General features: G+C 64.2%; 200 protein-coding genes, 2 tRNA genes, 2 rRNA genes, 2 other RNA genes, 2 pseudogenes and 1 riboswitch (2 of these 209 only partly in view). Of the genes and pseudogenes, 155 read left to right on the forward strand and 53 right to left on the reverse strand.

The features are described 5' to 3' along the window. A 23S ribosomal RNA gene (locus tag ECTOBSL9_RS08845) occupies positions 1-1,867 on the forward strand (it extends 1,020 nt beyond the left edge of the window). Positions 1,868-1,972: 105 nt separating this feature from the next. Further along, positions 1,973-2,088 (forward strand): 5S ribosomal RNA (gene rrf, locus ECTOBSL9_RS08850). A gap of 177 nt (positions 2,089-2,265) precedes the next feature. On the opposite strand, the gene uvrA is transcribed toward rrf, so the two are convergent. After that, positions 2,266-5,124, reverse strand: coding sequence for an excinuclease ABC subunit UvrA (uvrA, locus tag ECTOBSL9_RS08855; RefSeq protein WP_063464736.1), 2,859 nt, complete (start codon positions 5,122-5,124; stop codon positions 2,266-2,268). Positions 5,125-5,337: 213 nt separating this feature from the next. Here uvrA and ssb point away from each other — a divergent pair, with 213 nt between their 5' ends. The 10 genes from ssb (at position 5,338) to lnt (ending at position 18,491) form a co-directional block, all read left to right on the forward strand. Next, a complete protein-coding gene (ssb, locus tag ECTOBSL9_RS08860; RefSeq protein ID WP_063464737.1) occupies positions 5,338-5,850 on the forward strand; it encodes a single-stranded DNA-binding protein in 513 nt (170 codons plus the stop codon). Between the two features lie 164 nt (positions 5,851-6,014). Further along, positions 6,015-8,444: an EcoAI/FtnUII family type I restriction enzme subunit R gene (gene hsdR / locus ECTOBSL9_RS08865; protein WP_063464738.1), complete on the forward strand. Its 2,430-nt coding sequence runs from the start codon at positions 6,015-6,017 to the stop codon at positions 8,442-8,444. Positions 8,445-8,575: 131 nt separating this feature from the next. After that, the gene (locus ECTOBSL9_RS08870) at positions 8,576-10,066 is read left to right on the forward strand and encodes a class I SAM-dependent DNA methyltransferase (protein ID WP_063464739.1); all 1,491 of its coding nucleotides are present in this window, start codon (positions 8,576-8,578) and stop codon (positions 10,064-10,066) included. Next, positions 10,063-11,811, forward strand: a complete 1,749-nt coding sequence (locus tag ECTOBSL9_RS08875; RefSeq protein ID WP_063464740.1) for a restriction endonuclease subunit S — start codon at positions 10,063-10,065, stop codon at positions 11,809-11,811. Before ECTOBSL9_RS08870 ends, ECTOBSL9_RS08875 begins: the two co-directional genes overlap by 4 nt. Further along, positions 11,811-12,788: an Abi family protein gene (locus ECTOBSL9_RS08880; protein ID WP_063464741.1), complete on the forward strand. Its 978-nt coding sequence runs from the start codon at positions 11,811-11,813 to the stop codon at positions 12,786-12,788. The genes ECTOBSL9_RS08875 and ECTOBSL9_RS08880 overlap by 1 nt, the downstream gene beginning before the upstream one ends. 344 nt (positions 12,789-13,132) lie before the next feature. Beyond that, on the forward strand, positions 13,133-14,503 hold the full coding sequence (miaB, locus tag ECTOBSL9_RS08890) for a tRNA (N6-isopentenyl adenosine(37)-C2)-methylthiotransferase MiaB (protein WP_063464743.1): 1,371 nt from the start codon (positions 13,133-13,135) through the stop codon (positions 14,501-14,503). A gap of 51 nt (positions 14,504-14,554) precedes the next feature. After that, positions 14,555-15,568 (forward strand): PhoH family protein, encoded by a 1,014-nt coding sequence (locus tag ECTOBSL9_RS08895; protein ID WP_063464744.1) that lies wholly within the window; start codon positions 14,555-14,557, stop codon positions 15,566-15,568. Between the two features lie 2 nt (positions 15,569-15,570). Further along, positions 15,571-16,047, forward strand: coding sequence for an rRNA maturation RNase YbeY (gene ybeY / locus ECTOBSL9_RS08900; protein ID WP_063464745.1), 477 nt, complete (start codon positions 15,571-15,573; stop codon positions 16,045-16,047). Continuing rightward, positions 16,044-16,916, forward strand: coding sequence for an HlyC/CorC family transporter (locus tag ECTOBSL9_RS08905; protein WP_063464746.1), 873 nt, complete (start codon positions 16,044-16,046; stop codon positions 16,914-16,916). Before ybeY ends, ECTOBSL9_RS08905 begins: the two co-directional genes overlap by 4 nt. 36 nt (positions 16,917-16,952) lie before the next feature. Then, the gene (gene lnt / locus ECTOBSL9_RS08910) at positions 16,953-18,491 is read left to right on the forward strand and encodes an apolipoprotein N-acyltransferase (protein ID WP_063464747.1); all 1,539 of its coding nucleotides are present in this window, start codon (positions 16,953-16,955) and stop codon (positions 18,489-18,491) included. Between the two features lie 114 nt (positions 18,492-18,605). Here lnt and ECTOBSL9_RS08915 read toward each other — a convergent pair whose 3' ends face one another. Further along, complete coding sequence (locus ECTOBSL9_RS08915; RefSeq protein WP_063464748.1) at positions 18,606-19,139, reverse strand: zinc ribbon-containing protein; 534 nt, start codon at positions 19,137-19,139, stop codon at positions 18,606-18,608. Positions 19,140-19,384: 245 nt separating this feature from the next. On the opposite strand from ECTOBSL9_RS08915, the gene leuS reads away from it, so the two are divergent. The 15 genes from leuS (at position 19,385) to pmbA (ending at position 36,594) form a co-directional block, all read left to right on the forward strand. Further along, the gene (leuS, locus tag ECTOBSL9_RS08920; RefSeq protein WP_063466102.1) at positions 19,385-21,838 is read left to right on the forward strand and encodes a leucine--tRNA ligase; all 2,454 of its coding nucleotides are present in this window, start codon (positions 19,385-19,387) and stop codon (positions 21,836-21,838) included. Between the two features lie 5 nt (positions 21,839-21,843). Beyond that, positions 21,844-22,377, forward strand: a complete 534-nt coding sequence (gene lptE, locus ECTOBSL9_RS08925; protein WP_240480945.1) for an LPS assembly lipoprotein LptE — start codon at positions 21,844-21,846, stop codon at positions 22,375-22,377. A gap of 11 nt (positions 22,378-22,388) precedes the next feature. Further along, entirely contained in the window at positions 22,389-23,429 is a 1,041-nt protein-coding gene (holA, locus tag ECTOBSL9_RS08930; RefSeq protein WP_063464749.1) for a DNA polymerase III subunit delta, read from the forward strand. Next, on the forward strand, positions 23,429-24,703 hold the full coding sequence (locus ECTOBSL9_RS08935) for a glutamate-5-semialdehyde dehydrogenase (RefSeq protein WP_063464750.1): 1,275 nt from the start codon (positions 23,429-23,431) through the stop codon (positions 24,701-24,703). Before holA ends, ECTOBSL9_RS08935 begins: the two co-directional genes overlap by 1 nt. A 30-nt stretch (positions 24,704-24,733) precedes the next feature. After that, entirely contained in the window at positions 24,734-25,372 is a 639-nt protein-coding gene (gene nadD, locus ECTOBSL9_RS08940; protein ID WP_063464751.1) for a nicotinate-nucleotide adenylyltransferase, read from the forward strand. A 14-nt stretch (positions 25,373-25,386) separates the two neighbouring features. Then, positions 25,387-25,773, forward strand: coding sequence for a ribosome silencing factor (gene rsfS, locus ECTOBSL9_RS08945; RefSeq protein ID WP_063464752.1), 387 nt, complete (start codon positions 25,387-25,389; stop codon positions 25,771-25,773). Positions 25,774-25,776: 3 nt separating this feature from the next. Then, positions 25,777-26,247, forward strand: coding sequence for a 23S rRNA (pseudouridine(1915)-N(3))-methyltransferase RlmH (rlmH, locus tag ECTOBSL9_RS08950; RefSeq protein ID WP_063464753.1), 471 nt, complete (start codon positions 25,777-25,779; stop codon positions 26,245-26,247). 13 nt (positions 26,248-26,260) lie between these two features. Beyond that, the gene (locus ECTOBSL9_RS08955; protein ID WP_063464754.1) at positions 26,261-26,809 is read left to right on the forward strand and encodes a nucleoside triphosphate pyrophosphatase; all 549 of its coding nucleotides are present in this window, start codon (positions 26,261-26,263) and stop codon (positions 26,807-26,809) included. A 77-nt stretch (positions 26,810-26,886) separates the two neighbouring features. Next, complete coding sequence (rng, locus tag ECTOBSL9_RS08960; RefSeq protein WP_025282169.1) at positions 26,887-28,365, forward strand: ribonuclease G; 1,479 nt, start codon at positions 26,887-26,889, stop codon at positions 28,363-28,365. A 188-nt stretch (positions 28,366-28,553) separates the two neighbouring features. Next, a complete protein-coding gene (locus ECTOBSL9_RS08965; protein ID WP_063464755.1) occupies positions 28,554-31,301 on the forward strand; it encodes a YhdP family protein in 2,748 nt (915 codons plus the stop codon). Then, positions 31,187-32,353: an AsmA-like C-terminal region-containing protein gene (locus tag ECTOBSL9_RS17525; RefSeq protein WP_240481117.1), complete on the forward strand. Its 1,167-nt coding sequence runs from the start codon at positions 31,187-31,189 to the stop codon at positions 32,351-32,353. Before ECTOBSL9_RS08965 ends, ECTOBSL9_RS17525 begins: the two co-directional genes overlap by 115 nt. A gap of 44 nt (positions 32,354-32,397) precedes the next feature. Beyond that, positions 32,398-32,745, forward strand: a complete 348-nt coding sequence (locus ECTOBSL9_RS08970; protein ID WP_063464756.1) for a hypothetical protein — start codon at positions 32,398-32,400, stop codon at positions 32,743-32,745. Positions 32,746-32,787: 42 nt separating this feature from the next. After that, complete coding sequence (locus ECTOBSL9_RS08975) at positions 32,788-33,588, forward strand: carbon-nitrogen hydrolase family protein (protein ID WP_082829839.1); 801 nt, start codon at positions 32,788-32,790, stop codon at positions 33,586-33,588. Between the two features lie 142 nt (positions 33,589-33,730). Next, positions 33,731-35,176: a metalloprotease TldD gene (gene tldD, locus ECTOBSL9_RS08980; RefSeq protein ID WP_063464758.1), complete on the forward strand. Its 1,446-nt coding sequence runs from the start codon at positions 33,731-33,733 to the stop codon at positions 35,174-35,176. 71 nt (positions 35,177-35,247) lie between these two features. Further along, positions 35,248-36,594: a metalloprotease PmbA gene (gene pmbA / locus ECTOBSL9_RS08985; protein ID WP_205631952.1), complete on the forward strand. Its 1,347-nt coding sequence runs from the start codon at positions 35,248-35,250 to the stop codon at positions 36,592-36,594. An 11-nt stretch (positions 36,595-36,605) separates the two neighbouring features. Here the strand turns inward: pmbA and ECTOBSL9_RS08990 are convergent, their stop codons facing one another. From ECTOBSL9_RS08990 to purM, 4 genes are read right to left on the reverse strand one after another with little or no spacing between them, the layout of a single operon-like run. Then, entirely contained in the window at positions 36,606-38,033 is a 1,428-nt protein-coding gene (locus ECTOBSL9_RS08990; RefSeq protein WP_063464759.1) for an NAD(P)/FAD-dependent oxidoreductase, read from the reverse strand. Positions 38,034-38,065: 32 nt separating this feature from the next. After that, complete coding sequence (locus tag ECTOBSL9_RS08995) at positions 38,066-38,848, reverse strand: DUF3108 domain-containing protein (protein ID WP_063464760.1); 783 nt, start codon at positions 38,846-38,848, stop codon at positions 38,066-38,068. Next, complete coding sequence (gene purN / locus ECTOBSL9_RS09000) at positions 38,790-39,461, reverse strand: phosphoribosylglycinamide formyltransferase (RefSeq protein ID WP_063464761.1); 672 nt, start codon at positions 39,459-39,461, stop codon at positions 38,790-38,792. Before purN ends, ECTOBSL9_RS08995 begins: the two co-directional genes overlap by 59 nt. Continuing rightward, a complete protein-coding gene (gene purM / locus ECTOBSL9_RS09005) occupies positions 39,461-40,516 on the reverse strand; it encodes a phosphoribosylformylglycinamidine cyclo-ligase (RefSeq protein WP_063464762.1) in 1,056 nt (351 codons plus the stop codon). Before purM ends, purN begins: the two co-directional genes overlap by 1 nt. A gap of 200 nt (positions 40,517-40,716) precedes the next feature. Between purM and ECTOBSL9_RS09010 the strand changes: the two genes are divergently transcribed. Genes ECTOBSL9_RS09010 through hda form a run of 3 tightly spaced genes read left to right on the forward strand, consistent with a single transcriptional unit; the run spans position 40,717 to position 43,059 of the window. After that, positions 40,717-41,781, forward strand: a complete 1,065-nt coding sequence (locus ECTOBSL9_RS09010) for a DUF2066 domain-containing protein (protein ID WP_082829840.1) — start codon at positions 40,717-40,719, stop codon at positions 41,779-41,781. Beyond that, the gene (locus ECTOBSL9_RS09015; RefSeq protein ID WP_063464764.1) at positions 41,778-42,347 is read left to right on the forward strand and encodes a CDP-alcohol phosphatidyltransferase family protein; all 570 of its coding nucleotides are present in this window, start codon (positions 41,778-41,780) and stop codon (positions 42,345-42,347) included. Before ECTOBSL9_RS09010 ends, ECTOBSL9_RS09015 begins: the two co-directional genes overlap by 4 nt. A 4-nt stretch (positions 42,348-42,351) precedes the next feature. Then, positions 42,352-43,059, forward strand: a complete 708-nt coding sequence (gene hda, locus ECTOBSL9_RS09020; protein WP_063464765.1) for a DnaA regulatory inactivator Hda — start codon at positions 42,352-42,354, stop codon at positions 43,057-43,059. Here the strand turns inward: hda and ECTOBSL9_RS09025 are convergent. Together ECTOBSL9_RS09025 and wrbA are read right to left on the reverse strand one after the other, a co-directional pair. Further along, on the reverse strand, positions 43,056-43,400 hold the full coding sequence (locus ECTOBSL9_RS09025; RefSeq protein WP_371258971.1) for a DUF2069 domain-containing protein: 345 nt from the start codon (positions 43,398-43,400) through the stop codon (positions 43,056-43,058). The two genes, hda and ECTOBSL9_RS09025, sit on opposite strands and share 4 nt — an antisense overlap. A 4-nt stretch (positions 43,401-43,404) precedes the next feature. Then, on the reverse strand, positions 43,405-44,031 hold the full coding sequence (wrbA, locus tag ECTOBSL9_RS09030; protein ID WP_063464766.1) for an NAD(P)H:quinone oxidoreductase: 627 nt from the start codon (positions 44,029-44,031) through the stop codon (positions 43,405-43,407). A 139-nt stretch (positions 44,032-44,170) separates the two neighbouring features. Between wrbA and ECTOBSL9_RS09035 the strand changes: the two genes are divergently transcribed. The 3 genes from ECTOBSL9_RS09035 to ECTOBSL9_RS09045 all read left to right on the forward strand — a co-directional run bounded on the left by ECTOBSL9_RS09035 (position 44,171) and on the right by ECTOBSL9_RS09045 (position 45,604). Then, positions 44,171-44,506: a DUF4398 domain-containing protein gene (locus ECTOBSL9_RS09035; protein ID WP_240480946.1), complete on the forward strand. Its 336-nt coding sequence runs from the start codon at positions 44,171-44,173 to the stop codon at positions 44,504-44,506. Between the two features lie 104 nt (positions 44,507-44,610). After that, positions 44,611-45,198 (forward strand): LysM peptidoglycan-binding domain-containing protein, encoded by a 588-nt coding sequence (locus ECTOBSL9_RS17530; RefSeq protein WP_240480947.1) that lies wholly within the window; start codon positions 44,611-44,613, stop codon positions 45,196-45,198. A gap of 124 nt (positions 45,199-45,322) precedes the next feature. Further along, entirely contained in the window at positions 45,323-45,604 is a 282-nt protein-coding gene (locus tag ECTOBSL9_RS09045; protein ID WP_063464767.1) for an acylphosphatase, read from the forward strand. 19 nt (positions 45,605-45,623) lie between these two features. On the opposite strand, the gene ECTOBSL9_RS09050 is transcribed toward ECTOBSL9_RS09045, so the two are convergent. Next, entirely contained in the window at positions 45,624-46,505 is an 882-nt protein-coding gene (locus tag ECTOBSL9_RS09050; RefSeq protein ID WP_063464768.1) for an HDOD domain-containing protein, read from the reverse strand. 120 nt (positions 46,506-46,625) lie between these two features. Here ECTOBSL9_RS09050 and ECTOBSL9_RS09055 point away from each other — a divergent pair, with 120 nt between their 5' ends. From ECTOBSL9_RS09055 to ECTOBSL9_RS17735, 7 genes and pseudogenes are all read left to right on the forward strand, one after another. Further along, positions 46,626-49,079, forward strand: coding sequence for a DUF1631 domain-containing protein (locus ECTOBSL9_RS09055; protein ID WP_063464769.1), 2,454 nt, complete (start codon positions 46,626-46,628; stop codon positions 49,077-49,079). Between the two features lie 98 nt (positions 49,080-49,177). Then, positions 49,178-50,338, forward strand: coding sequence for an ABC transporter substrate-binding protein (locus ECTOBSL9_RS09060; RefSeq protein ID WP_240480948.1), 1,161 nt, complete (start codon positions 49,178-49,180; stop codon positions 50,336-50,338). A gap of 86 nt (positions 50,339-50,424) precedes the next feature. Beyond that, complete coding sequence (locus tag ECTOBSL9_RS09065; RefSeq protein ID WP_063464770.1) at positions 50,425-51,300, forward strand: branched-chain amino acid ABC transporter permease; 876 nt, start codon at positions 50,425-50,427, stop codon at positions 51,298-51,300. Continuing rightward, positions 51,300-52,313, forward strand: a complete 1,014-nt coding sequence (locus ECTOBSL9_RS09070; RefSeq protein ID WP_205631953.1) for a branched-chain amino acid ABC transporter permease — start codon at positions 51,300-51,302, stop codon at positions 52,311-52,313. The genes ECTOBSL9_RS09065 and ECTOBSL9_RS09070 overlap by 1 nt, the downstream gene beginning before the upstream one ends. A gap of 4 nt (positions 52,314-52,317) precedes the next feature. Next, on the forward strand, positions 52,318-53,136 hold the full coding sequence (locus ECTOBSL9_RS09075; RefSeq protein WP_082829842.1) for an ABC transporter ATP-binding protein: 819 nt from the start codon (positions 52,318-52,320) through the stop codon (positions 53,134-53,136). Between the two features lie 5 nt (positions 53,137-53,141). Next, a pseudogene (locus ECTOBSL9_RS17730) lies at positions 53,142-53,528 on the forward strand (hemerythrin domain-containing protein); the annotation flags it as partial. 258 nt (positions 53,529-53,786) lie between these two features. Then, positions 53,787-54,491: an ABC transporter ATP-binding protein gene (locus tag ECTOBSL9_RS17735; RefSeq protein ID WP_063466109.1), complete on the forward strand. Its 705-nt coding sequence runs from the start codon at positions 53,787-53,789 to the stop codon at positions 54,489-54,491. Between the two features lie 57 nt (positions 54,492-54,548). Here the strand turns inward: ECTOBSL9_RS17735 and ECTOBSL9_RS09085 are convergent, their stop codons facing one another. Further along, positions 54,549-56,270, reverse strand: coding sequence for a proline--tRNA ligase (locus ECTOBSL9_RS09085; protein ID WP_063464773.1), 1,722 nt, complete (start codon positions 56,268-56,270; stop codon positions 54,549-54,551). Positions 56,271-56,915: 645 nt separating this feature from the next. Here ECTOBSL9_RS09085 and ECTOBSL9_RS09090 point away from each other — a divergent pair. Together ECTOBSL9_RS09090 and ECTOBSL9_RS09095 are read left to right on the forward strand one after the other, a co-directional pair. Beyond that, on the forward strand, positions 56,916-57,962 hold the full coding sequence (locus tag ECTOBSL9_RS09090) for an efflux RND transporter periplasmic adaptor subunit (protein ID WP_240480949.1): 1,047 nt from the start codon (positions 56,916-56,918) through the stop codon (positions 57,960-57,962). Then, positions 57,959-61,231, forward strand: a complete 3,273-nt coding sequence (locus ECTOBSL9_RS09095) for an efflux RND transporter permease subunit (RefSeq protein ID WP_063464775.1) — start codon at positions 57,959-57,961, stop codon at positions 61,229-61,231. The genes ECTOBSL9_RS09090 and ECTOBSL9_RS09095 overlap by 4 nt, the downstream gene beginning before the upstream one ends. A gap of 26 nt (positions 61,232-61,257) precedes the next feature. Here ECTOBSL9_RS09095 and ECTOBSL9_RS09100 read toward each other — a convergent pair whose 3' ends face one another. Beyond that, positions 61,258-62,130: an SDR family oxidoreductase gene (locus ECTOBSL9_RS09100; RefSeq protein ID WP_063466110.1), complete on the reverse strand. Its 873-nt coding sequence runs from the start codon at positions 62,128-62,130 to the stop codon at positions 61,258-61,260. A gap of 110 nt (positions 62,131-62,240) precedes the next feature. Between ECTOBSL9_RS09100 and ECTOBSL9_RS09105 the strand changes: the two genes are divergently transcribed. Together ECTOBSL9_RS09105 and ECTOBSL9_RS09110 are read left to right on the forward strand one after the other, a co-directional pair. Further along, on the forward strand, positions 62,241-62,495 hold the full coding sequence (locus ECTOBSL9_RS09105; RefSeq protein ID WP_063464776.1) for a type II toxin-antitoxin system Phd/YefM family antitoxin: 255 nt from the start codon (positions 62,241-62,243) through the stop codon (positions 62,493-62,495). Positions 62,496-62,500: 5 nt separating this feature from the next. Beyond that, positions 62,501-62,881 (forward strand): type II toxin-antitoxin system VapC family toxin, encoded by a 381-nt coding sequence (locus ECTOBSL9_RS09110; protein WP_063466111.1) that lies wholly within the window; start codon positions 62,501-62,503, stop codon positions 62,879-62,881. Positions 62,882-62,884: 3 nt separating this feature from the next. On the opposite strand, the gene ECTOBSL9_RS09115 is transcribed toward ECTOBSL9_RS09110, so the two are convergent. Beyond that, positions 62,885-63,262, reverse strand: coding sequence for a DsrE family protein (locus ECTOBSL9_RS09115; RefSeq protein WP_063464777.1), 378 nt, complete (start codon positions 63,260-63,262; stop codon positions 62,885-62,887). A 123-nt stretch (positions 63,263-63,385) separates the two neighbouring features. On the opposite strand from ECTOBSL9_RS09115, the gene ECTOBSL9_RS09120 reads away from it, so the two are divergent. From ECTOBSL9_RS09120 to ECTOBSL9_RS09145, 6 genes are all read left to right on the forward strand, one after another. Further along, the gene (locus ECTOBSL9_RS09120) at positions 63,386-63,679 is read left to right on the forward strand and encodes an FmdB family zinc ribbon protein (protein ID WP_063464778.1); all 294 of its coding nucleotides are present in this window, start codon (positions 63,386-63,388) and stop codon (positions 63,677-63,679) included. 27 nt (positions 63,680-63,706) lie between these two features. After that, positions 63,707-64,339 (forward strand): DUF502 domain-containing protein, encoded by a 633-nt coding sequence (locus ECTOBSL9_RS09125; protein WP_063464779.1) that lies wholly within the window; start codon positions 63,707-63,709, stop codon positions 64,337-64,339. Positions 64,340-64,448: 109 nt separating this feature from the next. After that, positions 64,449-66,236 carry an aspartate--tRNA ligase gene (gene aspS / locus ECTOBSL9_RS09130; RefSeq protein WP_063464780.1) on the forward strand — a complete coding sequence of 596 codons (1,788 nt, stop codon included), beginning with the start codon at positions 64,449-64,451 and terminating at the stop codon, positions 66,234-66,236. Between the two features lie 220 nt (positions 66,237-66,456). Further along, on the forward strand, positions 66,457-69,357 hold the full coding sequence (locus ECTOBSL9_RS09135) for a molybdopterin oxidoreductase family protein (protein ID WP_063464781.1): 2,901 nt from the start codon (positions 66,457-66,459) through the stop codon (positions 69,355-69,357). 70 nt (positions 69,358-69,427) lie between these two features. Then, positions 69,428-70,123: a 4Fe-4S dicluster domain-containing protein gene (locus ECTOBSL9_RS09140; protein ID WP_063464782.1), complete on the forward strand. Its 696-nt coding sequence runs from the start codon at positions 69,428-69,430 to the stop codon at positions 70,121-70,123. A gap of 41 nt (positions 70,124-70,164) precedes the next feature. Next, positions 70,165-71,103: a DmsC/YnfH family molybdoenzyme membrane anchor subunit gene (locus ECTOBSL9_RS09145; RefSeq protein ID WP_063464783.1), complete on the forward strand. Its 939-nt coding sequence runs from the start codon at positions 70,165-70,167 to the stop codon at positions 71,101-71,103. Positions 71,104-71,151: 48 nt separating this feature from the next. Here the strand turns inward: ECTOBSL9_RS09145 and rhlB are convergent, their stop codons facing one another. After that, positions 71,152-72,450, reverse strand: coding sequence for an ATP-dependent RNA helicase RhlB (rhlB, locus tag ECTOBSL9_RS09150; RefSeq protein WP_063464784.1), 1,299 nt, complete (start codon positions 72,448-72,450; stop codon positions 71,152-71,154). Between the two features lie 146 nt (positions 72,451-72,596). Between rhlB and trxA the strand changes: the two genes are divergently transcribed. Next, positions 72,597-72,923, forward strand: coding sequence for a thioredoxin TrxA (gene trxA, locus ECTOBSL9_RS09155; protein ID WP_025280414.1), 327 nt, complete (start codon positions 72,597-72,599; stop codon positions 72,921-72,923). Positions 72,924-73,144: 221 nt separating this feature from the next. After that, positions 73,145-74,404, forward strand: coding sequence for a transcription termination factor Rho (gene rho, locus ECTOBSL9_RS09160; RefSeq protein ID WP_063464785.1), 1,260 nt, complete (start codon positions 73,145-73,147; stop codon positions 74,402-74,404). A 52-nt stretch (positions 74,405-74,456) separates the two neighbouring features. Here rho and ECTOBSL9_RS09165 read toward each other — a convergent pair whose 3' ends face one another. The 5 genes from ECTOBSL9_RS09165 to ECTOBSL9_RS09185 form a co-directional block, all read right to left on the reverse strand. Continuing rightward, positions 74,457-76,931 (reverse strand): glycogen/starch/alpha-glucan phosphorylase, encoded by a 2,475-nt coding sequence (locus ECTOBSL9_RS09165; RefSeq protein WP_205631954.1) that lies wholly within the window; start codon positions 76,929-76,931, stop codon positions 74,457-74,459. 76 nt (positions 76,932-77,007) lie between these two features. Further along, positions 77,008-78,294, reverse strand: coding sequence for a phosphoribosylamine--glycine ligase (gene purD / locus ECTOBSL9_RS09170; protein WP_063464786.1), 1,287 nt, complete (start codon positions 78,292-78,294; stop codon positions 77,008-77,010). A 166-nt stretch (positions 78,295-78,460) separates the two neighbouring features. After that, the gene (gene purH / locus ECTOBSL9_RS09175) at positions 78,461-80,041 is read right to left on the reverse strand and encodes a bifunctional phosphoribosylaminoimidazolecarboxamide formyltransferase/IMP cyclohydrolase (protein WP_063464787.1); all 1,581 of its coding nucleotides are present in this window, start codon (positions 80,039-80,041) and stop codon (positions 78,461-78,463) included. A gap of 374 nt (positions 80,042-80,415) precedes the next feature. Next, positions 80,416-80,721, reverse strand: coding sequence for a ferredoxin (locus tag ECTOBSL9_RS09180; RefSeq protein WP_063464788.1), 306 nt, complete (start codon positions 80,719-80,721; stop codon positions 80,416-80,418). Position 80,722: 1 nt separating this feature from the next. Continuing rightward, positions 80,723-81,409, reverse strand: a complete 687-nt coding sequence (locus ECTOBSL9_RS09185; protein ID WP_240480950.1) for a YdiY family protein — start codon at positions 81,407-81,409, stop codon at positions 80,723-80,725. Positions 81,410-81,566: 157 nt separating this feature from the next. Here ECTOBSL9_RS09185 and ECTOBSL9_RS09190 point away from each other — a divergent pair, with 157 nt between their 5' ends. The 10 genes from ECTOBSL9_RS09190 to ECTOBSL9_RS09235 all read left to right on the forward strand — a co-directional run bounded on the left by ECTOBSL9_RS09190 (position 81,567) and on the right by ECTOBSL9_RS09235 (position 93,153). Beyond that, complete coding sequence (locus ECTOBSL9_RS09190) at positions 81,567-83,213, forward strand: (Fe-S)-binding protein (RefSeq protein ID WP_063464790.1); 1,647 nt, start codon at positions 81,567-81,569, stop codon at positions 83,211-83,213. A 124-nt stretch (positions 83,214-83,337) separates the two neighbouring features. After that, on the forward strand, positions 83,338-83,979 hold the full coding sequence (coq7, locus tag ECTOBSL9_RS09195; protein ID WP_063464791.1) for a 2-polyprenyl-3-methyl-6-methoxy-1,4-benzoquinone monooxygenase: 642 nt from the start codon (positions 83,338-83,340) through the stop codon (positions 83,977-83,979). Between the two features lie 74 nt (positions 83,980-84,053). Next, on the forward strand, positions 84,054-84,482 hold the full coding sequence (gene rplM / locus ECTOBSL9_RS09200; protein ID WP_063464792.1) for a 50S ribosomal protein L13: 429 nt from the start codon (positions 84,054-84,056) through the stop codon (positions 84,480-84,482). A 58-nt stretch (positions 84,483-84,540) separates the two neighbouring features. After that, entirely contained in the window at positions 84,541-84,933 is a 393-nt protein-coding gene (gene rpsI, locus ECTOBSL9_RS09205) for a 30S ribosomal protein S9 (RefSeq protein WP_063464793.1), read from the forward strand. 80 nt (positions 84,934-85,013) lie between these two features. Next, positions 85,014-85,087 (forward strand) — tRNA-Gln (locus tag ECTOBSL9_RS09210). A gap of 43 nt (positions 85,088-85,130) precedes the next feature. Then, a non-coding RNA gene (locus ECTOBSL9_RS09215) (RtT sRNA) lies at positions 85,131-85,262 on the forward strand. Between the two features lie 207 nt (positions 85,263-85,469). Further along, entirely contained in the window at positions 85,470-86,840 is a 1,371-nt protein-coding gene (locus tag ECTOBSL9_RS09220) for a sigma-54-dependent Fis family transcriptional regulator (RefSeq protein WP_063464794.1), read from the forward strand. Positions 86,841-87,032: 192 nt separating this feature from the next. Continuing rightward, positions 87,033-88,169, forward strand: coding sequence for a porin (locus ECTOBSL9_RS09225; RefSeq protein ID WP_168161548.1), 1,137 nt, complete (start codon positions 87,033-87,035; stop codon positions 88,167-88,169). Between the two features lie 235 nt (positions 88,170-88,404). Next, positions 88,405-92,250 carry a DUF3683 domain-containing protein gene (locus ECTOBSL9_RS09230; protein ID WP_063464796.1) on the forward strand — a complete coding sequence of 1,282 codons (3,846 nt, stop codon included), beginning with the start codon at positions 88,405-88,407 and terminating at the stop codon, positions 92,248-92,250. Between the two features lie 45 nt (positions 92,251-92,295). After that, entirely contained in the window at positions 92,296-93,153 is an 858-nt protein-coding gene (locus ECTOBSL9_RS09235) for an undecaprenyl-diphosphate phosphatase (protein ID WP_063464797.1), read from the forward strand. Between the two features lie 51 nt (positions 93,154-93,204). Here ECTOBSL9_RS09235 and rpiA read toward each other — a convergent pair whose 3' ends face one another. Beyond that, complete coding sequence (gene rpiA, locus ECTOBSL9_RS09240) at positions 93,205-93,864, reverse strand: ribose-5-phosphate isomerase RpiA (RefSeq protein ID WP_063464798.1); 660 nt, start codon at positions 93,862-93,864, stop codon at positions 93,205-93,207. A gap of 109 nt (positions 93,865-93,973) precedes the next feature. Here rpiA and ilvA point away from each other — a divergent pair, with 109 nt between their 5' ends. Next, positions 93,974-95,488 (forward strand): threonine ammonia-lyase, biosynthetic, encoded by a 1,515-nt coding sequence (gene ilvA, locus ECTOBSL9_RS09245; protein WP_063464799.1) that lies wholly within the window; start codon positions 93,974-93,976, stop codon positions 95,486-95,488. 12 nt (positions 95,489-95,500) lie between these two features. On the opposite strand, the gene ECTOBSL9_RS09250 is transcribed toward ilvA, so the two are convergent. From ECTOBSL9_RS09250 to ECTOBSL9_RS09275, 6 genes are all read right to left on the reverse strand, one after another. After that, positions 95,501-95,827 carry a hypothetical protein gene (locus ECTOBSL9_RS09250; RefSeq protein ID WP_063464800.1) on the reverse strand — a complete coding sequence of 109 codons (327 nt, stop codon included), beginning with the start codon at positions 95,825-95,827 and terminating at the stop codon, positions 95,501-95,503. An 83-nt stretch (positions 95,828-95,910) separates the two neighbouring features. Beyond that, a complete protein-coding gene (locus ECTOBSL9_RS09255) occupies positions 95,911-96,369 on the reverse strand; it encodes an EVE domain-containing protein (RefSeq protein WP_063464801.1) in 459 nt (152 codons plus the stop codon). A gap of 14 nt (positions 96,370-96,383) precedes the next feature. Beyond that, entirely contained in the window at positions 96,384-96,995 is a 612-nt protein-coding gene (locus tag ECTOBSL9_RS09260) for a 5-formyltetrahydrofolate cyclo-ligase (protein ID WP_063466113.1), read from the reverse strand. A gap of 77 nt (positions 96,996-97,072) precedes the next feature. Next, positions 97,073-97,257: non-coding RNA, 6S RNA (ssrS, locus tag ECTOBSL9_RS09265), on the reverse strand. A 93-nt stretch (positions 97,258-97,350) separates the two neighbouring features. Then, on the reverse strand, positions 97,351-97,653 hold the full coding sequence (locus ECTOBSL9_RS09270; RefSeq protein WP_063464802.1) for a cell division protein ZapA: 303 nt from the start codon (positions 97,651-97,653) through the stop codon (positions 97,351-97,353). Beyond that, a complete protein-coding gene (locus tag ECTOBSL9_RS09275; RefSeq protein ID WP_063466114.1) occupies positions 97,650-97,883 on the reverse strand; it encodes a TIGR02449 family protein in 234 nt (77 codons plus the stop codon). The genes ECTOBSL9_RS09270 and ECTOBSL9_RS09275 overlap by 4 nt, the downstream gene beginning before the upstream one ends. Positions 97,884-98,051: 168 nt before the next feature. On the opposite strand from ECTOBSL9_RS09275, the gene ECTOBSL9_RS09280 reads away from it, so the two are divergent. The 13 genes from ECTOBSL9_RS09280 (at position 98,052) to ECTOBSL9_RS09340 (ending at position 110,094) form a co-directional block, all read left to right on the forward strand. Then, on the forward strand, positions 98,052-98,354 hold the full coding sequence (locus ECTOBSL9_RS09280; protein ID WP_063464803.1) for a hypothetical protein: 303 nt from the start codon (positions 98,052-98,054) through the stop codon (positions 98,352-98,354). A gap of 104 nt (positions 98,355-98,458) precedes the next feature. Then, on the forward strand, positions 98,459-99,007 hold the full coding sequence (locus ECTOBSL9_RS09285) for a UPF0149 family protein (protein WP_063464804.1): 549 nt from the start codon (positions 98,459-98,461) through the stop codon (positions 99,005-99,007). Positions 99,008-99,028: 21 nt separating this feature from the next. Then, a complete protein-coding gene (gene pepP / locus ECTOBSL9_RS09290; protein ID WP_063466115.1) occupies positions 99,029-100,348 on the forward strand; it encodes a Xaa-Pro aminopeptidase in 1,320 nt (439 codons plus the stop codon). Next, positions 100,345-101,547 carry a 2-octaprenyl-6-methoxyphenyl hydroxylase gene (gene ubiH, locus ECTOBSL9_RS09295; protein WP_063464805.1) on the forward strand — a complete coding sequence of 401 codons (1,203 nt, stop codon included), beginning with the start codon at positions 100,345-100,347 and terminating at the stop codon, positions 101,545-101,547. The genes pepP and ubiH overlap by 4 nt, the downstream gene beginning before the upstream one ends. A 35-nt stretch (positions 101,548-101,582) precedes the next feature. Next, positions 101,583-102,782 carry a UbiH/UbiF/VisC/COQ6 family ubiquinone biosynthesis hydroxylase gene (locus ECTOBSL9_RS09300; RefSeq protein ID WP_063464806.1) on the forward strand — a complete coding sequence of 400 codons (1,200 nt, stop codon included), beginning with the start codon at positions 101,583-101,585 and terminating at the stop codon, positions 102,780-102,782. Positions 102,783-102,920: 138 nt separating this feature from the next. Then, a complete protein-coding gene (locus ECTOBSL9_RS09305) occupies positions 102,921-103,523 on the forward strand; it encodes a cyclopropane-fatty-acyl-phospholipid synthase family protein (protein WP_063464807.1) in 603 nt (200 codons plus the stop codon). Positions 103,524-103,623: 100 nt separating this feature from the next. Then, positions 103,624-103,712, forward strand: a riboswitch (glycine riboswitch). A 152-nt stretch (positions 103,713-103,864) separates the two neighbouring features. After that, the gene (gcvT, locus tag ECTOBSL9_RS09310) at positions 103,865-104,974 is read left to right on the forward strand and encodes a glycine cleavage system aminomethyltransferase GcvT (RefSeq protein WP_063464808.1); all 1,110 of its coding nucleotides are present in this window, start codon (positions 103,865-103,867) and stop codon (positions 104,972-104,974) included. 99 nt (positions 104,975-105,073) lie between these two features. After that, a complete protein-coding gene (gcvH, locus tag ECTOBSL9_RS09315; RefSeq protein ID WP_025282552.1) occupies positions 105,074-105,466 on the forward strand; it encodes a glycine cleavage system protein GcvH in 393 nt (130 codons plus the stop codon). A gap of 66 nt (positions 105,467-105,532) precedes the next feature. Next, positions 105,533-106,894 (forward strand): aminomethyl-transferring glycine dehydrogenase subunit GcvPA, encoded by a 1,362-nt coding sequence (gene gcvPA / locus ECTOBSL9_RS09320; protein ID WP_063464809.1) that lies wholly within the window; start codon positions 105,533-105,535, stop codon positions 106,892-106,894. 170 nt (positions 106,895-107,064) lie between these two features. Beyond that, the gene (tpx, locus tag ECTOBSL9_RS09325) at positions 107,065-107,565 is read left to right on the forward strand and encodes a thiol peroxidase (RefSeq protein ID WP_063464810.1); all 501 of its coding nucleotides are present in this window, start codon (positions 107,065-107,067) and stop codon (positions 107,563-107,565) included. A 77-nt stretch (positions 107,566-107,642) separates the two neighbouring features. Next, entirely contained in the window at positions 107,643-109,112 is a 1,470-nt protein-coding gene (gene gcvPB / locus ECTOBSL9_RS09330; protein ID WP_063466116.1) for an aminomethyl-transferring glycine dehydrogenase subunit GcvPB, read from the forward strand. Next, positions 109,112-109,474, forward strand: coding sequence for a diacylglycerol kinase (locus tag ECTOBSL9_RS09335; protein ID WP_063464811.1), 363 nt, complete (start codon positions 109,112-109,114; stop codon positions 109,472-109,474). The genes gcvPB and ECTOBSL9_RS09335 overlap by 1 nt, the downstream gene beginning before the upstream one ends. Before the next feature lie 116 nt (positions 109,475-109,590). Beyond that, positions 109,591-110,094 carry a heme-binding protein gene (locus tag ECTOBSL9_RS09340; protein WP_063464812.1) on the forward strand — a complete coding sequence of 168 codons (504 nt, stop codon included), beginning with the start codon at positions 109,591-109,593 and terminating at the stop codon, positions 110,092-110,094. Positions 110,095-110,270: 176 nt separating this feature from the next. Here ECTOBSL9_RS09340 and znuA read toward each other — a convergent pair whose 3' ends face one another. After that, the gene (gene znuA, locus ECTOBSL9_RS09345; RefSeq protein WP_063464813.1) at positions 110,271-111,311 is read right to left on the reverse strand and encodes a zinc ABC transporter substrate-binding protein ZnuA; all 1,041 of its coding nucleotides are present in this window, start codon (positions 111,309-111,311) and stop codon (positions 110,271-110,273) included. A 409-nt stretch (positions 111,312-111,720) separates the two neighbouring features. On the opposite strand from znuA, the gene ECTOBSL9_RS09350 reads away from it, so the two are divergent. Continuing rightward, positions 111,721-112,524: an ATP-binding cassette domain-containing protein gene (locus tag ECTOBSL9_RS09350; protein WP_240480951.1), complete on the forward strand. Its 804-nt coding sequence runs from the start codon at positions 111,721-111,723 to the stop codon at positions 112,522-112,524. Further along, entirely contained in the window at positions 112,524-113,336 is an 813-nt protein-coding gene (znuB, locus tag ECTOBSL9_RS09355; protein WP_063466117.1) for a zinc ABC transporter permease subunit ZnuB, read from the forward strand. The genes ECTOBSL9_RS09350 and znuB overlap by 1 nt, the downstream gene beginning before the upstream one ends. Positions 113,337-113,368: 32 nt before the next feature. Here znuB and ECTOBSL9_RS09360 read toward each other — a convergent pair whose 3' ends face one another. The 4 genes from ECTOBSL9_RS09360 to ECTOBSL9_RS09375 all read right to left on the reverse strand — a co-directional run bounded on the left by ECTOBSL9_RS09360 (position 113,369) and on the right by ECTOBSL9_RS09375 (position 116,217). Beyond that, complete coding sequence (locus ECTOBSL9_RS09360) at positions 113,369-113,881, reverse strand: dihydrofolate reductase (protein ID WP_063464814.1); 513 nt, start codon at positions 113,879-113,881, stop codon at positions 113,369-113,371. A gap of 10 nt (positions 113,882-113,891) precedes the next feature. Next, on the reverse strand, positions 113,892-114,725 hold the full coding sequence (locus ECTOBSL9_RS09365) for a thymidylate synthase (RefSeq protein WP_063464815.1): 834 nt from the start codon (positions 114,723-114,725) through the stop codon (positions 113,892-113,894). A gap of 3 nt (positions 114,726-114,728) precedes the next feature. Continuing rightward, positions 114,729-115,544 (reverse strand): prolipoprotein diacylglyceryl transferase, encoded by an 816-nt coding sequence (gene lgt, locus ECTOBSL9_RS09370; RefSeq protein WP_063464816.1) that lies wholly within the window; start codon positions 115,542-115,544, stop codon positions 114,729-114,731. Positions 115,545-115,704: 160 nt separating this feature from the next. Next, positions 115,705-116,217, reverse strand: coding sequence for a protease complex subunit PrcB family protein (locus tag ECTOBSL9_RS09375; protein WP_063464817.1), 513 nt, complete (start codon positions 116,215-116,217; stop codon positions 115,705-115,707). Positions 116,218-116,295: 78 nt separating this feature from the next. On the opposite strand from ECTOBSL9_RS09375, the gene ECTOBSL9_RS09380 reads away from it, so the two are divergent. Continuing rightward, positions 116,296-117,099, forward strand: a complete 804-nt coding sequence (locus ECTOBSL9_RS09380) for a 1-acyl-sn-glycerol-3-phosphate acyltransferase (RefSeq protein ID WP_082829845.1) — start codon at positions 116,296-116,298, stop codon at positions 117,097-117,099. A 9-nt stretch (positions 117,100-117,108) separates the two neighbouring features. Here the strand turns inward: ECTOBSL9_RS09380 and ECTOBSL9_RS09385 are convergent, their stop codons facing one another. From ECTOBSL9_RS09385 to ECTOBSL9_RS09405, 5 genes are all read right to left on the reverse strand, one after another. Next, positions 117,109-117,939 (reverse strand): symmetrical bis(5'-nucleosyl)-tetraphosphatase, encoded by an 831-nt coding sequence (locus ECTOBSL9_RS09385; RefSeq protein ID WP_063464818.1) that lies wholly within the window; start codon positions 117,937-117,939, stop codon positions 117,109-117,111. Then, positions 117,939-118,601 carry a class I SAM-dependent methyltransferase gene (locus tag ECTOBSL9_RS09390; protein ID WP_205631956.1) on the reverse strand — a complete coding sequence of 221 codons (663 nt, stop codon included), beginning with the start codon at positions 118,599-118,601 and terminating at the stop codon, positions 117,939-117,941. The genes ECTOBSL9_RS09385 and ECTOBSL9_RS09390 overlap by 1 nt, the downstream gene beginning before the upstream one ends. A 78-nt stretch (positions 118,602-118,679) precedes the next feature. Then, positions 118,680-119,063 carry a Co2+/Mg2+ efflux protein ApaG gene (gene apaG, locus ECTOBSL9_RS09395; protein ID WP_063464819.1) on the reverse strand — a complete coding sequence of 128 codons (384 nt, stop codon included), beginning with the start codon at positions 119,061-119,063 and terminating at the stop codon, positions 118,680-118,682. A 110-nt stretch (positions 119,064-119,173) separates the two neighbouring features. Further along, a complete protein-coding gene (locus ECTOBSL9_RS09400; RefSeq protein WP_156500085.1) occupies positions 119,174-119,695 on the reverse strand; it encodes a hypothetical protein in 522 nt (173 codons plus the stop codon). A gap of 16 nt (positions 119,696-119,711) precedes the next feature. Further along, positions 119,712-119,948: a hypothetical protein gene (locus tag ECTOBSL9_RS09405; protein WP_063464821.1), complete on the reverse strand. Its 237-nt coding sequence runs from the start codon at positions 119,946-119,948 to the stop codon at positions 119,712-119,714. Between the two features lie 203 nt (positions 119,949-120,151). Between ECTOBSL9_RS09405 and ECTOBSL9_RS09410 the strand changes: the two genes are divergently transcribed. Both ECTOBSL9_RS09410 and ECTOBSL9_RS09415 read left to right on the forward strand, forming a co-directional pair. Continuing rightward, complete coding sequence (locus ECTOBSL9_RS09410; protein WP_063464822.1) at positions 120,152-120,832, forward strand: hypothetical protein; 681 nt, start codon at positions 120,152-120,154, stop codon at positions 120,830-120,832. Between the two features lie 8 nt (positions 120,833-120,840). Then, complete coding sequence (locus tag ECTOBSL9_RS09415; RefSeq protein ID WP_063466120.1) at positions 120,841-121,293, forward strand: YcgN family cysteine cluster protein; 453 nt, start codon at positions 120,841-120,843, stop codon at positions 121,291-121,293. Between the two features lie 4 nt (positions 121,294-121,297). Here ECTOBSL9_RS09415 and ECTOBSL9_RS09420 read toward each other — a convergent pair whose 3' ends face one another. Further along, positions 121,298-121,978, reverse strand: coding sequence for a glutathione S-transferase family protein (locus ECTOBSL9_RS09420; protein ID WP_205632037.1), 681 nt, complete (start codon positions 121,976-121,978; stop codon positions 121,298-121,300). A 50-nt stretch (positions 121,979-122,028) separates the two neighbouring features. Between ECTOBSL9_RS09420 and ECTOBSL9_RS09425 the strand changes: the two genes are divergently transcribed. Next, a complete protein-coding gene (locus ECTOBSL9_RS09425; RefSeq protein WP_063464823.1) occupies positions 122,029-122,421 on the forward strand; it encodes an RNA-binding S4 domain-containing protein in 393 nt (130 codons plus the stop codon). Between the two features lie 7 nt (positions 122,422-122,428). Continuing rightward, the gene (locus tag ECTOBSL9_RS09430; protein ID WP_063464824.1) at positions 122,429-122,839 is read left to right on the forward strand and encodes an NUDIX hydrolase; all 411 of its coding nucleotides are present in this window, start codon (positions 122,429-122,431) and stop codon (positions 122,837-122,839) included. Between the two features lie 49 nt (positions 122,840-122,888). Here ECTOBSL9_RS09430 and ECTOBSL9_RS09435 read toward each other — a convergent pair whose 3' ends face one another. Both ECTOBSL9_RS09435 and phaE read right to left on the reverse strand, forming a co-directional pair. After that, positions 122,889-123,962 (reverse strand): class III poly(R)-hydroxyalkanoic acid synthase subunit PhaC, encoded by a 1,074-nt coding sequence (locus ECTOBSL9_RS09435; protein WP_063464825.1) that lies wholly within the window; start codon positions 123,960-123,962, stop codon positions 122,889-122,891. Between the two features lie 14 nt (positions 123,963-123,976). Beyond that, a complete protein-coding gene (gene phaE / locus ECTOBSL9_RS09440; RefSeq protein WP_063464826.1) occupies positions 123,977-125,173 on the reverse strand; it encodes a class III poly(R)-hydroxyalkanoic acid synthase subunit PhaE in 1,197 nt (398 codons plus the stop codon). Between the two features lie 322 nt (positions 125,174-125,495). Here phaE and ECTOBSL9_RS09445 point away from each other — a divergent pair, with 322 nt between their 5' ends. From ECTOBSL9_RS09445 to ECTOBSL9_RS09470, 6 genes are all read left to right on the forward strand, one after another. After that, entirely contained in the window at positions 125,496-126,683 is a 1,188-nt protein-coding gene (locus ECTOBSL9_RS09445; protein ID WP_063464827.1) for an acetyl-CoA C-acetyltransferase, read from the forward strand. Positions 126,684-126,803: 120 nt separating this feature from the next. Then, the gene (gene phaR, locus ECTOBSL9_RS09450; RefSeq protein ID WP_063464828.1) at positions 126,804-127,364 is read left to right on the forward strand and encodes a polyhydroxyalkanoate synthesis repressor PhaR; all 561 of its coding nucleotides are present in this window, start codon (positions 126,804-126,806) and stop codon (positions 127,362-127,364) included. 134 nt (positions 127,365-127,498) lie between these two features. Then, positions 127,499-127,867, forward strand: coding sequence for a phasin family protein (locus tag ECTOBSL9_RS09455; protein ID WP_063464829.1), 369 nt, complete (start codon positions 127,499-127,501; stop codon positions 127,865-127,867). Positions 127,868-127,923: 56 nt separating this feature from the next. Further along, positions 127,924-128,670, forward strand: coding sequence for an acetoacetyl-CoA reductase (gene phbB, locus ECTOBSL9_RS09460; RefSeq protein WP_025282522.1), 747 nt, complete (start codon positions 127,924-127,926; stop codon positions 128,668-128,670). Between the two features lie 582 nt (positions 128,671-129,252). After that, complete coding sequence (locus ECTOBSL9_RS09465; protein ID WP_156500192.1) at positions 129,253-130,617, forward strand: peptidoglycan DD-metalloendopeptidase family protein; 1,365 nt, start codon at positions 129,253-129,255, stop codon at positions 130,615-130,617. A gap of 162 nt (positions 130,618-130,779) precedes the next feature. Continuing rightward, complete coding sequence (locus tag ECTOBSL9_RS09470) at positions 130,780-131,067, forward strand: hypothetical protein (protein ID WP_063464831.1); 288 nt, start codon at positions 130,780-130,782, stop codon at positions 131,065-131,067. A 118-nt stretch (positions 131,068-131,185) separates the two neighbouring features. On the opposite strand, the gene ECTOBSL9_RS09475 is transcribed toward ECTOBSL9_RS09470, so the two are convergent. After that, positions 131,186-134,320, reverse strand: a complete 3,135-nt coding sequence (locus tag ECTOBSL9_RS09475; RefSeq protein ID WP_063464832.1) for an efflux RND transporter permease subunit — start codon at positions 134,318-134,320, stop codon at positions 131,186-131,188. 5 nt (positions 134,321-134,325) lie between these two features. Continuing rightward, positions 134,326-135,474, reverse strand: coding sequence for an efflux RND transporter periplasmic adaptor subunit (locus ECTOBSL9_RS09480; protein WP_063464833.1), 1,149 nt, complete (start codon positions 135,472-135,474; stop codon positions 134,326-134,328). A 108-nt stretch (positions 135,475-135,582) separates the two neighbouring features. Between ECTOBSL9_RS09480 and ECTOBSL9_RS09485 the strand changes: the two genes are divergently transcribed. The 7 genes from ECTOBSL9_RS09485 (at position 135,583) to panD (ending at position 141,065) form a co-directional block, all read left to right on the forward strand. Next, complete coding sequence (locus tag ECTOBSL9_RS09485) at positions 135,583-136,206, forward strand: TetR family transcriptional regulator (RefSeq protein ID WP_168161549.1); 624 nt, start codon at positions 135,583-135,585, stop codon at positions 136,204-136,206. Between the two features lie 91 nt (positions 136,207-136,297). Beyond that, on the forward strand, positions 136,298-137,650 hold the full coding sequence (gene pcnB, locus ECTOBSL9_RS09490; protein WP_240480952.1) for a polynucleotide adenylyltransferase PcnB: 1,353 nt from the start codon (positions 136,298-136,300) through the stop codon (positions 137,648-137,650). Beyond that, positions 137,647-138,138, forward strand: coding sequence for a 2-amino-4-hydroxy-6-hydroxymethyldihydropteridine diphosphokinase (folK, locus tag ECTOBSL9_RS09495; RefSeq protein ID WP_063464834.1), 492 nt, complete (start codon positions 137,647-137,649; stop codon positions 138,136-138,138). Before pcnB ends, folK begins: the two co-directional genes overlap by 4 nt. Before the next feature lie 89 nt (positions 138,139-138,227). Continuing rightward, complete coding sequence (locus tag ECTOBSL9_RS09500) at positions 138,228-138,890, forward strand: deoxynucleoside kinase (RefSeq protein WP_063464835.1); 663 nt, start codon at positions 138,228-138,230, stop codon at positions 138,888-138,890. A gap of 49 nt (positions 138,891-138,939) precedes the next feature. Next, the gene (panB, locus tag ECTOBSL9_RS09505; protein ID WP_063464836.1) at positions 138,940-139,755 is read left to right on the forward strand and encodes a 3-methyl-2-oxobutanoate hydroxymethyltransferase; all 816 of its coding nucleotides are present in this window, start codon (positions 138,940-138,942) and stop codon (positions 139,753-139,755) included. Between the two features lie 2 nt (positions 139,756-139,757). Beyond that, positions 139,758-140,618: a pantoate--beta-alanine ligase gene (gene panC / locus ECTOBSL9_RS09510; RefSeq protein ID WP_063464837.1), complete on the forward strand. Its 861-nt coding sequence runs from the start codon at positions 139,758-139,760 to the stop codon at positions 140,616-140,618. Between the two features lie 66 nt (positions 140,619-140,684). Then, the gene (gene panD / locus ECTOBSL9_RS09515; RefSeq protein WP_063464838.1) at positions 140,685-141,065 is read left to right on the forward strand and encodes an aspartate 1-decarboxylase; all 381 of its coding nucleotides are present in this window, start codon (positions 140,685-140,687) and stop codon (positions 141,063-141,065) included. Between the two features lie 422 nt (positions 141,066-141,487). Here the strand turns inward: panD and ppc are convergent, their stop codons facing one another. Both ppc and glgA read right to left on the reverse strand, forming a co-directional pair. Next, positions 141,488-144,334, reverse strand: coding sequence for a phosphoenolpyruvate carboxylase (ppc, locus tag ECTOBSL9_RS09525; RefSeq protein ID WP_063464840.1), 2,847 nt, complete (start codon positions 144,332-144,334; stop codon positions 141,488-141,490). After that, a complete protein-coding gene (glgA, locus tag ECTOBSL9_RS09530; RefSeq protein WP_063466124.1) occupies positions 144,334-145,782 on the reverse strand; it encodes a glycogen synthase GlgA in 1,449 nt (482 codons plus the stop codon). The genes ppc and glgA overlap by 1 nt, the downstream gene beginning before the upstream one ends. A gap of 375 nt (positions 145,783-146,157) precedes the next feature. Here glgA and pgi point away from each other — a divergent pair, with 375 nt between their 5' ends. After that, entirely contained in the window at positions 146,158-147,816 is a 1,659-nt protein-coding gene (pgi, locus tag ECTOBSL9_RS09535; RefSeq protein WP_063464841.1) for a glucose-6-phosphate isomerase, read from the forward strand. Positions 147,817-147,840: 24 nt separating this feature from the next. Here pgi and ECTOBSL9_RS09540 read toward each other — a convergent pair whose 3' ends face one another. Next, positions 147,841-149,337 carry a DASS family sodium-coupled anion symporter gene (locus ECTOBSL9_RS09540; RefSeq protein WP_063464842.1) on the reverse strand — a complete coding sequence of 499 codons (1,497 nt, stop codon included), beginning with the start codon at positions 149,335-149,337 and terminating at the stop codon, positions 147,841-147,843. Between the two features lie 202 nt (positions 149,338-149,539). On the opposite strand from ECTOBSL9_RS09540, the gene fbp reads away from it, so the two are divergent. Then, on the forward strand, positions 149,540-150,571 hold the full coding sequence (fbp, locus tag ECTOBSL9_RS09545) for a class 1 fructose-bisphosphatase (protein WP_063466125.1): 1,032 nt from the start codon (positions 149,540-149,542) through the stop codon (positions 150,569-150,571). 77 nt (positions 150,572-150,648) lie between these two features. Here fbp and queG read toward each other — a convergent pair whose 3' ends face one another. Further along, the gene (queG, locus tag ECTOBSL9_RS09550) at positions 150,649-151,713 is read right to left on the reverse strand and encodes a tRNA epoxyqueuosine(34) reductase QueG (RefSeq protein WP_063464843.1); all 1,065 of its coding nucleotides are present in this window, start codon (positions 151,711-151,713) and stop codon (positions 150,649-150,651) included. Positions 151,714-151,838: 125 nt separating this feature from the next. Between queG and ECTOBSL9_RS09555 the strand changes: the two genes are divergently transcribed. From ECTOBSL9_RS09555 to ECTOBSL9_RS09615, 14 genes are all read left to right on the forward strand, one after another. Continuing rightward, complete coding sequence (locus ECTOBSL9_RS09555) at positions 151,839-152,879, forward strand: NAD(P)H-hydrate epimerase (RefSeq protein ID WP_371258973.1); 1,041 nt, start codon at positions 151,839-151,841, stop codon at positions 152,877-152,879. Further along, positions 152,843-153,340, forward strand: coding sequence for an NAD(P)H-hydrate dehydratase (locus ECTOBSL9_RS17830; RefSeq protein WP_371258974.1), 498 nt, complete (start codon positions 152,843-152,845; stop codon positions 153,338-153,340). Before ECTOBSL9_RS09555 ends, ECTOBSL9_RS17830 begins: the two co-directional genes overlap by 37 nt. Further along, positions 153,337-153,819, forward strand: coding sequence for a tRNA (adenosine(37)-N6)-threonylcarbamoyltransferase complex ATPase subunit type 1 TsaE (gene tsaE, locus ECTOBSL9_RS09560; RefSeq protein ID WP_156500086.1), 483 nt, complete (start codon positions 153,337-153,339; stop codon positions 153,817-153,819). The genes ECTOBSL9_RS17830 and tsaE overlap by 4 nt, the downstream gene beginning before the upstream one ends. 68 nt (positions 153,820-153,887) lie before the next feature. Continuing rightward, on the forward strand, positions 153,888-155,261 hold the full coding sequence (locus ECTOBSL9_RS09565; RefSeq protein WP_063464845.1) for an N-acetylmuramoyl-L-alanine amidase: 1,374 nt from the start codon (positions 153,888-153,890) through the stop codon (positions 155,259-155,261). Positions 155,262-155,268: 7 nt separating this feature from the next. Beyond that, positions 155,269-157,170 (forward strand): DNA mismatch repair endonuclease MutL, encoded by a 1,902-nt coding sequence (gene mutL, locus ECTOBSL9_RS09570; protein WP_063464846.1) that lies wholly within the window; start codon positions 155,269-155,271, stop codon positions 157,168-157,170. Between the two features lie 44 nt (positions 157,171-157,214). Next, positions 157,215-158,126 (forward strand): tRNA (adenosine(37)-N6)-dimethylallyltransferase MiaA, encoded by a 912-nt coding sequence (miaA, locus tag ECTOBSL9_RS09575; RefSeq protein WP_063464847.1) that lies wholly within the window; start codon positions 157,215-157,217, stop codon positions 158,124-158,126. A gap of 102 nt (positions 158,127-158,228) precedes the next feature. Then, positions 158,229-158,477, forward strand: a complete 249-nt coding sequence (gene hfq / locus ECTOBSL9_RS09580; protein WP_063464848.1) for an RNA chaperone Hfq — start codon at positions 158,229-158,231, stop codon at positions 158,475-158,477. A 66-nt stretch (positions 158,478-158,543) separates the two neighbouring features. Continuing rightward, positions 158,544-159,827, forward strand: a complete 1,284-nt coding sequence (hflX, locus tag ECTOBSL9_RS09585) for a ribosome rescue GTPase HflX (protein ID WP_063464849.1) — start codon at positions 158,544-158,546, stop codon at positions 159,825-159,827. Positions 159,828-159,918: 91 nt separating this feature from the next. After that, positions 159,919-161,097 (forward strand): FtsH protease activity modulator HflK, encoded by a 1,179-nt coding sequence (gene hflK, locus ECTOBSL9_RS09590; RefSeq protein ID WP_063464850.1) that lies wholly within the window; start codon positions 159,919-159,921, stop codon positions 161,095-161,097. Beyond that, the gene (gene hflC, locus ECTOBSL9_RS09595) at positions 161,097-161,975 is read left to right on the forward strand and encodes a protease modulator HflC (RefSeq protein ID WP_063464851.1); all 879 of its coding nucleotides are present in this window, start codon (positions 161,097-161,099) and stop codon (positions 161,973-161,975) included. The genes hflK and hflC overlap by 1 nt, the downstream gene beginning before the upstream one ends. A gap of 27 nt (positions 161,976-162,002) precedes the next feature. Further along, a complete protein-coding gene (locus tag ECTOBSL9_RS09600; protein ID WP_063464852.1) occupies positions 162,003-162,191 on the forward strand; it encodes a DUF2065 domain-containing protein in 189 nt (62 codons plus the stop codon). Between the two features lie 56 nt (positions 162,192-162,247). Beyond that, entirely contained in the window at positions 162,248-163,432 is a 1,185-nt protein-coding gene (locus ECTOBSL9_RS09605; protein WP_063464853.1) for an ATP phosphoribosyltransferase regulatory subunit, read from the forward strand. Positions 163,433-163,434: 2 nt separating this feature from the next. Continuing rightward, positions 163,435-164,727, forward strand: a complete 1,293-nt coding sequence (locus ECTOBSL9_RS09610; protein ID WP_063464854.1) for an adenylosuccinate synthase — start codon at positions 163,435-163,437, stop codon at positions 164,725-164,727. A gap of 96 nt (positions 164,728-164,823) precedes the next feature. Next, complete coding sequence (locus tag ECTOBSL9_RS09615; RefSeq protein WP_063464855.1) at positions 164,824-167,526, forward strand: cation-transporting P-type ATPase; 2,703 nt, start codon at positions 164,824-164,826, stop codon at positions 167,524-167,526. A gap of 243 nt (positions 167,527-167,769) precedes the next feature. On the opposite strand, the gene ECTOBSL9_RS09620 is transcribed toward ECTOBSL9_RS09615, so the two are convergent. Further along, positions 167,770-167,856 (reverse strand) — tRNA-Leu (locus ECTOBSL9_RS09620). Between the two features lie 95 nt (positions 167,857-167,951). On the opposite strand from ECTOBSL9_RS09620, the pseudogene rnr reads away from it, so the two are divergent. The 18 genes and pseudogenes from rnr to ECTOBSL9_RS16590 all read left to right on the forward strand — a co-directional run. Continuing rightward, positions 167,952-170,279 (forward strand): annotated as a pseudogene (gene rnr / locus ECTOBSL9_RS09625) (ribonuclease R); the annotation flags it as partial. 23 nt (positions 170,280-170,302) lie between these two features. Then, positions 170,303-171,052: a 23S rRNA (guanosine(2251)-2'-O)-methyltransferase RlmB gene (gene rlmB / locus ECTOBSL9_RS09630; RefSeq protein WP_063464856.1), complete on the forward strand. Its 750-nt coding sequence runs from the start codon at positions 170,303-170,305 to the stop codon at positions 171,050-171,052. Positions 171,053-171,222: 170 nt separating this feature from the next. Continuing rightward, positions 171,223-171,627, forward strand: a complete 405-nt coding sequence (gene rpsF / locus ECTOBSL9_RS09635) for a 30S ribosomal protein S6 (RefSeq protein WP_063464857.1) — start codon at positions 171,223-171,225, stop codon at positions 171,625-171,627. A 36-nt stretch (positions 171,628-171,663) separates the two neighbouring features. Further along, positions 171,664-171,888, forward strand: a complete 225-nt coding sequence (rpsR, locus tag ECTOBSL9_RS09640) for a 30S ribosomal protein S18 (protein WP_025280803.1) — start codon at positions 171,664-171,666, stop codon at positions 171,886-171,888. Positions 171,889-171,936: 48 nt separating this feature from the next. Further along, a complete protein-coding gene (locus ECTOBSL9_RS09645; protein WP_063464858.1) occupies positions 171,937-172,857 on the forward strand; it encodes a DUF2232 domain-containing protein in 921 nt (306 codons plus the stop codon). 53 nt (positions 172,858-172,910) lie between these two features. Continuing rightward, complete coding sequence (rplI, locus tag ECTOBSL9_RS09650) at positions 172,911-173,360, forward strand: 50S ribosomal protein L9 (RefSeq protein WP_025280805.1); 450 nt, start codon at positions 172,911-172,913, stop codon at positions 173,358-173,360. A 236-nt stretch (positions 173,361-173,596) separates the two neighbouring features. Beyond that, the gene (dnaB, locus tag ECTOBSL9_RS09655) at positions 173,597-174,994 is read left to right on the forward strand and encodes a replicative DNA helicase (protein ID WP_063464859.1); all 1,398 of its coding nucleotides are present in this window, start codon (positions 173,597-173,599) and stop codon (positions 174,992-174,994) included. Then, a complete protein-coding gene (alr, locus tag ECTOBSL9_RS09660) occupies positions 174,991-176,073 on the forward strand; it encodes an alanine racemase (RefSeq protein ID WP_063464860.1) in 1,083 nt (360 codons plus the stop codon). The genes dnaB and alr overlap by 4 nt, the downstream gene beginning before the upstream one ends. A 70-nt stretch (positions 176,074-176,143) precedes the next feature. Next, positions 176,144-177,382: an EAL and HDOD domain-containing protein gene (locus tag ECTOBSL9_RS09665; RefSeq protein WP_063464861.1), complete on the forward strand. Its 1,239-nt coding sequence runs from the start codon at positions 176,144-176,146 to the stop codon at positions 177,380-177,382. A gap of 175 nt (positions 177,383-177,557) precedes the next feature. After that, positions 177,558-178,763, forward strand: a complete 1,206-nt coding sequence (locus tag ECTOBSL9_RS09670; RefSeq protein ID WP_063466126.1) for an O-succinylhomoserine sulfhydrylase — start codon at positions 177,558-177,560, stop codon at positions 178,761-178,763. 249 nt (positions 178,764-179,012) lie between these two features. Then, positions 179,013-181,199 (forward strand): catalase/peroxidase HPI, encoded by a 2,187-nt coding sequence (gene katG / locus ECTOBSL9_RS09675; RefSeq protein ID WP_063464862.1) that lies wholly within the window; start codon positions 179,013-179,015, stop codon positions 181,197-181,199. Between the two features lie 369 nt (positions 181,200-181,568). After that, the gene (locus ECTOBSL9_RS09680) at positions 181,569-182,366 is read left to right on the forward strand and encodes a TOBE domain-containing protein (RefSeq protein WP_063464863.1); all 798 of its coding nucleotides are present in this window, start codon (positions 181,569-181,571) and stop codon (positions 182,364-182,366) included. A gap of 74 nt (positions 182,367-182,440) precedes the next feature. After that, the gene (gene modA, locus ECTOBSL9_RS09685; protein ID WP_371259021.1) at positions 182,441-183,199 is read left to right on the forward strand and encodes a molybdate ABC transporter substrate-binding protein; all 759 of its coding nucleotides are present in this window, start codon (positions 182,441-182,443) and stop codon (positions 183,197-183,199) included. 34 nt (positions 183,200-183,233) lie between these two features. Beyond that, on the forward strand, positions 183,234-183,923 hold the full coding sequence (gene modB, locus ECTOBSL9_RS09690; RefSeq protein ID WP_063464865.1) for a molybdate ABC transporter permease subunit: 690 nt from the start codon (positions 183,234-183,236) through the stop codon (positions 183,921-183,923). After that, positions 183,923-184,990 (forward strand): molybdenum ABC transporter ATP-binding protein, encoded by a 1,068-nt coding sequence (modC, locus tag ECTOBSL9_RS09695; RefSeq protein WP_063464866.1) that lies wholly within the window; start codon positions 183,923-183,925, stop codon positions 184,988-184,990. Before modB ends, modC begins: the two co-directional genes overlap by 1 nt. Before the next feature lie 68 nt (positions 184,991-185,058). Beyond that, complete coding sequence (locus ECTOBSL9_RS09700; protein WP_063464867.1) at positions 185,059-185,658, forward strand: nitrogen fixation protein NifQ; 600 nt, start codon at positions 185,059-185,061, stop codon at positions 185,656-185,658. Between the two features lie 12 nt (positions 185,659-185,670). Further along, the gene (locus ECTOBSL9_RS09705) at positions 185,671-186,903 is read left to right on the forward strand and encodes a glycerate kinase (protein WP_063464868.1); all 1,233 of its coding nucleotides are present in this window, start codon (positions 185,671-185,673) and stop codon (positions 186,901-186,903) included. Between the two features lie 512 nt (positions 186,904-187,415). After that, positions 187,416-188,138, forward strand: a complete 723-nt coding sequence (locus tag ECTOBSL9_RS16590) for a PEP-CTERM sorting domain-containing protein (protein ID WP_082829851.1) — start codon at positions 187,416-187,418, stop codon at positions 188,136-188,138. A 366-nt stretch (positions 188,139-188,504) separates the two neighbouring features. Here ECTOBSL9_RS16590 and ECTOBSL9_RS09710 read toward each other — a convergent pair whose 3' ends face one another. Both ECTOBSL9_RS09710 and ECTOBSL9_RS09715 read right to left on the reverse strand, forming a co-directional pair. Next, complete coding sequence (locus ECTOBSL9_RS09710) at positions 188,505-189,224, reverse strand: UDP-2,3-diacylglucosamine diphosphatase (RefSeq protein ID WP_063464869.1); 720 nt, start codon at positions 189,222-189,224, stop codon at positions 188,505-188,507. 9 nt (positions 189,225-189,233) lie between these two features. After that, entirely contained in the window at positions 189,234-189,746 is a 513-nt protein-coding gene (locus ECTOBSL9_RS09715) for a peptidylprolyl isomerase (protein ID WP_305728300.1), read from the reverse strand. A 262-nt stretch (positions 189,747-190,008) separates the two neighbouring features. Here ECTOBSL9_RS09715 and cysS point away from each other — a divergent pair, with 262 nt between their 5' ends. From cysS to ECTOBSL9_RS09765, 10 genes are all read left to right on the forward strand, one after another. Continuing rightward, entirely contained in the window at positions 190,009-191,391 is a 1,383-nt protein-coding gene (cysS, locus tag ECTOBSL9_RS09720) for a cysteine--tRNA ligase (protein ID WP_063466127.1), read from the forward strand. A gap of 93 nt (positions 191,392-191,484) precedes the next feature. Next, positions 191,485-192,357 carry a bifunctional methylenetetrahydrofolate dehydrogenase/methenyltetrahydrofolate cyclohydrolase FolD gene (gene folD / locus ECTOBSL9_RS09725; protein WP_063464871.1) on the forward strand — a complete coding sequence of 291 codons (873 nt, stop codon included), beginning with the start codon at positions 191,485-191,487 and terminating at the stop codon, positions 192,355-192,357. 327 nt (positions 192,358-192,684) lie between these two features. Beyond that, positions 192,685-194,235: a 2-isopropylmalate synthase gene (locus ECTOBSL9_RS09730; protein WP_063464872.1), complete on the forward strand. Its 1,551-nt coding sequence runs from the start codon at positions 192,685-192,687 to the stop codon at positions 194,233-194,235. Between the two features lie 253 nt (positions 194,236-194,488). Continuing rightward, a complete protein-coding gene (locus ECTOBSL9_RS09735) occupies positions 194,489-195,214 on the forward strand; it encodes a uracil-DNA glycosylase family protein (protein ID WP_240481118.1) in 726 nt (241 codons plus the stop codon). Next, on the forward strand, positions 195,211-195,681 hold the full coding sequence (gene rimI, locus ECTOBSL9_RS09740; protein ID WP_063464873.1) for a ribosomal protein S18-alanine N-acetyltransferase: 471 nt from the start codon (positions 195,211-195,213) through the stop codon (positions 195,679-195,681). The genes ECTOBSL9_RS09735 and rimI overlap by 4 nt, the downstream gene beginning before the upstream one ends. A gap of 164 nt (positions 195,682-195,845) precedes the next feature. After that, entirely contained in the window at positions 195,846-196,391 is a 546-nt protein-coding gene (locus ECTOBSL9_RS09745; RefSeq protein WP_063464874.1) for a hypothetical protein, read from the forward strand. A gap of 9 nt (positions 196,392-196,400) precedes the next feature. Further along, positions 196,401-197,030 (forward strand): RNA polymerase sigma factor, encoded by a 630-nt coding sequence (locus ECTOBSL9_RS09750; RefSeq protein WP_305728301.1) that lies wholly within the window; start codon positions 196,401-196,403, stop codon positions 197,028-197,030. Further along, complete coding sequence (locus ECTOBSL9_RS09755; RefSeq protein ID WP_063464875.1) at positions 197,027-197,443, forward strand: hypothetical protein; 417 nt, start codon at positions 197,027-197,029, stop codon at positions 197,441-197,443. The genes ECTOBSL9_RS09750 and ECTOBSL9_RS09755 overlap by 4 nt, the downstream gene beginning before the upstream one ends. Further along, positions 197,443-197,913, forward strand: a complete 471-nt coding sequence (locus tag ECTOBSL9_RS09760) for a DUF3106 domain-containing protein (RefSeq protein ID WP_063464876.1) — start codon at positions 197,443-197,445, stop codon at positions 197,911-197,913. Before ECTOBSL9_RS09755 ends, ECTOBSL9_RS09760 begins: the two co-directional genes overlap by 1 nt. A gap of 71 nt (positions 197,914-197,984) precedes the next feature. Continuing rightward, positions 197,985-199,580, forward strand: a complete 1,596-nt coding sequence (locus ECTOBSL9_RS09765; RefSeq protein ID WP_063464877.1) for a peptide chain release factor 3 — start codon at positions 197,985-197,987, stop codon at positions 199,578-199,580. Positions 199,581-199,584: 4 nt separating this feature from the next. Here the strand turns inward: ECTOBSL9_RS09765 and ECTOBSL9_RS09770 are convergent, their stop codons facing one another. From ECTOBSL9_RS09770 to ECTOBSL9_RS09790, 5 genes are read right to left on the reverse strand one after another with little or no spacing between them, the layout of a single operon-like run. Then, positions 199,585-200,013 carry a hydrogenase maturation protease gene (locus ECTOBSL9_RS09770; protein WP_063464878.1) on the reverse strand — a complete coding sequence of 143 codons (429 nt, stop codon included), beginning with the start codon at positions 200,011-200,013 and terminating at the stop codon, positions 199,585-199,587. A 2-nt stretch (positions 200,014-200,015) separates the two neighbouring features. Further along, positions 200,016-201,332: a Ni/Fe hydrogenase subunit alpha gene (locus tag ECTOBSL9_RS09775; protein WP_063464879.1), complete on the reverse strand. Its 1,317-nt coding sequence runs from the start codon at positions 201,330-201,332 to the stop codon at positions 200,016-200,018. Then, a complete protein-coding gene (locus tag ECTOBSL9_RS09780) occupies positions 201,329-202,111 on the reverse strand; it encodes a sulfhydrogenase subunit delta (RefSeq protein ID WP_063464880.1) in 783 nt (260 codons plus the stop codon). Before ECTOBSL9_RS09780 ends, ECTOBSL9_RS09775 begins: the two co-directional genes overlap by 4 nt. Beyond that, positions 202,111-202,947: an FAD/NAD(P)-binding protein gene (locus ECTOBSL9_RS09785; protein ID WP_063464881.1), complete on the reverse strand. Its 837-nt coding sequence runs from the start codon at positions 202,945-202,947 to the stop codon at positions 202,111-202,113. The genes ECTOBSL9_RS09780 and ECTOBSL9_RS09785 overlap by 1 nt, the downstream gene beginning before the upstream one ends. After that, positions 202,940-204,055 carry a 4Fe-4S dicluster domain-containing protein gene (locus tag ECTOBSL9_RS09790; protein WP_063464882.1) on the reverse strand — a complete coding sequence of 372 codons (1,116 nt, stop codon included), beginning with the start codon at positions 204,053-204,055 and terminating at the stop codon, positions 202,940-202,942. The genes ECTOBSL9_RS09785 and ECTOBSL9_RS09790 overlap by 8 nt, the downstream gene beginning before the upstream one ends. A 141-nt stretch (positions 204,056-204,196) precedes the next feature. Here ECTOBSL9_RS09790 and hcp point away from each other — a divergent pair, with 141 nt between their 5' ends. The 3 genes from hcp (at position 204,197) to ECTOBSL9_RS09805 (ending at position 209,624) form a co-directional block, all read left to right on the forward strand. Beyond that, positions 204,197-205,492 (forward strand): hydroxylamine reductase, encoded by a 1,296-nt coding sequence (gene hcp, locus ECTOBSL9_RS09795; protein ID WP_063464883.1) that lies wholly within the window; start codon positions 204,197-204,199, stop codon positions 205,490-205,492. Between the two features lie 148 nt (positions 205,493-205,640). Then, positions 205,641-207,095, forward strand: coding sequence for an HDOD domain-containing protein (locus ECTOBSL9_RS09800; protein WP_063464884.1), 1,455 nt, complete (start codon positions 205,641-205,643; stop codon positions 207,093-207,095). Between the two features lie 150 nt (positions 207,096-207,245). After that, complete coding sequence (locus ECTOBSL9_RS09805) at positions 207,246-209,624, forward strand: hypothetical protein (protein ID WP_063464885.1); 2,379 nt, start codon at positions 207,246-207,248, stop codon at positions 209,622-209,624. On the opposite strand, the gene ECTOBSL9_RS09810 is transcribed toward ECTOBSL9_RS09805, so the two are convergent. Then, on the reverse strand, positions 209,578-210,825 hold the full coding sequence (locus ECTOBSL9_RS09810; RefSeq protein ID WP_168161550.1) for a LuxR C-terminal-related transcriptional regulator: 1,248 nt from the start codon (positions 210,823-210,825) through the stop codon (positions 209,578-209,580). The genes ECTOBSL9_RS09805 and ECTOBSL9_RS09810 overlap by 47 nt on opposite strands. A 221-nt stretch (positions 210,826-211,046) precedes the next feature. Between ECTOBSL9_RS09810 and ECTOBSL9_RS09815 the strand changes: the two genes are divergently transcribed. The 12 genes from ECTOBSL9_RS09815 to ECTOBSL9_RS09870 form a co-directional block, all read left to right on the forward strand. After that, entirely contained in the window at positions 211,047-213,182 is a 2,136-nt protein-coding gene (locus ECTOBSL9_RS09815) for a vWA domain-containing protein (RefSeq protein WP_240480953.1), read from the forward strand. 17 nt (positions 213,183-213,199) lie between these two features. Continuing rightward, positions 213,200-213,940, forward strand: coding sequence for an ABC transporter ATP-binding protein (locus ECTOBSL9_RS09820; protein WP_063464887.1), 741 nt, complete (start codon positions 213,200-213,202; stop codon positions 213,938-213,940). Continuing rightward, on the forward strand, positions 213,937-215,775 hold the full coding sequence (locus ECTOBSL9_RS09825) for an FtsX-like permease family protein (RefSeq protein WP_063464888.1): 1,839 nt from the start codon (positions 213,937-213,939) through the stop codon (positions 215,773-215,775). The genes ECTOBSL9_RS09820 and ECTOBSL9_RS09825 overlap by 4 nt, the downstream gene beginning before the upstream one ends. 54 nt (positions 215,776-215,829) lie before the next feature. Then, the gene (locus ECTOBSL9_RS09830; RefSeq protein WP_082830063.1) at positions 215,830-217,446 is read left to right on the forward strand and encodes an SUMF1/EgtB/PvdO family nonheme iron enzyme; all 1,617 of its coding nucleotides are present in this window, start codon (positions 215,830-215,832) and stop codon (positions 217,444-217,446) included. A gap of 29 nt (positions 217,447-217,475) precedes the next feature. Continuing rightward, positions 217,476-218,120, forward strand: coding sequence for a glycine zipper domain-containing protein (locus tag ECTOBSL9_RS09835; RefSeq protein ID WP_063466131.1), 645 nt, complete (start codon positions 217,476-217,478; stop codon positions 218,118-218,120). A 14-nt stretch (positions 218,121-218,134) separates the two neighbouring features. Continuing rightward, positions 218,135-218,659, forward strand: coding sequence for a hypothetical protein (locus ECTOBSL9_RS09840; RefSeq protein WP_240481120.1), 525 nt, complete (start codon positions 218,135-218,137; stop codon positions 218,657-218,659). Then, positions 218,656-219,813 (forward strand): S41 family peptidase, encoded by a 1,158-nt coding sequence (locus ECTOBSL9_RS09845; protein ID WP_063464891.1) that lies wholly within the window; start codon positions 218,656-218,658, stop codon positions 219,811-219,813. The genes ECTOBSL9_RS09840 and ECTOBSL9_RS09845 overlap by 4 nt, the downstream gene beginning before the upstream one ends. Positions 219,814-219,873: 60 nt before the next feature. Further along, entirely contained in the window at positions 219,874-222,939 is a 3,066-nt protein-coding gene (locus ECTOBSL9_RS09850) for a vWA domain-containing protein (RefSeq protein WP_240480954.1), read from the forward strand. A 30-nt stretch (positions 222,940-222,969) separates the two neighbouring features. After that, positions 222,970-226,383 (forward strand): hypothetical protein, encoded by a 3,414-nt coding sequence (locus tag ECTOBSL9_RS09855; protein ID WP_063464892.1) that lies wholly within the window; start codon positions 222,970-222,972, stop codon positions 226,381-226,383. A gap of 118 nt (positions 226,384-226,501) precedes the next feature. Beyond that, entirely contained in the window at positions 226,502-226,771 is a 270-nt protein-coding gene (locus tag ECTOBSL9_RS09860) for an Lrp/AsnC family transcriptional regulator (protein WP_063464893.1), read from the forward strand. Positions 226,772-226,867: 96 nt separating this feature from the next. Continuing rightward, a complete protein-coding gene (locus tag ECTOBSL9_RS09865; protein ID WP_063464894.1) occupies positions 226,868-227,446 on the forward strand; it encodes a hypothetical protein in 579 nt (192 codons plus the stop codon). Between the two features lie 93 nt (positions 227,447-227,539). Then, positions 227,540-228,282 carry the 5' portion of a hypothetical protein gene (locus ECTOBSL9_RS09870; RefSeq protein ID WP_063464895.1) on the forward strand. The gene runs 574 nt beyond the window's last position, so only the first 743 of its 1,317 coding nucleotides appear in the window; it begins with the start codon at positions 227,540-227,542; the stop codon falls past the right edge of the window.

Here is a 228,282-nt window from a genome sequence, read left to right on the forward strand (position 1 = left end):
GTGGGAAGGCCCAGACAGCCAGGAGGTTGGCTTAGAAGCAGCCATCCTTTAAAGAAAGCGTAATAGCTCACTGGTCGAGTCGGCCCGCGCGGAAGATTCAACGGGGCTTAAGCCATGTACCGAAGCTGCGGATTTGACCTAATGGTCAAGTGGTAGGGGAGCGTTCTGTACGCCTGCGAAGGTGTGTCGTAAGGCATGCTGGAGGTATCAGAAGTGCGAATGCTGACATGAGTAACGATAAGATGGGTGAAAACCCCATCCGCCGAAAGCCCAAGGTTTCCTGCGCAACGTCAATCGGCGCAGGGTTAGTCGGCCCCTAAGGCGAGGCAGAAATGCGTAGTCGATGGGAAACAGGTTAATATTCCTGTACCGCTTTATACTGCGATGGGGGGACGGAGTAGGCTAGATCAGCCGGCAGTTGGTGTCCGGTTTAAACGTGTAGGGAGTGCTTCCAGGAAAATCCGGTGGCACAATTCTGAGACGTGATGACGAGCGCCCATGTGGCGCGAAGTGGTCGATGCCAAGCTTCCAAGAAAAGCCTCTAAGCTTCAGGTATAGAGTGACCGTACCCGAAACCGACACAGGTGGGCAGGGTGAGAATCCCAAGGCGCTTGAGAGAACTCGGGTGAAGGAACTAGGCAAAATGGTACCGTAACTTCGGGAGAAGGTACGCCTCTGGTGGTGAAGGGTCTTGCACCTGGAGCTGCTGGGGGCCGCAGAGACCAGGCCGCTGCGACTGTTTATTAAAAACACAGCACTCTGCAAACTCGAAAGAGGACGTATAGGGTGTGACGCCTGCCCGGTGCCGGAAGGTTAATTGATGGGGTTAGCGTAAGCGAAGCTCTTGATCGAAGCCCCGGTAAACGGCGGCCGTAACTATAACGGTCCTAAGGTAGCGAAATTCCTTGTCGGGTAAGTTCCGACCTGCACGAATGGCGTAACGATGGCGGCACTGTCTCCACCCGAGACTCAGTGAAATTGAAATCGCTGTGAAGATGCAGTGTACCCGCGGCTAGACGGAAAGACCCCGTGAACCTTTACTACAGCTTCACACTGAACTTTGAACCTGCTTGTGTAGGATAGGTGGGAGGCTTTGAAGCCGGAACGCTAGTTTCGGTGGAGCCAACCTTGAAATACCACCCTGGCATGTTTGGAGTTCTAACCTCGTCCTGTTATCCAGGACAGGGACCGTGTGTGGTGGGTAGTTTGACTGGGGCGGTCTCCTCCCAAAGAGTAACGGAGGAGCGCGAAGGTACCCTCAGCGCGGTCGGACATCGCGCAGTGCGTGCAAAGGCGTAAGGGTGCTTGACTGCGAGACAGACACGTCGAGCAGGTGCGAAAGCAGGTCTTAGTGATCCGGTGGTTCTGTATGGAAGGGCCATCGCTCAACGGATAAAAGGTACTCCGGGGATAACAGGCTGATACCGCCCAAGAGTCCATATCGACGGCGGTGTTTGGCACCTCGATGTCGGCTCATCACATCCTGGGGCTGAAGCAGGTCCCAAGGGTATGGCTGTTCGCCATTTAAAGTGGTACGCGAGCTGGGTTTAGAACGTCGTGAGACAGTTCGGTCCCTATCTGCCGTGGGCGTCGGAGATTTGAGAGGATCTGCTCCTAGTACGAGAGGACCGGAGTGGACGTACCTCTGGTGTTCCGGTTGTCACGCCAGTGGCATTGCCGGGTAGCTAAGTACGGACGGGATAACCGCTGAAAGCATCTAAGCGGGAAGCCTTCCTCAAGATGAGATCTCCCTGGGCACTTGATGCCCCTGAAGGGTCGTTGAAGACTACAACGTTGATAGGCGGGATGTGAAAGCGCAGTAATGTGTGAAGCTAACCCGTACTAATTGCCCGTGAGGCTTGACCATATAACACCCAAGCAGTTTGAGGGTGTGCGGTCATCACAACATGACATGACAACATAGCCTGGAACTTTCCCGAATTGGTGATCCATAAGGATCACACCCAGTTTGCCTGGCGGCCATGGCGAGTAGGAACCACCCGATCCCATCTCGAACTCGGAAGTGAAACTGCTCAGCGCCGATGGTAGTGTGGGGCTTCCCCATGCGAGAGTAGGTCACTGCCAGGCTCTTATCCCAAAACCCCGATCGGTTACCCGGTCGGGGTTTTTTTATGCCCGGCGGTTGGGGGGGGCCGGGAGTGCTGGCCCCTGGCGTCAGCGTCGGTGGCCGCGTTGGGTCGGATAAAGCCCTCCGGGGGACGCCGTGAATACCTCCCTGTAGGCTTGGCAGCCGCTTCCCTGCGGCTAACCCCCGGTGGAGGACACCGCTGGCGAATCGCTCATGCCGAGCATCGGTGCCAGGAATCGGCCCGTATGCGACGCAGGCACGGTAGCGACCGCCTCTGGCGTCCCCGTGGCAATGATCTCGCCGCCGCCGGACCCGCCTTCCGGGCCCAGGTCGATGAGCCAGTCGGCGGTCTTGATCACATCCAGGTTGTGCTCGATGACCACGACGGTGTTGCCATGGTCCCGGAGGCGATGCAGTACCTTGAGCAGTTGATCCACGTCCTCGAAGTGCAGGCCCGTGGTGGGCTCGTCCAGGATGTACAGGGTGCGGCCGGTGTCCCGTTTGGAGAGTTCCCGGGCCAGTTTGACCCGTTGGGCTTCTCCGCCGGAGAGTGTGGTGGCGTTCTGTCCCAGTTGGACATAGGAGAGACCCACATCCATCAGGGTGTCCAGCTTGCGCTTGACCACCGGGACGGCTTCGAAGAAGTCCACGGCTTCTTCCACGGTCATCTCCAGCACCTCGTGGATGTTCTTGCCCTTGTAGCGCACATCCAGGGTTTCGCGGTTGTAACGCTTGCCCCGGCAGATGTCGCAGGGCACATAGACGTCGGGCAGGAAGTGCATTTCCACCTTGATCACGCCGTCTCCCTGACAGGCCTCGCAGCGTCCACCGCGGACATTGAATGAGAACCGGCCAGGGGCGTAGCCGCGGGAGCGGGCCTCCTGGGTGCCGGCGAAGAGTTCGCGAATGGGGGTGAACAGGCCGGTATAGGTGGCCGGGTTGGAGCGGGGGGTGCGCCCGATGGGGCTTTGGTCGATGTCCACCACCTTGTCCAGGTATTCCACCCCCTCCACGCGCTCGTAGGGCGCCGGTTGCTCGCCTGCCTTGTTGATCCGCAGGGCCATGAGCCGATACAGGGTGTCGTTGATCAGGGTGGATTTGCCGGATCCGGACACCCCGGTAACGCAGGTGAGCAGGCCTACCGGGACGTCCATGTCCACGTTGCGCAGGTTGTTGCCTCGGGCGCCGATGATGCGCAGCAGGCGCTCCGGGTCCACGGGATGTCGCTGGGCGGGGACCTCGATGCGTCGGCGTCCGCTGAGATACTGCCCCGTGAGGGACTGTTCTGTCTGGCTCACCTGTGCGGGTGTGCCCTGGGCCACCACCCGGCCTCCGTGGCGTCCGGCGCCCGGGCCCATGTCCACCACGTGGTCTGCGCGTCGGATGGCGTCCTCGTCGTGTTCCACCACCAGAACGGTGTTACCCAGGTCCCGCAGGTAGGTGAGGGTGTTGAGCAGGCGTTCATTGTCGCGCTGATGCAGGCCGATGGAAGGTTCGTCCAGGATGTACATCACGCCCACCAGACCAGCGCCGATCTGCGAGGCCAGGCGGATGCGCTGGGCCTCGCCTCCGGAGAGGGTGTCGGCGGAGCGGTCCAGGGTGAGGTAGTCCAGCCCCACGTTCACCAGGAAGTTCAGTCGCGCCACGATCTCCTTGACGATCTTGTCGGCGATCTGTCCCTGTTTGCCTGGCAGGGCCAGTTCCGTGAAAAAGCTGTGGGCATCGCCGATGGGCAGCGCGGTGATCTGGGGGAGGGTGCGGTTGTCCACAAAGACGTTGCGCGCGGCCTGGTTCAGGCGGGTGCCCTGGCAGGCCGGACAGGGGTGCATGGACCGGTACTTGGCCAGTTCCTCCCGCACGGCGCTGGAATCGGTCTCCCGGTAGCGGCGCTGCAGATTGGGGATGATGCCCTCGAATGTGTGTTCGGATCGGGAGCGACGGCCCCGTTCGTTGGAGTACTCGAACTGGATCTTTTCCCGGCCGCTGCCGTGGAGCACCACCTGGCGGACTGCGTCGGGCAGTTCCTCGAAGGGGGTTTCAATATCAAAGCCGTAATGGGCCGCCAGGGACTGAATGAGCTGGAAGTAGTAGGCGTTGCGCCGGTCCCAGCCGCGCACGGCGCCGCCAGCCAGGCTCAGTTCCGGGTGGGCCACCACGCGTTCCGGGTCGAAGAACTGTTGAACCCCCAGCCCGTCGCAGGTGGGGCAGGCGCCCACCGGGTTGTTGAAGGAGAACATGCGCGGCTCCATCTCCTGGATGGCATAGCCGCAATGGGCGCAGGCGAATTGTGAGGAGAACACCAGGGGCGCGCGCTTGGGGTCGTCCAGCCAGGCCACCAGGGCCAGGCCCTCGGAGAGGTTCAGGGCGGTTTCCAGGGACTCGGCCAGGCGCAGGCCGATGTCTTCTCTTACCCGGAACCGATCCACCACCACTTCGATGGTGTGTTTGCGCCGTGGCTCCAGGCTGGGCGGGTCGTCCAGTTCGATGAGTTCGCCGTCGATCCGGGCCCGCAGATAGCCCTGGGCCCGCAGGCCTTCCAGCACATTCACGTGTTCGCCCTTGCGTTCCTGCACCACCGGGGCCAGCAGCATCAGCTTGTCGCCTTCCGGGAGCGCCAGGATCTGATCCACCATCTGACTCACCGTCTGTGCCTCCAGGGTGGTGCCATGCTCCGGGCAACGGGGCGTGCCGGCGCGGGCGAACAGCAGGCGCAGGTAATCGTAGATCTCCGTAATGGTGCCCACGGTGGAACGCGGGTTGTGGGATGTGGTCTTCTGTTCGATGGAGATGGCCGGGGACAGCCCTTCGATGTGGTCCACATCCGGCTTTTCCATCATGGACAGGAACTGCCGCGCGTAGGCGGACAGGGACTCCACATAGCGTCGCTGCCCCTCGGCAAACAGGGTGTCGAAGGCGAGCGATGACTTGCCCGACCCGGACACCCCGGTGATGACGATGAGACGGTCTCGGGGAAGCACCAGGTCCACACTCTGAAGATTGTGGGTCCGGGCGCCGCGGATGATGATCTGTTCCATGGAGTGATCGCTTCGAGGGGGCGGAAGGAGTGGATCCACCCCAGTGACAGATTGCAGGCAAACGACTAATGTAACATGATCCCCGCCCCCCAAGCCGTCCCGGCACAGGGGGCTTGTGGGTCGGGGAGTGCGTCCGGCATCACGGATGATCCGGGCATCAGGGAATGATTCGAATCGATTTAAAACGGACCCAATGAGGCTTTAGGAGCGAACATGGCAAGAGGTATCAATAAGGTCATCCTGGTGGGCAACCTGGGGAATGACCCGGAAGTGAAATACATGCCCAGCGGCTCGGCGGTGGCCAATGTGAGCATCGCCACCACAGATCGCTGGAAGGACAAGCAGAGCGGCGAGATGCAGGATCGCACGGAGTGGCACCGTGTGGTGTTCTTCGGTCGTCTGGCTGAAATCGCCGGGGAGTACCTGCGCAAGGGCTCCCAGGTGTACGTGGAGGGTCGACTGCAGACCCGTAAGTGGCAGACCCAGGACGGTCAGGACCGCTACAGCACCGAGATCGTGGCCAACGAGATGCAGATGCTCGGCGGCCGGGGTGGCAGCGGAGGCGGTGGTAGCTCCAGCGACTTCGACTCCGGTGGCAGTCAATGGGGACAGAGCGGTTCCCGGGGGCAGGGTGAACCTGCATCGTCCGGCGGTGGGCAGTCCTCCGGCCAGTCGTCCGGTTCCCGCCCGGAGCCCAGTGACTTTGACGACGATATACCGTTTTAATTGGCACGTTTTTTAGTTTTCGTTTACTTTACCTTTAAGGCCCTGTTTATCAGGGCCTTTTTGCCCCCCCCTCTAATCGACTTCGGCTGAAGTGATGATCTGTGCTTCATACCGTAAGCTGGGAAGGCCGGAACAGGCATTGAAATCATTCCAGGGAGGTCGGTATGGATAAGAAGGCTCTCAGCGAACGGGACATCTGCACCAAGTTCATCACCCCGGCGCTGGAGCGTGCCGGCTGGGACATCCAGACCCAGGTGCGCGAGGAGGTGTCGTTCACCGCCGGCCGCATCATCGTACGCGGGCGCATGCACATTCGAGGCAAGCGCCGCCGCGCCGACTACCTGCTCAACTACCACAAGGACCAGCCTATTGCGGTGATCGAGGCCAAGGACAACAAGCACGGCCTGGGCGACGGCATGCAGCAGGCACTTGCCTACGCCGACGCCCTGGATGTGCCCTTCGTGTTCACCAGCAATGGCGACGGCTTTCTGTTCCACGATCGCACCGGCCTGGGCAGCCAGACCGAAACCGTGCTGGGTCTCGACGACTTCCCCTCCCCCGAGATGCTCTGGGAGTGCTACTGCCGTTACAGGGGCCTTGGGCCCAGGGAACGCCCGGTGGTGGAACAGCCCTACTACGATGACGGCAGCGGTCGCAGCCCCCGCTACTACCAGCGTGTTGCCATCAACCGGACCGTGGAGGCGGTGGCCCGCGGCCAGCAGCGCATCCTGCTGGTGATGGCCACGGGCACCGGCAAGACCTTCACCGCCTTCCAGATCATCTGGCGGCTGTGGAAGGCTAAACAGAAAAAGCGAATTCTCTTTCTGGCTGACCGCAACATTTTGGTCGATCAGACCAAGAACAACGACTTCAAGCCTTTCGGCCAGACCATGACCAAGGTCAGCAACCGCACGGTAGACAAGTCCTACGAGGTCTATCTCTCGCTCTACCAGGCAGTGACCGGCAGCGAGGAAGAGCAGGACATCTACCGACAGTTCTCTCCGGACTTCTTCGACCTGGTCATCATCGACGAATGCCATCGTGGCAGCGCCGCGGTGGACTCCGCCTGGCGCCGGGTACTCGACTACTTCGCCTCTGCCACCCATATCGGGCTGACCGCCACGCCCAAGGAGACGAAAGAGGTCTCCAACAGCGACTACTTCGGCGAGCCGCTCTACACCTACTCGCTCAAGCAGGGCATCGAGGACGGCTTCCTCGCTCCCTACAAGGTTATCCGCGTGGATATCGACCGCGACCTGCAGGGGTGGCGGCCCAGCAAGGGACAGCGTGACAAACTGGGTCAGGAGATTGAAGATCGCATCTACAATCAGAAGGATTTCGACCGGCAGATGGTCCTGGAACCGCGCACCGAGCTGGTGGCACTCAAGATCACCGAGTTCCTGGAGGGCAGCGACCCTTACCAGAAGACCATCGTCTTCTGCGAGGACATCGACCACGCCGAGCGCATGCGCCAGGCGCTGGTCAACCTCAATCCCAAGCGGGTGGCGGAGAATCGCAAGTACGTGATGCGCATCACCGGCGACGAGGCCGAAGGTAAAGCGGAGCTTGATAACTTCATCAACCCCGAGGAGCGCTACCCCGTCATCGCCACCACCAGCAAGCTGATGACCACCGGTGTGGACGCCCAGACCTGCAAGTTGATCGTGCTCGACCAGCGCATCCAGTCCATGACCGAGTTCAAGCAGATCATCGGCCGTGGCACCCGCATCAACGACGACTACCAAAAACACTGGTTCACCATCCTGGACTTCAAGAAGGCCACCGAGCTGTTCGCCGATCCCGAATTTGACGGCGACCCAGTGAAGGTCTACCAGCCTTACCCCGACGACCCCATCACGCCGGATGACGAGCAGGCACAGAGCGATGTGGTACCGAACGGCGTGGAAGACACCCACGCTGAGTACGATGTTGAAGAAGGCGCCACCTGGCAGAGCGACGATTCCACCGCCATCCCAGGCGGTTCTCTCTTCGATGAAGATGGGGGCCAGGGCCGGCGGGTGAAGTATGTGGTCAATGATGTGAAAGTCAGCGTGGTGGCCGAGCGCGTGCAGTACCTCGGCCCGGACGGCAAGCTGATCACCGAGAGCCTGCGCGATTACACCCGTCAGAAGGTCAAGGAGCAGTTCGCCTCACTGGACGACTTCCTGCGCCGCTGGCATGAAGCCGAGCGCAAGCAGGCGATCCTCGATGAGCTGGCCGAGCAGGGCATTTTCTGGGATGAGCTGATCGCCGAGCTTGGCAGGAAGCTCGGTGACGAACCCGACCCCTTCGATGTGATCTGCCATATCGCCTTCGACCGTCCACCACTGACCCGCCGCGAGCGCGCCGACCAGGTGAAGAAGCGCGATATCTTCAGCCGCTACGAGGGTCAGGCCCGCAGGGTTCTGGAGTCGCTGGTGGAGAAATACGCCGATGCAGGCATCACGCCCATCGAGGATCCCAAGGTGCTCACCCTGGCCCCCTTCAGCGCCATCGGTGCCCCCATGGAGCTGGTCAAGGCCTTCGGTGGCAAGGCCGGCTACACCCGCGCCGTCCACGAACTGGAAGATGCCCTCTACCAGTTCGGTGGCTGATCGGTATCCTGTCACCCTTTTTTTCGCCTTAACCAATATGACTCAAGTCCCGATGCGGGCCGTCCTGTGCATGGTGCCTACCTGCAGATGAGCCTGCGTCCACTCAGTATTACAAGGAATCGACACCCCCCATGAGTATCTCCACCACCATCAAGTCCATCCAGGACATCATGCGCAAGGACGTCGGTGTCGATGGCGATGCACAGCGTATCGGCCAGCTGGTCTGGATGCTGTTCCTGAAGATCTTCGACGACCGGGAACAGGAGTGGGAAATGTTCGACGATGCTTACCGCTCGCCGATACCCGAGCCGCTGCGCTGGCGCAACTGGGCCGCCGACCCCGAGGGCATGACCGGCGACGAGCTCAAGGACTTCGTCGACAACACGCTGTTCCCCGGCCTGCAGCTGCTGCAGCCCCGCGGCGAGGATACCCGCGCGGTGGTGATCCGCAACATCTTCGAGGACGCCTACAACTACATGAAGTCCGGCCAGTTGATGCGTCAGGTCATCAACAAACTGCAGGACGGCATCGACTTCAACACCCAGGCAGACCGCCACCAGCTCGGCGACATGTATGAGCAGATCCTCAAGGATCTGCAAAGCGCCGGCAACGCCGGCGAGTTCTATACCCCGCGGGCGGTGACCGAGTTCATGGTCAACCGGGTGGACCCCAGGCTTGATGAGATGGTGATGGACCCGGCCTGCGGCACGGGTGGCTTTCTTACCTGCACCATTGAGCACAAGCGCAGCCACTACGTGCAGACCCCGGAAGACGAGCAGAGCCTGCAGGCCAGCATTCGCGGCATCGAGAAGAAGCCCTTGCCCCATCTGCTGGCCACCACCAACCTGATCCTCCATGGCATCGAGGTGCCGGAGCAGATCCGCCACGACAATGCCCTGGCCCGCCCGCTGATCAGTTGGGGACCCAAGGAACGGGTAGACGTGATCATCGCCAACCCGCCCTTCGGCGGCATGGAGGAAGACGGCATCGAGACCAACTTCCCCCAGGCCTTCCGCACCCGGGAAACCGCCGATCTGTTCATGACGCTGTTCATCCAGCTGCTCAAGGAGGGCGGCCGCGCTGGCGTGGTGCTACCGGACGGCTTTCTCTTCGGCGAGGGCATGAAAACCCGCCTCAAGGAGAAACTGCTCACCGAGTGCAATCTGCACACCATCGTTCGCCTGCCCAACGGGGTGTTCAGCCCCTATACCGGCATCAAGACCAACCTGCTGTTCTTCACCAAGGGCCAGCCCACCGAGCAGATCTGGTACTACGAGCACCCCTATCCCGAGGGCTACAAGAGCTACAGCAAGACCAAGCCCATGCGCTTTGCCGAATTTGCCACCGAGATCGACTGGTGGGGTGACGAGAGCGACGGCTTCGCCAGTCGCCAGGAGACCGAGCAGGCCTGGAAGGTCGGCATTGAGGAGATCAAGGCGCGTAACTACAACCTGGATATCAAGAACCCCTGGAAGGGCGAGCAAGTCAGCCACGACCCCGACGAGCTACTGGCCAAGTACGCCCAGCAGCAGGCCGAGATCCAGGAACTGCGTGACCAGATCAAGCAGATCCTCGGCGATGCGCTGAACCATGCCACCAAAGAGAAGAAGGGCCAGGCATGAGTGCTCGCGACCTGATTACCGACCACCTCGACCTCTGGACTGGCGCTGTTACTTTCAGGTCGACGGCAGGCCGAGGGAAGAATGGAAAGATCGAACTCACCGGCATCAAGAAGCTGCGCGAGCTGATTCTGGAACTCGCTGTGCGTGGCAAGCTGGTGGACCAGGACCCCAATGATGAACCCGCCAGCGTGCTGCTGGAGAAGATCGCCGAGGAGAAGGCGCGGTTGGTTAGGGAAGGGAAGATCAAGAAGCCAAAGAAGCTGCCGGAGATTGCCGAGGAAGATAAGCCGTTTGAGCTGACGGATGGGTGGGCCTGGGCAAGAATATGGGATATCTCGGAACTTATAACATCTGGATCTCGCGACTGGGCCAAGCATTATTCTGATTATGGCGCCATATTCATCACAATGGGAAACCTTTCCCGCGGGGACTATAAGCTCAGGCTGGACAATATACGCTATGTTTCCCCGCCCGCTGGCGGCGAAGGCGCTAGAACATCACTTCAAGCCGGAGACTTGGTGGTTTCTATCACAGGAGATGTTGGAAACCTCGGTCTGATACCCGAAGGGTTTGGCGAGGCATACATAAATCAACACTCCTGCTTGGTACGCTTCAGCTCACTTTGCAGAAACCGCTATCATGCAGAGTTCTTTAGAAGCCCCAGCGCAAAGACTCAGTTTGATGAGCCACAGCGTGGTGTGAAAAATAGCTTCCGCTTGAGCGATATGGGTGAGATGCGGATTCCGTTACCCCCACTTCAAGAGCAGCACCGCATCGTCGAAAAAGTCGATGAGCTTATGGCCCTCTGCGATCGGCTGGAGCAGCAGGTCGGTGACCAGCTGGAAGCCCATGAGGTGCTGGTCGACACCCTTCTCGATGCCTTGACCCGTTCCGCCGATGCTGAGGAACTGAGCCGGAGTTGGGCCCGCGTTGCCGAGCATTTTGATACCCTCTTCACCACCGAAGCCAGCATCGACAAGCTGAAGCAGATCATTCTTCAGCTGGCAGTGATGGGGCGGCTGGTGGAGCAGGACCCCAATGATGAATCGGCCAGCGTGCTGCTGGAACGTATCGAAGAGGCGAAGGCCCGGTTAGTAAATAAAGGGAAGATCAAGAAGCCCAAAAAACCTCACTTTCCCTCAGATCAAGACAAGATTTTCCCCCTGCCAGGTGGTTGGGAGTGGGCAAGCATCGCCTCTACAGGGATTACTTCAACAGGAAAAACTCCCAGCACCAAAGAGAAGCATTTTTTTGATGGCGACATACCGTTTATCGGCCCTGGGCAAATAACAGCAGGAGGAGAAGTCACTCAGCCAGAGAAGTTTTTGTCTGAGACAGGTCTTATTGAGTCGGAAGAAGCTGTACCTAATGACTTGGTGGTTGTTTGCATCGGCGGGTCTATAGGGAAATGCGCAAAAATTCATACGCGATGTGGGTTTAATCAGCAGATCAACAAGGTTTGTCCAATACTAGTCCACCCTGACTACCTTCTCTCAACGCTTTCCACAGACTTTGTGCGCCAGAGTATCTTGGAAAAGTCTACCGGATCAGCGACGCCTATAATTAATCGTTCCAAGTGGGAAGCCATTTGCATCCCTCTGCCACCCATCAATGAACAACACCGCATCGTCGAAAAAGTCGACGAGCTGATGGCCCTTTGCGACCAGCTCAAGGCCCGCCTGACCGAGGCCGGTGAGACACGGACTCACCTCGCCGAGGCGATGGTGGATCAGGCGGTGAACTGATGGCCTATGATCGCCCCTGGAAATCGTTCGAGGAGCAGATCGCGATTCTGCAATCGCGAGGTATGGAGGTTGCTGATGAGGCAGCCGCCCTGGAATACCTGAAGCGCGTCGGCTACTACCGGCTGAGCGCCTACTGGTATCCATTCCGGATTTTCAAAACGGTGGGCCACGACCGCCAAGGGAGGCCGATCACACAGGCCACCGATCAGTTCGTTCCCAACACCCAGTTCGTCGATGCGGTGCGCCTCTACCTGTTCGACAAGGAACTCCGGCTACGCCTGACCGATGCCCTGGAGCGGATCGAGATCGCCTTGCGGGTCGACATCGCCCACCTGCTGGGTGAGAGAGATGCCTTTGCCCACCTGCATCGTGACACCTTTCATCCATCATTCGCCCGGAAAAGGTTCGGGCGCGACCCACGCGATACCTTCGAAAAGTGGCAGGCGCGCTGCGAGGGAATGGAAAGGCGTTCCAAGGAGGACTTCGTCCAGCACTACCGACAGAAGCACGGCCCACGCCTGCCGATCTGGGTCGCCGTGGAGACCTGGGACTTCGGAACCCTCTCGCAGCTATTCGCGATGATGAAGGTGCCTGACCAACGACGCATCGCTCGTAAGTACGGTGTGCTGGACTGGGCAGTCTTTCAGAGCTGGCTGCGCTCCCTCAACTATCTGCGCAATGTCTGCGCCCACCACAGCAGGCTCTGGAACCGCAACGTCATCGACCAGCCCAAGCTGCCTGAGCTGGGCACTCTATCGTGGTGCGATGATTTCCATGGGCAGCCGCAGTTGATCGCTCGACCCTTCCTGCTGCTGAGCATTGTGCGACACATGACAAAGGTGGTCTGCGCGGATACTGGCTGGCACCTTCGCCTTGAGGCGCATCTGATGACCTTCCCGGCACCGCATGCACAGCGCCGGCTCTCACTGGAGGATATGGGCGCACCAGTCGGCTGGGAGCGATGGTGGTCGACTTGAGGGCCTGAGCGGCAGACAAATAAGAACCCCCGCGTAAGCTCGTGCGAGCCAAGAGGCGGGGGCCGTGTTACCAACCAGCATAGAGCACAGCCCTGGAAACGACAAGAACTTCAGCTACCATCGCCATAAGGTGTGGACTGACCATCAACCAGGGCATCTGGGATCTGGCACGCTGCTGCAGCCTCATCGCTGGCGGCGGCGCGGCCTGTTTGAGCCCTGCCGAGCGGATGAGTACCGCTTTGCTGACGAGCCAGGCAAAATGACGTTGCCGGAACCGGCCTCCCTGGAAGATCACACCCCCTTCGGCCCGCGACATTCGCGCCCATCAGGTTTAAAATCCTCCCATGACTCTCAAGATCCACATCCAGACCCACGGCTGCCAGATGAACGAGTATGACTCGGGCAAGATGGTGGACGTGCTGCGGGCCTCCCATGGGGCGGAGTTGACGGACGATCCTGCTTCGGCCGATCTGTTGCTGCTCAATACCTGCTCCATCCGCGAGAAGGCCCAGGAGAAGGTCTTTTCGTTGCTGGGTCGATGGCGCCAGCTCAAGGAGAATCGTCCCGGTGTGCTGATCGGCGTGGGGGGGTGCGTGGCCAGCCAGGAGGGCGAGGTGCTGCGTGAGCGGGCACCCTTTGTGGATCTGGTGTTCGGGCCACAGACCCTGCATCGTCTGCCGCAGATGCTGGATCGCGCCCGCCGGGAGCATCAGCCGGTGGTGGATGTCTCCTTCCCCGAGATCGAGAAGTTCGATTGCCTGCCCGAACCCCGGGCCGAGGGGCCCACGGCCTTTGTCTCGGTGATGGAGGGGTGCAGCAAGTACTGCACCTACTGTGTGGTTCCCTTCACCCGGGGCGAGGAGATCAGTCGGCCCTTCGACGATGTGCTGGCCGAGGTGGCGCAACTGGCGGCCCAGGGGGTGCGCGAAGTGAACCTGCTGGGGCAGAACGTGAATGCCTATCGTGGCCCCATGCATGATGGCGAGATCGCCGATCTGGCCCTGCTGATTCATTATGTGGCGGCCGTGGACGGCATCGACCGCATCCGTTTCACCACCTCCCACCCGGTGGAGTTCTCCGACAGCCTCATCCAGGCCTTTGCCGATGTGCCGGAGCTGGCCAGCCACCTGCACCTGCCGGTGCAGAGCGGCTCGGACCGCATCCTGGCGGCCATGAAGCGCGGCCACACGGCCCTGGAGTACAAGTCCCGCATCCGCCGTCTGCGGGAAGCCCGGCCGGATCTGTCCCTGTCCTCGGATTTCATCGTGGGCTTCCCGGGCGAGACCGATACCGACTTCGAGGCCACCATGCGGCTGATCGAAGAGCTGGGATTCGATCAATCCTTCAGTTTCATCTACAGCCCCCGCCCGGGCACACCGGCTGCCAATCTGGAGGACTCGGTACCCCTGGGGGTGAAGAAGGCGCGGCTGCAACGGTTGCAGGATCGCATCAACGCATCGGCGCGGGCCATCAGCGAGGCCATGGTGGGTTCGGTGGAAACCGTGCTGGTGGAAGGCCCTTCCCGCAAGGATCCCGCCTTCATGGCCGGACGCACTGCCAATCACCGCATGGTCAACTTCCCCGGTGGCCCGGAGCTGTTGGGGCAGTTTGTTCCCGTGCGCATCACCGAGGCCATGAGCAACTCCCTGCGCGGTGAGCTCGTGAGTGATCCGGCACAAGCACAACCGACGCCCGTGGCGGCGAACGGCGCCTGATCCAGCTATACTTTTCAAGACACGCAACACGTCCAGTGGCCTGACCCGACCTTGACAGATCAACCTGCCGACCCTCAATCAGCGGCCCGACCCTCCTCTGTGGAGTTGTCACTGGAGCCCGCTGACAACCTGCGCCTGGCCAATCTCTGTGGCCAGTTTGATGAACACCTTCGGCTGCTGGAAAAGCGCCTGGGGGTGGAAATCAATAATCGGGGCGCCCGCTTCAATATCATTGGTGATACCGAGCCTGCCCAGGCCGGTGCCGAGGTGATTCGCGATCTGTATCGCATCACCGCCGGCGAGGCCCTGACGCCCGAGCGGGTGCACCTGCACCTGCAGGAATCCCAGGTGGACCTGCTCATGGAGCGCCGGGACAGTGCCGCCGAGGAGGATGAGCCCGTCCTGCGCCTGCGCCGCGGCGTGATCAGGGGGCGCGGTGCCCATCAGATGCGTTATCTGCGCAACATCCGCACCCATGATCTGAATTTCGGTGTCGGCCCTGCCGGTACCGGCAAGACCTACCTGGCCGTGGCCGCCGCCTGCGAGGCCCTGGAGACGGACCGGGTGCGTCGCCTGGTGCTGGTGCGCCCGGCGGTGGAGGCGGGTGAACGCCTGGGCTTCCTGCCCGGGGATCTGGCCCAGAAGATCGACCCCTATCTGCGTCCCATGTACGACGCCCTGTACGAGATGCTGGGGTTCGAGAAGGTGGCCAAGCTCCAGGAGCGCAGCGTCATCGAGGTGGCCCCGCTGGCCTACATGCGCGGACGCACCCTGAATGATGCCTTCGTGATCCTGGACGAAGCCCAGAACACCACGCCGGAACAGATGAAGATGTTCCTCACCCGCATCGGCTTTGGCTCCACCGCCGTGGTCAACGGGGACGTGACGCAGACGGACCTTCCCCATCCCCGCCAGTCGGGCCTGCGCCATGGGGTGGAGATCCTCAAGGATGTCAAAGGGGTCAGCTTCACCTTCTTCACCGCCCGGGACGTGGTGCGCCATCCCCTGGTGCAGCGTATTGTCGAGGCCTATGACGCCGGGGATGCCGGCGGCAAGGGCGCCTGACCATGGATTCTCGGACCCAGGTCCAGTATGCGGTGCCCCGCCGGGGCATACCCGCCCCCGTGTCCCTGAGCCGTTGGGTGGACCTGGCACGTCAGGGCGCCCCGGGTTCCGTGGTCATCCGGGTTGTGGACGAGCACGAGAGCGCCCAGCTCAATGGCGCCTATCGTGGCAAGCAGGGCCCCACCAATGTGCTGTCCTTCCCCTTCGAGGCACCGGAGGGCATCCCCGTGGATCATCTGGGCGATCTGGTGATCTGTGCCCCCGTGGTGGCCCGCGAGGCCCGGGAGCAGGGCAAGGCCCCCCGCACTCACTGGGCACACATGGTGATCCACGGCGTCCTGCATCTGCGTGGCTACGACCATCTGGACGAGGCGGAGGCGCATGAGATGGAAACGATTGAAACATTGCTGATGGCAGAATGCGGCTATGAAGACCCCTATACTCTCCCTTCCAACCCGCCTGAAACGACACCCACATGAACACTGATCGATCTAGTCACCCCGGGACCCGCAGCTGGGTGGAGCGCTTCAGCCTCGCCCTGTCTTCGGAGCCCCGGGATCGTAGCCAGTTGGTGGAACTGCTGCGCAACGCCCACCAGCGTCAGATCATCGACCCGGATGCCCTGGGGATGCTTGAGGGCGTGATGCAGGTGGCCGACATGCAGGTGCGGGATATCATGATCCCGCGGGCACAGATGGATGTGGTGAACCGGGATGCCCGGCTTGATGAGATCGTGCCCTTTTTGGCGGAGTCGGCCCATTCCCGCTTTCCCGTGATCGGTGATGACCGGGATGAGGTGGTGGGCATTCTGCTGGCCAAGGACATGCTGCGTTATTTCACCCCGGAGGGGGCGGATGGTTTCGATATGCAGGACATCCTGCGCCCCGCCGTGTTCGTCCCCGAGGCCAAGCGGCTGAATATCCTGCTCAAGGAATTTCGCAACAGCCGCAACCACATGGCCATCGTCGTGGACGAGTATGGTGGCGTGGCCGGATTGGTCACCATTGAGGATGTGCTGGAGCAGATCGTCGGCGAGATCGATGATGAGCACGATATCGACGATTTTCTTACCCATATCCTGCGTCATACCAATGGCCGCTTCACCGTCAAGGCGCTCACGCCCATCGAGGAGTTCAACGCCTATTTCAACACCCAGTACAGCGACGAGGCCTTCGACACCATCGGCGGTTTCATCGTCCATCGGTTCGGGCATGTACCCAAGCGGGGCGAGGAACTGATATTCGATCGCTTCCACGTGCGCGTGCTGCGCGCCGATAACCGCCGTGTTCATCTGCTGGAACTCAGCTACCGGGACATGCCCGCCGTTGAATCCGAAAACGCCTCCTGACCACGGTCCCGCTGACGTTAAAGACCCCTCCCTCCCATGACTGCATCTGTTTCGGACCTCTCCCTGCCGCGGCGCATTGAGCAACACCCGCGCCTGGCGGCCCTGGTCGCTGCCCTGGCCGGTGTGCTGCAGGTGCTCGCCTTCGCCCCCTTTGAAGTGCGTGCCCTGAGCATTCTGGCCCCCGCCATCCTCTTCATCCTCTGGGTGGGTGCCAGCCCCCGCCAGGCCGCCTGGCGCGGCTATGCCTTTGGGGTGGGCCTGTTCGGTGCGGGGGTTTACTGGGTGTATCACAGCCTGCACCTGTTCGGGGCGGCCATCGCGCCCCTGGCGGCCCTGATCACGGCGGGTTTCGTGCTGGCCCTGGCCCTGTTCCCGGCCCTCATGGGCTATCTGGTGGCACGTCTGCGGGTGCGGATGCCCGGGCCCTGGGCGCTGATCCTGCTGATGCCTGCCCTGTGGGTGCTGTTTGAATGGTGGCGGGGCTGGTTCCTCACCGGCTTCCCCTGGCTGCTGCTGGGTACGGCCCATCTGGATACCCAACTGGCCGGCTACGTGCCGGTGGTGGGTGTCTTTGGGGTGAGCGCGCTGGTGGCGGTGATGGCCGGCTGCCTGGCCTGGGGCCTGATTCGCGGGCAACGGGCAGCGCTATGGGCCGGCGGTGTCATCCTGGCCCTGTGGCTGGGCGGTGCACTGCTCTCCCAGGTGGAGTGGACGCGTCCCACCGGCGAGCCCCTGACCGCCAGTCTGCTCCAGGGTAACGTCGCCCAGGAGGAGAAATTACTGCCGGAGCATCTGCCCCAATCCATGGCCCTGTATGCCCAACTCACGGAAGAGGCCTTCGGCAGTGATTTGATCGTCTGGCCCGAGACCGCCGTGCCCACCTTCCACCGCCGCCTGGAGCCGGAATTTCTCGGCCCCCTGGCCCGGGAGGCGCGGGCCCAGGGCAGCACGATGATCACCGGCATCTTCACCTACGAGCCGGACACCGGGAACATGTACAACAGCATTGCCCGGCTGGATGGGGCAGGGGAGGCCGAGTTCTACCACAAGCGCAAACTGGTGCCCTTTGGTGAGTATCTGCCGCTTCGGGGCCTGCTCATGTGGCTGGATGACTTCATCGAACTTCCCATGGCGGACCTCTCCCGTGGACACGGCGGCTGGACCCTGGAGGCGGCAGGGATCATCCTGGGGCCCTCCATCTGCTACGAGGATGCCTTTGGCTCCCAGATCATCCGCGCATTGCCCCGGGCCCAGTTGCTGGTGAATGTGACCAACGATGCCTGGTTTGGCGATTCCATCGCCCCGCATCAGCATCTGGAGATCGCCCGGGCCCGCAGTCTGGAAACAGGGCGCGAGATGCTGCGGGCCACCAACACGGGCATTTCTGCGGTCATCGACCATCGGGGCCGGATACGGGATCAGTCACCCCAGTTCGAGACCCACGTGCTCACCGCGCACACACAACCCCGGGATGGGGCCACGCCCTACGTGATCTGGGGCAACTGGCCGGTCATCCTCTGGGCCCTGGCCATGGTGGTCGTGCTGCCCCTGATGGCCCGCCGTCGCTCCGCCTGAGCGACGGCCCTCGCTGGCCCTCGCCCCTCACCCCAACCCCTCTCCCCCGGGGGAGAGGGGCTTGTAACGTATCTTTCATCATCTGGGGTGACTCACCACCGTGATGCATGAGCGTTAGCCCCGCATGCGGTGAAATTCGGTGGCCCGGCATTGGGGGCAGGGCGGGATGCGACCGCTTTCGGTGAAGTGCAGCTCCTTGCCGCACTTGTCGCAGCGGAGCACACCCGGGCCAGCCACTTCACCGGTATGCCAGACGCCCACCACCCGGGCCTGGGCCTCCAGTTCCGCCAGTTCCACCCGGGTGCGATCGGCAATGGAGCCCAGCAGGTCCAGCAGCCGGGCCTCGATCAGCTGCAGGTCCATGCGGAACCAGGCCTGGTAGTCGCGGCTGGACTCGGTCAGGTAGTCGCCCATGTCGTGCAGGTCGCGGCGGATGTAGTCGGCCACCTCGTGCGCCTCTTCCCGAGTGATCTCCCCCAGGTCCACCGCCCGCTTGCGGGCATGCTGAATGGCCTGCTCCAGACTGGGCGCGGCCCGCTCCTCGGCCGTTTCCACGGCATGCTTCACCCGCTCCAGCATGGTGTCGTAGGCATGGGCCAGAGTGTCCTTCACCGGATGTTCTGATTTTTGCTGCTCTTGTTCGGCCATGGTCGTGCCCTCCTGGTGGAAATCGCTGACGCCGCAGTCTCAGAGCCTACCAACTCTTCCGTTGGACAGCTACGCGCGCCCATTGTCCCGGGGTCCATGGCTTCAAGACCCCATCAGTTGTTCCCCTGCCGCGCGCACTGGTATTCTTTTCGGTCTTTCCGCACGTCCCGGGCCCGTCCCATGCCGCACTGGGCATGCCCCGTTGCGTCCCGCGAACTCGTATCCAGATCCCAGCCGGTGTGACCATGCAAGAACAGTATCAACCCGAGACCGTCGAGACTGAAGCGCAGGCCTGGTGGGCCGAGCAGGATTGCTTCCGCGCTCAGGAGGACCCGTCCCGGGAAACCTTCTACTGCCTGTCCATGTTTCCCTATCCCAGTGGGCGGCTGCACATGGGGCATGTGCGCAACTACACCATCGGCGATGTGATTGCCCGTTACCAGCGCATGCAGGGCCGCAACGTGCTGCAGCCCATGGGCTGGGACGCCTTCGGTCTGCCCGCCGAGAACGCCGCCATGAAGCATGGCGTGCCCCCGGCCCAGTGGACCTACGAGAACATCGATTACATGCGCGGCCAGTTGCAGCGCCTGGGTTTTGCCTATGACTGGTCCCGGGAGCTGGCCACCTGTACGCCCGAGTACTACCGCTGGGAGCAATGGCTGTTCACCCGGCTGTTCAAAAAGGGGCTGGTCTACAAGAAGACCGCCGTGGTCAACTGGGACCCGGTGGACCAGACCGTGCTGGCCAACGAACAGGTCATCGAGGGCTGCGGCTGGCGCTCCGGTGCCAAGGTGGAACGTCGCGAGATCCCCCAATGGTTCCTGCGCATCACCGACTATGCCGAGGAATTGCTCAATGGGCTGGACAATCTGCCCGGGTGGCCGGAGCAGGTGCGCACCATGCAGCGCAACTGGATCGGCCGCTCCGAGGGCGTGGAGGTGGCCTTCCCGGTGGACGGCGGTGAACCGCTGAGGATATACACCACCCGTCCCGACACCCTGATGGGCGTTACCTACATGGCCGTGGCCGCCGATCACCCCCTGGCCCGGCAGGCCGCAGAAACGCGCCCGGAAGTGGCCGCCTTCATCGAGGAATGCCGGCACAACAGCGTCTCCGAGGCCGACATGGCCACCCTGGAGAAGCGGGGCGTGGCCACCGGCATCGAGGCGCGCCACCCCATCACCGGGGAGCCGGTACCTGTCTGGGTGGCCAACTTCGTGCTCATGGAATACGGCACCGGCGCCGTCATGTCCGTGCCCGCCCACGATCAGCGGGACTGGGAATTTGCCCGTGCCCACGGGCTGCCCATCCGTCAGGTCATTCGCCCCGCGGACGAGACGGCAGATGTGGATCTGGAGCAGGAGGCCTTCACCGACAAGGGCATACTGATGGCCTCCGGTGAGTTCGATGGGCTGGACTTCCCCCAGGCCTTCGGGGCCATTGCCGGCTATCTGGAGTCACGGGACCTGGGTACCCGCCAGGTGAATTACCGTCTGCGGGACTGGGGCGTATCCCGTCAGCGTTACTGGGGTTGCCCCATCCCCATCATCAGCTGTCCCAGTTGCGGTGCCGTACCGGTGCCCGAGTCACAGTTGCCGGTGGTGCTGCCCGAGGACGTGGCGTTCGATGGCACGGGTTCGCCCATCAAGAAAATGCCGGAATTCTACAAGACCACCTGCCCGGAATGCGGTGGCGAGGCGGAGCGGGAAACGGACACCTTCGATACCTTCTTCGAGTCCTCCTGGTATTACGCCCGCTATACCTGCCCGGATAACGATGGCGCCATGATGGACGAGCGTGCCGGTCACTGGCTGCCCGTCAATCAGTACGTGGGGGGCATCGAGCATGCCGTACTGCACCTGCTGTACGCCCGTTTTTTCCACAAGCTGATGCGCGACGAGGGCCTGGTCCCGGGGGATGAGCCGTTCACCAATCTGCTCACCCAGGGCATGGTGCTCAAGGACGGCGCCAAGATGTCCAAGTCCAAGGGCAATACCGTGGATCCCCAGGAACTGATCCAGCGCTACGGCGCCGATACCGTGCGTCTGTTCATGATGTTTGCCGCCCCCCCGGAGCTGTCCCTGGAATGGTCGGATTCCGGCGTGGAGGGTGCCTTCCGCTTCATCAAGCGGCTGTGGAAGCAGGTGCATGATCACGTCAGCCAGGGCCCGGCCCCGGCCCTGGATCCCGCCAGCCTGAACGATGCCCAGGCGGATCTGCGCCGCAAGCTGCACCAGACCATCGGCAAGGTGAGCGATGATGTGGGCCGCCGCTACACCTTCAACACCGCCATCGCCGCCTGCATGGAGTTGATGAACGATCTGGGGCGCCTGGACGGGGACACTGACCAGGACCGTGCCCTCACCCAGGAGGTGCTGGAGTCGGTGGTGCTCATGCTCTCGCCCATCATCCCCCACGTGACCCATCGCCTCTGGCGGGAGCTGGGCCACGATCAGGCCGTGGTGGACTGCGCCTGGCCACAGGTGGATGAGTCCGCCCTGCAGAGCGACACCCAGGAACTGGTGGTGCAGGTGAACGGCAAACTGCGCAGCCATATCCGCGTACCCACCGGGGCTGATCGGGCCGCCATCGAGCAGATGGCCCTGGCTGATGACAACGTGCAGCGTCACACAGAGGGCAAGTCCGTGGCCAAGGTGATCGTCGTGCCCGGCAAGCTGGTCAACGTGGTGGCCAAGTGACCCCTATGGCTCACCGGGCCCCGCGAGCAACCCTGCCTGCGGGCGGCGGTCGCAGTCTGGCCTGGTTGGGGGTGGTGCTGGTGTGTCTCACCCTGGTCGCCTGCGGATTTCAGTTGCGTGGGGCGGGAGAACTGCCGCCGGAGATGGCCCGGACGGCCATCTCCGGCATCAGTGAGCAAGATGCACTGGCGCGGGATCTGGCCCAGTCCCTGCGGGCCAACGGCGTCCAGGTGGTGGATCGGGACGAGGCCGACGCCCTGTTGCGCATCACCCGGATGGATACGGGGCGCCGCACGCTGTCTGTGGGTGGAGATGCACGGGTGAGTGAATACGAGGTCTATCTCACCATTGGCTTTCAGGTGGAGGGCCTGGGGTCGGAGTTCGAGATCCCCACCCAGACCCTGACCCTCACGCGGGATTATCTCTTTGATCCCGCCGGGGTGCTGGGGCGCTCGGAACAGGAGCGGGTGCTGCGCGAATCCATGCGCCGGGACGCGGTGCAACTCATCCTGCTGCGCCTGCAAAGCGCCGCCCGCTGAGCCTGCGGCCCGTGCAGCTTCGTCCCGAGCAACTGGAGTCTCACCTGGAAAAGGCCCTGGCGCCCATCTATCTGCTCTCCGGTGACGAGCCATTGCAGTTGATGGAGGCGGCCGATGCCGTGCGCGCCGCCGCCCGGGCCCAGGGCGTGGAGGATCGTGAGGTCTTCAACGTGGACAAGGGGTTTGACTGGGAACAACTCTCCGCCGCCGCCGAGAGTCTGTCCCTGTTCGCCCGCCGTCGCCTGCTTGAGTTGCGCATGCCCTCGGGCAAACCCGGCGTCCCGGGCAGCAAGGTGCTGCAGGCCTACGCCCGGCGACCGGCAGAGGACACGGTACTGCTGATCGAGGCCGGGCGACTGGACGCCAGTGACCGCAAGACCGCCTGGTGCAAGGCCCTGGAATCGGCGGGTGTGCTGGTGCAGGTGTGGCCGCTGGATCTGGCCGGCACCCAGGGCTGGATGCAGCGGCGGATGCGCCGGCAGGGTCTGCAGCCCACCGCCGACGCGCTGCGTCTGCTGGCGGAACGGGTGGAGGGCAACCTGCTGGCCGCCGCCCAGGAGATCGACAAGCTGGTATTGCTGAGCGGCCCGGGGCCGGTGGATGCGGATGCGGTATTGAGCGCCGTGGCCGACAGTGCCCGCTTCGGCGTTTTCGACCTGGTGGATGCGGCCCTGGCAGGCGAAACCGCCCGGGCCGTGCGCGTGCTCCAGGGCCTGAGGGATGAAGGCATCGAGGCGGTGCTGGTGCTCTGGGCCCTGGCCCGGGAAATTCGCAGCCTGCATCGCATGGCCGAGCAGGTGGAGGCCGGCAAACCGGTCCAGCAGATCCTGACCGGCGTGCGCCCCCAGCGTCGTCAGCCCATCGTGCGTCAGGCGTTGCGGCGTCATGGTGACGTGGGGCTTGGGCGCCTGCTGGCCAGCTGCGCCCGGGTGGACCGGGCCATCAAGGGCCGTCATCCGGGCAACCCCTGGGATGAGTTGTTAGACTTGACCCTGAATCTGGCGGGGACCCGCGTGGTCCCGGACCATTCCCCACTGACAGGAACACCGTAGTGTCCGATACAGCAAACGATGACATCCACAAGATGATGCAGGAGATGGGTCATCAGGCCCGTGCTGCCTCCCGGGAACTGGCGCGGGCCGAGTCAGGTGCCAAGAACGCCGCGCTCACGGCCATGGCGGAGTTGATCGAGCAGCGTGCCGATCAACTCATGACCGAGAACCGCAAGGATCTGGAGGCTGGCGAGCGCAATGGCCTGGATGCCGCCATGCTGGACCGCCTGGCCTTCACCCCGGAGCGCCTGGGTGTCATGGCCGAAGGCCTGCGCCAGATCGCCGCACTGCCGGATCCGGTGGGGGCCATCAGCGACCTGAACTATCGCCCCAGCGGGATTCAGGTGGGGCGCATGCGGGTGCCCCTGGGGGTGATCGGCATCATCTTCGAGTCCCGGCCCAACGTCACCGTGGACGCCGCCGGCCTGTGTCTCAAATCCGGTAACGCGGCCATCCTGCGGGGCGGCTCCGAGGCCATTCATTCCAACCAGGCCCTGGCTGGCTGCATCCGTGATGGCCTGGCCGCCGCTGGCCTGCCGGCGAACGCGGTGCAGGTGATTGCCACCACCGACCGGGCGGCCGTGGGGGCCCTGCTGCGCCTGAAGGATCACGTGGATGTGATCGTGCCCCGGGGCGGCAAGGGCCTGATCGCCCGGGTGAGCGAGGAATCCCTGATCCCGGTGATCAAGCACCTGGACGGCATCTGTCATGTATACATCGATGACCACGCCCAGCTGGACAAGGCCACGCGGGTCACCGTGAACGCCAAGACCCAGCGCTACGGTACCTGCAACACCCTGGAAACCCTGCTGGTGGCCGAGGGCATTGCCCCCCGCGCCCTCAAGGCCCTCAGGCCCCTGTTCGATGAAAAGGGCGTGGAACTGCGCGGATGCCCACGTACCCGCGCCTTCCTGCCGGATATCGCCCAGGCCACGGATGCGGACTGGGATACCGAATACCTGGCCCCGGTGCTGTCCATCCGGGTGGTGGCGGGCCTGGATGAGGCCATCGAACACATCAACACCCATGGCTCCCAGCACACCGACAGCATCATCACCGAGGACTACACCCGGGCCCGACGCTTCCTGCGCGAGGTGGACTCCAGTTCCGTGATGGTCAATACCTCCACCCGCTTCGCCGACGGTTTTGAATACGGCCTGGGCGCGGAGATCGGCATCAGTACCGACAAATTGCATGCCCGCGGGCCGGTGGGTCTGGAGGGGCTCACCACCCTCAAGTTCATCGTCCTGGGGGATGGCCATGTACGCGGCTGATCAGGGTGGGGTGAGGCGCCCGTTGAACTCATGATCGGCATCCTGGGCGGCACCTTCGACCCCATCCACTTCGGCCACCTGCGTCCGGCCCTGGAAGTGCAGGAACACCTGGGCATGGATGAGGTGCGCTTCATCCCCTGTGGTCTGCCGCCGCACCGGCGCCAGCCGGCGGTATCGGTGGCGCATCGCGCGGCCATGGTGGAGCTTGCCGTGCAGGGGCAGCCAGGGTTTGTCATGGACCCCAGGGAGTTGCAGCGCGAAGGCCCCTCCTACAGCGTGGACACCCTGGAGAGCCTGCGGGCGGAGCTGGGTCAGGAGGTGCCCTTGTGCCTGATGCTGGGCATGGACGCCTTTGCCGGGTTGTCGTCCTGGCACCGCTGGCGGGAGATCACCCGACTCGCCCATGTGGTGGTTTCCCACCGCCCTGGAAGCCCCGCGTCCCATGACCTGGGTGACTGGATGGAAGATCATTGCACCCAGGATCCCCGGGACCTGCGCCGAACACCGGCAGGAAGGGTGTTCTTTCTGCCGGTCACCCAGCTGGATATTTCCGCCACCGCCATTCGTCGCCTGATTGCCCGGGGGTTCAGCCCCCTGTACCTGACCCCCAGGGTGGTGGTGGATTACATCGCCGACCATGGCCTTTACGGCCCCGCGGCCACCCGTTAAACAAGAGACTCAAGATGCAGACAGAAACACTCACGCAGATCGTTACCGATGCCCTGGAAGACATGAAGGCCCAGGACCTCAAGGTGATCGACGTGCGCGGCAAGACCTCCATCACCGATATCATGGTCATTGCCACCGGCACTTCCAACCGCCACGTGAAGTCCCTGGCCGAGAATGTCCTGCTCAAGACCAAGGAGGCCGGTGTCATGCCCCTGGGCTCGGAGGGCGAACAGGATGCGGAGTGGGTGCTGGTGGACCTGAACGATGTGGTGGTGCACGTGATGCTTCCCCAGGTGCGCGATTTCTACAATCTGGAAAAACTCTGGCTCACCGACGAGCAGGCCCAGCCCGAGCCCGACGAGGACTCCCCCGAGGCCGCCGTGCGTCGCCTGCGCCGTTAGGCCGTGCGTATCCATCTGCTGGCCATCGGCAACCGCATGCCCGGGTGGGTGAACGAGGCCTACCGGACCTATGCCCAGCGCCTGCCCGCCGAATGCCGTCTGGAACTGCGCGAGATCGCCGCGCCGCGCCGGGGGCGCAACATGCCGGTGGAGCGTCTGCGTGAACAGGAGGGCGAGGCCCTGCTGGCCGCCGTGCCCCGGGATGCCTGGGTGGTGGCCCTGGATGAACACGGCCGTGGCCTGGATACGGCTACCCTGTCGGGCAAGCTGGACGACTGGATGCAGTCGGGTCGGGATGTGTGCCTGCTGGTGGGTGGCCCCGATGGTCTTGCGCCAGCCTGCCGGGCGCGGGCCGATCTCACCTGGTCCCTGTCGCCATTGACCTTTCCGCACCCCTTGGTCAGGGTGATCCTGGCCGAACAGCTGTACCGGGCCTGGTCTCTGCTGCGCGGGCACCCCTATCACCGCGAATAGAGCTTCATCCGTCATGCTGATCCTTGCCTCCGCCTCGCCCCGTCGCCGTGAACTGCTGGATCAGATCGGGGTCTGCCATGAGGTGCGCCCCGTGGATGTGGACGAAACCCCTCACCCGGGGGAGGCGCCCGATGAATTCGCCCGGCGCATGGCCCGGGCCAAGGCCCTGGCCGGTGCCCGCCACGCCGCCGGCCAACCAGTGCTGGGGGCCGACACGGTGGTCAGTATTGATGGTGACATCCTGGGCAAGCCCAGGGATCGGGAGCATGCCCTGGCCATGCTGGGCCGACTTTCCGGGCGGGATCACACGGTTTACTCCGCCGTGGCTCTGGTTCAGGGGGAACGGATTCGGGAGGCCCTCAGTGCCACCCGCGTGCGCTTCAAGGCCCTGTCGTTGCCTGAGCGGGAGGACTACTGGGCCAGTGGCGAGCCGGTGGACAAGGCGGGTGCCTACGGCATCCAGGGCCGGGCCGCCCTGTTCGTGGAACATATCCAGGGCAGCTACAGCGGCGTGGTGGGCCTGCCGCTGTTCGAGACCGGGGCCTTGCTGGCCGGGGACTGAAACCCTTGGCATCCTGTATCGTGTAGCGGGCTTCGCCTCCCCGGGCGCCCAGACACCTAGAAACAAGGCACCGAAGAATGATGGGTACGGAAATTCTCATGAATGTCACCCCCCAGGAGACCCGCGTGGCCCTGGTGGAAAACGGCGTGCTGATGGAGCTGAACATGGAGCGCGCCCGACGGCGCGGCCTGGTGGGCAACATCTACAAGGGTCGGGTGAGCCGTGTCCTGCCCGGGATGGATGCCGCCTTTGTGGATATCGGCCTGGAGCGGGCCGCCTTCCTGCACGCCTCCGACGTGGCGCCAGTGGAGCGCGAGGAGTTGCCCCGGGAAGAGACGGAACGCAACGAGCCCATCCAGCGGCTGCTGCGGGAGGGGCAGGACATCCTGGTGCAGGTGATCAAGGACCCCCTGGGCTCCAAGGGAGCCCGCCTGACCACCTACATCACCGTGCCGTCCCGCTATCTGGTGCTCATGCCCGGCAATACCACCATCGGCATCTCCACCCGCATCGAGGCGGACACCGAGCGGGCGCGGCTCAAGACCACCCTGGAGGCCCTGCAGGCAGAGGTGCAGACCTCCTATGGTTTCATCGTGCGCACCGCGGCTGAAGCCGCCCCCGTGGAGGCCCTGAAGAACGATGTGATCTTCCTGGAAAAACTCTGGCAGACCATCCAGCAATCGGCCCGGGCGGCCAAGGCCGGTTCCGAGGTGTACGCGGACCTGCCGCTCACCCTGCGCATCCTGCGGGACATGGTGGGGGTGGACCTGGAAAAGATCCGCATCGACTCCCGGGAGACCGTGCAGCGGGTGAGCGAGTTCGCCCGGGAATACGTGCCTGAACTGGTGGATCGTATCGAGCATTATCCTGGGGAGCGGCCCATCTTCGATCTCTACAATGTGGAAGAGGAGATCCAGAAGGCCCTGGAGCGCAAGGTGGAGCTCAAGTCCGGTGGGTATCTGATCTTTGATCAGACCGAGGCCATGACCACCATCGACATCAATACCGGCGCCTTCGTGGGTCACCGCAACCTGGAAGAGACCATCTTCAAGACGAATCTGGAGGCGGCCCAGGCCATTGCCCGGCAACTGCGGCTGCGCAACCTGGGGGGCATCATCATTGTCGATTTCATCGACATGACCCAGGATGAGCACAAGCGCCAGGTGCTTCGCTCCCTGGAAAAGGCCATGGAAAAGGACTACGCCAAGAGCCAGATCTGCGACGTCTCGCCCCTGGGTCTGGTGGAGATGACCCGCAAGCGCACCCGCGAGAGCCTGGAACATCAACTGTGCGAACCCTGTCCCACCTGTAGCGGGCGTGGCTATGTAAAGTCCGCCGAGACCGTCTGCTACGAGATGTTCCGCGAGATCCTGCGGGAGGCTCGGCAGTTCGATGCCCGGGAACTGCTGGTGCTGGCTTCCCAGGCGGTGGTGGATCTGTTGCTGGACGAGGAATCCGCCAGCGTGGCGCAACTGCAGGAATTCATCGGCATCCCCATCCGCTTCCAGGTGGAGAGCCTGTACACCCAGGAGCAGTTCGACGTGGTGTTGCTCTGACGTCAAACCGCATGATTCACTAAACAAGCCCCTCTCCCCCGGGGGAGAGGGGTTGGGGTGAGGGGCGAGGGCCAGCACAGAGCCTACCCCACCCACTCCCTCATCCCCAGCCCTTCTCCCCCGAGGGGGAGTAGGGAGTGTCTGTAGCTGAACCTTGCTTCTTTCACTTTAACCTCGGGGCAGATCACTTGTCAGTCAGGATCCTTGCCATCGCCATCCGGGTTGCCGTCGCTGCCATCGTCCTGCTGGCCGCGCTGATCCTCGTGCTGCGGCTGGTGGTTCCCCGCTTGCCGGGGCTGGAGGCACGCCTGGAGGCGGAGCTCTCCGAGCTGGCAGGCCAGCCGGTGACGGTGGGGGAACTGGATATCCGCTGGCGCCTGGCCTCCGCCCGGGTCAGCCTCACCGATGTACGTGTTCAGGACCCTGATCACCCGGTACCGCTGCTGGAAGTGGGTGGATTGCAGCTGGATGTGAATCTGCCCGTCACCCTCTGGCGGGGCCAGCTTGCCTTCGGGCGGCTGCTGGTGCGGGATGCCGACGTGCATGTTCTGCGGGATGAATCCGGCCGCGTGCAGGTCCAGGGTACCGCACCTGCGAACAGGGATGCGTCGGCAGCCGCGCCCGCAGACCTCACCGAACTCCTGGCCGGGCGCCGCCTCACCCTCAAGGACAGTCGCTTGCGCTGGGAGGATCGTACCCTGGGCATCGACTACCAGTTCGACGATCTGAATCTTGCCGTGGCCCTGGAGGCAAATCGCCTGCGGCTGGCAGGCGATGTCTTTCTGCCAGCCCAGTTGGGGCATGCCCTCCAGGTGGGCATGGACCTGCGCCTTTCCCCAAAGCGGGATCAATGGCGGGGGCGGGCCTACCTGCAGGCCCAGGATCTTCACGTCCAGGGGCTACCCAGAGAGGCAAGTCAACGCCTGGGGCTGGAGTCGGGCCGACTGGGCGCCCGGTTGTGGCTCACCTGGGACCAGGGCCGGGTGGAACAGGTTCACATGGAGCTGGAGGGGCGTGAACTGGAACTGGCAGCCGGTGAGGGGGGCGAGGCCCTGCCTGCCGGCCTGGATCATGTGGCTGGACGTCTGTTGTGGGTGCGAGAGCGCGCCGGCTGGCAGTTGCGGGGCAGTGACATCCAGTTGGAGCGCCAGGGCCTGGCCTGGCCCGAAGGCGGATTCGATCTGCGATATCGGGAAGACGACGAGGCTCGTCGACTGCAGGGCCGCATCGACTACCTGCGCCTGGACGACATGGCTCCCTTGTGGGCACATCAACCGGTCCTGGAAAAGGCCTGGCGGGAATACGTATCCGCACTGGCCCCCCGAGGCACGGTGCATCAGGTGAACCTGGATCTGCACCTGCCCCACGACGCCCCCCCCAACCTGCACGCCCACGGACATTTTCGCGGGCTTGGGGTATCTCCCCATGGCCCGGTGCCCGGCTTGCGCGGGCTGGAAGGAGGCTTTGCCTTCACAGGGGATGAGGGAGAGCTCTGGGTAGACAGCGAGGGACTGGAATTGACCCTGCCGGATCTGTTCGACCAACCCCTGTGGGCGGAGACTGCCCGGGGCTCGATCCACTGGAAACAAGGCCCGGAAGGGGTAGTGCTGAGCACTCCGGATCTGCTCCTGGCCAACGAGGATATCCAGGCCCGTGCCCGAGGCGGGGTGACCCTGGGCCAGCAGCCGGGCATGGATCTGGTCGTGGAGTTTGGCGCAGGCAACGGCGCCCGCACCGCCCATTATCTGCCGCGAGGCATCATGCCCGAGGAGGCCCATGACTGGGTCAGCCAGGCCGTGGTGGATGGGCGTGTGGTCTCCGGTGGCATGCTGTTCAGGGGGCCCTTCGCGGCCTTTCCCTTCCGGGAGGATGAGGGGCGGTTCCAGGTACAGGCGCGTATCGAGGACGGCATCCTGGACTACCAGGAGGGCTGGCCGCGCATCGAAGCGCTCTTTGGAGAGCTGGTCTTCGAGAATCAGGCCATGGAGGTGCGTGGAGCCCGGGGGCGTTTGTTCGATGCCCAGGTGACCGATGCCCAGGTACGGATCGACGACCTGCAGAGTCCGCGCCTTGAAATCGAAGGCGGGGTTCAGGGTCGGCTCACGGATTATCTTCGTTATGTCTCGGCAAGCCCGCTGGGTGACGGGCTGGACTGGTTGCCCGATGTGCAGGTGGATGGCCAGGGGCAGCTGGATCTGCGCCTGGACATCCCACTGCAGGGGCGCGAGGCCATGGATCGTCCGGATCAGGTGGAGGGTGTCCTCACGCTCCAGGGCAATCGCCTGTCCATGGCGGGGCAGGATCTGGCCCTGGAGGCGATCCAGGGGCAGGTGAATTTCACGGAACAGACCGTCCAGGCCCGGGACGTTTCGGCGCGTTTCAATGACGTCCCCGTCACCCTGAGGGTGGATCGCTTCGCCGACGGCGCACTGCAGGCCCAGGCCGAGGGAACGCAATCGCTTCATGCCCTGCTGGGTGAGGCCATGCCCCAGGCCGTGGGTTCCCGGCTGGAGGGGGCCTCACACTGGCGGGCGCAGCTGCACATGCCGGCGGGTGGGGCGCCCAGACTGGAACTGGATTCGGACCTGGTGGGGGTGACCTCAAGCCTGCCGGCACCCTTTGACAAGCCCCGTTCATCCAGTCGTCCTCTGGAAGTGGAGATCCCCCTGGGGGAGGCCACCGGTCCCATCCAGGCACGCCTTGGGGGGATATTCAGGCCGTCTTCTCCCCCGGTGAGCAACCCGGCGGGACCACGGGGGAATTACGCATTGGCCGCGGGGCTGCGCTGTTGCCAACCGCGGGAGTCCGGGTGGTGGGCCAGCTGGATCGGGTGGACGTGGATGACTGGTGGGCGCTGGCCTCGGAGCTGGAGTCGGCCCCCCTGGAGGGGGTCGGGGGGGCACTCAATGAAGTGGACCTGCAGGTGGGGGGGGTGATGCTGGCTGGTGGCCGCGAAACCCAGGACATGAGCATCCATGCCCGACGGGAGTCCGGCCAATGGGACCTGCAACTGGCCTCGCCGCTGGTGCTGGGCCAGGTGCTGATCCCTTCGGGGGCCGACGACGAAACGCCCCTGGTGGTGGACCTGGACCTGCTGGATCTGGATCAACTGACCCCGGGCGAGGAAGGGCAGGCGCTGGCTGCCCAGATCGACCCGCGCGGCTTGCCGCCGCTGGATATCCGCCTGGGCACGCTGGTGACGGACGGGCGGCGTTTTCGCTCACTGACCCTGGTGACCGAGCCCACCCACGAGGGCCTGGTGATCCGGGAGGGCCGGGCGGCCACGGCGGGGGATCAGCTGCGGGGACGGATGCAGGGTCACTGGAGCGTGGATGATGACGGGGCCCATCACACCCGGCTGGATCTGGAGCTGGACAGTGACAACCTGGGCCTTGGCCTCACCGACCTGGGCTTTGATCACGCCTTCAGCGGTGGCCGGGCCCGGGCGGAGGCCAGCCTGGAGTGGCCCGAGGCCCCTCAACGCTTCGATCTGGCGGCACTGGAGGGAACCGGCGAGTTCAGGGTCAGGGATGGTCGCCTCGTCGAGGTGGAGCCGGGTGCCGGACGCCTGCTGGGCCTGTTCAGTCTCAACCTGCTGCCGCGACGCCTGGCCCTGGACTTTCGTGACTTTTTCCAGCGGGGCTTTGTCTTCGATGAACTCACCGGCAGCTTCCGTCTGTCCGAGGGTAATGTGCACACCCCGGATCTGCGCATCGACGGCCCTGCCGCTCGCATCCGCATTCAGGGGCGGACCGGACTGGTGGCGCGGGATTACGATCAGACCATCGTCGTGATTCCCAGCGTGCGTGGCACCCTGCCTCTGGCGGGGGCCCTGCTGGGCGGTCCGGTGGCGGGCCTGGCAGTGTTCGTCTTCGATCGGGTGGCCGGCGTGGGCGAGTACATCGACGAGGCTGCCCGGGTGGAATATCGTGTCACCGGCTCCTGGTCCAGCCCCCACGTGAAGGGGGTGGCGCGAGGGGGGGAGTAGGCGGGTGTTCGTCAATTCCATCTGAGTATTGCTATAGTACCGGCATGTTGCCAAACCTCCGCAGGGCGCTGTTCCCGTACCTTATGGCCGCGCCCATGCTGGCCATGGCCGGCGAACCCGTCTACTCCATGAGTGCCGACACCTGGTCCCGTCCCCGCGATGCCGGGTCCCTGGTGTCCGAGCCCGCGCTGCGCAGTACCCTGTCGCGCTACGAATCCAGTCGTGGCGGTCACATCGTGCTGCGCCACCCCTCGGGTGAGCAGGGGCATCTCTGGGTGGCGGAACTGCAGGACTGGCTGGTTGCCCTGGGCGTGCCCTCCGAGCACATCCAGCAGGCGCCCACGGACGACCTGGAAACACATATCGAACTCACCATCAATCCATCACCCTGACCATCCAAGGGATTCAACGTGACGATTGCCGCCGCCATTCAAATGGCCTCGGGTACCAACCTGACCGCCAATCTGCAGGAAACGCGACGCCTGATCACCGTGGCTGCCCAGTCGGGGGCCCGTCTGGTGGTGCTGCCGGAAAATTTTGCCCTGATGGGCATGAACGAACTCCACAAGGTGGAGGTCCGCGAGGAGGATGGCCAGGGTCCCATCCAGGACTTCCTGGCCGAACAGGCCCGTCAGCACGGTATCTGGCTGGTGGGCGGGACCGTGCCCCTGGCCTGTCCCGACCCCGGGAAGATCTATGCCAGTTGCCTTGTGTATGACGACCAGGGCCAGCGGGTTGGTCGTTACGACAAGATCCACCTATTCGATGTGCGCCTGCCGGACAACGACGAACACTACGAGGAATCCGACACCATCATGAGCGGTGATCAGGTGGTGGTGGTGGAGACACCCTTTGGCGTGCTCGGGCTGGCGGTGTGCTATGACCTGCGCTTCCCGGAGCTCTTCCGTGGACTGCTGGATCGGGGGGTCGAGATCATCGCCCTGCCGGCGGCCTTCACCGCCGTCACGGGACGTGCCCACTGGGAGCCCCTGGTGCGGGCCAGGGCCATCGAGAACCAGGTATACATGGTGGCTGCTGCCCAGGGGGGATATCACGTGAACGGTCGTGAAACCCACGGTGACAGCATGGTGGTGGATCCCTGGGGCAATGTACTGGACCGTCTGCCCCGGGGCTCCGGCGTGGTGTGTGGCGAAATGGATCCGGAACGCCAGAAGGTCATCCGCCGCAGCTTCCCCTCGATCTATCACCGGCGCCTGTCCTGCGACCTGACCTGAGGGTTGTCCGAGGCCCAGCGGGCATAAAACCCCAGGGCCCTCGGGCTTGAATTACAGACCCAGCCCCCCAACACTGACCTCATGCCCGGCACTGTGCCCGGCATGAGTTATCAGCGACCCCAAACCCGGAAGGCCCCTCTCCATGACCCAGACACTGGAAACCGCACGTCAGCACCTGCTTGATCCCTCCGGCCTGACCGATTCGGATCTGGATCGGGTGCTGGGCACCCTGGCCGGTCCCGGACTGGACGGGGGCGACCTTTATTTTCAACTGGCCCGGCACGAATCCTGGGTGCTGGAAGATGGCATCGTCAAGGAAGGGGGCTACAACATCGAGCAGGGCGTGGGTGTCCGCGCCCTGAGCGGCGACAAGACGGGGTTTGCCTACACCGACGAGATCGCCCCCGCCTCGCTGATGGAGGCGGCCCTGACCGCCCGTGCCATCGGTCGTGATCACCGGGATGGCAGCGTGCCGGTGCGGCGGACCACCCCGGCCCATCGCCTGTACCTGCCGGTGGATCCCCTGGGCACCCTGGATGAGCAGGCCAAGATCGAACTGTTGCAGTCCCTGGATGCCGAGGCCCGTAGCCAGGATCCCCGTATCAGCCAGGTCATGGTCAGTCTTGCCGGCGTCCACGAGGTGGTCATGGTGCTCAATACGGACGGCACCCTGGCGGCGGATATCCGCCCCCTGGTGCGCATGAATGTGCACGTGATTGCCGAGGATCGGGAAGGGCGGCGCGAACAAGGCTCCAGCGGTGGCGGTGGTCGTACCGGGTACGGCTTCTTCCTGGAGAAGGAACGTGGCCTGGGCTATGCCCGCGAGGCCGCCCGTCAGGCCCTGTTGAACCTGGATGCGGTGGATGCCCCGGCCGGGACCATGACCGTGGTACTGGGCTCAGGCTGGCCGGGCGTGCTGCTGCATGAGGCCATTGGTCATGGCCTGGAAGGCGACTTCAACCGCAAGGGCACCTCGGCCTTCAGTGGGCGCATGGGGCAGCGGGTAGCGGCTCCGGGGGTCACGGTGGTGGACGATGGCACCCTGGAGGGGCGTCGCGGATCGCTGAACGTGGATGACGAGGGTACGCCCACCCAGTCCACCACCCTGATCGAGGACGGTGTGCTCAAGTGCTTCATGCAGGATCGCCTGAACGCCCGCCTCATGGGACTTGCGCCCACCGGCAACGGGCGCCGGGAGTCCTACGCACACCTGCCCATGCCCCGCATGACCAATACCTACATGCTGGCCGGGCCCCATGATCCGGCTGAGATCATCGCCTCCGTGGACAAGGGGCTGTATGCCGTCAACTTCGGTGGCGGGCAGGTGGACATCACCTCCGGCAAGTTCGTGTTCTCCGCCTCGGAGGCCTATCTCATCGAGGGTGGCAAGCTCACCCGCCCGGTGAAAGGGGCCACCCTGATCGGCAACGGACCCGATGTGCTCACCCGGGTGTCCATGGTGGGCAATGATCTGAATCTGGATAACGGCGTGGGCACCTGTGGCAAGGAGGGCCAGAGTGTCCCGGTGGGTGTCGGCCAGCCCACCCTGCGGGTGGATGGACTCACAGTGGGTGGCACCAGCCACTGACCCATCATTGTCGCAGGCTGCGCCCGACGCATTCCCTGACAGTCTTGCACTTACCCCACAAAGGAGCCCCCATGTCGCAAACAACCCCCTCGGCCCTGGACGAGAAAGATCTGGAAGCCATCGTCAGCCAGGTGCTGGACGAGGCCCGCCGCGCCGGTGCCACCAGCGCCGAGGCCGCTGCCAGCCAGGACGCCGGGCTGTCGGTCAATGTGCGCCTGGGTGAAGTGGAAACCCTGGAATACCACAAGGATCAGGGCATCGCCGTCACCGTCTACATGGGACAGCGCAAGGGCACGGCCAGCACCTCCGACCTCAAGCCCGGGTCGCTTCGTGAGGCGGCCGAGGCGGCCTGCCGCATCGCCCGTTACACGGCCGAGGACCCCTGTGCCGGTCTGGCCGATCCGGCCCTGATGGCGCAGGACTACCCCGCCCTGGATCTGGACCACCCCTGGGGTCTGACGGCCGATGAGGGTATCGAGATCGCCCGTGCCTGTGAGGCGGCCGCCCGGGAGCGTGATGCCCGTATCGTCAATTCCGAGGGGGCAGGTATCAACAGCTTTCGTGGCACGGCGGTCTACGGTAATACCCACGGCTTCGTGGGCGGCTATGCCACCACCCGGCACTCCCTGAGTTGTTCGGTGCTGGCCGGTGACGATGATGGCAACATGCAGCGTGACTATTGGTACACCGTGGCCCGGCACCGGGAGGCCCTGCAGGCGGCCGGGGCCGTGGGTGTGGAGGCGGCCGACCGGGCCCTGCGTCGTCTGGGAGGACGTCGCCTTTCCACGCGCCGCTGCCCGGTGCTGTATTCCCCGGATGTGGCCCGCTCCGTGCTCGGTCACTTCATCGCCGCCATCCGGGGCAGCACCGTGTATCGCAAGGCCTCCTTCCTGGTGGACCGCCTGGGCGATCCGATCTTCCCGGAGTTCGTGCACATCCATGAACAGCCGCACATCCCCCGGGCCCTGGGCAGTGCCCCCTTCGACAACGAGGGTGTGGCCACCCAGGCCCGGGATCTGGTCAGTGGCGGACGACTGGAGTCCTATGCCCTGGATACCTACGCGGCCCGCAAGCTGGGCATGCAGAGCACCGGCAATGCTGGCGGACTGCGCAACCTGACCATCGACCCCGGCCCCATGGACTTCCAGCAGCTGCTTGCCGAGATGGGCACGGGCCTGCTGGTGACGGAGCTGATTGGCCATGGCATCAACATGGTCACCGGCGACTATTCCCGGGGCGCGGCCGGGTTCTGGGTGGAGAACGGCGAGATTCAGTATCCCGTGGAAGAGATCACCGTGGCCGGCAACCTCAAGGACATGTTCCGTGACCTGCGGGCCGTGGGTTCGGACATGGACCTGCGCGGCAATGTGCGCACCGGCTCGCTGCTCATCGACGGCTTGACGGTGGCAGGGGAATAGCCTCGACCCGGCTAGGGGGTTTCACTGCCAAAAATGGGTTCACGAAGCCCCCATTTGCCGGCCAGGGTCTCCACGGCGTTGAGCACTTCCTCGGCCCGGGCCGGGTGGTTGAATCGGCCCCGGGCAATCCATGCCAGAGCCGTCTCCCGGTCCGGCGCCAGGGAGAGCAGATGAATCAACTCCCCCGCCTGGGCGCCCGTGATCTCCCCCCCCAGCAGCCTGGCCGTGTCCATGTCGGCAATGAGCCGAACGAAGCCCGCCGTGTCATCCTGGCCCAGGGCGCAGGGGGAGGTCTCGAAGGCGGCAAATCCCACGGCCGGTTCGTGGCCGGCGTCCTCTGCGGCATCCTCGTCCATGCCCACCCGGGCCAGCTCCAGGGCACTGTAGACCACTACGGGCACCTGCCCGGGGTCCTGCTCCCGGGTGTTGCCGGTGATGATGTTCTCGATGGCCACCGTGGCATCGGACAGGGCATGATTGGCTGTCATCCAGGAGCTGGCCACGTCGCCGATGGCATACACGTGGTCGGCGCGGGTGCGCAGATGGCTGTCCCGTCGCACAAAGCCGGAATCATCCGTCTCCACCCCGGCGGCCTCCAGTGCCAGTCCCTCGGTGTGGGGCACCCGTCCCGTCCCCAGGCAGACCCAGTCCACGGTTACCGCCTCGCCACCCTCCATCCCCAGTGTGACGCCATCGTCATGGACATCCACCGATACGAAGTTCACACCGCCCTGTAATGTAACCCCCTGGGCCGAGAGCGCATCCCGAAGGGCGCTCAGGGCCGGGCGACTGAAGTTCAGGCGCCGGAGCATGGGGGATCGGGCCAGCCAGGTGACCTGCTTGCCCATCTGGCTGAAGATGAAGGCAAACTCCGTGGCCACCACGCCGCTGCCGATGATGGCGACGCGCTCCCCGGGGGGCGGCGGGTCATCGAACAGCATGTCGCTGGTGAGCACCCGGCCTGGCACGGGCTCAAACGGTGGGGGAACATGGCTATGGGCGCCGGTGGCGATGATGATGTGACGGGCACTGATGGTCTGTTCGCCATGCTGAGTTTTCACCACCAGGGTGTGGGCATCCTGAAAACGGGCATGGCCGGAGAGTGTGGCCACCTTCAGGTGATGCAGATAATCCTGGTAGCTGCCCCGGATACGCTCCACCACGGCCCGCTGATGATTCCAGGCCTGGTCCATGCGGGCGGTGAGTTCTCCCTCCAGTCCCCGGTGGGTAAAGCTGGATTGCGAGGCCACCAGGCGGGCGGTGTGATGCCAGTCCTTCTTGGGCACGCAGCCGCGATTGAGGCAGCACCCACCCCAGTCGGCCTTCTCGATGATGGCCACAGACAGTCCCCGCAGGGCGCCCAGCACCGCCGCCCGATAGCCGCCGGGTCCGGAGCCGATCACTGCCAGGTCAACTTCCTTGGGTGCACTGTCGGGCATGGGGGCTCCCTATGGAGTGGTGGGCGGGGGTGTCAGCGGGGGTTGTCGTGCCACTCCAGAGAGCGGATGTTGAGGACCACGCTATCCCCGTTCTGCTCCTGCTCCAGGCGCACCGGCAGGTAGTTCATGCGCGGCGCAAACCAGGTGCTGACAGTGGTGTCCCGGTCCTCGATCTCCCGTATGACGGGGATGGCCTCCACCCGGCCCATGGGCGTGGTGATGTTGCGTGGCTCACCCACCGTGAAGTGATAGGTGCGGATACGGTCGCGATCCACGATGGTCTGGCTGAACTCCTTTTCGCCCCGGTGCAGCCTGTTGATCATGGCCAGTTGCAGGGCAAAGCGATCCACTGCGTCGGGGGGTAGGTCCAGTTCGAAGGGTTTGTCATTGTGCACGCCCTTCACCCGATACGCCTCCCAGTCGAAACGGCTCTCGGTGAGCCGCTTGCGGCTGCCGCCGGTGTGGCTGTAGAGGTACTCCTCACTACGCAGGCCATCGGGCGTCATGCGCATGATGCTCTGCTCGATGATCTCGTCACTGCGTACCCAGGAGAGCACGCCGGTGGGGCGCAGACGGGCGCGATACCGCAGGAACTCTCCCTCGCGGGTGAGGGTGATGTGTCCCACCACCGAGAGCCCCATCTTCTGGGCCTCATATTCTGCAGTGTAGGAGGGCGGGACGAAGGGCATGGACTGGGCCGCCACCGGCAGGCAGACCAGCAGCAGCGACAGGCCCAGCGCCACCGCGAGCGCCCGGTCAGGCGTCCAGTGGCGTGTCAGCCTCCACCTGGAGGGGGGTGTGCAGGGTGTTTTCATCAAGCCTTACCTGTCCATTTGCGAGTGACAGCCGCCCCTGGCAGAACCAGCGCACCACCTGGGGATAAACGCGGTGTTCCTGTTGCTGTACGCGGGCGGCCAGGGTGTCGGGCGTGTCATCCCCGAGCACCGGTACCCGGGCCTGGATGATCACCGGACCGCCGTCCAGTTCGGTATTGACGAAATGAACACTGCAGCCATGGCTTTCGACACCATCTTCGAGCGCCCGTTCATGGGTATGCAAGCCCCGGTAGGCGGGTAGCAGGGACGGGTGGATGTTGACCAGCCGTCCAGCGTAGTGACCCACGAAGTCCGGAGTGAGCACGCGCATGAAGCCGGCCAGCACCACCAAATCCGGGGTATGGGCATCGATACCGGTCATCAGGGCAGCGTCGAAGGCCTCTCGATCCCCATAATCCCGATGATTGATCACCTCATGGTGAATCCCCGCGCGGGCAGCCCGATCCAGACCCGCCACGCCGGGGCGGTTGCTGATCACGGCGCGGATGCAACCGGGGATGCGGCCATCCTTCACGGCGTCGATCAGGGCCTGCAGGTTGGTGCCCGATCCCGAGATGAGCACCACGATGCCCGGCTGTGTGGCAGCGCCCATCAGCGCACCAGTTCCACGTGAGGGGCACCCTCGCCCGGGGCGATCTCACCCAGGCGCCACGTGTTGATGCCCTCGTTCTTCAGGAGTTCCTGGGCGGCGGCAACCGCCTGGGAGGGCAGCACCACCACCATGCCGATACCGCAGTTGAAGGTGCGCAGCATTTCCCTTTCCTCCACGCCCCCTGCCTGACGCAGCCAGTCGAAAACGGCCGGTCGTGGCCAGGCATCCGGATTCACCCGGGCCAGGGTGCCTTGGGGCATCACCCGGGGCAGGTTTTCCAGCAGGCCGCCCCCGGTGATGTGGGCCAGGGCGTGCACGGGCTGAGCCTGCATCAAGGCCAGCAGGGGTTTGACATAGATCCGCGTGGGGGCCATCAGGGCCTCACCCAGGGTGACCTCGCCGCAGGGGGCGTCCAGATCCGCGTCAGTCAGCTCGATCAGTCGTCGGATCAGGGAATAACCGTTGGAATGGGGGCCGGAGGCCTCCAGGCCCAGCAGGACATCACCGGGGGCCACCTGGCTGCCATCAATCAGACGGGACTTTTCCACGATGCCCACCGCAAACCCGGCCAGATCGTATTCACCGTCACCGTACATGCCCGGCATCTCGGCGGTTTCTCCGCCCACCAGCGCACAGCCTGCCAGGGCGCAGCCGTCGGCAATACCCTTCACCACGTCAGCGGCGGTGTCCACGTCCAGGGCGCCGGTGGCATAGTAATCCAGAAAGAACAGGGGCTCGGCCCCCTGAACGATGATGTCGTTGACGCACATGCCCACCAGGTCGATCCCGATGCTGTCGTGGCGTCCCAGTTGCTGGGCCAGCTTCAGCTTGGTGCCCACGCCATCCGTGCCGGAGACCAGCACCGGCTCGCGGTAATCCTGCCAGGGGAGCTCGAACAGGGCGCCAAAGCTCCCCAGGCCCGCCATCACGCCGGGGCGCCGGGTACGCTGAGCATGGGGCTTGATGCGCTCCACCAGGGCATTGCCCGCATCGATATTGACGCCGGCATCCTGATAGCGGATGCCCTGGGTGGGTGGTTTGTCGTTCTGGGCCATGATGCATGTCCTTGAATGGATGGATGCCGGCCGGCGCTTGGCGGGGCAGGGCCGGCAATCGGGTCGCGAACCGGTGCCTGCCGGGTGCTGACGGGGGCTGTGATGTTAGCGACGCCGGGTGTTGCTGTAAACCGAGGCGGTAGGTCCGGTAGTTATGGTATTTTAGCCACCCAGACACCCCTAGCCCTAGTCCTGGTGCCATGAAATCAGTTGTTCAGTCCCGGCCGTTCCTATCCGTGGTTTTGGCGCTGGCCGCCCTGGCCTGGGCCCCGGTGGCGCTGGCGCTGCCCCCGGCAGGCCTGGATGAGGCCCAGGTGCCCGTGGATACCCGCGATCGCCCCGAGCGTGCCGAGGCCTTCTCCAGGGCCCTGGGTCAGGTGCTGGTCAAATATACCGGAGATCGTGCCCTGGCTGACGATGAACGGGTGGCCGAGTTCCTGGAGCAGGCCCCCCGCCATGTCCGTCAATACCGTTACCAGGATCAGCCTGGCGGCGGGAATGCCCTCTGGGTGCGCTTTGATACGGCCCCCCTGGAGCGCTTCCTGCGTGACAGTGGTCTGCCGGTCTGGGGGCGGGACAGGCCGGTGCTGCTGGTCTGGATGCTGGTGCAGGATGATGATGAGCGACGTTTGGTCGGTGATCAGGATGCCGGTGAGGCACGCCACGCCATGGAGCGTGTTGCCCGCGAGCGTGGCCTGCCATTGATCTTCCCCTTGCTGGATATGGAAGACCAGGCCCGTGTCAGCCCCGCCGATGTGGTGGGTGGTTTTGACGATTCCCTGCGCGAGGCCTCTGCCCGCTACAGCCCCGATGGCATGCTCGTGGTGCGTGTCCGTGAGCGTGGCGGTAACTGGGAGGGGCGCTTCCAGCTGCATGTGGAGCAGGGCGGCGGCACCTGGGAGATGCAGGATGATCGCCTGTCAGGGCTCATGCAGCAGGGAGTGGACCAGGTGGCGGATCACCTCAGCCGGCAGATGGTGGTCACGGGCCTGCAGCAGGACCAGGACGGCGTGACGGTGGTGGTGACGGGGATCGGCTCCCTGTCCGACTACCTGCGGGCGGGCCGGTACCTGTCGAATATGGCCCCGGTGAGCCGTGTGCAGCCCCAGGGGCTGGATGCTGAACGTGCCCTTTTCCTGGTGCAGGTGCGTGGCGAGGCCAGGGATCTTGAACGGGCCGCGCGGCTGGGGTCCACCCTGGCGCCGACATCCCTGGATGATGAAGGCGAGGCCGGTGAGGCCCTTGGATTCAGGTTGCTGCGGTGAGCCTGCGTCAACTGCCCAACACGATCACCCTGCTGCGCATCGCCCTGACGGTGCCCATTGTCTGGGCGCTGCTGGTCGAGGAATACGGGCTGGTGCTGTGGCTGCTGCTCCTGGCTGGCCTGTCGGATGCCCTGGATGGCTGGCTCGTGCGCCGCTATGGCTGGTACACCCGTCTGGGCGGGTATCTGGACCCGCTGGCGGACAAGATACTCGTGGTGAGTACCTATTTCACCGTGGCCTGGACAGGATTGCTGCCCTGGTGGCTGGTGGCCCTGGTGGTGGCCCGGGAGGTCATCATTCTCAGTGGCGCCCTGGCCTTCCGGGCAGTGACACGCAGCCTGGAGATGCAACCGCTGTTCATCAGCAAGGTGAACACCTTCATGCAGATCGTGCTGGTCCTCTCGGTCATCGTGAGTGCAGGGGTGCTTTCCCTGCCGGCCTGGTATCTGGATGGCATGCTCCTGCTGGTGCTTTTCACCACGGTCAGCAGCGGCCTGGCCTATGTGGTGGCCTGGAGTCGCAAGGCCTTCAATCACGGCCGCGCCACCGTCGACCCCCCGCGATGACGTCATGACCCAGCAACTGACCCAGCAACTGACCCTGGACGTGGCCCTGCGTGATGGCGCCACTTTCGATGTCTTTCACTCCGGTGATCATCCCCTGGGCCCGGAGGCAGTGCGCGCGGCCGCCCAGGGCATCGGGGAGCCTCAGGTGTACCTTTTCGGTGAAGCGGGCTGCGGCAAGACGCATCTGCTTGAGGCGGCCTGTCATGAGGTCTGCCGGGCAGGGGGGCGGATCGCCTATCTGCCCATGGGTCTGCTGGCCGATAGTGGTCCGGGCGTCCTGGATGGCTGGGAGGGGCTGGATCTCATCGCCCTGGATGACCTGGACCGGATGCCAAGGGCGGCGGATTTCGAACGGGCCCTGTTCGACTTCATCAATCGTCAACGGGATGCCGGGACGCGCCTGTTGCTCGCCTCGCGCACGGCCCCGCAGTCCCTCTCCGTGGCCCTCCCGGATTTGCGATCACGCCTGCTCTGGGGGCCGGTGTTCCAGCTCCATGAGCTCAGTGACGTCCACAAGCGTGAGGTGCTCGTGCGCCGTGCCCACCGTCGCGGCTTCGACCTGCCCCCGGACGCCTGTGACTACCTGCTGCGCCACAAGCGTCGGGACCTGACTTCACTCATGGGGCTTCTGGACCGCCTGGATAAGGCCTCGCTCCGGGATAAGCGCAAGATCACCCTGCCTTTCGTGCGCAAGGTGCTCCAGGCCGACTAGGCCTCTTTGCGTGCGGCCTTCGCATACCCCAGGCATCCGGCGAAAAACACCAGGCTCAGCACCAGCATCAGCAGCCCATAGGCCTGATGCCCGCCTGTCGTGGCCATGGCCACCCCGATCACCACGTAGGGCAGGGCCAGCAGGCTGCTCCAGACATGGGTCTGGGGGCGCCCGTACAGCAGCCCTCGCAAGGGGATCAGCAGTGGCCCGCCCAGCAGAAGCAGCAGCAGGGAGCGGGGGAAGTCCTCCGGGGGCGAGGCCCAGGTGGTGGCGATCACGATCAGTGTCAGCAGGCCGAAGAAGCCGCCCAGGGTGAGCATGCGGTAGTTGCGCTTGGACACGGTATCACCCCTTGTGGTCGCCACCCTGTTTGAGGGCAAGGGCCGTGCGAGCCAGGCGGCGGCCCAGCGCATGACAGAGTATCCGTTCGTGTTCCGTGAAGGGATTGTCTCCCTTGGGCCCCGAGACATGACTGGGGCCATAGGGCGTTCCGCCGGAGGTGGTTTCGGTCAGCGCGGCCTCCGAGTAGGGCACGCCGACGATGAGCATGCCATGATGCAGCAGTGGGGTGATCATGCTCAGCAGGGTGGATTCCTGACCGCCATGCTGCGTGGCGGTGGAGGTGAACACGCCCGCCGGTTTGCCCACCAGATCCCCGGAGAACCAGAGGTTGCTGGTCTGGTCCAGAAAGTACTTGAGGGGTGCCGCCATGTTGCCAAAACGCGTGGGGGTGCCGAAGGCTGCGCCGTCACAGGCCTGCAGGTCTTCCATGGTGGCGTAGGGTGGGCCGTCCGCCGGGATGGCGTCCTCCACGGCCTCGCAGGTGGTGGATACCGTCGGGACGGTGCGCAGTCGGGCGGTGCACCCGGCCACCTCTTCAACGCCGCGCGCCACATGGCGCGCCATCGTGGCGGTGGCGCCGTAACGGCTGTAATAGACGACAAGGATTTCTGCCTGGGGATTGAGTGTCATGCTCACTCCTGCTGGGCCATGGGACGAACCGTATTTAAACAGCCGTCAAAGGTTTTGTCTGTAGGTGGTTGTTGCCTTGACGATTTTGTAGCCTGGTGCTAGTGTCCTTGAATCTCTCACGGGAGCCTCAGACGCCATCGTGAATTCGAATCGCATCCTGCTTTCCTTCTCTCGCCCTGCCGGCCGGCGTCGCGCCATATTATACGCCCTGGCCCTGCTTGTGGGCGCTGTGCTGATGCTGTCGGGTTGTGCCACCACACCGCCCGTTCAGGAGATGAGTGATGCCCGGCAGGCCCTCAGGGCGGCCGAGGAGGCTCAGGCCCCCCATCGTGCCGGCGAGACCTATCAGCGTTCCCGTGAGCTGCTGGAGCAGGCCGAGGGCCGGCTGCAGCAGGGTGAGTACCGGTCGGCGCGCTACAAGGCCAACGAGGCCAAGCGTCTGGCCATTGAGGCGCGCATTCAGGCCGGGGATTGACCCCCTCGCAGCGTTCGCGTTGCATCGCGGGATCGTCTAGAATCAAAGGTAGTGGGGTTGTCCCCCTATCTCGATTACCAGGATTCAAAAGGGAGTCTGTGGCCGTGAAAACCAAAAAGAACATGATATTGCTGGCGGGCGTGATGTCTGCGGCTCTGCTGTCAGGCTGCGCCACCGTGTCAGAGACCCCCGTGGGGACAGCCTACCTGATCGATGCCAGTGGCGAGCATGTGAGAAGTGCTGGCGGGGACTGCTGGCGCACCGGCTACTGGACCGAAGCGCGTGCCAACGAGACCTGCGATCCGCAGCTGTTCGCCCGTGCCCCGGAGCCGGCGCCAGCACCGGAACCCGAGCCTGCACCGCCTCCGGCCGAGCCCAAGCCGGAACCCGAGCCCAGTTTCATGTCGTATAACGTGGAGCGGGGCGATAGCCTCTGGAAGATCTCCGGCAAGAGTTCCGTGTACGGCAACCCCTACCAGTGGCCCCTGATCTACCGCGCCAATGTGGACCAGATCCGCGATGCCGACCTGATCTTCCCGGGACAGGAGCTGCGGATCGAGCGGAATCCTGCCTCGGCTGATGTGGATGAGGCAGTGCGGCATGCCCGCACCCGGGGTGCCTGGCAGGTCGGCCCGGTGGAGCGCTCTGACGTGCGCTACCTGGAACAGTATGGGCTGTCTCCCATGCGTTGATCCGGACGACCTTCGGGCCCGAACATGATCAATGTCGCAGTGCTTGATGGAAGGGCCCGCCTTGGCGGGCCCTTCCACGTTGTGCCCACTTATCGAAAGATAGCCGGATACGGAGTCAAACATCATGTCCCAGACCCATCATCAGGCCCTGCGCTGCTGGGTGTCAGGCCGTGTGCAGGGCGTGTTCTTTCGGGCCTCCACCCAGGTCAAGGCACGAGAGCTGGGCCTGGATGGGTATGCCATGAACCTGCCTGATGGGCGAGTGGAAGTGGTGGCCCAAGGCCCGGAAGCTGCACTGGAGTCGCTCAGGCAATGGCTGCGCCAGGGGCCATCCCAGGCTCGGGTGGACAGTCTCGACTGCGAGGCCTTTGCCGGGCCGGTGGAGTCGGGGTTTCACACCCGCTGAGGTGCTGGGCCGTCCTGCCTCAGGCCCTGGCTCGGGGCAGGATGACGGTGAGGATTTCCATGAACTGAGGCGTGATTTCGTCCCAGATGTCATCCGTGTCCTCTTCGTTCAATTTCAGCGTGGTCCAGATTCCCGGATCCACCAGGCATGCATAGCCACCATATTCACTGAAACTGCCGTGCTCGGTGCGATTGCTCAGGGCGTCGGCCAGGTGCACCACCGACACCTCCAGACTGGCCTGGTGAGCGGCGCCAGGCCGGTGATGTCGGCCCACCGCCTCCTGCAGGACCGGTGGCAGGCCCCAGATACGCAGCAGCTCCCCGCCCACGTCTGCGTGATCGAATCCCAGAATCTCCCGCTCCTGCTCCGCCAGCACCTGTTCATTGCCCCGGGAGATCATCAGGGCCTCGCGCAACTCCTCGGGATAGCGGCTGTACAGCACCAGGCTGCCCACATCGTGCAGCAGCCCCGCCACGAACAGCCTTTCCGGATGCAGCACGTGGCAGCGCTGGGCCAGCGAGCGGGCCACCAGGGCCGTGAAGATGCTGTGACGCCAGAACACCGCCACATTGACCAGTTCGCAGGGCAGGCGCGAGAAGGTGTTCGTGGCGCTCACTGCCAGCGCCAGGTGATACAGGGCTCGTGTGCCGATGATGGAAATGGCCCTGGAGACCGTATCGATCCGGTTGGGCAGGCCGTACATGGCCGAGTTGGCCAGGTGCAGCACCTGGGCGCTCAGGTTGGGATCCTGTGTCACAATGGCGGCAATGCTGTTGGCCGAAGAGTGGGGCGCCTCCAGCGCCTGGCGCAGCCGGATGATGATTTCCGGGGGGGATATCAGGTGCGACACGTCCTTCAACAGGTCGCCGAGATCGAACCGCTTGTCTGAAAGGTCACCCATGCGTTTGATTGGTCTCGAAAAAATTTGAATTTTGTCGCGTTTCCCAAGCCTAACTATGGACTATAAGACACTGAAGTCAACCGCGACGGGAGCGGTCCCAAGCAACCCCAGGTTATTGCCATGAACGAGAAAGCCGTACACAACGTGGTCGCGTTCAAGGCCCCAGGTCCACACAAGGCGGGGGGCCGCATGCCCATTCAGATCCTGGGCCATTGCCGGAACCTGTCTACCCGTCACGTGGAGCCGCTGCTGCGGGAGATGCTGGATAACGCCGACGACGCCCTCTTCAAGCTGGCGGAGAAGGCCGAGGACAACCGCTCCCAGACGGCCTATTTCGACGCCATGCGGGAGCTGCGCCGGCAGCGCTCCACCATGGAGAGTGAGTACGCCACCCAGATGGCACGGGTCTTCGATCAGTGCCTGCGCGCCAGGCCCGCGGCGTCGCGGTCTCCCACCGCCGAACCGGATGAACTGAGCCTGGTGGACGATGAGGAACTGGAGGAAAACCTGGCCATCGATGGCATGGTGGGCAAGGCACGGCGCCTGAATGAGCATGACCTGCATGCCATCGAGCGGCGTCTGGCTGCGGTGATGGAGCGATCCCGCTTGAGCGAGGAGGACAACCCGGTGGACCCCGTGGCGTTTTGTCGGGGGTTTCGGGATGCCATGCAGGTGCTGGATGTGGATATCCGCATTCGCCTGATCATCTTCAAGCTGTTTGATCAGTTCGTGGTCACCCGCCTGGCCCCGTTGTATCACGAGATCAACCGCTACCTGGTGGAAATGCGCATCCTGCCGGACCTGCGCCACGAAGGCCGGGAGGGCCGGCCCGTTCCCGAGTCTCGCAGGGATGCTCCGGAGGGCTCCCTGGACGAAGCCGGGATGGATCCGGGTGCGTACGATGTCGACAGCGAGGATGACGAGGGCGATCTGGTGGCGCTGCTGCGGCACTGGGTGGGTCGTCGGGGCCCACAGGGGTCAGTCCACCAGGGTGGACGGTCCGGGGGCATGGGGGCCGGTGTGCCTGGTGGTGGCTCCGGCACGGGCAGCGCCGTTTCGGGGTCGGGCAGAGCGGTCACGGCCGACATGGGCGCGGTGATCGCCGCCCTGTCCTCGCTGCCCTCCTCGGGTCAGGTGGGCGTCGTGGGAGGTGGGGCCGCCGAACTCAAGGGTGCCGTGGTCGGTGCATTGAACACCGGCGGTGATCAGGCCGTTGCCCTCAACGGCATGGATGAGTCGGCTATCGATATCGTCGCCATGCTGTTCGAATTCATCTTTGATGACCCGGCGCTGCCGGCCCCCATCAAGGAACTCATTGGTCGTTTGCAGATTCCCGTACTCAAGGTGGCCCTGCTGGACAAGGGCTTCTTCAGTCGCAAGCGTCACCCGGCTCGCCGCCTGCTCACGGAGCTGTCCCGGGTGGGCGTGGGCTGGTCCGAGGCCGCCGACGAGGAGGAGGGTCTGCGGGTCAAGATCGAGTCCCTGGTGGAGCGCCTGCTGAATGACTTCGAGGATGATGTGGGCATCTTCGATGAGGTTCTCCAGGACCTGCAGGATTTCTGCGCCCAGCAGGCCGAGCGGGCCGCCCAACGGGAGGAGCAGGCGGCCCTGGCCACCCAGGGGCGCGAGAATCTGCTGCTGGCCAGAGGGGTGGCTGACGAGGCCATTGAACGGGTGATCGACGGGCGTTCCCTGCCCGAACCCATCGAGCATCTGTTGCGCCACACCTGGAAGGAATTGCTGGTGCTGATCTACCTGAGGAATGGTCAGCACAGTCAGTTGTGGCAGAAGGCCTTGAACGTGGCCTCACTGCTGGTGTGGAGTCTCATTCCCAAGGGGCGGCAGGATGAACGAGATCAGCTTACGGGTCTGCTGCCCTCATTGCTCAAGGCCCTTCAGGACGGCATGGCCCGCATGTCGCGGCCACCGGAGGAGCAACAGGAAGTCATGGCCCTGCTGGCCCGTGAACACACGCGCATGGTGAAGACGCCGATGCCAGCCGGGGATGCCGCCACGGTGGCGCCCGACCTGGAGGATGTGACGGCGACAACCGCCACCCGCAAGCAGGGTGTCGACCCCGCGCCCACTGCCGGGGAGGCGAAGCCTGCTGCGGATCCCCTTTTTCAGTCACCGGCCCGCGAGACACCGGCGGAGGACGTTGCGGAGGATGTCCACGATGGTCGCTCCTTCATGGCCCGCAAGGTGGCGGAAATCAACCAGTTGATCTCCGAAGGGCGCTTCAGCGTGCCGGGTCAGAGCACTCCGGAGGCGTGGGAAGGCGAGGCTGCTGGGGATGTCCCCGTGGAGGACCTGCATCTGATGACCGCCCGGGAACTGGCCGAGGGCACCTGGCTGGAACTGCTGGACGCGGAGAACCAGCCCGAGCGGATCAAGCTGTCCTGGAAAAGCCTCATCAGCGGCAAGTACTTCTTCGTCAATCGTCAGGGGCTGAAGGTCCGGGAGATGACCTCCCACGCCCTGGCCGCCGAGTTCCGGGCCGGCCGGGCGAGGATCATCGAGGATGTACCGGTCTTCGATCGGGCCATCGAGACCCTCATGTCCAGCCTGAAATAGGAGGGCGCTGGGGCGGCGCCCCTAGCCACCTATGACAAATTTGTGGTTTTATTAGCGGGTTTTTCCATCTGGCCACCCCCCACAGACTGGAGTACCCGGTGAACAAGAAGAGCTTGCTGCGCGGCATGGCCGCTGTCACGACCCTCCTTGCCCTGGCTGTTGCCGGGCCCGCTCCGGCCTCTGATGAGCCCATACGCATCGGCGCCTTCGTCTCCGCCACGGGCCCCGCGTCCTTCCTGGGCGACCCGGAACTCAAGACCCTGGAGATGTATGTGGAGCGCATCAATGAGGCGGGCGGGGTGCTGGGTCGGCCTCTGCGTCTGATTCATTACGATGATGGGGGCAGTGCCTCCGAGGCCCGCAACTTTGCCAATCGTCTGTTGCGCCGCGATCGGGTGGACGTGCTCATTGGCGGCAGTACCACCGGCACCACCATGGCCGCCGTGCCCCTGGCCGAGCGGGCCCGTACACCAATGATCTCCATGGCCGGTGCCCTCACCATCGTCGAACCCGTGCGTCCCTGGGTATTCAAGACCCCGCAGTCGGATCGCATGGCGGCGGAACGTGTCCTGAGCGACATGCAGGAGCGCGGCATCACGCGCATCGGCCTGATCTCCGGCACCGACGGGTTTGGTCGCTCTGGTCGGGAACAGACCCTGGAAGTGGTGGAACAGTTCGGGATCCAGGTGGTGGCGGATCAGACCTACGGCCCCCAGGATACGGACATGACCTCACAGCTCACCCGTATCCGCAACACCGAGGGCGTTGAGGCGGTATTCAATTTCGGTTTCGGCCAGGGGCCGGCCATCGTCACCCGCAACTATGCCCACCTGGGCATTGATCTGCCCCTGTACCAGTCCCACGGCGTGGCCTCCGATCGCTTCCTGGATCTGGCCGGATCGGCCGCCGAAGGGGTGCGCCTGCCTGCTTCTGCGCTGCTGGTGCCCGATGCATTGCCGGATGACGACCCGCAGAAGCCGGTGGTGCAGGGTTACAAGGAGGCCTATGAGGCGCGCTGGAATACTTCCGTGTCCACCTTTGGCGGTTATGCCTACGATGCCCTGCACCTGGCCATCCACGCCATCGAACAGGCGGGCAGTACCGACCCCGAGGCCATTCGCGACGCCCTGGAATCGGTTCAGGGTTTCGTCGGGGTGACCGGGGTCTTCAACATGACGCCGGAGGACCACAACGGTCTTGAGCCTGAATCCTTCCGTCTGCTGGAGGTTCGCGACGGTCGCTGGGCGTTGATCGACTGAGCCCCGTGTCCGTCAGTGCACGGCGCCCGGGTGACTCCTTGCCCGGGCGTTCCACATGACCCTTGTTAGCCTGCCTCGAGTCCCGCATGTTTGCCGAGTTCCTACAGTACCTCTTCGCCGGCGTGACCACCGGCGCCATCTATGCCCTGGTGGCCCTGGGGTTCACCCTGGTGTACAACGCCAGCCACGTGATCAACTTTGCCCAGGGTGAGTTCATCATGATCGGTGGCATGGCCACCCTGGCCTTCATGGTCATGGGGGTGCCCATGCCTCTGGCCATTGCCATGGCGATCCTCCTGGCGGCGGTGCTGGGCGCGCTCCTGCACCGGCTCGCCATCGCCACGGCCCGGCAGGCGGATGTGGTCACCCTGATCATCATCACCATTGGCGCCGCTATCTTCCTCAGGGGCATCGCCCAGGTGATCTGGGGCAAGGAGTACCATGCCCTGCCTTCCTTCAGTGAACGGGCATCCATCGAGGTGATGGGGGCGGTGATGTACACCCAGAGCCTGTGGGTGCTGGGCATTGCCACCGTCCTGGTGCTGGTGCTGGCCCTGTTCTTCAGGCGCACGCTGCTGGGCAAGGCCATCCTGGCCACCTGCATGAACAAGCAGGCTGCCCGTCTCATGGGGGTGCGCATCCAGTTCGTGGTCATGCTGGCCTTCACCCTGGCGGCCATTCTCGGCGCCGTGGCCGGTGTGGTGGCCGCGCCCATTACGCTGACCTCCTACGACATCGGCATCATGCTGGGCCTCAAGGGGTTCGTGGCAGCGGCCATCGGTGGGCTGGGCAGCGGCGTGGGGGCCGTGGTAGGCGGCCTGCTGCTGGGTATCGCCGAGGCCATGACCGCCGGTTACATTTCCTCCGATTACAAGGACGCGGTGGCCTTTTTGCTTATCCTGGTGATCCTGCTGTTCATGCCTCGGGGGCTGTTCGGTAGTCGCGTGGCGGAGCGGGTCTGATGCGTTTGCCCATGCCTTCGAAGATGCCGGGTCTGCCGGTGCTGGTGCTCGTGCTGCTGCTGGTGCCCATCGTTCTGAACGACGAGTTTTATCTGGATATCGCCACCCAGATGGCCCTGATCGCCGCCACGGTGGTGGGGCTCAACCTGTTGGTGGGCTATGCGGGGCAGGTGAGTCTGGGGCACGCGGCATTCTTTGCCATGGGGGCCTACGGCAGTGCCATTCTCACGGGTACCTACGGCTGGACGCCGGTGCCAGCGCTGCTGTGTGCCGCCTTGCTGGTGGCCACCCTGGCCTGGCTCGTGGGGCGCCCCATCCTGCGTCTGAAGGGGCATTACCTATCCATGGCCACCCTGGGCCTGGGCATCATCATCGCCATTGTCATCAACAACGAGGGCTGGCTGACCGGAGGGCCCGACGGGATCCCGGTGGAACCCCTGTCGCTGATGGGCTTTGAACTGAGCATCTTCGATGAATACCATCTCTTCGGGCTGGTCATCTCGGGCACCCATGCCTGGTATGCCCTGGCCGGGGTCCTGCTCGTGCTGGCCGTATGGATCGCCCAGAACCTGATCGACTCCCCCATCGGGCGGGCCCTGCGCGCGGTGCATGGCTCCGAGGTGGCGGCGCGCACCGTGGGGGTGGACACCAGTCACTACAAGCTGTTGATCTTTGTGATCTCGGCGGTGTATGCCAGCGTCATGGGGAGTTTCTTCGCCCACTACACCGGGTTCATCACGCCGCAGCTGGCCACCTTCGAACACTCCATCGAGCTGATCACCATGGTGGTGCTGGGGGGCATGGGATCCACGTATGGCGTGATCATCGGGGCCGTGCTGCTGCTCTTGCTGCCGCAGTTGCTCACCGATTTTCACGAGTACGAGATGATGATGTTCGGTCTCATCCTGATGCTCACCATGATCTTCATGCCCAAGGGGTTGCTGCCCACCCTCACGGCCCTGGTGAAACGTCATTGGCCGGGGGGCGCGCGGTCATCGGGTCCGGGGGGGTGAGCGCATGAATGCCCTATTGTCACAAAATGCGTCCGCCGGGCCTGATGCGGAAAACACCAGGCGCAGCGGTGCGGATCTGGCGGTGCTGTCCCTGAGCAAGGCCTTCGGGGGCGTGCATGCGGTGGAGGATCTGAGCTTCCATATCCGGGCCGGCACCATCCATTCCGTGATCGGTCCCAACGGGGCGGGCAAGACCACCCTGTTCAATCTGATCACTGGTCTTTACCAGCCGGATCGGGGGGAGGTGCTGCTCAACGGACAACCGGTACAGGGCATGGCTCCTGAGCGCCTGGCCCGGCTCGGCATGTCCCGCACCTTTCAGAACCTGCAGATCTGCATGAATATGTCGGCGGTGGAAAATGTCATGCTGGGGCGGCACCTTCACCTCAAGCGCAACTTTCTCGCCGCCTTGCTGCGCTGGCCCTCCCTGCGGCGCAGCGAGCGGGCCTGCCGGGAGCAGGCGCGGGAGTTGCTGCGCTTCGTGGGCTGTGAGGCTTACCTGGAGGCAGAGGCCTCGGCCATGCCTTATGGTGCCCTCAAGCGCCTGGAGATCGCCCGGGCACTGGCCACGGAGCCGGGCATCCTGTTGCTGGATGAGCCGGCAGCGGGCCTGAACAGCGCCGAAACCGCCGCTCTGGAGCGCCTGATTCAGCGCGTTGCCGATCAGGGCGTGACCGTGGTGCTGGTGGAGCATGACATGAAGCTGGTCATGGCCGTCTCCCATCAGGTGCTGGTGCTGGATTACGGGCGCAAGCTCGCAGAGGGTACGCCGCAGGAAGTACGCCACAATCCCGATGTCATTGCCGCCTACCTGGGGGGCTGAGGGCCATGAACGAACCGCACAAGACCGCCGCCAGTCAGCGAGCCACGGGCACGATCTCCGAGGAGCACCTGAACCTGTGGCGCATCATCCTGCTGCTGGAACGCCTGCAGCAGGACATGGATCAGCAGGGCACCGAGCCGGACGAGGTGCTGATCAATGCCATCCTGGATTATTTCGAGCATTACTCGGAGCGGGTGCAGAGCCGTCCTAACGAGATCCTGCTGTTCGAGCGCCTGCGGGCCCGGGCGGGTGGGGGTTTCGAGGAGCTGGACGAGCTGGAAGCGGACTACCTGACGGCCCACGACGCCCTGCAGCAGCTGCGCGTGCTGCTGCACCGCTGTGTGGCGCACTGGCCCGAGGGGCGCGATGAGCTGTGTGCGGCCCTGGACCGATTCAGTCATACCCTGCGCCGGCACATCCTGCTGGAAGAACAGATCCTCATTCCCCAGGCCCTGAAGGTCCTGAATGAGGCGGACTGGACCGCCATTGCCGAGGCCCGGGACCAGTACAACGATCCCCTGTTCGGCGAGCGGGTGCGGGAGGAGTTCCGTGACCTGCGCCACCGTATCATCAACCTGGCGCCGGAGCACGTGGGGGGGCTGGGGATCAGTCATCCCACCCGCCTGGAGGCTCCACCGGATCGCCATGAGATGCTGGCCATCCAGGGGCTGGTGTCGTCCTATGGTCGCATCCAGGTGCTGCACGAGGTGGACCTGACCATCCGGCGAGGTGAGATTGTCTCGCTGGTGGGGGCCAATGGCGCCGGCAAGAGCACCCTGCTGATGACCCTTTCCGGGTTGCAGCCGGTGGACGCCGGACGCATGACCTACGAGGGTGAGGATCTGCGCCGCTGGCCTTCACATCGTCGCGTGGCGCAGGGCATCGTCCAGGTTCCGGAGGGCCGGCAGGTCTTTCGTGACATGACGGTACACGACAATCTGCTCATGGGGGCCTATACCCGCGGGCGTGGCAAGGAGGTGGATCAGGATCTGGAGCGGGTGTATGGACGCTTTCCCATCCTGCGCCAGAAGCAGCGTCAACTGGCGGGCATGCTCTCCGGTGGTCAGCAGCAGATGCTGGTGATCGGTCGCGCCCTCATGGCCCGGCCTCGACTGCTGTTGCTGGATGAACCCAGCATGGGGCTGGCGCCGCTGGTGGTGGAGGAGATCTTCGATATCATCCGGGAACTCAACCAGGAAGGGATCACCATCTTCCTGGTGGAGCAGAACGCCGCCCAGGCCCTGTCGGTCTCCCATCGGGGCTATGTGCTGGAGGCGGGGAAGGTGGTCCTGGAAGGGCGGGGTGAGGAGTTGCTGGAGAACGAGCAGGTGAGGGCGGCCTACCTGGGGATCTAACCCCCCCGGGCCGTGGTCGGGTGGCCCGGGGGATGTCCTGTCAGGTGGGCATCGGCCTCACGCGGACTGCATGCGCTCCTTGAGGAACGTCACCAGTCCGTTCAGGGCCACCATGGTGGCTTCCTCGTCCCGGCGGCCCTTGTATTCCGCCTCGCCGGCATCCAGTCCTTTCTCTCCCAGCACCACCCGGTGCGGGATGCCGATCAGTTCCATGTCGGCGAACATGACCCCCGGGCGTGCGCCGCGGTCGTCGTACAGCACCTGGAAGCCTGCCTCGGTGAGTTCCCGATAAAGTCCTTCCACGGCGTCGCGCAGGCGCTGGGACTTGTGGGCGTTGATGGGGCACAGGGCCACCTGGAAGGGGGCCAGGGCCTCGGGCCAGATGATGCCGCGGGCGTCATGGTTCTGTTCGATGGCTGACGCCACCACCCGGGAGACGCCGATACCGTAGCAGCCCATGGTGATCATCTGGCTGTGGCCCTGTTCGTCCAGCACCGTGGCATCCAGGGCCCGGCTGTATTTCTCCCCCAGCTGGAAGATATGACCCACTTCGATGCCACGACGGATCACCACTTTGCCCTGGCCGTCGGGGCTGGCATCGCCTTCGCGCACGTTGCGCAGATCGGCCACCTCGGGCAGTGGGGTGTCCCGGTCCCAGTTGATGCCGAACAGGTGCTTGCCGTCCTGGTTGGCGCCGCCGGCGAAGTCGCTCATCATGGCCACGGAGCGGTCGACGATGCAGGGAATGGGCAGGTTGACCGGGCCCAGGGAGCCGGGTCCGGCGCCGATGGCGGCGCGGATTTCCACTTCGCTGGCCATGCGCAGGGGGCTGGCCACCTGGGGCAGTTTTTCTGCCTTCAGGGTGTTGAGTTCGTGGTCGCCGCGCACCAGCAGGGCCACCAGTTGGGTGGCGTTCTCCTGGGAGGCAGCCACCACCAGGGTCTTGATGGTCTTTTCCACCGGCAGGTCGAAGCCGTCCACCAGGTCCTGGATGGTGCGGACGTTGGGGGTGTCCGCGATGCGCATTTCCTGGCTGGGGGCGGGGCGTTCGTGGCCGATGGCGGGTGCTTCGGCCAGTTCCACGTTGGCGGCGTAGTCGCTGCCGTTGGAGAAGGCGATGGCGTCTTCGCCGGAATCGGCCAGTACATGGAATTCATGGGAGTGGTGGCCGCCGATGGAGCCGGTATCGGCCTGCACGGCCCGGAAGTCCAGGCCGCAGCGCTGGAAGATCCGGGTGTAGGCCTCGTACATGGCCTGGTAGGTCTCCTGCAGGCTCTCGGGGCTGGTGTGGAAGGAGTAGGCGTCCTTCATGAGGAATTCCCGGGCCCGCATGATGCCGAAGCGGGGGCGGATTTCGTCGCGGAATTTGGTCTGGATCTGGTAGAAGTTGACGGGCAGTTGCCGGTAGCTGTTGATCTCGCGGCGCACCAGGTCGGTGATGACTTCTTCATGGGTGGGGCCGAAGCAGAAGTCGCGGTCGTGGCGGTCCTTGAGGCGCAGCAGTTCGGGCCCGTATTGTTCCCAGCGGCCGGATTCCTGCCACAGTTCAGCCGGTTGCACGGCGGGCATGAGGACTTCCAGGGCGCCGGCGCGATCCATTTCCTCGCGCACGATGGCTTCCACCCGTCGCAGGACTCTCAGCCCCAGGGGCATCCAGGTGTACAGCCCGGATGCCAGCCGGCGGATGTAGCCGGCCCGCAGCATCAGCTGGTGGCTGATCACCTCGGCATCGGCCGGGGTTTCCTTGAGGGTTGCGAGGGGGAATTGGGATACACGCATGTAGGGGTTCCGGATGATCGTGTTGGTCGGGGTCTTGGGTGGGGATTTTACATTAATCCGGTGTGGGTTCAGTGGATGAGGTTAGCGGGTGCCGGGTTTTGCTTGTGCCGGGGCTTGGGGTTCGAGGGACCCTCCGGGGCAGGTGTTCCCTCCAGCGGGACGCCGTGAATACGTCCATGTAGGCTCTGCAGCCGCTTCCTGCGGCTGAAGCCCGCTTACGGGAACCCCTGCCCCGGAGGGTCTGGACACATGGGTGGCTTCGATGGGTGTGATCCCTGGTGTTGGGGTGGCTGTTCTGCTCGTGCCTGGGATTGGGGTTTGGGGTGACCCTCCGGGGCAGGTGTTCCCTCCAGCGGGACGCCGTGAATACATCCATGTAGGCTCTGCAGCCGCTTCCTGCGGCTGAAGCCCGCTTACGGGAACCCCTGCCCCGGAGGGTCGGGACACGTTGGTGGCTTTGGTTGCATTGATCCCTTTGCGCTGGTGGAAGGGTCGGGATGCTATGGTGGCTTCGATTCCCTGAGTCCCTCTTCTCCCCTGGGTGGAGCGGAGCCGAGGGGATTTGAAATCCATCAATTTGTGATAAATTAGCAAAATCTAATATTTAACCGGCGCCCTCGGGTGTCCAATCGGGGAGTTTTGCCCATGATCCACCCAGGACTTCGCTGGCTGTTGGCTGCCACGGCCCTCTGGATGGTCGCTGCGTCTGTGGCGGCCCATGAGCTGGAGACCGCCCAGGTCCGTATGCATGCGCTGCCCCTGGAGCAGGTGCTCGACGGTCGTATTGAAGCCGTGCAGCAGGCCACCGTGTCGGCCCAGACCAGCGGGCGGGTGGTGGAGGTCTTCTTTGATGTGGATGACTTCGTGGACGAAGGGGACCTGATCCTGCGGTTGCGGGATACGGAGCAGCGCTCCCGGCTGGAGCAGGCGGAGGCCAGTCTGCGGGAGGCCCGGGCACGGTTCAACGAGGCGCGCAGTGAGCACGAACGCATCGAGGGCATCTTTCAGCGCCAGTTGATCTCCCGTTCGGAGATGGATCGGGCTACGGCGGCCCTGCAGTCGGCGCAGGCCCGCCTGGAGTCGGCCCAGGCGGCGGTGGAAGGGGCCCGCGAGGAGCTGGAACACACCCGGGTGGTGGCTCCTTATGCGGGCATCCTGACCGAGCGTCATGTGGAGACGGGGGAGAGTGTCAGCCCGGGCCAGCCGCTGGTGTCGGGAATCTCCCTGGAGCATTTGCGGGTGGTCACCCAGGTGCCTCAGCGGCATATTCAGGCGGTGCGGGAGCATCAGCAGGCGCGGGTGCTGATCAATGATTCCATGCCGGTGGAGGCCGAGGGTCTGACCCTGTTCCCCTATGCGGATCAGGGCAGTGCCAGCTTTCGTGTGCGGGTGCAGTTGCCCGATGGCACGCCGGGTCTGTTCCCGGGCATGTTCGTGAAGGTGGTGTTTACCGTGGGTGAGCAGGAGCGTCTGCTGGTGCCGGCCGGTGCCGTGATGCAGCGGGGTGAGGTCTCGGCCGTTTATGTGGTGGATGAGGAAGATCGCATCCGCCTGCGTCAGGTGCGCACCGGGCGCCCTGCCGAGGGTGATCATGTGCAGGTGCTGGCGGGCCTTGAACCGGGTGAGCGGGTGGCTCTGGATCCGGTGCGTGCCGGCGTGGCCCTGAAGGCGCAGCGGGAGGCGGCACGATGAGTGAAGTGGACAAGGATGGCGCCATGGGTATCTCCGGGCGCATCGCCAGGACCTTTCTCACCTCTCAGATCACGCCGCTGCTGGCCATTGTGGGCCTGTTGCTGGGGCTGTTTGCGGTCCTGGTTACGCCACGGGAGGAAGAGCCCCAGATCGACGTGACCTTCGCCAATGTGTTCATTCCCTTCCCCGGGGCCTCGGTGGAGGAGGTGGAGCAACTGGTGAGCATCCCGGCGCAGCAGGTGCTTTCGGAGATCGAGGGCCTGGAGCATGTGTATTCCACGTCGCAGCCCGGGATGTCGGTGCTCACGGTTCAGTATGAGGTGGGTGAGGGGCGGACCGAGGCCATCGTGCGCCTGTATAACCAGATCTTCTCCAATCAGGACTGGTTGCCCCAGGGGCTGGGTGTCGGGCAGCCCATCATCAAGCCCAAGGGGATTGACGATGTGCCCATCGTCGCCTTCACCCTGTGGACCGAGGATCGCCAGCGCAGCGCACATGACCTGCAGCGTGTGGCCCATACGGTGGAAACCGAACTCAAGCGGGTGCCTGGCACCCGTGACATCTACACCATTGGCGGCCCGGATCACGTGGTCCAGGTGCGACTGGACCCTCAGCGGGTCGCGGGTTTTGGCTTGAGCCTGGACGATCTGCGCCAGGCCCTGCAGGCCAGTAATGTGTCCCGGGATGCCAGCGCCCTGGTGCGTGATAACCAGGAGATACCGGTCAAGGCCGGGGCTTTCCTGTCATCCGAGGATGAGGTGGCCTCCCTGGTGGTGGGTGTGCACGACGGCGCTCCGGTGTACCTCTCCGATGTGGCGCAGGTGCGCCAGGGACCGGCCACTCCCCACAACTACGTCAGCTTTGGCTGGGGCGCAGGTTCCGAGGCGGGTGCCCTGCCGGGGCACAGCGAGCCGGCGGTGACCATCGCCATTGCCAAGCAGCCGGGCACCAATGCGGTGGATATCGCCGATCAGCTCATGACGCGCATGGATCAGTTGCGGGGCACCCATATCCCTGATGATGTGCAGGTGACCGTGACCCGCAATTACGGGGAAACGGCGAACGACAAGGCCAGCACCCTCATCCAGAAGCTGATTTTCGCCACGCTGTCCGTGGTGCTGCTGGTGTGGCTGGCCCTGGGCTGGCGCGAGGCCTTTATCGTCGGCACCGCCGTGGTGATCACCCTGGCGGTCACGTTGTTCGCCTCCTGGGCCTATGGCTTTACCCTGAACCGGGTTTCCCTGTTTGCCCTGATCTTCTCCATCGGCATCCTGGTAGATGATGCCATCGTGGTGGTGGAGAACATCCACCGGCACATGCAGATGGGCAAGAAGAAGCTGCTGGAGGCCATCCCGCTGGCGGTGGACGAGGTGGGTGCCCCCACCATCCTGGCCACCTTTGCGGTGATTGCCGCGCTGCTGCCCATGGCCTTCGTAACGGGGCTGATGGGGCCTTACATGAGCCCCATCCCCATCAACGCCAGCATGGGGATGCTCATTTCTCTGGCCGTGGCCTATGTGGTGACGCCCTGGATGACCTACAAACTGCTGCGTCGCCATGCGGAGGCCAGGTCGCCCGCCGAAGGTGGGCACGTCCAGGGGGGCGGTGAGGCGGCCGGCACGCGGATGATGCGCCTGTCCGAGGGGACCCTGGGGCCCTTCCTGCGCGGTGGTGGTGCCCGCTACAAGCGCTGGGGCCTCTATGGCGGCGTGGTGCTGCTGATTCTGGCCTCGGTGTCGCTGGTCTATGTGCAGGCCGTGGTCCTGAAGATGCTGCCCTTTGACGACAAGTCGGAGTTCCAGGTGGTGCTGGAGATGCCTGAGGGCACGAGCCTGGAGCGCACCGCGCGTGTGCTTCACGAGATGGGGGATTACCTGGCCACCGTGCCCGAGGTGCATGATTATCAGGTTTACGCCGGTACGGCCTCGCCCATCAACTTCAATGGACTGGTGCGTCAGTACTACCTGCGCGAGGGGGCTCACCTGGGGGATCTGCAGGTGAACCTGGTGCATCAGAAGGAGCGCAGCCGCAAGAGCCACGATATCGCTCTGGAGGTGCGCGAGCCGCTCAAGGCCATCGCCGACCGTCATGGGGCTATCATCCAGTTGGTGGAGGTCCCCCCGGGGCCGCCGGTGCGGGCGCCCATTGTGGCGGAGATCTATGGTCCGGACTATGAAGGACAGATGGCCCTGGCAGGACAACTCCGGGAGATGTTCGAGAATACCGCCGGGGTGGTGGATGTGTCCGACTCGGTGGACTACGCCGGACCCCGTCTGATCCTGGAAGTGGACCGGGAAAAGGCTGCCCTGATGGGGGTGTCACAGACGGCCATTGCCCAGGCAGTGGACACGGTCCTGGCGGGCGAGGATGTGAGCTTCCTCTTTGGTGCCAACGTGAAATACGCCGTGCCCATCCGCCTGGAGTTCGATCCCGCCGACAAGGCGGATCTGGAGACGGTGCTCGGGGTGCGGGTGCGCGCCATGGATGGCGGACTGGTGCCCCTGTCGGAGCTGGTGAACGTGGTGGAGAGCACGCGCGAGCGTTCCATCCATCACAAGAACATGCTGCCGGTGGTGTATGTCACCGCCGATATGGCCGGGCGTCTGGATAGCCCGCTGTATGGCATGTTCGACCTGGTGTTCCAGTTGCGTGACAAGCCCATGGTCCATGATGAGGCCCTGGAGCAGTTCTTCATCCAGCAGCCGGATGATCCCTACCAGTACAGCATCAAGTGGGATGGGGAGTGGCAGGTCACCTACGAAACCTTCCGCGACATGGGGCTGGCCTACTCGGTGGGCTTGCTGCTCATCTACCTGCTGGTGGTGGCGCAGTTCCGCTCCTACGTGGTGCCGCTGATCATCATGGCGCCCATCCCGCTCACGGTGATTGGTGTCATGCCTGGTCATGCCCTGCTGGATGGTCTGGTGATGGACGCCAAGTTCACGGCCACATCCATGATCGGCATGATCGCCCTGGCGGGGATCATCGTGCGCAACTCCATCCTACTGGTAGATTTCATCAATCATGAGGTGAGTCGCGGCCTGGTCCTGGAGGATGCAGTGATCCGTGCCGGCGCCGTGCGCGCCAAGCCCATCGTGCTGACGGGGCTCGCCGCCATGATCGGTGCGGGCTTCATCCTGGACGACCCGATCTTCAATGGCCTGGCCATCTCCCTGATCTTCGGCATCCTGGTGTCCACGATGCTCACCCTGCTGGTGATCCCGGTGCTGTACTACAGCTACCTCAAGGGCAGGGTTCAGCATCAATGAGCCCCGCAGCAGCATCAACCGCCCGGCTACCGGTTCTCGCCCCGGGACACCTGCCTCAACACCCAGTCCAGCCCCCGCGTGGGCAACACCCGCCGCAGCGTGCCGAACAGCCAGGTGGGCACTGTCACGTAATACCGCGCCCGTGGCCGCGGGCTCTCCAGGGCATGGATCAGCTTCTTCACCACCGCCTCCGGTGGCAGGGTGAAGGGCGCCGCCGGCCCCTCCTTGGTTAAACGCCGCTGTGCCGCCGCGTACTGCTCCCGGAACACACTGTTCTCCCGGTCGATATGGGCCGCCAGGGCCGCGTGGGCGTTGGCCCGAAACCGGCTGCTGATGGGCCCCGGCTCGATCAGGCTTACATGCACGCCGCTGCCGTGCAGTTCCATGCGCAGGGTGTCGGTGAGCCCCTCCAGGGCGAACTTGGAGCAGTTGTAGGCGCCGCGAAAGGGCAGGGCGACCAGGCCCAGTACCGAACTGTTCTGCACGATGCGCCCCTCACCCTGTCGACGCATCACCGGGATCACAAGATTGGTCAGCTCCAGCCAGCCCAGCAGATTGGTCTCCAGTTGCTGGCGCAGCACATACCGCGACAGATCCTCCACCGCCCCGGGCTGTCCGTAGGCCCCGTTGTTGAACAGGGCGTGCAGCCGCCCCCCGGTGGCCTCCAGTACGGCGTCCATCGCCGCCCGGATGGAATCGCTATGGGCCAGATCCAGAGGCAGTGCCTCCAGCCCTTCCTCGCGTAGCCGTGCCACGTCTTCCTCTTGTCGCGCCGTGGCAAACACCCGGTAACCCCGGCGTGCCAGCGCATGAGCCGCACAGTGGCCAATGCCGGAGGAGCAGCCGGTGATGAGGATGGTGCGATCGTTGGGCGATGGAGCTGTGGAGGAGGGCGTCATGATGCCGGGACTCACAATATGTTGGGGTTGTTGGGGAAGCGTCTTAAATCACTGGTCCGCTGTAAACATCAGAGTTACACTTTTAAGTGTAACTTTTTCTGGAGGATGTCATGGAAGCCACAACCAAGGACCTGCGTCTGCACACGCGAGAACTCCTGGCCGCAGTGCGCCGCGGTGAGCAGGTGGATATTACCTACCGCGGCAAGCCTTGTGCCCGCCTCGTGGCCTGGCAGGCGAGTGCCCAGGATTCGACATGCCGGGGACGAAATCCGGCCTTCGGTCTTTGGGGGGCACAACAGGACACCACGGTGGATGACCAGGTGCGCGCCTTGCGCCAGGGGCGTGACTTTTCCAATCTGGGGTGAATGCTGTGCTGATCGATACGGATGTCCTGATCTGGAATCTGCGCGGCAACGAGCGGGCAGCTTCCATGCTTGATGGTTCGCCGGGCTTCATGGTGTCCGCAGTCACCTATATGGAGCTGCTTCAGGGGCTGAGGAACAAAGATGAATTACGCGTCCTGCGCCAGGCGATGCATTACTGGGGGGCCCGGTTGATCCCTGTTGACACGGAAATCTGTGGCCGCGCCACTTATCTGGTGGAAGAGTATGCGCTCAGTCACGCCATGCAGATGGCAGATGCCATGATCGCTGCCACTGCGATGCATCTTGGCGAGGTGCTGGTGACGGCCAATGACCGGCATTACCGTCATATTGATGGTCTGACTCTGGAAGTGTTTCGGCCCAAGTAGGACTCAGTAGGTCAGCGTTACCACCCCATCCTCCACCACCTCACCGATGAAGGCCCCGCCGCCGCGCTTGCCGTCCAGCTCCGGGATGGCGTTGGTATCATCCAGGCCGTGTTCCCCCATGGCGCCGGCGCAGGCATAGAATTTTACGCCGGCCTCGTGGGCATCCTTCATGAAGTCATACACGGATTTTTCCCTGCCCTCGCCGGGAAAGATGTTCCGGGCCACGCCCTGCTTGAGCAGTTGCGTGGTCTGGGCGGCGAAATAGATCTCCACCTCCAGGTCCATGGCCGCGGCCACGGTGGCCTGAAAGAAGGGAGCACCCAGGGTGCCCGGTGCATCCAGGCGGGTGTTGAGCAGCATGATCACGATCTTCTCGGTCATTTCCTTCTCCTCTCGGGGCTTGCAAAATTCCCCATCGCCCCCATAACCCGAAAGGCGCCCGATTGCGCCTCCAAGGCAGTATAATTCGCGCACGATCAGACCGCCCCGCACGGAGACCCGAAGATGCCCATCTACGAATACGAATGCAATGCCTGTGGCCACCGCATGGAGGCCATGCAGAAGATTGCCGACGCCCCGCTGGTGGATTGCCCCGCCTGCAACACCGCCGAACTGCGCAAGCTGGTGTCCGCCAGCGCCTTCCGCCTGGGTGGCAGCGGCTGGTACGAGACCGACTTCAAGAAGGACAACAAGCGCAATCTCAAGGAAGGCGACAAGGCCGCATCCTGCGCCACGGACAGCGGCGCCAAATCACCGGCGTGCGGCGCCTGTCCTGCTGCCGCCAACTCCGGGGGATAACCCTTGTCGGATAAACACACCGGACCCATGCAGAGCCTGCGACGCTATCTGATTGCGGGCCTGCTGGTCTGGGTGCCCCTGGTGGCCACGGCGGCCATCATCAAGTTCATTCTCGACATGATGGACCGCACCCTGTTGCTGTTGCCGCCGGGGTGGCGGCCGGAGGCCATTCTCGGCTTCACCATCCCCGGTTTTGGGGTGGTGATGGCCGTGGTGATCGTCTTCACCACCGGCCTGGTGGTGGCCAACCTGCTGGGCCGCAAGCTGGTGGATCTGTGGGAGGCCATCCTGGCCCGCATACCGCTGGTGAGCACCATCTACTCCGCCGTGAAGCAGGTGATGGAGACCCTGCTGGGCGCGGGTGGTGAATCCTTCCGCCGTGTCCTGCTGGTGGAGTATCCCAGGAAGGGCATCTGGACACTGGGCTTCCAGACGGGTGCGGGCATGGGGGAGGTGCAGGCGCGCACCGAAAAGGACGTGATCAGCGTCTTCATTCCCACCACGCCCAATCCCACCTCAGGCTTCATCATCCTTGTCCCTCGCGACGAGGTGGTGGTGCTGGATATGTCGGTGGAGGATGGCCTCAAGTTCGTCATGTCCCTGGGCGTGGTCGTGCCCCGATACCCCCCGCTGAAGAAGGGTGAGTCGGGCGCGAAGTGACGCCGCGGCGCCGGGCGCCTCCCCCCGGACTTGCCACCCCAATTGGCAAGACCGTACCATTACCGGTTTTCCACAGCCCCAATCATTCAGGACACTCCAGGAATCCCCCATGCGCTCCCATTACTGCGGTATCGTCGATGAGTCCCTGCTCGACCAGGAAGTGACACTGTGCGGCTGGGTCAATCGCCGCCGGGACCATGGGGGCGTGATCTTCGTCGATCTGCGCGACCGTGAAGGGTTGGTGCAGGTGGTCTTCGACCCGGACCGGGCCGATGTCTTCGCTACCGCCGAACGCATCCGCAGCGAATACGTGCTGAAGGTGACCGGCCGGGTGCGTCGTCGCCCGGAAGGCACGGTGAATACCGATCTGCGCACCGGGGCGATTGAAGTGCTGGGCACCGGGCTGACCGTGCTCAACACCTCCGAGACCCCACCCTTCCAGCTGGACGAGGACGACGTGGGCGAGGAGACCCGCCTGCGCTATCGTTACGTGGACCTGCGCCGTCCCACCATGCAGAGGCGTCTGCAGATGCGGGCCCGCATCACCGGCGTGCTGCGCCGGTTCCTGGAAGGGCATGATTTCCTGGACATCGAGACCCCGATGCTCACCAAGGCCACGCCCGAAGGCGCCCGGGACTACCTGGTGCCCAGTCGCACCCATCCCGGCAGCTTCTTTGCCTTGCCCCAGTCGCCGCAGCTGTTCAAGCAGTTGCTGATGATGTCCGGGCTGGACCGCTACTACCAGATCGTGCGCTGCTTCAGAGACGAAGACCTGCGCGCCGACCGTCAGCCCGAATTCACCCAGCTGGATATCGAGACCTCCTTCATGGATGAGGAGGGCATCATGACCCTCATGGAGGAGATGATGCGGGAACTCTTCGCCCAGGTGCTGGAAGTGCCCCTGCACACCCCCTTCCAGCGCATGACCTATGCCGAGGCCATGCACCGCTTTGGCTCCGACAAGCCGGACCTGCGCATCCCCCTGGAGCTGACGGAACTGACCGACGTGATGGCGCCGGTGGAGTTCAAGGTGTTCTCCGGCCCCGCCAAGGACCCCCATGGTCGCGTGGCGGCCCTGCGTCTGCCCAAGGGCGGCGATCTCACCCGCAAGGAGATCGACGATTACACCCAGTTCGTGGGGCGTTACGGTGCCAAGGGCCTGGCCTATATCAAGGTCAACGACGTCAATGCGGGGCGTGAGGGGTTGCAGTCCCCCATCCTCAAGTTCCTGCCGGATGAGGTGGTGGTGGAGATCCTCAACCGCACCGAGGCTGAGGACGGCGACCTGATCTTCTTCGGTGCCGACAAGGCCCGGGTGGTGAACGAAGCCCTGGGTGCCCTGCGGGTCAGGCTGGGTCACGACCGCCACCTGGTGGCACGCGGCTGGCGTCCCCTGTGGGTGGTGGACTTCCCCATGTTCGAGATGGACGACAAGGACAAGCGCTGGGTGGCGCTGCACCATCCCTTCACTGCGCCGCGCGTGGACAGCCCCGAGGCGCTTTCCGGCGATCCCGGTCATCTCATCTCCAGGGCCTACGACCTGGTGCTCAACGGTACGGAAGTGGGCGGCGGTTCGGTGCGTATCCACAACATGGCCATGCAGCAGAAGGTATTCGAGCTGCTGGGCATCGGTGAGACCGAGGCCCGGGAGAAGTTCGGCTTCCTGCTGGATGCCCTCAAGTACGGTTGCCCCCCGCATGGTGGCATCGCCTTCGGCCTGGACCGCCTGGTCATGCTCATGACCGGCGCCCAGTCCATCCGCGACGTCATGGCCTTCCCCAAGACCCAGACCGCCGCCTGCCCCCTCACCCAGGCCCCCGCCGAGGTCAGCGAGGCCCAGCTCCGGGAGCTGAACATCCGGCTGCGGCAGACGGGCGCAGAGAAGAAGGAGGGCTGATCCTCCCAAAAAGGGGACCCCAAAAAGGTGTCTGTCCCCTTTTTGGGCGCCTGAAAAAGATGTCTGTCCCCTTTTTGCGCCCCACTTATACCCGAATCAAAAACTTCCCTTTGAGTTGATGCCCCGCAACCGGCACACTTTCACGTCGGGATTCTGCTAAAACCTACCCTGAGCGGATCATCACCACACCCTACATAACCATAACGACAGGTGACGGGGCATGAAGGCACTGCCGAAGTTTGAAGACCATTCCCGACAGGACACCCGGTACACCACCTGCTACATGTGTGCCTGTCGCTGCGGCATCAAGGTCACCGTCGAAGACAACAAGGTCCGCTACATCCAGGGCAACCGTAACCATCCGGTGAACAAGGGCGTGCTCTGTGCCAAGGGCAACGCCGGCATCATGAAGCAGCAGTCCCCGGCGAGGCTGCAGCAACCCCTGATGCGAAAGCCCGGTACCGAACGGGGGGAGGGGGAGTTCGAACCCATCTCCTGGCACGATGCCCTGAACCTGCTCACCGATCGCCTGGCGAAGATCCGCTCCACCGATCCCAAGAAGCTGGCCTTCTTTACCGGTCGCGACCAGATGCAGGCGCTGACCGGCCTGTGGGCCACCCAGTTCGGCACCATCAACTGGGCCGCCCACGGCGGATTCTGCTCCGTGAACATGGCCTCGGCGGGGCTGTACACCATGGGGCACGCCTTCTGGGAATTCGGCGACCCGGATTGGGAACGCACCAAGTACTTCATGCTCTGGGGCGTGGCCGAAGACCATGCCTCCAACCCCATCAAGATGGGCATCGAACAGGTCAAGCGCCGCGGCGCCAAGTTTGTCTCCGTGAACCCGGTGCGCACCGGCTATCAGGCCGTGGCCGATGAGTGGGTCGCCATCCGTCCGGGCACCGATGGGCTGCTGGCCCTGGCCATGATTCACGTGCTGCTGCGCAACGACTGTATCGACCAGACCTTCCTGGTGCGCTACACCAACGCCCCCTGGCTGGTGGTGGACACTCCAGGGCAGAAGGGCCATGGCCTCATCCTGCGGGACAAGAAGGGCAATCCCCTGTGCTGGGATCAGGAAACCGATGCGGTCACCGATGCCTCCCAGGTGGAGATCCAGCCGGCCCTGTTCGGTGAATACACCGCCCCGGACGGCCGCCCGGTGAAGACGGTCATGACCCTGCTGGCCGAACGCTACCTGGATGCCCAGTATGCACCGGAGAACGTGGCCGAGCGCTGCGGCGTGCCCGCCGAACAGATCGAACGCCTGGCCCTGGAGATGGCCCATGTGGCCTTCAAGGAGACCATCGAGATCGAATGCGAGTGGACCGATGCCTACGGCCGCACCCATGATCGCTTCGTGGGCCGCCCGGTTTCCATGCACGCCATGCGGGGCATCTCTGCCCACTCCAACGGTTTTCAGACCTGCCGGGCCATCCACCTGTTGCAGATCCTGCTGGGGACCATCGATGTGCCCGGCGGGCATCTGTCCAAGCCGCCGTATCCCAAGCACATCCCCCCGGGCATCAAGCCCGCACGGGAAATGGCCCCGAACACCCCGCTCAAGAGTCCGCCACTGGGCTTTCCCACCGGCCCCGAGGACCTGGTGATCGACAAGCAGGGCAACCCCCTGCGCATCGACAAGGCCTATTCCTGGGATGCCCCCATGGCCAACCATGGCCTGATGCACATGGTGATCACCAACGCGGTGAAGGGGGACCCTTACCCCATCGACACGCTGATCCTGTTCATGGCCAACATGAGCTGGAACTCCACCATGAACACCAGCCAGGTGATGGACATGCTGCGGGAGAAGGGCGAGGACGGGGAGTACAAGATCCCCTTCCTGGTGGTGTCCGACGCCTTCCATTCGGAGACGGTCAACTTCGCCGACCTGGTGCTGCCGGATTGCACCTATCTGGAGCGGCACGACACCATCTCCATGCTGGATCGCCCCATCTCCGAACCCCATGCCGCGGCGGACTCCATCCGCCAGCCCATCCTGGAGAAGGACCGGGACGTGCGCCCCTGGCAGGAGGTGCTGGTGGACCTGGCCGGGCGGCTCAAATTCCCGGCGTTCACCGGTGAGGACGGCAAGCCCCGATACGCCTCCTATCAGGACTTCATCATCAACTTCCAGAAGGAGCCGGGCATCGGCTTCCTGGCGGGTTGGCGTGGTGAAAACGGGGATCAGGGTCTGCGCGGCGAGCCCAATCCGAAGCAATGGGAGGCCTATGCCGAGAATCAGTGCTTCTTCGTGCATCACCTGGAAGACAGTCAGAAATACTACCGCTACTGCAACCAGGATTACCTGACCCTGGCCCGCCATGCAGGCTGGGTGGGGTCCACCGATCCCATCGTGCTGGAGCTGTATTCCGAGACCCAGCAGCGCTTCAAGCTGGCAGGGCAGGGGCTGTACGACGGGCCATGCCCCACCCGCGAGGAACACAAGGACCGGCTCACCCGTTACTTTGACCCATTGCCCATCTGGCATCCCCCGCTGGAGCATGGTCGCATCGACATGGATAAGTACCCCTTCCATGCCATCACCCAGCGGCCCATGTTCATGTACCACTCCTGGGATTCACAGAACGCCTGGCTGCGGCAGATCTGCGCCGGTAATCGCCTTTACATGAACCGGGGGCGGGCCCACTCCATGGGCATCGAGGACGATGCCTGGGTCTGGGTAGAGTCCCACCATGGCCGTATCCGCGCCCAGGTGAAACTCATCGAGGCGGTGGAACCGGACACGGTCTGGACCTGGAACGCCATTGGCAAGCAGGCGGGGGCGTGGGGGCTTTCTGCGGATGCGGATGAATCCCGCAAGGGCTTCCTGCTCAACCACCTGATCTCGGAATTGCTCCCCCAGCAAGGGGACGGGCTGGACAACGTCACCAATTCCGACCCCGTCACCGGTCAGGCGGCCTGGTATGACCTGCGTGTGAAGATTACCCCCGCCAAACCAGGCGAGGTGGGTTCCTGGCCCCAGTTCGATCAGGTGAAACCCCTGCCTGGGATGGCGGTATCCCCCAGCGCCTTGCGCTATCAGACGCACCGTGCCGTGAACCTGAAGCGCAGCCTCTGGGATGTGCTCACGCGGGGCAAGCACCGGCGGTGAACGCGGTTGGCGATGAGGGGTAGCGGAGGGCACTCAAGCCTTCCAGGCAGACGACTTGAGGAGTGATTCAATGCGATTGGGTCTGGTAATCGACCTGGACACCTGCGTGGGCTGCCATGCCTGTGCCGTGGCCTGCAAACAGTGGAACACCTCCGGTACCACCGGACCATTGACCGATATCGCCGCCTATGGCGCTGAGCCCAGCGGTGTCTGGTTCAACCGCATCCGCCACTACGAGGTGGGCGATTACCCCAACAACAAGACCGTCAACATGCCCATGTCCTGCATGCACTGCCAGGACGCGGACTGCGTGACCGTATGCCCCACCGGGGCCTCCTACAAGCGCAAGGAGGATGGCATCGTCCTGGTGGATCAGGACAAGTGCATGGGTTGCAACCTGTGCGCCTGGGCCTGCCCCTATGGTGCCCGGGAGCTGGATCCCGTGGATGGGGTGATGAAAAAATGCACCCTGTGTATCGACCGCATCTACGACGAGACCCTCGAACCCGAGGATCGTCAGCCCGCCTGCGTGATCACCTGTCCGGCCCATGCCCGTTTCTTCGGCGACCTGGATGATCCCGATTCCCAGGTGAGCCGCCTCACCCGGGAACGGGCCGGTCAGACGCTCATGCCCGAGCTGGGCTACAAGCCCACCAACACCTACCTGCCTCCGCGCGTCACCCGCCCGGTGCCCACGGACGACGTGCGGCGCAAGAGCCTGATCAGCAGCGTGAAAGAGTGGGTGAACCAGGCCATTGTGCGTTGATGTGGCCCTCACCCCAGAAGATGATTATAGGATGACATCCCATGCACCCAGCCCTTTCCGTGATCTTCTTCACCGTGCTCTCCGGTGCCGGCTACGGCCTGTTCATGCTGGTGGCCGTGCTGCACCTGGCCGGCGGCTATCCCGACGCTTCCAGCGGTGAGCTGCAAACGCAACTGGCCGTGGCCCTGGTGCTGATCACCGTCGGGCTGCTGTCATCCAGCCTGCACCTGCACAACCCCCGCAATGCCTGGCGGGCGTTCATGCGGGTGCGCACCTCCTGGCTCTCCCGGGAGGCGGTGCTGGCCGTGGCCTTTTATCCCTTCGCCCTGTGGTATGCCTGGGAGGTTCGCGCCACCGGCGGGGATGTGGGTCAGACGGGCATGATCATGGGCGTGATCGCCGTGCTGCTGGCGGGGCTGACCGTCTTCTCCACCGGCATGATTTACGCCAGCCTCAAGACCATCCGCCAATGGCACACGGCCCTCACCCCCGCCAACTACCTGCTCCTGGGCCTGGCCCTGGGGGGCTTGGCCCAGGTGGCCATCCATGGTTGGTTCGTCGGCTATGACCCCTTGCTGGGCGGCATCGCCATTGCCCTGCTGGTGCTGGCGGCGACCATGAAGGGCATCTACTTCCTCTGGATCCGCGAGGTCACCGGCCCCACCATCAACACCGCCACCGGTTTCACCCGTGCCCCGGTACGCATCCTGGACCCGGGGCACACCGCCGGTACCTTCCTCACCCGCGAGTTCGGTTTCGACCCGGGTGCCCGGGTCATCCTGCGTGCCCGCCTGGGCGTCTTCGCCCTGGGTTTTGCCCTGCCCATCCTGCTGCTGGCCTGGGTGCTGAGCGGCGCCCCGGTACACTGGCTCAACCTGGCCCTCATTTCCGCCCTGGCCGGCATCGGCCTGGAACGCTGGCTGTTCTTCGCCGAAGCCCGCCATGGGGTGATGCTCTATCACGGGCGGCAACACACATAGGAAAAAGGGGACAGACACCTTTTCCCGGAAAAGGTGTCTGTCCCCTTTTCATGTGGTGGGCCGTGGTTTGCGAGGAGGCTTGTTGCCGCCGGAAGGTGCGCCCGGTCGCTTGCCTGAGCGGCCACGGGGTGGGCCGGCGGACTCCCTCTTGCGCTTGGCCGGAGGTGCCAGGTCGGTGGCCAGGACCGAGGGGTCGGTCATCTCCGAGGCGATCTTGAAGCCGATGTATTCCTCGATCTCCGGCAGGTGGAAGGCGAAGTCCTCGCAGGCAAAGCTGATGGCGTCCCCCTCCGCACCCGCCCGGCCGGTGCGACCGATGCGGTGGACATAGTCCTCGCCAGACTGGGGCAGATCAAAATTGAACACATGGGACACATCGGGTATGTGCAGGCCGCGGGCCGCCACGTCGGTGGCCACCAGCACCTGATATTCGCTTTGCTCAAACCTGGCCAGCAGGCTCTGGCGCTTGCGCTGTGGCACGTCGCCCGAGAGCAGGGCCACGCGGATGCCGTTGCCTTCCAGCCAGGCAGTGACCTTTTCGGCCCAGTGCTTGGTGTTCACGAACACCATGGATCGCTCCGGCCCCAGTTTCTGCATCAGGCCCAGCAGTAACGGGATCTTCTGGTCATTGGCCGGGTAATACACGCACTGACTTACCCGTTCGGCGGTCACCTGTTCATCCTGGGTTTGCACCTTGGCCGGGTTGTTCATGTGCTCGTAGGCCAGTTCCATCACCCGCCAGGACAGGGTGGCAGAGAACAGCATGGACTGCCGTTCGGTGGGCGGGGGCATGCGCCTGAGCAGAAAGCGCACGTCCTTGATGAAGCCCAGGTCGAACATGCGGTCGGCCTCGTCCAGTACCAGGGTCTGCGCCTGGCGCAGGTCGAAGACCTTTTGCTTGAAATAATCAATGATACGTCCTGGGGTGCCGATCAGGATGTCCACCCCATCCGAGAGTTGCTTGCGCTGCTTCTCGTAATCGGTGCCGCCGTAGGCCAGTCCAAGGGTGAGCCCGGTATGGCTGCCGAGCACCATGGCGTCCTTGTGGATCTGGATGGCCAGCTCGCGGGTGGGGGCCAGGATCAGTGCCCGCACCTGGTTGGGTCGGCGCTGCTCCGGGGCCGGGTGTCGAAGCAGGTGGGTGAACACGGTGATCAGGAAGGCCGCCGTCTTGCCGGTGCCCGTCTGGGCCTGTCCGGCCACGTCCTTGCCCTCCAGTGCCGGAGGCAGGGCCAGACCCTGAATGGGGGTGCAGTGGGTGAAGCCGGCATCCTGCAGGCCCTGGCGCACCGGGTCCGGGAGGTCGAAACTTGCGAAGTGGGTATCAGAAACATGTTGATCCGTCATGGAGTTGGGGCCTTTCCTCGCGGTATCATGTGTGGACTTGAACTTGAAATGGTGTGCCGAATCGGCTCCAATGATTCAATGCGTGGTGCAGACTGGCTGAATTTGCCAGTTGCCTTCGCAGACATTCTAACCGGAGGTCAATCGCAGTGAGTGAAAACATCACCTATGTCACGGATGGAAGTTTCGAGGAGGATGTCCTCAAGTCTGATCAGCCGGTGCTGGTGGACTACTGGGCGGAGTGGTGCGGTCCCTGCAAGATGATTGCCCCCATCCTTGACGAGATCGCCGCGGAATACGACGGCAAGCTCAAGGTGGCCAAGCTCAATATCGACGAAAACCCGGCCACCCCACCCAAGTTTGGTATCCGCGGCATCCCCACCCTGATGTTGTTCAAGGGTGGTAATGTGGAGGCCACCAAGGTGGGAGCCCTGTCCAAGTCACAGCTGACCGCCTTTATCGATCAGAACATCTAAGGCCCGCTTCGGGGCGTCCAATCATTACGGGCTGGACGCCCCGAAGATTTAATGGTAACGTCACAAAAAAATAATGACTATTCAGCCTGCCGTCCTGGCAGTAGCGCCTCTCGACCCCAAAGCCGACCTCAAGATCAAGCGCCTCAGGCACACTTTTGCTGGCTCTGCCCTGTCCGCGCGATTAAAACCACCGATATCCCATTCCCCCCCGCGAAGCCTTTATGAACCTCACCGAACTCAAGCGTAAGTCGGCCTCCGAGCTTGTGGAAGTCGCCCAGTCCATGGACCTCGAAGGCATGGCGAGGTCTCGAAAGCAGGACATCATCTTCTCGATCCTCAAAGCCCACGCCAAGGGGGGAGAAGACATCTTCGGTGACGGGGTGCTGGAGATCCTGCAGGACGGATTCGGGTTCCTGCGCAGTGCCGACAGCTCCTACCTGGCCGGGCCGGACGACATCTATGTCTCCCCCAGCCAGATCCGCCGCTTCAGCCTGCGCACCGGTGATACCATCTCCGGCAAGATTCGCCCCCCCAAGGAAGGCGAGCGCTACTTTGCACTGCTGAAGGTGGACCAGATCAATTTCGAGGCTCCCGAGGCGGCCAAGAACAAGGTGCTGTTCGAGAACCTCACGCCGTTGCATGCCTCACACCGCATGCGCATGGAGCGGGGCAACGGCTCCACGGAAGACATCACCGCCCGCATCATCGATATCGTCGCCCCCTTCGGCAAGGGCCAGCGGGGTCTGATCGTCTCGCCCCCCAAGGCGGGTAAGACCATCATGCTGCAGAACATCGCCCAGAGCATCACCGCCAACTATCCCGAGTGTTATCTGATCGTGCTGCTCATCGATGAGCGTCCCGAGGAAGTGACCGAGATGTCGCGCATGGTGCAGGGTGAGGTGGTGTCCTCCACCTTTGACGAGCCGGCCAGTCGGCATGTGCAGGTGGCGGAGATGGTCATCGAGAAGGCCAAGCGTCTGGTGGAGCATCGCCGTGATGTGGTCATCCTGCTGGACTCCATCACTCGTCTGGCCCGGGCCTACAATACTGTGGTGCCTTCGTCAGGCAAGGTGCTCACCGGTGGCGTGGACGCCAATGCCCTGCATCGTCCCAAGCGCTTCTTTGGCGCGGCCCGTAATATCGAGGAGGGCGGCAGCCTCACCATCCTGGCCACGGCCCTGGTGGAGACCGGTTCCAAGATGGACGAGGTCATCTATGAAGAGTTCAAGGGCACGGGCAACATGGAAGTGCACATGGATCGCCGCATCAGCGAGAAGCGGATCTACCCCGCCATCAACATCAATCGTTCCGGCACCCGCCGCGAAGAGCTGCTCACCGATCCGGAAGAGCTGCAGAAGCTCTGGATCCTGCGCAAGTTCCTGCACCCCATGGACGAACTCGAAGCCATGGAATTCCTCCTGGCCCGCCTGCAGTCCACCAAGACCAACAACGAATTCTTCGACATGATGAAGCGCAGCTGAAGCGCCGCCCCCACACCCGACGTTGGGTGTGGGGGCCTGCCTCCCCAAGGCGTCAGTTCCAACCCTCCGGTACGATCCCCCACACCTTCTCGGCATACTCCGCCACCGTCCGGTCGATGGAGAAATAGCCCATGCGCGCCGTATTGAGCATGGCGCGCCGGGTCCATTCCTCCGGATCCCGGTAGAGTTCGTCCACCCGCTCCTGCTCGCGCATGTAGGAGTCAAAGTCCGCCAGCACCATGAAGGTATCCACCTCCAGGAGATGCTGCACCAGATCCCGGTAGCGCCCCGGGTCCGACGGTGAGAAGAAGCCGTCCCGGATCATGTCCAGGGCCTGGCGCAGCTCCTCGTTGGCATCGTAATGATCCCGTGGCCGATAACCCTCGGCTCGCCGTTGATCCACTTCATCCGCATTCAGGCCGAAGATGAAGATGTTCTCCTCGCCCACCGCCTGACGGATCTCGATATTGGCGCCATCCAGGGTGCCGATGGTCATGGCCCCATTGAGCGCCAGCTTCATGTTGCCCGTGCCCGAGGCCTCGGTACCGGCGGTGGAGATCTGTTCGGACAGGTCCGCCGCCGGAATGATCACCGAGGCGCTGCTCACATCATAGTTGGGGATGAAGGCCACCTGCTGCTTGCCGGCCACCAGGGGGTCGTGGTTGACCACATCCGCCACATCGTTGATCAGATGGATGATCTGCTTGGCACGCACATAAGAGGGGGCCGCCTTGCCGGCGAAGATGCTCACCCGTGGCGCCTGCCCACTGGCGCGACCCTCGCGGACCCGGTTGTAGTAGCTGACGATGTGCAGCACGTTGAGCAGCTGGCGCTTGTATTCATGGATGCGCTTGATCTGCACATCGAACATGGCATCCGGGCTGACCGTCAGCCCCAGTTGCTCCTTGATCATGTCCGCCAGGCGTTCCTTGTTGCGGCGCTTCACCTGCTGGAAACGTTCGCGGAAGCCGGGGTTGTCGATCAGGGGCTCCAGCTTGCTCAATTGCTGGAGGTCCATCAGCCATTCTTCGCCGATATGCTCGTTGATCAGATCCCGCAGGCCCGGGTTGGCCTGGTTCAGCCACAGCCGCGGCGTGATGCCATTGGTGATGCTCACGAAACGCTCCGGCCACAGGCGGTGGAAATCCCGGAACAGATTCTTCTTGAGCAACTGGGTGTGCAGGGCCGCCACACCGTTGACCATGTGGCTGCCCACCACGGCAAGATGGGCCATGCGCACCCGCCGGCCGTTGCTCTCATCGATGATGGACAGGCGCTGAACAATGGCGTTGTCGCCCGGGAAGTTGTGCCGCACCTCATTGAGGAAGTGGAAATTGATCTCGTAGATGATCTGCATGTGCCGTGGCAGCACCCGCTCCATCAGGTGCACCGGCCAGGTCTCCAGGGCCTCGGGCATCAGGGTGTGGTTGGTGTAGGAGAACACCCCACAGGTGATGTTCCAGGCCTTCTGCCAGGGCACGCGGTGCTGGTCCACCAGCAGGCGCATGAGCTCGGCAATGGCGATGGCCGGATGGGTGTCGTTGAGCTGGATGGCCACCTTGTTGGGCAGTTCTCCCAGGGAGTAGCCCAATTCCAGATGCCGGGCCAGGATGTCCTGAATGGAGGCGGAGACGAAAAAGTACTCCTGCTTCAGGCGCAGTTCCCGGCCGATGGCGGTGGCATCGTTGGGGTAGAGCACCATGGAGATGGTCTCCGACTCGATCTTCTCCTGCACCGCGCGGATGTAGTCGCCCTCGTTGAAATAATCCAGGTCGAAGTCCCGGGTGGCCTTGGCCGCCCACAGGCGCAGGTTGTTCACGTTCTTGTTGCCAAAGCCGGGGGTGGGGTGGTCGTAGGCCATGGCGATGACCTCCTCTCCGTCCTCCCAGTGATGCCGGACGACACCCCGCTCCCGGTGTTCCACCACGTAGCCATAGAAATGCACCGGGTAGATCTTCTCCGGGCGGGGGAACTCCCAGGGGTTGCCGTAGCGCAGCCAGTTGTCCGGGTGCTCCACCTGTTCACCGTCTTCCAGGTGTTGATGGAACATGCCGAACTCGTAGCGGATGCCATAGCCATAGCCAGGCAGGCACTGGGTGGCCAGGGAGTCCAGGATACAGGCCGCCAGGCGCCCCAGGCCGCCATTGCCCAGTGCGGCATCCGACTCCAGGCCGACGATTTCGTGCAGGTCCACGCCCATCTCCTTGAGGGCGTCCCTGCAGTTCTCGTAAAACCCCAGGTTCATCAGGCTGTTCACCAGCATGCGGCCGATGAGGTACTCCATGGAGAGGTAGTACACCCGCTTGACCTGTTCCTGGTTGAACAGGCGCTTGGTGTACATGCGGCGCTCGATGATGCGCTCTCGGGCAGCGTAGGAGACGGCCTGAAGCCAGTCACGCCGGGTGGCGTTCAATGGGTCCTTGCCGACGATGTGGATCAGCCCGTCGCGGATGGACTCCTTGAGCGCGTCCTTATCGCAGGACAGCGGCGTGGGGTCGTAATCGTGCACCATTTCCAGTTTTTTCATAGGCCTGTATCCGTGCTGGGTGGTAGGTTTCGGTTGTCTATCAGTCTCCGGCCTTGCGCGGCGACTTGCAATAACCTTATTCCGACTCCCGCGCCACCGCGCGATGACCGATGTCGGTGCGGTAGTAAACATCCCACCAGCAGATATTCCTCGCCAGGGCATAGGCTCTGGCCTGGGCATCGCTGACCCGCTCTCCCAGGCCCACCGCGCACAGCACCCGGCCGCCCTGAGTCACCACCTTGCCATCCTGCTCGGCCGTGCCCGCATGGAAGATCTTGGCGTCCGTGCCCGTATCCGCATCCAGCCCCAGGACCTCGTCTCCCTTGCGGTAAGTCCCGGGATATCCCCCGGCCGCCAGCACCACCCCCAGGGCGGCGCGTGGATCCCAGTCGGCTTGTATCTGATCCAGGCGTCTGGCCAGGGCCGCTTCCACCAGGTCCACCAGGTTGGAGCGCAGGCGCATGAGAATGGGCTGGGTTTCCGGGTCGCCAAAGCGGCAGTTGAACTCCAGTACCTTGGGGATGCCCTGGGCGTCGATCATCACGCCGGCATAGAGAAAGCCGGTGTAGGGATGGCCTTCGGCGGCCATGCCCCGCACCGTGGGCAGGATCACCTGCTCCATGATGCGATCGTGGATCTCTGGGGTGACCACCGGGGCCGGGGAGTAGGCCCCCATGCCGCCGGTGTTGGGGCCCTTGTCGCCATTGTCGCGGGCCTTGTGATCCTGGGAGCTGGCCATGGGCAGCACGTGCTCACCATCCACCATGCAGATGAAGCTGGCCTCCTCACCCTGCAGGAACTCCTCGATCACCACCCGGCTGCCGGCCTCGCCAAAGGCGTTACCCGCCAGCATGTCGCGTACGGCGGCCTCGGCCTCTTCAAGGGTTTGAGCCAGGATCACACCCTTGCCCGCGGCCAGGCCATCGGCCTTGACCACGATGGGTGCGCCCTGCTGTTGCAGATAGGCCAGGGCCTCGTCCAGGTCCGTGAAGCTGCCATAGGCCGCGGTGGGGATGTGATGCCGGGCCAGGAAGTCCTTGGAGAACGCCTTGGAGCCCTCCAGCTGGGCAGAGGCCTGTGTCGGGCCAAAGATGGCCAGGCCCTGGGCCTGAAAGGCATCCACGATGCCCCCCACCAGCGGCGCCTCGGGGCCCACGATGGTCAGATCAATGCGCTGCTCGCTGGCAAAGGCCAGCAGGGCATGGATGTCGGTGGCATCAATGGGGGTGTTTTCACACTTGGGCTCGCGCGCAGTGCCGGCGTTGCCCGGCGCCACGAAGACCCGCTTCACCCGGTCCGACTGGGCCACCTTCCAGGCCAGGGCGTGTTCACGGCCACCGTTGCCAATGATCAGGATGTTCAATGTCGGCACCTCAATATCAACAAAATTCAGTTATCCACTTTGGGGGGGAAGGCGCCCGAAAAAGGGGACAGACACCTTTTTTCCCCGGGGGACAGCCCCCTTTAAGAGATCCTTCAAAAAAGGTGTCTGTCCCCTTTTTCGGGCGCCTTTCCCACCTTTTTCTATTTTAGTGCCGGAAATGGCGCATGCCGGTGAACATCATCGCCATGCCGTGCTCATTGGCGGCGGCGATGACTTCCTCGTCCCGCATGGAGCCGCCGGGCTGGATCACGGCGGTGATCCCCGCCTCATGGGCGGCGTCGATGCCGTCGCGGAAGGGGAAGAAGGCATCCGAGGCCATCACCGATCCGGCTACCTGCAGATTCTCGTCGGCGGCCTTGATGCCGGCGATGCGGGCGGAGTACACCCGGCTCATCTGTCCGGCGCCCACGCCGATGGTCTGGCCGTCGCGCACATAGACAATCGCGTTGGACTTGACGAACTTGGCCACCCGCCAGGCGAACAGCAGGTCAGACTGCTCCTGCGTGCTGGGGGCCCGCTCGGACACCTGGCGCAGGTCCGAGGGCAGCACTTGTCCCAGGTCCCGGTCCTGGACCAGCAGGCCGCCATTGACGCGCTTGAAGTCCCAGGCGGGCACGCCCTTGTCATCCCACTGGCCACATTCCAGCAGGCGCACATTGGGCTTGCCGGCCACCGCCTGGGCGGCGTCGGCAGACACCTGCGGCGCAATGATCACTTCCACGAACTGACGCTCCACAATGGCCTTGGCCGTGATGCCGTCCAGCGGACGGTTGAAGGCGATGATGCCACCGAAGGCAGAGGTGGGGTCGGTCTGGAAGGCCTTGTCGTAGGCCGTCAGGCAGTCATGGGCCACCGCCACGCCGCAGGGGTTGGCATGCTTGACGATCACGCAGGCCGGTTCGGCAAACTGTTTCACGCATTCCAGGGCGGCGTCGGTGTCGGCAATGTTGTTGAACGACAGGGCCTTGCCCTGGATCTGCCGGGCCGATGCCACGCCAGCCTCGGCGGGCTGGTGCTCCCGGTAGAAGGCGGCCGCCTGGTGCGGGTTCTCCCCGTAACGCAGGTCCATGGCCTTCTCGAATTGCACCGAGAAGGTGCCCGGGAAGGCCTCGCGGCTGCCGTCCTCGGCCATGGTCGTCAGATAGTTGGCGATGGCGCCATCATAACGACCGGTATGGGCGTAGGCCTTGGCCGCCAGTTCGAAGCGCAGGCGCTGGGGCAGGGCACCATGGCCGCTCTCCAGGGCATCGAGCACCCGGTCGTAGTCGGCGGGGTCCACGACGATGCCCACCGAGGCGTGGTTCTTGGCGGCGGCCCGCACCATGGCGGGTCCACCGATGTCGATGTTCTCGATGGCATCTTCCAGGGTGCAGTCGGGCTTGGCGACCGTCGCTTCAAAGGGATACAGGTTCACCACCACCAGGTCGATGGGCGGGATGTCATGGTCCTGCATGGCCTGATCATCCACGCCGCGCCGGCCCAGGATGCCCCCGTGAATCTTCGGGTGCAGGGTCTTCACCCGCCCGGCCATCATCTCGGGAAAGCCGGTATGGGCCGACACTTCCTTGACGGGCACGCCAGCCTCCGCCAGCAGGCGGGCGGTTCCGCCGGTGGAGAGGATCTCAACCCCGCGTTCGGCCAGGGCCTGGGCAAAGGGCAGCAGCCCCGTCTTGTCAGAAACGCTGATCAGCGCGCGGGTCACGGGTCGGGAATCGGCTTGGGTCATGGCTGTCAACTACGGTTGGATGGGGGCGAAAAAGGGTGCGATTATACCCGGCCGGTGGTGGGCAAGGCTAACGCTGTGATTTTCCTGCGGGAGCGGGCCTCGACCGCGAAGGCGGTGGGCACACGGCTCGGCCGCGAAGGCCCTGACCCTGGCGAGCGCCCAAAAAAAAGCGCGGCTTGAGGAGCCGCGCCAAAACCACCAAAGGAGGATGGAGGAGTATACCGAACCCCGGAATTGCTCCGAGAAACAGTATGGCTCTACTATCGTATGCTGCACTGCACATGTCAACCCCTACAGGAGGTTAGCCGCGTTTCTGGCGATGAGCGGCAGGCATGTGGGGATGGATGGTGCGATGCACAACCGCGCCGTCGCGCTTAGAGCTTGAGTCGCTCCACTACCCGTCCATGTTGCAGGTGCTCATCGACGATCTCGTCGATGTCCCGCTCGTCGGCAAACGTGTACCAGACGCCCTCAGGGTAGACCACAGCCACGGGCCCCTCGTTGCAGCGGTCCAGGCAGCCGGCGGCATTCACGCGCACGCCGCCCTTGCCGGTGATGTTCAGGGCCTTGGCCCGCTGCTTGGCGTGGTTGCGCAGTTCGCTGGCGCGAAAGTGCTGGCAGCAGTTGCCGTCCTCGCGCTCGTTGGTGCAGAAAAAGATGTGTCGTTTGTAGTAGGCCATGTCAGTTCCACAGATCGTAGACCAGGCTGATGGAGGTGATGGTATCCGTCTTTTCCCGGTCCTCGGGCACATCGGTATTATGCTTCACCGTGAGGGCCAAGCGGGCGGTAAAGCGGTCGTTCAAACGGTAGCGCAGGGCGCTGATGGACTCCACCTCGGTGTTGTCGTCGCCGGCCTGGATCAGCAAATCCTCGGTGAAACGCAGGGCATCATTGATGCGGTAGTCCAGGGCGCCGGCGCCCCTGAGGATGGTCTCGTTCTCGCTGTCGCCATCCTCCAGCCGGGCCTGGCGCACACCCGCGCCGGCCTCCAGGTCCAGTCGCAGTCGCTCGGTATCGGCCACGCGGCGTCCATAGCCACCCGAGAGGGATCGTTGATGATCATAACCGCTGAAGCGATCCTTCTCACCACGGACTACGCCGAACAGATAGTCCCGCGGCGTGAGCTTGCGATCGGTCTTGAAAGTGCCGAGATAGCGTTCCTGGGTGGTGGCGCCATCCTCCGAACCGGTATAGGCCTCCAGTTGCAGGGTGTGCCGCCACAGAGGTATTTCATAGCGCAGGCGGCTGCGGGCGCTGATGTTCTGGGAGTCGGTATTGCCGCTGGAGAACACTGCCCCGAATTCGGCATCCCCGCTCCAGCCCTCGTTCTCGCCCCATTCCGCGTAAAGGGTAGGGGAGGCCAGCATCAAGGCGCTGCTACAATAGGCGCAAAGCAACCGCATTCGACACACTTTCAAGGCTCCTTCGGTGAATGAGTTTGAGGCCAAACCCTAACAGATCCGGTGCGTGGTCTTCCTCACGCCCCGGCGCGGCTCCCCGAAACCCAACCCGAGTCAGCACCGCATGAATCCCCTTGCCCTGTTCCGCAGATCCCAGCCGGCGCCCACGCGGAAACCCGGATCCTCCCTGCTGCCCTATGTGCCGAAAAAGAAGGAGTATTCGTCTCTCAAGGATACGGATCTATGCGTCAAGTGCGGCCTGTGCCTGCCCCATTGCCCCACCTATCTGGCCACTCTGGACGAGGGCGACTCTCCACGGGGTCGGATCACCCTCATGCAGGGGCTGATGCAGGGGCATCTGCGGGATGACGCGGCGGTGCGTCGTCATCTGGAAAGCTGCGTGCAATGCCGGGCCTGTGAGGCGGTCTGCCCGTCCCTGGTGCCCTTTGGGCGGCTGATGGACGCAGCACGGGCCGAGTTGATTCCCCCAGGCGGACGAGGGCCGGTGAAGGGCTACTTGCTGCGCCATGATGGCAGCCGGCGCGTGGCCGCCCGTTCCTTCCGTTTGGCGCAGATGCTGGGCCTGGTGCGGCTGGCCAGCTGGCTGGGCTCCCGGCGCCGCCCGGGCATGGCGCGAGCGGCCTCCTACGTCCTGGGGATGCCGCTGAACCGGGGGCTCCGGGCCATGCCCTTGAGCGAAGTGCCACGGTTGCCGGCGCCTGGGGCGGTTGCAGCGCCGGATGAAAAATCAGGGCGCCCCCTGCCAAGCCTGTCGGCCCCAAAGCCGACGCAGCAGCCGGCGGCTTTGGGGGCTGATACTCCATCCTTGCAACTGGACCGGGCAGGACGGCCGGACGGTGGTGCGCCTCCCGCAGAGCGTCGGGAGGCCTCCAGGCAGGGCCAGCAGGATGGCAAGGGTGCAAGTGGTGCAGGCGGACGAGACGCCGGGAAGCCCTCGGCCGCCTCGACGATGGCCGAGGCGTCGAACGCAGCCAGCGGCAAGCAGGACGGTCAGGACAATCTTCCGGTGGCGACCACCAAGGCCAAGGCCCGGGCCATCACCCTGTTCACCGGTTGCACGGGAGAGGCCCTGGATGCCCGGGCGGTACAGGCCGCGCGGCAGGTGCTGGAATGCCTGGGTTACCGGGTGTCCGTGCCCGAGCATCAGGTGTGTTGCGGTGCCCTGGATCAGCACGCCGGTCGTCCCAAGGCCGCCGCCGACCTGGCGCGTCGCAATCAGACCCTCATGGGAGGGCAGGGTGGCCCGGTTCTAAGCCTCAACAGCGGCTGCCGTGCACATCTCAAGTCCGAGGTCTATGCCTTCCCCGAGGTGGGTGATCATGCCCTGATGGGGCGTGTGGCCGACCTGTGCGTGTTGCTGGCAGAAGAGGACCTCAAGCCACTTGAACTCCGTCAGGAGCCGCTTCGAGTGGCCGTGCACACCCCCTGCACCCTGCGTCATGTGCTCAAGGAGCACGAAGCCCTGGAGGCCCTGGCCCGACGCCTGCCGGGGGCCGAGGTGCTGCCCCTGCCGGAGAATGCCCTGTGCTGCGGTGCCGCCGGCAGCTACATGCTCACGCATCCCAAAATGGCGGATCATCTGTTGTCACCGAAGCTGGATGCCCTGCAGCAGCTGGCACCGGACGTGCTGCTCACCGCCAACGTGGGCTGCGCCATCCATTTCGTCACCGGCCTCAAGCGCCGCCGCCTCCCCATCCAGGTGCTGGGCCCGGCGGAGCTTCTCCAGGCCCGCTCCCAGGCCTGCTCGTGACCCAAAAAAGGGGACAGACACCTTTTCCGCGCGCCGCTGGCGCGCCGGGAAAAGGTGTCTGTCCCCTTTTTTGGGGTGCCGTCACCCTGTACTCTTGTCGGGTATCCACCCGAGACCCACGCCCATGCGCCGACTCTCTCCCACCGATCGCCTGCTGTCTGCGTGCGATGAGGCCCTGTGTACACTGTTTGGTCGCCCCCGGGCCACCGAACGGCCTGATCCAGCCGAGCAGATGCCCGAGCCCGATCTGGACGACAACGCCCGTGCCTTGTCGGCTCGCCTGATGCGGGTGAACCATGCCGGCGAAGTGGCCGCCCAGGGGCTTTATCAGGGGCAGGCACTCACCGCCCGCAGTGAGGAAGTTCGCCAGCGCATGGAGCGTTCCGCCCGGGAGGAGAACGATCACCTGGCCTGGTGCGCCCGTCGCCTGGAAGTCCTGGACGGCCACGCCAGCCTGCTCAACCCCCTGTGGTATGCCGGCTCCTTCACCATGGGGGCCCTGGCCGGGGCAGCGGGGGACAAGTGGAGTCTGGGGTTCGTCAACGAGACGGAGCAGCAGGTGGTGCGCCACCTGGATGACCACCTGGAGCGTATCGTTCTCGAGGATGCCCCCACCCGCGCCGTGCTCGAGCAGATGAAGATCGACGAGGCCCACCACGGCGAACTGGCCATGTCCCTGGGGGGCGCGCAACTGCCCTGGCCGGTGCGGCGATTGATGATGCCAGCGGTGTCCAAGGTCATGACCCGGACCGCATATTGGGTTTGAGGCTTGAAACCCTTGGCAGATATGGCTAAACTTCCGCGCTTTCCGTAATTCAAGACCACCCTGGAGTTCAGGCAATGAAGACCTTTAGCGCCAAGCCCGCTGAAGTCAACCGCGATTGGTACGTGGTGGACGCCTCCGGCAAGACCCTGGGCAGGCTCGCCACCGAACTGGCTCGTCGCCTGCGTGGCAAGCACAAGCCCGAGTACACCCCCCACGTGGATACCGGTGACTACATCGTGGTTGTCAATGCCTCCAAGGTACGCCTGAGCGGCAACAAGGACTCCGACAAGATGTACTACCATCACACGGGTTACATCGGTCACATGAAATCCGCCAGCGCCCAGCAGATCCGGGACACCCACCCCGAGCGGCTGATTGAAACCGCCGTGAAGGGCATGCTGCCCAAGAACCCTCTGGGTCGGGCCATGTTCAAGAAGCTGAAGGTCTACGGCGGCAGCGAACATCGCCACACCGCCCAGCAGCCGCAGCCGCTGGACATCTGAATCAATTCCCAGTGCGCCGCCAACGCGGCGCCGGACAGCACACAGAGCAGGTCAAGTCATGGCAACAACCCAGAACTACGGAACCGGACGCCGCAAAGAGGCCTCTGCGCGTGTCTTCCTGCGCCCGGGCAAGGGTGACATCGTCGTCAACAAGAAGCCGCTGGAAGAATTCTTCGGCCGCGAGACCTCCCGCATGGTGGTGCGTCAGCCGCTGGAAGTCACCGAAAACCTGAGCCGCTTCGATGTGGTGGCCACGGTTGCCGGTGGCGGTGCCAACGGTCAGGCTGGCGCCATCCGTCTGGGTATCGCCCGCGCCCTGGTGGAGTACGACGAAAACCTGCGCGGCAAGATGCGTGAATTCGGTTACCTCACCCGCGATGCTCGCGAAGTTGAGCGTAAGAAGGTCGGCCTGCGCAAGGCCCGCCGCGCCACGCAGTACAGCAAGCGCTAAAGCGTTTCACCTGTACCCAGGATCGGCACTTGAATTGTCAAGTGCCGATCCTGTAGCGTTAAGGCCATAAAGCTATCCCTTGGGGGATCGTCTAGCGGTAGGACTACGGACTCTGACTCCGTCAACCCAGGTTCGAATCCTGGTCCCCCAGCCATATCCATAGAAAAGGCCCCCTCGCGGGGCCTTTTCTATGGATATCTGTTAGAGGTGCCACCAGGGTTCGAACCTGGAAGGTTCGACGAGCGCCGCGTAGCGGCGCCGAACGTCGCGCGCAGCGCGGCGGCCCGAAGGGTGAGGCCGAAGGCCGAATAATCCTGGTCCCCCAGCCATATGCACAAGAAAGGCCCCCTCGTGGGGCCTTTCTTGTGCATATCTGTTTGAGGTGTCGCCAGGGTTCGAACCTGCAAAAAAAGGTGTCTGTCCCCTTTTCTGAAAAAAAGGTGTCTGTCCCCTTTTCTGAGTTGTCCCCCCGCCCCTGGGTTGCTATCGTTTCGTCCATGACCCCACCCGTGAAACCACCCGCATCCTCGGGCCACATGTTTTCACTGCATCAATCACCGCCGCCGCTGGTTCACCCGGACGGGGAACAGGTGATCGAACTCATTCCTGAACCCTTTATCATCCTGGACAGCGCCCATCGGGTGGTGGCGGCCAACCAGGCCGCGGCTGACCTGTTCTCCCAGACCCGGGGCCTGCTGATGGGGCAGGGGTGTCAGGAACTGCTCTTTGGTCTGTCCGGCCCCTGTCCCGGCGACAATGCCTGCCCGCTGACTCTACAGCCCGGCGTGGGGAAGGTGAGCGAGCAGAGGATTGAGGCCCGCAATCATCAAGGGCAGTCACGCCCGCTCAAGATCCGGTTGAGCCGCATGGCGGGCGATGCCGAGGGTTTCGTGGGCCTGCAACTCCTGGCGGAGAACGGTGGACAAACGCCAAAGAGTGCGGGGGCATCCCAGGTGGTGGGCCGCTCCAGCGCCATGGCAAAGCTCATGCACGTGGTGGAGCGCGTGGCCCCTACCAGCGCCACCGTCCTGCTGCTGGGCGAGAGCGGGGTGGGCAAGGAGCGTATAGCTGAACACCTGCACCGCTGCTCGGAGCGGGCCAGCGGCCCCCTGGTGGTGGTGGACTGCTCGGCCCTGGGCGAACAACTCATCGAAGCCGAACTGTTCGGTTACGAAAAGGGTGCCTTCACCGGGGCCGACCGGCGCAAGATCGGCCTGTTCGAGGCGGCCCAGGGGGGCACCCTCTTCATCGACGAAGTGGGCGAGATGCCCCTGGCCATGCAGAGCAAGCTGCTCCGCGCCCTGGAGGCCTCGCGCATCCGTCGCGTGGGCGGCACCGACTACATCGACGTGGACGCCCGCGTGGTGGCTGCCACCCACCGGGACCTGGGCGCCATGGTGGCCCGGGGTGAATTCCGCGAGGACCTTTACTACCGCCTGGCCGCCTTCCCCGTGGACATCCCGCCCCTGCGGGAGCGCCGGGAGGACATCGTCGCCCTGGCCGAGCACTTCCTGAAGGAGGCGGGCGGGGCACACCAGCTGCCCCTGTCCCGGGCCGTGGCGGAACTGCTCACCGACTACCAGTTCCCCGGCAACGTCCGCGAGCTGAAGAACATCATCAGTCGTGCGGCGATACTGGCGGGATCCGGGTCCGTGTTGCCCCAGCATATTGCCTTTCAGGCGCGCCAGCAGGGCCATCGGTCGCCGGCGGTCCATGGGGGCAGCGATTCGGCATACCACATGGAGGGTGTTCCGTTTCCGCGTCGCCTCCGCAATGGGCTGACCCAGGAGCGAATCCGTGCAGCTCTGGAGGCCTGCGATGGTCACCGCGCCGAGGCCGCCCAGCGTCTGGGTGTGAGCGAGCGCACGCTGTATCGGCATCTCCAGCGGCTGAATTCCCCATCCTGAGTTGTGTCAATCGCACAACATGACTGGTAATGTCATGTCATTGTCATGTCTTTGGCAGTCTTCTGCCGTCGATGTTGCGTTTGCGTCATAGTTGAATCAATCACTTAGCATCTGGCACGGCTCATGCATTGTTGTAGCAGGCTGACAAGTTCAGAACCTGTCATAACAAACTCTTGCAGAGGACTCATTCCAATGAAAAAAACCGTACTCGCATTCGCAGTTGCCGCCGCCGTGGGCGTGCCCGCCGCCGCCGCTGCTGACACCACCCTGTATGGTCGTTTCAACATCTCCCTGGACTTCGTGGACGACGCCAACGAAACCTCCCACCAGTTGGCCTCCAACTCCTCCCGCCTGGGTGTGCGTGGTTCTGAAGACCTGGGTGTGATGGGTCTGCGCGGCGTGTACCAGATTGAAGCCGCCCTGCAGAGCGGAGGATCCACGCAGGCTTTTGGTGGTAGCGACCTCACTGCACGTAACACATATGTGGGTCTGGCCAGCGATGAGTTGGGTGAACTCCGCCTGGGTAAGCATGACACCCCTTACAAGATGTCCACCCTGCGTCTGAACTTCTTTGCTGACACCCTGGGTGACATGAACCACATGAGCAGCCGCTGGGCCGCTGTGAACGCCGGCACGGACAGCACCTTCTATCGTCGCCTGGACAACACCATGCTGTACATGAGCCCGAACTTTGATGGGCTGCAGTTCATGGCTTCCTACACCACAGATCGTAGCGACGATACGCCCTCCAACCCGGCTCTTGATCCAACTGTGAGCACGAGTGATAAGGATCAGCCTGCATGGTCCTTGGCTGCGACCTTCGAGCAGGGTCCTATGTTCGTGACCGTGGCTTACGAGCAGCAGAACAATACTGCCTATGATTTCGCGGCTTTCGGGCAGCCCAATGAGATTGAAAACGCCAAGGCTTGGAAAGTGGGCGGCACCTACCAGATCGAAGATTTGACGCTCGCCGCACTTTACGAAAATTTGGATACTGGCACAGATTATCTGGGCGACCGTGATTCCTTCCACATTGGTGCCAAATATCAGCTGGGCCAAGCCTATGTGATGGGTTCCTACACGAATGCCGGCGACCTGGATGTCGACGATACCGGGGCTCAGATGTTCGCTCTCGGCGCAGGCTATGCCCTGTCCCCCCGCACTGGCGTTTACACCGTGTATGCTCACACCAGCAACGATGACAACGCGATCTATGGTCTGGCTGGTTCCGGCAAGAGCAAGGGTGTTGGCCCCACCAATTCCGCAGGTGGTCTTGCCCCCGGCGAAAACGTCTCCGGCTTCCAGGTCGGTGTGACCCACAACTTCTAAGAAGTCGGTACCAACAACCGACCCGCACACTCGCCGCTTGTCGGCGGGGTGCAAGAAGCGCTCAGAGCGCGGCAGGGGTTTCCCTTGTCGCGCTCTTTTTTTGTTCACAGGGGCGATTTTTCAACTCCTTGAATCAAAAGGGCTTGCCGGGTCAACGCCCTGTTGTCACCTTGTAAACCCCGGTGCCCCCCTGCTACTCTGCTCAGTTCTCTCCGCAATCCCCCTCCCCGCATCCATGACCTCAGCCACCCGCATTCGCGAGATTCCCTACAACTACACCTCCTATTCCGATCGCGAGATCGTCCTTCGTTTTCTCGGGCAGCCCATGTGGGATGTGCTCAATGAATTGCGCGGCGAACGCCGCACCGGTGTGTCCGCCCGCATGCTGTTTGAGGTGCTGGGGGATATGTGGGTGGTCACCCGCAACCCCTATATCCAGGATGACCTCATGGCCGACCGCAAGCGCCTGGCCAACCTGGTGGGTGCCATGGATCATCGGGTGGATCAGATCATCGGTCGTGCCCAGGGCAATGAGCGCGCGCTCAGCCTGGCCGAAGAGGCACGCCAGGCCGTGCGCCGGTTCGAGGCCTGGTTCCCGGCACAGCGCGAACTGCGCGCCCGGGTGCGCCGGCGCTTGATGAAGCACACCCGCAAGGACAACATCCAGTTCGACGGCCTGGCCCGGGTGTCCCATGTGACCGATGCCACCGACTGGCGTGTGGAACTGCCCTTTGTGGTGGTCAATCCCGATTCCGAGGAGGAGATGGCCGCGATTGTGGCTGCCTGCCTGGAGTTGGGGCTTACTGTCATTCCCCGTGGGGGCGGCACCGGCTACACCGGTGGCGCCGTGCCCCTCACCGACGATGCCGCGGTGATCAACACCGAAAAGCTGGATGCCGTGGGCGAGGTGCAGTTTACCCGCTTGCCCGGGTTGGATGAGCCCGTGGCCACCGTGCGGGCCGAGGCCGGCGTGGTCACCCGCCGGGTGGCGGAATCCGCCGCCCGGGGCGGTCATGTGTTTGCCGTGGACCCCACCTCCCAGGATGCCTCCACCATCGGCGGCAACATCGCCATGAATGCCGGCGGCAAGAAGGCCGTGCTCTGGGGTACGGCCCTGGACAACCTGGTCTCCTGGCGCATGGTCACCCCCGACGCCCGCTGGGTGGAGGTGGAGCGCATCAACCACAACCTGGGCAAAATCCATGACCAGGAAGAAGTAACGTTCCGCGTGAGCCGCTACCAGGCCGATGGGCGCACCCTGGATGGGGAGCCCGAGATCCTGTCCTTCCCCGGCAAGACCTGCCGCAAGGAAGGGCTGGGCAAGGACGTGACCGACAAGCGCCTGCAGGACCTGCCCGGGGTTCAGAAGGAGGGCTGCGACGGCCTGATCACCTCGGCGGTGTTCGTGGTGCATCAGATGGCCGCCCATATGCGCACCGTGTGCCTGGAGTTCTACGGCACCGACCTGCACGAGGCGGTGCCCGCCATTGTCGAGATCAAGGATGCCCTGGAGGCGGACCCCAAGGTGCAGCTGGCGGGTCTTGAGCACCTGGACGAGCGCTACGTGCGCGCCGTGCGCTACACCCCCAAGGGCGCCCGCCGCGAACGCCCCAAGATGCTGCTGGTGGCCGACCTGGCCTCCGAGGACGAGAAGGCGGTGGCCGAGGCCGCTTCGCGCATGGTGCGCCTGGCCAATGCCCGTAACGGGGATGGCTTCATCGCCATCAGCCCCGAGGCCCGCCTGCGTTTCTGGGCCGACCGCTCCCGCACTGCGGCCATCGCCGCTCACACCAACGCCTTCAAGATCAACGAGGACGTGGTCATCCCCCTGGACCGCCTGGGCGAGTACAGCGAAGGCATCGAGCGCATCAACATCCAGCAGTCCATGGCCAACAAGCTGCGCATGGCCGAGGAGATCCTGGCCTGCCTGGCCAAGGACCACAAGGCCCTGGTGGACAAGCTGGGTCTGGACAACGACGAAGCCCGCACCTGGTTCGAGAAACGTCGCCGCGCCGCCGAAGATCAGGTGACCGCCGTGCGTGACCGCTGGCTGGTGATCCGGGACAACCTGGAATCCGATGCCCGGGAGCATGACGCCCTGCTGGACGACAAGGCCCGGGAGGATCTGCGCCCCGGCGACCGGCTGATCCAGCTCATCCTGCGGCGCAGCCTGGTGATCTCCTACCGGCGCGAGATCGAGGACCCGCTGTACGAGATCTTCGACGGCCGCGATCTGGACCCGGTGCGCCAGAACATTCAGCAAATCCACGACCGGGTGCTCACCAGTCGCCTGTTCGTGGCCCTGCACATGCACGCCGGCGATGGCAACGTGCACACCAATATCCCGGTCAACTCCAATGACTACGCCATGATGCACGAGGCCGAGCGCATCGTGGATCAGGTGATGGACCTGGCCCGGAACCTGGGTGGGGTGATCTCCGGCGAGCACGGCATCGGCCTCACCAAGATGCAGTACCTGGAGCCGGAGGACGTGGCGGCCTTTGCCGAGTACAAGCAGCGGGTCGATCCCCAGGACCGCTTCAACCGCGGCAAGCTGCGCGCCGGTTCCGGCCTGACCACCGCCTACACCCCGTCGTTGCGGCTGGTGCAGGAGGAGGCCCTGATCCTTGAGCAGAGCGAGCTGGGCGACCTCAACGACGACATCAAGGACTGCCTGCGCTGCGGCAAGTGCAAGCCCGTGTGCAACACCCATGTGCCCCGGGCCAATCTGCTGTATTCGCCGCGCAACAAGATCCTGGCCACGGGATTGATCATCGAGGCCTTCCTCTACGAGGAGCAGACCCGTCGTGGACTGTCCTTCCGGCATTTCGACGAACTCAACGATGTGGCCGATCACTGCACCGTCTGCCACAAGTGCCTCACGCCCTGCCCGGTGGACATCGACTTCGGCGAGGTCACCTCCCGGATGCGCGCCATCCTCATGGATCGCGGTCAGCGCAAGACCAGCCTGGCGGCCAGGGTGTCCATGGCCTTTTTGAACATCAAGGACCCATCTACCGTGAAGGTGATGCGCAAGGCCCTGGCGCAATGGGGCTTTGCCGGTCAGCGCATGGGGCATCAGGTGTTCCGTCGGCTTGGGCTGCTCAACGGGAACAAGCGCCCGTCGGCCACCACCGGCAAGGCGCCCATCCAGGAGCAGGTCATCCACATGGTGAAAAACCCCTTGCCGGCGGGTCTGCCCAAGCAGACCACCCGGGCCATGCTGGGTCTGGAAGACCCGAGTCAGGTGGCCATCGTCCGCGATCCGACTCAGGTGGAGGAGAATGGCGAGGCGGTGTTCTACTTCCCCGGCTGCGGTTCCGAGCGCCTGTTCAGCCAGGTGGGCCTGGCGACCCTGGCCATGCTCTACCGCACCGGCGCCCAGACGGTGCTGCCGCCGGGGTACCTGTGCTGCGGCTATCCCCAGGAGGCTGCCGGCGACAAGGCCCGAGGGCGCGCCATCACCACCGAGAACCGGGTGCTGTTCCACCGGGTGGCCAACACCCTGAACTATCTGGACATCAAGACCGTGGTGGTCTCCTGCGGCACCTGCATGGATCAGCTGCTCAAGTACGAGTTCGAGCGCATCTTCCCCGGCTGTCGTCTGCTGGACATCCATGAATATCTGATGGAGAAGGGCGTGAAGCTGGAAGGCGTGGAAGGGGTGCAGTACCTGTACCACGACCCCTGCCACAGTCCCATGAAGACCTATGCCCCCACCGAGGTGGCCGGTACGTTGCTGGGTCAGCCCGTCACCCTGTCGGATCGCTGCTGCGGCGAGGCGGGCACCTTTGCGGTAAGCCGCCCGGACGTGGCCACCCAGGTGCGTTTCCGCAAGCAGGAGGAGATCCACAAGGGCGTCACCCAGCTCAGCGGCGACCCGGTGGCCGTGGGCGGCAACGTGAAGATGCTCACCGCCTGCCCGGCCTGTCAGCAGGGTCTGTCCCGTTACCGGGAGGATACGGGGACGGAGACCGATTACATCGTGGTGGAGATGGCCAATACCCTGCTGGGGCAGGCGTGGCAGCAGGAGTTCATCCAGAAGGCCCGCAGCGGCGGGATCGAAAAAGTGCTTCTGTAATCAAGAGCCCTTCCCCCACCCACAACCAGACAGCAGGACCCCACCATGGCTCTATGGATAGCCGTGCTCCTGGGCATCATCCAGGGCGTGTTCATGTTCCTCCCCGTCAGCTCCACCGCCCACATGGTGCTGGCAGAACACTGGCTCATCGGCCGCGGGGAATCCCTGCCGCCGCCGGACAGCCCGGAGATGATCCTGTTCGCGCTGGTGGTGCATGTGGGCACCCTGGTGTCCATCATCGTGGTCTTCTGGTCCAGCCTGTGGCGCTTCACCTTCGGTGCCGTGAGTGGTGCCTGGCAGTGGGCAGGGCAGGGGGGGCGCGGCCCGGTGCCGCTGTACTGGCGGCTGTTCTGGCTGGGGATGTTCTCGGTGCTGTGTACCGGTCTGCTGGGGCTGGGGTTCAAGGCCGCCTTTGAGCAGGTGTTCGCCCATCCCTGGATGATCGCCATCACGCTCACGCTGACGGGCATCCTGCTGTGGTGGACGGATCGTCTCTCGCCCCGCAAACGGGGCCTCAAGGGCATCAACTGGAAGGTGGCCGGCGTGATCGGGCTGGCCCAGGGGCTGGCCCTGATGCCGGGGCTGTCGCGCAGCGCCATGACCATCATGTTTTCCTTGTTCTCGGGGCTGAAGCGGCGCTGGGCAGCGGAGTACAGTTTCTTCCTGGCCATCCCCACCATCAGCGCGGCCACACTGCTGCAGGCCATCCAGGTCTATCGGGCGGATGAGCCGCCGGTGATTGGCTTCGCGGCCCTTTCCGTGGGTTTTGTGGTGGCGGCGGTGGTGGGGATCATTTCCCTGAAGCTGGTGATCTACTTCCTGTATCGGGCTCAGCTCAAGGTGTTCTCGTTCTACGTCTGGTTCCTGGCCCTGGCGGTGGCCATGGGGTGGATGGGGGTGTAAGCCGCCCAGGCCCCTCTCCCCAGGGGGGAGGGGCCTGGTGGTGTTTCACCTTCACCTCAAGGTCCGAACCCCGTCCTTCCCGCTCAGGATCAGCACATCCGCCGGCCTCTTGGCGAAGATGCCCACGGTGACCACCCCGGCGATCTGATTCAGCTGCCCCTCCATCTCCACCGGGTTGGCGATGTGCAGGTTGTGGATGTCCAGGATGAGGTTGCCATTGTCCGTGGTGAAGCCGTGGCGCAGTTCCGGCTGCCCGCCCATCTTCAGGATTTCCCGGGCCACGAAACTGCGGGCCATGGGGATCACTTCCACGGGCAGGGGGAAGGTTCCCAGCATGCCCACCAGCTTGGATTCGTCGGCAATGCAGACGAACTTCTCGCTGGCTGCGGCCACGATCTTCTCCCGGGTGAGGGCGCCGCCGCCGCCCTTGATCAGGTGCAGGTGCTCGGTGGCCTCGTCGGCGCCGTCCACGTACAGGGGCAGTTGTCCGGCACTGTTCAGATCCATCACCGGGATGCCGTGCTTGCGCAGGCGCTCGGCGCTCACCTCCGAGGAGGCCACCGTGCCTTCGATGCGGGCCTTCATGCCGGCCAGCAGGTCGATGAAGTGGTTGGCGGTGGAGCCGGTGCCCACGCCGACGATCATGTCGTCTTCCACGTATTGCAGGGCCGCTTCGGCGGCGGCCTTCTTGAGTTGGTCTGCATTGCTCATTGTTGGGTCCTCTCCTCTGGTTTTGTGAGGGGATTCTACTCAGGAGAAGGGAACATAAGCCAGCCTATCCGCCTTGCGGCCCTTGAACCCCCCGCTGTATCTTGAGGGGATGTCCTATCCCTATCTGCAGAAGATCCTCACAGCCCGGGTCTACGATGTGGCGCGCGAAACGCCGCTGGACCCCATGCCCACCCTCACTCGCCGCCTGGGTAACCAGATTCTGCTCAAGCGGGAAGACCTGCAGCCGGTCTTCTCCTTCAAGCTGCGCGGCGCTTACCACAAGATCGTCAACCTCCCCAGGGAAGTCCGGGAAAAGGGCGTGATCTGTGCCTCGGCCGGCAACCATGCCCAGGGGGTGGCGCTGGCAGGGAAACGTCTGGGTATCAAGGCGGTGATCGTCATGCCCCAGACCACGCCCTCCATCAAGGTGGAAGCCGTGCGCGCTCTGGGTGGCGAAACCATCCTGCACGGGGATTCCTATGATGACGCCTATGAGCTGACCCAGGAGTTGATGAAGCAGCACGGCTACGCCTTCATCCATCCATTCGATGACCCGGATGTGATCGCAGGCCAGGGCACGGTGGCCATGGAGCTGCTGCGCCAGCACCCCGACCCCCTGGATGCGGTATTCATCCCCGTGGGTGGCGGTGGCCTGGCGGCGGGCATGGCGGTGTACATCAAGGCCCTGCGCCCGGACATCAAGGTGATCGGCGTGGAGCCCGAAGACGCCCCCTCCATGCATGATGCCCTGCAGAAGAAACGGCGCATCATCCTGGACCAGGTGGGCATCTTTGCCGATGGTGTGGCCGTACGCCAGGCGGGCAAGGAAAATTACCGGATCTGCCGGGAGCACATGGATGAGGTGATCCTGGTCACCACCGATGAGATCTGCGCCGCCACCAAGGATGTCTTTGACGACACCCGGGTGATGGCCGAGCCGGCTGGTGCCCTGTCGGTGGCGGGGCTGAAGAAATACATCGAGCGTGAGGGTGTGCGTGATGGCCGGTATGCGGCGGTGCTCAGCGGCGCCAACATCAATTTCGATCGCCTGCGGCATGTGACGGAACGGGCGGAGTTGGGTGAGCACCGGGAGGCCCTGTTCGCCGCCACGATTCCCGAACGTCCCGGGAGCTTCCGCGCCTTCTGCGAGGCCATTGGCAAGCGGGGCATCACCGAGTTCAACTATCGCTATGCGGACCAGAACGAGGCACATATCTTCGTGGGGGTGCAGCTCAGTGGTGGCGAGCCGGAGGGGCGGGCCCTGCTGGAGGACCTGCGGGCCAAGGGCTATCCCATCGAGGATCTGAGCGGCAACGAGATGGCCAAGGTGCACCTGCGCCACATGGTGGGCGGGCACGCTGGACATGCGGGGGATGAGATGATCTACCGCTTCGAGTTTCCCGAGCGGCCGGGGGCGTTGATGCGTTTTCTGTCACAAATGGGGCAGGACTGGAACATCAGTCTGTTCCACTACCGTAATCACGGGGCTGCCTACGGGCGGGTGCTGGTGGGCATCCAGGTCCCGCCCGGGGACAAGCAGCGGTTTCGCCGATTCCTGAAGGAGTTGGGATACATGCACTGGGAGGAGACGGAGAATCCGGTGTACCGGTTGTTCCTGGGGTGAGGGGAGAGGGGCTCATCCCTTCTCCCTCAGCGCCTCCTCATTGAAGGCCTCATCAATCCCGGTGATGGTCTTCTCCACCATCCGGAAACCCTCCACCGGAGCATCGTCTCCCATGTACTTGAGACGCAGCGGTCCCAGGGCCTTGACGGCCTGAGCCCGCTCGATCGGGGTTTGTGCATCCCGTTCACCGGCCCCGCCCAGGGCCTTGACGATCTCCCCGGCAATCGGTCCCCGGTGTTCACCATCCAGTGCCTTGTCCAGCGTCTCCTGAGGAGAGCCATCCAGCAGGTCCAGGCCCGTGTGTGCATCCAGGTGGGTCAGCAGTTCGCTCAGGGTCATGGCAGGGCGCTCCCATATGGGCCAGTCTCAGCAGAAACATGGCATGGGGCCAGAAGTGTTTCAACCCTGCGCGGAGCAGTGGATCAGGTCTGTGCCATCGACAGGATGAAATCCCACTCCGCCTCGGACACCGGCATGATGGACAGACGGTTGCCCTTGCGTACCAGGGGCATGTCGGCCAGCTCGGGGGCCTGCTTCAGGTCGGCCAGGGGGATCACCTGGTCGAACTTGCGTTCAAAAGCCACGTCCACCCGGTACCAGCGGGGATTGTCCGCCGGGCTTTTGGGGTCGTAGTACTTGTGCTCCGGGTCCCAGGCAGCCTCGTCTGGGTAGCCGGACCGGGCGATGCGCATGATCCCCACCACGCCGGGCACCTTGCAGTTGGAGTGGTAGAAGAAGGCCCGATCCCCCTGCTGCATCGCGTCGCGCATCATGTTGCGCGCCTGGTAATTGCGCACGCCCTCCCAGGGCTCAACCTGCACGCGTTCCAGGTCGTCAATGCCGAAGACATCGGGTTCGGATTTCATCAGCCAGTAGGCCATGGTGTGGCGCTCCTTCAGATGGGTATGCCGGTGCGGCCGGCCCCGGCAGGCCAGCGGATCACGCCCCGTTCGGTGGCCACCGCATCCAGGTTCACATCCCAGGGACGGCGGGGGAGGGCGTCCACCTGCTGGAAATCATAGGCCAGGCCCAGCAGACGGGGGCGATGCCAGTGGCGGTGACGATTGCGGTGGGCAAAGGTGGTGTCGTAGAAGCCGCCGCCCATGCCCAGGCGGGTGCCTTTCTCATCAAATCCCACCAGAGGCGTGATGATCAGGTCCAGGGCGCGGGCCGACACCCGGTGGCGCTTGCTCACCGGGGGTTCGGGGATGCCGAAGCGGTTGGGGATCAGGCGTGTCTCCGGGTCCCAGGCTACGAACCACAGCATTCTGGGGTGAATGGGTGCCAGCACCGGCAGATAGAGCCGCTTGCCGGCCGCCCGGGCCGCTGCCATCAGGGGGGTAGGGTCCACCTCGCCACGATCCGGCAGGTAGACGGCAATGCGCCGGGCCGAGGTGAACAGGGGGGTGTGCACCACCTGGCAGGCAATACGCCGTGAGCGGGTCGCGCGCTCCACCGGGGGCAGGGCGAGCCGTTGTGCGCGCAGGGTACGTCGGAGGGTTTTCATGGCCTGGCGTGAGTGCAAGTAGAACCCCATGAAAAAGGCCGGACCCGTGACAGGCCCGGCCTTGCTTGTTAAGAGGACACACTCCGCGAATGCCGTGGCAGACTTTCGACCTTGAACCAGCGGTTCAAGTGGGTGCCGACGCAGTGAATCAAGGCTTTCCGCTACGGGGCGGACATGCACAACATCACTGCAGAATGGCTCCCGGGGTAGTTCATTAGGCTCAAGGATAATACCCAGCCGCTCACGAACACCGCAGAGGTGCCCAAACCGTAAAATCGTTGTTGGTGCAGGGTTTCAACATACCACAATCCCTGACCAGGATCTTCGCGGCCCAGGGCCGCTTCTGCAAAACGCGTTACTGCCCTTCGGCTTCCTTGTCCAGCGCCGAATCGACCCGTGCACGCAAGGCCTGAATGCGCTTGTCCATGTCTGCCTGCTGATCCTTCAGCGTGAGCAGTTCGTGGGTGATGTTCAGGGCCGCCATCACGGCGATCCGGTCTCCACCCACCACCTTGCCCGTGTCCCGGATCTCCTTCATGCGGCGATCCAGCAGGTTGGCCGAGGCAATCAGGGCATGACGCTGTTCTTCCGGACAGGCCACCCGATATTCCTTGCCCAGGATCTGAACCGTCACCGGTTCAGCAACGGTCTCCGTCATACGGCCTGCTCCATGGACTTGAGACGGTTGATCATTGATTCCACCTTGATGCGTGCCTGCTCCCCTCTTTCGGTGAGTATGGACCGTTCTGTGAGCAATTGCTCGTTTTGCTGCCGAAGCATGCGATTCTCATCCCGTAGCCGGTCGCAGGCACGCGCCAGCGCCTCGATGCGTGTTTCCAGATCGCGCAGGCTGTGGTCGGCTTCGGCGCTGTGGTGAATGGCGTTCATGGGGTCAATATAGGCCTGCGCCCCGGGGGGCGTCAACGGGGCCGGTCAGCCCCTCCAGTGCGATCGCAATCGGACCATTCGCAGGCGCTCTGCCCGCTGCCCGCGATGGCCTTGCGCCGCGCGAGCTTGCTAGACTGCAAGCTCCCAGGTCTTCACGGATTCTCGAACATGCCCCCGGATGACGCCCCCGGCTTCACGCCGGCCCCTGAAGGTTCCGTTGTGATCGAGTCGGTCACCAGCGGGGGCAAGCCCTGTCGCATCGTTGATACCACTGGGCGGGTTCCACGGGATGTCCTGGCATCGCTGCTGGAACAGTTGATCGCCGAGCGGCGTTTCGGCCTTTCTGCGCTGTCGGCGGCGGGCAGTGGGGTGATCAACCTGGGGGAGCCTCAGTTTGCCCACGTGCAACTGGACGAAACCCTGTACCGCCTGATCCTGCTGCCCGACGAGGCGCGGCTGGAGCCTTTCTGACTGCATCGGCCCCAGGGCCGATGACACCCTGTTGACACTGATCGGCCCGGAACCGCTTGCCACCGATTGTTGTCCTGATCGCTATCCCGTGATGAGATTGCCCCATGTTGCCCCCATATCAGACCGTTGAAGACGCCCTGCAGACTGCCGGTGCCACCGCCGGCGCCGCCGAAGTGCATGGCACCCTGTGCGGGATGCTCACTGCCAACCTGGGCGCCGGCGTGGAGGCCTGGATGCGCGAAGTCTTCCCGGAGGAGCAGCCCGGCGAGATGCCCACCGGCGAGCCCCGCCGGTTGCTGGGGCAGTTGTTCGACGAGACCCGTACGCAGCTCTCGGATGCCCTGCTGAGCTTTGAACTGCTGTTGCCGGGGGATGAAGGCGACCTGGATGGCCGCGTGTCGGCCCTGGGCCACTGGTGCCAGGGGTTTCTCTACGGGCTGGCCGTGGCCGGTGTGACCGATCCGGGCAAGCTGCCGGAAGACTCGGCGGAATTCATCAAGGATCTTTCCGAGATCGCCGGCACCGGTTTCGACGTGGAGGAGGATGAGGAGAACGAGGTGGCGTATCAGGAGATCCAGGAGTACATCCGCATGGGGGTGCTGCTGGTCAGCGAGGAACTCCAACCCTTGAAGGGTCCATCGCGGATCCAGTAACCGGGACCAAGCCCCATGCCCCTGAACAAGACCCAGCAAAAGGAATTCGCCCGCCGCCGCCGCCAGCTCATGCGCGCCATGGGGGAGGGCGGCATCGCCATCATTCCCGCCGCTCCGACGCGGTCGCGCAATCACGATGTGGAATATCCCTACCGGCAGGACAGCGATTTCTGGTACCTGACCGGCTTTACCGAGCCGGAAGCGGTGGCCGTGCTGGTGCCGGGCCGGGAGCAGGGCGAGTTCATCCTCTTCTGCCGTGAACGGGATCCCACGATGGAGACCTGGAATGGCCGGCGCGCCGGCCAGGACGGTGCCGTGAAAGGCTTTGGTGCGGATGACTCCTTCCCCATTGGCGACATGGAAGAGATCCTGCCCGGCCTGCTGGAAAATCGGGAACGGGTGTACACCAGTCTCGGTCGCGACCCGGATTTCGACCGGAAGCTCATCGGCTGGGTGAACCACATCCGGGAGAAGGTGCGCTCGGGCGCTCGCCCGCCCCACGAATTCGTGGCCCTGGAATATCTGCTCCACGACATGCGCCTGTTCAAGTCCGCCTTCGAACTCAAGGCCATGCGTCAGGCAGCCAGGATCACCAGCGAGGCGCATGTTCAGGCCATGCGGGCCTGTCGCCCCGGCGCCTGGGAATACCAGGTGGAAGCGGAGCTGCTCTACGCCTTCCGCCGCGCCGGCACCGAGCCTGCGTATCCCTCCATCGTGGGGGGCGGGGAGAACGGCTGCATCCTGCACTACACGGAGAACGAGGCCCAGCTCAAGGACGGCGACCTGCTGCTGATTGATGCGGGATGTGAATACCAGGGCTATGCCAGTGACATCACCCGCACCTTCCCGGTCGGCGGCCGCTTTTCCCCGGCCCAGCGAGAGGTGTACGAACTGGTGCTGGAGGCCCAGCAGGCCGCCATCGCCCAGGTGGTCCCCGGCAATCACTGGGATGACCCCCACATGGCGGCGGTGAAGGTGCTCACCAAGGGGCTGGTGGGCCTGGGGCTGCTCAAGGGCAAGCCCGCCAGGCTGATCAAGGACGAAGCGTATCGCCCGTTTTACATGCACCGCACCGGTCACTGGCTAGGGATGGACGTGCACGATGTGGGGGATTACAAGCTGGGAGATGCCTGGCGATTGCTGGAGCCGGGCATGGTCATGACCATCGAGCCGGGACTGTATCTGAGCCGTGCCCTCAAGGGTGTGCCCAAGGCCTACCGGGATATCGGCATCCGCATCGAGGATGACGTGGTGGTGACCAGGGACGGGCACGAAGTGCTCACGGCCGACTGCCCCAAGGAACCCGATGAACTGGAATCCCTGGTGGGGGCTCAGTCATGAACCAGCCTCTTCCGGACGTGGATCTGGCGGTCATCGGGGGCGGCATGGTGGGGGCCACCCTGGCTCTGGCAGCGGCCCGCACCGGGTTTTCCGTGCGTGTGATCGAGGCGCACCCGCCGGGAGTGGCCGGGCAGCCCAGTTATGACGACCGGGCCACGGCGCTCTCCTGGGGCAGCCGCCGCCTGCTCGAGGGGCTGGGTGTCTGGGCAGACCTGGCGCCCCATGCCGAACCCATTCGCCGGATTCATGTGTCCCAGCGCGGTTACCTGGGAGCCACGCGCATGGATCATCATGACTCTGGTGTGGAGGCCCTGGGCTATGTGCTGATCAACCGGCAGCTGGGGCCGGTACTGCATCAGGCCCTGGAGGCCAGTGGCGTGGCCGTGACCACCCCGGCGCAACTGCTGGATTACCAGGAGGGAGAGGATCGCCTGGTCCTCAATATCCGCCAGGGTCAAGAGGAGCAGTCCCTGGGGGCCCGTCTCGTGGTGGGCGCCGACGGCACGGGCTCGCGCCTGCGGGCCCTGGCCGGGATCGATGTGCACGAATCCCCCTACGAGGGGTCAGCCATCATCGCCAATGTCACGCCGGGTCAGGATCACCAGGGGGTGGCCTATGAGCGGTTTACCGATGAGGGTCCCATCGCCCTGCTGCCGTTGACTCGCGGGCCGGATCATGAAAGGCGTTGCTCTCTGGTGTGGGTGCGGCCCCAGGAGCAGGTCGCCCGGACCCTGGCCTGGAGCGATGGGGAGTTTCTGGCCCGGCTGCAGGATCGTTTTGGTCATCGCCTTGGATGTTTTCGCAAGGTGGGGCAACGGGCCGCCTATCCGCTGAGTCTGATCCGGGCGAAACGGGATACGGCCCCCCGGGTGGTGCTGGTGGGCAATGCCTCCCACACCATCCATCCGGTGGCGGGGCAGGGGTTCAATCTGGGGCTGCGGGATGTGCGCACCCTGGCGGATCTGCTGGCCCAGGCCCGGGCGGATGGCGAGGATCCCGGCTCTCCGGCCTTGCTGAGTGACTATGCATCCCGCCGCGAGGGGGATCTGAACACCGTGATCCACACCACCGACGCCCTGGCGCGACTGTTTGCCACCCCGTTTTCGCCGCTGGCCCACCTGCGTGGTGCCGGCCTGATGCTGCTGGATCGTTGCGGGCCCCTGCGTCGGCAGGTGGCCAGGAAGGGAATGGGTTTGTAAGCGCCGTTTCGGCGGAAGATACGGAGAAAACACGCATGTCCCACGCGAAGACCCCTGAGTTCCACACCATCGTCGTTGGCGGCGGCATGGTGGGCGCTGCCCTGGCGGCCGAACTGGCCCAGTCCGGGCATCGGGTGGCCCTGGTGGAGGTTCAGCCGCCGGGGGCGTTCGATCCCGAGGGGGATCATGATCTGCGTGTGTCTGCCATCAATCGGGCGGCGCAGCGGGTGTTCCAGTCCCTGGGCGCCTGGGAGGGCATGTTGGCCCTGCGGGCGCATCCCTATCAGGCCATGGAGGTGTGGGATGCCGCCGGGTCCGGGCGCATCCGCTTCGAGGCCAGGGATCTGGCAGAGCCTGACCTGGGGCACATCATCGAGAATCGCGTCGTGCAGCGCGCCCTGTGGGATCGGCTGGAGCAGGACCCCATGGTGGAGATCATCGCCCCCGATACCCTCATGGGGCTGGATGTGCGGCGCAGCCACGCAGAGCTCATGCTGGCCAGTGGTCGTCGTCTCAAGGCCCTATTGGTGGTGGGTGCCGATGGCGCCCGCTCGCGCCTGCGGGAATTGGCGGGCATTCGCGTGAACAGCCGGTATTACGGTCAGCAGGCCCTGGTGGCCACCGTGCGCACGGCCCTGCCCCATGAGGACACGGCCTGGCAACGTTTCCTGCCCACCGGGCCGCTGGCCTTCCTGCCCCTGGGGGATGGGCGCTGCTCCATTGTGTGGTCGGCGGATGATGCCCGCGCGGAGGGGCTTCGGGATCTGGATGATGAGGCCTTTTGCCAGGCCCTTGCCGATGGGCTGGACTATCGTCTGGGGCAGGTGCTGGAGACATCCAGACGGGCGGCCTTTCCCTTGCGCGGTTCCCAGGCGGAGCATTACGTGCGGCCCCGCCTGGCCCTGGTGGGGGATGCGGCCCATACCATCCATCCCCTGGCGGGGCAGGGGGCCAACCTGGGTTTTCAGGATGCCCACGCCCTGGTCAGCGCGGTCTGTGCCCCCGGGGTGAGTGATGCCGGAGATCTTCGGGCGTTGCGTCGTTACGAGCGGGCCCGTCGCGGCGACAACCTGATCATGATGCGATCCATGGAGGGCTTCAGGTATCTCTTCGGCAGCGAACAGCCACCACTGGCGGCCCTGCGGGGGCTGGGCCTGAACCTGGCCCATCAGGTGACGCCGCTGAAGCACCTGTTGATGCGCCATGCCCTGGGCCTGGGCGAGCACCGAACCTGACCCATCTTTGGTGATGCCTTTTTTGTGGGAGCGGCCCCGGGCCGCGAAGCGCTTTAAACGGGCCACCGCGGTCTCCGCGACTCGCCGGCAAGCTGTACAATGGGCTTTTCACCACTGGGTGCCACGGGGACGATTCGCATGAAAGAATTCTGGGATACCCGCTACTCCGGTTCGGAGTATGTTTACGGAACGGCCCCCAATGCCTATCTGCTGGCGCATCACGGCCTGTATCAGGCCGGGCAGACGGTACTGGCCGTGGGAGATGGAGAGGGGCGCAATGGCGTCTGGCTGGCGTCGCGTGGGCTGTCGGTCACCTCGGTGGACTTCTCCCAGCAGGCCCTGTCCAAGGCCCAGGCCCTGGCACAGCATCAGGGCGTGATCCTGGAAACGGTCTGGGCGGATCTGGTGGGCTGGAAGTGGCCCAAGGGCGAGTTCGATCACGTGATCTCCATCTACGTGCATCTGCCTCCTGCTCAGCGTCGCCAGGTGCACCAGTCCATGCTGGAAGCCCTCAAGCCTGGCGGCTGGTTGCTGCTGGAGGCCTTTCATCCCGAACAGATCAATTACGAAAGCGGTGGCCCCCGGGAGCCCGACATGCTCTACAGCAGCGTGATGCTGCGTGAGGACCTGGCCGGCGCCGAATTCATGGAACTGGCCGAACTGGCGGTGCAACTGGATGAGGGTCCGGGCCACCGGGGCCGGGCTGCAGTGACCCGTGCCTTGATTCGTCGCCCTGAATAGCCTCAGTCTATCCCCCATATGAAGTTTATATGTCCATAAGTCCTTCCGAACCCGGGGCCGCTGGGTTATAGTGAGGGCATTGATTCGGGTGCTACGGTGCCCAGGCAGTGCGGGAGAGACCCCCATACGGGGCGCCGAAGGCGCAACTTCCGCCCGGAAACGCTCAGGCAAAAGGACCGCGCTGCCACATATCGACTCTGGAGAGTGGCCTGTTTTCAGGCCCACCGAAGGGGATAATCGGGCCTTGGCACCGGTTTAATCTCTCAGGTTTCAGGACAGAGGGGCGGTCGACACATAACACGTGTCGGCCGCCCCTTTTTTGTTTTCCGGGAGCCGAAAAAATGACCACACTGAAGCAGACAACACTCCACGATGCCCATGTCGCCGCTGGCGCCCGTATGGTGGACTTCGCCGGCTGGTCCATGCCGGTGCACTACGGGTCCCAACTGGAAGAGCACCACGGTGTGCGTCGCGAGGCCGGCATGTTCGATGTGTCCCACATGACCGTGGTGGACGTGACCGGCTCCGGAGCGCGGGATTACCTGCGCTACCTGCTGGCCAATGACGTGGACAAGCTCAAGGAAAACGGCCGCGCCCTGTATAGCTGCATGCTCAACGAGCAGGGCGGGGTGCTGGATGACCTGATCACCTATCGCCGTGAACAGGGCTACCGGGTGGTGGTGAATGCCGCCACCCGCGACAAGGATCTGGCCTGGATGCAGCAGGTGGCCCGGGACATGCCCGGTGCGCCCCAGGTGTCCGTGCAGGAACGGGACGACCTGGACATGATTGCCGTGCAGGGCCCCAAGGCCCGGGCCCTGTGCCTGCCGCTGCTGCCCGAGGCCCTGCGCGCTGACGTTGAGGCCCTGTCACCGTTCCGTGCTACGGAGTGGCAGGACTGGTTCGTGGCCCGCACGGGCTACACCGGTGAGGACGGATTCGAAGTGGTGCTGCCCAAGGGGGAAACCCGCGCCCTGTGGGATGCCCTGGCCGCCGCCGGCGTGCGTCCCACTGGCCTGGGCGCCCGCGACACCCTGCGCCTGGAGGCAGGCATGAACCTTTATGGCACCGACATGGACGAGCAGGTGACTCCCCTGGAATCGGGCCTGGGCTGGACCGTGGCTCTGGCACCCGCCGACCGTGATTTCATGGGGCGTGCCGCCCTGGAGAAGCAGAAGGCCGAGGGCGTGCCGCGGCGTCTGGTGGGTCTGGTGCTTGAGGGGCGTGGCGTCTTGCGTGGCCACATGGCGGTGTCGGCAGGTGAGGCCGGTCAGGGTGAGACCACCAGCGGCAGTTTTTCCCCCACCCTGGGGGTGGCCATCGCCCTGGCGCGCATCCCCGCGGGCGCCGGCGAGCAGGTTGAGGTGGAGATCCGCGGCAAGCAGGTGCCGGCCCGAGTGGTCAAGCCACCGTTCGTGCGCAACGGCCAGGCCCTGGTCCAGATCCACTGAGCCCCCAGACGGTTTATATTTCCGGGAGGGGCCATTGCCGGCCCCTCCTGTTGTCCCTTTGTCACCTTATCCTCGATGTCATTCTTCGGAGAAGATCCCATGAGCAATGTTCCTGCTGAACTGAAATATGCCAAGTCCCATGAATGGGTGCGCCAGGAGTCCGACGGCACCCTGACCGTGGGTATCTCCGATCATGCCCAGGAACTACTGGGTGATCTGGTCTTTGTAGAGACCCCGGAAGAGGGTTCCAGCCTGGAGGCCGGTGCCGCCTGTGCCGTGGTGGAATCCGTCAAGGCCGCCTCGGACGTGTATGCCCCCGTGAGCGGCGACGTGGTGGCCGTGAACGAACAATTGGGCGACAGCCCGGAACTGGTGAACAGTGATGCCTATGGCGAGGGCTGGATCTTCCGCGTCAAGCCCGCCAACACCAGCGAACTGGACGCCCTGATGGACGCCGACGCCTACAATCAGCATCTGGAGGCCGAGGGCTGAGGCGGGCCAGTCAGCGCCGCTTGCCCTCAAACCCGCCGCCAGCAGCCCGGAGACCCTCGACAAGCCATGCCCTTCATTCCCCATACTGAATCCGATGTGCGCGAGATGCTCGACGCCATTGGCGCCGACAGCGTCGAAACCCTTTTCGACGAAATCCCTTCCGCCCTGCGCGTGGACGGCCTGCGGAGCGTGCCGCCGGCGATGAGCGAAATGGAGGTCACCCGGCTGATGGAGGCCCGGGCCGGCGAGGACGCCACCTGCCTGAACTTCATCGGGGCCGGTGCCTACGAGCACCATATCCCGGCGGCCGTCTGGCAGATCGCCACCCGCGGCGAGTTCTACAGCGCCTACACTCCTTACCAGGCCGAGGCCAGCCAGGGAACCCTGCAGCTCATCTACGAATACCAGACCATGATGAGCCGGCTCACCGGGCTGCCCATGTCCAATGCCTCCTTGTACGACGGGGCGTCGGCCCTGGCCGAGGCAGTGCTCATGGCGGTGCGCGCCAACCGCAAGTCCAAGGCCCGCAAGGTGATCATGCCCGCCAGCGTGCACCCGGCCTATCGTGCGGTGACCCGCAGCATCGTCGGCAGCCAGGGAATCGATCTGGTGGAGGTGCCTTTCGATCCGCAGACCGGTCGCGTGGATGTGGCCTCCCTGTCCAGCTTCGAGGGCGGGGATGTGACCGCCCTGGTGATCCCGCAGCCCAACTTCTTTGGTGTGATGGAAGAGGTGGATGCCCTCACCGACTGGGCCCATGCACAGGGCGCCCAGGCCATCGGCGTGGTCAATCCCGTCTCCCTGGCCCTGCTCAAGGCCCCCGGTGAATGGGGTGCCAAGGGGGCCGACATGGTGGTGGGTGACGGCCAGCCCCTGGGCGCGCCGCTGTCCTCCGGCGGGCCATATTTTGGCTTTATGTGCTGCCGGAAGGAGCATGTCCGCCAGATGCCGGGGCGGGTGGTGGGCCGCACCAAGGACGCCGATGGTCGGGAGGGCTTCGTGCTCACCCTGCAGGCCCGGGAGCAGCATATCCGCCGCTCCAAGGCCACCTCGAATATCTGCACCAACCAGGGGCTGGTGGTGACGGCCGCCACCATCCACATGGCCCTGCTGGGGCCGGAGGGCCTGGAACGGGTGGCCAGCACCTGCATGAACAGCACCGCCGCCCTGGTGGAAAAACTCAAGGCGAAAGGCTTCGATGTGGCCTTCTCCGGTGAGCGTTTCCACGAAGCGGCCATCCGTCTGGGCACCGATGCCGAAAAAGTGATGCAGCGCATGTCCGAGGAGGGTGTGCTGGGTGGTTATCCTCTGGGTCGGGATTATCCGGATCTCAAGAATGTCCTGCTGTTGTGCGTGACAGAGACCAAGACCGAGGCCGACCTGGACGCCTACGTGGAAGCCTTGGAGAAGGTGGTTTCGTCCGTCTGACGGCGGGCTCACTGAACCCGAATCGGGCCAGGATTGCCCAAGACTTGAGCAAGGGTTGACCGTTGCCCCACCGCCCCCATCCCGGAAGCACTCGGGCATGGGGACGGTGGGGCAACACAGACCGGGGGCCAGTGCCCCTACGCAGACCACAAAACCGGAGGAGACTCTCCATGGCCAAGATCACTCTGCAGGGCAATCCCATCAACACCAGCGGCGACCTGCCCAAGGTGGGCAGCAAGGCACCGGCGTTCACCCTGGTGGACAAGGACCTCAACGACGTCAGCCTCAGCGACTTCAACGGCAAGAAGAAGATCCTTTCCATCGTGCCCAGCCTGGATACCCCTGTCTGTGCGCTGTCGGCGAAGAAGTTCGACGAGTGGGCGGCGGGACGTGACGATGTGGTGATCCTCACCATCTCGGCGGATTTGCCCTTTGCCCAGGGCCGCTTCTGCGGTAGCGAGAATGTGGAGCGGGTGAAAACACTCTCCATGATGCGCTCGCGGAATTTCGCCAAGGACTATGGTGTGCTGATCGTGGATGGCCCTCTGGCCGGCATTACCGGCCGGGCGCTGCTGGTGCTGGATGAAAAGGACACCATTGTCCACACGGAACTGGTACCGGAGATCGCCCAGGAGCCCGATTACGACAAGGCTTACGCGGCGTTGGGGTGAGTGATCGGGGTGGGGGTGCCGTGCCCCCCACCCCAGCACAGATTTTGAACATGATTTTCCAGACCCAGGAGCAAGGTATGTTGATCTTTGAACTCTCCCGTCCCGGGCGTCGGGCCACCAGCCAGGCGCCGTTGGCCGAGCCCGCCGCGCCGGCCGTGCCCGAACGTTTCCGACGGGGCAGCCGGGTGCCTTTGCCCGAGGTCTCGGAACTGGACGTGGTACGCCATTACACCCGCCTGTCCCAGAAGAACTTCTCCATCGATACCCACTTCTATCCGCTGGGTTCGTGCACCATGAAATACAACCCGCGGGCCTGCAACAGCCTGGCCATGCTGCCGGGTTTCATGCGCCGTCACCCCTACGCCCCGGAGCAGGTGAGTCAGGGCTTCATGGCCTGCATGTATGAGTTGCAGGAAATGCTCATGGACGTGACCGGCATGCGCCAGGTCTCGCTGACCCCCATGGCGGGCGCCCAGGGTGAATTTGCTGGCGTGGCCATGATCCGTGCCTATCACCAGTCGCGAGGGGATGACGCCCGCACGGAAATCATTGTGCCCGACGCTGCCCACGGCACGAACCCGGCCACCGCCACCATGTGTGGCTACACGGTGCGGGAGATCCCCACCGATGCCGACGGGGATGTGAACATGGAGGCCCTGAAAGCAGCGGTGGGGCCGGCCACGGCGGGCATCATGCTCACCAACCCCTCCACCGTGGGTGTGTTCGAGCGGCGTATCAAGGAGATCGCTCAGGTGGTCCACGATGCCGGAGGTCTGCTGTATTACGACGGCGCCAACCTCAACGCCATCCTGGGCAAGGTGCGCCCCGGCGACATGGGCTTTGACGTGATCCACATGAACCTGCACAAGACCTTCTCCACGCCCCATGGGGGCGGTGGTCCGGGTGCCGGCGCCGTGGGCGTGAGCGATCGCCTGCGTCCCTTCGTGCCCGTGCCGGTGGTGGACAAGCAAGGTGATGAATACCGCTGGCTGACGGAAAAGGATCTGCCCCAGAGCATCGGTCGCCTGTCGGCCTTCGCTGGCAACGCCGGTGTGCTGCTGCGGGCCTATGTGTACATGCGCCTGCTGGGTCGGGAGGGGATGCCCCGGGTGGCAGACTTCTCCACCCTGAATGCCAACTATGTGATGGCCCGCCTGAAGGAGAAGGGTTTCGACCTGGCCTTCCCCAACCGCCGTGCCACCCACGAGTTCATCGTCACCCTGCGCCGTCAGGCCAAGGAGAATGGGGTGACTGCCATGGACGTGGCCAAGCGCCTGCTGGACTACGGTTTCCACGCGCCCACCACGTACTTCCCGCTGCTGGTGCCCGAGTGTCTGCTGCTGGAGCCCACCGAGACGGAGAGCAAGGAGACCCTGGACGCCTTTGTGGAGGCCATGGGGCAGATCCTGGACGAGGCCCGTAATGATCCCGAGAAGGTGAAGGGTGCCCCTTACACCCAGCCCAATCGGCGGTTTGACGAGGTGCGCGCCGCCAAGGAGCTGGACCTGGCCTGGACGGGTTCGACACGCGAGGCGGCAGCCGACTGATGGCCCACAGTGGCCACCGGGGCCTCACGCGCATCATCAAGGCCGCCGGATATTCCTGGAAGGGGCTGCGCAGCACCTTCAGGCACGAGGCGGCCTTTCGCCAGGAATTGATGGCCATGCTCATCCTGGTACCCCTGGCCCTGTGGCTGGGGGACACCGGGGTGGAGCGGGCCCTGCTTCTGGGTTCGCTGCTGCTGGTGCTCATCGTCGAGTTGCTCAACAGCAGCGTGGAGGCCGCCATCGACCGCATCGGCGAGGAGTTGCATCCGCTCTCGGCCCGGGCCAAGGATATGGGGTCGGCGGCGGTTTTCCTGGCCATTGCTCATGCGGTGGTGGTGTGGGTGCTGGTGTTGTGGGGGTGATGTCTCTGGGAGATTGATCTTTCTCAGTGACGCGTTCCCGTCTACACTCTGTCAGGCATGCGAAGGCACCGGCCATGCATCGGTGCCCATCGGACCAACACCCAAAGGAGAACAACATGAAACGTCTCTCGGCAACCCTTGCTGCTGCCACGCTCGCCCTGGGAATGGGCTCCACCGCTCAGGCTCAGGAATCCCCTGCCATCGATATCAAGATCATGACGCTGGATACGGCCTATGACCTGGCCCGGGCCACCCTGGAGGCCTGTCGGGAGGAGGGCGTCAATGTGGCCGTGACCGTGGTGGACCGTGGCGGTAACACGCAGGTGGTCCTGCGGGATACCCTGGCCATGGATATCACCCTGGCCATCAGTCAGCAGAAGGCCTACACCGCCATGTCCTTCAACGGCCCCCTGTCCGAGATGGAGGATCGTTTCACCAAGCCCTTCCAGGTGGGCAAGGTGGACGGCCTGGTGTTCTCCGCCGGTGGTCTGCCCATCCATGCGGCAGGCCGTATCGTCGGGGGCGTGGGTGTGAGTGGCGCCCCCTCGGGTGAGACCGACGAGATGTGCGCCCGAGTCGGCATCGACGCCGTGCAGATGGATCTGGAGATGATCCAGTAGGGAGATTGCCCCTGCAGGCAGCCCTCCGGGGCTCCAGCAGGGCCTCTCACTCTGCAAGGACAACCCCCTGTGGAAGATTGCCCCCCCCTGTGGGAGCGGGCCTCGCCCGCGAAGGCGGTGGGCACCAAGCCTGGCCAGGGCGCTGCTGCCGCAGCGCATCGCCGGCAGGCCAGCGCCTACTGATCGTCACCCAGGCAGTCGACGAGGCTGTCGGCCAGATTCTCCAGTAACTGGTAATAGCTCTCTTCCCCAGCTGGCAGTTCCGCGCCCAATGGGTCCAGTTCACCCACCCGTGCCCCGGTCCCCTCCGTCAGCGTCTCCACAATCGCCGGACGGAACTGCGGTTCGGTGAACACGCAGATGGCATCCGATTCCCGGATACGCTCCCGAAGCGCCCGAACCCTCTGGGCACCAGGGCTGCGGGAGGGGTCCACCGTGATGGAGCCGGCAGGTGTCAGGCCATAGTGCTTCTCGAAATACTGGTAGGCATCGTGAAAAACGATGAAGGGACGGTCACTCACCGCGGCCAGCCTTGACTTGAGTTCGTCGTCCAGAGCCTCCAGGCGAGACAGCATCCGATCCCGGTTCTCTTCATAGCGGCCGGCATTGTCCGGGTCAGCCTCTGCCATGACGTCGGCCACATGACGCACGATGGCGGCTGCGTTGTCCGGGCTCAGCCAGATGTGCGCGTCCACATGGTGATCGTGGGAATGGTCGTGACCACCCTCCGCGTGCCCGTGCTCATCATGGTGACCGTCGTCGCCATGGGTGTGCTTGTGCTGGTCATGATCGTCATGGCCGTGGGCATGATTTTCGTCGTGGTTGTGGTCATGGTCATGCCGATGCGCCTCCCAGACACCCCCCTCGCGGCCCGAATGGACGGTCAGATCCACATCCTTGAGCAGGGTGACTTTTCTCACCGAGTCTGGCAGGGTCGCGATCGGACGCTCCAGAAAGCTCTCCAGGTGGGGGCCGACCCAGACGAGGACATCGGCGGATTGCATGTGTCGCCGATCCGATGGGCGCATGCTGTAGCTGTGCGGCGAGGCGCCCGCCGGCACCAGCAGGGTGGGTTCCCCGACGCCATCCATCACGCCACTCACCAGGTTATGGATGGGCGGGATGCTCACCACCACCTGGGGGGCGGCAGAGGCCGTGACCGGCCCGATCAACAGGGCACCGAGGACAGCAGTGATCGTCAGGCGTGACAGTTTCATGTTGATTCCTCTTTTCTTTTTTCAGGCGAAACCCGGGTGTATCCGAACCTCGTCGTGGCCGTGTCTTCGGGAGCGGGTGTCAGCCGCATGGATGCGGCTGCCAAGCCTACAGGGATGTATTCACGGCGTCCCGCGGACGAAGACACGGCCACGACGAGGTTCACCCCGATGCCAGAACCCAGGCAGCCGATGTTGGGCATCAAAAAAGGGCGCCATACATTTTTGATGCGGCCCCCCGGCAAGGTTCACCCCGATACCCGGCCTAGGCAGCCGATGCTCCGACAAAGGGGACTGTTCCCCTTTTTGCGACACAGGGCAGAACAGGGTGCGGGGTGGCGCTTGCAACTCTCTTCATCATGCTTGCAAACGATATACTATAACCAATCTACAGGAAACCGGTTCTTGGCACGTGTTTGAATTCTTCAGGAAATCCCAGCCACCTCAGGCCCTGCAGGGCCGTCTCCTGGATGCCCGGGGTATCGGTCTGGAATTGGGCGGGCGGCGCATCCTGGCGGATGTGGATCTGGCCATTGAGCCCGGACATATCTCCACCATCATCGGTCCCAATGGCGCCGGCAAGACCACGCTGTTGCGCATCCTGCTGGGCCTGCAGGCGCCCACCGAGGGTCGGTTGCTGCGTCGCCCGGGGCTGCGTATCGGCTACATGCCCCAGCGCATCGTGGTGGACAATGTGATGCCCATCACCGTGCGGCGTTTTCTGGCCCTGGGCGGACGTGCGCCCAAGGATGAGCTTCGCCGGGTGCTGGACGAGGTCGGGGTGGCGCACCTTCTGGAGCAGCCGGTGCAGTCGGTTTCCGGTGGTGAGATGCAGCGCATCCTGTTGGCCCGGGCGCTGCTGCGCCGGCCGCATCTGCTGGCACTGGACGAGCCGGCCCAGGGTGTGGATGTCTCAGGGCAGGGGGAGGTATTCCAGTTGATCGCGGCCCTGCGGGATCGCTATGGCTGTGGCGTGGTGATGGTGTCCCACGAACTGCACCTGGTGATGGAGGCGGCCGATTCGGTGATCTGCCTGAATCAGCACGTGTGCTGTACCGGGCGTCCTGAGGCGGTCAGCCAGGATCCGGCCTACCTGAGGCTGTTTGGTCATTCCGTCCCGCCCGGGGTGGCGGTCTACACCCATCATCACGACCATCGTCATGATCTGCATGGGGATGTGGTGAAGGAACTGGCGAAGGACCGGGAGGAATGCTGATGGATGATTTCATTCTCCGGGCGATGCTGGGTGGCCTTGCCGTGGCCCTGGTGGCGGGTCCGCTGGGTTCCTTTGTGGTTTGGCGCCGCATGGCCTATTTCGGCGATACCCTGGCCCACTCGGCCCTGCTGGGGGTGGCGCTGGGGTTTCTCATCGGCATCAGCGTGAATCTCACCGTGATCGTGCTGTGCGTATCCCTGGCGATGCTGCTGGTGTTGCTACAGCGTCAGCAAAGGCTGGCCTCGGATACGCTGCTGGGCATCCTGGCCCACAGCGCCCTGTCCCTGGGGTTGGTGGCCATCTCCTTCCTGGAGGGGGTACGGATCGACCTGATGGCCTATCTCTTTGGGGATATTCTGGCCGTGTCCTGGAACGACGTGTGGTGGATCTTCGGGGGTGGCCTGCTGGCGCTGGTGTTGCTGCTGGTGCTGTGGCGCCCGCTGCTGGCGGTGACCGTGCACGAGGATCTGGCCCGGGTGGAAGGGGTGCGGGTGAGCCTGGTGAGCATTGGTTTCATGCTGCTCATCGCCCTGGTGATCGCCGTGGCCATGAAGGTGGTGGGGATTCTCCTGATCACCTCTTTGATGATCATCCCGGCGGCGGCGGCCCGTCGCCTGTCATCCACGCCCGAGCAGATGGCGCTGCTGGCCGCCGTGATCGGCTCGCTGGCGGTGGCCGGTGGGATCTGGGGCTCCCTGGAATGGGATACGCCCACGGGCCCGTCCATCGTGGTGGCGGCCGCGGTATTGTTTGCGGTGATCTTTGCCATGCCCGGCATGGGCATGCTGCGTCGGGGGGCGGCGCGCCGTTAAGGGGCGTGCCCTGGCCCGGTGAGGGCGCCGGATCAGCCTTGGGTTATCGCGGATCGTTCCAGGGTGATGAACCGGTAAGGCCAGGCGTTGCGCTCATCCGGCTCGTGGGCCTCCTGGCTGATCTCCTGCCAGCCCGCATCCAGTTCCGGCATCCAGGTGTCTCCCTGGAATTCATGATCGATCACGGTCAGGTGCAGGCGCCCGCATTGGGGCAACAGCTGTTCGAATAGCCGGGCGCCGCCAATCACGAAGACCTCCGGCATATCACCGGCGGCATCCAGGGCCGCCTCCACAGAATCCACCACCGTGCAACCCTCGGCCTGAAATCCCGGGTCGCGGCTGAGTACGATGCTGCGCCGTTGGGGCAGGGGGCGGCCGATGGATTCAAAGGTGCGTCGCCCCATGAGCAGGGTGCCCCCCAGGGTCAGGCGCTTGAAATGGGCCAGGTCCGCCGGCAGATGCCAGGGCAGGCGATTGTCGGCGCCGATCAGGCGTTGGCGATCCATGGCGACCACGCAGGTCAGAATGGGTTGTTGCTGCCTCATGGGGAGACCGTCATATGGAGACCGGGGCCTTGATATGGGGATGGGCCTGGTAGCCCTCCAGGGTGATGTCCTCGTAGCAAAAATCGAACAGCGAGGTGACCTGCGGATTCAGCACCAGTCGGGGCCTGGGGTAGGGTGCGCGGGTGAGTTGTTCCCGTGCCTGCTCCAGGTGATTCAGATACAGATGCACATCTCCGAAGGTGTGGATGAAGTCTCCCGGCTTGAGGCCGGTGACCTGGGCCACCATATGGGTGAGCAGCGCATAGGAGGCGATATTGAACGGCACACCCAGGAAGATATCCGCACTGCGTTGGTACAGCTGGCAGGACAGCTTTCCATCGGCCACGTAGAACTGGAACAGGCAATGACAGGGGGCCAGGGCCATGCGGCCCGCCCGGGCGTTGTCCTGGGGTGAGATGCCCTCGTCCGGCAGATCGGCCACGTTCCAGGCGTTGACGATCAGGCGCCGGGAATCGGGGCGGGCGCGGATCTGTTCCACCACTTCCTCCAGTTGATCCACATGGCGCCCGTCGGGGGTGGGCCAGGCGCGCCACTGGGCCCCGTAGATGGGCCCCAGGTCACCTTCCTCGGTGGCCCATTCATCCCAGATGCGCACCCCATGTTCCCGCAGATAGTCGGTCCGGGTGTCACCGCGGAGGAACCACAGCAGTTCATGGATGATGGAGCGCAGATGCAGCTTCTTGGTGGTGACCAGGGGGAAGCCTTCCTCCAGGTTGAAGCGCATCTGGTGGCCGAACAAGGAGCGGGTGCCCGTGCCGGTGCGATCGGTCTTTTCCGTGCCGTGGTGCAGCAGGTATTCAAGCAGGTCGAGGTAAGGTTTCATTGCTCAGCCCTTTGCCTTGGCGCCGCTGCCGGCCTGGCCGCGTCCCCGGTAGGCCCAGGCCATGATGGCGATACCGGCCAGGATCATGGGCAGGCTGAGCACCTGACCCATGGTGACCCAGCCAAAGGCCAGGTAGCCGATATGGGCATCGGGTTCGCGCACGAATTCCACCAGGAACCGGAATAGGCCATAGAAGATCAGGAAAAGCCCCGAGACTGCGCCCACCGGATGCCAGCGCCGTGCAAAGAACCAGAGGATCAGGAACAGCACCACCCCCTCCAGGAAGGCCTGGTAGAGCTGGGAGGGGTGGCGGGGCAGCATGTCCACGGCAGGGAAGATCATGGACCAGGGGAGCTCCGCCGGTTTGCCCCAGAGTTCGCCGTTGATCCAGTTGCCGATGCGTCCGGCCCCCAGGCCGATGGGGATCAGCGGGGCCACAAAGTCGGTGAGCTGGAAGAACGAGACGCCCAGTTTACGGGCAAACAGGGCGCTGGCCACAAGCACGCCGATCAGCCCCCCATGGAAGCTCATGCCCCCCTCCCAGAGGCGGATCAGCAGCAGCGGGTCGCTGGCCAGGGCGTCCAGGTTGTAGAACAGCACATAGCCCAGTCGCCCGCCGATGATGACGCCGATCACGCCGTAGAACAGCAGGTCGCCCAGCTGGATGGCGTTCAGCGGGCTCCACGGTTGGCGCACCTTGACCTGACCCAGGATCCAGAACGCGACGAAACCCACCAGGTACATCAGTCCATACCAGTGGATATCCAGTGGCCCAAGGCTGATGGCGACGGGGTCGATGAAGGGGTGCGTGGGGTACATGGGCAGGGGGATGCTCTCTGGCCTGTGAGCGGGGGGATCTTAACAGGGAATGGATCAGCGAGACAGGTGGGGGACAGAAAAGGGGACGGCAGAAAAGGGGACAGACACCTTTTCCGCGCGCCAGCGGCGCGCCGGGAAAGGTGTCTGTCCCCTTTTCTGCCTAGGGTTTCAGTGTGGCTTCGTCCAGCAGGGTGCCGTGCTGATCCTTTGCCTGGATGGCTTCCATGGGGTGGCGTTCCATGGCCAGGAGCAGGCAGGGGCTGGTCAGGGCCTGGGCGACGATGGCATCGGCTGGAGGCTCGCGGTTCAGCACCTGCAATTGGCCCACGCCATTCATCATGCGTACCGAGGTGTCGGCCAGTTCCAGGCTGTAGCCCAGGGTGGGCTTGCGGCCCTGATGGATCAGCGCGACCCATTCGTGGTCGAAGTTGGGCCGGGTGTCCTCATCAACGCGCAGGCCAGTGTCGTCCAGCACCTGTTGCAGGGCGGCGGCGTCCTGGAGGATGTGCATGCGGGGATCGGCTTCGTCATGGCCGCAATGGGTGCCAGAGGCGAGCACGCGGACCTGGGCAGTCTGGGACGCGCCTTCCGGCAATGCGCCAAGGCACCCGCCCAGCACGGGCAGTATGGCCAGGCAGCCGGTGAGCAGGAGGATTCGGGGGATGCGGGTCATGTTGCCCCTCGTCGATGGTGGCTTTGGTTCCGGTCTCCTTAGTACGATTCAGTATAAACCCTCACTGAAGCACCGCCCATGAGACTGATCCGACGACTCTACCGCATCCTGCTCCTGTTGCTCCACGTGCCGCTTGGCGTGCTGATCACGCTGGCCCTGGGGCGGCCCAATGAGGCGGGTCTGCCCCGGCCCCGGTTTCGCCGTGCCATCCTGGTCTGGTATCGGGTTTTCTGCTGGATCATGGGTCTGCGTATCCATGTGCAGGGCAATCCGTCTGCGCAGACCGTGTTGTCGGTGTCCAACCATGTGTCCTGGCTGGATATTCCGGTGCTTGGAGCGCATGTGCCCGCCGGATTCCTCTCCAAGTCGGAGGTGCGTCACTGGCCGGTGATCGGCTGGCTGGCGCAGCGTAACGGTACGGTGTTCATTCGTCGCGGGGAGCACGGGGCCGCCAATGAGGTGACGGACAAGATGACCGACCACCTGAAGGCGGGCGGGAGCGTGCATGTCTTTCCGGAGGGGACCACGACGGTGGGCGAGTCGGTGCGCCGGTTTCACTATCGCCTGTTCTCTGCCGCACAGCGCTCGCAGTGCCCGGTGCAGCCGGTGGGGCTGTATTACCGACCCCTGCCCGACGGCAGCGACTCGCCCATGCCCTTTGTCAACAACGACAGGCTGGTGCCTCACACCTGGCGCGTGCTGGGGGAGAAAAGACTGGAAGTGGACCTGGTCTTCAAGCCGATGATCCCGGTGGAGGGCGCGGATCGGCGAACGCTGGCGCGCACGGCGGAGCAGGCGGTGGCGGAGGTGGTCACGGCCGGGCAGCAAGCGGCCGGGCGGTTGTCCCTGTCGGGGGATGGTGGCAACGGTGCCGACCGGTGATCCCGGTAATCATCCCGGTGCCTGGTGTGTGGGGCAGCGCAGCTGGGTGACTTCCGGCTCCGGGGTATCCAGGCGTGCCAGGGTCATCTTGCCGCCCCAGATGCAGCCGGTGTCCAGGCAGAGCACGTTGTGCTCGAAACGGTAACCCAGCGTGGACCAGTGACCCACCACCAGACGACGGTCCCGGGTAAGACGATCCTCCACGGCGTGCCAGGGGACCAGGTGCGCAGGTTGTTTGCCCGGGGCGCCCTTGTAGTCCATGTCCAGGCGGCCATCCCGGGTGCAATAGCGCATCCGGGTGAAGCTGTTGGTGATGAACCTGAGCCGCGACCAGCCGGTGAGGGCGGGATCCCAGCGATCCGGCTGGTCGCCATACATGCGCTGCAGCAGTCTGGTGTGCTCCGGCCCCCGCAAAACCTGGTGGAGTTCGTCGGCGCAGGCCAGGGCCATGTCCAGGTCCCATTGGGGTGGCAGGCCGGCGTGCATCATGGTCCAGCCCACGGAGGTGTCGTGATGGAGGATCGGCCGGTGGCGTAGCCATTCCATCAGTTCGTGTCGATCCGGGCTGTCCAGGATGGACTGGACGGTATCCTTGCGGCGAGGCTTGTGCAGGCCCGCGTGGATGGCCAGCAGGTGCAGGTCATGGTTGCCCAGAACGCTGACGGCTGCATCGCCCAGGCCGCGCACGAAACGCAGGCATGCAAGGGACTCGGGCCCCCGGTTGACCAGGTCACCCACCAGCCAGAGCCGGTCCTGGGCCGGGTCGAAGTCAACCCGGTCCAGGAGGCGTTTGAGCGGGTCAAGACAGCCCTGCAGGTCGCCAACGGCATACAGCGCCATTACGCGGCCGGGTTGTCCTGGGTCGTAGCGGGCTCAGGTGCCGGCTCGGGGGTGGTGGCCTGCGCAGCAGGTTTTTCCAGGGTGATGTTCCGGAACCAGCCGCGCATCATGGCTGGGCTGTCTTCCAGGACCTTGAGTTCCTGGCGTTTTTTCATCAGGGACTCGAAGACCACGTCGGTGCGGGAGGCCACCGGGCCGGACACCAGACCCAGCAGGCGACGGAAGGGGGCGCTCTCGCCGGGCTTGAGGAACTTGTCCATGATCAGGATGCGGCCGCCAGGCTTGAGCACCCGGGAGGCCTCGGCCAGGGCCAGATGGGGCTTGGAAACCACGGCCAGGATGGTGTGCAGGATCACCACGTCGAAGCTTTCATCCTCGTAGGGCAGGTCCATGGCATTGCCCTGACGCATGTTGATGGAGAGATTCAGGTTGGCGGCGCGTTCCTCGGCCTTTTTCAGCATGGCGGGTGTCAGGTCGAGGCCATGGTAATCGGCCCCCTGGGGCAGGTGCGGCAGGTCCAGGCCCGTGCCCAGGCCGGCAATCAGGATGGTTTGACCCTCCACGTTGCCTAGTCTTTCCAGACTGCGCCGCCTGGCGTTGAGAGTGGGTTTTTCGACAACGCGATCGTAGATGGGTGCCCAGATGGTGTATGGAATGCGCATGCGGATTGCCTGTGGTTGGGGTTTGACCTTGCCGATTGTAGTCCTGGTGAATCTCCCTGTCTAAAGTAGGGTCAAGAGTCAGTGCAGTACGCGAGGCACCGACAGGGTGAAGGAGGGGATAGGGGCATCGAACTCCACGCCATCGTCCCCAACCATCCGGTAACTGCCCTGCATGGTGCCCACCGGCGTCTCGATCATGGCGCCGCTGGTATATTTGAAGCCCTGGCCCGGTTGCAGGTGGGGTTGTTCACCGACGACGCCCTCTCCGCGGACCTCCTGCACCTTGCCGTTGGAATCGTGGATGATCCAGTGGCGGCTGATCAGCTTGGCGGGCTGTTGGCCCTGGTTTTGGATGGTCACGGTGTAGGCGAAGACAAACCGCCCGTGCATGGGGTCGGACTGGGATTCCACATAGGTGCTCTTTACATCGACCCGGATCGGGTGTTCGCTGCTTGCCGGCATGGTACGGGGAAGCCTCCAGCCTGGATTGGGGATGTCCCAAGGTATCACAAAAAAAGCCGCCACCCGCATGTGCGGGGGGCGGCCATCGGTCCAGCCGGGGAGGGTGTCCGTCAGACCATTTCGTTCACGGTGCTCTGGGCTCCCTGGGCCTGAGTGCTGGCCACATCGAAAGCTCTCTGCAAATCATCCTGCTGTTGCCGTGAGGCCATCTGTTCAGTGTCGGGTCGGCCAGCCGCGTTGTCCGGGCCCCGTTGGTCGCCCTGAATCTCACTGAACTGAGCCTGAGGTGTTTCGTTGGCAGCCACCTGGCTCAGGCTGGCCTGATCCACCCCGAAACCCTGAGGTGTCGGGGTGCCTTCGCGAGGAGCCGCCTCCAGGCGGGCCTGAGCTGCAAGCTCGGCATCGCTGCGCCCGACCGCGGCCTGATTATCGGCGCCCTCGGGAGGATTCTGGGGCGTGTTCTGACCCGGGTTGGGGTTCCCCTGTTCGGTTTGCCGGGCGTCCGAGACAGGGCGGACGGTTTCCATCTCCACGGCGGTGCCGCCGCCCTCCAGGCGGTCGGTGGGGGTCGGCATCACCGCGTTGGTGGTGGCGGGCATCACCGGGTTGAATGCGGGCATGTTGACGTTCATGGTTTCCACCTTTTGCCTAGACCTTCATATCAATCAGTGTGCCAAGCATCTGGTTTTCCGTCTGCAGGACCTTGGCGGAAGCCTCCACCTGATTGGCGTTCAGGCGCTGCTCCACCAGAGGCTGTGCGATACCCCGAGTGCCCTGGCCGTTCAGATTGTCGGCGCTGGCGATCTCGGCTGCATTGCTGCGCAACCCCTGCATGCCGGACTGAATGCCCGACAGTGCGTAACCGGATGTGATTGAGACGGTCATGGCCTCCTCGGGTACATGTACATTTACATCGACGCTTACTACCAAGTATAGAATATACCCAGCGCCCATGCAGCCCGTCGGGCGGTAAAGTGCTGCCGTTGGGGCTTGTTGTGGTGTGACCGGGATGGGGGCCGCTGCGTTCCCTGGTTGGGGGTGATAATCTAGCCCACTGTGTTTTCTCCCTGACCATCGGTTAACCCCCCATGCTTAGAAAGATCCTGATTTTCCTGGCCCTGGCCATCCCCTTTTTCGGCCTGTCCATGCTGTTGACGGGGCCGCCGCCCCAGCCCAGCGAGGATGAGTTGCCGTGGAACGTGGAAGTCCTGGATGGGGGCGATTCGCGGGTGTTTGGCGTGACGCTGGAACAGACACCACTGAATGAATTGCGCGACCGTCTCAGACTGTTTCCCAGTCTGGGGCTCTTTGTCTCCCCCAGTGGCGACCGGCGTCTGGAGGCCTATTTCGGTTCGGTGAAGCTGGGCCCCTTCGAGACCAATCTGCTGGCGCGCCTGCAGGCGGATGAGGACACCCTGGACGCCATGGTCGCGCGTTCAGTGAACGACAAGCCCATGCCCAGTGGCGCGCGTCGACTGGAGCTCTCGGAGCAGGACACCCGTCGGGCCCTGGAGTTGCCGGTGGCCGAACTGTCCTATGTGCCGCGCGCCCGCTACGACGAGGAGACCGTGCTGGAGCGCTTTGGCCGGGAGCCGCAGAAGCTGCTCATGGACGATGGGCGCCAGTATTACCTGTATCCCGATAAGGGGGTGGCCATCCTGCTGGTGCGCCGGGGGCGGGATACCCTGCATTTCATCTCCCCCAGGCATTTCGATGATTTGCGTGCACGCATCGAGGAGGGCGAATCCCTGCAAAGGCCGCTGCCGTGAGCAAGGTGATGACCGCGCCGGCGGATGGACAACGCTTCTGGGAGGAGTTGAGCCTGGAGGCGATGGACTCGCAGCAATGGGAGGCCCTGTGTGATGGCTGCGGGCGCTGCTGCCTGCACAAGCTCCAGGACGAGGATACCGACGAGATCTACTACACGGATGTGGCCTGCCGCCTCCTGGACGCGCATTCGTGCCGCTGTGGGGATTATGCCCATCGGGCCCGGCAGGTGCCCGATTGTGTCTCGCTCACCGCCGGGGAGGTGAAGCACATCCCCTGGCTGCCGCACACCTGCGCCTACCGGCGGTTGGCGGAAGGGAAGCCCCTGCCCCAGTGGCATCCACTGATCACCGGGGATCCCGACAGTGTGCACACCGCCGGGATCTCGGTGCGGGGGCGCATTGTGGATGAGGAGGCCATGACCGGCGACTGGGAGGATCACATCGTCGATTGGCCCGCCTGAGCCGTTATGGTGCCTGGATGTGGCTGAAGCGTCTGGGGCCGTAGCCGTCCTTGCCGGCCAGATAGCCGCTGAGCCGTTGGGGGAAATCGGAAGGCACCGAGCCGGTGACGGCATCCAGGGCCAGCAACTGCTCGCCCCAGGCCTTGAGGCGGGGGAACTCGTCCTCCTCGAACAGGGGCTCGCGGGCGTTCATCAGGCGGTAACGCATCAGCAGCGGGGCGAAGGCGGCGTCCACCAGGGAGAAGTTGGCGCCATTGAACCAGGGACCGTCCCCCAACTGCGCCTCAAGGCGGCGCAGCCCGGCGAGGGCAGAGGCCAGGTGGTCTTCCATGTCCTGTTCGGTCTCGGCCATCATGATCCGGTACTGGTCGATGATGGCGCCGGAGCCAAATTCGATCCAGGCCCGATTGAAGGCCAGCGTGAGGGGGTCGGCGGGCTTGAGACTGGGCGGGGTGATGTCGTCCACATACTCATTGATCACGGCCGACTCGAACAGATGGGTGTTGCCGTCCACCTCCAGTACCGGCACCTTGCCCGTGGGGGAGATCTCCAGGAACCAGGCGGGCGGGCTCTCCAGGTCGATGTACTCGATCTCGTAGGGGGCCTGTTTGTATCGCAGGGTGATGATGCTGCGTTGCACGAAGGGGCAGAGGTCGAAGCTGATGAGTTTCAAGGGCATGGGCAACACGGGGTTGGGGTCTGGCATCACAGTCTAGCAGTCGCAAAGGTGAATCCATGAACGAACCCGCAACTTCAGTGCGCCTGGATAAATGGCTCTGGGCAGCACGTTTCTTCAAGACGCGTTCCCTGGCCGCCGAGGCGGTCAGTGGCGGGCGGGTGCATGTGAATGGGGATCGCGTGAAACCCTCCCGCAGCGTGCGTGTGGGGGATCGCCTGCGCATCAACCGCTCGGGGGAGACCTGGCTCGTGGACGTGCTGGGACTCAATGACAAGCGTCGCCCGGCCGCCGAGGCACAACAGTTGTATGAAGAAACCCCGGAAGGGCGGACCACCCGGGAGCAGGAGGCCGAGGCCCGGCGTCTGGCGCGTCTGGCCACGCCCCACACCGATCACCGCCCGGACCGCCGGGATCGTCGCCATATCCGCCGTTTCATCGGCAAGGACTGAGATCACCATGCCCAGACCCGTCACACCGCTGATTGCCGCCGATGTGATCATTCGTCGCGAACCAGGTGACGCCCATGTCCTGTTGATCGAGCGTCGTCATCCACCCCATGGCTGGGCCTTGCCCGGGGGCTTTGTGGATGTGGGGGAAACCGTGGAGCAGGCAGCCGTCCGCGAGGCCCTGGAGGAAACAGGCCTTGAGGTGAGTCTGGAGGGGTTGCTGGGACTGTATTCGGATCCCGGGCGGGACCCCAGGGGGCATACGGTCAGTGCCGTCTATCTGGCCAGTGCCCGGGGCGAGCCCGAGGCGGCCGACGACGCAGCGGCGGTCAGGTGGGTGGATCCAGCGGCACCGGGGGTGCCGCTGGCCTTCGATCATGCTCGCATCCTGGCTGATTACCTGGCTCGGAGAGCAACCTGAGCGGTCGCGTGGGTGTTGCCCGTGCTGCCGCTCATCAGGCGCTGCCTGCTTACTTCTCGGTGCGCTCGTCCACCCACTTGCCGATGGCCGGGGGCACCATCTTCTGGGCCTTGCCACTCACGTAGATGCCGATGTGGCCACCGGGGAAGGACAGCTCGGTGTAGTCCTTGGTGCCCACCTTCTTGGCCAGAGCCTTGGAGGCGTCGGGCGGCACCAGGTGATCCTGCTCGGCGAAGATGTTCAGCACCGGCATGGTCACGTTGGCCAGATCCACCTCGTGATCGCCGATGTGCAGCCCGCCGTTCATCAGCTTGTTCTGCTGGTAGAAGTCCTTGATGAACTGGCGGTAGGTCTCGCCGGCCTGGTCGGGGCTGTCGAAGATCCACTTCTCCATGCGCAGGAAGTTGTCCAGCTTGTCCTTGTCCTGCAGCACTTCAACCATGTCCAGGTACTTCTGACCCATCAGCTGGTAGGGCTTGAGGTTGAGGAAGGTCCAGTTGAGCAGTTCACCCGGGATGTTGCCCATGGTGTCCACCAGGGTGTCGATGTCCACATGCTTCACCCAGTGGGCGAGGATGTTGCCCGGGGTGTGGAAGTCCACCGGGGTGACCATGGTGATCAGGTTCTGCACCTTCTCGGGATTCATGGCGCTGTAGCACAGGCTGAAGGTGCCGCCCTGGCAGATGCCCAGCAGGTTCACCTTGTCGATGCCGTGACGCCAGCGGATCTCGTCCACGCAGCGGTCCACATAGCCGTTGAGGTAGTCGTCCATGGTCAGGAACCGGTCCGCACGGTCCGGGTAGCCCCAGTCGATGAGGTACACATCCATACCGGCATCCAGCAGGCCCTGAACCGTGGAGCGGTTCTCCTGCAGGTCGGTCATGTAAGGGCGGTTCACCAGGGCGTAGACGATCAGCACCGGTACCGGGTTCTGCACCTTCGAAGTGGAGGGCTGGAAACGGTACAGGGTCAGCTTGTCTTCGCGATAGACGGCTTCCTTGGGCGTGACACCACTGGGGATGTCGTCGGCCTCGGCCAGGTTCTGCAGGCCGGTGGTGAGTTTCTTCTGGAACGTGGAAATCTCATCCAGCACCTGATCGGGGCGGATCTGAATCGGGATCATGTCCTGTCTCTCCTTTACTTCTTGGGCTCGTCGGCTTTCTTGGTGGCGCTCGCGCTCGGGGTCTTGGCGGCGGAGGATGCGCTGGCGGTGTTGCTGCTGGCGCCGGAACTACCCGCACTGGAGCTGCCTGTGCTGGTGCTATCCGTCTTTGCCGAGGACTGGGTGCTGGCGCTGCTCGGCTTGGAGGCGCTGGACCGGGTCGACGAGGGCTTGCGGTTGGCGCTGGAGCTGGCTTTGGCCTTGGCCTTCTTCTCTTCGTGCTGCATTTCGCGCAGGGCCGACTTGATCTGATGCATCTCGCGGCGGCTCTCCTGCAGGCGACGGTGCAGGGTGTTCACCTCACGGCGGGTGGGCATGTTCAGGCTTTCGGTGACCTCGTCCATGAGGCGGGTGCCCTGGCGCTTTACGGCCATGAGGCTGTTCACCATGTCGCCATAGACCTTGGCATATTCCTCGGACATGACGAACTCGCCATAGACCTCTTCGCTCACATCCACCCATTCGTCGTACAGGGCGCGCATGGAGGTGATGGGAGTATCCTGGCGGCCGGCGTCGTCAAGGCGCGCCCGGAACCGGTCCACCGAGTCCATGCCCACCTTGGCGAAGGCCTGCTGGTATTGCTGCATGGCCTGCTGGTACTCCATCATCAGCTTGGCCAGGTTCTGATACTGTTCCTGCGACTCACGGGTGTAGCCCACACCCGGCACGGAGAGGAAACGGTCCATCTGTTCCTGCACGACATCGCCGTAGGGCGGACGTGCCGCGGGGCGCAGGGCCTGCATGAAGTCGCCCGGCATGGGCATGAAGGTGGAGCCGGCGCGGCTCCAGGTATCCATGGGCATCTGCCAGAAAGGATTGACGTCCTTGCCGGGCATCTGTCCAAGCCCCATGTTCTTGAACGCACTGGTCATCTGGTCCAGCCACTGGGTGACGGCCTGAGTGGCATCCGTCTGGCCGTTGGCGCCCTTGTAGAAGTTCTCCGCCATGGCGAAGTAGTTGCGGCTCATCTGCATCATCTGATCCATCATCTGATTATTGCCGCCGGGCAGGCCCTGGGAGGCGACCTGCCACCATTGATCCAGCCCCTGTGGCCAATTGGGCTGGTTGCTCTGGCCGCCCACGGCCTTGCGGCTCATGTCCATCCAGGCGTCCCAGTACTTGCGCTGAGCGTCCAGCCATTCATCGGGAGCAAAAGGGTTCGAATCAGCCATTCAGTGTTCTCCTGTGGATCCTGTCATCGCCGGGAAAGGCCCCAGCGGGTCGGGTTTGCGAGTGTATGAAACCATTGGCCAGTCGCCAAGCATAAAGGCAAAAGCCAGGAACCCAACGCTTACCCGGCTTGGTGGCTCAAGATTAGCATACTGGTTGTGCACTGCAACAATTCCACTGGCACCGATCGTGGGTTCATTGGTCACGCGCGTCCCGGTTCTGGTATAAACAAACTGTTGTGCACGACAACATTGTAGATGTTCACTCACGCGGTGTGTGTCGTGTTGCGAATTTTTCGATAACGATTCCAAAGCAGGAGGATTTATGGCTGATTCCACGGTCATCGTCGGTGCTGCCCGCACCCCCGTCGGTACGTTCAATGGTTCCCTGGCGAAGATTCCCGCTTCCACCCTCGGGGCTCTGGTCATCAAGGGATTGCTGGAACGGACGGGAATGTCCCCTGAACAGGTGGATGAGCTCATCCTGGGGCAGGTGCTGCAGGCCGGCGTGGGCCAGAACGCTGCCCGTCAGGCAGCGGTGGAGGCGGGCATCCCGTACACCTCCCCGGCCATGACCATCAACAAGGTGTGCGGCAGCGGCCTCAAGTCGGTGCAGCTGGCCTGGCAGGCCATTCGCTGCGGTGATGCCGGCGTCGTCATCGCCGGAGGTCAGGAAAACATGAGCGCATCGCCGCACGTGCTGCCGAACTCCCGTCAGGGCACCAAGATGGGGGACTGGAAGATGGTGGACACCATGATCCGCGATGGCCTTTGGTGTGCCTTCAATGACTATCATATGGGCACCACGGCCGAGAACGTGGCCACCGAGTTCAAGATCAGCCGCGAGGAGCAGGACGCCTTTGCCGCTCAGTCGCAACAGCGGGCCGAGGCGGCCCAGAAGGCCGGTCACTTCAAGGATGAGATCATTCCCGTGGAGGTGCCTGGTCGCAAGCGGGGTGAAACCACGATTTTCGATACCGACGAGTTTCCCCGGCATGGCACCACCGCCGAAGGTCTGGGCAAACTGCGCCCCGCCTTCAGTCGCGACGGTACGGTGACCGCCGGCAATGCCTCCGGCATCAACGACGGCGCCGCCGCCGTGATCGTCATGTCTGAATCCAAGGCCCGTGAATGGGGCCTCACCCCGCTGGCGCGCATCGTGTCCTTCTCCTCGGCGGGGGTGGACCCGGCCATCATGGGCACCGGCCCCATTCCAGCGGCCACTCAATGTCTGGAAAAGGCTGGCTGGAAGCCCACGGATCTGGATATGGTGGAAGCCAATGAGGCCTTTGCCGCTCAGGCCATTGCCGTCAACAAGACAATGGGTTGGGATCTGTCCAAGGTGAACGTCAGTGGTGGCGCCATTGCCATTGGCCACCCCATCGGCGCCTCCGGTGCCCGCGTGCTGGTCACCCTGCTGCATGGCATGAAGCGCACCGGTGCCCAGAAGGGTCTGGCAACCCTGTGCATCGGCGGTGGTCAGGGTGTGGCGCTGGCGGTGGAGAGCGTCTGACTCCAGGCCGTCTGACAACCTTGATTCAAGGGCGGCCTGGCCGCCACGACGGGCGGTACTTCCGGGTGCCGCCCGTCAACGTCTTTTTGTGCAAAACCAATCTGTAGATGGGAGAGGCCGGTGAACGAGCCGCGAATAGTCAAGAAGTACCCCAACCGGCGCCTGTACGACACGGAAGAGAGCCGTTATGTCACCCTGGCCGACGTGCAGCAACTGGTCCGGCGCGGGGTTGAGGTGAAGGTGATCGACAGCCAGACGGGCAACGACATCACCCGGGGCATTCTGATCCAGATCATCACGGAGCAGGAGACCGGGGGGGAACCCCTTTTCACCACGGAGATGCTGGTCCGTTTCATACGCTTTTACGATGAGGCCGTGCACGGGGCCTTTTCCAACTACCTGGATCACAGCCTGAAGTTCTTTGCCGATCAGCAGCGGGACTTCAATGAGCGGATGCGCGACGTGCTGGGTGGGCGGGCCGCCTGGGACATGGCCGAAATGACCCGCCGCAACCTGGAATTCTGGAAGGGCATGCAGGGGCAGTTCTTCAATACGGCAGCCTTCAAGGCGGAGCAGGAAGAGGATCAAGGCTCCGGTAAGTCGGCCACCAAGGGTGGCGGCGAGGACGTGTCGGCTGAAGACAAGGGTGGGAAGTCCTCGGGGTCGAAGAACAAGAAGTAGTCCGCAAATCGGATACCCAGGTGGGGTGTTGGGCTTGACGGAAAGGGGATCTGAGGTTATACGTTGCACTGCAGCAATGCCGCGGTGCAGCAAAGGCAGCCCGCGCCCCTTTCAGCAAACAGGAGGCTTATCTCATGAATGAAATGTTCGAAACCTTCAACAAGGCCAACCAGTCCATGTTCGACACCCTGCGCAAGGTGAACGACATCAACCAGAAGGCCATGGAAAAGCTGCTGTCCCAGCAACTGGACTTGACCACGGCCATGGTCGATGTGAGCATGAAGAATGTTGAACTGGTCTCCAAGGCCAAGGGCTACCAGGAACTCCTGAGTGGCCAGGCCGATCTGGCCCGCGATTGCAGCCAGACCCTGATGACCAGCTACAAGAATGGCCACGATGTCCTCAATGAGGCTCGTGAATCCATGACCAAGCTGATGGACGAGTCCGTGAAGTCCGCAGAAGAGACCGTCAAGCAGGCCACGAGCATCAAGAAGGCTGCCTGAGCACGGTGACCGTCAGCCTTGATGGCCATAACCCCAAAGCCTAGGAGCCTGAAATCGTGAGCAAACGAGTAGCGTTAGTGACCGGCGGTACCGGTGGTATCGGTGGCGAAATCTGCAAGAAGCTGGCCCAGCAGGGCCACAAGGTAGTAGCCAACTACCTGCCTGCCCTGAAGGACGAGGCAGAAGCCTGGCAGAAGCAGATGAAGGATGAAGGGTTCGAGATGGACATCGCCTCTGGCGATGTGTCCTCTTTCGAATCCTGCGCCGAGATGGTCAAGGACGTGGAGTCCCGTGTCGGTCCCATCGATATCCTGGTGAATTGTGCCGGTATCACCCGTGACAAGACCCTGCGCAAGATGGAAGAGAAGCAGTGGACGGACGTCATCAACATCAACCTGAACAGCGTCTTCAACACCACGCGTCAGGTGGTGGAAGGGATGACCTCCCGCGGCTTTGGCCGCATCGTCAACATCTCTTCCGTCAATGGTCAGAAGGGTCAGTTCGGTCAGGCCAACTACTCGGCCGCGAAGGCAGGCATGCACGGCTTTACCATGGCTGTCGCTCAGGAGACTGCCGCCAAGGGCGTGACCGTGAATACCGTGTCCCCCGGTTACACCGCCACGGCCATGACGGATGCCATGCCCGAAGATGTGCGCAATGCCATCATCGCGCAGGTGCCGGCTGGTCGCATGGGCAGCACCAAGGACATCGCCTTTGCGGTGGCCATGCTGTGTGACGAGGACGCCGGCTACATCACCGGTGCCAATCTCCCGGTGAATGGCGGTTTGTTCACGTCCTTCTAAGCCGGTGCTGTGTGGTCGACGCTGACCTGCGTAGACCCGTCTGTTCGGCAACGGGCCCCTGATGGGGCCCGTTGTCCGTTGCCCCCGCTCCCGCCTTCCCCCTCTGCATCCAAAGGCCCTGCTCCCGGTGAGACGGTGGGTGGGTGCTGAGCAATTTTCCCCTTCCTGCGCCGCATTTACCTGAAAAACTTTGTTCAAAAAAGTGAAAGTCGTCTGATAAAAAGGTTTTGGTCGCAATTGATTTGAGGATCATTATTCTCATTCGCGGGGCCTTAGTGTTATTCTCCGGCCTGTCTTGGGGTATTTGACTGCTCACCCACGTGGCAGCCAAAAAGAGTCAGGCCATGGTGGTGCGGTTCCGGTCGGGATCTGCCCGGGGCGGTGTGTTCGGCTGCCGGAAGTGGGCCCCAGACGGTTGATTCCAAGAACAACGGGGGCACCATGCCGTTTGCCAAATCGCGTCTGAAGGCGCCGAGCTTCAAGACCGTCATGGCCGCGCTGGCCGTCGGCCTCATCATCACTGCGATCTACCCCAAGATTCTCTCCGGGTTCGGTGTGGACGACTCAGACACGTCCGCGCGCATGGTCCAATCCCTGGCGCTGCCCGTGGAAGGTGCGGGCGCCGGTGCGCACGCCCAGGTGGCCGTGGCCGGTTCGTCCCGTGACCAGGCAGCCCTGCACAGACCCTCCGGTTCTCTGGATAATCCCGCACGTGCGCAGCAGACGGCCATGATCCAGCAGGATGACATCCGTACAGACATGGGTGCGCCAGAGAACCCGACCTCGTACGAGTCCTTCGAGCTGGAAGCGGCAGAGGGTGAACGATCGGAATGGAACGAATACACGGTGCGGCGCGGGGATCGACTCTCCGCACTCTGGACGAATGACTGGGATCTGCCTCGGGCCACCCTGTATCGTCTGCTCAACGACAAGGACAATGCACGAGTCCTGAACCGGGTGCGTGACGGTCAGCGCGTGGAGTGGCAAACCGATGAGGAGGGTTATCTCACCCGCCTGCGCATCTGGACATCCCGTACCGAGGGTACCGAGTGGCAACGGGAGGAAGATGGCTGGGACTTCACCCGAGATACGGTTGAAAATCAGGGCGAAATCAGCCATCTGGTGATTACCGCCCGGGTGGACGGCAGCATCTCCGCCGCGCTGGCGCAGCGCCAGGAACTGTCCGGGCGGGCCGCTGGCGCGCTGGCGGTATTGCTGGATCGACACCTGCCGGTGCGCGCCCGCGCCCGCACGGGCGATACCTTCACTCTGCTGGTTGAACAGGAAATGCTCCCGGGTGAGGATGAGCCCCATCAACTGCGCCTGCTGGCCTTTGATTACCAGGGGGAGCAGCTGAACACCACGGCGGCTCGGCATACCAATGGCCGCTTCTACACCCCGGATGGCGAAGGGTTGTTGCCACCGTTCGACCGCCGTCCCTTCGCAGGCAATTATCGGATCAGTTCGCCCTTCGACACCCGCCGTCGGCATCCCGTGACCGGTCGCGTGGCACCCCACCATGGCACCGACTTCGCCATGCCCATCGGCACGCCCATCCTGGCTCCGGCTGACGGGCGAGTGACCCGCGTGGACAGTCATCCCGTGGCCGGGCGTTTCCTGGTCATTGAGCACGGGCAGGGATATACCACCCGTTACCTGCACCTGAGCCGCTCCCTGGTGCGGCCCGGTCAGACCGTGGAGCGCGGCGATCGCATTGCCCTCTCCGGTAACACGGGCCGCAGCACCGGGCCGCATCTGCACTATGAGTTGCATGTGAACGGGCGCCCGGTGGATGCCATGCGCGCCGAGCTGCCAGAGAGTGATTCGCTGACCGGAGAGGAACTCAAGCGCTTCAAGGAAATCAGCAGTACCCTGCTGGCCGAGGTGAAGCAATCCGGCGAAACCCGCAGAGTGGCCATGACCCCCTTTTCCGATATGGCCATGTAGAGGGCCTGGGCTCCGTCACGGCTCTATTGCGTGGGCGTGACGGTGCTTGACACCCCTGCGGCCACGCCCCTATGTTCCTGATCAGGACGAACGCGGGGATCGGGAATCCTTTCGCCCGCCGAGTCCGGATGTTCAATTCAAACCTGATCGGAGGGACACAGGATGAGTGAACGTGACGAGTGGGTTCAGAAGATGCAGGCCAAGCTGGATGAATGGCAGGCCGAAATCGACAAGCTGTCTGCCAAGGCCGATCAGGCCGAAGCAGATGCCAAGCTGAAGTACAAGGATCAGATCGAAGAACTCAAAAAGCAGCGGGAAGAGGGCAAGCAGAAGCTGCGTGAGATGCAGGACGCCAGCGAGGACGCCTGGGATCGCATGCGGGAGGGCATGGAGTCGGCCTGGGACAGCATGAGCAAGGCCTTCAAGGATGCCGTGAATCGCTTCAAGTAAGGGTGTTTTCTCTCACCACCCTCACCCCAACCCCTCTCCCGCCAGCGGGAGAGGGGTTAGCCAGCCCCCCGGTTCAGCGCCTGGCTACCCACTCCCCCGGCAACAGGCGCGCCCGCCATCACCCCGCATCATCACGTTTCCGGTCCCGCCGCTCCCTGCGCCAGGTGGCGGCATCGTCCAGCAGCTTGTAGAACAACGGCACGAACAACAGGGCCAGGGTGCTGGCGCCCAGCATGCCGCCCACGGCTACGGTGCCGATCTCCTGGCGGCTGGCCGCACCGGCGCCCGTGGCGAACACCAGGGGCAGGGTGCCGATGATGAAGGTCAACGCCGTCATCATCACCGCGCGGAAACGCTGTCGGGCCGCTGCCAGGGCCGCCTCGGTGGATGTCATGCCCTGGGCCCGGTTCTGGGCCGCAAACTCCACGATCAGGATGGCATTCTTGGCCGCCAGGCCGATGAGCACCAATAAGCCCACCTGGAAGTAGATGTCATTGGGGAAGTCCCTGATCAGGGCGAACAAGGCCGCTCCCAGCACCCCGAAGGGTACGGCCGATACCACGGCCAGCGGCAGGGTCCAGCGCTCGTACTGGGCTGCCAGGATCAGGATCACGAAGAGCAGCCCCATGGCAAAGGCTGCGCCGCCGGCCCCCGAGGCCACCTCCAGCTGATAGGCCTCGCCGATCCATCCCATGACCGTGTTGGCCTCTTCCTGCATGTCCAGGGCAATCTGATCCAGGGCATCCTTGGCCTGCCCGGTGGTAAAGCCCGGCGCCGGGTCGGCCATGATGCGGGCGGCGGGGAACAGGTTGAATCGGTTGATGATGTCGGGGCCTGATTCCCGCGTGAGGGTCACCAGGGAACTGATGGGCACCATATCGCCGGAGTCGGAGCGCACGAACACATGGCGCAGGTCATCGGGATGGCTGCGGAAATCCCCCTCCGATTGCAGGTTCACCTGCCACAGTCGACCCTGGCGCGTGAAGTCGTTCACGTACATGGAGCCAAAGGTGGCCTGCATGGTGTTGAACACCGTGTTGATGGGTACACCTGCCGCCTTGGCCTTCTCCCGGTCCACCTCCGCACGGTAGCGGGGGATGCGGGTATCCAGGGTGGTGCGCACATTGGCCAGTTCCGGCCGCTCATTGGCCTTTTGCACCATGCGCTGGAGCAGGTCGTCCATCTCCCGGGCGGACATGTCATCCCGGACCTGCAGGAAACCTTCCACGCCGCCGGTGAGCGACAGCCCCGGGATGGGGGGAGGCACGAAGGCGAACACGTTGGCATCCTGATGACCAAAACCCATGCCCATGGCCTGCTGGGCCAGGGCCGAGGCATGCTGGTCGGGGCGCCGTCGCTCGGACCAATCGGTGAGGTTCATGAAGCCCACCATCGCGTTGGTGCGCAGCGAACCCGCCATGATGTCGAAGCCGGCAAAGGCGGTGAACATATCCACCTCTTCCAGGGAGGTGAGTTGCTCGGAGAACTCATCGCGGAATTGTTCCGTGCGCGCCAGGGCCGAGGTGGGGGGCAGTTGCGCCACCACCAGGGCAAAGCCCTGATCCTCCTGGGGCACCAGACCGGAGGGCAGGCGATCCATCATCAGGACCGCCGCGCCTACGCACAGGGCAAACAGTCCGACGCCCAGGGTGCGGTTGCGCAGCAGGAACCCCACGGCCCAGACAAAGGCGCCGGTGACACGTTCAAAGCCCCGGTTGAACAGTTCGAAGGGCTTGGAAACATGGTGGGTCTGCTTGTCCAGGAGCAGGGCGCACATGGCCGGTATCAGGGTGAGGGCCACCACGCCCGAGACCACCACGGATACGGCGATGGTCACCGCGAACTGCCGGTAGAGTTCGCCGGACAGGCCTTCGAGGAAGGCCACCGGCGCGAACACGGCCACCAGCACCAGGGTGGAGGCCACCACGGCCCCAGCCACCTGCTGCATGGTCTCGATGGAGGCCTCCCGGGCGCGCAGGCCCTTTTCCCGCATGAGGCGTTCCACGTTTTCCATGACGATGATGGCGTTGTCCACCACGATGCCGATGGCCAGCACCAGGCCGAACAATGTCAGCAGGTTGATGGAAAAGCCCAGGGCCAGCATGCCGGCGAAGGTGCCGATGAGCGATACCGGGATCGCCGCCACCGGAATCAGGGTGGCTCGCAGATGTTGCAGGAACAGGAAGGTGACCGCCACCACCAGGATGATGGCGATGAACAGGGTGATGAACACCTCGCGGATGGACACCTCCACGAACTCGGTGGTGTCATAGGGGATGACGTACTCCATGCCCTCGGGGAAGCGTTCGGACATCTCCTCGAAGGCACGCCGGGCACGCTCCGCGGCATCCAGGGAGTTGGCGCCGGGTGCCTGGTAGATGCCGATGGGCACGGTGGGCTCGCCGTTCATGGTGGCCGAGAAGGCATAGTTCTGGGCCCCCAGTTCCACGCGGGCCACGTCCTTGAGGCGCAGGGTGCCGCCGCTGTCGTCGGCCCGCAGGATGATGTTCTCGAACTCCTCCACATCCGCCAGCATGCCCCGGGTGGTCACGGTGAGGGTGAAGGCCTGACCGGCGGGCGCCGGTTCAGCACCCATCCGACCAGCAGCAAACTGGGCGTTCTGCTCGCGAATGGCGCTGGCCACGTCACTGGGGGTGAGGTCGTACTGGGCCAGCGCATCCGGACGCAGCCACACACGCATGGAGTAGTCCTGGGCGCCGAACAGGGAGGCATCCCCCACGCCCGGCAGGCGGACCAGCTCATCAATCACGTTGAGCAGGGCATAGTTGCTCAGGCTGATGGTGTCGTGACTGCCATCGGGGGAGCGCAGCACGGCCACCATGAGGATGTTGGTGGAGCGTGCCTCCACGCGCACGCCCTGCTCGCGCACTTGCTGGGGCAGGCGGGGCAGGGCGGCCTGCACCCGGTTGTTGACGTTGATCTCGGCCTGGTCCGGGTCGGTCCCCATGGCAAAGGACACGGCGATCTGCAGGGTGCCCGCATCCGTGCTGGTGGACTGCATGTAGATCATGTCGTCCACGCCGTTGATCTCCTGCTCCAGCGGCGCCGCCACGGCGTCCGCCAGCACATCGGCACTGGCGCCCGGATACTGGGCGCTGACGACGATCTCCGGGGGCACCACATCGGGATACAGCTCCACCGGCAGGGCGCGCAGTCCAGCCAGCCCGGCGAACACGATGATCAGCGAGATGACCGAGGAGAAGATCGGCCGGTCAATGAAGAAACGCAGCATGCCGGTTACTCCCCGTTGCCAGAGGCGTCACCGGGATTCACGGTCATGCCGTCATCCACGGCCACGTGCCCCCGAACCACCACTTTCTCGCCCGGCTCCAGTCCCTCCAGGATCACCCGGCGCCCGTCATGGGTCGGGCCCAGGGTGACGTTGCGTGCATGGGCCACGTTGTCCTCATCCACCACGAACAGCTGCGGTCCCGCATGTCCCTCGCTGACCACGGTTTCATCCACCACCACGACATCCTCAAACCGCTCCAGCACCAGGCGAACCCGCAGGAACTGGCCGGGCACGATGCGACGGTCCGGGTTGGGGAACACGGCTCGGGCGGTCACACTGCCGGTGCGCGGCTCGATGGTGCCGGCAGTGAAGTCCACGGTACCCGTGTGTTCGTAATCGCTGCCATCGGCCAGCCGCAGCGTGGCCTCATAGCGATGGTGTTCCCCGGCAGCAATGCGGGCCTGGCGGGCCGCCCGCTGCACGGCAGCATCCCCTTCGGGCAGCGCGAAGCGGATGTGTATGGGGTCGTGCTGGGTGATGATCGTGAGCAGGGTGCCGCGCTCCACCAGGCTGCCCTCGGGCAGAACCTCCAGCTCGGTGGCCCCGGTGATGGGGGCCTCCACCCGGGTGTAGCCCAGGTTGCGGCGGGCATCGTTGACGGCGGCGGCAGCGACTTCCATCTGCGCCTCGGCCAGTTCCTTCTCCGACAGGGCTCGGTCCCGTTCCCGCTGACTCACGGCGTCGCGTGCATACAGCGAGGAGATCCGGTCCCATTCCCGTTGGGCCTGGTTCAACGCAGCGCGGGCGTTGGCCTGCTGGGCCTGGGCGTGTTGCAGGGCGATCTTGTAGGGTTCCTCCTCGATGCGGAACAGGGCGTCACCCTGGTCAACCGCCTGTCCTTCCACGTACAGGCGTTCTTCCAGGATGCCATCCACCCGGGCGCGCACCTCCACCTCCCGGGATCCGCGGGCCCGACCGGCGTACACGCCCTGTACCTCGATCGAATCCACCTGGGCAGGTTCCAGCGTGACGGGCGGCGGCGGGCGGTCCCCCTGCTGGGCGGCGGCCGGGACCATCGCCAGGGTCAGCGCCACGCACAGGCCCAGGGTGGCCAGACGCCGGGAATGAGGGAAGGGGGTGCGGTATGGGGCCATGTGCGGGTGCCTCTGGAGGGGCTGGCGGCGGGAGCGGAAGGCCGAAACTTTAACATACAATCATGCAGGTATGAACTGCGCTGCCGCGCTCGTGGCAGAATAGGCATTATGCGCAGAACCAAAGCACAGGCAGAACAGACCCGACAGCAATTGCTCGACGCCGCCGAGCGGGTGTTTCTGAAGAAGGGCGTGTCGGGCACGACCCTGGCCAATATCGCCGAGGAGGCAGGTCTGACCCGGGGAGCCATCTACTGGCACTTTCAGGACAAGGACGACCTCTATAACGCCATGGTGCGTCGAGTGGTCTTTCCTCTGGAGGCCATCAATGCCGCCTATGCCCGGGATGTGGGCTGTGATCCCGTAGCTGCACTGGAGAAGGTGTGCCTGTCGGGCATCACCCATCTGCTGACCGACGCGCGTGCCCGCCGGGTCTACACCATCGTGCTGCACCGCCAGGAGCGCTGCCCCGGGGAGCCGCAGCCGGCGGGCGAGGTGGAAAAGCGCCAGCAGGGCGAGGAATTATTCCGTCATTGCTTTGAGTCCGTGGAGCGTGCCGGGCGATTGCATCCCCTTCTGAGCGTCGATGCGGCAGTGGATGGCCTGATGGCCTTCTTCACGGGGCTGATCTACCGTTGGTTGCTGGAAACGGGAAGCATGAACATGGCTGACCAGGCGCGGCCGCTGTTCCGTGTGTTTCTGGAAGGCATGATTCGCCCCGCCTCCCAACCCTAGCTCCAGCGTTGCATTCGATATCGCCACGCAATCCTCATGAAAGCCCGAAGCTGTTATCATGCATAAGTCCATAAGCATCACGATGACATGCGTGCCCGAAGAATCCCGCTCCAATCCCTCTGAACAGCGCTCCCCCCGGGTGTACGCCCGCGCCGAACACGGCATCTCCCGCGCCAATATCAGTGACAATGCCCTGAAGGTCCTCTACCGCCTCAAGGATGCGGGCTTTCGCGCCTGCCTGGTGGGTGGCGGGGTACGCGATCTCCTGTTGGGGCGAGAGCCCAAGGACTTCGACGTGGCCACCGACGCCCATCCGGAAGAGGTGCGCAAGGTCTTTCGCAACTGTCGCCTCATCGGACGTCGCTTCCGCCTGGCCCATGTGTATTTCGGCCGCGAAATCATCGAAGTCGCCACCTTCCGTGCGCCCCACGAGGCCTCCACCGACGATCCGGATCTGGAATCCGACGACGCCGGCAGCCGTCAGGCCCTGGTGGAGGATGGCCGCATCATCCGCGATAACGTCTACGGCACCATCGAGCAGGATGCCTGGCGTCGTGATTTCAGCATCAACGCCCTGTACTACGACATCAGCGATTTCTCCGTGGTGGATTACACCGATGGCATGGAGGACCTCAAGGAAGGGGCTCTGAGGTTGATCGGCGACCCGGAGGTGCGCTTCCGGGAGGATCCGGTGCGCATGCTCCGGGCGGTACGTTTTGCCTCCAAACTCGGATTCCGCCTGGATCCCGCAGCCGAGGATGCGATTGTGGATCTGGGGGAGCTGCTGGAAGACGTGGCGCCGGCACGGCTGTTCGACGAGGTGGTCAAACTCTTCCATGGTGGTCATGCGCTGCAGACCTTCGAGATGCTGCGTCACTATGATCTGTTCCAGTACCTGTTCCCACTGACCGAGGAGTCCCTGGAACACGAGGAGCAGGGTTTCCCCATCACCTTCGTGGCCAATGCCCTGAGCAATACGGATGATCGCATCCAGTCCGGGAAAGGTGTCAATCCGGCCTTTCTCTACGCGGTGCTGCTGTGGGAGCCGGTGCGACACCTGGCGGAACAGTTCATGGATAACGGTGTCTCCGAGCTACCCGCACTGCAACGGGCCGGTGGTCAGATCCTGGCCGAACAGGCCCGGTTCATTTCCATCCCCAAGCGCTTTTCCCTGCCCGTGCGCGAGATCTGGGAAATGCAGCCCCGTTTCGAGATACGCCAGGGTGTGCGACCGCTGAAACTGCTCACCCATCCGCGTTTCCGGGCCGGTTATGATTTCTACTGCCTGCGTGGCCGCTCCGGCGAGGCCCTGGAAGATGGCTGTGAATGGTGGACGCGCCTGCAGGAAGTGAACGAGGCGGAGCAGCGGCGCATGGTGGAGCCCCAGGGCAAGTCCGGCCGCTCCAAGCGCCGCCGGCGGCGCCGCAAGCCTGCCGCCACATGACCCCGGTGACCGCCTATGTGGGCCTGGGCGCCAACCTGGATGACCCCATCGCCCATGTGAGCCGGGCCCTGGATGAGTTGGGCCAGCTGCCTGACACGCGTCAGGTGAGGCGCTCAGCGCTCTATCGCAGTGCCCCCATGGGCCCACCGGATCAGCCTGACTACATCAACGCGGTGTGTGCCCTGAGCACCGGTCTTTGCGCCGATGCCCTGCTGGACGCCCTGCGGGCCCTGGAGGCCCAGCATGGCCGGCTCCGGGACGGCACCCGCTGGGGGCCGCGCACCCTGGACCTGGATATCCTGCTCTATGGGGACGAATCGATTCAGGCCGCGCACCTCAAGATCCCGCATCCGGGCATGGCCGAGCGCGCCTTCGTACTCTACCCCCTGGCCGAAATCGCCCCGGATCTGAACGTCCCCGGGCTTGGCCCGCTGCAGGCGTTGTTGAAGTGTTGTCCGCGGGATGGACTGCAGCCCATTCGGGGTTGAAAAAGGGCGGGCTGGCTTTGCCCCGCGCATGCCTAGTAAGATCCGCCCCATAGACCCTTCGTTCCAATAACGCCCCGATACCACCTGCCATGAACCAGACTGAATTGACGGAACCGAGCCTGATTGCGGTGGAAGGTCCTATTGGCGTGGGCAAGACCAGTCTGGCCACACGCCTGGCCGAGACCCTCGGGGCCGAACTGGTGCTGGAATCCCCGGACCACAACCCCTTTCTTGAGCGCTTTTACCAGGACCCTCGTCATCAGGCCCTGGCTACGCAGTTGTTCTTCCTCACCCAGCGTCTGGACCAATGGCAGGGGCTGCGGCGGGATGCGGGTGACACGCCGGCCCTGCGCGTGACCGACTTCGTGCTGGACAAGGACGACCTCTTCGCCCAGGTGACCCTGGAGGAGGAGGAATACCGCCTCTACCAGCGTATTCGTCAGGGCCTTCAGCGGGATGTTGCCCGCCCCGACCTGGTCATCTATCTGCAGGCCCCGGTGGAAATCCTCCGGGAACGCATCGCACAGCGAGGGCGATCCTATGAAAAGCTCATGGATAGCGTGTATCTTCAGCGGCTGAGTGATACCTATGCGAGTTTCTTCTATCATTATGCAGAGGCGCCCCTGCTGATCGTGAACGCCGGAGAGATCGATTGGGTCAACCGGGATGAGGATTTTCAGCAATTGCTGGATTTCATGCGCACGGTCCGTGCGGGACGTCATTACTTCAATCCCCTGCCTTCCTCCGTCTGAATGGCCCCGGGGCACCGCCCCTTCACAGTTCCTAAACCGCGGATAAAGCGTGAGCGTACAGACTCAGACAAAGCGAGTGACCCTGCGCGACCTGCAGGGCCTGCGAGAACAGGCCGAGCCCATCGCCAGCCTCACCGCCTATGACGCCACCCAGGCCCGTCTGCTGGACGAGGCGGGGGTGGACGTGGTCCTGGTGGGTGACTCCCTGGGGATGGTGGTGCTGGGGTATGACACCACCATCCCCGTGACCGTGGATGACATGATCTACCACACCCGGGCCGTGTCCCGGGGCCTGAACCGCGCCCTGCTGATGGCAGACATGCCCTTCATGAGCTACGCCAGCGTGGATCAGGCGGTGAACACCGCCGCCCGGCTCATGCAGGAGGGCGGCGCGCAAGTGGTCAAGCTGGAGGGCGACGCCCAGCAGGTGGCCGTGGTCAGTGCGCTCTCGCATCATGGCATCCCGGTGTGCGCGCATCTGGGCCTGCGGCCGCAATCGGTACACAAGCTGGGCGGGTATCGGGTGCAGGGGCGCGCCGCCCCCGAGGCAGAACGGATGCTGAAGGACGCCATGGCTCTGGAAGAGGCCGGTGCCGATATCCTGCTGCTGGAGTGCGTACCCTCGAAACTGGCCGCCGAGATCCGCTCCATGGCCCGCATCCCGGTGATCGGGATCGGTGCCGGCGCCGACTGTGACGGGCAGATCCTGGTGCTGCAGGACGTACTGGGCATGACCGCGCGTGCGCCCCGTTTCTCCCACAACTTCCTGGCCGGTCAGGGCAGTATCCAGGATGCCCTGGCCGCCTACGTGTGGGCGGTCAAGCGTCGCGAATTCCCCTCTGCGGAACACGCTTTTTCCTCCTGACCATGGATATCGTTCATCGTGTGACATCACTGCGCCAGGTGCGCACCGGCTGGCGCGACGCCCGTCAGTCCGTTGCCCTGGTGCCCACTATGGGCAACCTGCATGAGGGCCATCTGGCGCTCGTGCGCCAGGCCCGCCATCAGGCGGAGCGGGTGGTGGTGAGCATCTTCGTCAATCCCCTGCAGTTTGACCGACCGGAGGACCTGGCCGCCTACCCACGCACCCTGGCCGAGGACTGTGAACTGCTGGCGCAGGAGGGCGTGGACCTGGTCTTTGCTCCTGGGGATGAGGAGCTCTATCGTCGCCCCCGAAGCGAGATCACCCGGGTGGAGGTGGCCGGCCTGTCGGATCTGCTGGAAGGCGCCCATCGGCCTGGGCATTTTGCCGGCGTGGCTACGGTGGTGTGCAAGCTCTTCAATCTGGTGCAGCCGGATCTGGCCATCTTCGGAGAAAAGGATTTTCAGCAGCTGATGCTGATCCGCCGCATGGTGGACGATCTGGATATCCCGGTGGAAGTGCTCAGCGGCGCAACGGTGCGTGAACCTGATGGTCTGGCCTTGAGTTCCCGCAATGCCTACCTGGATGCGGCCCAGCGGGAGCGGGCTTCGGGGCTGTATCAGGTGCTCTCCGAACTGGCAGGGCAGGTGACCGCAGGGGCGAGGGATTACGACCGTCTGGAGGCCAAAGCGATGAAAGGGCTTGAAATACGAGGCTTTGAGCCTGATTATGTTGCAGTGCGGCGAAGCGCCGACCTGTTGCCTCCTGGGCCACAGGATTCTCAACTGGTGGTGCTGGCTGCAGCCTGGCTTGGCCGGGCCCGCCTGATCGATAACCTGACGATGGACGTGCAGACCGGGGCTTGAACACCCGGCATCACGTGGGCCCCAGAGGATTTCCAGGGGGGCCGAAGACCTGGAGGATGTGTACCCATGTTTCTGACCCTGCTCAAATGCAAGCTCCACCGCGCTGCGGTCACCCATGCGGAACTGGATTACGAAGGTTCCTGCGCCATTGACTCGGATCTGCTGGAGATGTCCGGCATCCGTCCCTATGAACAGATCCAGATTTACAACGTCACCAATGGTGAGCGTTTCACCACCTATGCCATCCGTGCCGAGGCCGGCAGCCGGGTGATCTCTGTGAACGGCGCTGCCGCCCACAAGGCCAGCCCGGGCGATCGAGTGATCATCTGTGCCTACGCGCAGATGAGCGAGGAACAGGCGGAGTTGTTCAAGCCGACGCTGATCTACCTGAACGAATCCAATCACGTGACGGGTACGGGCGACGAGATCGCCACCCAGGCGGCTTGAGGGGGCGGGGTGGGCTCATGCCCACCCCGCAACTCATCGTCCCCGCGACCGCCTCAGGCAGTCCTCATGCCAGTGGCATTCCACCTCCCTGCAGAATCCCTCCTCGGCGGTCGCAAAGCAGGGCGCATTGCCCTCGTTGACCTGTATCGTCCGGATCAGATCCTGCTTGCATAGCGAACCCGGTGTAACCCCTTTGTTCTGGGCGATGTAACGAACGGTGGCAAGGTTCATGGGTCGGGCATCCTCGATGACGGTGAGCCTGCCTCGCCGGATGTCATCCTGTCCTCAGGGTGCGCCCCACCGGGGCGGCTGGCATGGGCGAGAGTCTTGATTGCCATGGGTGAGTATGGCTTTTTCTCTCGCCGACGCCAGTGTTTTCCCTCCTAACCCTATGTCATTCGTCGGTTTTTCAGGTCCACTGATCAACCTGTGTTGCGCATGCCCGCGGCAATGGCGTTGATGGAGCGCAACAGCGGCGATATCCAGGGATCTTCCGCCTTCTCGCCCTGGGCGTGCAGGGCCCGATATCGCCTGAGCAGGATGATCTGGATGTGGTTGAGCGGGTCCAGATAGGGATCGCGACGGGTCAGTGACAGGGCCAGCCGGGGGTTTTCCTCCAGCAATGACCGGGTGCCCGAGACTGCCAGCACCTGAGCCACGGTGCGCTGGTACTCATCCCGGATCACCTGATAGATCTGCTGGGCCTGCTCCCGGTCCTGACATAACTCTGCGTATTCTTCGGCAATGCCCATGTCCGCCTTTGCCAGGGACATCTGGCAGTTGGACAGCAGGGAATGGAAGAAGGGCCATTCCCGGTACATGGATTGCAACTGAGCCAGTCGCTCAGGATCATCCCCATGCCAGGTCTCCAGGGCCGTGCCGATGCCGTACCAGGCGGGGACGGTGTGCCGGGACTGGGCCCAGCCGAACACCCAGGGGATGGCCCGGATGGAACTCTTGGAGCGATCGGCCTTGCGCCGGTGGGAGGGGCGCGAGCCGATGTTCATGCGGCCGATCTCTTCCACGGGCGTGGCCTCGTAGAAATAGTCCAGCAGGCCCGACGTGTGATCCGTGAGACCCCGATAGGCCTGCTCACCATGCTCGGCCAGGGCATTCATCACGCCCAGGAAGTCCGGGTTGTCCTGGCTGCCCTGGCCGATCAGGCCCCGGCTGGCCTTGATCAGGCCGGTGGCGCCGATACTCAGTTCGTAAACGGCGGTTTCCACGTTGCTGTACTTGTAGGACAGCACCTCCCCCTGTTCAGTGAACTTGATCTCCCCCTGCACGGTGCCAGGTGGCTGGGCCATGATGGATTCGTGGGTGGGGCCACCGCCGCGGCCGATGGTGCCGCCCCGACCATGAAACAACCGGCATTCCACGCCATGGGCCTCGGTAATGTCGATGATCTTGCGCTGGGCATCGTAGAGGTTCCAGGCAGAGGCCAGGATGCCGCCGTCCTTGCAGGAATCGGAGTAGCCCAGCATCACCTCCTGACGATTGCCTGAGGCCTTGAGCAGACGCGCGTAGACCGGATCGCCCAGCAGGGACTCCAGCACCGATTCCACATGGTGCAGATCCTCGATGGTCTCGAACAGGGGCGAAACCCGCACATGGCAGACATCGGCCTCGAATTCCTCCCCGGGGCCCAGCCGGGCCAGCTCTGCCAGTTGGGCCAGCAACATCACCTCCATGACGTGGGACGCGGCATGGGTCATGGAAATCACATAGGTGCCGATGCCATCACCGCCCACTTCGCCACGCAGACGAGCCATGGTCTGGAAGACCGCCAGGGTCTGGCGCGTCTCCTCCGACAGCGCCTCGGTGTCGCAGGTGAAATCATCCCGGGTCAGCAGACGCCCCAGCAGGGCCAGGCGCGTCGACTCATCCTGAGCGTCGTAATCGGCCTCGTCGCCTGTGCTGGCAAGGATCTCGGCCACGGCAGCCGTGTGCACCAGCGACTCCTGGCGCATATCCAGATGATGCAGATGAAACCCGAAGGTCTCCACGAGCCGGATCAGGTCGGTCAGGTCGGCACCGGCGATATTGCCATCCCCATGGCTTTCCAGGGAGTCCCGGATCACGTAAAGGTCCCGTAGCAGTTCCTCCGGGCCGTGATAGGCGGACTGGACCGGCAGCACGGCGGTTTCGCCCGCCAGGCGGCGACGCACCGTGTTCAGGGTTTCGGAAAGGCGGTGACGGATGAAATACAGCTTGCGGCGGTAGGGCTCGGTCCGCATCTCGTTGAGTCCCTCCCGGAAGACCGCCGAGGAGATGCTGTCATCCTCGGCCAGACTGTCCATCAGTGCCCGGGTGGGCTGGCACATCAGGGAAGAGTGAGTGAGTACGAAGCGCAGGTCGTGCACCCGCCGCAGGTACTCCGACAGCACCTGCTCCATGGCCAGGCGGCAGGCCTTCTCGGTGACCGCCGGGGTCACATAGGGATTGCCGTCCCGGTCCCCGCCGATCCATGAGCCGAAACGCAGCAGGCTCGGGATACGCACGTTGGGTCGGCCCGCCTCGTCCGTGCCGTAGGTGCGGCGAATGGCCTTTTCCAGCAGCCGGTAGGCGAGGGGCACGGCGGTGAACAGGCTCTCCTCGTAGTAGAACAGCCCGTACTTGATCTCGTCCAGGACCTCGGGCTTGGTAACCCGCACCTCGTTGGTGCGCCACAGCACCTGAATCTGGGTTTCCAGCTGGCGAATCACCTCGCGTCGTTCCTCGCGGCCGATGCGACCCTTGTTGAGGGGCTCGGCGGCCAGGAAGATGCGCCGCTGCGCTTCCATGACCGTGCGGCGCCGGGCCTCCGTGGGGTGGGCGGTGAACACGGGCATGTACTTCACCTGCTCCAGCAGGAACTGTAACTGCTCGGCACTCACCTCGGCCGCCTTGAATTCCCGCACCGTGTGGTCGAAGGAACCCAGCCACAGGGGACCGCCCCGCGTGACCTGACGCCGACGCTCCCGGTAGAGGAAGTCCTCTTCTGCCAGGTTGGCGAGACTGAAATAGATACTGAAGGCCCGAATGATGGTTTCCAGGCGCTTCGGGTCCAGCTCGTCGATCAATCGCATCAGGCGCGCGCGCTTGTCCGGGTCGTCCTGCTGACGCAGGGACACGAAGCCGCGACGCAGGGTCTCCACGGCACGAAAGACCTCCGGCCCCTCCAGACGCCGGATGATGTTGCCCAGCAACTTGCCGAAGAGTTTTACGCGGGCCCGCAGGGGCTTGTCTCCGGTGGAACTGTCCTGTACACGATCGGGCTGCTGGGTCATTAGCGGGTCAACTCCCGGTAGAGTTCCTGATAGGCCTGGGCGCTGCGATCCCAGCTGAATTCCTGAGTCATGCCCCGGCGCATGAGCTCGCTCCACTGGGCCTGATCCTGATACAGGGACATGCCCCGGCCGATGGCCTCGCTCAGGGCCTCAATGGTGGGGGCATCGAAGACCAGGCCAGTGGCCGTGCCCTCGGCCAGGGTCTCGGCGTTGGTGTCCACCACCGTGTCCGCCAGACCACCGGTGCGACGCACCAGGGGCACGGTGCCATAGCGCAGGCTGTACATCTGATTGAGGCCGCAGGGCTCGAAGCGTGATGGCATCAGGAAGATGTCGCCACCGGCCTCCAGTTGGTGGGCCAGGCCCTCGTCATAACCGATCTGCAGTCCCATGCGTCCGGGATGGCGGGCAGCCATGGCCCGGGCACGGGCCTCCAGATTCTTGTCGCCGCTGCCCAGGATGGCCAGCTGAATCTTGCCCGCAGCCAGCAGCGGCTCGCAGGCGGCAAGGATGAGGTCCACGCCCTTCTGGGCCACCATGCGGCCCACGTGGGCCAGCAAGGGGCGGTTCGGTAGCACCTCCAGGCCCAGACGTTCCTGCAGGGCCTGTTTGCAGGCGGCCTTGCCGGCCATGTCGTCAGCGTGGTAGCGGGCCGGCAGCAATTTGTCCTTGGCGGGATCCCAGTGGCGATAGTCGGCGCCGTTGATGATGCCCGTGAGATCATGGGCCCGGGCGTTCAGCAGGCCGTCGAGTCCATTGCCGAACTGCGCCGTCTGGATCTCCCGTGCGTAGGTGGGGCTCACCGTGGTGAGATGGTCCGCGAAGACCAGTCCGCCTTTGATGAATGAGAGCTGACCGTGATATTCCAGGCCATACAGGTCCCAGAATTCCGGTGGCAGGATGAGATCCTCCATGGCATGACGCGGGAACAGGCCCTGGTAGGACAGGTTGTGGATGGTGAACACCGTCGCCGGCCGATCGGGATGCTGGCTGAGCAGGGCCGGTGCCAGGCCCGTCTGCCAGTCGTTGCAGTGGAGGATTTGCGGTTGCCAGTCCAGCCCCGCCTGATTCATGGCCAGTTTGACCAGGGCCCGGGCGAACACCCCGAAACGCAGATGGTTGTCCTGCCAGTCACGACCGTCCGAGGCGCGATAGGGGTCGCCTGCCCGGTCGAAATGCAGGGGGGAGTCCACCAGGTACAGCTTGACCCGGGTCTTGGGCAGCACCCCTTCCAGGATGCGCACGGGGGCATCGCTACCGGGCAACTGGAGTTCGGCCACGGGACTGGTCTTGCCGGCCGCCGCCACCGCCGCGGGATAGGCGGGCAGTATGAGCCGCACATCGTGCCGCAATCGTTTGAGGGCCGGCGGCAGGCTGCCGCACACGTCTGCCAGCCCGCCGGTCTTGATCAGCGGGTGGGCCTCGCTGGAAGCGAAGAGGATGCGCATGGTGGTGTCTGCCCCGTCAATGCTGCGTGACGTGGGCATGGCTCCCTGTTGGTGGTTGATGTTGCCTCCCATCATAAAGAAATAACGATGGACGGGTGAACCGTTGACGTGGATGGTGCCCCCCACCCTCACCCCAACCCCTCTCCCGCCAGCGGGAGAGGGGCTCAGATGCCACGCTCACGTGAGAGCCCGCCAGCGGGAGGGGGCTCAAATGCCGTCATTCGCGCGAGAGCTTGAGCTCCCTTCTCCCCTTGGGGGAGAAGGGCTGGGGATGAGGGGGGAGGCGCGCCACGGCCGCCGGGCATTTTTGCCGCTGTCCCGGGTCTCTTGTATCTTGTCCACAATGCTCTGCTCTCAATCCATCCCGGGATATCCATGACCACGCACTCCCCCAACAAGACCCAGGCCTGGCAGGCTCTGGAGAGCCATTTCGAGGCCCTCCGCCACGTGCACATGCGCACGCTGTTCCAGCGTGATCCGCAGCGCTTTCAGCGCTTCACGGTGCAGTTCGAGGACATGCTGCTGGACTACTCCAAGAACCGCATCAATGAGGAAACCATGGACCTGCTCATGGATCTGGCACGCACCGCACGGGTGCCCCAGTGGCGGGATGCCATGTTCGCCGGTGAACCCATCAACGCCACCGAGGGCCGCGCCGTGCTGCATACGGCCCTGCGTAACCGCAGCGACCGCTCCATGGTCGCTGGGGGTGAGGATGTCATGCCCCGGGTGCGAGCCGTGCTTGCGCAGATGCGGGAGTTCACGGAGCAGGTGCGCTCCGGGGCCTGGACCGGCCATACCGGTCAACCCATCCGCCATGTGGTGAATATCGGCATCGGCGGCTCGGACCTGGGGCCGTTGATGGTCTGCGAGGCCCTGCGCGCCTACGGGCATGAGCGCCTCACGATGCATTTCGTCTCCAACGTGGATGGCACCCATCTGGCCGAGACCCTGGCAAGGCTGGATCCGGAGACCACCCTGTTCGTCATCGCCTCCAAGACCTTTACCACCCAGGAGACCCTGGCCAACGCCCACAGTGCCCGGGCCTGGCTGCTGGAACACCTGGGCGATGAGTCGGCCATCGCCCGGCATTTCGTGGCGGTATCCACCAACGAGTCCCAGGTGCGGGAATTCGGCATCGACCCGCGCAACATGTTCGTGTTCTGGGACTGGGTGGGCGGGCGTTATTCCCTGTGGTCGGCCATCGGCCTGCCCATTGCCCTGTATCTGGGCATGGATCGTTTCGAGGAACTGCTGGACGGTGCCCACGCCATGGACGAGCACTTTCGCACCGCACCGCTGGAGCAGAACATGCCGGTGATCATGGCCCTGCTGGGTGTGTGGTACGTGAATTTCTTTGGCGCCCACACCCAGGCCATCCTGCCTTACGATCAGTATCTGCACCGCTTCCCCGCCTATCTGCAGCAGGGGGACATGGAGAGCAACGGCAAGTCGGTGGACCGGCAGGGTCGTCGTGTGGCCTGGCACACGGGGCCGGTGATCTGGGGGGAACCGGGTACCAATGGCCAGCACGCCTTCTACCAATTGATCCACCAGGGGACGCGGCTGGTGCCCTGTGATTTCATTGCCCCCTGCCGGTCACACAACCCCCTGGGCGAGCATCACCCCATTCTCATGTCCAACTTCTTCGCCCAGACCGAGGCGCTGATGATGGGTCGCACCCTGGAAGAGGTGACTGCCGAGATGCGGGCTGCGGGCGTGGAGGAGGGCAGTATTGCTGAACTGGCGCCGCATCGGGTGTTTGAAGGCAACCGACCCAGCAACTCCCTGCTGTTTCAGTGCCTGACACCGCGCACCCTGGGCTCGCTCATTGCACTGTACGAGCAGCGGATCTTTGTCCAGGGCATCATCTGGAACGTGAACTCCTTCGACCAGTGGGGCGTGGAGCTGGGCAAGCAGCTGGCCCGCACGGTGCTGCGGGAGTTGCGCGACCCGGACCCGGTGGAAGGGCATGATGCCTCCACCAATGGCCTGATCAACTATTACAAGCGGGTCGCCGGGGGCCAGGCATAGGCCCCCGAACCCGGTGGGCGGGGCCTATGCCCCGCCTCCCAGCAGGGGCATGGCCAGCCCGAACACCGCCAGGGTGACCAGCACGATCGAGATGATGCTCAGGCGCCACCCCGCGTTCACCATGTCCGGCACGGTAATGCGCTCACTGCTGAAGACAATGGCGTTGGGCGGCGTGGCCACCGGCAGCATGAAGGCGCAGGAGGCGGCCAGGGCCACCGGGATGGCCAGCAGCAGCGGGTCATGGCCCAGGGAGACGGCCAGAGAGGCCGCCAGGGGCAGTACCGTGGCCGCCGTGGCCGTGTTGCTGGTCACGTGGCTGAGCAGCATGGCGCTCAGGGCAACGGTCCCCACCAGCGTCCAGGTGGGCCAGTTGCTGAGCTGGCTCAGGGCCGTGGCCACATGGTCCGACAGTCCGCTGGAGCCGATGGCCGAGCCCAGGCTCAGGCCCCCACCCACCAGCACCAGCACGCCCCAGGGGAGTTGTCGGGTGGATTCCCAGTCCAGCAGGAACTGATGGCGCTTGAAGTTGGCCGGGATCAGGAACAGGGCCAGGGCGCCGGCAATGGCGATGCCGGAATCGGTAATGGCCATGCCAGGGAAGGCCTTCTCCAGCAAGGGTCGACAGATCCAGGCCAGGGCCACCCCCAGAAAGACCAGGGCCACGCGCTTCTCCGGCGTGGTCATGGTGCCCAGCTGCGAGCGCTGTTGCTGCAGCAGGCTCTCGATATCCTGAACGGGACGTGGCGAGACCGGGAAGGCCCATCGGCACAACACCCACCAGGTAATGATCAGCAGGGTGGTGGCCAGGGGCAGCCCCACCATCATCCACTGCACGAAGCCGATATTGATGTCGTAATTATCGGTCATGTAAGCCGCCAGCAGGGCATTGGGGGGCGTGCCGATGAGGGTGGCCATGCCACCGATGTTGGCGCCGAAGGCGATCCCCAGCAGCAGGGCCAGGCCCACGTTGCGGATTTGTCCGGTCTCCACGCCCTTGTCTTCCAGCAGCACCAGTACGGAAATACCGATGGGCAGCATCAGGGCCGCGGTGGCGGTGTTGCTTACCCACATGCTCAGCCCGGCGGTGGCGGCGATGAAACCGGCCACCAGGTGATCCAGACGCTTGCCCGCCAGGCCCAGGATCAGCAGGGCGATGCGCCGGTGCAGGTTCCAGCGCTGTATGGCCAGGGCGATCATGAAGCCGCCCAGGAACAGGAACACCATGGGATTGGCGTAGGGCGCCGCTGCCTCGGAGATGGTGCCTGCGCCCAGCAGGGGCAGCAGGGCCACCGGGAGCAGGGCGGTGGCCGGAATGGGAATGGCCTCGGTCACCCACCAGATGGCCATCAACGCCGTCAGCGCCGCCACGGCCCAGGTCTCGGGAGCCATGTCGCCGGGCGGGCCCAGCAGCAGCATGGTGGCAAAGACGATCGGACCCAGTGCCAGACCCAGCCTTGGACGCCACAGGGAGGGCTGTGGTTTGGGCGGCGCGGGCGCGGTGGTGTCCTGGGATTCGCTCATGGTGTTGTATCCGTTCGTGTGTCAGTCGGTTTGATTGTAGACCGGGTTGGGCCTTTGGTGTTGCATTGCAACATTTTCTGAGTGGTCAGTAGGGATTATCGGGGAGGCTGCTCCGGGCTGGAGGAATTCCCTTTCACGACTTTACCGCCGGGCTGCTTGGTATATCCTGAGGCGATTCCATGGCATTCAGACAGGCAAAATGATGACAACGGCGACAGACAGTTACAACATCACCACCCTCAACGAGTTCGTCATTCGGCGTCAGGCCGACTTCCCCTATGCCAAGGGCGAGCTGTCCCGTCTGCTGCACCATGTGGGTGTGGCGGCCAAGGTGGTGAACAAGAAAATCAACAAGGCGGGTCTGGTGGATATCCTGGGCCGGGCCGGGGATGTGAACGTTCAGGGCGAGGATGTGCAGAAGCTGGACCTGTTCGCCAATCACCATTTCATTGCCGCCCTGCGAGCCACTTCCGAATGCTGCGCCATCGCCTCGGAGGAGGATCAGGAGATCACCCTGTTTGACGATGGGCTCTCCCGGGATGCCAAGTACGTGTTCTGCATGGATCCGCTGGATGGTTCCTCGAACCTGGACGTGAACGTGTCGGTGGGCACCATCTTCTCCATCTACCGGCGTGTCACGGAGCGGGGCGAGCACCCGGACCTGTCGGACTTCATGCAGCCGGGCACCGAGCAGGTGGCTGCAGGCTACGTGATCTACGGCTCCTCCACCATGCTGGTGTACACCACCGGCAAGGGCGTGCACGGTTTTACCCTGGACCCCACCATCGGTGAGTTCTGCCTGTCCAACCCGAACATCATGACGCCGGAGAAGGGCACCATCTACAGTATCAATGAGGGCAACTATGCCCATTTCCCCCAGGGCGTGAAGAAATACCTCAAGTACTGCCAGGTGGTGGACCCGGACACCCATCGTCCCTACACCTCCCGCTACATCGGTTCCCTGGTGTCGGATTTCCATCGCAATCTGCTCAAGGGCGGGGTCTTCATGTATCCCTCCACCCAGAAGGCCCCGAACGGCAAGTTGCGCCTGCTGTACGAGTGCAACCCCATCGCGTTCATCGCCGAACAGGCCGGCGGCAAGGCCAGCGACGGGTCAGGCCGCATCCTGGAGATCCAGCCCAAGGACCTGCATCAGCGGGTGCCGTTCTATGTGGGGTCCAGGGCGATGGTGAATGATGTGGAGGCGATGCTGGCGGAATATCCGGGCGAGTGAATGTAGGGGGGGGCATTCTCCCTTCTCCCCGTCGGGGAGAAGGGCCGGGGATGAGGGGGAACGGCGGGCACCACGCCTCACTTGGTCTGCCGCTCCAGCGCCCAACGCACATGCTCCCGCACCCGTTCCGAGGGGTGCCCCGCCCGGGCCTCCAGGGCGGTCACCACCTCCCCGGAGGGTGCCGCATTTCCCAGGGCCACGGCCAGGTTGCGCAGCCAGCGCTCGTGGCCGATGCGGCGGATGGCGGAGCCTTCGGTGCGCTTGAGGAACGTGGCCTCATCCCAGGCGAACAGATCCACCAGGGAGACATCATCCAGCCCGTGGCGGGCCTCAAAGTCCGGTTCCACCCCCAGCGCGGCGCGGCGGTTCCACGGGCAGACCAGCTGGCAGTCATCACAACCATAGATGCGGTTGCCCAAGAGCGGTCGCAGGGGCTCGGGGATCGACCCTGCGTGCTCGATGGTCAGGTAGGAGATGCACAGCCGGGCATCCAGCTCAAAGGGCGCGACGATGGCACCGGTGGGGCAGACATCCATGCACGCCCGGCAGCGACCACAGTGCTCGGATCCCGGCGGGTCCACCGGTAGCGGCAGGTCGGTGTAGAGTTCCCCCAGGAAGAACCAGGAGCCCGCCTCGCGACTGAGCAGGTTGGTGTGCTTGCCGATCCATCCCAGGCCGGCCTTCTCGGCCAGGGCCTTCTCCAGCACCGGGGCACTGTCCACGAAGGCCCGGTAACCAAAGGGGCCGATGGTTTCTTCAATATGCGAGGCGAGCGTCTGCAGACGCCGGCGCATCAGCTTGTGATAATCCCGCCCCAGGGCATAACGGGTGATGAAGGCCGCCTCCGGCCGTTCCAGCACCTCCCAGGCATCCCGGGCCCGGGCCGGCAGATACTGCATGCGTACCGAGATGATGCGCAGGGTACCCGGCACCAGTTCCTCAGGGCGCGAACGCAGGGTCCCGTGGCGCTCCATGTACTCCATGGTGCCGTGACGGCCCTGTTCGAGCCAGTTGATCAGGTGCGTTTCGTGTTCACCCAGATCCGTGTCACTGATGCCCACGGCATCGAAGCCCATCGCCCGGCCCCAGTTCCTGATCTGAGTGGCGAGGCTCTGGGGGGAGATATGAGGGGGCAGGGGCATGGCGCAGGCCGGGCGAAACGACTGAGCGCACAGGATACGACAGGAGACAACCCGCGATACAGGTGGTTTGCGGCTTGGCACTCGCCGGCCCTACCATTGACCCCGTGCCCACGAGAGTCACCCCGATGCTTCCCATCGCCTTATACACCGCCGAACAGGTGCGCGACATGGACCGTTGCGCCATCCAGGATCATGGCATTGCCGGTTATACCCTGATGGAACGCGCCGGTGCCGCCAGCCTGTTGGTGCTGCGTGCGCAGTGGCCCTCGGCCCGTGTGATCACCGTGGTCTGCGGCCCCGGCAACAACGGGGGAGATGGCTACGTGGTGGCCCGTCTGGCCCAGGAGGCGGGGCTGGGGGTGCGCGTGGTGGCGGCCACGGACCCCAAGGCCCTCAAAGGCGATGCCGCGCGGGCCTGGCAGGATTGGCAGGCCTGTGGAATTCCTCTTGCGGCAGATGCGGCGGAGGCATTGCAGGGGACCGATGTGATCGTGGATGCCTTGCTGGGCACGGGGCTGGGGCGACCCGTGGAGGGGGGCATGGCGGAGCTGATCGAGGCCATGAATGCTTCCGCAGTCCCGCTGCTGGCCCTGGACATCCCCTCGGGCCTGAACGCGGATACCGGTGCGGTGATGGGTTGTGCCATTGAGGCGCAGGCCACCGTGACCTTCATCGGGCTGAAGCAGGGCCTGTTCACCGGTTCCGGCCCCGAGCAATGCGGTCGCATTCATTACAGTGATCTGGACGTGCCGGCCGCCGTGCACCAGTCCCAGGTGCCCGGCGCCTGGCGCCGGGATGAGGACAGCCTGCGATGCCTGGGCCCGCGTCGCCGTGGTGCCCACAAGGGGCACTTCGGCCATGTGCTGGTGGTGGGCGGCGATGCGGGCATGCCGGGCGCGGTGCGCCTGGCGGCCGAAGCGGCGGCGCGGGTTGGGGCGGGGCTGGTGAGCGTGGCCACCCATCCGGCCCATGCGGCCCTGATTCCCATGGCGCGCCCGGAACTCATGTGCCATGGCATTGAGAATGCCTCGGACCTGGATGCCCTCCTGGACAGTGCTTCGGTGGTGGCCGTGGGCCCGGGCCTGGGGCAGGGGGCCTGGGCGCGCGCCCTGTGGCAACGGGTGTCGCAATGGGGGGTCCTTTGGTGGTGGACGCCGATGCCCTGAACCTGCTGGCGGCCGGGCCGCTGCGCAGGGATGACTGGGTGCTGACGCCCCATCCGGGGGAGGCGGGCCGACTGCTGGGCCTGGACAGCGCCCGTGTGCAGGGCCATCGTCCCGCCGCCGCCGCCTTGCTGAGCCAGTGCTACGGAGGCATCTGTGTACTCAAGGGGGCTGGCACCCTGGTCCACGGGCCTGCCGGCCTGCAGGTCTGTGATGCGGGCAACCCGGGCATGGCCAGTGGCGGGATGGGAGACGTGTTGACCGGGGTCATCGCTGGCCTGGTGGCCCAGGGGCTGCCGGAGGCGGGTGTGTCTCGGGGCGAGGCCTTGTCCCATCTGGAAGCAGCGGCCACCCTGGGCGTGTGTGTTCATGCAGCCGCGGCGGATCGCGCCGCTGTGGCGGGTGAACGGGGCCTGCTGGCAACGGACCTTCTGGACGCTCTTCGATCCACGGTGAACCCATGATGCAGGAACTACCCGATGAACAGGCCACCCAGGCCTTCGGCGCCCGCCTGGCCGCCACCTGCCCGCTGCGGGGGCTGGTCTTTCTCCAGGGGGATCTGGGGGCCGGCAAGACCACCCTGGTGCGCGCCTTCCTGCGGGCCCTGGGGCATGCCGGCCCGGTGAAGAGCCCCACGTACACCCTGGTGGAACCTTACGAGATCAATGGGCGTCGTATCCTGCATTTCGATCTGTATCGTCTGGCTGATCCAGAAGAACTGGAGTACCTGGGGGTGCGGGAGGACATGGACGACGCCACCCTCAATCTGGTGGAGTGGCCCAGCCAGGGAGCGGGTTGGCTGCCTGTCCCGGATCTGGTGCTGAGCCTGTCGCCCCAGGGCGAGGGTCGGCGTCTTGAACTGGCATCCGGTACCGATGCCGGCAGGGAATGGGTGGCACGCATCCTGGAGAATCCACCCGAAAATGAACGGCTATCTGGCTAATATTAGAGATCTTTCGGGCTTGCAATCGGCCCTGTTTCAGCCACACTATAGTGTGGAAGTGTTTCCTTATGGGGGTCAGGGTTGTGACCGGTTCGATCAATCAGGCCAGACGGCGGCGGTTCTTGCGGTACCTTTTGTGCGCCTCGGGCGCGACCATGGCCGGTGGGTGGTGGCCTTCCACCGTGCTGGCCGGCAGCCAGACGCGCGTCCAGGCCCTGCGCACCTCCGTGGATGGCGAAGTCACCCGGCTGGTCTTTGATCTCTCGGGGCCGGTGGACCATGCCCTGTTCACCTTGAGCGACCCGGATCGGGTGGTCATCGACCTGCGTCAGGCCCGCCTGTCCGGGGAACTGCGTCTGCGGGACGAGTCCAAGGGTCCCCTGGAGGGTGTGCGCCATGCCACGCGCAATGACGAGGATCTGCGAGTGGTGCTGGATCTCAGCCGCCCTGCCAACCCCCGCAGTTTTCTGCTCCGCCCCACCGATGACAGCGGTCATCGCCTGGTGATCGACCTGCAACAGGAGGGGGCGGGCACGCCCGAAGCGTCTCCAGCCGTGGGCGAGGAGAGGCCACGCTCCCGGGAGGTGATCGTGGCGATCGATGCCGGTCATGGTGGCAAGGATCCCGGCGCCATCGGTCCGGGAGGCACCTACGAAAAGGATGTGGTGCTGGCCATCGCCAAGCGGCTGGAAAAACTGGTGGAAAAAGAGCCGGGGATGAAGCCGGTCATGATCCGTACCGGCGACTATTTCCTGCCCCTGCGGGAGCGTATCCGCCGCGCCCGCCAGAATCATGCCGATGTGTTCATTTCCATCCACGCAGATGCGGCGCCGGATTCCCGGGCCCAGGGTTCCTCCGTGTACATGCTTTCGGAAGGCGGGGCGACCAGCGAGGCCGCCCGGTGGCTGGCCCAGCGGGAAAACGAAGCCGACAGCCGGCTGGGCGCTGTGCCCATCAGCGACAAGGATGACGTGCTGGCCTCGGTGCTGCTGGATCTCTCCCAGACTGCCACCCTGGAGGCCAGCAATACTCTGGCGGACTCCCTCATCGGTGAGATGCATCGGGTGGGCAAGGTGCGTCGTGCCCGCGTGGAACGGGCCGGTTTCGCCGTCCTGCGCTCACCGGATGTGCCCTCCGTGCTGGTGGAGGCGGCGTTCATCTCCAATCCCGAGGAGGAGCGCAAGCTCAAGACGTCTTCCTTCCAGCAGTCCATGGCCGAAGCCCTGCTGGGTGGCTTGCAGGACTACTTCTCCAGCCACGCACCACCCGGGACGATCCTGGCCGAGAACCGTCGCGGCCGTCATGTGATCCAGAGCGGCGAAACCCTCTCGGCCATCGCCAGTCGTTACCAGGTGTCGCTGACGCAGTTGCGCCGTCATAACAACCTGAACAGTGATGTGATCCGCGTGGGGCAGGTCCTGGAGATCCCGAGAGGGGGCTGAAGGGATCATGCCCATTCATGAACTCCCTCCGCAACTGGTCAACCAGATCGCCGCCGGCGAAGTGGTGGAGCGTCCGGCGTCCGTGGTCAAGGAATTGCTGGAGAACAGTCTGGATGCCGGCGCCCGGCGCATTCAGCTGGATGTGGAGCAGGGTGGGGCGCGGCGTATCCGGGTGCGGGATGATGGCTGCGGCATCCCCCGGGAACAATTGTCCCTGGCCCTGTCACGCCACGCCACCAGCAAGATCGCCAGCCTGGACGACCTGGAACGGGTGGGCAGCCTGGGCTTCAGGGGCGAGGCCCTGCCCAGCATCGCCTCGGTCTCGCGACTGACCCTCACCTCCGCCGTGGCGGGCGAGGACAGCGGCTGGGCCCTGCAGGGGGATGGCGGCGACCGCTTCGAGGCGCCCGAGCCGGCGCCCCATCCGGTGGGCACCACCATCGATGTGCGGGAGTTGTTCTTCAATGTCCCGGCCCGGCGCAAGTTCCTGCGCACCGAACGTACCGAATATGGCCACCTGGAAGAGGTGGTTCGCCGCCTGGCCCTGTCCCGCTTCGACGTGGGGTTTGATCTTAACCACAATCGCAAGTCCACCCTGCGCCTGCCTGCGGCCGAGGATGCCGCGACCCGGGATCGCCGCGTGGGGCAGATCTGCGGTGAGGCCTTTCTGGAGCAGGCGGCCTTTCTGGAGCAGGAAGGGGCCGGGCTGCGTCTGTGGGGCTGGATGGGGTTGCCCACCTTTTCCCGCAGTCAGGCCGATCTGCAGTATTTCTACGTGAACGGGCGCATGGTGCGGGATCGGCTGGTCACCCATGCAGTGCGCCAGGCCTATCAGGACGTCCTCTACCATGGCCGGCACCCGGCCTATGTGCTGTTCCTGGAACTGGACCCGGCCCTGGTGGACGTGAACGCCCACCCGGCCAAGCATGAGGTGCGGTTTCGCGAGTCCCGCCTGGTGCATGATTTTCTCTTTCGCAGCCTGCACCGGGCCCTGGGGGAATTGCGACCCGGTGCATCACCGGCACCCGCCGGGCCTGACGCGGCGGCCGGGGAAGCGGTCCCGTCTGCTGAGACATCACCTTCGGTGCCATCGCATGTGGGTCAGGCCGGGCAGACCGCAGTGCCCAACCCCGATGGTCCCGACGAAACACCGACCTTAGCCGGGGTGCAGGAAGGCCGCGCCCGGCCGTCCGCGGCCTCCTCCTGGAGCGGTCGCCAGAGTCGCCTGCCACTGAATGTGGCCGAGACCATGGAGGCCTATGGTCGCCTGCACCCGGATACGGTGCCAGTCGTTGACGCCAGCACGGATGAATCCCCCACGGATGAGCCACCCATGGGCTTTGCCCTGGCCCAGCTCCATGGGGTGTACATCCTGGCCCGCAACCGCGAGGGGCTGGTGCTGGTGGATATGCATGCCGCCCACGAGCGCATCACCTACGAGCGCCTGAAAAAGGCCTATTGGGGGGAGGGAGTCCGGTCCCAGCCGCTGCTGATCCCCGAAACCCTTCAGGTGAGTCGTGCCGAGGCGGACCTGGCCGAAGCCCATCAGGAGGCCTTTGACAGCCTGGGGCTGGAGATCGATCGCAGCGGACCGGAGCAGTTGCGTCTGCGGGGTATTCCCAGCCTGCTGGTGGGCGGGGATGCCGCCTCCCTGGTTCGGGATGTGATTGCTGATCTGCACGCCCACGGCCAGTCATCCCGGGTGGAGGAACACATCAATGCCCTGCTGGGTACCATGGCCTGTCATGGGTCGGTGCGCGCCAACCGGGCACTCACCCTGCCGGAGATGAATGCCCTGCTGCGCGACATGGAGGCCACCGAGCGCAGCGGACAGTGCAATCACGGCCGCCCCACCTGGGTGGCCCTGTCCATGGCCGAACTGGACCGTCTGTTCATGCGGGGTCGCTAGTGACCGGAACACTGCCTCCCGCCGCACCGCCGGCGATCTTTCTCATGGGCCCCACCGCCACCGGCAAGACGGAACTGGCGGTGGAGTGGGTGCAACGCCTGCCCTGCGAGATCATCAGCGTGGACTCGGCCATGATCTACCGTGGCATGGATGTGGGTACGGCCAAGCCCTCGCCGGACACCCTGCGGGCAGCGCCGCATCACCTGGTGGATATTCTGGATCCGTCCGAGACCTATTCCGCGGCGCGCTTTCGCGAGGATGCCCTGGCGCTCATGGCGGATATCACCGCCCGTGGGCGAGTGCCCCTGCTGGTGGGGGGCACCATGCTGTATTTCCGGGCCCTGGATTTCGGCCTGGATACCCTGCCCGATGCCGATCCCATGGTGCGTGCCCGCATCGATGCCCTGGCCGCCGACGCGGGCTGGGAGGGCGTGCACCTGGCCCTGGCCCGGGTGGATCCCGTTTCGGCGGCACGCATCCACCCCAATGACCCGCAGCGACTGCAGCGCGCCCTGGAGGTGTTCGAGCTCACCGGGCAGCCCCTGTCCTCGTTTCACGCTCAGCCCCGGGCCTCGCAGCTCCCCTACGACGTCCTGCGCCTGGCGCTGATGCCGACAGATCGCACCCAGCTACGGGAACGCATCGCCCGGCGCTTTCATGCCATGCTGGAGGCCGGCTTCATGGATGAAGTGCGCGCCCTCAGGGCCCGCGGTGATCTGAACCCGCAGATGCCATCCATACGCGCCGTGGGTTACCGCCAGGCCTGGGCCCGTCTGGAGGGTGAACTGGATGGCGAGGCCATGGTCTCAAAGGCCATTACGGCGACGCGACAGCTGGCCAAGCGGCAGATGACCTGGCTGCGCAGTTATCCCCAAACCCGTCAGCATGATCCCGAGACTCTGGATCATGACCGGATCTTTCAGGCGGTGGCGGAGCATGTGAACGACCCACGATAACCGTGGGGAGGCGTGTGCTAGAATCAGGACTCCGACGCTTCGTCGGGCCGAAGGCCCGATTGTCGGAACAACAACAAAGATGACCCAACCCGGGAGCAAGCCATGTCAAAAGGGCAAACATTACAAGAACCCTTTCTCAACACCCTGCGCAAGGAGCGCATTCCGGTGTCCATCTACCTGGTGAATGGTATCAAGCTGCAGGGTCAGATCGATTCCTTCGATCAGTTTGTGGTGCTCCTCAAGAATAGCGTGAGCCAGATGGTCTACAAGCATGCCATCTCCACCATCGTGCCATCCCGGCCGGTCAAGATGGCCTTGGCCGATGATGCCGATCAGGACAACCCATCCTGATCAAGTCCCGGCGGTCGCCTGTGGTGGCCGTTGTCCCGTTTACTGTACTGAGGTCTCAGCGACATCTTGTTTGAAAGACCCCGCAGCGGCGAGCGCGCCGTACTGGTTCACCTGGATCTGCCCACCCAGGATGATGACGAGGACTGCCAGGAGTTCATGGAGCTGGTGCGCTCCGCCGGGGCCGAGCCCGTCGGCCTGATCACCGGGAGTCGCAAGTCACCGGATCCACGCTATTTCGTGGGCAGTGGCAAGGCCGAGGAGGTTCGCGACCTGGTGAAGAGCGAAGAGGCCGAGGTGGCCATCTTCGATCATCCGCTCTCCCCGAGTCAGGAACGCAACCTGGAAAAACTCCTTCAGTGTCGCGTTCTGGATCGTGCCGGGCTGATCCTGGATATCTTCGCCCAGCGCGCGCGCTCCCATGAAGGCAAGCTGCAGGTGGAGTTGGCCCAGCTGCGCCATATGTCCACCCGGCTGGTGCGGGGCTGGACTCACCTGGAACGCCAGAAGGGGGGGATTGGTCTGCGTGGTCCCGGTGAGACCCAGCTCGAGACCGACCGGCGCCTGCTGGGTGTGCGCATCAAGCAGATCACCCGCCGCCTGGAGAAGGTGGAGCAGCAGCGGGAGCAGGGCAGACGTTCGCGACTGAGGGCAGAGGTGCCTACCATCTCCCTGGTGGGGTACACCAATGCCGGCAAGTCCACCCTGTTCAACCGGCTTACCCAGGCGGGTGTCTATGCTGCGGATCAGCTCTTCGCCACCCTCGATCCGACCCTGCGGCGTGTGGAGCTTCCCTCGCAACAGGCCATGATCCTCGCCGATACGGTGGGGTTTGTGCGGCAACTGCCCCATGATCTGGTGGCCGCCTTTCGGGCCACCCTGACCGAGACCCGGGAAGCCTCGCTGCTGCTGCATGTGGTGGACGCCCATGACGCCCAGCGGGACGTGTACATGGAGCAGGTCAATCAGGTGCTGGAGGAGATCGGTGCCCGCGAAGTGCCGCAGATCCTGGTGTTCAACAAGATCGACCTCATCCCCGGCGCAACCCCGCGGATCGAGCCGGCCGACCATGGGGAGCCCGCCCGGGTATGGCTATCGGCCCAGACCGGCGAAGGGGTGGACGCCCTGCTGGAGATGCTGGCCGATCACTATGCCGAGTCCATCGTCAGCGGCTGGCTTGAACTGCCACCCACGGCGGGTCGTGAGCGGGCCGGGCTGTTCGAGATGGATGCGGTGGAGCAGGAGGCGCTCACCGAAAGCGGCGGCTGGCGGCTGCGAATCCGTCTGCCCCAGCGTCGCCTGGATGAACTTTTTCGGGATGCAGGGTTCACACCGAAACTGTCACAAGACTAGAATGGGCCGCTTGCGTGGCTGGCCGAGGTAGGGATGCCAGGGCCACTCAACCTTATCAGACGATTGATCGCGTTTTCGACGGAGTCAGCACATGCCCTGGAATGAACCAGGAAACAACGGCAAGGATCCCTGGGGCGGCGGTGGTAACCGCGGCGGCGGGAATCAGGGCCCTCCGGATCTCGATGAGGTCCTCAAGAAACTCTCTTCCAAATTCAACGCCCTGTTCGGCGGTGGCAGCGGCGGGGAAGGCGGCGGCGGTGGCGGTTTGGGCAAGCATGCCTCGGCCGGTATCAGCCTTGCGGTCATCCTGGCCCTGGTCATCTGGCTGGCTTCGGGCTTCTTCATCGTGAGTGAAGGTGAGCGCGGTGTGGTGCTGCGCTTTGGTGCCTTCACCTCCGTGGCCACCCCGGGCCCCAACTGGCATCTGCCCTATCCCATCGAACGGGTGGAGATCGTGGATGTGGACAACATCCGCTCCATCCAGCACCGCGCCCTGATGCTGACCGGTGACGAAAACATCATTGATGTGGACATCGCCGTGCAGTACCGGGTGATGGACCCGGTGGACTTCCTCTTCAACGTGCGCAACCCGGACGCCACCGCCCGCCAGGTGATGGAATCGGCCATCCGCGAGCGCATCGGCAAGAACCGCCTGGACTTCATCCTGGGTGAAGGTCGCGCCGAAGTGGCCACATCCTCGCGGATCGTGATTCAGGATGCCCTGGACTCTTACGGCACCGGCGTTGCGGTCACGGCGGTCAGCATGCAGCAGGCCCAGCCGCCCGAACCGGTGCAGGAGGCCTTTGCGGACGCCATTCGTGCCCGAGAGGACGAGGTGCGTTTCCGTAACGAGGCCGAGGCCTATGCCAACACCATTCTGCCCCAGGCCCGTGGTGAGGCCGCCCGACTGACCGAGCAGGCCGAGGCCTATCGTGAACAGGTGATCGCTCAGTCCGAGGGTGATGCGTCCCGCTTCACCCAGTTGCTGGTCGAATACCAGAACGCCCCGGATGTCACTCGCGAGCGTCTGTTCATCGAGACCACCGAGGTGGTGCTCGGCTCCACCAGCAAGGTCTTTCTTGACGTGAGCAGCAGCAACAATCTGATGATGCTGCCCCTGGACAAGATCCTGCGGGGCGAGATGTCCGCCGGGCAGCCGGAAGGTGGGTCCCGTTCGGGCCCGTCCAGCCTGTCCACCCGACCGACGACGCCATTGCCAAACCTTGGCCAGCGTCCTGGCCCTGATCCCCGTTCACGGGAGGTGCGTTGATGTTTAGGATCGCAGCGATTGTCATAGCCGTTGCGGCCGTGATTGTGGCCCTGTCCACGTTTACCGTGGATGAACGTGAGCGGGTCATCGTCTTCAGCCTGGGTGAAATCAAGCGTGTGGACCCGGAGCCGGGGCTGCACTTCAAGTTCCCCATCGTCAACAACGTGCGCAAGTTCGATGCCCGTGTACTGACCCTGGATATCCCGCCGGACCGCTTCCTCACCAGTGAGGCCAAGAACGTCATTGTCGACTTCTATGCCAAGTGGCGTATCGACGACGTGGGCCAGTTCTTCCGGGCCACCCGGGGCGACGAGCGCAATGCCCAGGAACGCATGACCCAGATCCTTCGGGACGGCATGCGTAACGAGTTTGCCAAGTACACACTGGAAGAAGTGGTGTCCGGCGAGCGCATCACCATCATGGGCGCGGTGCGTCAGCAGGCCCTGGATACCGCAGCGGAACTGGGTGTGGTGCTGGTGGATGTGCGCATCCGGCGCATGGACCTCCCCGACGAGGTGAGCGAATCCGTGTTTGCACGCATGCGGGCCGAGCGTGAGCGTATCGCCCAGGACTTCCGCGCCCGCGGCCGTGAGGAGGGCGAGCGTATTCGCGCCCGTGCCGACCGTGACCGCACCGTGATCATCGCCAACGCCTATCGGGATGCTGAACGCATCCGCGGTGAAGGTGATGCTGGTTCGGCAGCCACCTATGCGGAAGCCTACGAGCAGGATCAGGAGTTCTTCAGCTTCTATCGGAGCCTGCTGGCCTACCGCAACACCATGGCGGGCCCGGAGAATGTCTTCGTGCTGGAGCCGGATTCGCAGTTCTTCCGTTACTTCAGGGATCCCATGGGAAGCCAGGCCCGGGCTGGGGATTAATCACGACCCCACCCGAGTCGATCTCCCATGTGGTCTGATCTGCTGGCGGCCCTCGCATTGCTTATGGTGATCGAGGGCCTGCTTCCGTTTATCAACCCCGCCGGTCTGCGCCGCACCCTGCTCCAGGTGGCGCAGCTACCCGATTCGGTGCTGCGTGGCGTGGGTCTCGCCAGTCTGATACTGGGGGCCTTGCTGCTTTGGTGGGTGCGTGGCTGATTGCCATCCACGCCGGCCCGCGTGCCCGGAATTTCAAATGACCTTGATTGAGTGACATGACCGATTCCAATCGCTGGCTGCTCCCCGAAGGCGTGGAGGAGGCCCTGCCGCCCCTGGCGGAACGCCTTGAAACCTGCCGACGTCAACTGCTGGATCTCTACCATGGCTGGGGCTACCAGCTGGTCATGCCGCCCTTCATCGAATACCTGGAGTCGTTGCTGACCGGGACGGGACGGGGTCTGGATCTGCAAACCTTCAAGCTCACTGACCAGCTCAATGGTCGGCTGATGGGTGTGCGGGCAGACATGACGCCCCAGGTGGCCCGGATCGATGCCCATCGGCTCAAGCGCGAAGCGCCCTCGCGCCTGTGCTACATGGGCACGGTGCTGCATACCCGACCCGACGGCTTTGCCGGTTCCCGTAGCCTGTTGCAGGTGGGCGCTGAGTTGTACGGTCACTCGGGCCTGGACTCGGATCTGGAGATCCTCAGCCTCATGCTGGAAACCCTGGCTGTCTGCCAGGTGGATACACCGCTGGTGGACCTGGGCCATGTGGGGATCTATCGGGCGCTGGCCGTCCAGGCAGGCATGGATCCGGACCAGGAGATAACCCTGTTTGACATGCTCCAGCGCAAGGCACTGCCGGAGATTCGGGAGTACCTTGGTGGGCTTGCCATGGAGGATGCGCCTCGCCGTCGCCTTTCGGCCCTGGCGGCACTCAATGGGGGGGGCGAGACCCTGGCTCGTGCTCGTGAGGTGCTGGCCGGGGCAGGGGATCATGTGGTCCGTGCCCTGGACGACCTGGAGCAACTGGCCGAGGGGCTGCGCGCCCGGTATCCGGCGGTGTTGCTGCATTTCGATCTGGCCGAATTGCGAGGCTATCATTATCACACCGGCCTGGTATTCGCAGCTTACACGCCGGGTAACGGTCAGGAAGTGGCACGGGGTGGGCGCTATGACGATATTGGCCGGGTGTTCGGTCGGGCCCGTCCGGCCACCGGTTTCAGTACCGATCTCAAGACCCTGGTGCGGCTCTCGAGGCAGCCGGAGAGTACACCGGCGCGGGCCATCTTCGCACCGGCAGACCCGGATGCCTCCCTGGCAGCGACGGTCACCCGTCTGCGCCGGGAGGGCGAACGGGTGATTCAGGGCTTATCCGGTCAGACGGCGGACGCCGCCGCCATGGGCTGTGACCGGGTGCTGGTCAAATCCAATAATCAGTGGACAGTGGTGGATGCTTGAACATGAGTAAATTCGTGGTGGTCCTGGGCAGTCAGTGGGGCGATGAAGGCAAGGGCAAGGTGGTGGATCTGCTCACCGAAGAGGCCGCTGCCGTGGTGCGTTTCCAGGGGGGGCACAATGCCGGCCATACCCTGGTGATCGACGGTCGCAAGACGGTGCTGCATCTCATCCCCTCCGGCATCCTGCGCGACAATGTGCAGTGCCTGATTGGCAACGGCGTTGTGCTCTCCCCCGAGGCCCTGATGAAGGAAATGGCCATGCTGGAGGACAACGGCGTCCCGGTGCGTGAGCGCCTGCGCCTGTCCGAGTCCTGCCAGCTGATCCTGCCCTATCACGTCATGCTGGATCAGGCCCGTGAAAAGGCCCGTGGCAATGCCGCCATCGGTACTACCGGTCGTGGCATCGGCCCGGCCTACGAGGACAAGGTGGCGCGCCGCGGCCTGCGCCTGGGGGATCTGTTCCACCGGGAGCGCTTCGCCGCCAAGCTGGGCGAGGTGCTGGACTATCACAATTTCGTGCTCAAGCACTATTTCAAGGCCGAGACCCTGGACTTCCAGGCGGTGCTGGAACACTCCCTGGCCGTGGCCGAAGAACTGGCCCCGATGATCATGGATGTGCCCGAGCGCCTGCGCCAGTTGCGGGAGCAGGGCGCGTCGGTGATGTTCGAGGGAGCCCAGGGCACCCTGCTTGACATTGATCACGGCACCTATCCCTTTGTGACCTCTTCCAACACCACCGCCGGTGGCGTGTGTACCGGCAGTGGCGTGGGTCCCCTGGATCTGGATTATGTGCTGGGTATCACCAAGGCCTATACGACCCGCGTGGGCGCCGGTCCGTTCCCCACCGAACTGTTCGATGCCATGGGCGAGCATCTGGCCCATCGTGGCCATGAATTCGGTTCCACCACCGGGCGGCCGCGCCGCTGTGGCTGGTTCGATGCCGTGGCCCTCAAGCGCGCGGTGGCCATCAACAGCATCAGTGGCCTGTGTGTCACCAAGCTGGACGTGCTGGATGGCCTGGAGACCCTGCAGATCTGCGTGGGCTATCGCTGTGGCGACGTGGTGCATACCGAGCCGCCGGCGGGCGCCGATGCCTACGCCGAGTGCGAGGCCATCTACGAGGAACTGCCGGGTTGGCAGGAGTCCACCGTGGGGGTCACCGACTATGACCGGTTGCCCGCCAACGCCCGCACCTATCTGGAGCGTATCCAGGAGGTGTCAGGGGTTCCCGTGGACATGATCTCCACCGGCCCCGATCGTGGCCAGACCATCCTCAAGCGCCATCCGTTCGCGTAATCCCTTCGCATAATCCCACACCTCCCAGGGTCTGATGCCCGGGGAGGTCGTGTGGGAGCGGCCCTGGGCCGCGAATTCTCAAAAGAGTCCCGCCCCATGTCCGAGGAACAGGAATCCCCCGAGCAGCGCTCCTGGCACCACCTGGAGCCTGATGCCGTCCTGAAGACACTGGAGACACCCGAAGAGGGTCTCACGGAGGACGAGGTCGAGCGACGACGCGAGGCCCATGGTTCCAACCGTCTACCGTCGCCCCGCACCCGGGGGCCGCTGCGCCGTTTCCTGGCGCAGTTCCATAACCTGCTGATCTACGTGCTCATGGGCGCTGCCCTGGTCACGGCGTTGCTGGGCCACTGGGTGGATACCGGTGTGATCCTGGCGGTGGTGCTGCTCAACTCCATCATCGGGTTCGTGCAGGAGGGCAAGGCGGAAAAGGCCCTGGACGCCATCCGCGACATGCTCTCCCCTCATGCCTCTGTGCGTCGCGCAGGCCACCGCTCCACGGTGCCGGCGGAGGACCTGGTGCCCGGGGATCTGGTGCTGATCGAGCCAGGCGACAAGGTGCCGGCGGACCTGCGTCTGATCAAGGTCAAGGGCCTGCAGGTGCAGGAGGCCGTGCTGACCGGCGAATCCGTGCCCGTGGACAAGGGCGTCGACCCGGTGGAAGCGGAAGCGGAACTGGGTGATCGGCTGTCCATGGCCTTTTCCGGCACTCTGGTCACGGCCGGGCAGGCCACCGGCGTTGTCGTGGAGACGGGCGCCCGCACCCAGATCGGTCGCATCAGCGGCATGCTCTCGGAGGTGCAGACCCTCACCACTCCCTTGATCAAGGCCATGAACACCTTCGCCCGCTGGCTCACCCTGGCCATCGTCATGCTGGCGTCCATGGTGTTCAGCTTCGGGCTGCTGGTGCGCGACTACAGCGCCGTGGAGATGTTCATGGCCGCCGTGGCCCTGGCGGTGGCGGCCATCCCCGAGGGGTTGCCGGCGATCCTCACCGTCACCCTGGCCATCGGCGTGCAACTCATGGCCTCGCGCAATGCCATCATCCGGCGCCTGCCGGCGGTGGAGACCCTGGGTTCGGTCTCCATCATCTGTTCCGACAAGACTGGCACGCTCACCCGCAACGAGATGACGGTGCGCTCCCTGGCCCTGCCGGGGGGCTTTTACGAAGTCACCGGCGTGGGTTACGACCCCCATGGTGCCTTCGAGCGCGACGGTGCCGAGGTGGACCCCGATGACGATGCAGCCCTGTGCGACGCCATCCAGGCCATGCTGCTGTGCAACGACTCCAGTCTCTACAAGCGCGACGACCAGTGGGTGGTGGAAGGGGATCCCATGGAGGGTGCCCTGCTCACTGCCGGCATGAAGGCGGGACTGAACGTCGAGCAGCTCAACAAGCATCGGCCACGCACCGATGTGGTGCCCTTTGAATCCGAACACCGCTTCATGGCCACCCTGAACCATGATCACGACGGCAACGGCATGATCTATGTGAAGGGTGCCCCGGAGCAGATTCTGGAGATGTGTTCCCGGGAGGCCGGAGAAGAATCGCTGGACAAGGATCACTGGCTGGCCAAGGTGGACGAACTGGCCAGCCGGGGGGAGCGCATCCTGGCGGTGGCGCGGCGTAACAGCGATAACGGCCAGCGGGAAATCAAGTTCGACGAGCTGGGCTCCGAGTTCGAGTTCCTGGGATTGTTCGGCCTGATCGATCCGCCCCGGGAGGAGGCCATCTCCTCGGTGGCTGAATGCCAGGAAGCGGGCATCCGGGTGAAGATGATCACCGGCGACCATGCTGGCACGGCCCAGGCCATCGCCCGGCAGCTGGGCCTGACCCATGCCGACGAGGTGCTCACCGGCCGGGATATCGACAGCATGGATGACGAGGCCCTGCGCGAGGCTGTACCCCGGGTGGATGTGTTTGCCCGGGCAGCGCCGGAGCACAAGCTGCGCCTGGTGCGTGCCCTGCAATGGCACGGTTACGTGGTGGCCATGACCGGCGATGGGGTCAACGATGCGCCCGCCCTCAAGCAGGCGGACGTGGGCGTGGCCATGGGCCGCAATGGCACCGAAACGGCCAAGGAGGCATCGGAGATGGTGCTGGCGGATGACAACTTTGCCTCCATCGCCCATGCCGTGCGCGAGGGGCGGCGGGTCTACGACAATCTCAAGAAGGCCATTACCTTCCTGCTGCCCATCAATGGCGGTGAGTCGGGTTCCATCATCGCCGCCATCATGCTGGGCATGGCCCTGCCCATCACGCCCCTGCAGGTGCTGTGGGTGAACATGGTCAGCTCGGTGGGCCTGGCCATGGCCCTGGCCTTCGAGCCGGCCGAGAAGGATGTGATGAGCCGGCCGCCGCGCAAACCCGGGGAGCCAATACTGTCCCTGTTCCTGGTGTGGCGCATCCTGTTCGTCTCGGTCCTGTTCCTGGCCGGTATCTTCGGGATGTACCTGTGGTCCATCCAGGCCGGTTACAGCATCGATGCGGCCCGCACCCATGCGGTGAACACCCTGGTGATCATGGAGGTGTTCTACCTGCTCAGCGTTCGCTCCCTGAAGGTGCGTTCGCTGACCCTCAAGGGGCTCATCGGCACCCGCGCCGTGGCCATTGCGATCCTGGTGGTGGTGACGTTGCAGATGATCTTCACCTACGCACCCTTCATGCAGTTCTTCTTCGACAGCACGTCGGTGGATCTGTACGCCTGGGGCATCATGCTTGGCGTGGGTGTGATGCTGTTCATCATCCTGGAACTGGAGAAGGCGGTGCGCAACCGGATCGCCCGGCCCGGGAGCTAGATGTTGCCACCCTCGATGGACCGTCCCCGAACGCCTCGTGCCCCCCATTCCGGGTGCGGGTCGTTCGGGGACATGGCGGATATCGGGGTGGGCTCTGAAGCGTATGGTTCGGACAGGAAGGGCAGGGCGGTGCGCAGGCGGGGCGATGCCCCGCATGGCGCTGGGAATTCCCGGACAAAAGGCGTACAATTCGCCCCTTCAAACGAAAACGGCCCGCTTTCGCGGGCCGTTTCATCACAAAGATGGTGCCGAGGAGAGGACTTGAACCTCCACGGGGTCTCCCCCACTAATACCTGAAACTAGCGCGTCTACCAATTCCGCCACCTCGGCCTGAGGCAGGTGTTTCCTGCGTTTCAGATGAGCGCGCATTCTAAACGATCGGGGATGTTTGTCAACACCCCAGCTTAAAATTATTCGGCGATTACATGACAAGAAAGAAAAAAACGATTCCCCAGGACCCCAACTTCGACAGAGAAGCCAAGAAGTACGACCGCCCCATCCCCAGTCGTGAACTGATTCTCCAGGTGATCGAGGACGCCGACGGCCCCATCGGCTTCGAACCCCTGGCCGAGCGCCTGCAGCTCCAGGAAGACGTGGATCTCGAGGCCCTGACGCGGCGCCTGCGTGCCATGGAACGGGATGGCCAGCTGGTGTGCAACCGTGCTGGCGGCTGGCTGCCGGTGAACCAGTGCGATCTGGTGCGTGGTCGGGTGTCCGCTCACCCGGATGGCTTCGGCTTCCTGATCCCCGATGAGGGCAAGGACGACCTGTTCCTCTCTCCCCGGCAGATGCGGGCCCTGATGCATGGGGACCGGGCCGTGGCCCGGGTGATCGGCATCGACCGTCGCGGTCGTCGGGAAGGGGCCGTGATTGAGGTGCTGGAGCGCAACACCCAGCAGATCGTCGGGCGCCTCACGGTGGAAGGGGGGATCGGTTTTGTGGACCCGGACAACAAGCGTCTGCCCCAGGATGTCCTGATCCCGCCGGAATGCCTGGGCGGTGCCGAGCCGGGTCAGATCGTGGTGGTGCATATCCGCGAACAGCCTTCCAAGCGCACCCGTCCCATCGGTCAGATCGTGCAGGTGCTGGGCGAGCATATGGCGCCGGGGATGGAGATCGACATCGCCGTGCGCAACTACGGTCTGCCCTTTGAATGGCCGGAAGAGGTGACCCAGGCGGCCGATGCCTTCGGCGCCCAGGTGGCGGAATCAGCCAAGAAGGGTCGTCTGGATCTGCGCGAGATGCCGCTGGTCACCATCGACGGCGAGGACTCCCGGGACTTTGACGATGCCGTGTACTGCGAATCCCTTGGGCGGCGTGGCTACAAGCTGTGGGTGGCCATCGCCGATGTCTCCCACTACGTGCAGGCCGAGGATGCCCTGGACAAGGAGGCCTTCCACCGGGGGACTTCCGTGTATTTCCCGGATCGGGTCATCCCCATGTTGCCGGAGGTGCTCTCCAACGGCCTGTGTTCCCTGAACCCGGACGTGGATCGTCTGTGCATGGTCTGCGAAATGACCATCAACTCCCGTGGCCGCATCACGGATTTCGACTTTCACGAGGCGGTGATGCGCTCCCATGCCCGGCTTACCTATACCGACGTGGCTCAGGTGCTGGTGGACCGTGATCCCAATGCGGTGGAGCGCCATGAGGCCGTCGTGCCGCACCTGGAAAACCTTTACGGCCTGTACAAACTGCTGCGCAAGGCCCGGGACAACCGGGGCACCATCGACTTCGAGAGCACCGAGACCCGCATCATCTTCGGTGAGGATCGCAAGATCGAGCGCATCGTGCCCTACGAGCGCAACGACGCCCACAAGATCATCGAGGAGTGCATGATCGCGGCCAACGTGGCCACGGCCAGGTTCCTGCGGCGTCATCGCATGCCCACGCTGTTCCGGGTGCATGAAGGACCGCGCGCACAGAAGCTCAACGATCTGCGTGAATACCTGGGCGGCCTCGCTCTGTCCCTGGGTGGGGGCGATGAGCCCAGCCCGGCGGATTTTGCCGAACTGCTGGACTCGGTGAAGGAGCGACCCGATGCCCACCTGGTGCAGATGGCGCTGCTGCGCTCCCTGTCTCAGGCCGTGTACAGCCCTGAGCGGCTGGGTCACTTCGGCCTGGCCCACGAGGATTATCTGCACTTCACCTCACCGATTCGCCGTTACCCGGACCTGCTGGTGCATCGGGGTATCCGCCATGTGCTTCAGGGCGGCAAGCCCAAGGAGTTCACCTATACCAAGGCGGACATGGTAGCCATGGGCGAGCACTGCTCCATGGCGGAGCGTCGCGCCGACGAGGCATCCTGGGACGTTGAGGCCTGGCTCAAGTGCGAGTACATGCAGGATCGCGTGGGTGAGGTGTTCGATGGGGTGGTCAAGACCGTCACCTCATTTGGTCTGTTCGTGGAGCTCAAGGACATCTACGTGGAAGGTCTGGTGCATGTGACCAGTCTCTCCAACGACTACTATCACTTCGATCCGGCCACCCACTGTCTCAAGGGTGAACGCAGCGGCCGTCGTTATCGCATGGGTGATCCCATTCGTGTGCAGCTGGCGCAGGTCAACCTGGATGACCGCAAGATCGACTTCATTCCCGCCCCAGGCGAGGAAGAGCCGGGAGATGGCAAGGGAGGCGGCAAGGGTGGGAAGAGTCGTGGCCGCAGGAAGGACAAGGCCGAAAAGACCGCCGTTGCAGCCCATGATGAGGGCAAGGCGAAGGCCAGGAAAAGTTCTGGCCGCCGGCGTAGCCGCAAGCGCACCGAGGGCTGAATTGCATGGCTGCTCATGACGATGTCTTCGGCCTGCACGCCGTGGAGGCCCTGCTGCGTCAGTCCCCAGGGCGTGTGGAATCCCTGCGCGTGCAGTCCGGTCGGGTGGATGCCCGCATGCAGGCCCTGCTGGATCAGGCCGCTCGGGCCAATATCCCGGTCATGCGCCTCTCCCGCCGGGACCTGGATGCCCAGGCCGGCGGCGCCACCCATCAGGGGGTGATTGCCCGGGCGCAGCCCGTGGCCACGCTCGGGGAAAAGGATCTGCCGGATGTGGTCATGGCGCCCCGGGGCGGTGGTCCGGTGCTGCTGCTGGTGCTGGATGGGGTGACCGACCCTCACAACCTGGGCGCCTGTCTGCGCACCGCCGATGCGGCGGGTGTGACTGCCGTGATTGCACCCCGGGACCGGGCCGCGGGGCTCACTCCGGTGGTGCGCAAGGTGGCCTCCGGGGCGGCAGAGTCGATGCCCTTCATCCAGGTGACGAACCTGGCCCGCACGCTGGATCTGCTCAAGGATCTGGGCGTGTGGACGGTGGGCACCACCGGCGAGGCCGACACGGGCTTGTATGACGCGGACCTGACGGGCCCCACGGCCCTGGTGCTGGGGGCCGAGGGGAAGGGCATGCGTCGCCTGACTGCCGAGCGTTGCGACGCGCTGGTGCGCCTGCCCATGCGAGGGCAGGTGGAAAGCCTGAATGTCTCGGTGGCGGCGGGAGTGTGTCTTTATGAGGCAGTGAGGCAAAGGGGTGGGTGATCATTGCAGTAGCCCGATGCCAGGTCGCTGGCGTACTTCCCGGTCACCGTGTTCACCGATTGCTTAGAGCCGTCCAAGCAGTTAAGATTCCGCCTTTTGCCGGGCTCGCCCGGTGTCTCTCCTTGCCTCACCGGATCGCCGGGAGGCTGATACCCGAAAGGAAAATCACAATGCGTCATTACGAAATCGTCTTCATGGTCCACCCGGACCAGAGCGAGCAAGTGCCCGCCATGATGGAACGCTATCGGGGGATCATCGAATCCGCCGAGGGTGAGATCCACCGCCTGGAAGACTGGGGCCGCCGTCAGCTGGCCTATCCCATCCAGAAGCTGCACAAGGCCCACTACGTGCTGATGAACGTGGAATGCCCTGAAGCTGCCCTGGAAGAACTGGTCAGCGCCTTCCGCTTCAACGATGCCGTGATCCGTCATCTGGTGATGTCCATGGATCGTGCCTTCACCGACGTCTCCCCCCTGGCCAAGAACCGGGATGACGACGACAGCGACAGCAGCGCCCAGTCCTCTGACGACGACGACAGCGACGACGATTCCAGTCGTTCCGCTTCCGCCGACTGATCATCACCCCGTTCCAACGTATTCCGAGGTAAGACCATGGCCCGTTTCTTCCGCCGTCGCAAGTATTGCCGTTTCACCGCCGAAGGCGTTGAGTTCATTGACTACAAGGACCTCAACACCCTGAAGAACTACGTGACCGAAACCGGCAAGATCGTTCCCAGCCGGATCACCGGTACCAGTGCCCGTTATCAGCGTCAGCTGGCCACCGCCATCAAGCGGGCCCGCTTCCTGGCACTGCTGCCTTATTCCGACAACCACTAAGTTGGCTGGCCGTTCGGTGCCCACCCTGGGTGCCAGTGGCAGGATCCCATGAAGCCTTTGGCGTCATTCATCATGCAGGGTCGCTTGCGGGCCGCCACGGCCACCGCCGGATTCGGCGTGGCCGGTCTGCTGCTCCCGCCGCTGGCCCTGGTCAGCAGTTCGGCTGTCTCCCTGGTAACGCTGCGTCTGGGCGCGGCGCAGGGCGTGGCCGTGGCGGCACTGGCCGCCCTGGTGCTTGCCCTGATTGCCTGGGTGGCGGGTCTGCATCCCGCTGTGGGAATGATCACTGCCCTGGTGCAGTGGCTGCCGGCCCTGGTGCTGGCCGAGGTGCTGCGCAGGACGTTCTCCTGGGCGATCACCCTGGCGGTCGGTATCGGTATCGGTTGCGGCGTTATTCTGTTGTTGCACGCGACCGTGCCCAACCTGCCGCAGATGTGGCTGGCAGTGCTGGAGCAGGCTGTGGGTCCTTTGTTCGAGCAGTCGGGAGTGACCGGCAGTGAACGCGAGCAGGCCTTCCTGCAGGCGGCATCGCTGATGACCGGCATGCTGGCGGCGGTATCGCTGCTGGCCCTGAGCGCGGCGCTCATCCTGGCCCGTTACTGGCAGGCGGTCCTGTACAACCCGGGTGGTTTCAGGGAGGAGTTTCACGCCCTGAGCCTGGGCCGGGTGCCGGCCATGATGCTGGTGGGGCTGCTGCTGGTGGCGTGGCTTGCCGATTCCTACCTGCTGTTCGAGTTGTCGCTGGTGTTCTTGATGGCCTTCTTCCTGCACGGGCTGGCGGTCATCCATGGCACCAATGCCCGGATGAATTTGAGCCGGATCTGGCTGGTGTTCACTTATGTGCTGCTGGCGCTGGCCCTGCCGCAGATGGTGATCCTGCTGGCCACCCTGGGGGTGATGGACAGCTTCCTGAACCTGCGCGGCCGACTGACCCGGGCCCAGCCCGAAGACAAGTCCGACGATACCTGATGCCCGACCTCTCGGCGGGCAACGCATTTGATTCTTGATTGAGGTAAAAACCGATGGAAGTCATTCTCCTGGAAAAGGTGGAAAACCTGGGCAACCTGGGTGACAAGGTACGCGTGCGTGCCGGGTATGCCCGTAACTACCTGCTGCCCCAGGGCAAGGCCAAGTTTGCCACCGAAGCCAACCTGGCCGAGTTCGAAGCTCGCCGTGCCGAACTGGAAAAGGCCGCTGCCGAGTCCCTGGCCGCCGCCGAGTCCCGCCGTGACAAGCTGGAGGCCATGACGGTCACCGTGACTGCCAAGGCCGGTGGTGAAGGCAAGCTGTTCGGCTCCGTGGGCACCGCCGACATCGCCGATGCCGTGACCGCCGCTGGCGGTGAGCTGGAAAAGCGCGAAGTGCGCATGCCCGACGGTCCGCTGCGGGTGGTGGGTGAGTACGAGATTGCCCTGCAGCTGCACACCGACGTGAAGGCCACCTTGAAGGTCGTGGTGGCAGGCGAAGAATAAGCGTTCACGTCACATCGGTGGGGGCTTGGGCCCCTGCGGGGTGTGGCACGGTGAGCGTGTGAAGTGGGAGCGGCCCCTGGCCGCGAAGGGATGGCTCGGCCCTGACCAGGGTGCCGTTCGCTGCCTTCGCGGCCAGGGGCCGCTCCCACATGGAGTGGCCTCGAAATCATGCTATTGTTTCGATGAGGCACCGCCCATCCGTGCTTTGGTTGCTCGACTCCTTCCGGTAGAACTCCATGTACGAAACACCCCCACCGCCCCATTACGATACCGATACCTCTTCGCTCAAGATTCCACCCCATTCCATTGAGGCCGAGCAGGCCGTGCTCGGCGGCCTCATGCTGGAGAATGAGGCCTGGGACACGGTGGCCGACGGCGTGGCCGAGGTGGACTTCTATCGACACGATCACCGGCTGATCTTCCGCGCCATCGCCGAGCTGGCGGGCCGCAATGCCCCCTTCGATGTGGTGACCATCTCCGAACGCCTGGAATCCCGCGGCGAACTGGAGGAGGCCGGTGGGCTGGCCTACCTGGGCCTGTTGGCCCGCGATACGCCCAGCGCCGCCAATATCTCCGCGTATGCTGCGATCGTGCGCGAACGCTCCGTGGTGCGCCAGCTGATCAGCGTGGGCACCGGCATTGCCGATAGCGGCTTCAGGCCCGAGGGCCGCGACAGCCAGCAACTGCTGGACGAGGCGGAACAGAAAGTCTTCAAGATCGCCGAACAGGGCCAGCGTTCCCGCCAGGGTTTTCGCGGCATGCGCACCCTGCTCAAGTCCACCGTTGAACACATCGAGATGCTCTTCGAGCAGGACACGCCCATCACCGGTCTGCCCACCGGCTACGATGAGTTCGACGAGATGACCTCCGGTCTGCAGCCGGGCGATCTGGTGATCATGGCCGGGCGCCCCTCCATGGGCAAGACTTCCTTCGCCATGAACATGGCCGAATATGCCGCCCTCAAGCAGCAGTATCCGGTGGCCGTGTTCAGCATGGAGATGCCCGGCGAGCAGTTGGCCATGCGACTGCTGTCATCGCTCGGGCGCATCAATCAGCAACGCCTGCGCACCGGGCGCCTGGAGGATGATGACTGGCCCCGGTTCTCCAGCGCCGTGTCCATGCTCTCCGAGGCCCAGCTATACATCGACGACAGTCCAGCCCTGTCACCCAACGACCTGCGCGCCCGTGCCCGCCGGCTGATGCGCGAGCACAAGAAGCTGGGCCTGATCGTCGTGGATTATCTCCAGCTGATGCAGGTGCCCGGCAGCGCCGAGAACCGGACCAACGAGATCTCGGAAATCTCCCGGGGGCTCAAGGCACTGGCCAAGGAAATGAGTGTGCCGGTGATCGCCTTGTCCCAGCTGAACCGCAGCCTGGAACAGCGCCCCAACAAGCGCCCGGTGATGTCGGATCTGCGCGAATCAGGCGCCATTGAGCAGGATGCCGACCTGATCGTCTTCATCTACCGGGACGAGGTCTACAACGAGGACAGTCCCGACAAGGGCACGGCGGAGATCATCATTGCCAAGCAGCGTAATGGTCCCATCGGGGTGGTGCGGCTGACCTTCCTGGGGCAGTACACCCGGTTCGAGAACTACGTGCCGGAGATCTACTCCAACGAGGCCTTTTCGTGAAGCGCGCTGCCCGGGCGCATCTGCGGCTGGGTGCCCTGGAGCATAATCTGGGGCGGGTGCGGCAGGCTGCGCCGGGCCGGTGCGTGATGGCCGTGATCAAGGCCGAGGCTTACGGGCACGGTCTCCTGAGAGTGGCCGATGTACTGGCGCCGCTGGCGGATGGGTTTGCCGTGTCCTGCATGGACGAGGCAGAGGCCTTGCGTGGCGCCGGTTTCCGCCTGCCCCTTCTGGTGATGCAGGGCTTCAGGAATGACCGGGAACTGCGCCAGGCCGCGCGTGAAGACATCAGTGTGGTGGTCCACGACGAGAGCCAGCTTCGCCTCCTGGAAACCACGCCGCTTTCCAGCCCATTGCAGGTCTGGCTCAAGCTCGATACCGGCATGGGGCGCCTGGGTTTCCCCGCCATGCGCGCCGCCGCCTTGCATGGCGGGCTTCAGCGGTGTGCCCAGGTGATGCAGCCACCGGTATGGATGACTCATCTGGCCTGTGCCGATGAGCCAGAGCGTGCGGAGAATGCTGCCCAGTTGGACCGTTTCGAAGCAGCCACCCAGGGGCTGCCAGGTCCGCGCAGCCTGGCTAACTCCGCGTCCATCCTCGCCTTGCCGCGCAGTCACGGGGACTGGGTTCGCCCCGGTATCATGCTCTATGGGGCCTCGCCCCTGGCCGACCGGGACCCCGCCCGGCATGGGCTTGAGCCGGTGATGCACCTGCAGGCACCCCTGGTGGCCATCCAGGATCGGGCCCTGGGGGATACCGTGGGCTATGGCGCCACCTTCCAGTGCCCCAGGCCCACCCGGGTGGGTGTGGTGGCCATTGGCTATGCCGATGGTTACCCCCGGCATGTGCCCAATGGCACCCCGGTCCTGGTGGGCGCACGGCGTGCCCCGCTGATCGGTCGCGTGTCCATGGACATGATCACCGTGGATCTGACCGACCATCCTCAGGCGGCCGTGGGTGACCCCGTCACCTTGTGGGGCGAAGGCCTGCCGGTGGATGAGATCGCGGCGGCCGCCGAGACCATCAGCTACGACCTGCTCTGTGCCGTGGCCGATCGTGTGCAGGTGACCACGCAGCCCTGAGTCAGGGTCATCCGGCTTTCGCGATTTCCCGCTTGCTGATAGCCTGTACTCCTCCCAGGAGAGAGCAGGCATGGATTCAGCAAGGCACCTTGAAGCGGGCACCTACATCGCCCGGCAACCGATTTATAATCAGCAACTGGGGGTCTACGCCTACGAGTTGCTATTCCGTACAGCCACCACCCCGGACAGTGCGACAGCCAGTGATGCCGCCACCTCCCATGTGATGCTCAGCGCATTCGGGGAGATCGGCCTGGATGCGCTGGTGGGCAGTCGCCTGGCCGCCATCAACATGACCTGGCGCCTGATGGAGGAATTGCGGGAGCTGGCCGTCCCTGCGGGTCGCATGATTCTGGACCTGCCGCCATCGTTGCCCTGTGATGAAGACGCCGTGGAGTTGCTGCGCGGGCTCTCCGGGCAGGGGTATGTGCTGGCCCTGGATGACTATGTCCCCGGTACGTCCCGGGATGCCCTGTTGCCCGTGGTGCATCAGGTGAAGATCGACACGGCCCGTTCCCGGCCGGATGACCTGCGTCTCATCTTCAAGGGGCTGAAGGCGACGCAGGTGGAAAAAGTAGCCAAGAAGGTGGAGACCCTGGAGGACTATGAATTCCTTCGGGACCTGGGTTTCAACTATTTTCAGGGCTATTTTCTCAGCCGGCCCCGGGTGTTTCGCGCGGTCAATCTGCCCACCGGAAAGCTCACCGTGTTGCGCCTGCTGGCGCGGTTGCAGCAGCCGGATATGGATGTCCACGAACTGCAGCATCTGATCGCACAGGATCCGGGGCTGGCCTTCAAGCTGCTCAAGTTGATCAACTCCCCCTTCTTCGGACTCAACCGTGAGGTGGACTCCCTGGCCCGGGCCATTCTCATCCTGGGCCACCGCAAGCTGGTCACCTGGGCCTGCATGCTGGTGCTCAGCGGTCTTGAGGACCGTCCCCCAGGACTGGTGCACCTGTGCCTGCAGCGCGCCGGCCTGTGCGAGCGCATCGCCCGTATGGCCGGTCGTCGCCCGGTGGAGCGGTATTTTACGGCCGGTCTGTTCTCGGCCCTGGACCTGGTGATGGAACGCCCCCTGCCGCAGGTGATTGGTCCCTTGCCCCTGGATGACCAGATCAAGCGTGCCTTGCTGGAGGGGGAGGGTGAACTGGGTGAGGTGGTGGCCTGTGCCCGGGCCTGCGAGACCGACCAGGTGGCGGCCGTGGCCTTTGCTGACCTGCCCCGGGAAGACATCATGAATGCCATGCTGGAGGCCGGTCAGTGGGCAGATGACGTTCAGTCGGTTTCCATCTCCGACACGGTGCGGCGTTGACAGGCACATCCGGGTCTCTTAAATTGACAATAGTCAGTCAGCGCAAGTCGCTGACCCTATGGCGGCGCCGATTTGATCCAGCTTGCGGGCGCCTTACAAATACGGCTAAATCGGGTGACGACCCGTTTTGGCGGGTTTTTTTGTGCCCGACGGGGCGGGTGAGGGCAATCCGACCATGGAACATCCCCTGAACGATCCCGGTGAAACCGCCGAGGGCTTTGATACCCGCGCGGTCCGCGCCGGGCAGCGGCGCGGACCCGAGCAGGAGCATTCCGACCCCATCTACGCCACGTCCAGCTTCGTGTTCTCCAGTGCCGCCGAGGCCGCAGCGCGTTTTGCCGGTGACGAGCCAGGCAACATCTACGCCCGCTTCACCAACCCCACGGTACGCACCTTTCAGGATCGCCTGGCAGCCCTGGAAGGCGGAGAGGCCTGCGTGGCGACTGCCTCGGGGATGTCGGCCATCCTGTCCACCTGTCTGTCCCTGCTGAAGGCCGGTGACCACATCGTGTCCTCGCGCTCGGTGTTCGGTTCCACCACCAATCTGTTCAGCAATTACCTCACCCGCTTCGGTATCCAGGTCACCTACGTCCCGCTGGGGGATCTTGAGGCCTGGGAGGCCGCCATCCGGCCCGAGACCCGTCTGTTGTTCGCGGAAACCCCGTCCAACCCCCTCACCGAACTGGTGGACATCCGCGCCCTGGCGGACCTGGCCCATGCCCATGACTGTCTGCTGGCCATGGATAACTGCTTTTGTACTCCGGCCCTGCAGCGGCCGCTGGAACTGGGGGCCGACCTGGTGATCCACTCTGCCACCAAATACCTGGATGGCCAGGGGCGATGTGTGGGGGGCGCCGTGGTGGGTGACGCCGAACGGGTGGGCAAGGAGGTGTTCGGCTTCCTGCGCACGGCCGGCCCCACCATGAGCCCCTTCAACGCCTGGGTATTCCTCAAGGGTCTGGAAACGCTGCGGTTACGCATGCGTGCCCACTGTGAATCCGCGCTGGCCCTGGCCCGATGGCTGGAAGAGCAGCCGGGCGTGGCGCGCGTCCACTATCCGGGGCTGCCCTCCCACCCGCAGCATGCCCTGGCCAGCCGTCAGCAGGCGGCCTATGGGGGCATTGTTGCCTTCGAGGTCAAGGGGGCGCGGGAGCAGGCCTGGCAGGTGATCGACAGTACCCGCCTGCTGTCCATTACGGCGAACCTTGGGGACGCCAAGACCACCATCACCCATCCGGCCACCACCACCCACGGTCGCATCCAGCCCGAGCAGCGGGAGGTCCAGGGGATCGGTGAATCCCTGATCCGCGTGGCGGTGGGGCTTGAGGATATCCAGGACATCCAGCGGGACCTGGCCTGTGGGCTCGCCCGTCTCCCCTGATACGTTGCGCCGGCTCGGGTTCAGGATTGGCCTGGCGGGTCATTAATAGCAAAGATCTATCAGGATCATCCGAAAGCTACATTTGAATTTATCACGCTCATACCCTATAACTCTAAGGGCAGAACAATTGAACGTCCGGCGGTGTCACCCCCTCCAAGGGGTGTCTGCCAAGCATCCCGGACAGGGGCGGATGGTCCCATTCGGGGTGCCGGTTCAGTACAACACGATGAGCAATAAACGGAGGACGAAATGGGCGGAAATGACGTCAAGAGTGCAGGCAAGTGCCCCATCATGCATGGTGGCAATACCGCAACCGGTAACGACAACATGGATTGGTGGCCCAACGCACTGAACCTGGACATCCTTCACCAGCACGATACGAAGACCGACCCAATGGGGGAGGACTTCGACTACGCCGAGGAATTCAAGAAGCTGGACCTGGCGGCGGTCAAGCAGGACTTGCGTAACCTGATGACCGAGAGCCGGGACTGGTGGCCGGCGGACTGGGGCCATTACGGTGGCCTGATGATCCGCATGGCCTGGCATGCCGCGGGTACCTACCGCATCGCTGATGGTCGTGGCGGTGCCGGCACGGGTAACCAGCGCTTCGCCCCCATCAACAGCTGGCCCGACAACGGCAACCTGGACAAGGCCCGCCGTCTGCTGTGGCCCATCAAGAAGAAATATGGCAACAAGCTTTCCTGGGCCGACCTGATCATCCTGGCCGGCAACGTGGCCTATGAGTCCATGGGGTTCAAGACCTTCGGCTTTGCTGGCGGGCGGGCCGACATCTGGCACCCGGAAAAGGACACCTACTGGGGCTCCGAGAAGGAGTGGCTGGCCGAAAGCTCCAGCCGCTATGAAAGCGACGATCGCGAAAGCCTGGAAAACCCCCTGGCCGCCGTGCAGATGGGGCTGATCTACGTGAACCCCGAGGGCGTGGACGGCAACCCCGATCCGCTGAGAACCGCCCAGGATGTGCGGACCACCTTTGCCCGCATGGCCATGAATGACGAAGAGACCGTGGCCTTGACCGCCGGCGGTCACACCGTGGGCAAATGCCACGGCAATGGCGACGCCTCCAAGCTGGGCCCGGCCCCGGAAGGTGCCGATGTGGAAGAGCAGGGCCTGGGCTGGCGTAACCCCCAGGGCAAGGGCTGTGGCCGCGACGCCATCACCAGTGGCATTGAAGGTGCCTGGACCACGCACCCCACCCAGTGGGACAACGGCTACTTCAAGATGCTGTTTGAGCACGACTGGGAGCTGAAAAAGAGCCCGGCAGGTGCCTGGCAGTGGGAGCCGGTGGACATCAAGGAAGAAGACCGACCAGTGGATGTGGAGGATCCCTCCATTCGTTACAACCCCATCATGACCGACGCCGACATGGCCATGATCAAGGACCCGGCCTACCGCAAGATCTCCGAGCGCTTCTATAACGACCCGGAGTATTTCAACGAGGTCTTCGCCCGGGCCTGGTTCAAGCTGACCCACCGTGACCTGGGCCCCAAGAGCCGTTATCTCGGCCCTGAAGTGCCCCAGGAAGACCTGATCTGGCAGGATCCGGTGCCCAAGGTGGACTACACCCTGAGTGATGCCGAGGTGGCGGATCTGAAGGACAAGCTGCTCAACAGCGGCCTGAGTGCTTCGGAACTGATCACCACCGCCTGGGATAGCGCCCGTACCTTCCGCTGCTCCGACTACCGGGGCGGTGCCAACGGTGCCCGTATCCGCCTGGCCCCGCAAAAGGACTGGGACGCCAACGAGCCCGAGCGTCTGCAAAAGGTGCTGGGGGTGCTGGAAGGCATTCAGTCCGGTCTGGGCAAGCCGGTGAGTCTGGCGGACCTGATCGTGCTGGGTGGGACGGCAGCGGTGGAGAAGGCTGCCCGTGATGCCGGCTTCAACGTCACGGTGCCGTTTGCACCGGGTCGTGGCGATGCCACTGAGGAGATGACCGACGCCGAATCCTTCGACGTGCTCGAACCCTTGCACGATGGCTATCGCAACTGGCTGAAGAAGGATTATGTGGTCTCCGCTGAGGAGATGATGCTGGATCGCACGCAGCTGATGGGCCTGACGGCACCCGAGATGACCGTGCTGGTAGGCGGCATGCGGGTACTGGGTACCAACCACGGTGGCACGAAGCATGGTGTCTTCACCGATCGGGAAGGGGTGCTGACCAACGACTTCTTCGTGAACCTGACCGACATGGCCAACACCTGGAAGCCGAAGGGCGACAACCTCTACGAGATCGTTGACCGCCAGAGCGGTAACGTGAAATGGACGGCCACCCGGGTGGATCTGGTGTTCGGCTCCAACTCCATCCTGCGCTCCTACGCCGAGGTGTACGCCCAGGACGACGCGAAGGAAAAGTTCGTCAAGGACTTCGTGAAGGCCTGGACCAAGGTGATGAACGGGGATCGTTTTGATCTGAAGTAAGTCATTCTTTCACCCGAAAACCCTCTCCCGCTGGCGGGCGAGGGCAACCAAGGGGCGGATGGGCTACGCAATGCGCAGGCCCGTCCGCCCCTTTTATCATGTCTCCCCCTTTTATTGCTTACTTGCCATCCCGCTGGCCGGCCCGTCTGTTCCCCCTGCTACGGGTCATGCCCCTGGTTTGTAGCCAAGCCCACACAATGTTCCCGGTGACGACGACACTAAAATCATCTTTAAAACAATCACTTCACCTGGAATGTGTTATCTGGCCCGGAATATGCATTGCCACTCCCCGACGCACAGTGCATTTTCACCCGCTGCATGTCATGCGTTATATACAGGCAAACATAACGAAATCCCATAAGGTTCCCCATGCAACCGGAAATCGAAGGTCAGTTCTGGTTCAAGCTGCAAGGCAAGCCCTTTCTCGGCAGCGCGCGGATTCAGCTGCTTGAACAGGTGGCGGCCACCGGCTCCATCTCGGCGGCCGCTCGCGCCATCGGCATGAGCTACAAGGCGGCCTGGGACGCCATCGACGCCATGAACAACCTGTCTGATCAGCCCCTGCTGAAACGCCAGGCAGGTGGACGTCATGGGGGCGGCACCCGGCTCACGGCCCATGGCGAACAGGTGATTGCCCAGTACCGGTCGGCCGATCAGGCCTACCAGCAGTTTCTGGAGCAAATGGCGCAATCCACCGGCGAACTGGGGGATGTCTGGACACTGATGAGGAAACTCTCCATGCGTACGACAGCAAGGAATCATTACCAAGGCAAGGTCTGTCGGATCACTCGGGGCGCGGTCAGCGATGAGGTGACCGTGGACATCGGCCACGGCCTGGAGATCCATGCGGTGGTTACTCACGAGGCGGGGCAGGAGCTGGGCCTGGAACAGGGCAGGGAGGTCCATGTGCTGATCAAGTCCTCGTTCGTGGTGCTGGGCGAGATGACGGGTGATCTGCGCGTCTCTGCCCGAAACCGTCTGCCGGGCAGGGTCGCCCACGTGGAGGCGGGCCCCGTGAATGCTGAGGTCAAGCTGGATCTGGGTCATGGCCGCGTGCTCACTGCCATCGTCACCCGCGAGGCCCTGGACGAGGGCTGGCTTACCGAAGGGGCCGAGGCCTGTGCCCTGATCAAGGCTTCCCATGTACTGCTGGCAGTGACCGATTGACCCCAGGCTCAGCAAACAACCATCACCTTCATTGAACGCGATTTCACTTGAAAAGGAATAAAACCATGAGCCTTGTGTTATTCAGAGGACTGCTTGGCCTCACCCTGCTTGTCTTGATGGGCACGCTGCAGGCACAAGAGCCCACCCGCATTGCCGCCGCTGCCGATTTGCGCTTTGCCATGGACGAGATCCTGGAGGCCTATCAGGAAGACCATCCCGACCGCTCCATTGAGGTGATTTATGGCTCATCCGGTCGTTTCCGCGCCCAGATCGAGAATGGCGCGCCCTTTGACCTGTATTTTTCCGCCGATATCGAGTACCCGCGGATGCTTGAGGAGCGCGGGTTTGCGGCCTCCGAGGTCATTCCCTACGCCATAGGCCGCATCGTGTTGTGGAGCAACACGGTGGATGCTTCCGAACTGACCCTGGAGGATCTTTCCCGACCGGAGTTTCGGCGGATCGCCATTGCCAATCCCCGCCATGCCCCCTATGGGAAACGGGCGGAGGAGGCGTTGCGGGCCGTTGGTCTGTGGGATGAGTTGGTGCCCCGCTTTGTCTTTGGGGAGAACATCGCCCACGCACTGCAGCTGGTGGAGAGCGGTGCGGCCCAGGTGGGCGTAGTGGCGCTGTCGCTGGCGCTCAATCCCCATGTGAGGGATCAGGGCCCTTATTACCTGATCGATGACGATCTGCACAATCCGCTGGAGCAGGGTTTCATCATCACCCGTCGAGCCGCCGACAACGAGACCGCTGCCGACTTTGCCGAGTACATGAACGCCCCCACGAGCCGTGCCGTCATGCGGGCCTATGGGTTCATCCTGCCCGGCGAATGATGCCGGCTGACATACCTGCAAGGAGTCCAGCGGCATGTTCGGCATCAGCGACAGTGATCTGACCGCCCTGTGGATCACCCTCAAGCTGGCGGTGATCAGCACCAGTCTCCTCATGGTGCTGTGCGCCCCGCTGGCCTGGTGGCTGGCCCATACCCGATGGCGGGGCAAGGTGATGATCGAGGCGCTGGTGGCCATGCCGCTGGTGCTGCCGCCCACGGTCATGGGCTTTTATCTGCTGGTCCTGCTGGGGCCCAGAGGGGCCGTGGGGGGCTTTCTGGAGGATATCGGCGTGGGACATCTGGCCTTCACCTTCACCGGTCTGGTGATCGGTTCCATGATCTATTCCCTGCCGTTCGTGGTGCAGCCCCTGCAGAATGCCTTTGCCGCCACCGGCGGGCGGGTGCTGGAGACCGCGGCTACCCTGAGGGCCGGCCCCATGGACCGCTTCTTCACGGTGGTGCTGCCCCTGGCGCGCCGGGGCATCCTCACCGCAGCGGTGCTCTCATTTGCCCACACCCTCGGGGAATTCGGCGTCATCCTGATGATCGGCGGCAACATCCCCGGTCAGACCCAGGTGGCCTCCATCGCCATCTATGATCATGTGGAGGCCATGGACTATGCTTCGGCCCATGCCCTGTCCCTGCTGTTGGTGGCCCTGGCGTTCATCCTGTTGATGAGCGTGTATGGACTGAATCGACGCTTCAAGGTCGTGGGGGTGGCGTGATGAGCATCCATGCACGCTTTTTTCTGGATCGCAGCGATTTCACCCTGGACGTGGATCTGGAGATCCCCGGGCGCGGCGTGACCGCGCTGTTCGGTCGCTCCGGTTCCGGCAAGACCACGGTGCTGCGCTGTCTGGCGGGTCTGGAACGGATTCGTGAGGCCCGCCTCACCTTCAATGGTGAGACCTGGCAGGATGGCGCTCAATGGCTACCCGTGCATGAACGGCCCCTGGGCTACGTCTTCCAGGAGGGCAGCCTGTTTCCCCATCTCAGGGTGCGGGATAACCTGCTCTATGGTTTCAAGCGCCTGGCACCCGAGCAGCGCCGCCTGGAGCTGGACGAGGTGGCAACACTGCTGGGCCTCACGGATCTGCTGGCACGCTATCCGGACGAGCTTTCTGGTGGCCAGCGTCAGCGGGCATCGATTGGTCGTGCCCTGCTCACCAGTCCGCGGTTGTTGCTCATGGACGAGCCCATGGCCTCCCTGGATGTGACCAGCAAGGGGGAGATCCTGCCCTACCTGGAGCGGTTGCGGGATGAATTGTCCATCCCGGTGATCTATGTGAGCCATTCCATTGAGGAGGTGGCCCGCCTGGCGGATCACATGGTGCTGATGGAAAACGGACGGGCCCTGGCCCAGGGGCCGTTGCAGACACTGCTAACCCGCACCGACCTGCCCCTGGCCCACAGCGAACAGGCCTCGGCGGTGATCGAGGGCACAGTGGCCGACCACCACGCGGACGATCACCTCACGGAGCTGGCCTTTGGCGGGGGGCGGTTGCTGGTCTCCCATCAGGATCGTGCCCTGGGCGCCCCCGTGCGGGTGCGCATCCTGGCGCGGGATGTGTCCGTGGCCCTGGAGCGCCCCGATTCCAGCAGCGTGCTCAACTCGATTCCGGTCAGGATCACGCAGATCAGTGACGATCCCCACCCCGGGCATGTGATTCTGAACCTGGCGGCGGGGGAGCATCAGTTGTTGGCCCGAATCAGCGCGCGTTCCCGCCGGGAATTGGACCTGTCCCCAGGGCAATCGGTGTGGGCGATGGTCAAGGGGGTTGCTGTCGCATGAGTGCCGCGATCCCATCATCCATGAGTGAAGGCCCTCGAGGATCATCGAGGGCCGAGGAGGGCCTTATCATGGCATCAACTTCTCATCCGCACGCAGGCCCGAATACGCAAAGGCGTGAGCGTTTGCTGGCATTGCCGGGGCGGGGTGATCCATTCGACCGCCACGTGCTGTCCTGTGCCCTCGTGGCGGCGCTGGAAGACGTGGAGCAGGCCCGGGCGATTTCCCTGAACGCTGGCCTGGGGTTGCATGCCGATAGCCTGAGCCGCCTGCTGGATCATTGTTTTCCCGGCTTTGACACACTGGAGCCTGATGTTTCCCGGGAAGGTGATGCGGGGGAGGGCGCCATCGAGGAGGCGGACCTTCGCGGCCTGCTGCTGGAGCATGCCTCTCATCAGGGCGAGGCGACCACATGGCTGGCGCATATCATCGCGCGTCGCGCCCTCAAGCCAGGCCATCTGTGGCAGGGTCTTGGGCTGGATGCGCGTTCGGAGCTTTCCACCCTGATGACGCGACATTTTGCGGCCCTGGCGCAACAGAACGTGCACAACATGCGCTGGAAGAAGTTCTTCTATCGTCAGTTATGCGGCCGGGAAGGCATACCGATCTGCAAATCCCCGGTGTGTGGTGATTGTCCGGACTACCGGGCGTGTTTTGTGCGAGATGAGTAGCCCGGGACTCCCATGAATCCTCATCGCGACATCCTGCTGCATTGCTTCCACCAGGCCCTGGAGGCCGTGAACGGCGAGCAAGTCGTGCGGCGGCAGTTGGCCATCAAGAAGCCGGAGGGGGCAGTGCACGCGGTGGCCATCGGCAAGGCCGCCGCCGCCATGGCTCAGGGTGCACGGACGGGGCTGGGTGGCCAACTCAAGCGGGCACTCATGATCACTCGCCATGGGCATGGTGATGAGTCTCTAGCCCATGATGGGCGTTTCTTGTGCCTGGAATCGGATCACCCGCTGCCCGGTGAGGCCAGCCTGGCGGCTGGGGCGAAGTTGCTGGAATTCATCTCGGCGACGCCGCCCGGTGACACCCTGTTGTTCCTCATCAGCGGCGGCACCTCCAGCCTGGTGGAGGTGTTGCCTGAGGGGATGACGCTGGCGGATCTGCAACGGATCAATGGCTGGTTGCTGGGTTCGGGGCTGGATATCCAGGCCATGAACCGGGTGCGTGGGGCGGTGTCCTGCATCAAGTCAGGCCGTTTGCGGGGGTATCTGGGACAGCGCCCGGCCGAGGTCTGGTTGATCTCGGATGTGCCCGGCAATGATCCGGCGGTGATCGGCTCGGGGCTGCTCAGTCCGCCCCGGGACTCCCATCCTCCGCCGGTCCTGCCGTCCGGGTTGTCCGGGATCATCCAGCGGGCGATGGATGCCCAGGTGGGCGGTTGGGCCCAAGGCCGCAAGGTGCCTGTGCGGGTTTTGGCCACGCTGGAGGATGCCTGTCGCGCGGCGGGCGACGCAGCGCGCAGCCTGCGTTGCCCGGTCACCTTGCATGGAGAATTTCTCCAGGGGGAAGCGGCTGAGCGTGGCGCGGCCCTGGCGCACTGGCTGAGGCAGGAGGGCAGGGCGCCCGGTGTGCATGTGTGGGGCGGCGAGACCACGGTGACCCTGCCGGAGAACCCGGGGCAGGGCGGGCGCAATCAGCATCTGGCCCTGGCGGCGGCAAGGGTGTTGTCCGGTTGCCCGAATGTGACCCTGCTGGCCGCAGGCACGGATGGTTCCGATGGTGTGACCTTGGCCACCGGCGCCCTGGTGGACGGTGGCACCTGGGACCGCATCCGTGCCCAGGGCCTCGACCCCGACCAGGCCCTGGCCACCGCCAATGCCCACCCCTGCCTGCAAGCCTCCGGCGACCTCCTGAAGACCGGCCCCACCGGCACCAACGTCATGGACCTGGTCATCGCCCGGGTAGCCTGAATTAGCCTTCCGTGGGAGCGGCCCTCGGCCGCGAAGGGATTGCCGGTGGCCGCCGCTTCCCATGGTTTGGCATCGGGGCGTAGAACCTTGGCGGGGGGTATGCCCGTCCGCGGGACGCCGTGAATACCTCCCTGTAGGCTTGATCGCCGCATCCCTGCGGCGAACACCCGCTCCCGGCCACACCCCCGCCAAGGTTCGGACACTCTGGTGGCTTTCGGTGGGGAATACCCCTTCGCTGCTGAGGGGGTGGTTACGTGGCATGCTTGGGAATTAGGTGTCGATTTTATTTACGGTCAAAAAGTCGCTTTTGTGATCCGTTTCACACATGGAATATCGCTGCGGCGATGTTTATGACACGCATGTGTGTCGGAATATCTGACAGGATGGGTTTGGTTTTGTGCGCTGTTTCACGTTTTAAGCTTGGCATGATGCGCTCACCGATTGTTGGCAGGCTTCGTGCTTAATTATCCCCATAAGCCGCTCATGGCCGAACGAAACGTGGAGATTATGGGATGATGGCCAGCAGTAAGACGAAAAAGGTGTTGGTGGCGGCTTGTTTGGCTGGGGGTGTGGCTTGGGCTGGGGTTGGTCAGGCGAATCTGATGACATATGAGTTCACGATTCAAAATGTCTTGTTTGATATTCCGGATAATCTTGGTTGGATTCAGTCCCGAGTAGGGTTAAGCGCCTTTGAAGTGAGTGTTGATAGTAGTAATGGGTACTCAGTTCAAAGCATAGAAGGTTTGAATATCTTTGATATTGGTTTAGCATCAGAGCGCACGCAGGGTTGGGTGTCTGGGAGCGCTAACGTCCCGCTTTCATTTTTGCTTAGTTATTCTGTGGCTGGAGTTCAAAGGGAAGAAAATCAAACTATTTACGCTGCCCTCGAATATAAGTTCCAGATTAATAATGGGAATGGAAATATAAACTCGCGCAGTTCGTTAGGTCTAACTTGGGGCAATGAGCTCGAAATTGGTGAGAAGGGAAGTGACTTCTATCTCAAAATCCCCTTTCAGTCCCTAACCTATGATCATTCTGTTCATGATCTTGCTGGGTATCAAAATGCCACTCTAGTGAGTCGCGATTCGAATTTGAGTTTATATAATCTGGCGGCAGAAACTCAAAACCCCTCCGAAGTCCCCGAACCCGGCATCCTCGCCCTGATGGCCGGTGGTCTGCTCGGCCTGGGTTTCCTGCGCCGCCGTCGTCCCGTGACGGTTGCCGAGGCTGCGTAAGCTGACGATCCGCAGCAGTAGGGCAGGGGGCTAAGGAAAGCCCCCGTGGGAGCGGCCCTCGGCCGCGAAAGGCCTTTCCCACCGAAAGCCACCAGACTGTCTGAACCTTGGCGGGGGGTGTGTCTGGGAGCGGGTGTTCGCCGCATGGATGCGGCGATCAAGCCTACAGGGAGGTATTCACGGCGTCCCGCGGGCAGGCACACCCCCCGCCAAGGTTCTTCACCTCGGTGCCAAGCCCTGGGGGGTGGTGACCGGAGTCGCGGCATTCGCGGCCGAGGGCCGCTCCCACGGGGGTTCCCCAATGGCTCAAGGGTGCCCAAGAGTTCCCGGGGCTCAAGGACTCCTCGCGGGCTTTCCAGAGGGAGCTCAGATCGTCTGGAGCGACGTGCCTTGTGGGGTGCAGGCCAGTACGCCGCCATCACCGTACCAGTCCGGCAGCACGATGCGGCGGGCCGGGTGTCCGTCCAGTTCGAAATTGTGCACGGCGGGGCGGTGGGTGTGGCCGTGGATCAGGGTGTGCACGCCGTTGCGACGCAGGGCATCCTCCACGGCGCCCGGATTCACGTCCGTGATGCGTTCAGACTTGTTGCGGGTGGAAGCCTGGCTCTGGGCACGCATGGCCTCGGCCTCGGCATGACGCTCGGCCAGGGGGCGGGCCAGAAAGGCGGACTGCCATTTGGGAGTGCGCACCATGCGACGAAATTCCATGTACTCCTCATCATCGGTGCACAGGCTGTCCCCGTGCATGAGCAGCACGGGGGTGCCATAAAGATCAATGACCGTTTCCGTCTCCAGTAGCGTGCAACCGCTACGCTCTGCGAAGGCCTCGCCCACCAGAAAGTCCCGGTTGCCGTGAGCGAAATACACCGGCAGACCCTCTCGGCTCAGCCGATGCAGGGTGTCGAGAATATCATCCAGGTGCGGGGCAGGGTCATCGTCGCCGATCCAGTATTCGAACAGATCACCCAGGATGTAAAGCGCATCGGACCCGGGAACCCGCTCGGTGAGAAACCGGGCAAACTGCTCCAGGGTGCGTGGACGATCCCTGTCCAGGTGCAGATCGGAAATGAATAACGTTTGAGGCACCGTGCAGAATTACTGCTCGGTCACGCTATTGAGCACGATGGGCTCCTTGGGCACGTCCTGATGCATACCCTGACTGCCGGTGGGCACCGCCACCATACTTTCGACCACGTCCATGCCTTCCACCACCTTGCCGAACACGGCATAGCCCCAGCCCTGGGGCGTCTCGGCGGTGAAGTCCAGGAAGCGGTTGTGTTCCACGTTGATGAAGAACTGCGCCGTGGCGGAGTGGGGGTTGGGGGTGCGGGCCATGGCCAGCGTGCCCACCTCGTTGCTCAGGCCGTTGTTGGCCTCGTTGCGGATGGGGTCGCGGGTGGGTTTTTGCTGCATGTCCGGGGTGAAGCCGCCACCCTGCACCATGAAGCCAGGGATCACCCGGTGAAAGATGGTGCCGTCGTAGAAGCCGTCGCGCACATAGGCCAGGAAGTTCTCGACCGTTTCAGGTGCCTTGTCCGCGTAGAGTTCCAGGACCAGGGTGCCCTTGGTCGTCTCAATCTGGACCTTGGGGTTGTCGGTTTCGGCCATCACTTGGTTTCCCATGGTTAAGGACAGCAGCGCCAGGAGCGCTACACACTGTCGAATCATTGATTTCATGCGATTTTGTCCGTCGGGGTTACCCGTTGGTGTCCGGTGATGATAGCCGTTGCAGACGTCCCGGGAAAGTTCGCACCGCCCGGACGGGGTGTGGAACGGCCCTTGTCGGGCTTCGCGGCCGGCCTTTCTGGTGTATCGTGGGACTTGGTATGCTTTGCTGCCTGCCCCCATTCTGACCTGCCAGATCTGCGACATGCTGAACATATACAACACCCTCACCCGCCGCAAAGAACCCTTCAAGTCCATGGAAACGGGCCGGGTGCGCATGTATGTGTGTGGCATGACCGTGTACGACTACTGCCACCTGGGCCACGCGCGGGTGCTGGTGGTGTTCGATATCGTCTACCGCTACCTCAAGGCCCTGGGCTACGAGGTGACCTATATCCGCAACATCACGGATATCGACGACAAGATCATTCGCCGCGCCGCCGAGAACGGGGAGGGGATCGACGCCCTCACGGAACGCTTCATCCAGGCCATGCACGAGGATGCCGAGGCCCTGGGGGTTTTACGGCCCACGGCTGAGCCACGGGCCACGGAGCACGTGCACGAGATCCTGCACATGATCCAGCGCCTCATGGAGCGTGGTTACGCCTATCAGGGCGACAACCGGGACGTGTACTACAGCGTGTCCCGCTTCGAGGATTACGGCAAGCTCTCCGGCAAGCGCCTGGAAGACCTGCGCGCCGGCGAGCGGGTGGCACAGGATGAGGCCAAGCGCGACCCCATGGATTTCGTTCTCTGGAAGGCGGCAAAGCCCGGCGAGCCTGCCTGGGACTCGCCCTGGGGCGCGGGGCGTCCGGGCTGGCATATCGAGTGCTCGGCCATGTCCACGCACTTTCTGGGCAACCACTTTGATATCCACGGCGGTGGGCAGGACCTGCAGTTCCCCCACCACGAGAACGAGATCGCCCAGAGCGAGGCGGCCACCTGCGAGCACTTCGTCAACTACTGGATGCACAATGGCTTTGTGCGGGTGGACGAAGAGAAGATGTCCAAGTCCCTGGGCAACTTTTTCACCGTGCGCCAGGTGCTGGAGCACTACCGGCCCGAGGTGGTGCGGTATTTCATCCTCGGCAGCCATTACCGCAGTCCGCTGAACTATAACGACGAGGCCCTGGAGAGTGCCCGTAATGGCCTGTCGCGTTTGTATACGGCTCTGAGAGGGATCCCGATCCAGCCGGTCGGAGATGGCGGCGTCGAATACCGGGCCCGTTTCCATGCGGCCATGGCCGACGACTTCAACACACCTGTGGCCCTGGCAGTGCTGTTCGACCTGGCCCATGAGATCAATCGTCTGCGCGAGGGGCAGGCCGATGAAGCGGCCCGACTGGCTGGAATGCTCAGGGAACTGGGCGCAACCCTCGGCATCCTGGAGTCGGACCCGGAGGCCTTCCTCAAGGGGGGCAGTTCCGATGGCCCCGACGAGGCCGGGATTGAAGAGCGCATCCAGGCCCGTCTGGAGGCCCGCAAGCGCAAGGACTTTGCCGAGGCAGATCGCATTCGCGATGAACTCAAGGCCCAGGGCGTCATCCTTGAGGACGGTCCGGGCGGGACCACCTGGCGTCGCGAATAACGGGCGCGCGATGCCAGGGTCGGGATGGTTGGACTAGAGCGCCATAGAATGGGAAAATCCCCGCAACACTCCCACCCCCCAGGATGACCCCCGATGCCTGCGCAGATCATCGATGGCCGCGCCATTGCCAAAACCGTTCAAGAAGAGGTCCGTCAGGCGGTGGAGGTGCGCGTGACAGCGGGCCGTCGGCCGCCCGGCCTGGCGGTGGTGCTGGTGGGGCAGGACCCGGCCTCCCATGTCTACGTGCGCAACAAGCGTCGCACCTGCGAGGCCATTGGCATGGTCTCCCAGTACTTCGAGTTGCCGGACAATGTTTCGTTGGGCGATCTGCTGGACGTGATCGATGACCTCAATGCCGATCCCAATATTGACGGCATTCTGGTGCAGTTGCCGCTGCCCCGGCACATCGACCCCGAGCAGGTGATCGAGCGCATCGACCCCGCCAAGGACGTGGACGGATTTCACCCCTACAACATGGGACGTCTGGCCCTGCGTGTGCCCCGGTTGCGGCCCTGCACCCCTTATGGTGTGAAACGTCTGCTGGACGAGACCGGCGAGACCTACAAGGGACGGCACGGGGTGATCATCGGTGCCTCGAATATCGTCGGTCGCCCCATGGCGCTGGAGCTGATGCTGGCTGGGGCCACAGTCACGGTGTGTCATCGCTTCACCCACGACATGCAACTGCACGTGGGTCGGGCGGATATCCTGGTGGCCGCCGCCGGGCGCCCGGGCCTGATCCAGGGCGACTGGATCCGCGAGGGTGCCACGGTGATCGACGTGGGTATCAATCGTCAGGAAGATGGCAGTCTGGTGGGGGATGTGCAGTTTGATGCGGCTGCCGAGCGTGCTGCCTGGATCACGCCCGTGCCAGGCGGGGTGGGTCCCATGACCGTGGCGATGCTCATGAAGAACACCCTGCAGGCCTGTGAGGCCTCGGAGAAGGCGGGTATCTGTTTCTCGTGAAATCCTGATGGTGACGCTCGGGCTTTGCATCGACGCCGGGGCTTTGCTAAAGTCCCGGTGAAGAGGCGAGAAACCGATGAACCATCCCCATGCACAACCCAGCTTTTCTACGAGCGTCCCGCCCCGGGCCGACTCGCTGGTGCGCGCCTCCTGCCTGCCTCTGCTGACCCTGCTGCGACTGCCGCGCTAGCGGCGACCCACTTCGCCTGGCGAGGCCAAAACGCACCCCAACGCAGGAAAGACCGGCCCCAACCAGGGCTCGGGTCAGTGTAGAATTCCTACCCAAACACGCGGACGGCAGCGGCCGTTCCCTGGGAGTTCAGAGACATGGCAGGCAAAGAAAAACTCTTCATTTTCGACACCACCCTTCGCGATGGCGAACAGAGTCCCGGGGCTTCCATGACCCGGGAGGAAAAGGTCCGTATCGCCAAGGGTCTGGAAAAGATGCGCGTGGACGTGATCGAGGCGGGCTTCCCGGCCGCCAGCATCGGTGACTTCGAATCCGTGCAGGCAGTGGCCCGGGCGGTGAAGGACAGCACCGTCTGCGGCCTGGCCCGCGCCAAGGAAGCGGACATTGATCGCGCCGGTGAGGCCCTGCGCGATGCCAACTCCGCGCGTATCCACACCTTCCTGGCCACCTCGCCCATCCACATGCAGCACAAGCTCAAGATGACTCCCGGTCAGGTGGTCGAGCAGGCCGTACTGGCCGTGCAGCGCGCCCGCCAGTGGACGGACAACGTGGAGTTCTCCCCCGAGGATGCCGGCCGTTCCGAGCTCGACTTCCTGTGCCGCGTGATCGAGGCGGTGATCGACGCGGGCGCCACCACCATCAATATCCCGGACACCGTGGGCTACAACATCCCCCAGCAATTCGGCGAATTGATCAAGAATCTGCGCGAGCGGGTGCCCAATGCCGACAAGGCCGTATTCTCCGTGCACTGCCACAATGACCTGGGCGTGGCCGTGGCCAACTCCCTGGCCGCCGTGCTCCATGGTGCCCGTCAGGTGGAGTGCACCATCAACGGCCTGGGCGAGCGCGCCGGCAATGCCGCTCTGGAGGAGGTCGTCATGGCGGTCCGTACCCGTCAGGATGTCTTCCCCTGTGACACCACCCTGGATACCACCCAGATCGTGCCCTGTTCGCGGCTGGTCTCCACCATCACCGGTTTCCCGGTGCAGCCCAACAAGGCCATCGTCGGCGCCAATGCCTTCGCCCACGAGTCGGGTATCCACCAGGATGGGGTGCTCAAGCACCGTGACACCTACGAGATCATGCGGGCCCAGGATGTGGGCTGGTCGGATAACCGCATCGTGCTGGGCAAGCACTCGGGCCGCAACGCCTTCCGCACGCGTCTGAAGGATCTGGCCATCGATTTCGAGTCCGAGGAGGAATTGAACGAGGCCTTTGCCCGGTTCAAGGAACTGGCGGACAAGAAACACGAGATCTACGACGAGGACCTCCAGGCCCTGGCCACCGAGGCGGCCATTGCCATGGAGCATGAGCGCGCCAAGCTGGTATCGCTGCGGGTGTGTTCGGAGACCGGTGAGACACCGGTAGCCCGGGTGACGGTGAATGTGGAGGGCAAGGAACTCCATGGCGAGTCCGAGGGCAGTGGTCCGGTGGATGCCGCCTTCAAGGCCATCGAAACGGTGATGCACAGCGGCACGCAACTGCTCCTGTACTCGGTGAACAACATCACCAGCGGCACCGATGCCCAGGGTGAGGTCACCGTGCGTCTGGAGAAGGCGGGGCGCATCGTCAATGGCCAGGGGGCCGATACCGACATCGTCATCGCCTCGGCCAAGTCCTATCTCAATGCCCTGAACCGCCTCGTGACCCCGGATCACCGGGCCCATCCTCAGCGCGGAGATGTCTGATCAAGGCCAGGCCATGGACGAAGCCCGGCGGCGGCAGTACCTGAAAGCCATGGGGATACAGGTTTGGGTGCTGCGCCGGGAGCCGGGGGCGGGCCTGGATCTGTCGCCTCCCGAGCCCATGGCCGTGGTGTCCGAGGCAGGAGAGGCTCCCGAGGCGGTGACGGCCACGCCGGTGGAATTGGGTGCCGTACCTGCTCCGACACCAACACCCGTACCGGAGCAGGCGCCCGCCGTCGAGGCACCGCCTGTGACCATGGATGCCTCCGTGGGGCGTGAATCGCCCCCGGAGCCGGAGATGCCGCCGTGGCTGCACGAGGCCCCATGGCCTGACGATACCTACGAGCCGGTGATGCCCTCGGGTGAGGGATACGATGATCCTGACCTGCCTGAGCCGGACGATGGGGTGTCCACCCTGGATTGGGATGGCCTGGCGGCACGGGTGGCCCAGTGCACCCATTGCAGCGAACTCTCTCAGGCACGCACCCAGACCGTGTTTGGCGTGGGGGACCGTCACGCAGATTGGCTGTTCATCGGTGAGGCCCCCGGTGCCGAGGAGGATCGCCAGGGCGAGCCCTTCGTGGGTCGGGCCGGCAAACTGCTGGACAGTATGCTCGCTGCCCTGGGCAAGAAACGGGGGGAGGGGGTGTACATCGCCAATATCCTCAAGTGCCGTCCACCCCGTAATCGGGACCCGTCCCCCGAGGAGGCCCGTGCTTGCCGGGCCTACCTGGACCGGCAGGTCCAGTTGGTCCGCCCGAAGATCCTGGTGGCCCTGGGGCGGGTGGCGGCCCAGAACCTGCTGGACACCGGCGATGCCCTGGGCACCCTGCGCGGACGGGTGCAGACGTACCGGGGCATCCCGGTGGTGGTGACCTATCACCCGGCCTATCTGCTCAGGCGGCCCCTGGAGAAGCGCAAGGCCTGGGAGGATCTGTGCCGGGCCATGGACCAGATACAAGCCGGACAAGAGGGATCATGAACGCAGTCACCGTCCCCAACCTGGAATTGCGCCCCATGGCGCGCAACGATGTACCGCGGGTGATGGAAATAGAGCCCCGTGCGTATCCATATTCCTGGACTGAGGCCATCTTCAAGGACTGCCTGCGAGTGGGCTACTCCTGCTGGGTGCTGGAAGATGCGAAAACCGGCCATCTCATCGGCTATGGGGTGATGTCCATGGCGGTGGGGGAATGTCATGTGCTCAATCTGACCGTGCGCCCGGAGATGCAGGGGCAGGGTCTTGGCCGCCATCTCCTGCAGTGCTTCCTGGAAGTGGCACGGGATCGACATGTGGAAACGGTATTCCTGGAGGTGCGCCCCACCAACGTCCCGGCCCTGGAACTGTACCGTACCGAGGGCTTCAACGAAGTCGGCCTGCGTCGCGGCTACTATCCCGCCGCCCACGGCCGCGAGGATGCCCTGGTGATGGCCCGGCACCTCACCTAGAGCAAAAAGGCAAAAAAGGGGACCAAAAAAGGGGACAGACACCTTTTCTTTCGAAAAGGTGTCTGTCCCCTTTTTTGCCTTTTTGCTGATGCGTGTCAACGCCCGCTGTGCTGGTGCGTATTACCCCGTGAACACATCGAAAACACCCCATGGGGAGATACATCATGAACCGCAAGCCGACTCAGCAACCCAGCCTCATCCTGACCCGCTCCCTGATTGCCGGGGCCGTGGTCCTGTCACTGGCCTTTGGCGGCATGGGGATCGCTTCGGCACAGCCCGCCGACAGGGATCAGCCGCGCACCGAACGGGGCGCTCCCTGGGGCGATAAGGACAGGGCCGAGTCCCGCCGGGACCTGACTCAGGAAGAGCGTCAGACGCTGCGCGAGAAACGCGAGGAACGCCGTCAGGCCTGGAACGGCATGAGCGAGGAGCAGCGCGAGGCCATGGGTGAAAAGCGCAGCGAGCACCGCAAGGCCTGGAAGGACATGGACAAGGATGATCGCCAGGCCCTGCGGGAGAAGATGCAGGAGCGCCGTCAGGCCTGGCAGGAGATGGACGAGGATGATCGTCAGGCCCTGCGTGAACGCAAGCAGGAACGGCGCGCGGCCTGGGAAGCCATGAGCCCAAAAGAGCGCGGCGAGATGCGCGAGAAACTTCGGGACATGGATCCACAGGAGCGCCGTGAATGGTTCCAGCAGAAACGCGGTTGATGCGGAGGCATGATGTCCACGCCCCTGGAAACCTGGCCCGTGGATGATGGGACGGTGCCTGCAACCGCCCCCGGACCAGGACCGGCAGATGGCAGGGAAGCCCTCCCCGTGGCCAGCACCCTGGATGAATTCCTGGAAGGGGTGCAGGGCCGGGCCGTGCGCATGGCTGCCCTGGCCCTGGGGGACCGGGAGGTCGCCCTGGACCTGGTGCAGGATGCCATGGTGGCCTTGATCGACCGCTACCGGGACCGCCCACCGGAGGCCTGGGGGCCGCTCTTCTGGCGTATTCTGCAAAGCCGCATCCGCGATACCTACCGGCGCCGCCGGGTGCGTCAGCGGGTGCTGGCGGTGCTTGGCTGGTCTGGAGAAGAAGACCAGGAGGATCCGATGAACACCCTGCCGGATCCGTTCACCCCCGGCCCGGATCAGGCCCTGACCGACGGTCGGTTCGCCCGGGATCTGGAGTCTGCCCTGCGCGCCTTGCCCCTGCGACAGCAGCAAGCCTTTCTGCTGCGCCACTGGGAGGGCCTGGACACGGCGGCCACCGCCGCAGCGCTGGGCATCAGTGAAGGGAGTGTGAAGACCCATTTGTACCGAGCCCTGCAAAGCCTGCAGGGACATCTGGAGGCCTACCGATGAGCCCCGAACGGCATTCCCCTGCCAATCCCGCCCCGGACAATGATTCCAGGGAAGGGGTTGATGATTCCGCCGCCCTGCTGGAGCGGGTGCGCCATACGCTGGACGCTCAGACCACGCTGACCCGGTCCGAGCAGTCCCGCCTGCGCCATGCCCGCCGCGAGGCATTGGCCGCGACCCGGTCGCCCGCGCCCTCTCGCTGGTTTCCTGCAGGGGGGCTGGCCCTGGCGGCCTCGCTCATGCTCACGGTGGCTGTGTGGTTCGCCCTGGAACCGGGCACCGGTCACGAACCCATGCCAGTGGCCCTGGCCGAGATGGAAGACATGGACTGGCTCATGGAGAGTGACGACCCCTTCTGGGTGGCGGATCTGGATGACCCGGCGTTCGTGCTCTGGGCCATGGAGGAGGGGCAGTGATGAAAGCCTTCTTGATTCTACCCTGGCTTGTCCTGTGCCTGGCCTGGCCGATCACATCCATGGCCGACGATGCGCAACCGGAATCGCCGCCATGGTCCGAGCTTACCCGGGATCAGCAGTCGGTGCTCGAACCCTTGTCTGAAGAGTGGAATGATCTGCCTGAAACCCGTCGTGCCCACCTGCTGCGCATGGCCGAGCGCTGGAAGGGGATGGATTCGGACGAGCGGGCCGCCCTGACCCAAAGGCTGGAGCGCTGGCAGGCCATGTCGCCCGAGGAGCGCGAGCGAATGAAGTCCCACACCCGGCACCTGCGCTCCCTGAGCCCCGAGGAGCGGCAGGAACTGCGGCAACGCTGGGAGCGTTATCGGGATCTGCCCGAGGATAAGCAGGAGCGCTTGAAGGAACGCTGGCGGGAGATGACACCGGAGGAGCGTGAGGTGTGGCGGGAGCGGCGGGGGCGTCATCATTAACCAGTTCCCCATTTAGTCCCCCTCCCACATCCCGTACAATGCCAGGTTTTACCCAGGTCGACCCTTACCCCATGCCGTCCAGACACACCACAGAAACCGCCCGCCGGCGTACCTTCGCCATCATCTCCCACCCGGACGCCGGTAAGACCACCGTCACCGAAAAGCTGCTGCTCTACGGGGGTGCCATCCAGATGGCGGGGACCGTCAAGGGCCGCAAGTCGGACCGTCACGCCACCTCCGACTGGATGGAACTGGAGAAGCAGCGCGGCATCTCCGTGACCTCATCGGTGATGCAGTTCCCCTACAAGAACTGCGTGGTCAACCTGCTGGATACACCCGGTCACCAGGACTTCTCCGAGGATACCTACCGCACACTCACTGCGGTGGACTCGGCGCTGATGGTCATCGACGTGGCCAAGGGCGTGGAGGAGCGCACCATCAAGCTCATGGAGGTGTGCCGACTGAGGGACACCCCCATCATGACCTTCATCAACAAGCTGGACCGGGAGGGTCGCGAGCCCATCGATCTCATGGACGAGGTGGAGAACGTGTTGAAGATACCCTGCGCGCCCATTACCTGGCCCATCGGCATGGGCAAGCGCTTCAAGGGGGTGTATCACCTCAAGCGGGATGCGGTGCACCTGTTCTCACCCACCCATGGCGGCAAGATGAAAGCCGGGGAAGTGATCCAGGGCCTGGATAATCCGCGCCTGGACGAAATACTGGGTGGTCAGGCCGCCGAGCTGCGGGAGGAACTGGAACTGGTGATGGGGGCCTCCAACGAGTTCGATCTGCAGGCCTATCTGGAAGGGCGGCTGACGCCGGTGTTCTTCGGTTCGGCCATCAACAATTTCGGTCTGCAGGAATTGCTGGATGACTTCGTGGAGTATGCCCCGCCGCCGCGCCCGCGGGCCACGGAGTCCCGGGAGGTACTGCCGGAGGAAGAGAAGTTCTCCGGGTTCGTCTTCAAGATCCAGGCGAACATGGACCCCCAGCACCGGGACCGCATCGCCTTCATGCGCATCTGCTCCGGCAGCTTCAAGAAGGGCAGCAAGCTGCACCATGTGCGCATCGGCAAGGATGTACGCATCGCCGATGCCCTGACCTTCCTGGCCTCGGACCGGGAGCACGCCGAGGAGGCCTTCCCCGGCGACATCATCGGCATCCACAACCACGGCACCATCCGTATCGGCGATACCTTCACGGAAGGCGAGAAGCTGGCCTTCACGGGCATTCCCAACTTCGCCCCGGAGTTATTCCGCCGGGCCCAGTTGCGGGATCCGCTGAAGATGAAGCAGTTGCAGAAGGGTTTGCAGCAGCTGTGCGAGGAGGGGGCCACCCAGTTGTTCAAGCCGCTGAACAACAACGACCTGATCCTGGGGGCCGTGGGCGTGCTGCAGTTCGACGTGGTGGCCCACCGTCTCAAGAACGAATACAACGTGGACGCCGGTTTCGAGAACGTGAACGTGCAGACGGCCCGCTGGGTGTCCTCGGGGGATGAGCGCAAACTGGAGCAGTTCAAGGACAAGGCCTCCAGCAACCTGGCCATCGACCACGGTGGCGACCTGGTCTACATCGCGCCCACCCGCGTGAATCTGCAGATGGCCCAGGAGAGATGGCCGGAGATCGAGTTCAGCGCCACCCGGGAGCACGGCATCGCCAGTTGATGCCTCAATCGAACTCGATCCAATCCCTGATCTGCTGGTGAACCTGGGCCAGGGCGCCTCTTCTGGTTTCATCGGGCATGGGGCCGGATCCCATCTGGATGCCGATGATGTGTACGGTCGGGGGTAACACCCCCATGGCCTTGCCCAGGGCCAGTGCGCCCACGACGCCCAGGCTGTGACTGGAAACGGTGGTGTCCGGGTGTATCAGGTCGTCCATGGACAGGGAAAGGACTGTGCCTGGCGTGGCGCCCACATCCATGGCGTCCACCAGGATCACGGTGTGCTGCTCCTTCATGGCCTCGATCAGGCCGGCGCCGGGGCGATCCAGGGTGAGGGTGTCCACGTTGGGGAGCGGGGGCAGGGTCTCCACGGCCTCCCAGCCCAGGGTGTCCTCAGCCCAGGGTGAGCCGATGCCGATGATGAGTACCCCCATCCTTACCCCTCCCCCCGATCCACCCTGACCTTCAGAAAATGCGTCGCACAGGAGATGCAGGGATCGTAATTGCGGATCACCATCTCCCCCCGCAGTCGCAGGGCGTCATCGTCATGGTGCAGTCCAAAGGACTCCAGTGAGCGTCGAAGGTCCTCCTCCATGCGGGCCTGGTTCTGGGAGGTGGGAGGGACGATGCGGGTGGTGAGCACCTTGCCATCATCGTCCATCTGATAGTGATGCCAGAGTATCCCCCGGGGGGCCTCGGTGGCGCCGAAGCCTTCTCCGGCCCGGGGTTCCACCTGCACATAGGGCGTGTCGCTGGGGGCATAGGTCGCCAGCAACTGGCGGGCCTCCTGCAGGGCCTCCAGCAACTCCACAGCCCGGGCCACCAGGGAATGGAACATGTTGCGACTGGGCCAGGCCATGCCGGTGGCATCCAGCGCCGCCCGGGTGCGTGGCGAGAGGCGGTCCAGATTCAGGTTCAGCCGGGCCAGTGGACCCACCAGATAGGGCTGGCCATCCAGATGGGAATACAGGGCCGTGGAGTGGGGCACATGGCTCTCCACGAAGTGATCCGCATAGTCATCCGCCGATATGTCCAGCCCTTGATCGGAGACGATACGCCCCGCGTACATGGGGTAATCGCTGTCATGCCTCAGGGCCACATTGATGAAGCTCTGCTCGTCCACGGGCAGGTCCAGTCCGGCAGTGAACCCCACCAGGGCCTCGGCGTCGTCCAGGGCCGCTTCCAGACGATCCCCCAGGGCCCGGGCATCCTCCAGTGACGGGGCATGATGGAACCCCCCCACCCGCACCCCCACGGGGTGCACCGAACGACCCCCCAGGAAACGGATCAGGTCATTGCCCAGCTTCTGCAGGCTCAGGCCCCGGTGTACCGCCTCCGGGTGATCCTGGGCCATGGCGATGGCATTGTCATAGCCCAGGAAGTCGGGCAGGGCCAGCAGGTGCACGTGCAGGGCATGGCTTTGAATCCACTCACCGCAGTACATCAGGCGCCGGTTTTGCAGCACCCACTGGGAGGGTTCCAGGCCAAAGGCCTGCTCCAGGGCCTGCACGGCGCTCATCTGATAGGCCACCGGGCAGATGCCACAGATGCGGGCCACGGTATCGGGCACCTCACGCCAACTGCGGCCCTCCAGGAACTTCTCGAAATAACGGGGTGGCTCGAAGATGCGCAGGCGCAGTTCCTCGATATGGCCGTCCCGGGCCCTGAGTTCCAGGGCGCCTTCACCCTCCACCCGGGCCAGTACCGGTACGTCGATGCGGATGTCTCGCTTGTGGGGTGCGTCCTCACTCATGGTGTGCCCTGATTCCAGTTGCGGCCTTCCTCAAGAAATCCGGGGGCCTGGCTGTTGATGAAGTGAAAGCGCCGGGCGATGTCCTCGGGCATCAGCCCCAGCCCCTGAAACCGCCGGGCCAGTGGTGCGGTGTTGGGGTTTTCCGCCGGGCCGAAGCAGCCATAGCAGTCTCGGCCAAAGGCAGGGCAGAGGGCGCCGCAGCCGGTGCGGGTGACCGGACCGAGACAGGGCGTCCCCCGGGTCACCAGGACGCAGACGATACCCCGGCGCTTGCAGGCCTGGCAGACCTTCTCGTTGTCCACGAAGGGCAGGGCGCCGAACAGCAACCGGCGGATGGCGGTGAACACTTGCTGGGCATTCACCGGGCAACCCCAGAGTTCCAGGTCCACCTTCACCTGATCGGAGATGGCGCTGGCGGTATCCAGACTCTCGATGAATTCCGGGCGGGCGTAGATGGCCCGGGTCCAGTCATCCACCCCCTGGGCATTGAAATTGCGCAGGGCCTGCAGGCCCCCGGCAGTGGCGCAGGCGCCGATGCTGATGAGATAACGGGCACTCTCCCGCACCCGGCGGATGCGCACTGCCTCCTCCTGGGTGGAGATGCTGCCCTCCACGAAGGCGATGTCCACCGGGGCGTCCGGGTCCATGGGGCCGGCCTCGGCGAAATGCACGATGTCCACCAGTTCGGCCAGTTCCAGCAGGGCAGGGCCGGCGTTGATGAAGGCCAGCTGACAGCCATCGCAGGAGCTGAACTTGTGGACCGACACCCTGGGTTTCATCAAAAGCCCTCCCGGTCGATCCAGTCGGCGATATCCGGGTAGCGGAACACGGGGCCGTCCTGGCAGATGAAATGGGGCCCCACCTGACAGTGGCCGCAATGACCGATGCCACACTGCATGTTGCGCTCGATGCTCAGCCAGATATGGAAAGGATCCACGTCCCGCTCCAGCAGCCGTGGGATGGCGGCCTTCATCATGGGTTCCGGACCACAGAGCACGGCCACCGTGTCCTCCGGTGGGATGATCGCCTTTTCCATCAGCACCGTGACATTGCCCACGCTGAAGGGCCATTGGGGGCCGCCCTGGTCCGACGCCAGCAGCACCTGGACATCCCGGATCTTCTCCCACTCCTGATACTGGCGTCGCCAGATCAGATCATTGCTGTGCTTCACCCCCTGCAGGATGGTGATCTGCCCGTAGTCATCGCGCCGGCGCAGCATGTAGCGAATCATGGAGACCACCGGCGCACAGCCCAGCCCACCGCTGATGACCACCACATTGCGGCCCTGGGCTGCTTGCAGCGGCCAGCCCCGGCCATAGGGTCCGCGCAGGCCCAGGGTGTCGCCCACCCGCAGGCGCTCAAGCCCGTGGGTGACCCGGCCCACGGCCCGGATGGTGTGCTCCAGCGGGCCGGCATCATCCGGGTCGGAAACGATGGAGATGGGCACCTCGCCGACCCCGAACAGGTAGAGCATGTTGTACTGCCCCGGGTAGGAACGGTAGGTCTCGCGGATCCCGGGATCCACCAGCTCCAGCTTGACGGAGAAGATGTCGCGGGTTTCCTGCACGCGGCTGGTGATGCGGGCCTCCCAGGGCAGGTCGGTGGGCTCACGCATCGGGGGCCTCCTGGAGCAGGGCATGGGCCTCGGCGGTGATGTCGATGCCCACCGGGCACCAGGTGATGCAGCGGCCACAGCCCACGCAGCCGCTGCGACCGTATTGCTCATGCCAGCTGCCCAGCTTGTGGGTGAGCCATTGGCGATAACGCAGCCGGGTGTCGGATCGCACCACAAAATGCCCCATGAAACTGTGCTCGGCGTTGAAGCAGGAACTCCACTGGCGCAGGTGTTCGGAGGTTCCTCCGTTGAGGGCCGGTTCGTCCATTTCCATGTGACAGAAACAGGTGGGGCACACCGCCGTGCAGTTGCCGCAGGACAGACAGCGCTCGCCCACGTCTGCCCAGTGCCCGGCCTGAAGCCGTTCATACAGGCCCTGCTTGAGATGGCGCCCGGGCAGGGTGCGGCTCTGGGTCACGGTGGCCTGGTGGGTTTCCTTCTCCACCGCGCGGCGCTGCGAGGCGGTGGCCTCGTCCAGATCGAGCCGTTCCAGCAGCGTCCTCCCGGCCTGGGTGCCGGCCCAGAGCAGATACCCCTCGTCCAGTTCGGCCATGCCCAGGTCGTGGCCGCGTGTGATGGCCGGGCCATCCCCCGTGGAGGCGCAGAAGCAGGTATCGGCCGGGTGGGAGCATGACACACCCACCAGAAACAGCGCCTCGCGCCGTTTGCGGAACCAGGGGTCGGGAAACCGCCCGTGCATGAAATGCCGCTCCTGCAGGTCCAGCGCAGCCAGGTCGCAAGCGCGCACGCCGACGACGGCCGTGGGCTCGGGGCTCTCCTGGGCGGATTCAAACGACAGGTGTCCTTCGACCGATCGCTGGGCCCGCCAGATGATCTCCCGGGGGGTGAAGGTCAGGGGCTTGAGGGCCTGGGCGCCATTGGCCCAGGCGAAACAACGGGAGCCTTCCTGCTGCTGGAGGCGGTAGCTGCCCGGCTGCTGCACGTCACGGATACCCATGGGCAGTTCCTCCCAGCGCTTGACCGGCTGAAACAGCAGTGTGCCCTCCCGGGCCACCGGGCCCAGGATGCGGTCAAAGCCGGCGCCCTTGAGGGCCTGGAGAAGGCGGGTGGCCTCGGCGCGTGGGAGAAAGACGGAGTGCTCGTCCATAGGGTTAAGGTTAGCTCAAGAGCGACGGCAGGGGTTGCCCCCTCTGGTACGCCTTGATCCTGATCAAGGAGGGGCTGGCCCCCCACTCTGGATACTGCGCCCCTCAAGCCCATCCCCCCAAGCCAGCCCCGGAGTACCGCCATGAACTGCAATCAATGCGAACAGACCTTCCGGCAGACCGCCTGCGTGACCTCCCCGGGCACCTGCGGCAAGGATGAGGACATGCAATCCCTGCAGGAACTGCTCCTGTACGGCCTCAAGGGCATGGCGGCCTATGCGCATCACGCCCGTCGCCTGGGGCAGTCGGATCCGGAGGTATCCGCGTTCATGGAGGAGGCCCTGTTCGCCACCATGACCAATGTGAATTTCGACATGGATTCCCTGCTGGAGCTCTGCCTGCGTTGCGGCCAGATGAATCTCAAGGTGATGGAGATGCTGGACCACGGGCATGTGGAGACCTTCGGACAGCCGGCGCCGGCCACCGTGAAGGAGGGCACTCAGGCGGGCCCCGGTATCCTGGTCACCGGGCACGACCTGCTGGATCTGTGGGACCTGCTCAAGCAGGTGGAGGGCACCGACATCAAGGTGTACACCCATGGTGAAATGCTGCCAGCCCACATGTATCCCAAGCTGCACAATCACCCGAACCTGGCCGGTCATTACGGTGGCGCCTGGCAGGTGCAGAAGCGGGAGTTTGATCAGTTCCCGGGGCCCACCCTGGCCACCACCAACTGTGTGCTGATTCCGCCGGCGAGCTATCGCGATCGCCTGTTCACCACCCGTGCCACGGCCGTCCCGCAAGGCCAGCGAATTGCCAATGAGGACTTCTCCGCCGTGATTGAGGCGGCCCGTCGTTGCGAGCCCTGCGTCGAGCAGCCGAAGACCGAATCCACCGTGGGCTTCCACCACAGTGTGCTGCTGTCCCATGCCGACACCCTCGTGGAGGCAGTCAAGGCCGGCAAGATCAGTCGGTTCTTTGTCATCGGCGGTTGCGATGGGGCCGCCAAGGGCCGGAATTATTTCAGCGATTACGCTGCCGCCACGCCCGATGACAGCTTTATCCTCACCCTGGGTTGCGGCAAGTACCGCATCCGCGACCACGAATACGGCGAGCACCTGGGTTTCCCCCGCCTGCTGGACATGGGGCAGTGTAACGACGCCTACGGCGCCATCCGCGTGGCCCTCGCCCTGGCCGAGGCGTTTGAGTGCCAGGTGAATGAACTGCCCCTGAGCCTGGTGATCAGCTGGTTCGAGCAGAAGGCGGTGGCGGTCTTCCTCACCCTGCTGAGTCTGAACGTGAAGGGCATCACCCTGGGGCCGAATCCGCCGGCCTTTGTGTCCCCGAATGTCTTCGCGTTGCTCCAGGAACGTTACGACCTGAAGCTGACGGGGGGTGACCCCCAGGGTGACGCGGCCCGCGCCGTGGCCACGGCCTGATCATGGTGCGCCTCGGGGAAGGTGGCGCACCGCCGGTGTGGCACCTTCCCGGGGCAGGATTGCAGGCCCGCAAAGGGTCATGAATCCGGGATCTGGGCCCCCAATCCCTGTGATAAACTTCACAGTTTGTTGATCGAAGGCCTGTCCCATGAGCACCCACGTGGCCGGGGCCGTCCCGGAAAAGAAGACCCTGGCGGAGTGGACCGTCGCGCTGCGTGAGCGTGACATGCCGGTTTTTTCCAATACCGTGCAGGCCATCAACACCATCATCGAGGATGAGAAGAAGGGGGCCATGGAGATGGCCACGATCATCCTGCAGGATCCGAACCTCACCGCCCGGATCCTCAAGCTGAGCAACAGCAGCTACTACAACCCCAGTCGCCGCAAGATCATCACCGTCACCCGGGCCATCGTCATCATCGGTATCGATGTGATCCGGGAGATGGTGCTGGCCTGTGCCTTCTTCGAGGCCATCCTGTGCGCCAGGAACAGGAGCCGCGCCCACGAGGAGATTGCCCGCGCCATCCACTCCGCCGTGCAGGCCAAATACCTGGCCATCGCCACCCAGGATCCCTTTCCCGAAGAGGTATTCATTGCCGCCCTGTTGCAGAACATCGGTCACATTGCCTTCTGGTGTTTCTCGGGCGAGGAGGGCGAACGACTGCGGGACCTGCTGGATCAGGGCATCATGACCAAGGAGGCGGCAGAGCGTGAAGTGCTGGGCTTCAAGCTTGTCGACCTGGATACCGCCCTGTGCAAGAGCTGGAACCTCAAGGGGTTGATCGAGGAGACCGTGAGCAAGCATGGCCGCGTCCGGGAGCCAAGGGTCAAGCTCGTTCATCTGGGTTGCGAAGTGGTGAATGTGCTCAAGGAGGGCGAGGAATCCAAGCAATACCCCGCCTGTCTGGAGAAAATTGCCTCGCTGACCGGGCAAACCCGGGTCGATATCGAGGCCCAGTTGCGGGAAAACACGGAATCGGCGGCCGGCATCGCCCGACAGTTTGGCGCCACGGAGGCCGCCGAGTTGATCCAGCGCAAGGCCCGCGAACTGATCGATCATGATGGGGCCGCAGTACCCCAGGTGGATCGCAAGGAGTTGCAGGTGCAGGTCCTGCGGGATATATCGGGCATCCTTTCCAGCAGGAGGCCCGATATCAATCTGCTGCTGGAAACCATCATGGAGGGCATCCAGCGTGGTCTGGGCATGGATCGGACCCTGTTCGCCGCGCTGTCGTCCGATCGATCCACGCTGCAGGAGAAGGTCGCCCTGGGTTGGCGTAAAAAGAGCCATACCCACAGGTTGACGCTGCCGCTGGTGGCCTCGCCTCCCAATCTGTTTCACAAGGCCATCTCCAGTCCCGAGGCGCAATGGTTCACCCCGGAAGGTCAGCCGGGCCTGTATTCGCCCGCCGACGTGGACCGTATCGGTTGCCACTCCTGCTTCGTCATGTCCCTGCACTCGGGTGACAAGCCCGTTGGTGTGGTCTATGCCGATCGAGCCTACAGCGAGGAACCGCTGTCCCATGAGGCGTTCAGGACCTTTGAGCACTTTGTGCAGCAGGGGAATATCGGTCTGACGCTCTATCGGCTGCAAGGATCCTGACTGGTGCCAGACCAGCCATCGATAATGGCGCCCCCGTCCATGGTCGACAGCCAGACGACTTGAGCAATCCCTCCCAAAGGCGAACCATGGGTGACTGAATGGCCTTTCGACCCGTGGGTCGGGGGGCGTGGATGATGCAAGGGGGTTCACATGGTCGGGATCAGGACGGGTTGGACGGGTTCGGTGGCTGCGGGCTTTCTGCTGGCGGCGGGGCTGGCGTCTGCGCAGGAGCTTTCCCAGGGGCGTTATCAGGTCCTGGAACTGGAGGGGGATCTGGAATGGGCGTCGGGCCCGTCCGAACTGATCTCCATGGAATCCCGGGAACAGGTGACCCTCCGGGCCCTCCGGGCTTTTGGTCGACTCCCCGAGGAGTTTTCCCGTCTTGCCCTGGACCTGCGGGGCCAGGGCGTGGACCTGTTCTCTGCTGGCCCTGAGGAGGTGCGCGCGCTGCTGGAACAGGCCCGGTCCGGTGATCTGAGGGCCGATCCCGCCACGCTGGAGGCCCTGCTGGCCCTGTTGCAGGAGCGGGATTACCTGGACTGGGAGCCATTACGCCCTGGTGAGGCGCTGACCCTGACCGATGAGACCCGTTTCCGGGGCCAGGGCCAGCTGGTGCTGGAGGATGCGTCGGGTGAACGCCAGCGACTGGCCACCCGGGATGATGATCGTCACGGGCTCAGGGTGATGCCGGCTGACGGGCCGGGACTGGAGCCAGAAGAAGGCCCCGTATTGCCCGAACGCGTGGCGCAATGGTGGTCGGACTGGAATCAGCGTCTTGAAGCGCTGCAGGGGCCGCTTCAGATGGATGCCCCGCAGCAGCTGGTGCCATTGGGCGACGGACGCTTCCAGACCAGCCTGACTTCCGTGGCGGTGATGGCCCCCTGGCCCACGGTGGGCATTGCCACCTCCTGGGTCCCCCTGGATGGCGTGACCGTCACGGTGGGGCCTTTCGCGGACGAACGCATTCCCTTCCAGGTCAGCCTGCCTTCAGAGGTGTCCGTGCTCACCGAGGACGGCGAACGCCTGGCCCGGGTGGATCTCAATGCCCCCCGCCTTGAGGGGCTGTGGGCGGATGACCTGGGGGTGATGCTGGAAACCCGCTTCACCATGGGACCTTCCTCCATGATCGTGGGTTACGGCCCGTCCCCGGACGCCCAGGTGGATCATCCACGGGATCACGGTCAGCGCTTCGATCCGGAATCCCCCCGACGCATTGCCCTGGATGCCATGGACGTGACGCTGGATCTTCAGGACGCCGGGGCAGGCATTTTCAGCGGCCCCCTGGCTTTGGAGATCAAGGGCCTGGACGTGCTCAGCATGGCAGATCAGTCGATGGTGACGCTGGGGCGGCTGGCATTCAATGCAGACTATCAGGGAATGGATCTGGCCACCCTCGCGAGTCTGAGCGATCAGGCGGCCACGCCCGAGCAGCTGATGGAGCAGGACCCGGCGGAACTCCTGGCCAGTACGCTGAAGGCCATGGGAGGGTTTGAATCGACAATGGAGGTGTCGGACTTGTTCATCAACGGGCCGGAGGACTATCAATTCTTCCGCCTCACCGAGGGGCGTGCCCGGTCCGGTTTCGTGCCTTCCGCGCAGGGTGAGCTGCATCGGGATCTGTGGGCCGGTGTGGCGGTGGAAGGCTGGTCCTTCGGAGACGGTGATCGGCGCGAGCAGGTGCAGTTCGAGATGAAATCGGCCTCCATGGAGGGGCGGCTGAGCGGGGTGTCCTCCATGGCCCTGCTGCACCTGGGCATGCAGTCCATGATGACCGGGGAGCTTGAGGATGAGGTGCTGCTGGGGATGGCTCGCGAGATCCTGGGCGGCCTGAGTGTGACCATGAGTCTGGACGACGCCCGGGGCGTGTTCGTGGACGACAGGGAAGGGGCCCGGGAGGAGGCGGGTGTAGGGAGTTTCCACCTGAACCTTGCCCTGGAGAACCTGGACGGGCCGGCACCCGACCTGAGCATGGATTATGCCCATGCGGGGGTGGTGCCCTTCGATGGCATGGTGCCTCCCGTACTGGCGAGCCTGTTGCCGGAAGGGGTGGCCCTGGAGCTCAAGGCCAAGGGTTTGCCGACGGGCTTCCTGGCCGATGCCGGTGTGGTCGAGGGCCTTCAGGCAGGCCGCCTGGACCCCATGGTGGTGCTGCTTGAACAGTTGATCGGCAATGATTCGCGTCTGGATATCCCCAATGTGACCCTTGGATTCCCCGACGGGCAGATCCGTGTCAGCGGCCGGGGATGGGCCGAGAAGGCGGACGAAGCCGGGCCGGATCGGGTTTCCGGTGAATGGGACCTGAGCATTCACAACCTGGATGCCCTGGTGGAGCCGTTGCTGGCCATGGCGGGCGAGGATGAGCGTCGGCAGATCAACGCCACGGTGGTGATGCTCAAGATGCTGGCAGAAACCCCCGAATCAGAGGAGCCCGGCAGCCTCCATCAGTACCACATTCAGGCGGACAGCCTGGGGCAGATACGGGTCAACGGGAATGACCTGGCTCCGTTGCTGGATGGCCTGAATCGCTGATACCGGACTGGCGGACCATCTCCACCAGTTGGTGGCGCCTGCATGCACCGGTCTTCAGGTAGATCCGGTGCATGTAGGTCTTCACCGAAGACTCGGAAATGGCCAGGTTGGCGGCGATCTCCCGATAGGTCTTGTCCTCCATGACCTGCTCCAGCACATGCTGTTCCTGTTCGGACAGCAGTTGAGCAATCCCCGGTGGGACCGGTGGAATACCGACCGCTGCGCCCTCACCCGCACCCAACGATTCAGGTTCCCGACGCGTGAACGGGATATGCAGCAGCAGGGCGGCGAGGTTCAGAACGATCAGTGCCGCGAAGGCCAGCACCTCAGCAGCGCCGCCCACGCTCATGGCCAGCCACTTACCCAGGATGATGCCTCCGCAGAGGGCACCCACGCCGTATCCATAGGCGGTACTCACCGGATGATGCCTGAGGATTCGGGAGAGCAGGAACAGGTCCACCAGCCCAGCGGCGATCATCATGGCGAACATGGCGCCATGGATACCCAGGGTATGGGGGGCGATCTGCCACAGTGCAAACGCCACCAACGCGCCCAGCACAGCCGTCAGCATCGTGACCGTGGTCTGATAACGACCCAGCAGCCACAGCGCCAGGACGGCCCCCGCTCCATAGAACAGGACCTCGGAGCCCGGGGCCCAGGCCACCGCCCCGTAAGCGGGCATGAGGCCTCCGTACATGAGCCCGCTCACCACCTGGAACAACAGAACAAAGGGAAGATAGCGCAGCAGCGGCTCAAGGGTGGTGGCGTCCCCAGGGCCAGGATCACTGGGTTCCTGGGACCTGGGCAACAGTCCCAGCAGCAACACGGCAAGGAGCATGAGCTTCACGGGGCCGGGCAGCGGGGAGGCGATCAGCGCCAGGGCCACAAGATTGCCGCCCGCCAGGGTGGCGACCCCGGTGGTGACGGGCTGTTCGGCTCCTTTGAGATACTGGCCCACCCTCAGGGAGACCGGCACGGCGCCCAGGCCCAGGGCGATCATCCAGGCGGCCACCACCATGTCCGGGATCAGCGCCGATATCAGCGTCAGCAGGCTGGTGAGGATCACGCCTGCCTGGCACAGACGCTGGAGGAGCGTGGGGGGCAAGCGGGCCGCCGCATAACCCAGCGCCAACAGCCCCAGGGTGTGCGGGATGAGAAACCAGAGCATCAACTCCGTCTTGCCCAGCAGCACCCCCGACATGGGGAATGCCGTCAGCCAGGCCACGTACGAAGCGGTTAAACCTGCCGCTCGCCAATCGTTTTTCGACAGGAACATTGTCTACTCAAATGACTGATTTGGCGGCAAGTCTACACCAGGGTTGACAGTGGCCCAAAGCATGGTTGACACGCTGACGACTCGCCGTGTGCGAGCGTGGGGCGGATGATGGCCGTATTGCCCGTGTTGTCTTCTGAGGACGCGCCATGCCCATCCCGGAAATTTTCGCTACCCGACGCCATGCGCTGTCGATCTGCCTGCCATTGCTGATGGCGTTTGCTCTTGGTACCGCGCAGGCCGACCTTTCGGCGCTGGAGGGGACCGTGGGTCATGCCCCGGCGGGAGGGACTCCCTCTCTGTGGGACCTGGAAGGCGACGCGGGCCATGCCCCTGCGGCATCCGAGGCCCGTGATGATGGCATCCGCTGCGCGGGCGAAGGCCCGTGCGTGGAGGTGTCCACGGAACTGGCGCTGCGGGTACTGCCGCGCCCCTTCTCCCATGTGTACGCCCAGCGGGAGGCGGATGAGTCGGCCATCATCCAGGCCAACGTGGCGGCTTTTCGGCCGCTGTACGTGTTTGCCCGGGAGGGTGTGGAGCTGGATCGGGCCGGTGACCCCCTGGGCTGGTATCAGGTAGGGCAGGGCCGGGACGCCCCGCTGGGCTGGATGCAGGCCCGGGACGTATTCGAATGGCGTCAGGCGTTGCTGGTGTCCTACACCCACCCGGGTGATCCCATCGAGGGCCGCAGTCCGGTACTGATGTTCCAGGACCTGTCCTCGCTGGAGTCCCTGGTGGACGACATGGACATGGCGGGTCGTGCCCGTTCGCTGTATGCGGACATCCGTCAGGGTGAGGTGCCCGAGTCGGTGGTGAGCATGGAACCGGAGCGGTTCGTGGACATCACCCGACAGTTCTACATGCTGCCGATCCTGGACTGGGAGCAGACCCGCATCCGCGGTGACGACGCCCGTCTGCTGCAACTGGCAGCCGCGGTGCCCCGGGCACGGGGTGCCGACACCCTGGACAATCCCGAGTATGCCAGCCAGTCCCGGGTAGGCCGTGGCGAGGCCGGGGCCGGTCTTGGGGATCTGCAGGTGGACCTGGTGTTCGTGATCGACACCACGCGCAGCATGCAGCCCTTCATCGACATGACCCGGGATGCGGTGGCGCGGATGACACAGGAGTTCACCGACGAGTCCTCGGCGCGGTTTCGTTTTGGTCTGGTCACCTTCCGTGACTGCACCGACACCATCCCGGGGCTGGAATACGTGACCCGCAACCACACCCCGGAGCTGGTGGATGGCCAGACCCTGGTGGACCTTTTGGAACATTCGGCCCGGGCCACCGAGGTGGGCAGTCTGGACTATGCCGAGGAGGTATTTGCCGGCGTGGACACGGCGCTGCGGTCCGCCTGGCGGGAGGATGCCCTGCGTTTCATGATCCTGGTGGGGGATGCCAGTTCCCATCCCAAGGGTCACCCCCAGAACGTGACCGGCAAGGACGAAGTGGACCTGCGCCGTGAACTGGACGATGCCCAGGTGCACCTGCTGGCGATTCACCTGCAGGACCCCCGTGCCGAGGCGGACCATCCCATTGCCCATGCCCAGTTCAGTCACCTGTCCCGGGTGCGGGGCGATGCCGGTCGTTCGGCCATCGAGGCGGTGGATGCCTTCGAGCAGGCGCAGTATCTGGCCCTGGTGGAGCAGGTGACCGATGACATCAACAGCCTGCTGCAGCGGGCCGTGGGCGGTCAGGCCGCCACACCCGCCCCGGGCGCGGGCGATGCCGAGCTGGCATCGGTGTCGGCCCTGTGGCAGGCCGCCCTGGTGGAATACATCGGCCGCGAGGCCACCCCGCCCAAGGACATCGTCGCCTGGTCGCTGGACCGTGACCTGATGAACCCGGCGGACCGGTCGCTGGATGTGCGGGTGCTGGTCACCCGTGAACAGCTGAGCACCCTGTCCCAGTCCCTGGACCGGGTGGTGCAGGCCCTGATGCGGGCGGAGGTCACCCAGGCGCAGTTCTTCGAGGCCCTGCAGGGCGTAGCCGGTCAGACCATGAAGCAGCCCGACGAGATTGGCCAGGGCGCCCAACTGGCGGACACGGGCCTGTTGCCGGCGTTCATCCAGAGCCTGCCGTATCGCAGCGACATCCTGTCGCTGACCGATGAGATGTTCGCCAGCATGACCACGCAGCAGCGTGCGGAGCTGGAGTGGAGCCTGCTGGCCAAGCTGGAGCAGTACCGTGCCATCAACGAGCAGGTGGATGTGTGGTTCCAGCTCAACGACACGGATGACGACCGGGACCGTGTGTACCCACTGCACCTGGATTACCTGCCCTGAGGGGAGATGCCGTGTCCATGATCCACCTTGCAGGTCTGGGTAAGGACCGCTCCCAGGGAGGGAGTGTCTTCACTCTGGAGGTGCCACAGTTCTCGGTGGAGCCGGGTGAGCTGGTGGCCGTGGTGGGTGCCAGCGGGTGTGGCAAGAGCACCCTGCTGGACATCCTCGCCCTGGTCATGGCCCCCACGCGGGCCGAGGACTTTGGTTTTCGCGCCGGTGAGGCGGATTCGGAGCATGATATCCGTCGCCTCTGGCGCCTGGGCGACGAGGCGAGCCTGGCAGCGTTGCGCCGGGATTATCTGGGCTATGTGTTGCAGACCGGGGGCCTGCTGCCGTTTCTCAGTGTGCGGGAGAACATCGAACTATCGGCCAGAATCCGTGGTTGTGGTCCCGCCGGACAGCGGCTGTACGAGCTGGCCGAGCGCCTGGGCCTGGAGGGCTGTCTGGATCGCATGCCCGGTGCCCTCTCCGTGGGGCAGCGTCAGCGGGTGGCCATCGCCCGCGCCCTGGTGCATGCCCCGCGGCTGGTACTGGCCGACGAGCCCACGGCGGCCGTGGACAAGGCCCGTGCCCGGGCAGTGATGGCCGATCTGGAGGCCCTGGCCCGGGACGAAGGGGTGGCGGTGGTCCTGGTAACACATGATGTGGATCTGGTGAGCGGTCATGCCGATCGTACCTACACATTCGACGTGGTGCAGACCTCGGAGAATGTCACCCGCTCCACCTGTTACCCGCTCCAGGAAGGGGTGGCCGCGTGAAGCATCCTGCTCCAGCACACCCCATCAGACTCATACCGGGGCTGGCCGCTTCCCACCTGCGTCACGACTGGATCCTCACCCTGTGTCTGGTGGTGGCCCTGGCGGCGGTGATTGCTCCTCTGCTGGTGCTGATGGGCCTCAAGAGCGGCACCATCGAGACCCTGCGGGAGCGGCTGGTGGAGGACCCGGTCTACCGGGAGATCCGTCCTGCCCATACCCGGGAGTTCGCGTCGGAGTGGTTCGAACAGGTGGCCCGCTGGCCGGGCGTGGATTTTCTCACCCCCACCATCCTGCCCCTGTCCTCCGTGTTGCAGGTGGTCCACCCCCAGGGCGGTCGCAACGAACTGTTTGACCTGATCCCCACCGGGCCCGGCGATCCCCTGTTGCTGGAAAACGGTGCCCGCATCCCCGGCGACGGCCAGCTGGTGCTGTCCGCAGAGGCGGCCCGGCGCATGGGCGTGACCGCTGGGGATGCGTTGCAGGTGAGGGTCACCCGCACCCGGGGCACACGCACCGAGGAGGCCCGTGAGACCTTCCAGGTGCTCTCCGTGCTGGATGCCCGCGCCGGCAGTCTCCCCCGGGTGTACGCGCCCCTGGACCTGGTGGTGGACGTGGAGGCCTTCAAGGAGGGCTATGGCGCACCGGACCGGGGCTGGGCCGGAGACACGCCCGAGCCCTTCCTGAGTTTTGATGGTGCCATCCTGCTGCTGGACGAGCCCCTGGACCCCATTGCCCGTACGGGCCTCATCATCAACACGGGTTTCGCGCGCCTCACCGATGCCGATGGGCAACGGGTCCAGCAACGTCTTGGTGTGCCGGTGCCCGAGTCACTGACCGCCTACGATGTCTTCACCCCCGGCAGCGCCGTCACTGTCTCGAACCTCAGGGCCATCGAGCAGAAGCTGCGCGGACGCGAGGCCGTGGTGCTCCCCTATGTGGATCAGCTTCCACTCGTGGACGCCCAGGGTCGAGAGATGGTGCTGGCGGGCCTGTCCCTGTCGCCTCGTCAGGCCCGATTACTCCAGGCCCCCGTGCCACCATGGGGCGGTTTTACCGGCCGTGCCGCATCGGCGGGCGAACTCACCTCCGTGCTGGTGCCCAAGGATCATGCCGGTGACTCCCTGCAGGTGACCAGTGCCGGGGCGAGAACCCTGACACTCCATCTGGATGTCGTCGGGGCCGGCGACTGGCAGCACCCGGTGGTGCCGGTGGAGTTGCTGGGGGTGCTGCGCACCGGCACGCAGCGGGCCCTCACCTATCGCGGGGAGACGGGAAGCTTCGAGATGGCCCGGGGAGGCTATCGGGGTTTTCGCCTGTATGCCCGAAGCATCGACGATGTACCCGCCCTGGCAGCGCGCCTGCAGGAGCAGGGCCTGGAATTCGTGGCCCAGGTGGAGGCCATTCAGCGTATCCAGGTGCTGGACGAGGGGCTGGGGCGGCTGTTCTGGCTGATCGCCCTGCTGGGCATCAGCGGTGGCACGGCGGTCCTGGTGGCCAGCCTGTATGCCGCCGTGGAGCGTCTGCGCCGGGACCTGGGCGTGTTGCGGCTACTGGGGCTGGCCCGCTGGCATGTCTTCTTCTTCCCCGTGGCACAGGGGGTGATGATCGCGGCCCTGGGACTGCTGGCGGCACTCGGGGGATACGCGTCCCTGGCCTGGGCCATCAACCGTACCTTTTCCAGCGAGCTGGCACCGGGCGAGCGGTTCTGCACCCTGCCGGGTGAGCAGATCCTCATGGCCATTGCCGCCACCCTGGCCCTGGCCGTGCTGGCCTCGCTGGTGGCCGCCTGGCGGGCCACCCGCATCGATCCGGCGGAGGCCATTCGTGAACATTAACCTTCCTTTTACGCGCCGCCTGGGGGGGCTTTGCTCTTCTGCCTGGTCTTTTTGATGGCACCGGTGGCGGGCCAGGCAGAGGTGCCGCCCCAGTCGGTGTTTAATCCACGGCCTGCGTCCGGCGACCTGATCCTGCCCATGCCCGACGGCGCCGAGATGGTCTTCCGACGGGTATCGGTACCGGGTCAGGGCTTCTGGGGTGATCGGGAACGGGTGATCCAGATCGGTGATGCCACCGGCGGCATCTTCGAGGGGCTGCAACGCACCCAGATCAGTGGCTCCTTCTCGCGGGATGATGGCAGCTGGTATCTGGTGCTGGGCAAGTATGAACTCACCCGGGCCCAGTACATCGCCGTCATGGGCCTGGAAACTCTGCTGGACACCAGCGGCGATCCCCAGGTGCAGGAGCTCCCCCAACTCCGGGGGCGGGAGTTGCGCGATGCCCTGATGCAGCCGCTGGCCTATGTGAGCCATCAGGACATCCAGGCCTTCCTGCGGGCATACAACCACTGGCTGTTCGATGCGGATCACCCGGAGCGCCGCGCCAGTCTGCCCCGGGTGGATGGGGTGCCCGGCTTCATGCGTCTGCCCACGGAGGAGGAATGGGAGTATGTGGCCCGGGGCGGCATGCCGGCCCTGGAGGCCGGTACCTTCAATGATCGCCTGCCATTCCCCGCCCGCCAGGCGAACGAATACGCCTGGCATCTGGATAATGCCCGTCATGAATTGCGCCCGGTGGGGCTGCGACAGGCCGACGGGCTGGGCTTTCACGACCTTCTGGGCAACGTGCAGGAGATGACCTCGGGCCTGTTCCGTCCGGAGATCTGGCAGGGCAAGCCGGGGGGTGTGGCGGTACGGGGCGGCAGCGTCTCCACCCCCGCCTCGGAGTTGCGCAGTTCACTCCGGGCCGAACTGGACATCTATGCCTGGAACGCCGACGCCGAACGGGTGGAAGAGCGACGTTCCTTCAATACCGGGGCCAGGCTGGCCATTGGTGCCAACGTGCTGGTCAGTTCCGCCCAGCAGGCGCGCATTGAACAGGAGTACGAGGCCTACCGTGAGGATCTGCGCCGCACCATGCCGGTGGGCCGCACCCTGGACAACCTGGTGGCCCAGGCCTCGGTGCAGCTGGGGACGGTGGATCCCATCCTGGATCGACTCATGGCAGAAAATCCCGATCTGGCCGAGCCGTTGCGGGCCGTGCAGGCGCAGATGGACCGTGCCCGGGAGCGACTGGAGCTGGCTCAGCGTGAGAGCGCCCGCAGCCTGGCCCAGGATGCCGCCCGCAACGGCGTGAACCTGAGCGTTTACCTGTCCCGCCTGGCGCGCCTGGACGACACCCTGGTGCGGGCCCGCCGGCTGGCGGAGATCTCCACCCGCTATCAGGACCAGGTGGATGCCGTGGAGCGCTCCATGCGCGACCTGGAAATCGCCGCCGGCGAACAGCTAAGGGGCTACCAGGACAAGGTGGCCGAGCTGGGCGACTACGAACCCCAGTACATCGAACACGCCTTCCAGGTGCTGGATGCCACGGAGCTGCCGCCCCGTGAACGTCGGGTGATGGAAGTGCTGCGAAAGCACGTGGACGTGTTCAACGAACAGCGTCGCGCGGACCCGCAGGTCTGGATGCAGGATTTCCGCGAGCGTTTTGAAGGCTTTGAAGACAATTGATCCCGATATCCCTGCAGGGGGCAAGCACCATGAATATCATCAAAACCACTCTTCCCGTCATCCTCGCCGGTGCCCTGGTCACCGGCTGTGCCCATATGGATGATACGGATCGCACCCGCACCGAGGGCACGGCAGCCGGCGCCCTGCTGGGCGGACTTTTGGGGTATGCCGTGGATGGCGAGCGCGGCGCCGTGATCGGCGGTCTGCTCGGCGCCGGCGCCGGTTATGTGGTGGGCAATGAGGTGGCCAAGCGCAAGAGGGCCTACGCGACCACCGAGGACTTCCTGGACGGCGAAGCCACCCGGGTGGCCGAGTTCAATACCACCACCGCAGCCTACAACCAGGAGATGAAGGGCGAGATCGCCGCCCTGGAGCGTGAATCCCGCGACCTGCGTGCCCGCTACGATGCCGGCTCCGAGGACAAGAAACGCTTGCAGGCTCAGCGCCAGGATCTGCAGCGCCAGCTGGCGCGCAGCGAGAAGCTGGAAAAGGCCCTGGAGGAAGAGCTCAAGGTGCAGCAGGCCATCCTGGCCGAGGAGGGGAAGGAGCGGCCCGCCAATGATCCCTACCTGGCACGCCTGGAACGTGAAGTGGCCGAGTTGCAGGGCAATCTTGAGGAACTGCGCGAGGGCAGCAGCCAGCTGGCCCGCATCGACCAGAGGCTGTCGGTATGAGACGCGTGACATTGATGGTAGCCGTGATGAGTTCCCTGGGCCTGGTGGGCTGCGCCACCTCCACCGACCCCCGGGAGGGTGGACTGCTGGGGGGCATTCAGGGGATGAGCACCGGTGCCTACGATCAGCGGGTGCAGGAACGCGAGGACCGCCTGGAGCAACTGCGCCAGACCCAACGTGAACTGCAGACCGAGCGTGAGGATCTGGAGGCCCGCAAGGCCCGCCAGGGCCGCGAGGTGGCCCTGGAGCGGGAGCGCCTGGCAGCCCTGGATCGTGACGTCACTGGTCTGAGCCGTCAGGTGGATGGCCTGTCGGCCCGGCATGGCGAGGATGATCAGCGTGTGCAGGCATTGCAGACCCGTCTGGATGACCTTCAGGGGCGCATGAAGTCCCAGCAATCCGCCCTGGATGCCCTGGAAGGCACGGGGCTTGGGGATACGGAAACGGACCTGCGCCGACGACAGCTGGAAGAGCAGCGCAACGCCCTGCGAGAGGAGTTTGATCTGCTGATGGAGCTGTCGCTGGACCTGGCCAGATGAAGAGAGTGGGCACTGCCCTGCTGATCCTGTGGCTGACGGCTTCTGGCGCGGCACTTGCCGATCCTGCTGCGCCGCTGGAGGAGATCCGCGATCTGCTGCGTCAGCGCATGTTCGAGGCCCCGCCAGAGGCGGCCCTGGCTGCGCTCCGGGCCGGAGACCTCAATTCGGGGCTGGCTGATCTGGACCCCTACGCGCACCACTTCCCCTCCCGGGAAGCGGCGCGCCGGGACCTGGATCAGCGCGCCTGGACGGGTATCGGGGCAGACCTGCGCTTTGTGGATGACCAGGTCTGGTTGCATGTGTACCAGGGTGGCCCGGCCCACCGCGCCGGGCTGCCGGAGCGAATCCGCCTGCTGGACATCGACGGGCACCCTGTGGCCGGGCACGAGGCCAATGAGCTTCTGCAATCCCTGCGCGGCGAAGCGGGTTCGCGTCTGGTGCTCACATGGCAGACAGCCGGTTGGGACACACCCCGGCAGACCACAACCCTCATCCGCGAGCGTTTCACACCGCTGGACGTGGAACTGGTGGAGCCCTGGGGCCGGGGTGTGCTCCGGGTGCGGGATTTTCTGGCGGGGCGCACACGACCCGCACTGATGGCCACGCTGGACTTCCTGGAGCGGATCGATCCGGACGCAGGTGGACGCCAGGTGCCGCTGGTCATGGATCTTCGTGATGCCGTGGGCGGGGACCTGTACGAAGCCCTGGACCTGGCCGGATTGTTTCTGCCGCCCGGGACCTCTCTGGGGAGCCTGATGGCGCGGGGCGGCCAGGTGCGTGACTTCCAGGCCCCCCAGGGTGAAAAGCTTGCCATGCCCCTGGTGCTGCTGGTGGGGCCGGAAACGGCCAGCGCGGCAGAGGTGTTCGCGGGCATCCTGCAGCACCACGGCCGGGCCTACCTGGTGGGTCAACCCACCTTTGGCAAATGCAGTTCCCAGACCGACCGGCGGCTGTCGGATGGCTCGGTGCTCAGGTTCACCAACCGGGAGGTCCTGCTACCCGATGGCCAAAGCTGCACGGGTCGCGGCCTCACTCCCGAAACGGTGGTCGGAGAGGCCGTGCTGCGGGATCTACCCCGCCTCATGTCGCTGGCAATGGCGGGGCAGGCAGTTCGTGGCGACGCCGACGCTGGGCGTGAATCTTCAGTGCAGTAGGTGTTTCATCGATCGCGCCATGCGCGTCGCATAGGGCCGGTACCCGGCCGGGAGAAGAACGTGCAGATCAGCAATCATTGCAGGGTTTTTGAACTGGGCAGGTGGCTGGTCATGCTCATGGTCCTGCTGTGCCTCATGCCGGCCTCACCGGCGTGGGCTGGCTCCAGCACTGCGCTGGGTGGACTGGTGAGCTACGAATTGCCGTCGGGCTGGCGCGTGATGACGGATCGGGATGAGCAGTTCCGGCTTCAGGCCGCAAACCGGCAGGCCATGCTTCGGATCAGGACGGGGGAACAGGGACGGGAGGCCTCCGCGCTCAAGGATGTGTTGGCCCAGGTGCCCGAGCCCCAGGCCGGTGAATTTCTGGGAGCGACAGCCCGACTCTTCAGCGGTGATAGTGGTTCCGGGTCCTTCGTGACGGGCCCCATGCAGGTCTATGTACTGGAGTCATGCATCTTCCAGGGGCCTGCGCCGTCTCCCATCGTGGTGGAACTGGCCGCGACCGAATCATGGTGGCGTGACAATGACCCGCAGGCACTCTGGCGCCACATGCGCCTGAACCTGCCGGACAATATCCAGCCTTGCCCCGAAGCAGTCGCGCCGGGTATCGACTGGTATTTCAATGAACCTGCCGTGGTGGCCTATCGTGTACCCGAAGGCATGAACACCTTCCGCAGCCGTGCCACCGCCAATCTGCGTGACGATGACGGCATGCCCAATTTCAGCATTGGGTGGGATGTACTGAGCTTCAACGAGGAGTTTGATTTGCGCGGGGCGCTGGGGACGGGTTTCTCAGAGCCGCCCCGGGTATTCGAGGCGGACATGCTGGGCCATCCGGCCTGGGTGTTTGAAGGCCGGGGTGCTTACGGTGAGCGCTGGTGGCATCGAAGCGTCGCCCTGCTCAAGCAGTGTCTTGCCGATGGACAGCCTGTCATGATGAGGGCCCATGCCGACGATGCCTGGATGCAGACCCACGGCGATTTCGGCATCTTCAACGACAACGCCTGGCTGTTCATGCCCGATGATGCGATCCCGTGTGATCCGGGCCTGCTGCAGACGGCCCTGATGCGGTTGGAAGCGGAGCTTTCCGCGCCGCAACCCAGCGCATCTGCCGAACCCACGCCCCCCGCCAGCGGGGCCCTCTGGGACCTGGAAGGCGACGCGGGCCATGCCCCTGCGGCATCCGAGGCCCGTGATGATGGCATCCGCTGCGCGGGCGAAGGCCCGTGCGTGGAGGTGTCCACGGAACTGGCGCTGCGGGTACTGCCGCGCCCCTTCTCCCATGTGTACGCCCAGCGGGAGGCGGATGAGTCGGCCATCATCCAGGCCAACGTGGCGGCTTTTCGGCCGCTGTACGTGTTTGCCCGGGAGGGTGTGGAGCTGGATCGGGCCGGTGACCCCCTGGGCTGGTATCAGGTAGGGCAGGGCCGGGACGCCCCGCTGGGCTGGATGCAGGCCCGGGACGTATTCGAATGGCGTCAGGCGTTGCTGGTGTCCTACACCCACCCGGGTGATCCCATCGAGGGCCGCAGTCCGGTACTGATGTTCCAGGACCTGTCCTCGCTGGAGTCCCTGGTGGACGACATGGACATGGCGGGTCGTGCCCGTTCGCTGTATGCGGACATCCGTCAGGGTGAGGTGCCCGAGTCGGTGGTGAGCATGGAACCGGAGCGGTTCGTGGACATCACCCGACAGTTCTACATGCTGCCGATCCTGGACTGGGAGCAGACCCGCATCCGCGGTGACGACGCCCGTCTGCTGCAACTGGCAGCCGCGGTGCCCCGGGCACGGGGTGCCGACACCCTGGACAATCCCGAGTATGCCAGCCAGTCCCGGGTAGGCCGTGGCGAGGCCGGGGCCGGTCTTGGGGATCTGCAGGTGGACCTGGTGTTCGTGATCGACACCACGCGCAGCATGCAGCCCTTCATCGACATGACCCGGGATGCGGTGGCGCGGATGACACAGGAGTTCACCGACGAGTCCTCGGCGCGGTTTCGTTTTGGTCTGGTCACCTTCCGTGACTGCACCGACACCATCCCGGGGCTGGAATACGTGACCCGCAACCACACCCCGGAGCTGGTGGATGGCCAGACCCTGGTGGACCTTTTGGAACATTCGGCCCGGGCCACCGAGGTGGGCAGTCTGGACTATGCCGAGGAGGTATTTGCCGGCGTGGACACGGCGCTGCGGTCCGCCTGGCGGGAGGATGCCCTGCGTTTCATGATCCTGGTGGGGGATGCCAGTTCCCATCCCAAGGGTCACCCCCAGAACGTGACCGGCAAGGACGAAGTGGACCTGCGCCGTGAACTGGACGATGCCCAGGTGCACCTGCTGGCGATTCACCTGCAGGACCCCCGTGCCGAGGCGGACCATCCCATTGCCCATGCCCAGTTCAGTCACCTGTCCCGGGTGCGGGGCGATGCCGGTCGTTCGGCCATCGAGGCGGTGGATGCCTTCGAGCAGGCGCAGTATCTGGCCCTGGTGGAGCAGGTGACCGATGACATCAACAGCCTGCTGCAGCGGGCCGTGGGCGGTCAGGCCGCCACACCCGCCCCGGGCGCGGGCGATGCCGAGCTGGCATCGGTGTCGGCCCTGTGGCAGGCCGCCCTGGTGGAATACATCGGCCGCGAGGCCACCCCGCCCAAGGACATCGTCGCCTGGTCGCTGGACCGTGACCTGATGAACCCGGCGGACCGGTCGCTGGATGTGCGGGTGCTGGTCACCCGTGAACAGCTGAGCACCCTGTCCCAGTCCCTGGACCGGGTGGTGCAGGCCCTGATGCGGGCGGAGGTCACCCAGGCGCAGTTCTTCGAGGCCCTGCAGGGCGTAGCCGGTCAGACCATGAAGCAGCCCGACGAGATTGGCCAGGGCGCCCAACTGGCGGACACGGGCCTGTTGCCGGCGTTCATCCAGAGCCTGCCGTATCGCAGCGACATCCTGTCGCTGACCGATGAGATGTTCGCCAGCATGACCACGCAGCAGCGTGCGGAGCTGGAGTGGAGCCTGCTGGCCAAGCTGGAGCAGTACCGTGCCATCAACGAGCAGGTGGATGTGTGGTTCCAGCTCAACGACACGGATGACGACCGGGACCGTGTGTACCCACTGCACCTGGATTACCTGCCCTGAGTCGGGCGGGCCATCCGTTGGAGTGATGTCATGCAGCATGGATTTGTGATTCGTATCGTTCTTGTCCTCCTGCTGGTGACCCTGCCTGGCGCTGCGCAGGCCGTGAGCGTCTCGCCGGGGTTGTCGGAGGCGGTGCAGCGGCTCATCGACGGCACGGCCACCCCGGAACAGGAAATGCTGATGTTCTTTGCCAACCGGGAGGTAAACCTGGCGGCCTTGCGGGGTGAACTGAACACCAGGCAATACGAGTTCGTGCAGCACCGATTCAATACCCTGAACGAGCAGTTCTCCCGTCAGGCTGTGCAAGAAGCGGGATTTCGTGCTCAGGTCACGGGTCAAGGGGTCAATCCCGGCGCCGATACCGACGTCAATGTGCTGTCCGGAGGCAGTCGTCGCATCAAGCTGGACGACATCCAGCAGATCGAGATGAATTATCAGCGTATTGCACGTGAGCACTTCCAGCGCCAGGGTCTGGAAACACCGGTGGGTCGGTTCGACACCGACACGGATTTCATGCCCCACCCGGATCACACGGATCAGTTCGACCAGATCGTCCGGCACATCAACCAGCGGGGTGGCACCGCCTACGCCACCCCGGGCGCAGTGCGTGCCCAGATCGCCCTGAGTCACGATTCCCGCTCGGGTATTGTTCCGGTGAACGTGGATGACGCCATGGATTTCTCTGCGGAGATGCGCCGCCTGAGCCAGGCCAAAAAACGCAGTGCGGATGCCTGGGTGCGAGAAGCAAACGCGCTGCAGCGCCTCGATCCGCAACGGGCGGAACTCTACCGGGCCCGGGCGCAGTTGGCTGAATCCCAATCAGCCAAGTACATCCACCGTCAGTTCAAGCTGAGCAATCACCTGCTGGAACAGCACAACCTGCCTACGGCAACCCTTGAGAATACCGGCCTGGATCGGGCGCTGGGGCGTCTCGACAGGGGTCGGGGTGTTGCCACCGTGGGGGATGCGGTCGCCGTGCGTGCCATGAATCAACACGGATTTCAGCGGGCCTCCGATCAACTGGTGGATACCTTCGGCACTCTGGCTGGCATCAATCCCGCTCAGACTGAACAGTTCACCCGGGCCATCGCCCAGGAGGTTGTCCGCATGACCCCTTCCAAGGCGGGTGAGGCCATCAGCCGCCTGGAGCGCCAGGTGGGTGGGGGTTTCGCCCAGAGCGTGGCCCGGGAAGCCCGGAATATCCGGCCACCCCCCAAGGTCGCCCCTACACCTGCGACATCCAGCGCGGCATGGGCGGGCAAGGCGGTGAAGATCCTGTCGACGGGACTGAAGGGATATTTCATGGGCCGGGAGGGTGTGTATCACGCCCTGGATCAAACGGAGTCTGACGACACTGCCTTCGACTTCGTCATGCGTGTGTACCAGAACGCCGCCTGGTACGGTTCTGGTGTGGGATATGCCTACGAAGAAGCGGAACAGGCAGAAATTGCCCGATTCATGCGGGAGGTGGAGCGCGGCCATGATCCAGGTCTCACCCGCTACGTGACCGTGACCCTGCTCCAGATACCCTACCTCATGGCCAGGGATACGGCCACGGGCATCCTCTACCTGCCCGACGCTGTCTTCGAGGCCATCACCGGCACCAAGGAGGCAGAGGCCCGTGAGCAGGCATCCAGGGAGTTCCTGGCCGAGGTGCGGCGGCTGGTGCGTCATCGTGAGCTGATTGACGAGGCCTTTGCCCATGCCGAGGAGATGGGCGTGAGGCCCGAGGATTCGGACGGCTTTCTCGATTGTCTGTGCAATCAATGCGGAGGCATGCTGGGGGGATACTTTTGTGTGGGTTCGGGTTGCCGATTTTCCATGGGTTCGGGCCCCTGCGTGTGCAAGGGCCCCCTCAATGCCTGGAACACCCCGATCCCGGGGGGCATCCAGGAGAGTCTGAGTTGTTTCAATACTGTCACGAACAGACACCACAGCGAGGCTCAGGCCATTTTCGACAGCTGGCGGGAGCGTATTCCCGCGGAGAACTACAAAAGCGTCGAGACCGAGGTGGAAGAGATCAAATGGCTTCTGGAGCAAGGTGACTTTGAACAGGCGGCCCGCAGCTATCAGCCCATCGCTCCGTTGCTGGACGGGGCTGTGGGTTCCATCGCCACAGATGACGGTGTGATTCACACGCGCCTGGATCGGCACCTGGCGGGACGTATCGCGGGAGGGCTCACCACCGGGGCCCGTGACCACCAGGCCCGACAGGAGTATCCGCAGGCCCTGGATGCCTATCGGGCCGGGTTGTCTCTATGGCCTGACGAAGAGGTGGAGGCCCGGGTGGCGAGGCTGGAGAGATACCTGGCCGTGCAGGATCCCCTGGAGGCCGCCCGCAGGGCCGAAGGGGCTCAGGTGGCTCGCAGTCAGCCGTGGGACGACACGGCGGTGGTGGCGTTGACGCCGCCAAGGGAGCAGGCCATGGTTAGCGAGCGCGGATCACTGAATAGCCAGCAGCGGGAGCAGGTACATGAACTCCGGGTGGAGCAGCATGGGCATCTGACCGTGGAGGTACAGGCGGATGGGGATCTGCAAATGGGGCTGCAATTGCGGCATGCGGAGGGGGCGGGTCTTCTGAGCCAGGACCGTGCCGGACGCAGAGATAGCCGACGGGTGGAGCAACCCGATCTTGCCCCGGGCCTTTACGAGGTCCGGGTGCAGCGCCAAAGCGGGGAGGGGCATTACGTGCTCACGCCCCACCTGCGCATGGTGTCCATACCCAACGACCGGGAACCCAATGATTCTGCCGAGCAGGCGCAACCCATCCCCGTGGATCAGGTTTCCACCGGCTTGCTCGGCTATCGCAACCACGAGGGCCGGGACATGGAAGACTGGTACCAGGTGACGCTGTCCGCCCATGGGCGGCTGTCGGTGGACATCGAAGCCGAAGAGACCCTGCGGGTGGCTGCCCAGTTGCGGGACGAGGCGAGCACTGGATTGCTGCATCAGGACCACCTGGGCCGCAGGTCGCAAAGGCAGCTGGAGCGGCCCGACCTGGCGCCTGGGACCTACTACGTGCGCGTGATGCGTCATGAGGGGCAGGGGGGATACACAGTCACGCCCCGACTGGATCGCGTGGGCGAGGCGGGTGAACTGGAGCGCCACGACAGCATGGAGCAGGCACGCCCCATCGAACTGGACCAGGAACTCATCAGCCTGCTGGGTTACCGTGATGCGTCAGGGCGCGATACCGAGGACTGGTTCCGCCTCACAGTGGGTGCATCCGGCCAGTTGTTCGTGTATGTGCGTGGCGATGACGAGTTGCAGCTGGCAGCGCAACTCAGAGACGCTGGCGGCGCCCGCACCCTGGTGGAGGATGGTCACGGGCGGGACTCCCGCCGTCGTCTGGAGCGGCACGATCTGGAGCCGGGGACGTATTATCTTCGGGTTTACCGTCACGCCGGGCAGGGCAGCTATCGCGTGACCACGCGGTTGCAATGAGCCTGGCTGACCACTCCGCGCGACGCCTGCCGTGGCGTTGCGCGGAGGATTGGCGTTGTACCTGCCTGTTCAGGTATTTTGCTGTCCATCCCGACCGTTTCCCAACCGAGGAGCCCCCATGGTCACCGCCATCATCTTGATCAACGTCCAGCGCCAGAAGGTCAACCAGATCGCTGAGGAGCTGGCCGACATGGAACAGATCACCGAGGTCTTTTCCGTCAGTGGTCAGTATGACCTGATCGCCATCGCGCGCGTGCCCAGGAACGACGATCTGGCCGAGGTGGTGACCCGTCGCCTGCTGACCATCGACGGGCTGGAGAAGACCAACACCCTGCTGGCCTTCAAGGCCTACTCCCGGCACGATCTGGAGGCCATGTTCTCCGTTTGATCGTTTGATCGTTTGATGTGGCGCCGCCCGACCCACGGCAGCGGGGAACCGCATGGTGCCGGGGGCGGGCACTGAAATCATTTGCAAGGAAACCCCATGACCCAGATCCAGCATCGTGAGGCCTGGCTGTTGGCCTCGCGCGAGTTTGACGAGAATCGAAGTGAAAGCCTTTGGCAGCGCTGCCTGGAGCAGTGCCATCAGGACCCCAACGAGGCCAAGGCCCAGTACCTGAACGAGGCGGCCGTGCTGTACGACCAGCATCTGGCCCAGGGGCGTGGTGAGGGTACACCGCATCCTGACGGCTCCGGTGGAGTGCGCCGTGGCAGGCCGCCCAAGCAACCAAGGGTGGGTCTTTGGGCGCGCCTGAAGGAGCCTTCGCCCCTCAACCCCCTGATTGCAGCCATCCCGCTGGGTCTGGTGGCCCTTTGGATCATCCTGGGCTACATCTTCGCCCAGACCCGCCCACCCTTCGTGGTATGGGGCGTGTTGCTGGCGATCATCTACGTGCCGGCCGCAGCAATCATTGGTTATACAGCCCTGTTCACCCTGCGTTATCGCCTCAGCGAGACCTTTCGGCGTGAGCGGGCCGCTGAAGTGGATGGCCTGAGCCTCTGGGCCATTGTCTCGGTCCTGTTGTTTGGTGCCATCAGTACCTTCCTGCTCTGGGCCATGTAGCGACAGGCTCCTTGCACTGGTAGATATGACCTATTTTTCGTGGGATATTGGTTACCCACATAAATACCCTGGGAAACCACAGGTAAGTGCGCCATGCTGATCAAGCCTGTTGACGACCTCGCCCCCCACATCGAGGAACTACACCGTCTGCTTGGGCGGGCTGACGATGAACAGGCCCGGCAGATCCGGGCGAGAATCCTGGCCCTGGAGGGGCGGTTGGCCGCAGCCGCCGAACTGGATCGGCAACTGGCCGACTCCAATCAGGCCGTGGTGATCCACGACCTGCACCTGGAGGTGCGGGGCACGTCCGTTCACTTCGATCATGTGGTGTTCAATCGCCGCATGGAGGCGTTCGTGCTGGACTCCCGGTTCTTCAATACCGGGGTCAGGGTGGAGGCCGAAGAGCGCTTTTTCCATGTGGACGAGGAAGTGGGGGGCGACCCGCTGGAGGTCATCGACCCGCTGAGCGATCTGGCCGAGCAGGTGCGCGCCCTGGGCAACGCGGTGCTGTTCATGTCCTGGCCCCATCGTTTGGGCGTAAGGCTCATTCCACAGGTCCATGGCCGCATTGTGGTGGGGCCGGATGCCCACGTGCATCTGGCCGGCGAGCACAACCCGGGTGGCCAGGTCACCTGGCTGGAGGACGTGCTGGAACAAGGCCTGCGGGGCAAGCCAGGGCAGGGCGGCAACTACCTGGCCATGTTACGGGCCCTGGCCTCCACCGTGAGCCTCCAGGCCCTGCAGGGCTGTGCCGAGGCATTGGCAGGTCTGCACGTGGCCCGTGCGCCGAATTATCAGGCCGAGTTCGGTATCAATGCTCAGGCACCATCCCCCAG

Source organism: Ectothiorhodospira sp. BSL-9 (assembly GCF_001632845.1).
In the GTDB taxonomy this organism is placed as follows: domain Bacteria; phylum Pseudomonadota; class Gammaproteobacteria; order Ectothiorhodospirales; family Ectothiorhodospiraceae; genus Ectothiorhodospira.

What these genes read in the sequence shown, in the direction of transcription:
- uvrA (WP_063464736.1), bottom strand. Translation starts at nt 5,124, where the DNA reads ATGGAACAGATCATCATCCGCGGCGCCCGGACCCACAATCTTCAGAGT.
- ssb (WP_063464737.1), top strand. Translation starts at nt 5,338, where the DNA reads ATGGCAAGAGGTATCAATAAGGTCATCCTGGTGGGCAACCTGGGGAAT.
- hsdR (WP_063464738.1), top strand. Translation starts at nt 6,015, where the DNA reads ATGGATAAGAAGGCTCTCAGCGAACGGGACATCTGCACCAAGTTCATC.
- ECTOBSL9_RS08870 (WP_063464739.1), top strand. Translation starts at nt 8,576, where the DNA reads ATGAGTATCTCCACCACCATCAAGTCCATCCAGGACATCATGCGCAAG.
- ECTOBSL9_RS08875 (WP_063464740.1), top strand. Translation starts at nt 10,063, where the DNA reads ATGAGTGCTCGCGACCTGATTACCGACCACCTCGACCTCTGGACTGGC.
- ECTOBSL9_RS08880 (WP_063464741.1), top strand. Translation starts at nt 11,811, where the DNA reads ATGGCCTATGATCGCCCCTGGAAATCGTTCGAGGAGCAGATCGCGATT.
- miaB (WP_063464743.1), top strand. Translation starts at nt 13,133, where the DNA reads ATGACTCTCAAGATCCACATCCAGACCCACGGCTGCCAGATGAACGAG.
- ybeY (WP_063464745.1), top strand. Translation starts at nt 15,571, where the DNA reads ATGGATTCTCGGACCCAGGTCCAGTATGCGGTGCCCCGCCGGGGCATA.
- ECTOBSL9_RS08905 (WP_063464746.1), top strand. Translation starts at nt 16,044, where the DNA reads ATGAACACTGATCGATCTAGTCACCCCGGGACCCGCAGCTGGGTGGAG.
- lnt (WP_063464747.1), top strand. Translation starts at nt 16,953, where the DNA reads ATGACTGCATCTGTTTCGGACCTCTCCCTGCCGCGGCGCATTGAGCAA.
- ECTOBSL9_RS08915 (WP_063464748.1), bottom strand. Translation starts at nt 19,139, where the DNA reads ATGGCCGAACAAGAGCAGCAAAAATCAGAACATCCGGTGAAGGACACT.
- leuS (WP_063466102.1), top strand. Translation starts at nt 19,385, where the DNA reads ATGCAAGAACAGTATCAACCCGAGACCGTCGAGACTGAAGCGCAGGCC.
- lptE (WP_240480945.1), top strand. Translation starts at nt 21,844, where the DNA reads ATGGCTCACCGGGCCCCGCGAGCAACCCTGCCTGCGGGCGGCGGTCGC.
- nadD (WP_063464751.1), top strand. Translation starts at nt 24,734, where the DNA reads ATGATCGGCATCCTGGGCGGCACCTTCGACCCCATCCACTTCGGCCAC.
- rsfS (WP_063464752.1), top strand. Translation starts at nt 25,387, where the DNA reads ATGCAGACAGAAACACTCACGCAGATCGTTACCGATGCCCTGGAAGAC.
- ECTOBSL9_RS08955 (WP_063464754.1), top strand. Translation starts at nt 26,261, where the DNA reads ATGCTGATCCTTGCCTCCGCCTCGCCCCGTCGCCGTGAACTGCTGGAT.
- rng (WP_025282169.1), top strand. Translation starts at nt 26,887, where the DNA reads ATGATGGGTACGGAAATTCTCATGAATGTCACCCCCCAGGAGACCCGC.
- ECTOBSL9_RS08970 (WP_063464756.1), top strand. Translation starts at nt 32,398, where the DNA reads ATGTTGCCAAACCTCCGCAGGGCGCTGTTCCCGTACCTTATGGCCGCG.
- ECTOBSL9_RS08975 (WP_082829839.1), top strand. Translation starts at nt 32,788, where the DNA reads ATGGCCTCGGGTACCAACCTGACCGCCAATCTGCAGGAAACGCGACGC.
- tldD (WP_063464758.1), top strand. Translation starts at nt 33,731, where the DNA reads ATGACCCAGACACTGGAAACCGCACGTCAGCACCTGCTTGATCCCTCC.
- pmbA (WP_205631952.1), top strand. Translation starts at nt 35,248, where the DNA reads ATGTCGCAAACAACCCCCTCGGCCCTGGACGAGAAAGATCTGGAAGCC.
- ECTOBSL9_RS08990 (WP_063464759.1), bottom strand. Translation starts at nt 38,033, where the DNA reads ATGCCCGACAGTGCACCCAAGGAAGTTGACCTGGCAGTGATCGGCTCC.
- ECTOBSL9_RS08995 (WP_063464760.1), bottom strand. Translation starts at nt 38,848, where the DNA reads ATGAAAACACCCTGCACACCCCCCTCCAGGTGGAGGCTGACACGCCAC.
- purN (WP_063464761.1), bottom strand. Translation starts at nt 39,461, where the DNA reads ATGGGCGCTGCCACACAGCCGGGCATCGTGGTGCTCATCTCGGGATCG.
- purM (WP_063464762.1), bottom strand. Translation starts at nt 40,516, where the DNA reads ATGGCCCAGAACGACAAACCACCCACCCAGGGCATCCGCTATCAGGAT.
- ECTOBSL9_RS09010 (WP_082829840.1), top strand. Translation starts at nt 40,717, where the DNA reads ATGAAATCAGTTGTTCAGTCCCGGCCGTTCCTATCCGTGGTTTTGGCG.
- hda (WP_063464765.1), top strand. Translation starts at nt 42,352, where the DNA reads ATGACCCAGCAACTGACCCAGCAACTGACCCTGGACGTGGCCCTGCGT.
- wrbA (WP_063464766.1), bottom strand. Translation starts at nt 44,031, where the DNA reads ATGACACTCAATCCCCAGGCAGAAATCCTTGTCGTCTATTACAGCCGT.
- ECTOBSL9_RS09045 (WP_063464767.1), top strand. Translation starts at nt 45,323, where the DNA reads ATGTCCCAGACCCATCATCAGGCCCTGCGCTGCTGGGTGTCAGGCCGT.
- ECTOBSL9_RS09050 (WP_063464768.1), bottom strand. Translation starts at nt 46,505, where the DNA reads ATGGGTGACCTTTCAGACAAGCGGTTCGATCTCGGCGACCTGTTGAAG.
- ECTOBSL9_RS09055 (WP_063464769.1), top strand. Translation starts at nt 46,626, where the DNA reads ATGAACGAGAAAGCCGTACACAACGTGGTCGCGTTCAAGGCCCCAGGT.
- ECTOBSL9_RS09065 (WP_063464770.1), top strand. Translation starts at nt 50,425, where the DNA reads ATGTTTGCCGAGTTCCTACAGTACCTCTTCGCCGGCGTGACCACCGGC.
- ECTOBSL9_RS09070 (WP_205631953.1), top strand. Translation starts at nt 51,300, where the DNA reads ATGCGTTTGCCCATGCCTTCGAAGATGCCGGGTCTGCCGGTGCTGGTG.
- ECTOBSL9_RS09075 (WP_082829842.1), top strand. Translation starts at nt 52,318, where the DNA reads ATGAATGCCCTATTGTCACAAAATGCGTCCGCCGGGCCTGATGCGGAA.
- ECTOBSL9_RS17735 (WP_063466109.1), top strand. Translation starts at nt 53,787, where the DNA reads ATGCTGGCCATCCAGGGGCTGGTGTCGTCCTATGGTCGCATCCAGGTG.
- ECTOBSL9_RS09085 (WP_063464773.1), bottom strand. Translation starts at nt 56,270, where the DNA reads ATGCGTGTATCCCAATTCCCCCTCGCAACCCTCAAGGAAACCCCGGCC.
- ECTOBSL9_RS09090 (WP_240480949.1), top strand. Translation starts at nt 56,916, where the DNA reads ATGATCCACCCAGGACTTCGCTGGCTGTTGGCTGCCACGGCCCTCTGG.
- ECTOBSL9_RS09095 (WP_063464775.1), top strand. Translation starts at nt 57,959, where the DNA reads ATGAGTGAAGTGGACAAGGATGGCGCCATGGGTATCTCCGGGCGCATC.
- ECTOBSL9_RS09100 (WP_063466110.1), bottom strand. Translation starts at nt 62,130, where the DNA reads ATGACGCCCTCCTCCACAGCTCCATCGCCCAACGATCGCACCATCCTC.
- ECTOBSL9_RS09105 (WP_063464776.1), top strand. Translation starts at nt 62,241, where the DNA reads ATGGAAGCCACAACCAAGGACCTGCGTCTGCACACGCGAGAACTCCTG.
- ECTOBSL9_RS09115 (WP_063464777.1), bottom strand. Translation starts at nt 63,262, where the DNA reads ATGACCGAGAAGATCGTGATCATGCTGCTCAACACCCGCCTGGATGCA.
- ECTOBSL9_RS09120 (WP_063464778.1), top strand. Translation starts at nt 63,386, where the DNA reads ATGCCCATCTACGAATACGAATGCAATGCCTGTGGCCACCGCATGGAG.
- ECTOBSL9_RS09125 (WP_063464779.1), top strand. Translation starts at nt 63,707, where the DNA reads ATGCAGAGCCTGCGACGCTATCTGATTGCGGGCCTGCTGGTCTGGGTG.
- aspS (WP_063464780.1), top strand. Translation starts at nt 64,449, where the DNA reads ATGCGCTCCCATTACTGCGGTATCGTCGATGAGTCCCTGCTCGACCAG.
- ECTOBSL9_RS09135 (WP_063464781.1), top strand. Translation starts at nt 66,457, where the DNA reads ATGAAGGCACTGCCGAAGTTTGAAGACCATTCCCGACAGGACACCCGG.
- ECTOBSL9_RS09140 (WP_063464782.1), top strand. Translation starts at nt 69,428, where the DNA reads ATGCGATTGGGTCTGGTAATCGACCTGGACACCTGCGTGGGCTGCCAT.
- ECTOBSL9_RS09145 (WP_063464783.1), top strand. Translation starts at nt 70,165, where the DNA reads ATGCACCCAGCCCTTTCCGTGATCTTCTTCACCGTGCTCTCCGGTGCC.
- rhlB (WP_063464784.1), bottom strand. Translation starts at nt 72,450, where the DNA reads ATGACGGATCAACATGTTTCTGATACCCACTTCGCAAGTTTCGACCTC.
- rho (WP_063464785.1), top strand. Translation starts at nt 73,145, where the DNA reads ATGAACCTCACCGAACTCAAGCGTAAGTCGGCCTCCGAGCTTGTGGAA.
- ECTOBSL9_RS09165 (WP_205631954.1), bottom strand. Translation starts at nt 76,931, where the DNA reads ATGAAAAAACTGGAAATGGTGCACGATTACGACCCCACGCCGCTGTCC.
- purH (WP_063464787.1), bottom strand. Translation starts at nt 80,041, where the DNA reads ATGACCCAAGCCGATTCCCGACCCGTGACCCGCGCGCTGATCAGCGTT.
- ECTOBSL9_RS09180 (WP_063464788.1), bottom strand. Translation starts at nt 80,721, where the DNA reads ATGGCCTACTACAAACGACACATCTTTTTCTGCACCAACGAGCGCGAG.
- ECTOBSL9_RS09185 (WP_240480950.1), bottom strand. Translation starts at nt 81,409, where the DNA reads ATGCTGGCCTCCCCTACCCTTTACGCGGAATGGGGCGAGAACGAGGGC.
- ECTOBSL9_RS09190 (WP_063464790.1), top strand. Translation starts at nt 81,567, where the DNA reads ATGAATCCCCTTGCCCTGTTCCGCAGATCCCAGCCGGCGCCCACGCGG.
- coq7 (WP_063464791.1), top strand. Translation starts at nt 83,338, where the DNA reads ATGCGCCGACTCTCTCCCACCGATCGCCTGCTGTCTGCGTGCGATGAG.
- rplM (WP_063464792.1), top strand. Translation starts at nt 84,054, where the DNA reads ATGAAGACCTTTAGCGCCAAGCCCGCTGAAGTCAACCGCGATTGGTAC.
- rpsI (WP_063464793.1), top strand. Translation starts at nt 84,541, where the DNA reads ATGGCAACAACCCAGAACTACGGAACCGGACGCCGCAAAGAGGCCTCT.
- ECTOBSL9_RS09220 (WP_063464794.1), top strand. Translation starts at nt 85,470, where the DNA reads ATGTTTTCACTGCATCAATCACCGCCGCCGCTGGTTCACCCGGACGGG.
- ECTOBSL9_RS09225 (WP_168161548.1), top strand. Translation starts at nt 87,033, where the DNA reads ATGAAAAAAACCGTACTCGCATTCGCAGTTGCCGCCGCCGTGGGCGTG.
- ECTOBSL9_RS09230 (WP_063464796.1), top strand. Translation starts at nt 88,405, where the DNA reads ATGACCTCAGCCACCCGCATTCGCGAGATTCCCTACAACTACACCTCC.
- ECTOBSL9_RS09235 (WP_063464797.1), top strand. Translation starts at nt 92,296, where the DNA reads ATGGCTCTATGGATAGCCGTGCTCCTGGGCATCATCCAGGGCGTGTTC.
- rpiA (WP_063464798.1), bottom strand. Translation starts at nt 93,864, where the DNA reads ATGAGCAATGCAGACCAACTCAAGAAGGCCGCCGCCGAAGCGGCCCTG.
- ilvA (WP_063464799.1), top strand. Translation starts at nt 93,974, where the DNA reads ATGTCCTATCCCTATCTGCAGAAGATCCTCACAGCCCGGGTCTACGAT.
- ECTOBSL9_RS09250 (WP_063464800.1), bottom strand. Translation starts at nt 95,827, where the DNA reads ATGACCCTGAGCGAACTGCTGACCCACCTGGATGCACACACGGGCCTG.
- ECTOBSL9_RS09255 (WP_063464801.1), bottom strand. Translation starts at nt 96,369, where the DNA reads ATGGCCTACTGGCTGATGAAATCCGAACCCGATGTCTTCGGCATTGAC.
- ECTOBSL9_RS09260 (WP_063466113.1), bottom strand. Translation starts at nt 96,995, where the DNA reads ATGAAAACCCTCCGACGTACCCTGCGCGCACAACGGCTCGCCCTGCCC.
- ECTOBSL9_RS09270 (WP_063464802.1), bottom strand. Translation starts at nt 97,653, where the DNA reads ATGACGGAGACCGTTGCTGAACCGGTGACGGTTCAGATCCTGGGCAAG.
- ECTOBSL9_RS09275 (WP_063466114.1), bottom strand. Translation starts at nt 97,883, where the DNA reads ATGAACGCCATTCACCACAGCGCCGAAGCCGACCACAGCCTGCGCGAT.
- ECTOBSL9_RS09280 (WP_063464803.1), top strand. Translation starts at nt 98,052, where the DNA reads ATGCCCCCGGATGACGCCCCCGGCTTCACGCCGGCCCCTGAAGGTTCC.
- ECTOBSL9_RS09285 (WP_063464804.1), top strand. Translation starts at nt 98,459, where the DNA reads ATGTTGCCCCCATATCAGACCGTTGAAGACGCCCTGCAGACTGCCGGT.
- ubiH (WP_063464805.1), top strand. Translation starts at nt 100,345, where the DNA reads ATGAACCAGCCTCTTCCGGACGTGGATCTGGCGGTCATCGGGGGCGGC.
- ECTOBSL9_RS09300 (WP_063464806.1), top strand. Translation starts at nt 101,583, where the DNA reads ATGTCCCACGCGAAGACCCCTGAGTTCCACACCATCGTCGTTGGCGGC.
- ECTOBSL9_RS09305 (WP_063464807.1), top strand. Translation starts at nt 102,921, where the DNA reads ATGAAAGAATTCTGGGATACCCGCTACTCCGGTTCGGAGTATGTTTAC.
- gcvT (WP_063464808.1), top strand. Translation starts at nt 103,865, where the DNA reads ATGACCACACTGAAGCAGACAACACTCCACGATGCCCATGTCGCCGCT.
- gcvH (WP_025282552.1), top strand. Translation starts at nt 105,074, where the DNA reads ATGAGCAATGTTCCTGCTGAACTGAAATATGCCAAGTCCCATGAATGG.
- gcvPA (WP_063464809.1), top strand. Translation starts at nt 105,533, where the DNA reads ATGCCCTTCATTCCCCATACTGAATCCGATGTGCGCGAGATGCTCGAC.
- tpx (WP_063464810.1), top strand. Translation starts at nt 107,065, where the DNA reads ATGGCCAAGATCACTCTGCAGGGCAATCCCATCAACACCAGCGGCGAC.
- gcvPB (WP_063466116.1), top strand. Translation starts at nt 107,643, where the DNA reads ATGTTGATCTTTGAACTCTCCCGTCCCGGGCGTCGGGCCACCAGCCAG.
- ECTOBSL9_RS09335 (WP_063464811.1), top strand. Translation starts at nt 109,112, where the DNA reads ATGGCCCACAGTGGCCACCGGGGCCTCACGCGCATCATCAAGGCCGCC.
- ECTOBSL9_RS09340 (WP_063464812.1), top strand. Translation starts at nt 109,591, where the DNA reads ATGAAACGTCTCTCGGCAACCCTTGCTGCTGCCACGCTCGCCCTGGGA.
- znuA (WP_063464813.1), bottom strand. Translation starts at nt 111,311, where the DNA reads ATGAAACTGTCACGCCTGACGATCACTGCTGTCCTCGGTGCCCTGTTG.
- znuB (WP_063466117.1), top strand. Translation starts at nt 112,524, where the DNA reads ATGGATGATTTCATTCTCCGGGCGATGCTGGGTGGCCTTGCCGTGGCC.
- ECTOBSL9_RS09360 (WP_063464814.1), bottom strand. Translation starts at nt 113,881, where the DNA reads ATGAGGCAGCAACAACCCATTCTGACCTGCGTGGTCGCCATGGATCGC.
- ECTOBSL9_RS09365 (WP_063464815.1), bottom strand. Translation starts at nt 114,725, where the DNA reads ATGAAACCTTACCTCGACCTGCTTGAATACCTGCTGCACCACGGCACG.
- lgt (WP_063464816.1), bottom strand. Translation starts at nt 115,544, where the DNA reads ATGTACCCCACGCACCCCTTCATCGACCCCGTCGCCATCAGCCTTGGG.
- ECTOBSL9_RS09375 (WP_063464817.1), bottom strand. Translation starts at nt 116,217, where the DNA reads ATGACCCGCATCCCCCGAATCCTCCTGCTCACCGGCTGCCTGGCCATA.
- ECTOBSL9_RS09380 (WP_082829845.1), top strand. Translation starts at nt 116,296, where the DNA reads ATGAGACTGATCCGACGACTCTACCGCATCCTGCTCCTGTTGCTCCAC.
- ECTOBSL9_RS09385 (WP_063464818.1), bottom strand. Translation starts at nt 117,939, where the DNA reads ATGGCGCTGTATGCCGTTGGCGACCTGCAGGGCTGTCTTGACCCGCTC.
- ECTOBSL9_RS09390 (WP_205631956.1), bottom strand. Translation starts at nt 118,601, where the DNA reads ATGCGCATTCCATACACCATCTGGGCACCCATCTACGATCGCGTTGTC.
- apaG (WP_063464819.1), bottom strand. Translation starts at nt 119,063, where the DNA reads ATGCCGGCAAGCAGCGAACACCCGATCCGGGTCGATGTAAAGAGCACC.
- ECTOBSL9_RS09400 (WP_156500085.1), bottom strand. Translation starts at nt 119,695, where the DNA reads ATGAACGTCAACATGCCCGCATTCAACCCGGTGATGCCCGCCACCACC.
- ECTOBSL9_RS09405 (WP_063464821.1), bottom strand. Translation starts at nt 119,948, where the DNA reads ATGACCGTCTCAATCACATCCGGTTACGCACTGTCGGGCATTCAGTCC.
- ECTOBSL9_RS09410 (WP_063464822.1), top strand. Translation starts at nt 120,152, where the DNA reads ATGCTTAGAAAGATCCTGATTTTCCTGGCCCTGGCCATCCCCTTTTTC.
- ECTOBSL9_RS09415 (WP_063466120.1), top strand. Translation starts at nt 120,841, where the DNA reads ATGACCGCGCCGGCGGATGGACAACGCTTCTGGGAGGAGTTGAGCCTG.
- ECTOBSL9_RS09425 (WP_063464823.1), top strand. Translation starts at nt 122,029, where the DNA reads ATGAACGAACCCGCAACTTCAGTGCGCCTGGATAAATGGCTCTGGGCA.
- ECTOBSL9_RS09430 (WP_063464824.1), top strand. Translation starts at nt 122,429, where the DNA reads ATGCCCAGACCCGTCACACCGCTGATTGCCGCCGATGTGATCATTCGT.
- ECTOBSL9_RS09435 (WP_063464825.1), bottom strand. Translation starts at nt 123,962, where the DNA reads ATGATCCCGATTCAGATCCGCCCCGATCAGGTGCTGGATGAGATTTCC.
- phaE (WP_063464826.1), bottom strand. Translation starts at nt 125,173, where the DNA reads ATGGCTGATTCGAACCCTTTTGCTCCCGATGAATGGCTGGACGCTCAG.
- ECTOBSL9_RS09445 (WP_063464827.1), top strand. Translation starts at nt 125,496, where the DNA reads ATGGCTGATTCCACGGTCATCGTCGGTGCTGCCCGCACCCCCGTCGGT.
- ECTOBSL9_RS09455 (WP_063464829.1), top strand. Translation starts at nt 127,499, where the DNA reads ATGAATGAAATGTTCGAAACCTTCAACAAGGCCAACCAGTCCATGTTC.
- ECTOBSL9_RS09465 (WP_156500192.1), top strand. Translation starts at nt 129,253, where the DNA reads ATGGTCCAATCCCTGGCGCTGCCCGTGGAAGGTGCGGGCGCCGGTGCG.
- ECTOBSL9_RS09470 (WP_063464831.1), top strand. Translation starts at nt 130,780, where the DNA reads ATGAGTGAACGTGACGAGTGGGTTCAGAAGATGCAGGCCAAGCTGGAT.
- ECTOBSL9_RS09475 (WP_063464832.1), bottom strand. Translation starts at nt 134,320, where the DNA reads ATGCTGCGTTTCTTCATTGACCGGCCGATCTTCTCCTCGGTCATCTCG.
- ECTOBSL9_RS09480 (WP_063464833.1), bottom strand. Translation starts at nt 135,474, where the DNA reads ATGGCCCCATACCGCACCCCCTTCCCTCATTCCCGGCGTCTGGCCACC.
- ECTOBSL9_RS09485 (WP_168161549.1), top strand. Translation starts at nt 135,583, where the DNA reads ATGCGCAGAACCAAAGCACAGGCAGAACAGACCCGACAGCAATTGCTC.
- folK (WP_063464834.1), top strand. Translation starts at nt 137,647, where the DNA reads ATGACCCCGGTGACCGCCTATGTGGGCCTGGGCGCCAACCTGGATGAC.
- ECTOBSL9_RS09500 (WP_063464835.1), top strand. Translation starts at nt 138,228, where the DNA reads ATGAACCAGACTGAATTGACGGAACCGAGCCTGATTGCGGTGGAAGGT.
- panC (WP_063464837.1), top strand. Translation starts at nt 139,758, where the DNA reads ATGGATATCGTTCATCGTGTGACATCACTGCGCCAGGTGCGCACCGGC.
- panD (WP_063464838.1), top strand. Translation starts at nt 140,685, where the DNA reads ATGTTTCTGACCCTGCTCAAATGCAAGCTCCACCGCGCTGCGGTCACC.
- ppc (WP_063464840.1), bottom strand. Translation starts at nt 144,334, where the DNA reads ATGACCCAGCAGCCCGATCGTGTACAGGACAGTTCCACCGGAGACAAG.
- glgA (WP_063466124.1), bottom strand. Translation starts at nt 145,782, where the DNA reads ATGCGCATCCTCTTCGCTTCCAGCGAGGCCCACCCGCTGATCAAGACC.
- pgi (WP_063464841.1), top strand. Translation starts at nt 146,158, where the DNA reads ATGACCACGCACTCCCCCAACAAGACCCAGGCCTGGCAGGCTCTGGAG.
- ECTOBSL9_RS09540 (WP_063464842.1), bottom strand. Translation starts at nt 149,337, where the DNA reads ATGAGCGAATCCCAGGACACCACCGCGCCCGCGCCGCCCAAACCACAG.
- fbp (WP_063466125.1), top strand. Translation starts at nt 149,540, where the DNA reads ATGACAACGGCGACAGACAGTTACAACATCACCACCCTCAACGAGTTC.
- queG (WP_063464843.1), bottom strand. Translation starts at nt 151,713, where the DNA reads ATGCCCCTGCCCCCTCATATCTCCCCCCAGAGCCTCGCCACTCAGATC.
- ECTOBSL9_RS09555 (WP_371258973.1), top strand. Translation starts at nt 151,839, where the DNA reads ATGCTTCCCATCGCCTTATACACCGCCGAACAGGTGCGCGACATGGAC.
- ECTOBSL9_RS17830 (WP_371258974.1), top strand. Translation starts at nt 152,843, where the DNA reads ATGGGGGGTCCTTTGGTGGTGGACGCCGATGCCCTGAACCTGCTGGCG.
- tsaE (WP_156500086.1), top strand. Translation starts at nt 153,337, where the DNA reads ATGATGCAGGAACTACCCGATGAACAGGCCACCCAGGCCTTCGGCGCC.
- ECTOBSL9_RS09565 (WP_063464845.1), top strand. Translation starts at nt 153,888, where the DNA reads ATGGGGGTCAGGGTTGTGACCGGTTCGATCAATCAGGCCAGACGGCGG.
- mutL (WP_063464846.1), top strand. Translation starts at nt 155,269, where the DNA reads ATGCCCATTCATGAACTCCCTCCGCAACTGGTCAACCAGATCGCCGCC.
- miaA (WP_063464847.1), top strand. Translation starts at nt 157,215, where the DNA reads ATGGGCCCCACCGCCACCGGCAAGACGGAACTGGCGGTGGAGTGGGTG.
- hfq (WP_063464848.1), top strand. Translation starts at nt 158,229, where the DNA reads ATGTCAAAAGGGCAAACATTACAAGAACCCTTTCTCAACACCCTGCGC.
- hflK (WP_063464850.1), top strand. Translation starts at nt 159,919, where the DNA reads ATGCCCTGGAATGAACCAGGAAACAACGGCAAGGATCCCTGGGGCGGC.
- hflC (WP_063464851.1), top strand. Translation starts at nt 161,097, where the DNA reads ATGTTTAGGATCGCAGCGATTGTCATAGCCGTTGCGGCCGTGATTGTG.
- ECTOBSL9_RS09600 (WP_063464852.1), top strand. Translation starts at nt 162,003, where the DNA reads ATGTGGTCTGATCTGCTGGCGGCCCTCGCATTGCTTATGGTGATCGAG.
- ECTOBSL9_RS09605 (WP_063464853.1), top strand. Translation starts at nt 162,248, where the DNA reads ATGACCGATTCCAATCGCTGGCTGCTCCCCGAAGGCGTGGAGGAGGCC.
- ECTOBSL9_RS09610 (WP_063464854.1), top strand. Translation starts at nt 163,435, where the DNA reads ATGAGTAAATTCGTGGTGGTCCTGGGCAGTCAGTGGGGCGATGAAGGC.
- ECTOBSL9_RS09615 (WP_063464855.1), top strand. Translation starts at nt 164,824, where the DNA reads ATGTCCGAGGAACAGGAATCCCCCGAGCAGCGCTCCTGGCACCACCTG.
- rlmB (WP_063464856.1), top strand. Translation starts at nt 170,303, where the DNA reads ATGGCTGCTCATGACGATGTCTTCGGCCTGCACGCCGTGGAGGCCCTG.
- rpsF (WP_063464857.1), top strand. Translation starts at nt 171,223, where the DNA reads ATGCGTCATTACGAAATCGTCTTCATGGTCCACCCGGACCAGAGCGAG.
- rpsR (WP_025280803.1), top strand. Translation starts at nt 171,664, where the DNA reads ATGGCCCGTTTCTTCCGCCGTCGCAAGTATTGCCGTTTCACCGCCGAA.
- ECTOBSL9_RS09645 (WP_063464858.1), top strand. Translation starts at nt 171,937, where the DNA reads ATGAAGCCTTTGGCGTCATTCATCATGCAGGGTCGCTTGCGGGCCGCC.
- rplI (WP_025280805.1), top strand. Translation starts at nt 172,911, where the DNA reads ATGGAAGTCATTCTCCTGGAAAAGGTGGAAAACCTGGGCAACCTGGGT.
- dnaB (WP_063464859.1), top strand. Translation starts at nt 173,597, where the DNA reads ATGTACGAAACACCCCCACCGCCCCATTACGATACCGATACCTCTTCG.
- ECTOBSL9_RS09665 (WP_063464861.1), top strand. Translation starts at nt 176,144, where the DNA reads ATGGATTCAGCAAGGCACCTTGAAGCGGGCACCTACATCGCCCGGCAA.
- ECTOBSL9_RS09670 (WP_063466126.1), top strand. Translation starts at nt 177,558, where the DNA reads ATGGAACATCCCCTGAACGATCCCGGTGAAACCGCCGAGGGCTTTGAT.
- katG (WP_063464862.1), top strand. Translation starts at nt 179,013, where the DNA reads ATGGGCGGAAATGACGTCAAGAGTGCAGGCAAGTGCCCCATCATGCAT.
- ECTOBSL9_RS09680 (WP_063464863.1), top strand. Translation starts at nt 181,569, where the DNA reads ATGCAACCGGAAATCGAAGGTCAGTTCTGGTTCAAGCTGCAAGGCAAG.
- modB (WP_063464865.1), top strand. Translation starts at nt 183,234, where the DNA reads ATGTTCGGCATCAGCGACAGTGATCTGACCGCCCTGTGGATCACCCTC.
- modC (WP_063464866.1), top strand. Translation starts at nt 183,923, where the DNA reads ATGAGCATCCATGCACGCTTTTTTCTGGATCGCAGCGATTTCACCCTG.
- ECTOBSL9_RS09700 (WP_063464867.1), top strand. Translation starts at nt 185,059, where the DNA reads ATGGCATCAACTTCTCATCCGCACGCAGGCCCGAATACGCAAAGGCGT.
- ECTOBSL9_RS09705 (WP_063464868.1), top strand. Translation starts at nt 185,671, where the DNA reads ATGAATCCTCATCGCGACATCCTGCTGCATTGCTTCCACCAGGCCCTG.
- ECTOBSL9_RS16590 (WP_082829851.1), top strand. Translation starts at nt 187,416, where the DNA reads ATGATGGCCAGCAGTAAGACGAAAAAGGTGTTGGTGGCGGCTTGTTTG.
- ECTOBSL9_RS09715 (WP_305728300.1), bottom strand. Translation starts at nt 189,746, where the DNA reads ATGGCCGAAACCGACAACCCCAAGGTCCAGATTGAGACGACCAAGGGC.
- cysS (WP_063466127.1), top strand. Translation starts at nt 190,009, where the DNA reads ATGCTGAACATATACAACACCCTCACCCGCCGCAAAGAACCCTTCAAG.
- folD (WP_063464871.1), top strand. Translation starts at nt 191,485, where the DNA reads ATGCCTGCGCAGATCATCGATGGCCGCGCCATTGCCAAAACCGTTCAA.
- ECTOBSL9_RS09730 (WP_063464872.1), top strand. Translation starts at nt 192,685, where the DNA reads ATGGCAGGCAAAGAAAAACTCTTCATTTTCGACACCACCCTTCGCGAT.
- ECTOBSL9_RS09735 (WP_240481118.1), top strand. Translation starts at nt 194,489, where the DNA reads ATGGATGCCTCCGTGGGGCGTGAATCGCCCCCGGAGCCGGAGATGCCG.
- rimI (WP_063464873.1), top strand. Translation starts at nt 195,211, where the DNA reads ATGAACGCAGTCACCGTCCCCAACCTGGAATTGCGCCCCATGGCGCGC.
- ECTOBSL9_RS09745 (WP_063464874.1), top strand. Translation starts at nt 195,846, where the DNA reads ATGAACCGCAAGCCGACTCAGCAACCCAGCCTCATCCTGACCCGCTCC.
- ECTOBSL9_RS09750 (WP_305728301.1), top strand. Translation starts at nt 196,401, where the DNA reads ATGATGTCCACGCCCCTGGAAACCTGGCCCGTGGATGATGGGACGGTG.
- ECTOBSL9_RS09755 (WP_063464875.1), top strand. Translation starts at nt 197,027, where the DNA reads ATGAGCCCCGAACGGCATTCCCCTGCCAATCCCGCCCCGGACAATGAT.
- ECTOBSL9_RS09760 (WP_063464876.1), top strand. Translation starts at nt 197,443, where the DNA reads ATGAAAGCCTTCTTGATTCTACCCTGGCTTGTCCTGTGCCTGGCCTGG.
- ECTOBSL9_RS09765 (WP_063464877.1), top strand. Translation starts at nt 197,985, where the DNA reads ATGCCGTCCAGACACACCACAGAAACCGCCCGCCGGCGTACCTTCGCC.
- ECTOBSL9_RS09770 (WP_063464878.1), bottom strand. Translation starts at nt 200,013, where the DNA reads ATGGGGGTACTCATCATCGGCATCGGCTCACCCTGGGCTGAGGACACC.
- ECTOBSL9_RS09775 (WP_063464879.1), bottom strand. Translation starts at nt 201,332, where the DNA reads ATGAGTGAGGACGCACCCCACAAGCGAGACATCCGCATCGACGTACCG.
- ECTOBSL9_RS09780 (WP_063464880.1), bottom strand. Translation starts at nt 202,111, where the DNA reads ATGAAACCCAGGGTGTCGGTCCACAAGTTCAGCTCCTGCGATGGCTGT.
- ECTOBSL9_RS09785 (WP_063464881.1), bottom strand. Translation starts at nt 202,947, where the DNA reads ATGCGTGAGCCCACCGACCTGCCCTGGGAGGCCCGCATCACCAGCCGC.
- ECTOBSL9_RS09790 (WP_063464882.1), bottom strand. Translation starts at nt 204,055, where the DNA reads ATGGACGAGCACTCCGTCTTTCTCCCACGCGCCGAGGCCACCCGCCTT.
- hcp (WP_063464883.1), top strand. Translation starts at nt 204,197, where the DNA reads ATGAACTGCAATCAATGCGAACAGACCTTCCGGCAGACCGCCTGCGTG.
- ECTOBSL9_RS09800 (WP_063464884.1), top strand. Translation starts at nt 205,641, where the DNA reads ATGAGCACCCACGTGGCCGGGGCCGTCCCGGAAAAGAAGACCCTGGCG.
- ECTOBSL9_RS09805 (WP_063464885.1), top strand. Translation starts at nt 207,246, where the DNA reads ATGGTCGGGATCAGGACGGGTTGGACGGGTTCGGTGGCTGCGGGCTTT.
- ECTOBSL9_RS09810 (WP_168161550.1), bottom strand. Translation starts at nt 210,825, where the DNA reads ATGTCGGGGGTGCTGCTGGGCAAGACGGAGTTGATGCTCTGGTTTCTC.
- ECTOBSL9_RS09815 (WP_240480953.1), top strand. Translation starts at nt 211,047, where the DNA reads ATGCCCATCCCGGAAATTTTCGCTACCCGACGCCATGCGCTGTCGATC.
- ECTOBSL9_RS09820 (WP_063464887.1), top strand. Translation starts at nt 213,200, where the DNA reads ATGATCCACCTTGCAGGTCTGGGTAAGGACCGCTCCCAGGGAGGGAGT.
- ECTOBSL9_RS09830 (WP_082830063.1), top strand. Translation starts at nt 215,830, where the DNA reads ATGGCACCGGTGGCGGGCCAGGCAGAGGTGCCGCCCCAGTCGGTGTTT.
- ECTOBSL9_RS09835 (WP_063466131.1), top strand. Translation starts at nt 217,476, where the DNA reads ATGAATATCATCAAAACCACTCTTCCCGTCATCCTCGCCGGTGCCCTG.
- ECTOBSL9_RS09840 (WP_240481120.1), top strand. Translation starts at nt 218,135, where the DNA reads ATGGTAGCCGTGATGAGTTCCCTGGGCCTGGTGGGCTGCGCCACCTCC.
- ECTOBSL9_RS09845 (WP_063464891.1), top strand. Translation starts at nt 218,656, where the DNA reads ATGAAGAGAGTGGGCACTGCCCTGCTGATCCTGTGGCTGACGGCTTCT.
- ECTOBSL9_RS09855 (WP_063464892.1), top strand. Translation starts at nt 222,970, where the DNA reads ATGCAGCATGGATTTGTGATTCGTATCGTTCTTGTCCTCCTGCTGGTG.
- ECTOBSL9_RS09860 (WP_063464893.1), top strand. Translation starts at nt 226,502, where the DNA reads ATGGTCACCGCCATCATCTTGATCAACGTCCAGCGCCAGAAGGTCAAC.
- ECTOBSL9_RS09865 (WP_063464894.1), top strand. Translation starts at nt 226,868, where the DNA reads ATGACCCAGATCCAGCATCGTGAGGCCTGGCTGTTGGCCTCGCGCGAG.